Below are 230686 nucleotides of genomic sequence, written 5' to 3'. Positions count from 1 at the left end.
AAGCTCAATTGTATCAGGATACATCATCGCAGGTCAGGAGCAAAAAGGTCTTCAGCTTGCTGAGGTACTTAAAAAAGGAATCTTTGAAGAATATGATTATTATTTAAGCCTTTCCAAAGCAGATCAAAGCTACCTGAGAAGACAAATGAGAACAAAACCGATGGAATATTCTCTTGTTGTTTCTGCAGTAACGGATGCTTATACTAAGATCGGACAAAAAGAAAAAGGGTATGCTTACCTGATAAAATCTATTGAGCCAATTGACAAGAAGTTCAATGTCTTTATCAAAGATCTTCAGGAAATGGGTAAAGAAAAGGCAATGAAAGAGTCTGAAAATGTACAGCAGATCGCACCATTCTACCAGTATTTATTTGATGTGATGGAACCCTATGATTCTACTTATTCAAAAGAAAAAGAAAATCAGATCACCACAGCAATTATAAAAGCAACAAAATAACATATTGTAAAACGGGACTTCGGTCCCGTTTTTTTATTATTGGGAATCCTGAATATTAAGATTATATTTGTACAATTAAAAATACATAATGGCTGAAACAAAAAATAGCAGGTTCCCAATCTATGCTGTAATTGCTACAGTTGCTTTTAAGCTTCTTTTTTTACTGACGCACTATATCCAGGAGGATGCATTTATTACCTGGAGAGTTGCTCAAAATTTTCTTGACTACGGAGTAATTGGTTTCAATGGAGATACCAAAATTTCTGCGTCTACTACACATTTATATGTTTTTGTGTCTTATCTTTTCAATCTTGTTTTTGGAAAAGAAAACTTTATTGAACCTCTTTTGATTTTTAATTCCCTATTATTTACAATAGGAACATTACTGCTTTCTCATCTGGTTCTTAAAAACCCTTGGCATAAAGCTATTTTTATATTTCTGATCGGTATTTTGCCTCCATCTATTAAAATTTCAATTCTCGGAATGGAGTACGGAATCCTGTTTTTTCTGGAGATGGCATTGCTGTATTACGGATTTAACAAAGGAAAAAAATGGGTGTTGATCCTTCTTCCGATATTGATTATGTTTACCAGAATTGATACCGTGATCTTCCTTGGAATTGTCTTCCTTGTAGATATATTCTGGAACAAAAAAATCAGATGGAATTATATTTTTGGAGGAATTTTGGGCGTTTTATCAACGGTTGCTTTCAATTGGTTCTACTTTGGAGAATTGGTGAATAATACGATTACAGCTAAAAAACTTCTGTACAATAAAAATTTTACAATCCAACAGGAGATTGGGCATTTTTTTAAAAGTTTTGGAAACTTCTGGGGAATGCTTAAAGTACCCGGAGATTTCAATCCTATGACTGTTGTTATCTTGATTTTTGAGCTGCTTTGCTTTATTTATCTGATCAGACAAAGAGAAAAGAGAAACTATTTTTTATGGATGATCTTTCTCTTCGGATGGGCAAAACAGATTATTTTTATTTCTCAGAAAAGCTTGTTCGACTGGTATTACTGGGTACCACAGCTGCTACTTTTCGTTCCTGTTCTTATTTTTGTATTAGAGCAGAAAGAGAAGAGAAACCTATGGCTTTCATTACTGGTAATATTTTATATTTTCCCAATGCTTGTTTTCCAGACTGTTCATTGTATTGCAACAGGAAATGGAGAATGGAACTATCGAAGAACGATTGGAACCTATTTGAATCAATATGAAAAAGATAAAAATCAGTGGATTTTATTGGAACCGGCTGGTTATGTCCCTTATTTCTCAGGGTTAAAAACAATTGATGAGGTTGGGCTGGTAGATAAACAGATTCAGGAAGAAATTAAAAAGGATAAAGTAAATTACTGGATCAATACTGTAAAGACAAGAAAACCTAAGTATCTTCTTTCTTACCAGAATCTATACGAAGAAAGTACTATAAATTCAGAATATTATAAAACTCATTATAAACTTCTGAAAGAATTCCGTGTGAAAGATCATCTGAAAAGTGACAATAAAATTTTAGAAAAAATATACAACCTGAAACCTTCCGGAACAGACTATAATTTGTACATTAGAGTTGATTAAAAGATTTATAATCGCTCTAGTACTCTCAAACTCTAAGGCTCAAAAACTGCAATCTATTACCTAAAAACTAAAACCTAAAAAAATGAAATACTGTGCTTTTCTCCGCGGCGTCAACGTAAAAGGAACCAATATGAAAATGGCTGATGTATGCCAGGTTTTTAAAGATGCAGGTATGAAAGATGTGAGTTCAATATTAGCTTCCGGAAATATTGTTTTTTCTTCAGATAAAAATGGGAAAGATTTAAAGACCATTTTGGAAAAAGCCATGTCAGATCATTTTTCTTATGAAGCTTTTTTGTTTGTAAAATCTCAGGCAGAGACAGAGGTTTTCTGGAACAGTATTCCTTTTGAAAAGAATGATGCGCTTCATATTTATGGTTTTGTCGGAATTCCGGGCGTAGAAAAAGTTTTAATGGAAGAATTTCAAAAAGCGGGTCAGGTAGAAAATGAAAAGGCAGAAATCATCAATGAAATATTTTACTGGCAGGTTCCAAAGGGAAATACCTTAGATTCTACCTTTGGAAAAGTGCTGGGCAAGAAGAATCTTAAAGATCAGTTTACCAGCAGAAATGTGAATACGTTTGAGAAGGTTCTGAAGAAATTCTAAATAAATCATCGCAATGCTTCGACAGGCTCAGCATGACATCGCTGTAAATTAACTTTTAATGTAACGTGAACTCCAACGTGTTTCCTACACTTGTTGTATTTATGGGTTGTCACAGTTTTTATGCTATTATAAAAGTTAGTATTAGAATTGTCATACTGAGCTTGTCGAAGAATCTATCCATTAATAATCAGAGATTCAAGAGTCTTTTTATTACTATTTGGTTATCATGGTTTTAAAGTTTGCATACAGATAGCATTATGGTTGTCATGCTGAGCTTGTCGAAGCATCTATCCATTAATAATCGGAAATTCACGAATCTTTTTGTTACTATTTGGTTATCATAGTTTTAACGTTTACATATAGATCGCATTAGGATTGTCATGCTGAGCCTGTCGAAGCATCTATCCATTAATAATCAGTGATTCAAGAGTCTTTTTATTACTATTTGGTTATCATAGTTTTAATGTTTGCATACAGATAGCATTAGGGTTGTCATGCTGAGCCTGTCGAAGCATCTATCAATTTAATAATAGGAAATTCAAGAATCTAAAAGACTCAAAGACTATTGCAATCATAGCCTGTTAAAGCAATCAAATAATTTCCATTTGTGAAACTTTCTCAGTATTTTTACTGAACTTTTTAATTATAACAAAATGATTCAGTATTTAGATAATATTTCGCACAAAGATTCAAAAAACTTTTTCCTTATTGCCGGACCTTGTATTATTGAAGGAGAAGATATGGCATTAAGAATTGCTGAAAAAGTAATCAGTCTTACAGATAAATATAACATTCCCTATATTTTCAAAGGAAGCTTCAAAAAGGCGAACAGAAGCCGTGTAGATTCTTTCACCACAATTGGTGAAGAAAAATCTCTTGAAATTCTTAAAAAAGTAGGAGAGACCTTCAATATTCCTACAACAACTGATATTCATGAAAATGAGCATGCAGCATTGGCTGCACAATATGTGGATGTTTTACAGATTCCTGCATTTCTTGTACGCCAGACCGATCTATTGGTAGCGGCAGCTCAAACGGGCAAATGTGTGACTTTGAAAAAAGGACAGTTTCTTTCACCGGAAGCGATGAAGTTTGCTGTTCAGAAAATTACAGATTCCAATAACGAGAAAGTAGCCATTATTGAAAGAGGAAATTCTTTCGGATATACAGATCTGATCGTGGATTACAGAGGAATTCCTACGATGAGAGAATATGCTCCTGTGATTCTGGATGTTACACACTCTTTACAGCAGCCGAATCAGAGCTCAGGAGTTACAGGTGGAAGACCGGATCTTATTGAGACTGTTGCCAAAGCAGGAATTGCAGTAGGAGCGGACGGAATTTTCATTGAAACACACCCAACACCGGAAACCGCATTATCTGACGGTGCCAATATGTTAAGATTAGATTTATTAGAAGATTTGTTACAAAAATTGACAAGAATTAGAGAATCAATTTTGTAATTGTTAAAAAAACATTAATTTTAGAAATTCTAAAACATTTCTTTTGAAAAAACTAGTTTTACCGCTAAGCCTTATGGTCCCTGTACTGTTTTTCTCCCAACAAAGAAAAAAAGATACAGCGACCACTAAAGTGACCGATATAGAGGAAGTTGTCTTCCAGAAAAAAGTAACAGGAAGAACCAATGACCTTACCAATGTGAGAATTTCAGCGAAAGAAGCGAAATCAGTAGCTTCTATCAATGGTGGAATTGAAGGATTGCTAAAAACACTCCCTTCCGTAAATTCCAATACCGAGCTGTCTTCCCAATATATGGTTCGTGGTGGAAACTATGACGAAAACCTTATCTATATTAATGATATTGAGATCTACAGACCTTTCCTGATCAGAAACTCTCAACAGGAAGGGATGAGTATCATTAACCCGGATATGGTGTCTGCAGTGAATTTCTCTGCAGGTGGATTTGAAGCCAAGTATGGAGATAAAATGTCTTCTGCTTTAAATATCTATTACCGTGAACCTGAAAAATTTGAAGTTTCAGGAGAGGCTAGTTTAATTGGAGGCAGGCTGACAACAGGTCTGGCTTCAAAAAATAAAAAATTTACAGCCCTATTTTCCGGAAGATACAGAAATACCAATCTTGTTCTTAATACATTAAAGGAAGACACAGATTTTAACCCAACATATTGGGATTTCCAGTCTTATCTGAATTATCATGTCAGTGATAAATTCTCCATGTCATTCATTGGATACTATTCCAAGAATGATTATCAGATGATTCCTAAAGCGAAAAGTGTTACGTTCGGAAGTCTCCAGCAGCCAATTACTGTAAATATTGGATATGGAGGTCAGGAAAATGACCAGTATAAAAATATGATGGGTACATTCTCCATGAATTATAAGCCGACAGACAAATGGAAGCTTACTTTGGATGCTTTTGCTTATCAGAACAGAGAAAGAGAATATTATACTATACAGTCGCAATATGAATTGCAGACTTTTGATCCGGTAACACAGAAACCTGTGACCTCTTTTGATGTTGGAGGGCAGATAGAGCATGCAAGAAACGATTTATTTGTAAGAACATATGGAACCCAGTTCAGAGCTAAATTTTCTCCCAATGTAAATACTGACTTTGAGGTTGGATTTAAATATGAAAAAGAAAATCTGAAAGATCTTACCAATGAATGGAAGCTTGTAGATTCTGCAGGATACAGTATTCCAAGACCGGAAGTTATTGATCCGAGAACCGGAAATACAGGAGATCTTAAACTTGCTTACTATATTGCAGGACAAAATAATATTGAACCTACAAGATTGTCTGCCTATGCTCAATATTCACAAAAGTTCTACTGGGGAGCCAGTAAAGTATTTGTGAATGCCGGAGTACGTGTTGCCAACTGGAGCTTCAATAAGGAGACTATTTTCTCTCCAAGAGTTCAATTTGCGATAAAACCTGATTGGGACAGCGATATGTTGTTCAAAATTTCAGGGGGTATCTATTATCAGTCTCCTTTCTATAAAGAGATCAAAGATTTAGACGGTAATTTTAATTCTAATATAAAATCACAACGCTCTATCCAGGTAATTCTTGCCAATGATTACGAGTTCCAGATGTATGACAGGCCATTTAAACTGACTACGGAACTTTATTATAAGAAAATGGATAATCTGATTCCGTATTATATGGATAATGTAAGAATCCGTTATTCTGGGCAGAACAACTCTAAAGGATATGCGTATGGTATTGATACAAGATTATTCGGAGAATTTGTTCCGGGTGTAGATTCTTGGTTGTCTGCAAGTTATGCCAGAGTGTATGAAAATATTGATGGGAAAGGGGATATCCCGAGACCTACAGATCAAAGGTTGAGGTTTGCCATGTTCTATCAGGATTATATGCCGAGCTTCCCTTCTATGCGCGTAAACCTTACTTTGGTATATGCGATGGGGTTGCCAACAGGGGCTCCTGTAATGTTCAACAGTAACGGGCAGCCTGATTTTAATGCCGCTTATAATTATCAGCAGACGCTTCCCTCTTATAAAAGAGTAGATTTGGGATTGACAAAAGTATTTATCGATCCGAAAGAGAAAAATAAGAGATCCGGTTTCTGGGGTAATTTTGAAGAACTGACATTAGGTGTTCAGGTTTTCAACGCATTCAATATCAATAACACGGTAGCGAACCAATGGATTACAGATTATAACAGCAATTATATGTATCCTGTTCCGGTACGTCTAACAGGACGTTTCTTTAATGTGAAACTGGAATTCAGACTATAGAATTGAAATGTAAGCAAAGGCCTTCACTAAAATTTGCTTAATCTGCGAGATAAAATAATACAATAGAAAACTTCCGGAAAATCCGGAAGTTTTTTATTTTCCAGAATTTTATAACAACATTACCAAATTCTATAACAACGGTCTCAGAGATATTTTTAACTTTGCCTTACCAATGAAAAAGATTCTTGCCATATTGTTTTCTATTTTCTACTTCGGATTTTCTTCCGGAGCAGCTTTTAGCATTCATTATTGTATGAAAGAATTTGTTTCTGTAAGCCAGAAGGTGGATGACATCTGTGGAAAATGTGGTGTTAAAGACAAAAAAGGATGCTGCAAAACAGAAATCAAAATCGTAAAAGTAGACGATTCCCAAAAATCTGATCTTCTTAATGTTGATTTCTTAAGTGTAGTTACAGAAATTCCGGCAAAACATCAGTTTACTGTTATTGACAAATCGTTTTCTGCAACGAAATATACTCAAATTCAGATCAATGCGCCGCCTGAATACCAGCCGGTACCCATTTACATCAATCATTGTAATTTTAGAATTTAGAATCCGTCTGTCGTTTCCGGTGTAATAAAATTTTATACTGTTACAGGCGACGTGTTCTGACGCATTTACTTGTGCGTTATGCCTTATTCTTTATTAAAATTAATTCTAAAATTTAAAACAATGAAAAAATATATCATCACAGCAGCTTTATCTTTATTCTCAATCGTTTCATTATCAGCACAGTCTAAAAAGGATGCTCAGGTTTCTAAGCTGTATCAGAACTATATTGCTATCAAATCAGCTTTAGCTTCAGATGATGCTGACAAAACTTCAAAAGCCGCAACAGAATTCATTAAAACAGCATCTGTTATCGATTACAAAGTAGTTTCTGAAGGAAATCTTAATGTTCTCAGAAAAGATGCTTCTGCAATTTCTGAAGCAAGAAATGTTGCCGCACAGAGAGAAACATTTTTAAATCTTTCGGACAATATGATTGCTCTGACTAAGCAGTTTAAGCTTTCTGATAAACCAGTCTATGTACAGTATTGCCCAATGGCAGACGGAAGCTGGCTAAGCGATGAAAAACAGATCGTTAATCCATACTACGGAAAGTCTATGCTTTCTTGCGGAAGTGTAAAATCGGAAATTAAATAGTTACCGTAATGTTCTTTAATATAAATAGTTGCATAGCTTGATGTATAATTAACTTTAAGCTGTGCGACTTCTAAAAAGTTCGAAATATTATGAAAAAACTGATAATGTTTCTGATACTTTTGTTCTCTATATTTACTTTCGCTCAAACAACAAAAACATTTTATACCTGTCCGATGCACCCTGAAGTGGTGTCATCTAAACCCGGAGACTGCCCGAAATGCGGAATGACTCTGGAGAAGAAAGCTGTTGCCATAAAATCAAAAGCAGCAACTAAACAGGAAGCGAAATCTATAACAGAGGTAAAAGCAAAATCCTCAGAAACAAAAATAAATAAAACACATTCTCAAATTACCTATGCATGTCCGATGCATCCGGAAGTTATCTCAGACAAACCTGGAAAATGTCCTAAATGCGGGATGGAACTTGAGGAAAAAGAAAATCATTCTCTTACAGATCAACCGAAGGCACAAGGTTCTGTTTTAAAAAGAAACTCTGAAAACGGGAGAATTACTTTCGGAGGAAAAACGGTTCGCTACGACCTTTATGTAAAAGATACCATTGTAAATTTTACTGGAAAAAACAGAAGAGCAATTGCAATCAACGGGAAACTTCAGGCTCCGACTTTGTATTTTACGGAAGGAGATACAGCTGTGATTTACCTGCACAATATGCTTAAGGAAAATACTGGACTGCACTGGCATGGGGTGATTCTTCCAAACGAACAGGACGGAGTTCCATATCTTACCACAAAACCTGTGAAGCCGGGAGAAACTCATTTATACAAATTCACAGTTTCTCAAAACGGAACTTATTGGTATCATTCTCATGAAGCACTTCAGGAACAGATTGGAATGAATGGTATTCTGGTTTTCAAAAAAAGAGAAGGTGAACCGAAAGCAGAATATAACGCTGAAATTCCGGTATTATTGGGAGACTGGAGTGATGACGATCCCATGCAGATTGCAAGAAGACTTCATATGGCCAACACAGATTGGTATGCTGTAAAGAAAAATGCAGTACAGAGTTATTGGGAAGCTATTAAATCCGGAAACCTCGGGACAAAGGCTTTGAATGAATGGAAAAGGATGGAAGCTATGGATGTAAGTGATGTCTATTACGATAAATTTTTAATCAATGGTACTCCCAGTTCGGATTATTCTAATCTAAAAGCAGGTGACAAAGTAAGATTGCGAGTCGCTAATGGAGGCTCATCTACCTATTTCTGGCTGAATTATGGTGGAGGAAAGATAAAAGTAGTCGGAAATGACGGTAATGATGTGGTACCGGTAGAAGTTGACCGCCTGATTGTAGGCGTTTCCGAAACGTATGATATTGAGGTCACTATTCCTGAGAATAAAAGCTTTGAATTCAGAGCGACTTCTGAAGATAGAATAGGACATGCTTCGCTTTGGCTTGGTTCAGGTGAAAAGATAGAAGCTCCCAATCTTCCAAGGCTGATGCTTTTTGAGGGAATGAAAATGATGAATGGGATGATGGAGATGAGCGGAAATATGAAACCGATGAATATGACGATGGGAAATCAGATGATGGATATGAATGAAGTAATGTATCCGGAATTATCCGAAAGTCAGAGAAAAACTACAGCAAAGCACATCAACGAAATGATGGGAATAAAAACCAAAGAAGATAAAAAAGGTGATCATTCTCAACACTCAGAAATGGATATGAAGGAAGAAAAAACAATCAAGAGATTGTCTTACAATATTTTAAAGTCTCCTGAAAAAACAATTCTCCCTACTGACAGTATCCGTGAGATGAAATTTACATTGGAAGGAAATATGAACCATTATCTGTGGACGCTGGATAACAAAACTGTGACGGAAACAGATAAAATAATGATCAAAAAAGGAGAGGTTCTTAGAATTAAACTATATAATAATTCTATGATGCGCCACCCAATGCACCTTCATGGTCACGATTTCAGATTAATCAATTCAAAAGGAGAGTATTCTCCCCTGAAAAATGTAGTAGATATTATGCCGATGGAAACCGTGACAATAGAATTTGCAGCTAATCAGGATGGAGACTGGTTTTTCCACTGTCATATTCTATACCATATGATGGCAGGAATGGGAAGAATCTTCAGCTATGAAAATTCAAAACCCAATCCAGAGCTTCCGAACAGAAAGTTGGCCTGGAAAAACTTTTTACAAGATAATAAAATGACCAGTTCTATGGCGATGCTGGATGTTGCAAGCAATAAAATTCATGCAGAAACAATGACAATGTTTGGACCAAGATGGGCAAACCTGAATGAGTTTCATTCCAACTGGAATTTTGATCACCTTGAAGGAAGCGCAAAAGTAGGCCGTTTCTTAGGAAAATTTCAATGGGCACTTCCTTATGCAGGAATCAGAGTTCAGAAAAATCATGAGATCATGGAAAGACAGATGTCGGAAGATATGGGAATGGATTTTCATGGTAAAAAGACCTGGTTCGGACAGCAGAAAGCTTCAAAAAACAAATTTGCATTGATGGTCGGTATGCAGTATGTATTACCCATGTTGATTACAGCTGATGCAAGTGTAGATCAAAACGGAAAAGTGCTATTAGAACTGAGCCGTGAAGATATTCCGCTTTCCAGAAGACTGAGAGGGAACTTCAGTGTCAATTCAGACGGAGAGTTTTCTACAGGAGTAAGATACATCGTTCAAAAATGGTTATCTCTTTCCGGAAACTATGACAATGAAATGGGCTGGGGTGCAGGTGTTACATTGACTTATTAGTTTTTTGATTGGATCGGCATATTTTTTGACATTTCTAGCTGAAAATGCAAAAAATTATGATTAAAAAAATATTCAATCTGCCGGTTATTATAGCTGGCCTTTCAGTAGTATTATTCTTTTCTTGCAAAGAAAAAAAACAAAACGAAAATTTGGCTGGATCTAATGTTAAAAACCTGCCTGCTGCTTTCAAAACTAAAATCTATAAAAGCAGGTTTACAACTATTATGGATGTGATAGGAACTGAAACGCTTTCTTTAGATTTGAATGAAAAAAGGGATGGTGGAGAATTTAAAAGTTCTGTGATTTATCCTGAAGGAAGTACGTATGAGGGTAAGAAACTAGAGAATATAAATAATACGGGTTCTTTTACGGTGAAGAAATCTGAAAAATATGGAACTGTTTATATTTTAAATAATGGCAAGTCGCTTGAAAATGCTTTTCAGGTTTCGGATAAAAATTTAAACCAGCTATGGAATGAAAATGGGGATACGACAGGCTGTGTTTATTATTTTGTAAATGATGCAAATGTAAATGTACCTATTTCGGAAACCAGAGAAGCAACGCCTCTTTCTAAAGAGCAAAAAGCAGAGAACGAAGAGCTAAAGAAAAAATTTAAATAAAATTGTAGTTTTCCACAAAAGTCAGATACATTTTTAAAAAAATGGATGTCCCTTTCAGGAAACTATGACAATGAAATAGGCTGGGGTGCAGATATTACCTTAACTTATTAAATAGAATAAAAACGTCTCATTTTTTGAGGCGTTTTTTTTATTACAATAAAAATCAGTAAACTGTATTGCCTGTAATGTGTCGATTGTCAATAAAATATATGAACATATGTTGTTGATTTTTATAATTTTAACATGCTTGTATGTATTTTTTTTTTAATTTTACATACATATTAACACATTTAGAAAACATGAAAAAACAATTTTTAATTGCCTCTTTGATGCTCTCATCATTGGCGTTTTCCCAAGTTGGGATTAATACTCCAACACCAACCAATACTTTGGATGTTAATGGAACTACAAGAATAAGAACTGTTAATCAAGGTGTGGGTACCGGTGTGATATCTCCTCTTTATGTAGATAATACCGGTGTTGTAGTGAAATCCTCCACTTCAGCAACTTATGGCGGCGTAAGATCCAACTCTGTTACCGTTGCAAGCGGTGGCACTGGAACGCTCGCTGGCAGTGTTACTGATGGTGTTTATAGGGCTGTTGTTACTACTGGTAATGGTTGTGCATTCTCAGCTTCAGTAGAGTTTCTTATTAGTACTACTTCATTTAACAGTTACTATGGGCTTAATGGACAGGATGGGCTTATCATCGCCACTGCAAATAATCACCCAATTTTTACCCAGACGAGTTCCACTAGTGTTGCTGTAACCTGGAATAGTACCAGCGTTCCTGTTTGTGCTGATGGAAGTAATTCTGCAGCACTTAATTTCACATTGTCAATGCCTTCTGCAAATACGATTAATGTGACAAATAATGGAAATATAACAAAAGCTTATTCAATAACCCTTACAAGAATTAATTAACATTGCTGATGAAAATAACGACTACCTAATGCACAATCGGAGATCTCAGGGCTCCGGGATAGTATTCAAAAATGGTTGTCCCTTCCGGAAACTGTAGTAATGAAATGGGTTGGGATACAGGTATTACTTTAACCTATTAAATAGAATAAAAACGTCTCATTTGAGACGTTTTCTATTTTGTTATGGTTAATAAATCATGTCTGATATTATAAATTATTGTGAAATAATCATGTTGTAAACGTTTGATTAGTAATATTTTTTATTTGGTGTAATATGTATATCAATTGTGTGTAGCACTTATGTAATAGTTGCTTTTATTTTTGTTATTCTGATTTTTGCACCAGACTTTAAACACATAACAAAAATGAAAAAACAATTTTTAATTGGCTCTCTGCTGGTTTCATCACTGGCATTCTCTCAGGTTGGAATTAATACTGCTAATCCTCAAACTACTTTACATGTTGATGGAGGTAAAGACAACCCTGCCTCAGGAGCTCCTTCAGCAGCTCAACAGGCTAATGATTTTGCTGTAACTTCTACAGGAAGTGTGGGAATTGGTACCACAACTCCAACGAATACTTTGGATGTTAATGGAACCACAAGAATAAGAACTATTAATCAAGGTGCAGGTACAGCTGTAGTAGCTCCTCTGTATGTAGATAATACAGGAGTGGTTATTAAATCTTCTACCTCAGCAACTTATGGTGGTTTGAGATCAAATACTATTACCATTGCAAGTGGTGCTACAGGTGCTTTTCTAACAGGTTTAGCTGATGGAGCTTATAAGGCTAACGTTGTAACCTGGAATGCTTGTGGGCTTAACGCTTCAACAGAATTTTTTATTACTGTTAGTTCCATTAACAATTATTATGGCCTTAAGGGTACAGCGGGACTAGTGCCTCTTGCTTCTAATGCACCCACTTTTACGCAGACAGGTACCGCTAGTGTAGCTGTAACATGGACAGCTGTTACTCCTTGTGCTGACGGAGGTAATGGTACATCATTTAACTATACGTTAACAATGCCTAATGCGACAACTTTAAATGTAGTAAACAACTCCAATATAACAAGAGACTATAGAATAACTCTTACAAGAATTGATTGAGGAGTAGAAAATAAAAATTACTTTCTAAGTACGTAAAAGCGGAGCCTGATTTTCAGGCTCCGCTCTTTTATTGCTTATAATAATCTGGAAGGCTATTTATAAATACTTTTATTTAGAAGTTCCTGCAGCTTTTTCACTTTTTGCAGGAGTATACGTCACTTTTGAAATATCAACAGTCATTTCCTTCAGTCGTTTTGCTACATTGTCTGGCATATCTTTTTGGTATCTTCCTCCAATTACTTCAGAAAGGAATTTCTCTGTTTCGGCATACATTGCCATGCTGTTTACCGGCTTACGGAAACCATGACCTTCATCATCAGCCAGAATATAATTAACCTTTTTACCTTTATCACGAAGAGCAATTATAATCTGATCTGCCTCCGCCTGTTTTACCCTTGGGTCATTAGCGCCCTGAACAATCAATAATGGCTTGTTGATTTTATCTACACTAAATAATGGGCTTGCATCATGCATTCGTTTTTTACCTTCTTCCGTCTTTGGATCACCTACCATACCATAAAGGAAAGCACGTGCAGCTTCCCAGTAAGCAGGAACAGAATCGAGTAGAGTAAATAGGTTACTTGGTCCTACAATGTCTACCCCGGCAGCATATACATCCGGAGTGAAGGCTAAACCTGCCAGTGTTGCGTATCCGCCGTAACTTCCTCCCATAATCACCACTTTGTTTTTGTCTGCAATTCCTTGATCTATAAGGTATTTTACGCCCCATGTAATGTCATCCTGCATGAGTTTTCCCCATTGAAGATCACCACCATTCTGGAATTTTTTACCATATCCGCCACTAGCTCTGAAATTCGGTTGTAGCACAGCATATCCTCTGTTGGCTAAAAACTGTACTGTTGAATTGTACCCCCAATAATCCCTTGGACCTTTAGGGCCGCCGTGAACCAGAACTATAACAGGAACATTCTTTCCTGTTGATCCCACTGGTAAAGTCAGATATGCCGGAATTTCAAGCCCATCGCTGCTTTTATAGCTGATAGGAGTCATCCCGGCAAGATATTTTTCAACTTTTTTCAGTTCTGCTCTTGGAGTATACTGAAAGATTAGCTTTTGGGTTTTTGCATCAAAGAAATACGCTTCAGAAGCATATTTATCACCACCTACAGAAACCAGGAATTTAGAATAATCATTGGTTGAGCTTGCAAAACCAACTTCTCTTCCCGGGAATTTACTTTGCAGGAATTTATAATTAGCTTCCCATGTTTTGTCTTTCCAATAATATTCGGTCTTATCTCCAGTGTAAGAGGTATAGATCATCTTTCTGGTATTTCTGTCAAGAAACAGTCCTCCGAAATCTACTTTATCTTTAGGATCACTTTCTATTTTTGTAATCTGTTTGGTTTTTGGATCCATCAGGAATAAGGTAGACTTATCCAGATCTCCCTTATTCGTTACCAGGTAAAATTTGGAATTATCCTCGTTCCAGTTTGAGATATAAGCGCTTTCTGTTACTAATGTTTCGTAAATAGGAGTCAGTTTATCACCTTCCTTGTAAAAGAATTGAGTAGTTCCTTTATCATCAGTCTTGGAAAGAACTCTTAACTTTTCATCCCAGTCAAATTCATAACTTGTGATGCGGTCTTTATTCTCGTAGATCTTTTTCATTTCACCTGTAGAAATTTTCAGTGAATATAGATCATGCCATGCTTTGTCACGATTATTCAATCCAACCATCAATAGATCCGGATCTTTTCTGCTTACCATATAGATTTGAGCCGTTACCTCTTTAAGTGGGGTGATATTTCTGGATTCCGGAACTCCTTTTGCCACTTTTGCCATAGGATCTACTGCAAAAATATTCATATTTTCATCCCCATTATTGTCTTTTACATACAGGATATATTTTCCGTTTTCTGACCAGAAATAACCATTCAACGGACGTTTGCTGTCTGTTAAGGGACGTGCTTTTTCAAAAGGTTCATCAATTTGTTTCACCCAGATATTCATAATACCTCCATATTCTTTCATAAAGGATATCCATTTTCCATCCGGACTCAATTGTCCTCCGGCTATTTCCGGGTTTCCAAAGAATAATCCTCTGTCCAATACCGGGACTTCCTGAGCTCGGGCTGTATGAACTCCTATCAACAGGAGTAATACATAAAAGATTTTTTTCATGTTTTTAATTTTAGATGTGATTAATAAATCGAATATAATTTCTTTAAATTTTTATATTGCTTAAACAGGATATTACATTTCCAGTTCTATGATTCTTTTCGCCATTTTTTGATTCATACTTTCCGGAATTAAGCCCATCAGGAAGTTACGGAGAGAATTTCCCTTTTCCCATTGAGAAACCTTTCCAATAGTCCGGCTGGTACTGACAATATAATCTACTTTTTTTCTTCTGATGCTTTGAAACTTTTCAAAAATAGCATTGAAATCCTGATGGTTATCCAGTAATTTACCAATAATATATGCATCTTCAATCGCCTGGCAGGCACCTTGCCCCATGTTAGGAGTGGTAGCATGGGCAGCATCCCCGATCAGACAAAGATTTTCAGAATACCATTGAGGAATAGGGGTAAGGTCGGAAATGGTATTGCAGATGATATTTTCTGTGGATGTAGCTTCAATAATTTTTAAAACCAAAGAATCGAAGTCATCAAAAATATCAGCAATTTGCAGATGTCTCCCGAAACTTTTTTCATTGACACAGGCATACCAATAGACTTTTTTATCGGAAATTTTTACAAATCCGAAACGTTTTCCTTTTCCCCACATCTCAAAAGCTTCCTGATGATGTTTTTCCGGCAGATCAAAATCTACGAGACCACGCCAGCATTTTTGTCCGGAGTTTCGTATTGTTCCGGTTTTTAAAATCTGATTTCGCACAGGAGATTTAATACCATCTGCTCCAAAAACAATTTGGCTTTCAATCTGTTTTCCATTTTCGAAATCTAAAATATAGTTTTCCTCTTTTCGTATTTTTTGTAATGAATGGTTAAGTATTATAGAATCAGTATTTAAATTTTCAGCCAGGATTTTCTGAAGCTCAGCCCGATGAATGGCAACATTACAGGAATTGTACCGAGTTTCCAGTTCCAGGATTTCTGTTTTGGAGATAGGCTGTAGAGATTCATTGGCGATAACAATCCTGTGGATTGTATTGCCGGTATTTTCAATCTTTTCTTTTAAACCCAATCGGTCAAAAACCTGCATTGCGTTTACGGCCATCATGATTCCGGCTCCTACAGGTTTTATTTCGGGAGCAGATTCGTAGATCGTGAAATCATGCTGATGCTGTTTCAGTACATTTCCGAGGGTAAGTCCTCCGATTCCGGCTCCGATGATTGAAATGGTGTTCATAAGTATTAATTTTGAAAAACAAGAAAGATTCTTCTTGCTATGCAGTTTTTTAGACAAATAGAATTTATATTCAATAAAACTTGACTCTGCTTATTTTAAGTTATAACGGCAAAATATAGCTCTCTGATACTTTTTTGAAACCATATTTGCTGAAAAAGTTATGAGCACCATGATTGTTGACTCCACTTTCTAACAGAATAAAGCTGATATTCCAGTTTTTAGATTCATGAATGGCTTTTTCCAAAAGTGTACTTCCCAGGGATTGGCCTCTCACAGACTGATCCAGAAGCATGTCTTCCAAAATTGCATATTTTTTAAATGGACTGTTGATCACATTGAAAACCATCATTCCGACAATTTCTCCGTTCTCATTTTCTGCAATCAGAATATTCAGTTTGGAATTACCGTCAGAATTAAAATCGGAAATTAATTGTTCTGTAAGAATCACTTCAAGATCGGGATTCCAGTGATGAGAATCTATAGCCCTTCCAGACATCATTTCGCCATGAGAAATATAAGAATCTGTTTTATGGGTAATAAAAAAGTCTACAAGCTCTTTCACGCGGCTTTTATCTGTCAGCCATTGGGTAGTATATTTCATGAGGTGTAATGGTATTTATTTTAATTTTTTCAATTCTTCCAGCAATTTATTTTGCTTGTTGATAAATTGATTAAGACTGTCTGCTTTCAAAGGATGAGCATTTTGGTATTTTTCAATTTCAGGAAGAGTCTTTCTGATTTTGAATGCAACGTAATGGTCAAGGATAGCAGCATTATTTTTTCTGATTTTATCAATTAAATCTTTAATGGTCTTTGTTTTTAGTTTATACCGATCAGAGCTGGTTTTAATTTCTTGCTCAATTTGCTTTTTAGTGATAGAATCAGTTACTGAATTTGACAGGGTCACAGCATCATTATAATACGTTTCTGACTTGCCGATTACATTATCATATTCGGCAATCGTCTCTTCGGTTTCTTTATTAATAGTCTCTATTTTTTGGTCGAGTTCCTGTAAAGGCTTATTATTTTTTAAAAGTTCATCATAAATTTCATGGACAAGATTTCCATAAGATCGGGTATTTTTCTTAATAGAACTGGAAACTGAAGATTCAGCCTTATCAACTGCATTTTCTACAGCAGGAGCTTGCTGCGATTTATTTTCTCTGCAGGAAAGTAAAGATAATGCCAGAGTGGAGGCGAAAAGTATTTTTTTCATACATGTCTTGTTTTGGTTGAAAATCAGTGCTATACCCAAACCAACTAAAGTTAATCATTTCAATTCTAATACAAATGACGGGTAGATATGATTTTAATTAGTTGCATAAACTTTGAAAAATGTTACAGAGGCTTATAGAATAGAGTAAATGTAGCCTGGAATCTTTGTATTTCCTTTTTATATTTCACATCGGAGATATTTATTTATGCTTTTTCAGATTAATTTATTGTTGATTATCAATGATTTTACATTGTGTCATATGTGTGTAATAGTGTTTTTTTGATCCAACATCGATATTTTTTGCACTTTTGTGGTCTTCTATATAGAATGTGAAAAAAGATAAGACAAATGCACTTTTGAAATGAAAAAAAGATTTATTCTTATATGCTCTTTGATTTCATCATTGGCATATTCCCAAGTTGGTTCAATACGGTAATCTTATATGTTGACGGAGCTAAAGATAATCCTACAACAGGGCTGTGTGGCTCAATAAATTGTTACAAGAATTGATTATAACCAGCTTGTTTTTCTGAAATCGGATATCGTCTCCGAATAAATTGACGATAATTACATGGTACATAATTATCCGGAGAAGTGTGTTTTTCTCCGGGTTTTTTATGTAACTGATCTCAAAGGAAATAGATTGATGTATTTGAACGAAATGAAAAATGTTACATCAATTATACAATCGCGCATAAATAAGTCGATTCATTGATGAATTACAATAAAAAACGGAGCCTGAAAACAGACTCCGCCTATAAAGTTTTTTACGCTAAAATTATTTACCCAGGTAAGATTTAAGGATCTTGCTTCTGGTATTGTGTTTTAGTCTCTTAATTGCTTTTTCTTTGATCTGACGAACTCTCTCTCTTGTAAGATCGAAAGTTTCACCAATTTCCTCTAAAGTCATTGGGTGTTTTCCGTTCAGTCCGAAGTATAATCTTACCAGGTCAGCCTCTCTCGGAGTCAAAGTATTCAACGCTCTTTCAATCTCAATTTGTAGAGATTCCAGCATCAGATCTTTATCAGGACTTGGAGATTCTCCTGAACGTAATACATCATAAAGATTAGAATCTTCACCTTCTACTAAAGGTGCATCCATAGACAGGTGTCTTCCGGAGTTTTTCATAGATTCTTTAATATCTTCCTCGCTCATGTCAAGAACTTCAGCCAATTCTTCCGGAGAAGGTGGTCTTTCATTTTCTTGTTCAAGGTGAGCGTATGCTTTATTGATTTTGTTGATAGAACCAATTTTGTTCAACGGTAGTCTTACAATTCTTGACTGTTCAGCCAATGCCTGTAAGATTGATTGACGGATCCACCATACTGCATAAGAGATAAATTTGAAACCTCTAGTTTCATCGTACCTTTTTGCCGCTTTCATTAATCCTAAGTTACCTTCATTGATCAAATCGGGTAAAGAAAGACCTTGATTTTGGTATTGCTTGGATACAGAAACTACGAAACGAAGGTTGGCTTTGATTAATTTCTCAAGTGCGGCTCTGTCGCCTGCACGTATTCTTTGTGCCAATTCTACTTCTTCGTCCGCAGTGATCAGTTCCACTTTACCAATTTCCTGCAAATACTTGTCTAATGAAGCAGTTTCCCTGTTGGTAACCTGCTTAGTGATTTTTAATTGTCTCATTTATTTTTCCTCAAAAAAGAGTTACTATAATATATACGTATGAAAAGGTAAAAAGGTTACACATGGTTCAATATTTTTTGTATTAATATATCATATAAAATGTATTAATTTATTTAATTTGCTGATATTGAGTAATATAAATTTATATTCGCTTAAAAAATGAAATATAAATTAATAATCAAAAGACCAGAATTCATTTGAAACCCCTGTAACTTCCTTAGACCTTAAACCAAAAAAAACGAAACCTAAGTCCCGTTTTATATCTAAAAGTATTATTTTGGGCTATGCTGGGTACCCCGCAAACCCGAAACCTTTATTTAGAAAAGCTCGTTTAAAACCTTTGCCAGTCTTAATCCTCCGTACAATAGTTGTCTTTCTACTGTATCGTTGAATTTATATTGGTAATCGTAAGATAATTTAGAATCGTTAGGAGTCTGTGCATAGATCTTATTAGCGATTTTATGAGAATCGTACAACCAGTCTTCCAGTGTTCCGGATTGAATCTGTGCTACTTCTTCTTTAGATTTGATATCTAAAAGCTTAGAATATTCTGTGTAGCTGTATTTTTGAGAATCCACTAATTTTCCGTCCCAAACTGAGTGAAGATTAGTTTTCTCCCCAAAATAGGTAACATTAATTTTGTTTCCACCCAAATCTTCTGCTCTTCCTACATGAAGTGGCTGTGCAAGGTCTCCCATGATGTGAATAAGGAAGATCAAAGCAATTTTTCTGTCTTTTTCAGACGTGTTCTTATCCTTAATCTGGCTAGACAGGGTATTTATCTGAGTATAAAGGCTTGGTCCCGCCTGTGCTTTTAAGTTTTGGTCAAAAGCTTTAAAATCCGTCATAGGATCAATGTTTACATAATGCCATGATGAAGCCTGCTTCCAGGTACCAGTGGTATCAGATTTGATGAAATCCGGCCAGTTTGCCCAATAAGCCAGACGCTCTCTTCCCATAATTTTTTTAATCTCTCTTCTTGCTTTTCGGGAAAGATGGTTCTGTGCAATATCTGCAATAACCCTGTGTCCCGTTAATCCCCACGCATAAGAATAAAGTGAAGAGGCCATGAATGCTAAAATCAGAATTTTAGAATAAATACTTTTCATTTTAAATAACAATTTTCAGTCTGCAAAGATACGGTCCGCTTTCGGAATGAGCATGCATTATCCTGAATTTATTCCATAAGATGATGTTAATAAAATTTAATCTAAATAAAACAGACCTTATTACCAGGTTTGAAAACTTAATATTTTCAGATAAAACAACCGGAAGAGTATGAAGATCAAAGTAAAACACTTAATCATATCCATCAACTTTAAACTTTGAATCTTAAACATTAAATTATAAACAATTGATTTTGAATAGTTAATTTTAAATTTTAAAAAACAAATAAATAGGGTATTTACCGTATTTTCACGGAATTTGTAGTAAATTATTCCTATTAATGTCAATAAATTATTATTTTTAGGAGAAAATTATTGTCAAAATATTTTTTCAAACTTATGAGATATATTATCTTTACAAGTCATAATCAGAGGAAACACTATGTATGAGAATAATATTGTAGATATGCATTACAATAAGCTGCAGACAGACTTTAAGGCTGAAGCTGTGGCTGTTAACCTTTTGAAATACCATCGTGCGGTAAGCAATATCTTCATAGAACGTGTGGGAGTGAACGACCGTGCTTATCTTAAGGATATTAAAAGTATTTCGAGCAGTTATTTAGGGTTTGATGAGGAAGTATTTACCATAGAGAGTTACAGAGAAGGTATCTATGATTACCTTCCGGAAGGACTGTTCCATCCGCCGTCTCTTGGGGCTTCCAGAAAGAATGTAGATACTGTGGTAAGAGAAATCCGGAAACAGAAAAGGGTAGAAGATGATGCCCGAAAATTTTTCCGTCCTTTTGAACTGGAGGTATTTTTTACGGAGATCAGTGCTTTGCTTAAGGAATCAGAATTTGATATTACGAGCAATACGGATTCTTTACTGGAAACGGTAAGTGAGCTTTGGCCTCTGATAAAGATGCTGGATAGGCAGAGTGCTTATATCTTCATGCATATTTTACCTTTTTTCCATCAGATCAGAGGAGACAAAAGATGGTTTGAGAGATGTATGACAGCTTTTCTGCAGGTGCCGGTAAAAGTTACTTTTTCACCCAATATTATCGATGAAATGGAGAAGAACGATGATTCCATGTTATTGGGAAATTCAAGATTAGGGGTAACTTACATTCCAAGTGGTCCGCATATGGACGGGCAGCGAAACTGGGTTGTAAATATTGGCCCGATTCCTTATGGAGACATGAAAAAATATATTCCGGGCAGCCCGTTCAGAAATGTACTTCAAGCTCTGTATGATTACTTTCTTCCGGTAACAGTGGATGTGGAAGAGAATTTTGTTACAGAGAAGGAGGAATATTCATTCAGTCTGGAGGATGATGAAAGAAATGCCAGCCGCCTAGGATACTCTACATTCCTCTAAATTATTTTATTATATTTACAATTACCAACAAAGTATAAATTCGAAAAGAAACAAATGGAAATTTCTTCAGTAAAAGGTATTTTTTTAAGGTATATCTTAATGCCTTTAATCGCAATTATTATGATGGTTATACTGGGTATAATCAGGAGAAATAAACCTGCGATCAAGATTAAAGTGATTATTATATACGTGCTTCTGTGCAGTCTGTGCCTCGCTATTCCAGGCGTATTTGGGTTTGCCGGAAATCTTTTTAATCCGTACTGGTATCTTATCGCGCAGGTTATTTACCTTATTTTTGGGATTATTCATGTGAATTTATTACACAAATATTTCAAAAAACACATCGAATCCCTTTCCATGAGTATTCTGTTTGAATCAATACTTTCTTTGACATGTATTGCTTTGGGAGGATATCTTTTCACTTTGCTTTTTAACTGGATGAGTAAAGGAACAGGATATGCTGTAATGGCGGCTACAAGTATGCTTATTTTTGTGGTTCCGATGGTATTTTATTACTGCTATATTCAGTTTATCAGTATCCCTTTTGATATTTATAAAACATGGAGATATTCACCGGAGCAGAAACTGCCTGATTTTGAAGGAGCAGATTTTGACAGATTAATGGTACTGAATGTTGAATTAAGTAAAAAATTAGAAGACACCAACCGTTTCAGAATTAAAGCAAAAACACTTCCGACAGGAGTTACTTTCGGAGACTGGTTCTATAGAGTGGTGGATGATTACAACCACAAGAATCCCGGTTCTATTATCCATCTTTCAGACGAAGGAAATGAGCCTTACTACTGGATTTTCTACACTAAAAAATCGTTTTTCAGTTTCAGAAAATATATAGATTTCGACCACGACATTTCGACAAACAGCATTTCTGAAAATGAAGTGGTGATTTGTAAAAGAGTTATTCAGCATGAAGAGGAGGGAGTCGCAAAAAAACAATAACACAAAAATCTAAAAAGTATTAAACATGATACAGCCTATTAAACATTTTGCAATCAATTGGGTGGATGGGATGAAAGTTTCCCAGAGACACCTTAATGATCAGGATAATTTCTTAATTGATACCATCAGAGATTCCAATTCCCTTGGAATTACTACATATAACTACGGACTTTTACCCATTTCCAATGAATTTACAGACCGTACTATTTTTGATGTTCATAACACAGCAACCAATGACGTACAGCTTGTAATCAAACGTTGCAGTGCAGTTACAATGGCAGGTTACCGTATTGAGCTTACAGACAGAAGAATCAGTGTGAAGTCTTTGGCGAAATCTATGAACGAAGAACAGGCAGATGGTGAATATTATATCCTGATCTCTGTAAATCCTTTTGATAAAGTGCCTTTTGGAGATATTGATCCTGAGGAAATTCCGCCACGCCATCCAAGTGCACAGCCGAATCACCATATTGAACTGCTTCCTGTAACCTCTTTGAACAGCAGTTATTCGGGAGGGAATTATCTTATCATCGGGAAAGTAGATTTAAAAGGAAATATTGCTCAGGTAGATTCCAATTTTATTCCGCCTTGTACTTCTGTACAGAGTCATCCGGCTTTGGTAGAGTATTACAGCAGCTATGCGAAATCTATAGGAAATCTTCAGCAGTATGCTTTTAAAATTATTCAGAAAGCTTCCCATAAAAATCAGAATACTGCTTTGGCACAAAACGTTAAGTTTTTGTGTACTACCATGGTGAATACTTTTGGAGATATGTATTTCCAGTTTAGAAATATTACTCCCTGGCAGCCACCTGTATTTTTGATTGAGTCTTTTGCAAGGCTGGCACTTCATTTATACAATTCAACTCAGCTTCTGGTTCCTGCAGAATTGGAAGAAATGCTGAATTATAGTCTTGAATGGAGTGAAATTGCTCCTCATACTTTGCTAAATCAGCTTTCTATTGTAGCAGAAACTAATTATGATCATCATAACTGTGGTGAGCCTTTGCTGTACATCCAACAGATGCTGAGAAGCCTTGAAATCATTTTCTCAAAACTGAGCGAACTTGATTACATTGGGCAGAGAAAAGAAAATATCATTGTTAATGAGCAGGAAGTTTCTACCAATACAAATCCTAAGAGAGGCTGGAGTGTATTAGATTAATCCAAACTATTTTAAAATATAAATCCCGAATGAAAATTCGGGATTTTTTTTATGGGGTCTTGGCAAGAAAAACTGCTTTATAAAATTGTTCTGGTACCTGAATAAAAGGATTAGACCTCCATAGATTGCATTATTTGCATACATCACCTATTCTACATGTATTCTACATCATATTCTACATGGTGCTTCTTCACATCTTCAATTGGAGTGAAAATACTATCGTCACCGACTCTTAATAAATTGATAATTAGAATGTTGTTTAATAAAGTATCTATGTAGTAGGTTTTTTTTAATGATTTTATGGATTTCAACGATAATATTGTGGGAATCTGTTACCTATTTCAGGTTTTGTTTGATAAATGTTTAAATGTTTGTTTTTTCAAAGAACAATACATACAAAATCTCTGGAAGAAGAATGATGTTAAATCTTAAAATGATGATTGCTTACTAATGAAATAATTTTAAAAAAGATCTATGAAAAAAAAAATGTTTAAAACCATTTGCCTTTGGCTTTTGTTTACCGGAACGGCAATGATGGGGCAGAATCAATTAAAGGTAAGTCTTGATGCGGGGTATACCAACAGCGTATTACATTCCAATCTTTCGAATCTTATTGATTCAAGATACACAACGCGGTCTGGTTTCGGAGTTAACCTGTCCGGGGAGTATATGATCTGGAAATCACTTTTCGTTTCTACAGGAATTTCCTTCCAGCAAAAGAATTATAAGTTTGAGAGAACGGGGAACCGGGCGGGATGGTATACGAATTATACGAATGACTTCTTGACCTTTCCTCTAATGGTTGGGGGATATATTCTGAACAATCCGCATGAAACTACCGGAGTGTGGATCAAGGTTGCCGGAGGAATGTATACGGATTACTGGCTTCGTATGAAAAGAGAAGGGAGGTATCCGGTATTCAACGAATTGCAGGAAAATGGGACATTCAATTATACAGAAGTTTCGGATACCTATGATTTCAAAAAGAATGAAAACCAGCTCAACCGATGGGGATACGGACTGGCAGGACAGTTACAGGTAGGGTATTCTTTCAAAAAGTTTGATGTATATGGTTCCTACAATTATCAGTATGGCCTTTCGGATATCAATATGGCAAATGATGATAAAGACCGTAAGTCTACGATCAGGTCTTATATGATTTCTTTAGGGGCTTCTTATAAGTTTAAATAAAAATTTTATCAATTAAAATATATGAAAATGAAAAAAAATATCATTTATTTAGGACTTGCATTATTTTCAACATCAGCAATATTCAATTCCTGTGTACAGGATTACGAGTCTTCCATTAAAGAACCAACGCGATATACAAGCAATGATATAAAATCTTATGCAGATCTTTTTAAAGTATTCTGGACAGTGATGGATCAACGGTATAATTATTTTTATGAACAGAAAGAAAAAGGAGGGATGGACTGGAATGCTATATACAAAGAATATTACCCCAAATTTGCTGCTTTAAAATCTTATAATGGTATTGGAGTAAGTGATACGGATATGCTGGCAGATGCTGAAAAAGCATATGGGTATTTTACAGAAATCGTCAATCCTATTATTGACAGGCATTTTTCTGTGAAAATAAGATTACCTGTTTCAAATTCTGGTGTTGGCATTACTTATAAATTTTCTGGTGGAATGAAAGAAAAGAAATCTAATTATTATCCGTTTGATGCAAAATACGGATATATGAAAGATAGACTGAATGATGTAGAGTCTCGGACTTATACGTATTCCGACGGAAGTATGACCTATCTTATGGGAAGCTTAAAGTCTAATCCTGACATCTACTATTTTTCATACAGTAGCTTTATGCTGACAAGATCTCTTAAAATTGATCTTGCCGATAAATATGTAAGTCCTGATCCGGGAAATTCTCTGGTTCTTACACCTGCAACTATTGAAAGCAGTGCAGAGCTCAATGCAATTGCTGATATTAACAAGAGAAATGAAATTAAAAATTTCACTATAAATATATTGAACGAATGGAATTCATTTCCGAATTCAAATGAAATGAAATCCTTCAATAGTCAGATCGGAGCGTTTAAAAGTACAGAAGTTTTATCAGACTCTTTTTTAAATATAACCCAGCAGTTACTCACCAAGTCTAATAATCTTGTAAAATATAATAGCCCGGCAACTTATTCAACGGTGTTAAATAGTGAAAATCTTCCTTATATCCAATGGTTTATTGCTAAAATGAATGATCATGTAAAATGGGGGTATCGCTTAGATATCTTTCAGAATGCAGCAAACAAAATACTGACAAGTGCTCCCTTTTATAGAAAATTTCTGAATCCTTTGCATAAAGGAGAGATTAAAAAACTGATTATTGACCTAAGAGGTAACGGTGGTGGTGCAGTTGTTGATGCAAGATTTTTTACAGAACGATTGATCACTAAAAGTACAACGGCATTTTATCAAAGAACAAAAGAAGGGAACGGACAATTTAATTATACTCCGTGGGTTCCGGTACAGGTAAAACCCCATCTGCTTGGAATTCCCAAAGATATTCCTATTGTTATTTTAACGGATAAAGGAAGTTATAGTATGTCGGAAATGTCAACATTGATGCTTAAAAGTCAGGGACCTCATGCTGTCTCAATAGGAGATTACAGTGCGGGAGCTACTGCAGGTTTGGGAGGACCAGATGAATTTAACGGTGGAACCCAGGATGTCATAGCCGGTGGGATTTTAGAATTTTATATGCCATTGATGGCCACTAAAAATCTTAATGAGGAAGTCATAGAAGGGATTGGCGTGAAGCCGGATATTTATGTGACACCTCCTTCGGATGTTGAAGTTGCACAAATGAAAAATAATCCGCAAACATTTGCAGATAGAGTAATGGGGGAAGCTATAAAATATCTTTCAGGTAAATAAATGCCTTACAAAAAAAGACCTGGCAAAAGTCAGGTCTTTTCTATATTATATGATTATTTTTTGTTCAAAAGTTCCAGTGTATGCTCTACATGTCCGCCACCTTTCCATTCATCATGACCTGGAATAACAAGAGCAGCCTGTGAGTATTTGGATTTCAGCTTTGCCATTGTTTGTGGCCATTGTGCAACATTGGCTTCCCCGGTGTAGCCTAAATTCTCAGCTGTTCTGCTTTTTACAAGGCATCCTCCGTCCAATATATTGTATTTTGGAAACCATACCACTACATTGTCAACAGTATGTCCTTCACCAAGAAAGTCTACTACAAATTTTTCTCCGCCAATACGGTATGTTTTTCCCGTTTCTATAATTTCTGTAGAAGTAGCTTTTCCTTCTTTCTTTAACAGTTCATTAGTTTTGGCAGTTGCATACGTTTTGATTCCTTTATTATTGTAAAAGCTTAAATCTCCGGCTCTGTCTTCATGTGAATGGGTTGCAAATACTGCTATGACAGGAAGATTATGACGTTTTTGGATTGTATCCAATAAACTTTGATACTGCGTTTTCTGCCATGGAACATCAAATAAAACAACTCCTTTTTTGGTAACCAGATAAACTGCATTGGTAGAGTATTCTTTCCCACCGAATACTCCGAAAGTTTTATAAATATAGAAATTAGGTTTAATCTGGGGCTCAATAACAAAATCTCTTACCTGAGAAGTGGTCTGCGCATTTGCCAATGGACTTAATAACATCGAAATAATAAAAAATGGAATGCTTTTTTTCATAATTTTTTTAAGTAATAATTAAAGGTTAATATCTGTCGGAAAGACAAAACCTCTGGAAGATTTTGCAAACGTAGTTAAAAATAAATTTTCAGGTATTTCCGGAAAGAGAGTTTAACCGTTTTTTAACAGTTGGTCAATGGCTGCCTTTCAAAAAAATTCTTCATATAAGTTTTAAAGAAATTAATTTAAAATTAAATAACGCAACATTGTTGCAATAGTTGTTTTTTTACTACTTTTGATTTTTATTAATAACCATTTTCAAATTTAAAAAGCTTAATAAAAATCTTAGATATATGAAATTTAGATTGATGGTGCCGGTTGTTGTAATCTTTATTACTTCCATGGTAAATGCTCAGGAGACAGAAGTGGCTGGGAAAGTACTTTTTGAAAACGGAGGCAGTTCAAGTGCTGAAATAGTACTTAAAGGAACTTCAATAAAAACTACGGCTGATAAAAATGGAAATTATACAATCAAAAATCTCGTTGCCGGAAATTATATACTCCTGGTAAAAGCGACAGGATATGAAGACTTTGAAAAGAACATTTCCATAGAGAAAAAGACTACGCAGCTTCCAAATATCATACTCATCCGCAATAGCAACACCATTGATGAAATAGCAATAACAGGGGTTTCCAGGGAAACCTTAATTAAAGAAACACCTGTTGCCATGCTCAGTATTTCTTCTAAACAAATTGAAAAAACTGTGGCTACCAATATCATCAGTTCATTGGTGAAATCCGCTCCGGGATTAAGCGTTGTGGAAACAGGACCTAATATTTCAAAACCTTTTATCCGGGGATTAGGCTATAACCGGGTACTGACTCTTTATGATGGGATACGCCAGGAAGGCCAGCAATGGGGAGATGAGCATGGTATAGAAGTAGCTCCCTATATTGTAGAACGGGCAGAGGTTATAAAAGGGCCTGCCAGCTTGATGTTCGGTTCTGATGCTTTGGCAGGAGTGGTAAGTCTTTTTCCCTATGTGCCTTCTCAAAATGACGGTATTGTGCATGGAAAAATAACAAGTGAATATCAGGGAAATAATAGTCTTATCGGAAACGGGATGCAGTTAGGCTATAAAAAGAACTCTCTAATAGCTTCATTAAATGCTTCCTATAGAATGGCCAAAAACTACAGGAATGCTGTAGATGACAGAGTATACAATACCAATTTTGAAGAAAAAAACCTTTCTTTTCTCTTAGGACGAAAAACAAATACAAGCTTTTCAAAAATCAATTTTACATTATATGATAATCTGCAGGGAATACCTGATGGAAGCCGTGATCCGAATACCGGAAAATTTACCTATCAGATAGGAGAGGGAGACGATGATGATTTTGGGAAAAGACCTGTAGTTTCAGAGAGAAATCTTAATTCCTACACGCTTTCACTTTTACACCAAAGAATTCAGCATTACAGGTTATACGCACAGCATACTCAACAGATTGGGAAAGGAGATCTGGATGTTCAGTTGGCTTTACAGCAAAATATCCGTAGAGAATACAATCATCCCACTGTGCCCTCACAGCCCGGAATGTATGTAAGGCTTAATACGTTAAACTATGGAATACGCTATAATTTTCCTAAATTTTCATCAGTTGAAATTTCTGCGGGTATTAACGGAATGGTTCAAAACAATAAAAATAAATCAGCAACAGATTTTCCAATTCCTGATTACGACCTAAGTGAAGGAGGAATCTATACCTATATCAAATGGAAATACAAAAGATTGAATATAAGTGGTGGTGCCCGTTATGATATCCGAATGATTGGCTGGGATGATTTTTATATACAGACTAATCCGGTAACACAATTTGAAGAACATGCTGCTCAGGCATCTTCCAATACCAGGCTTGGGTTTGCTTCTTACAACAAAACGTTCGGCGGTCTGTCAGCCAGTATCGGATCGGCTTTTCAACTGACAAAACAGATTAGCCTTAAAGCCAATATTGGAAGAAGTTACAGAGCACCAAACATTACAGAGATTGGTTCGAACGGACTGGATCCCGGAGCCCACATTATTTATAAAGGAAACAGAGATTTTAATCCTGAGTTTTCATTACAGGAAGATCTGGGAATCAGTACAAGATTTAAGGACTTTTCAGCGGATGTAAGCTGGTTTAATAATAATATTCAGAATTATATTTATCTGTCATTACTTGTAGATGCACAGGGAAATCCTGTTGTCGATACACAAGGAAATAAAACCTATCAGTATCAGCAGGCTTCTGCCCAGCTTTATGGGATGGAGGCGTGGGTATCGCTGCATCCTGAGAAATGGAAAGGATTTAATTTTGAGACAAGCTTATCCGTTATTTACGGCTTCAACCGTGATAAGAAATTCAAAAATAAAGAGACTCAGGGAGAATATCTTCCTTTGATTTCTCCATTGAAACTATCTGGAAACCTATCCCAGAAAATATCTATCCCGTCAAAATTGATTTCATCAGTAACTCCCACAGCAGAAGTAGAGTTTTCGGCGGCACAGAACAGGTATATGGGATTAGATAATACAGAAACTGCAACACCGGATTATACATTATTTAATATCGGTGCATCTGTTGCAATACACTATTCTGAAAACCATTCTGCAGTTCTGCAGTTTCAGGTGAATAATGTATTTGACCGTGCTTATCAGTCACATCTCAGCCGTTTAAAATATTTAGGAAATATTTATAATATGGGAAGAAATATTTCTTTAAAATTGATCGTTCCTTTTTAGTATACTATACAAAAGGTGGCTAAATGTTATTTAACCACCTTTTGTGTATATGTAAATTTATTTTTTTACCAATATTTTCTCAGTCGCTTTTTTGCTTAGAATTTCTATTTTACCGTCAATTTCAATCGTCATTGATTTGTCAAAACTTTCAACTTTTACAACTTTTACTTTGGTATTGAGCAGCAGTTTTCTGTCAGTCAAATAAGTCAGGAAAGCATCATCAGAAAGAGTTACTGAGGCGAAAGTAACATTTTCACCAGGTTCACAATGGCTGAGCTTCTGTAAATCCTGAGAGATAATATTTCCGTCTTTATCAGGAATAGGTTCTCCATGCGGATCAAATTTAGGATAATCCAGAATTTCGTCCATTTTATCGAAAAAGATTTGAGAATGTACGTGCTCAAGCTGCTCTGCAATCTCGTGAACATTTTCCCAGCCAAAATTCATTTTTTTGACTAAAAACATTTCGGTAAGTCTGTGTTTACGAACGACCAGAGAGGCTTCACGTCTTCCGCTTTCTGTAACAATTAATGGCTTATAAGTTTCATAGATGACCCATTTTTTGTCGGCAAATTTCTTCATCATATTATTGACGCTCGGCATTTTGACATTCAAAAATTTACTGAGCTCATTAATTGTAACCTTACCTTCATTGTCAACTAAATGAAACAAAGCTTTCAGGTAATTCTCTTCTGTTAGGGTTGTTTTCAAAATGTTAGATGATTTTCACTACAAATCTAACAAAATAAAATTTAATTTGAAATATCTGTAAATTATTTTAATAAAAAAATAGAATTGTGAGTAAATTAATAATGATGGAATTTAAAATTAGTTATAAATGAGAGTGTTATATATGAGCTTGGATGTTTTTTATATTTTTATTTATTCAATTTTTAATTAATATTTTTTTTAATAATTAGAAATATTTGTAATTTTTTAAGGTATTGGTAATTAATGTGTATTTATTTTCATTTTTAAGTGATTTATTGATTAATTACTTATCTTAACTTCGTAAAAAATAGAGCAATGAAATTAAAAATTACTTTCCTTTCACTCTGTGCATCCTTTTTTATGAATGCGCAGATATTGAAACCCAGCAGTTTAAGCAGTGACGATCTTCCAGGAACAACTTTTAAACTTAATATTGATGATTTTAAAAGAACTGTAAATATCAGTAGAAAAAATTCTGAAAAAATTAGCAACCAATCTATTGTATTAACCCTTATTGATGGGACTAAAAAAGAGTTTATTCTATCTGAAAATAATCTTTTAAACAGGAAAATTGACAATATTGTCACCTTTGATGGTTATTCAAAGGACAAAAAGGATAAAATAAAACTTACCCTGGTTGGAAATGAGATCTCTGCAATGGTGAAATCCGGTACAGGATATTATATTATAGAACCTTATAAAACTAAAAAAGGAGAATATCGTATTTACAATTCCTTTGAAATGTTTGGTGAAAAATTCATGTGCGGAACTGATGAAAATGACTTTAAAGAAAGTTTGGAGGCTGTGGCCAAAGGGCTGAATGTTCAGAAGTCGGTATCAGGATTCCCTTATGGAAGCTCATTGAAAACTTTCAGAATGGCAGTGGCAACGACAGGTGAATTTACAACCGCTTTAGGAAATCAGGATGCTGCTCTTGGAGAATTGGTCGCAATGATGAACCTGATCAATCAGATATATGAATCAGAATTATCCATTTCTTTTACATTAATTGATAAAACAACCAATAAAACCCTGATTTTTACTGATGGAGCTACAGACCCTTTTACAATAGACCCATCTTTTGCTTCAGCAGCCAATTCACAATCCGGGTTTGACATTATGAATACCAACGGAACGCTGCCCTATGCAGATTATGATATTGGTCATACCTTTAATATTATGCCGGGAGCGGGAGGAAGTGCTCAGGGGCAGGCGGGACCTCGTCCGTGTACTGCATCTCTTAAAGCGAGAGCCTGGAGCCAATGGACGCTCTCTATGCCAAAATCTTTGTCTGCCAACCTGATCGTTCATGAAATGGGGCATCAGTTTGGAGCAGGGCATACTTATAATGCGATTGGGGGAACGCCTTCAAGTCCTACATTCTGTACTTCAGGATGGAATTCTGCCGCAGCTACAGAGCCAGGTTCAGGATCTACTATTATGGCTTATAAAAACAACTGTACCACTCCTAATGATCAAACCAATACGGGAAATAACGGTTTGAATTATTTCCATGCTAAAAGTATTGATCAGATTTTAAATACTCTTGCAGTGTCTTCTACCTGCTATACTTCTGTGGCAGTAAATAATACGCCACCATCTGCTAACCCGGGGAATACGGCTATAAGCATTCCAAAAAATACACCTTTTAAGTTAAAAGGGATCGCAAGTGATGCCGAAGATACCAACCTTTCTTATACCTGGGATCAGGTAGACGTTGCTACCGCTAATGATAAAGGAGCTTTTGGAAGTACTATTAACGGAAGTGGTGGATATTCTGCAGTCAACAGTACTACAGCGCCATTGTTCAGATCTGAGCAGAGTACAACGACTACAGAACGATATTTCCCAAAAATGAAATTTGTTCTGAATAACCAGAATAATCCTCCTGTGAATGAAGCAGAGGCACTTCCTTTGGTAGCAAGAACCATGAAAATGAGATTTACTGTAAGAGATAACAGTGTGATTTCAGGCGGGGCTGATTCTGATCAGGTTACAGTGACCGTAACTGATCAGGGACCTTTAGCGGTGACCTATCCTAATTCAAATGTGACAGTGAATGCTGAAACCAATATCAATGTAACATGGGATGTAAACCAGACCAATGTTCTGAAGAATACAGTTAATGTTCTTCTTTCTACGGATGGAGGAGATACTTTCCCTTATGTACTTGCTTCCAATGTTCCTAATAATGGGACAGCAGCGGTAACTTTGCCATATGTTCCTTATACGACTAAAGCAAGAATTAAAGTTACGGCAGTAATCAATGATTATGCAGAGTTTTTTGATGTTTCCGATACTAATTTTATTATCAGTTCCAACTGTAATGCTTTCCAAACCATTATGGTAGACAATCCGAAAGTGGTAACAGCAATACAGGGAAGTGCACAGGCTAACCTTAATCTGGTACCACAAACCCCATCTAATGATACATATAATTCTAAAACATTGACTTTCGATGCTGCGAATATGACAGCCAATAGCTGGTATATATTTAATCAGGCACAAACAGCTCCTTATCTGCTTAATGCAAGCTCAAGTATGCTGACTTTAAAATTCAAAGCAACAGAAACAGGAAGCTATACATTAAGTTATCCTTCTCCAAGTGGTGTAGCTATTACTTTATATAAAGGAACTCAGACAGGAACAGCTAATTTCCTGACTTCAAATGCTGTGTATTCAGGAACAGGAACCAGCTTTACTTATTACAGAACATTCACTGTAACTTTAGAAAAGGGCGTGGAGTACTTCATGACTTCAAGAAATCTGAGCAGTACTCCTGCAGGATCAAGTGTTGTGGTTAGCATTAATGGACCTGGACAATTCTATGATACTGTAAGTCTACCTGCAGGCGTTAGTTTTACTTATGCAGCTATTAATACAACAACCAATACAATCATTGCTACAAGTTCAACAGGTAACTTTACGACTTTACCTGTAGGAACATATACGGTACAGGGTATTTCGTTTACAGGAGCAGAAAGTGCTTTACTTAATAAGACTATTGCGGAACTTAATCAGGCAAAAGTTTGTTATCAATTAAGCAGAAACAATATTACTTTAAATATTACTTCTGTATTAAGTACCAAAGAGCTTTCTAAAAAGCCAATTGGTTTGGTCCCGAATCCGGTAAAAGATTTTCTTCAGGTATACAGTGATGAGAAAATCACTCATTATGAAATTTATGATGCATCGGGAAGATTAATGGAGAGTAATACGATGAATAATTCAGCTATTAACTTCACTAAGTTTAAAACCGGTGTTTATATGTTAAAATTATTGAATAATAAAAAACTGATTCATCAGTCAAAAGTTATTAAGAAATAATCGATACTATATATTTAAAGGGAGCTATATCATTATAGCTCCTTTTTTGTATAGAATTTGTATGAGTATCTATAAAATACTATTTAAGAAGATGAAAAACATTATACTATTTCTGCTTTTTATATTGTTTTGTAATGTAGCGGGACAATCCCGAAGCTTTACATTTGATTTTAATCCTAAAAAATTTATAAAAGAAAATAAATTGAATAAGGGAGGAACAAAAGAGGTTATTTTTAATTTATATGATATCAATGGTAAGGAAACAAAATATATAACGACAGACAGAACATCCGAAGCATTGAGAAAAAATGAAATATACAGTTTTAAAGGGAGATCTGAAGATGGTACAAAGCTTATTACTTTGACTATTGCTTCCGGTAATTTAACAGGAGCTTATATGGAGAATGGAATCTCTTATTTTATTGAGCCACTGGAAAAAAAATGTAAAAAGAAATATAAGGTATATATCAATTCAGGAAAAGATTTACAGGTCGGGCAGCCTAATGATGCTATTAAATAAATGCACTATTTGCTGATATTGTATTGAGTTATCTGTTTCATAAGAACGATTTTCTTTTTACATTTACTCTATGAAATTTTCATTCAAAAATGATTATTCTGAAGGATGCCACCCAAATATCTTACAGGCTCTTTTACAGCATAATCTCGAACAGCAGGCCGGATATGGAGAAGATGAGTATTCATTAAGCGCTAAAACATTAATTAAAGAAAAAATCAACAACCCGGATTCGGAAGTCTTTTTAGTTTCAGGAGGAACGCAGGCTAACTTAATTGTTATTTCTGCGATCTTAAAACCTTATCAGTGTGTGATTTCTGCCGCTCCCGGACATATTCTGAATAATGAGACCGGAGCTATTGAAGCTACAGGTCATAAAATACTGAGCATTGAAACAGCAGACGGCAAAATAAGACCATCGGACATTATCCCAATTTTAGAAGGACATAGTAATGTACCGCATCAGGTAATGCCTAAAATGGTGTATATTTCCAATTCTACAGAGCTGGGAACAGTCTATCAGGCGAAAGAACTGGAAGAGCTTTCAGCATTTTGTAAACAAAATAAACTGTATCTGTTTATGGATGGAGCAAGATTGGGACACGGCTTAACAGCAGAAATCAGTGATCTTACCCTGGAAAAAGTAGCGGCTCTGACCGATATTTTTTATCTTGGAGGAACCAAAAACGGAGCTTTAATAGGTGAGGCAATCGTGATTAATAATCCTGTTCTTCAGGAGGATTTTGCTTTTAATATCAAACAGAAAGGAGCATTGCTGGCAAAAGGAAGACTGTTGGGAATTCAGTTTATGGAACTGATGAAAGATGATTTGTATTTTGATCTTGCAAGACATGCCAATCAGCAGGCAATGAAAATTAAGAATGCACTGCAGAAAAAAGGAGCTGCATTTCTCTCAGATACTTACACCAACCAGATTTTTCCTATTTTAAGTAATGATCTTATTAAGGTTTTGTCGGAAAATTTTGATTTTTTTGTATGGAAAAAGATTGATGAAGATTCTTCAGCCATTCGTCTTATTACTTCTTGGAGTACGGGAGATGAAGCTGTGAATCGTTTTATTGAAATTATTGAACAGAATTAGCATAAAAAAACAGCCTTGAAAAAAGGCTGTTTTTGTTTTTATGATGAATTATTTTTTCAAAGCTTCGCTAACAACTTTACAATCTGCAGGGTTGAGTTTCTGTCCGTCTTTATAGCTTACTTTTTTATCGTCAGCATATTTGGACTGCCCGTCTTCATCTTTATGATCTCCAATACCTTCTGTCAAAGCATTGTCTTTCTGCAGGAAGTAGATATCTCTTTTGCTTTTTTTACCTTCAGAACTGAATTCGTAAGTCAGTTTCAGGGTGTCTCCGGATTTGAAACCGGTTACATCTCCTTTTGAGCTGTCTTTTTCGCTGTTTTTATAAGATAATTTTCCGGTGATTGTTCCTAGGTTGTCATCAATAGAAGCAAAAACACTGTCTTTTCCTGTTACTCCAATATAACAGAAAGATTTTGGTCCAAGAGTATCAATTACAGGTTCTTGCACAGCAATGGTGTCTGCTTCTACTTTGGGAGCCGGAGTTTCAGTTTTCTTATTACAGTTGATTAAAAAAGCTGATACAGCACCCAATAAGATTAATTTTTTCATATCCTTAATTGTTAAAATCAAATTTTTACCTTTCAAAAATAACAATACTATTTATATATTAAAGAATATTGTTGATAAATAAGAATAATTTTCAACGGTCTTAAAAATGATAAATGTTTTTAGGCACGAAAAATGATTTACCTTTTAAAATTGATTTTAATGAAAAAGATTACTAAAGTGCTGGGATTGGGATTATTTATTTTAGGTTTACAATTTGCAACAGCACAGGCTCCTCAAAATTACATTTATACTTCGTCGGGAGACCTACACGAAATTGAAAAGATGATCACGAGGGAAGATATTAGCGGAGTCCAGATTGTCTACAACTGGAGGACTTTGGAAAAATCAAAAGATGTGTATGATTTTTCTGTCATTGAGAAAGACCTGAGTTATCTTACGAGCCTTAATAAAAAACTATTTATTCAGCTTCAGGACAGATTCTTTGAGCCACAGGCAAGATATATTCCTGATTATGTTTTGAATGATAAAGAATATACAGGTGGGCTGGTTCCTCAATATGATAATCCGGGTGAAAATAAACCTGTTGGAAGCGGGTGGGCTACCCAGCAATGGAATCCAGCTGTCCGAATGAGATTTCAAAAGCTGATAGGAGAACTGGCAAAGAAATTTGACGGAAAAATTCAGGGAATTAATCTTCCGGAAACTGCTATAGATATTGACATGAAAAAGGATAAAACAGGATTCAGTTGTGATCGTTATTTTGAAGCAGAATTGGAAAATCTAAAGTTTACGAGAAGTGCTTTTCATGATTCTTACGTATTGCAATATGTGAATTTCTTTCCGTGTGAATGGGATAATGACCATCAATATATGTCCAGACTGTTTGATTTCGCTTATAAAAATAATATAGGATTGGGCGGACCTGATATTGTTCCGAATAAAAAAGGACAAATGAAAAATTCTTATCCTTTTTTCAATCAATATAAAGGAAAGCTTCCTTTGGTCGCAATGGCGGTTCAGGAGCCGACCCTTACGTATAAAAATCCTAAAACTAAAAAACCTTTTACCAAAGAAGAATTTACAGAATACGCTGAAAATTACCTTGGCGTGAAAATCATATTCTGGAGCGTGGAATCTCCCTGGTTGAGAGATTCCAAATAATAATTCTCCTTTATATTTTTAATACTCCTCTGAAACCTCTCGCTGCATAATAAGAATCTGCGCCATTGTGGTAAGTAAATACGGTATTGTATCGTCTGTCGCAGAAAATAGCGCCTCCCAATTCACGAATTTGCTGAGGTGTCTTGATCCAGCTTGAGGTTTTCTGATCAAATTTTCCCAGTTCCTGAAGATGGCGGTATTGTTCCTCTGTCAAAAGTTCAATACCCATTTCAGAAGCGGTATCAATAACATTGCTTTCGGGTTTATTGGCTTTTCTGGAATCCCAGGCCTGATAATCATAGCATAGGCTTCGACGTTTTGGGCTTTCCGGAGAACAATCGAAAAATGAATATTCATCTGTTTTTTTATTATAATCTACGACATCGGGTTCGCCTTCTGTAGTTTCCATTTCATGTAAAGACCAGAGTTTTTCAGGGCTGGCTTCCAATTTTTGCTGGATTTTTTCCCATTTCAGATCTTTATGACGGGACATATTTTTTTCAAAACGGACTTTTAGTGTTTTTAAAAGCTCGTTGGTTTGTTCCTGAGTAAGCTTCTTTTTCATGTCAAATTTTGTTTTGTAGTTTGTTGTGCTGTATTGTTGGAAATCGCAAGACGCAAGTTTTGCTGATGAGGTTTTGTTTAAGGCGCGGAGATTTTATCTTAGATAAAATTTCTGACTTTTGATATTAAAAATTATTAATCAATAATAATGATTTTTCTGTCGGCAGGTCTGAAATACCAGGAAATAAGAACCAGCACGAATAATAATACTGCCGGAAAAGTTCTTCCTGCTGTGTCTCCAACGATCAGATGGGAAATTACAGCTCCTGACATGACAAAGAAAAATCCTGCATACGCCCATTCTTTCAACAGCAGGCGCTTAGGAATTAAGATAGCAATAACGCCCAGAATTTTCCATACTCCGATGATGGTCATCAGATAAGAAGGGTAGCCAAGATTGGTAAAGTTGAGCAATTCATCTTTACTTTTCATGAGTTGTACAATAGCGGTGGAAACCATTCCCAGCGCCATCCAAAGGGTAAATATCCAATAGATGATCTTTGTTCTTTTTTGTGATGGTTGTGTGTTCATGATGAGGTTTTTTATGGTTAATCGTTTAATCCTATTCCGTCCATGATTTGTGGAATGCATTTTTCGATCCGTGCTTCACGGGTTTTGGACTGTTTTGCAGAGGAAAAGTGGAGTAGGTAGGCTCTTTGTCTTCCTGGAGTTAATGCTTTGAAAGCTTCTTTTAATGCAGGATCCTGATCCAGTTTACTTTGAAACTCTTCTGCCATTTCAAACTCTTTTGTTTTCTTCATTTCAACTTTAGCTCCTGATTCTTCAATTTCAACAGCTTCAAACATATAAGCCTGAAGAATTTTCTCCAAATCATTGATTTGCTCTATATCCGTAAAACGAATCTGTCTTGCTGCCTGAACATTTTTTGACTGCTGAATCAGAATGTGATCAGGATCTTTCATCAAAGCTCCTTTAAAGAAGAGAAGCGCACAATATTCTTTAAAACCGTGGATCAGGAAAATATTTTTTCCTTCATAAGTATAACAGGGACAGCCCCATTTTAAATCTTCTACAAGCTCAGTGCTTAGGGCAATGGTTCTCAGCTTTTCAAATTCTTTTTTCCATTGCTTGGCGTCGTTAAAGAAAAAATTAACTTTTGGATTCATGTGTTTTAATGTTTAATATTCAAGGTTCAAGGTTGGTTTTCCTTTCACTAATAACTGACGATTCACTTGCAAAGCAAAATTCACTATTGACATTGATATTCATAATTTGAACCTCACTGCCATTGTCTCTTATCTCTTATCTCTTATCTATCACCTATTATCTGCTACCTGCTACCTAATAATTCCTGCAAACGGTTATGCGCCATATTAATACCCTGTGCGAAAGGCATTTTCAGATGCTGGTCTCTGATGTCTGCAGATTTATAAATGGTTTGAATGGTAATTTTACTCGTTGTATCTGTCAATTTCTCAAATTCTAAAAACTCAATCTGAGCCGGAAATGGAGTGTTTTCCATCTGGAAGGTTCTTATAATTTTCTCATTCTGAACAATATCATGAATGGTTCCATTGGCACTGAAAACCACATCGCCCTGCGGGTTTGAAGTTTCGAAACGGTAACTTCCATGCTGTCTGTTTTCGAATTTGGTTACTTTCGTTCCCATCCATTGCTCGAAAAATTCAGCTTCTGTATAGGCTTTGAAAAGGAGTTCTACAGGAAGATCAAATTCTCTGATAATGAAGATTTCCTGTTTTCCGTCTTCGGCCTGGATTTTTGTTTTAAGTTCCATATTTTGAGTTTTGTTGAGTGGGAGGGTTTTAGAGTAGGAGAGTTAAGGTTCGGGATGCGAGATCCGGGTTTTTGTGTTTACGAGTTTCTAGTTATTTTAAATTGCAATTCATTTATCCAATTCATCTCGAAACTCAATACCCCGAAACACGTATTTCGCCTCACGCTTCTCTTTTCTGATACGCTTTCATCACACTTTCCAGTTTGTTGAATTTTTCGTCCCACATTTGGCGGAAAGGTTCTATAAAATCGGCTATTTCTTTCATTTTATTGGGATTTAGGTGATAGATAACTTCTCTGCCGTTTTGTTCAGATCTCAGCAGTTCACATTCTGTAAGGATCTGGAGATGCTTTGAAACGGTAGGTCTTGCCGTATCAAAATTGGAGGCAATGGCTCCAGCTGTCATCGACTGTGCTGCTACCAACATCAATATAGATCGTCTTGTAGGATCTGCTATCGCCTGAAATACATCTCTTCTTAAATTCATCGTGTAGTTATTTGACTACAAATATATGTGTAGTTATTTAGCTACACAAATATTTTATAAGAAATTTTTGATTTTAATAAAGAAAAGCTCAAAAATGTAGGAAAATACACTTTTGAGCTTTATAAATTTAAATTTTGAATAAAGAAGTATGCTTATGATCTTACTTCCAGATCTTCAACGATATGTATGGCTTCCTGCAGATAGAGATCTTTTTTCAGGTTTTTAACCCATACTTCAGATTTATTTTTGAAGGCTGCATCAATTTTCTCTCTTTCAATATCCTTCGGATATAGGGTGAATTGAAGTCCGCTTTCTAATGTTTTTAAAACTTTGAATTTATCATCCTCAGTTTTTCTCTGCTTCATCAGATCGCTGTATTTTTGCATGCTCAGAGGTACTGTTTTTTGTTTACCCAGATTTTCTCTCCATTGGGCATATTCAAGTAACAATTTATAATTATCGTTTTTAGAAATTCTTTCTTCACTTACTTTCTGCAAAGCCTGAATATTGAGAAAGTTTCGTTTGTTGAAGCTTGTTCCCGGTATTTTATCCCAGGCTAATGCATAGTCATCATATTTTTCACCTATATCCGCATAAGAAAAAACATCTTTCATCTGGATATCTGAGCTTACCCCTTTTCTCTGGGTAGACTCTCCGGTGATTCTATAATATTTCTGAATGGTTAGTTTTATGGAACCAAAGTCTTCCTGAGTATTGAGAAACCTGTTCAAATCTACAAATACCTGCACGGTTCCTTTTCCATACGAAACAGGTGATCCCATGATAACAGCTCTTCCATAATCCTGCATTACTCCGGCTAAAATTTCTGCCGCAGAAGCGGATAATTCATTCTGTAGAATCACAAGTGGGCCGTTCCATATGGGAGCTTCATTTTTATTTTTTAAAGTGGTAATCTTTCCATTTCCATCCTTCACCTGCACATAAGGACCTGCATCCATGAAAAGCCCCATAATATCTCCAACTTCCGTTAATGAGCCTCCGGAGTTATCTCTAAGATCAAGAACAATTCCCTGGATATTTTGCTCCTTAAGTTTGATGATTTCTTTTTTAATATCATCAGATGCATTTCTGCCGTCTTTATCCTCAAAATCAGCATTGAATTTTGGTAAATTGATCAGTCCGTATTTTTTATCGGATGCATTTACGATTATACTTTTAGCAAAAGTATCTTCAATCGATATTTCTTCGCGAATCATTGTCACATCCTGAATAGTTCCGTCTTTTTTCTGTACCGTTAAAGTAATGGGAGTTCCTTTTTCACCCCTGATTAATTTTATGGCTTCGCTGGAAAGCATATCCACAACATTTACAGGATCAGTATCGGGGGTAGATTTTATTTTTAAAATTTTATCACCCTCCGTCAGTTGCTTGGTCTTCCATGCCGGAGCTCCAATGGATAGTGTGCCGATAAAGAGGTTTCCTTTTTTTTCCTGGATTACGGCTCCTATTCCGATTATTTTTCCTGTGAAGTCCGTATCAAAATCTTTCTTTCCCTGCGGTGAATAATAGTTGGTATGTGGATCAAAAATATGAGTATAGGCATTCATATATACGGTAAACCAATCCATTTTTTGTCTTTTCTTGAACCGGATAAATTTATCTTCCAGAAGATCTTTAACATTTTCTGTTGCTTTTTTTACCTTTTCATCTTGGGTCAGTACTTCAGGCTTACTGCTGTTTTCTTTGTTATCCTCCTTCTTTTTTTCTTCGCTTTTCCTGTTCATGGATTCTATTTCCTGCAGAATATTGTATTTCACATATTTCCTCCATTCATTATACTGCTGCTGCTTGTTGGCAGGCGCATTTTTCAGTTTGGGTTCCAAAGTCAGGATTTCATCTTCTTCCAGATTGATCGGTTTGCTGAAAATATCCTTGGTCATTTTATCAATTTCATCAATCCTTTGATACAATTTATCGACTGTCAGTTTATAAAAAGTCAAATCTCCGGTATTCAGATAGTCATCCAGCTTGGTTTCGTATTTACGAAACTCATCCATATCGGATTGCAGGAAATATATTTTTGTAGGATCTATTGATTCAAAATACTGCTTATACACTTCTTTTGAATACGCATCATTAATAGGTTTTGGGCTGTAATGCAGATAAGACAAAATATTCTTTGTATTGACCATGATGATCTGCATCTTTTCTTCTTCATTGATGGGAGGACGAAAACCGAACACACAAAATGTAAGCGGAAGAAGAAGTAAAAAACGAATGGTTTTAAAATTTTTCAACATATATATGATTGTGCTTTTAATTGAAAACTATACTTGTTTTGTTGTTATTAATGAATCTATTTTCAATTTTTTGATTAAAAATAGTAGTAAACAAGAGCTTTCAATGTGCTTTTATAAAAATCATGTGAATGTATGAAAAATATTGATAATAAGTAGTTGTAGAGTAGGATTTTAAGATAAGTTTATGGTTTGTATTCTTTAAGTTTATAATTTTAATTATGACTGGCATAAAAATACATCCTCTTTCAACAAATAATAGAAAAGAGGATGTAAAATTAATAAAGTGATTTTTAATTTACCATCTATTTCTAATATCTGCAAATTCTTCTTTATTTTCCGCTATTGCTTTCCAATCATTTATTATTTGAGGTATGCTTAAATTGTCTTCAAGGTTTTTCTTATATATACTACTTGCTAATTTGATTGATTTTTGTTTTAATAATAAAAAATCATCAATACTTATTTTATCATCAATTGAAAGATGTAAAACATATTGCAAAGAATCATATAACTCTTCTTTAACAGAGTTTGAAACTATATTGCTATGATTGATAAAATCATCAAAAATATCAAAAATATCTCCTAATAAATCTAGCATTTTCCATTGCAGAGGCACCGATAAAATATCTATTAGACGATTTATGAAAAAAATATCATTTACATATGAACTACAATGGACTGCTAGTATTACGGAATTTAATGCATCTAATAAAATTCTTCTATTATTTGATCTTAAACCTTTTTTAAGATCTGATAAATAATTTTCGTAATCATTGTAAAAATTAAATACAACTTTTATCCTTAAAACGGGAATGTTATTAGACTCTAATTCTTCAGATATAATTTTTATTTTATGAATAGTATCATTATTGAGATCATCCTTATAAAAACCTAAAACTCTAGAAATTATATCAGGTAATTTATTAAATCTACTCACAAATTCTTCATATATACTACCACCAAATCCCTCATCTTTATATTTTTCATCGAGAAGATAAAACTTATCTAATTTCCACCACGTTTCACATTTAGCTAAAATATTTTCTAATTCTTCAATACTCCAAACAACACCATTATCATTATTTATTGTTTTTGAACCATAATAAAGCTCTTCAAAATATCTATCATTTCCTCTTGACATTCCAATTCCTTTTTCTGTTCTTTGTTGTTGAATATTAAAGTTAGCATCATTGATGTATTTTTTAAATCTTCCTTCTGCATTTCTATTCTTTGGTTGAGGCCAATTGATGAAAGCAAAATGATAATAAACTGTATTTTTTGGAAACCCAAATGTTTCATCTGTTTGGCTCCAAATTGTATTAAATAATTTTTGAGATTGGGTTTTGTTTAATTGTTTACAATTGTATAAAAATATCAATCGTTTCATAGCATTTTCTCTAATACCTTTTTCTCCTTTAATTTTTTCAATTAAATCTTCAAAAATTTCTTTTTTAAGTTTTATTTCATATTTTATCTCAGATTTATTAATGAAGTCAAATGGTTCTTGCAGAGTATATGAAATAGCCAAATCTGAATCTATTATAGGAAATTTCAACAAAATTTCCATTGTTTTATTCAATAAATTCTTACTGCTCGAATTAATTAAATTACTTAATAATTTATCTGTTTTTGGTAAATCTAATTCTTTAATATATAAGTCCAAACATAGTTTATAGATGTCTAATTTTAACGAATCATTACATTTTGTACAAAGCCTTGAAAGTAAATAAGGTACTTTACGAATGAATACTTTCGCAATTGGATTTGACTGTTCTGGTAAAAGCTCATAAAATTTTCTGATATATTCTTCGGTATATAAATCTATTATGGACGATGATAACTTAAGTAGTTGTATACGATCAAAAACTGTATCAACAATTTTTTCATCTCTGCATCGATTTACTATTGCAATTCCCCATTGTGGTGAAACTAGCTTAATTCTTTCTAAAGCTCCATTAATTGTTTTGTCACTTAAATTTAAACGAGATAAGCTTAATGGGATGGCTAATTCTTCAATAAAACGTAAGAAAGTATATGCTGTTATAAAGTCTTGTGACGATCTTCCAAGAGTAAATGAACGTGTAACTGTACCTATTTCAAAATCGTTATTATTGGAAACGTTGTTTTTTTGAAAATATGGTTTTTGTAACATTAGATCAAAATACTTTTGTTCTCCCCATGGATCACATTTGTATTGTAGTACATCATTCCAACGTTCTTTATAATCATTATTATTGATTTCACCTTTTTCAAACTGAAAGTTTCCTTGCAGTATGTTTATTAAAAACATTGTATATGATTCCAATGATACCCATGTATAATCATCTTCTTGTAGTGATAAATGAAGTTTCTTCCTGATTTCCAGAAGACTTGTATTTAAAAGCTTTAGAGCTACCTTTATTTGGTCAAATTCACCTAATAACATTGCGCGTTTGATATTCCAAAATATAGAAATATTATTTTGCGACCACTCATCTAATATCCTTCTAACTTCATTAATATTCAGTTTAAACAGAGCTCTCTGTATCTGCTCGTAATAGAAAAATGATAATTGATCAGATGACAATTGATTTTTAATTGAATTAAGTGTATTGTATGTTTTATCCCATTCCTGATCAAAATTTTCTTCTCTATAAAATCTTAATAATGATAAGGATATTTGTTTCCAGAAGTGTTGATATTTACCTTTGTCATTTTGATTCAATTTTTTTTCTAGAATATTTATCTCTCTATTTTCAGATATATTTTCAGGAAATAGATTGTACTTATCTAATATTTTTTGAAAACAAGATGCCATATCGTTATAAATTGGAAATAAGCATTTTTCTAATCTCCAGTTTAATTCATAGATATACTCTAAGTCGTCAAATTCTTTAAGGTTCTTAAAAACATAAATACTTACACTATGCATTTCAGTAAACATCCATAATTTCTCTCGTTGTGCTTGAGGCAATATGAACCAGTTTGGATATTTTTCTCTACAGTTACGCCATTCTTGAATTAAAGGTTTAAAATCTACTTCTTCATGTAAACTCTTGTATGTTTTTAAATCTTCTGATAGAGGCCAACCTAAATTATCCCGTCTAAATTTTTGATTTTCTAAGTATTCAATAAATATTTCTATTCCTTTCTTGTGATCTCCATTTACAATTGATGAACCTGATAGATCAACAGGTATTATATTTTTGCTATTTAATAGTGCTTTTTGTGATTCTGGTAGATTTAAAACTCCCACTAAATAAATTTTGGAAGTGTTATTTTTTCCCATATTATCATTAATCCATCCTATCCATTGTTGGAAATTTGGATCATCACCAGAAAATCCCAACAGGCACATAGTATTTTCTAATAAAGACTGCTTTACAGTATTGACAAAAGGAGCTTGTTTATTGGGGTAGTTTCTATAATCTTCTTCAGTTATTATAAATGGTTTTTCTGAAGGTAAACTACCATGTAATTTAACTATCCTTGGCTTACTAGAATGGCTTAAATCATTTTTATTAATAACAACATTATATCTTCTTGATGTAATATCTTTAGAGCTCCTTTCTAGAAGTGTATCATAATTAGTAGTAAATACATCTGTCCAAGGTAGCTCCATTATTTTTCTATGTAATTCGGATGGTTCATACTCCTCATCCGCAATTTTTTTTGTAATAAACTGTTCTAATGATGGTCTACCAAATGTGACTTCAAATTCTTCAGCAAGTTTTAACAAACTTGTATACTTTATATCTTCTGGTTTTTTTGCGTAAAGCTTTTCATAAAAAGTATCACCTAATTCCGACCAATTTGGAGGCTTCTTTGTTGGATATAATGTATTAAGTGCATTTTTGCTAAAACCGGCACCAATCATAATAGAGGCATGCCCAGACCATAATCGTTCAGCTATTTCAGCAAAATATATTTGGATATTAGGAGATAATTTTTCAATCATACTTTTCTTAGTATTAAAGTTTTTCCTCTTTCAAAATAAAAAAGAAAATTGGTGATAAAAAATCGTTTTGTAGGTATGATGTATTTGAAGTTTCCAACCTTTTTATTGTTCCTTCTCAATCAACCTCTCCAACTTGTCAATCATTTCCTTCTGCTGCTGAAGCATACGCTCATAAAGCTCAACCATCTTATCAAGAGGATTGAAAGTGAAAGTAGGTTGAACATTCACACCATTTGAGTGGTCATGTGTATTGAAGGTATTAGAAATAATATTCACCGCCTGTTCCTCATCAAAATTCTCAATCGCTTCTGCAGGAACTTTCAGAATTTGAGCTACCTGCGCCAGAATATCAGATTCTACTGTTTCTTTTTGCTCTAAAAGGGAGATTTTCTTTTGGTTCCAGTCATCGCCCAATTCAAAAGCCAATGCTTCCTGTTTGATCCCCAGCATTTCGCGGAAACGCTTTATATTTCTACCCTGATGTATTTTCTTATTTTGCATATCTGTGTAACTCATAATAACAAATATAAAGCTTTAGAACAAAAAAATAAAGCTCTGTTTTAAAATAAATACTATTCTAAAATATCTCTCTTTCAGAATAAATTATCCTTTCCTCAACTGGCATATCCTCCTGATTATGTTTTCATTTGTTGAAAAATAACAAATATGAAAAGAAAAATAAGAATGAACCGCAGCAAATATAATGAACTGCGCAATCGTAACCTTACGGTTTCCCTCAAATCGTTTTCAAGAGCGTATGGCAAAATAGTGTACTTCCCGGAAATAAGAATAGCAGGGAAGTGGGTAGAGCAATGCGGCTTTCAGGCAGGAGAAAAAATACTGGTTACCGTATGCAGAAACCAGATTATCCTGGAAAGAGAAGTGGATTATGGGGGATAAATATTTAGCAAATATAAAATAGTGAAAAAGAGCAATGTAATTGCATTTCCTCCTGTATTACTGAATTAGGAGGTAGATAAATTTCTCTATATCGAGAATAATTTTTTATATTTGAAAAATTAATTATAATATTTAAAAAGTGAAGCACAAATTGAGAAAGTGTATTTACGTCCTATTTCTAATAATAGGACTTTCTTCTTGTAGGGAAGAGGAGACAGCATTAGAAAGTAAAAAGCAAGAAAAAACATTTAGACTTTTTAATAAAGAAAGTTATAAACAATCCAAAATATCTAAAGAAAACTCTTTTTTAAGCAAATCTTATGCTTTAGATTTTTTACAAGCTTATTACTCTTATGATCTAAAAAATGGGACAAACTACACAGGACTTAATATAAAATCATCAATTTCAAATTCATACATTAATTTCATAGTACATTCTCAAATAATTGAAGATAAAGAAGGGAATTTATATATGTATTTTCCGGTAATGAAGAATGAAAAAGTTTCTGATATTTATTTCTCTTCTATTAACAAAGAAAATACTATTCTAGGATTATATAAGCTAAAAAATACTATCCCCGAATATAATGATATATTTTCAGCATTTGAGATAGCATTTAATCGTTCTAATAGGAACATGTTTTCTAGAGGTCAAGGAGTTACAGATATTGAGGAAGTTGTAATTACAGGTCCTTCAAACCCTTCAGATGATATGGGGATAATAGGTCCGGGACAATGCGAAATGTATGGGCAATGTAATAATAGCGGAGGTGGAAATGGTTCTTCTGGAGGCTCTGGCGGAGGCGGAGGAACTGGAGGAACGACTGCAACAGCTGGAGCGGCGGACGGAATACTTGAAATTCCTTCAGCGAGAGAATTAGCATGGCTATTAATAAATACATCTGCAGCTGAAAGAGATAAAATGAGGGATAATGTAAAAAAAGCCAATCTTTATGCAAATACTCAGCCAGGGTTCCATAATGGTCTTGGTGATGCTTTAAGACATTCTCTATGGTCTGCTTTAGATGCTGCCGATTTAGGATTGAATAAAGCCAAAGAATTTCATACATTGCATGAAACGGCAAATCCGGCTTCCGACGGTTCAAATGCTATGGATTTACACAATAATCAATGGGGATTTAATTGGTATTCACAGAATGGTAACCCGGATAATAATATAGATAAGTTTCTTTATGATTTTTTCGCAGCAGTCAATAGCGGACAGATTCAAACTCAACCTAATCAATAATGAGAAATAACGTCAGTACCAGATCCATATTTTTTGTATTACTATTCTTTCTATTTTCCTGTAAAGGACAAAATAATCCGGAATGTTTAATAAAACTTAAAGAAAAACTGTCTCCAAAAGTAAATGCTGAAAATAAAATTGGAGAAGTGATTAATTTAAAAGAAGATACTCAATGTTTTGATTGGGATTCTTTACTTATTATGATGCCAATTTCTTTAAATGAGGAAGCGGAAAAAGAGTTAGGAATGAAATTACCTATAGGTGATGATTTTACCTGGGAGTCTGATAATACCTCAATGTTTTTATTTGTTAAGAATAAAAAAGTTGTTTATTCTATGCTTCAAAAGGCCACTGTAGACAGAGAAACTTATGATGCAGCTCAATCAATAAAAGCTTATTATTTTCTTAATTTACTTAACTCCTATGGAAAAGGAAAGTACTATGTTATCATTCCAAAAGAGAAGGCTGTATTTGAAACTTATCCTATGGTATATCATGATAAGAATGGTAAAGAAATGAGCAACCCTAAGTTTGGCCTTGGTGTAAAAATTAAAGGAAACTAGAATAGTAAATGAAAATAGACTTCAATTTCTAAAAAGAATAATAAAAAAATCCTGGATTAATGATCCGGGATTTTTTTCTATTTCCTTAATTCAAATATTTTATTAGAATTTTAAGCGCAAAGTTTTAGAGGAAGGCTTTTATATTTTTAGGGAGCTAAGATTGGCAAGTGAACTTGCCTGAGGAAGCGCGATATGGATAGTTTTTCTTTATTGTTTTATAAAAACTCCGATGTATTTTCCGCTGTATCTTACTACAGAAGTCTTAATCTTTTTCTTATTACAAAAATCCTGATACGCAGAATTGTCACCAATATCATCACTGATAAATACTGCTCCGGGTTTCAATCTTTTATAAATTTGATGATAAGCCCACATTCTTCCGTAGTAACTTTTGTCAGAATCATAGTGGAAAACATCAAAAGAGGATACTTTTTTAAAAATTTTAGGCAGAGATTCTCTGTCTGCAAAACGGAATAACTTCCAAAACTTTTTAAGGTTTTCAGGAACAACATATCCTACATAACGGTCACCATCCTGAGCAAGATAAGGCATATCTGAGCTATATAGCGTGCCATTTCTTTTTTTAAGGGAAAGCAGTATGGCTAAAGAAGACCATCCGTAAGCTACACCAGTTTCAAGAACGTTTTGTGCTTTGGTGAATTCGCATGCATAGTAAATAAGCTCCAGTGCGCCGGGACCACCCATTGTAATAGGGCATTCTTTTTCTTTTAAGTTTGCTTTTTCCAGAGTATCAGCATATATTTCTCTGAAATGATCTGTATCCATTGAGAAAAGTCTGGAAACAGCCTCTTTTTGAGATACCGCTATGGATGCAGCCCAGGAATTTGTTTTTGCCTTTCCTTTAAACGGGCTTCTTCTGTTGATCGTATTTTTAATGATTTTTCTGCCCAGTTCAGGATAAAGAGCAGGTCTTTTAAGATAAGCTACAAATGTTTTAAGAACTGTTGACATGTGATTGATTGTATTAAAGTTACAAGACAAATGTATTTTATTAAAAACCATATTGCATTGAGATAACATTAATTTTGAAATCAAATTTGTTTATAATTTTTTAATGATATAAACGGTAATTAGTCAACAATAAATTGTATTTTCTGATGTAAATGTAAAATTTTAAAAGTATGATTTGATTTTTTTAATGAGTTAATGATAAGCACGCAAACTTGCCTGATGGAGCGGATGGTAGTCTCTTGCAGATTTAGGAGATTGCGCAGATTTTTTTGGATATGATAATCTGCGATATCTGTTTGATCAGCAATAGATTATTTTTTGAACCATTAAGGAGGACTTAAGGTTTTAAGTAAAGTTAAGATTCAAATCAATTTGAGTGAAGCGTTCTGCTTTTTGAATATCTCTAGATATTTAATTAATATTCTTAACAGCTTAATCTTTTCTTAATAGTTCAAATTTTCATTACAGAAATACCTGTTTTTCAATTGTTTAATGTTGTAGTTGTTTCTTTATATGTAAGGACGAGTTTTTGTTTTTTTCTTTACAAAAATGTCTGTCCAAAAATATATGGAGTACGGTTATAAAAACGGCGATTCTTTTCTGCTTTTTCATTTGGGTAGGTATTGTTTTTTATTAACACACTAAAGAGTGTGCTGTTTATTGATTGCAAATGTATACAATAATTGTATAAACAGAAAGATAAATCAGGCTAAATTATTTTAAATAATTGTTAATTGTCTATTGCCGTCAAAAGCTGTACTCAGGAAATTCCTTTATCTTTGTGGTCTCGATGTTTTCTATACATTAATCCATATTATTTGAAGATGAAATTTTTACTAGACCTTTTATTCCGTGTTTTCCAGCTTTTTACAGAACCTTATTTTTTAGTATTTCTTGCGATAGTTATGATAACCTTATTAAAAAGAAAAAATAAGCGCAAAAACCTTAGGATAGGAATTGGTGTATTGACCGTTTTAATGATCATTTTTATTGGAAACGGCTTTCTGGGTAAACTAACTTCCGAATATTTGCAGAAAAGCTATGTGAATACTTCTAATACTAAGAATATGACTGCTCAGAAACCTGTCATTGTAGTGTTAGGTGGAGGAGTTGTAGATTTCGACAATACAGAGAAACTGCATACCATGTCTTATTCAAGAATTGTTACAGCTTATCAATTGTATAATGAATACAAGAAAAATAATCTACCCTGTAAGATATTAATTTCCGGAAAGGGAAGAGGACACAAAAGCGAAGCAGAATTGTTCAGTGAAAATTTTAAGAAAATGGGCGTGTCGGATGCTGATATCATCAAAGAAGATAAAAGCATGAATACTTATGAAAATGCAAAATATTCCAGCAAGATACTAAAGCAGATGACCCCTTCCAGTGTATATCTGGTAACTTCCGGGTTTCATATGAAGCGATCTGTTTCTCTGTTTCAGACATTTGGATTGAATCCTGTTCCACAGGCCTCAGATTTTATAGATACTGAAATAACGCTGTTTCCGAACAGCTATAATGCCGCATTTACATTTGTGATGCTGAAAGAGGTTCTGGGAATATGGCAGGTACAGCTGTATAACAGTTTGGGAATGAATGGATAGTTTTAAAAAAATAGTTATGCAAGATTAAATGAAAATGCCTCTCAAGATATTATTTTTTGAGAGGCATTTTTTATTCAAAACCGTGTGCCTGACGGTGATATTTTAGATTTGAAAGGCTCAATTTATGATTATCATGAATTAATAGATCGCCTGATAGATTGCCAATTAATTGTAAATTATTAGTAATTGAAAACATTCCTTTATCAAACATAACATGATGATTGGGACAAAGACAAATAAGGTTATCAGGATTATCATCACCATTATGAGGTTTTCCTAATGGTTTGATGTGGGCGCCTTCGGCATAATGACCTAGTTTGGTTGGAATAGAAGTCTGACAGACTTGGCATTTGAAATCATATAATTTTTTTATCTGCCATGCTATTTTTGTATCTCGTACAATCCTTAGAACTGTACTTTCTATTCTTTTTTTAGCCCTATTTGAATAATCTAATTCAATTTGCTGAATAGTCTTTTTTAATTGATTATTACCCGAATATTCTAAACGAAATCTGCAGATTTTAAAACCACTTTTACCAATTTCTTGCCAAGCATCAACAACGCTATATAATCCAGAGTAAGTATAACCTTTTGGAGGCGAAAGTTCAGACTCATGTGTTGATCCACGAATAACTCTTACAAGTAATCCTTGATCCATACTTATTAGAAGCCCGGCATTTCCTTTTTCCCATACTTGATCAGTTACCTGTTTTCCTGTATTGCCATCATTACCGCCTGATCCTGTATAAATGATTTCTTCTCCAAAATCTAAATCATCTTCGTATCCTCCTGAAAGAACGATAGCAGCAGTGCCTTCTTTTGCATTTCCGTCAATTCCTGCTGCCCAATTTCTATGAAAGCTTGTTGGCATCATTTCTTTTCTATTATCAAAATGAAAACCTTCTTCAATACCTTCAATCTCACCAAATATAATAGGTCTACTCACAGTTATTTTTGTTTGACTGCAAATATAGGATTTTGATTAAAAAAATAACTGTGAGTAGGCTATTTTTAGTATATTTTATTTATTAGGGTCCGGAATTTCTAATTTTTTTTCTTCAAAGAAATTACTGTCTGTAAAACCACAGATGAAATAATAAATACCAATCCTATATAAAAAGCAAGATTGACCTCTTTACTTTCTCCAAAAAATAAAAAGGCCATAATAATAGCATACACAGGTTCCAGATTGTAGGTTAAATTAACTGTAAAGGCAGAAATTTTCTTCAAAACTTCTGCAAACATCACATATAAGCCAACTGTACAAAAAAGTGATAAAATGCCCAAATAAGCAGTGTTTTTCAAGTCAGGGACTATGCTATCTGACTGGAAATAGAGGAGGTATAAGGGCAAAAATGCTCCCCAGCATAAAGTACCGGCAATCATCTGATAATAGTTGATCAATTTCGTGTCGAAATGGTCTACCAAACGCTTGTTATAAATAGTATAAAGAGCACCGAATGCTGATGAAAATACACCCAAAATAATTCCTAATTGATAAGAAGTATCAAAATGAAATATTAAACTAATTCCCAAAATTGTAAGCATACTAAGAAGTAATTCTGAAAGCTTGAATTTCTCCTTATCAATTACAGGCTTGAATACTGCTGTGAAAAAGCTTGTCAGGCAGTAACATACCACACCAATAGATATATTGGCATATTTTATACTGGCATAAAATAGCAGCCAGTGTAACGTAAGCAGCAATCCGGCTTTTGAAATCTTAATTTTTTCCCGAAAAGGAATATCTGTTGGAATTCTTAAGAGTTTTAAAATAAAGAATAGAATAATGGAGGAGAAGAGGAGTCTGTACCAGACTAATAAGCCTTCATTAAGAGTGATCAGTTTTCCGAATACACCTGTAAATCCGGCCAATATCACGGCCAGATGTAATAATAAATATGATTTTTTCATTAGAGAATGAACTGTAAAGTTTTGAATTAATATTTTTTTAGAATGAGAAGCATAAAGACTTTGGCCGTTAATGAGTTAACGACATGAGTAAGCTTCCAATTAAATTGAAAATATTAAGGTGCCGGAGGAGGCAGACAGTTCGCGCGGTTCATATGTATCTGTTGAATGTCAAATATAGGGAAAAATAGGTTATAAGTCTACATAAAAAAGACATTAAACTTGTGTCCATCCGGATCTGCAAACACAAAACCATAATAGTTTTCTCCAAAGCTTTCAGGCGCTGAAACAATGGTTCCTCCTGCATTTTTTACTTCTTCGGCCCAATCATCTACCTGATTTTTACTTTCCGCAGAAAGAGTGAATATAATTTCGTTAGAAGTTTGAGGATCTCCAAATTTCATACTTTTCAGGTTGTTTTCTATGACGTTTTTTAAGAAAAAATGGACAATTAATTCATTTCCTGCCATAAAAAAACTTACCAATTCATTAGAACTGTGTGGGTTGTTGGGCTTGAATCCCAGTTCTGTATAGAATTTTTCTGTGCGTTCAAGGTTGGCTACGGCCAGATTGGCCCAGATCATTTTAGGTTTCATATTATTTTATTTTTTGGTTAGAGTAAAGGTATTGTGTTTTATGATGATAAAAGCTGTCATGTGGCAAGATTTTGTATTTTTAGGAGCTAAGAGAAAATTTTTACTATTATTCTATTTAACATAATATAAGCGAAAATGAATGAGCGAATTGTAAAGAGAATCAAAAAGTTAGGAGGGTTTTGCTGAAAACTGGCAGAGCATCAGATTCGGTCATTATCTATATGACAAAGACTGGGATGACTATGGAATTGATCAATATTATGAGAACAATAAAAGTTTATATCATGATGAGCAGGAAAATTTTTATAAAAATTTACTGGAACATTATTTTTCTGACCATGAACTGCCGTACGGATAATATTTTTTCAGAGATTGGTTTTTCAGACCGTTTAAGGAAGGTACAGACGATTACGAGGAACTTGAAGGACTTGTAGAAGAATATGATGTAAAAAAAATCGTAGAAGGCAAAGAGATGGATTTCCTGATCAGAACAATCCAACAGTGTACAGTACAGATCATGAAGTTTATTTTCAGGAAATCGGTAATAAAGGAAATTTAGAAAAGTTTCTTGAGCGGCTTAACAAAAGAAGAGTTCTTAGAAACCGTTACAGCGTATTTGGCTGGAAAATTTGGGAAATAAAGCATTCTGAGGGCAGTTAATACTCTATTTTGGTACTATAATAAAATCCTATAATTTATATTATGTTAAATTGTATATTGTTTTGGTTTCACAGATTCACATAACATGTTCGATTTCATTATTTTACACTCTCTATTATTACATCAAATTTTTCAAGTAATAATAAACTCAATCCCAGGTTATGCTCAATAACTTCTAGATTTAGAAGCGGCGGATTAAGGAAGCCTTAAACCCGCCGTTTTTGTAATTCTATTTATTTAATTTTTCTAATTCAGGTAATTCTCTTTTATACTTTTCAACGTCCCAAATCAAACTCCAATTTTTAACATAATCAGAGATTGGTCCTAAGCCAACTTCTGTTCTTCTTTTATCTACATTGTCTGGATCAATTAAAGGTAAAACATAGTAGGTTTTATTATTTTGATTGATTCCTATTTGACTTCCGTATATTTGTTTTCTACCTTCTCGAATTTCTATTCTGTCAATTAACAAAGCTAAAGAACCTGAACTTGCATTTCCTTTTGCTACAGCTTCTTTCATCATGGGTAAATATTTTTTTTGCGTTTCCAAATCTGAATGTTGAATGACAAGAAATATTGCACTGTTGGCTTGTGCACCTACTTTGTCTTTACCCACCCAACCTTTTTCATCTAATATTTTTTTTACTTTTAATAAGTTAATAGAGTCTTTCTGCATTGCTATTTTCCAAAGGTCATTCATTTCTTTAGACTCTGAACCGAAATTTTTTTGAGTTTCATTCATTTGCTTTCTATATTTTTGGTCTTCTTCAAGAATTGCCAATAATTCAGTCTGCAATGGTTTGTCATAATTTGCTTCTATTAGCTCTAATTTTTTTTCTAATCTTTCAATTGTTTTCCCCCATTCTTTTTTTGAATGTAAATTTTCTAAATCAGTATCAGAATTTAAGTGCTTTAGATTTGTCCAACCATTTTCTATTGATAAGTTCAGCCATTTAAAAGCTTTTTTTGTATTTCCTGCTAAAGAAGATGCGCATGCACCATTATATAAGTGACTTGGATTTTTACTTTCAATTTTAAAAGCTTGATCATATAAATCAGTAGACATTTTATAGTCTTTTGTTTCATATAATTTATTAGCTTCACTTATTAATTTTGAATATTCTTGGGCATTAACGCTTGTGAATAAAAATAATAATAACAAAACATAAATATTGTTTCTCATTTTTTCTGTATTTAATGGTTAAATTTTAGATGTTTTTAGGTTATGTTTTTAAAATGTCTCTTAACTTTCAAATTTACGCATTGCGTCAATCTTATTTATATAACTTTCTTAAAGCCATTGTGTTACTTCATGTAAGGTCTCTTACTTGTTGAATGGGTATTCATTAATCCAATGAAAACTCCTCTTGTTTAAAGGATAATCTTCCTTTTTCTTTCTTACTGTTTTTATTTTTACAGAATCACTACCCTTATTTCCCGTAAAAATGATGCTATCTTTTTGAGCATTGTAATGCAGGTAAGCATATAGGTCTTGTTGATCTATTTTACGAAGCATAAGTATTTTTTTTTCAGTATCTAAAACACTCTGAAACGCTTTAGTACTGTCATTATTAAGAATAACAGTTGTCCGGCCTGGAGAACTGATCAATAGTTTTTTCCAGCCAATAGAATCGTTGGATGGTATTTCCTGATTGTTTATTATAAATTTATCAACAATATAGGCACCCTCCATTGGGACAACTGGAGGTTTATAGAACAGTGCTGATGACGAGCTCAATACGAAAAAAACTACTACGAGCCACTTAAGTCCAGTAACTGTAATCCTCTTCCACTTTTTGTCTGATGTTCTTTTTTGAAAGCGTAATTGTGATGGCTGATGCAAGATAAAAAAACGATATAAAGCAACTGCATCACCGCTGACAATAAAAAGACAAAACAAAACAATATGACTGGAAAATATTTTTACCGGCACATCATAAAAAAAATTCAACAGAGCCACATTGATCATCACTGTCATGGAAAAAAGAGCACCAAAAGTTTTGGTTCTTCTGAAAAGAAGCAAAAGTCCACCAACAACTTCCAACAATCCGGAAACAAATGTATAACCACTGGAAGCTCCCATCATAGTCCATACCATACCCATTGGCGACATATCTCCAACTCTTTCTTCCAGCCTGCCAATTGAGTTAGCAGGAAACTGTCCGTCGTGCAGTTTCGCAAAACCGTACGAAAGCATTATCATAGCTACATAATAACGTGCTACTACTACTGTAAACCAATGAAGATCTTTAAAGGTCCGCTGTTTTTTATCTGCAAGAAGTATAATGAGTGCAGCCATTAGAGCTAAGCCAATATTTACAATCACTACCCAATAATCTAATGTAGTATCGCCGCTGCCAGTCATCTTAATATGTTCTACCTGCGGCTGCTGAAAAACATTTTTACACAACCACAAGACTCCACTCTTATGTATTCCCTCTAAAGGTGAAAACTGGGAGGTAAAGATAAAAAGATAGATATAAGAAATAACATACAAATGCAGGAAATGCAGTACAACGTTTTGCTTTCTTTGATTGGGAAAATTGATAGATTTTGTATCCATATTAACAATATTTATTTAAGGATAGGAAAGCCGGTAAGTTTTCTTTCGTTAGTTTACCTCAATTTTATGATAAGCAATCCACCGCTTGAGATTTCCAACCATTCTTTTTAAATGATCTTCATTCAGGAAAATATTGGTCCAATATTCAAATCTGTCGCACTGAACACTTATATAATAGGTCATAATGGCTAAGCATGCGAAAGGTAAAAACTTTTTTTCTTCTTCATTGATTTTAGTTACGGTCTCATACCCTCTTATGAAGCTATTTGCTTTTTCCTTATACTCTTCTTCGTTCAAATGGGTTGTAAATAGCTGAAATAGAAAATAAGAAATATCAAAGCATAAATAACCGTTGCCACAAAAATCAAAGTCAAAAAATGTTACTTCTTTTTCATTGTCAATGTGCAGGTTATCAAACCAAACGTCGAGATGAACGGCTCCATATCTCATATTCTGATGGTCTATATTTTCCATTTTCAACGCTAAAAATTCAGAAAGGCTTTCTAAAAATTCTATTTCGCCGGTATTTTTACTATAGAACTCTTTTGTTCTTATAACAGGGTTCTTGAGCAGGTTTTGAGCATTGTAAGATATTCTCATCAGCTCGACATTTTCTGTGGATTGATGAACTTTTGCTAATGCCTGCCCAATCAGAAAGCTTGTTTTGGGTGAAAATTTTGCTGTTTTTATGCCTTTAGCAAACGAAAATAAAACGCCAAATCTTGTCCCTTCCGGAGCTTCAATTTCCTGAATGAATTTGTTTGATTTGTCAGCAATTGGAAAAGCAACCTGCCGGTCTGCTTCTTTTAGAAAATTTAGAAGTCTTAATTCTTCTTCAATTTCTAATTGAGTCCGCCAATGATGGGTGTAAACTCTAAAAACATATTTGTTTTCGCCATCATGAACAATATATAAATGGTTCATCGCAAGCCGAAATATGCTGCATTCCGTTTTATCAGTTAGTCCAAATTTTTCTTGAATAAGCTGACCAAGTCTATCAGGTGAAAGTGTACTGTTTATTGTCGGAAATTTCTCTGTCATTAATTCTCAGTTCATGGTTAGTTATAAAATCGATGCAATTTCGTTAACATTTTTTGATTTTACACCTATTAAATCTGTTTATATTAGAAATATTTCTTTATCCAACAATGATTTAATGTTAAAGTCTGTTTATTTGAAGTATACTTTGCCTGGTAAACCAATCTTAAAATTAACAATCCCTTTCTGGATATGAAAGGGATTGTTAATTTTCTTAGTTATTATTGTTAATAATCGGAGCAAGTTCTTTTTTTAATTCCTCAAACTTTTCTTTGCTCATCATATCTATTTCCACCAGTTCTTTTGCTTCTTTTAATTTTGCAATCGCTTCATCTCTGGTCATTTTTCTATTTTTTAAAAGAATTTCACCAGACTCAATCCCTAGCTCCGTATCCATGACGCTTAAATATTTATTGATTCCAAAAGCTCTATCATTTATTTCTCCCAAAACCATAACTACATACAAAGGTTTACTTTTACTGCCTCTGTGATATGTTTTTATCTCTCTGACAATAACTTTAGTATTTTTTAAGCTGTTATCTGCCATATCCTGTGCTTCACCACCCATAGCAGACATAATACTTCCAAATCCAGCTGGTCTTCCCATCTGTATAAATTCATAAGTTTTTTTTGAAGTACTTCTTGATTGTGAAATACCCCCTCTTGCTTTATTTCCATAACTCCCTGAATAAGTTCTTGTATTCAGTTCTTCAGAGGTAGGAGATCCTAATATTAAAGTATCCCCCACTTTCACACTATTTTTACTCGTTGTTATATATTCCTTAACCGGAGCACCATTTTTAATAGTTTTAAAAAAATTAATATCCTGTGTATTTTCGTATGTCAATAAATCAATATTTTCTTGAGCTTGAATATTTGCTATCGATAAAAGAATAGTAAATAAAATAATTGCTTTTTTCATAAATGTTATTTTTTTTAATATTGGATTTCAATTTTTAGTCCCCAACAAATATAATACCATTTATATATCATAAATTATATATAAAATATGGAAAATTATAAAGCTCCAAAGTACAAGGACTTTGGAGCTAATTTTATAAAGCAGCCTTTCGACTGACCTATTATTTCTTGATTATTTTAGTGAAAATACTATTCCCTTTTAATAGATAACTTCCTGATGGATAGCCAGTAAGATCAATACTGTTTTTTCCTTTATTTAAAGTCATATTTTTAATGACTTTACCGGTGATATCATATAAATAAACGTTTTCGTTTTCAGTAGACTCCACAGTTATAACTCCTGTTGTTGGATTTGGATAAGCCGGAGTTTTTGGCTTTACCGAAGCCTCTGCTGTTGACAAAAAGCAACCGGAATTATAAGAATCTCCAATAATGTTAAACCCTTTGTTAACCAATTGAGCTCTTGCCATAATGGCTAGCGGTGTAGAATAAACTAACCCCGTTGCATCTATTGTTCCAGATGTTATGGTTGAGTTTGTCCATGTAGGATTATTATTCAGTGCAACCAGAAAATTACTGTAATTCGTACATGATAACCCTGAGTTTTTAAAGCCGAAAGATATTGAGCTCCATGCAAAGTTTTGAAGCTTGATGTTCCAGGTAGAAATATCCTGATTAAAAAGTGTAGCACCATTAAACATATTAAACCCTGCAAAATAATTGACCTTACTTACATCCCAGTTTCCAATGGGCTGATTGAATGATACCGCATTTTCAAACATATACTCAAAATCCGTTACTTTACTTGTATTCCAATTATTAAGCGGTTGGTTAAAGGCTGCAGCATTGGAAAATACATACCTGAAATTAGTGGCATTTTTTGTATTCCATGAATTTAATGGCTGATTAAAAGCTACAGCATCTTTGAACATTGCAGAGAAGTTGGTTCCAGCTGTTGTATTCCAGCCCGAAATATTTTGATTAAAGGCAGACGCATAAGAAAACATTCCACTAAAATCCGTTACATTCGCTGTATTCCAGGTTCCGATATTTTGATTAAAAAGCTTTGCTCTGCTAAACATGCTGTTCATATTTGTAATTGTGCTTGTATTCCAATTAGAAAATGAATTATTTCCAATCAAAGACGAACAATTAAAGAACATTTGAGATAGATTGTTTATTTGTGTCAGATTGGGAGTATCTGTAGCAGTTACGTTAAGATTTGGGCAGCCTGCAAATCCCGCATTAAATTGCTGAAGCCAGATAATATCTCCCCATTGGCTAATTTCGGTAAGCTTAGGATTTGCATTAGGATTGATAGAGTCTGTGCCGGCCCTGAATCCGTAAAATAACCCACTGCCATTTGAAACTTTTACTTTATAAGTGGCCTGGAGAGGATTTATATTTAAAGCGGTACCAAAAGAAATGGTAATTGGATTGTTACTGTTAGATGTCACAGAAGTCATAATTGCGCCATGCTGAGGAAAACCTACTTCTTCCCAGCTAATGGTATAACTTGTTCCGGTACCACCAAAAGTTATTGAATTATCAATGGTGCCAGTTGCGTTAGGTTTCCACAGAGTAATAAATTCATTCTGCGCATAGGAAATGAAAAATGAAAAGAGAAAAATGATTATTAGTTGTTTTTTACACATAATTTAAAAAGAGTTTTTTTTAAGGTTAAAATTTGGTTTACTAAGACAATAAATTTCCCGGGATTCTTATCTTATCTCTACTACAAAGATATAGGTGCACGGCGACAGAACTTGTCGTATTAAAAAGGTATTACTTCTTTTTTAAAGTTTTTTTTGGGTTATTTTTTATATAAATAAGCCTTGTAAAAACCACCCGAAATGGTGATTGTACTCTTTAGATTCTAAGGCTAATTTTGAGAGAAAATTATCATCATGGAAACCTTTACAACAATCAAAAACTTTCTGAAAAAAGAAAATGTACAAGCCATTCTGATCTGTTTGGTTCTTGGTGCTTTGGCATTTACTGTGCAAACAAAGTCTGTCTGCTTTATGAAAGAAGCATCTGTAAAAGTGTTGAAGCCTTTAGATTCGGCTGATTCAATTCAAAATCAAATAATTAACAGATCACTCGCCGGATCATCTGTTAAAATTTTAACTTTAAAGAACCAGTATCTGATGAGTGATCAGGTAAAAAAATATTACAGACAATTGGGAACAACGTATTATGTCAATTATTATTCATTTTCCATTTGTGCCATTGTATTTGTTACCCTGCTTACAGTTGCTGTTTTTCTTATGGTGAATAAAGGCTGGCAGAATTCAAGTCTTCTTCTTAAGACATTTTTATTGGCCAATATTATATTAGGATCTGTGTATTATTTTCTTCCTAATGTTTTGAGTAATAAGGATAATATAAATGCTAATATGCTTAAAATAAAAGAATTTCAAAAAATTCAGTCAGATATTATGAATATATCTGTCCGGGTAGATAAGCTGAATGAAAAAAAAATTGACAGTGCAATTCAAAATCATTTTAATAGGATTACAGCGAATATAGACTTTCCTACTGCTATTGATAACAGTAAGATTGATAGTAAATTTTCGAAGCTTCTGGAAACAGACAGTTATAATAAATAACCACGTTTATTGCATAAAAAAAATCTGCAGCTATCATTGGATAATAGCTGCAGAAATAAATTGATTTATATTGTGATTTTTATACCCGCTGAAATATTAATTCCAGGAAGCGGACTCAAAAATTTTAACTGAGAGTTCTGAAGTCTCGCTTCAGAATTCAGCAGATTATTTCCTATGATATAATATTCCAGGTCACCTATGCCTAAACTGTTGTCTTTATAAGCTAACCGGACATTCAGTAATGAAAATGCCGGCATAGGAAGCTCAGGATTAATATTTTTTCCTAAATATTTTTGTTTTAAATAATGGTCCAAACTTACATTAAGGCTGAAGTTCTGTATGTTTCCTTCCAGATTGAATCCAAAACGGCTTGTAGGCATATTGGGCATATAATCGCCATCACTCCATTTTCTTATGGAACTGTCGGCTACACTTATATTTCTCACCAAATCATAGTAACCGCCTATCTCCCACTTCCCTATTTTCCCCAGATCAGCTTTATAAGCGGCTTCTGCTTCAATTCCGTTGATTTCTGTATCATCAGAACGCCATTCTTTTACAAGGAAAATCTCTCTGGAAAGCCCTGTGTGAGCCAGATAAATATAATTTTTATAAAAAGTATGATACAGGTTGGCAGATACCCTAAAGTTTTGCAGATTGAAGCCTCCTCCTATTTCAACTGTATTTGCGGTTTCTTTGTCCAGCTTATCATCGCCATTTTCCTCTGTCAGAATAGCAAAATGATTGTTTCCTGAGTAGAGTTCATTCACTTCCGGTGCTCTTTCGGAATGATTGTATTGTATTTTCAGATAGGCTTTTTTGAAGATATTCCATTGTGCGGAACTATGGAATTGGTGAAGGGTAAAGTCCCTGTCACTGAGCTTTCCACCGGAAAGTCCGCGGCTTCTGACGTACTTGCTGTCTGCTTCTGCCCTGCGTTGTACATGATCATTTCTATATCCAAGATCCAGCTGAATGAAATCAAAATCAAGGTGCTGCATGGTAAAGATTCCGATTTCGCGGCTTATATTATTAGGTAAGTATCTCTGACCTCCGGTTCCTTCCATATCTCTGTATTGTACTTCAAGACCTGTGGTTCCTGTCAGGAATTTTAATTTCTGTTGCGAGATTTCCAGTCGTCCATTGTGCTGGTTTACGGCAAACTGATTGGCTCTGAAAGTATCAAGAAGTTCTGCATTTTTTGAGAATACTCCCATATAATTTAGCTTGATACTGGAAATTGGGAAATTTGTAAATCTATAACCCGCTTCAAGCATGGCTTTATGGGATAAACTTCTTATATTGATAGGAAGATATTCTATTTTTTGCTGTGGTTTTCCATGAGTATGTTTGGGGATTTTAGCAATTGCATATCCCGGAACTCCAAAATAGGAATAAGAATTCTGATAAGCTCCTCCAGCATAAAAGGATTTTCCGATATAGCTGGTCCCAACATAAAATGAGTTGCTTTCTGAATGGCTGTTTGGGATAACTCCGTCTTTTGTTTCTACATAATCCCTGATCCCGTTTACCTCACTTTTGTAGCGGTCTTTCGATGGATCCTGACCGGGAACGTACAGATCATTCTTTGGATTGGGATAATTTTTACCATCAGCCGGATTATAATAAGTGGGGCTAAAAGTATAAAGGTCATCTTCAGAAAGTTCATAATCTATCATATGATCTTTGGCAAACTGGCTGATGTAAGGAAAAAGACTTTTATTCAGAACTCGTCTGGAATCCACGTCTACCTGGCACAATAACTGCAAAATACTGTTGAAACCCATCAGATTGGGATCATAACATCTGCTATCCTTAGATTTTCCGGGAATTCTGACTATATCCTGCTTGTGATTGCTTCCTCCTACAGCCCATACCCAGTTTTTAGCGATAATCCCTCTGGCTGAAAATGCCTGTTTTTGTCCACTATTACTTCCTCCTTCAAGAAGTCCTGTTATATTTAACTTTTTATCGGGTAATTGCCTGGTAATATAGTTGGTTTCGATGTCAATAGCTCCTCCAATGGCTTTCCCACCATATAAAACGGACGCCGAATTTTTATAAACATTAATGCTTTGAACACTGTTCATTTCTATATCCGTATTAAAATCAGGACTTATTCCTGAAAGATCATTCACTGCAGTTCCATTTTCCAGTATTTTAACCCTGTTTCCACTCAGGCTTCGGATGACAGGTGCACCAGAGTTAGGACCGTAACCCGAATTTTGAATCCCGGGAATTTTACTCAGTGTCTCTCCTAATGTATTGGATTGAATAAAATCCAGCTTTTTTCTGGAAATATTTACAGAACTGTAATTGGCTTTTCCCTGTATTTCAACAGATTCTATGTCTTTTATTACTTTTTTTTCAGAATTAAGCTTCTGCGCCTTCAGAATGGATGAGGAATATATTAGTGTGCTTCCCATCAAAAAATAAACGGTCTTTTTCATGTGCATATACTTTAATGATCCGGCAAAGCTAGATAATTAAATCCACTAATGCAACATTGTTGCTTTATTGATTGTTTATAAAAAGACTTTAGAATGAATTTAAGTTTTTGAAAAACAATAATGTAATTTTGTTATTCTCAATGGAAAAATTAAAAAACCGCTCTGAAAAGAGCGGTTAAATTTTTTAATGTCAATGTTTACTTATTAGCAAGTAGAACCGCACTCAAGTAATTTGATGTGGATTACACCATTAACAACACATTGTGTCTGGCATAAAGCGTTAGTAACAACAGTGCTTACACCGCCTACTACTCCACCTACTGTAGAACCTACACCGCTAACAACACCGCCAACGATAGTTCCAACACCTCCTACTACACCACCAACTACACCTCCTAGTCCACCTAGAAGACCGCCGATTGGATCTAGTAATCCGTTACCTGAAATAGTTTTTAATTCGTTTCTGTCTAATTTTTTTAAGTTTTTCATAACTATAATTTTATATGATTATTACATCACGAATATATGAATAATAATATTACAATTGCAAATTATTTTTGATAAATTAATCATATATTTTTATTATTTAATATTTCATTAATATAAGTGTATTTTAATGAAAATATGATTTTCACTTATATGTGATTGATTTACTAAATGTTAAAAATAATAACTCAATTTGGGAAATTTAGAGTTATTATTTTTGTACTAAATTCTATTTATTGATGACTATTGTATAAACTATGCAAAACCTTCTATATTGGGTCAAAAACCAACTTTTAGTCTGATAAAATTGGTCACTGAGGCACTAAAACTTCCTCGTTTTGGTAGAAATAGAGATCATACCAATCAAATTTCCTGATATCTTATAGTAAAACCTGCCCTGGTAGGTTGATAACGCATTCAAATTTTGTATTTTTGCTGACATACTTTTATCAATGTCAACTTTTTCAAATAATATACGCTTTTTAAGAGCTAAAAGAAAGCTCTCCCAACAGAATGTGGCCGACGAACTGATGATTTCCAGGGTGCGCTATTCGAAATACGAAAACGGAATATCCGAGCCTCCTATCGAGCTGCTAGTAAAAATCGCCAAGTATTTTCATGTAAGCATTGATCTTATGCTGTCTGTGGATCTTGAGAAGCATCCGATGGATGAAATGTTAAAACTTCCGGACAACAGGATTGTTCTTCCAGTTGCAGTTGATACTCAGGGAAATGATACGATAGAAATTATCCCTCAGAAAGCTTCAATGGGATACCTGGAGGGTTATAGTGATATAGATTATATAGAGAGCCTTCAGCGTATTGCCCTTCCCTTCCTTACCAATGGGAAGTACAGAGCATTCCCTGCAGATGGAGATTCTATGCCGCCATTTAGAAATGGTTCTTATATTGTAGGAAAATATGTAGAGGGGATCAATGAATTGAAACAAGGGAAAACCTATGTTTTTGTGACCCTGAATGACGGAATTACCTACAAACGTTTTAAAGAAAGAAAAGAAAATGCAATTTCTGTAAGTGCGGACAATTCTTTTTATGAGCCTTATGATATTCCGTTTGAAGAAGTTGTGGAAATCTGGCAGTATGCTTCAGGAATTTTCCCGGAAGATTTTGAGCCGGGTGATTATGAAAGCTACAATTTTAAAGAAATGTTCCGTGAACTGAGACAGGACATCAGAGATCTTGATAAAAAGGTTTCAGGACGCCGCCGTAAACAGTCTTAACATTTAAATAGTGAGCAGGAATTAATATTCCTACTATGAAAATATATTTATAATGGGGTGAAATTTAAATTTCACCCCATTACATTTAATTGGTCTTTCTGTAATTATAGATGGCAAGACCGTTGAGCAAAACAGCAAAGCCAATCAGATAGAAAAATTCGGTTCGTACTTCATAAAAGCTGCTTCCTTTCAGTACAATGAGCCTTACTACTTTGATAAAATGGGTTACCGGCGTAAGGTTTGACATTTTTCGTGCCCAGTCTGGCATACTCTCCGTATTGGTAAAAAAACCGCTCATCAGCATGAATACCATCATAAAAAAGTAGGCAATAAACATGGCCTGCAGCTGTGTATCGGCAAAGGTAGATATCAGCAGTCCCAATCCCAGTAAAGCAATAAGATAAACGGCTGCAAAAACATACAGTGTGAGAAGGCTTCCTTCCGGAAAAATACCATAAATCACGTACATTACGATGAGCCCAATCGTAAAAACAGTCATTCCTACAATCCAGAATGGAATCAGCTTGCCTAAGATAAACTGCCATTTTTTTATAGGAGTTACGTTGATTTGTTCAATCGTTCCTATTTCTTTTTCTTTTACAATATTTAATGCTGTGATAAAGCCTCCGATCAGGGTAAGAAGTAATACTAATATACCCGGAACCATATAATATTTATATTCTGCTCTCGGATTGTACCAATTGGTCTCTTTAATAATGATTTTGGCAGGAGTATGATCTGGTTTTCTGAAAGATAATTTAATATTAACATCTAAACTGCTGTTAAAATCATTGATGACAGAGCGGAGATAACTTCCTCCCAGTGCTGATTTTGTTCCATTGATTGCATCTACAGAGAGATTTACCTTCTGACTTCCCTCACGAACAAGACTTCGTTCAAATCCGGGAGGAATTTCCAAAACAAGATCGGCATTTCCTTCTTCAATCATTTTTAATCCCTTTTTATAAGAATCAGGATTTCCGGCCAGTTTAAAGTAACCGGAAGAGGCAATCTTATGAAGCAATTTCTGGGAATAACTGCTGTGATCATGATCTACATAAGCAACATTAACATTTTTTACTTCAAAATTGGCGGCCAGTGGCATAATGATCAACTGTACAATAGGCATTACAAACATCATGGCAAGGATTGTTTTATCCCTGAATATCTGACGAAATTCCTTTCTCAATATGAATATCATTATTCTCATGACAGACGGATTTTAAATTTCTTGAGTGCAAGTGCCAGCAATCCTACCGACATAATCAGTAAAATAAGTGTCTCTTTCCATACGTATCTGAAACCAAGGCCTTTCAGCATGACTGCTTTTACAATATCATAATAATATCTGGAGGGAAGAATTCTGGATATCACCTGAAAAATGATGGGCATATTTTCTACCGGAAACATAAAACCGGTTAATAATAAGGTAGGGAGCATCATTCCCATCATGGAAATCAGCATAGCAGTCTGCTGGGAATTGGTAATATTCGATATTAATAAGCCTAATGAAAGGCAAGTGATAATAAATAATATGCTTTCCGCAAACAGCAAAACAAGACTTCCACGAATCTCCACATGTAATAAATAAACAGAAAGAAGGAGAATAATGATAAAGTTGACAAGAGAAAGAACCAGATAAGGAATCGCTTTTGCTACCAATACCATAACGGGCTTAAAAGGAGATACCAGTAATATTTCCATAGTTCCCAGTTCTTTTTCACGAACGACGGCCACAGATGTTAAGGCGGTACTTACAATCATAAAAATTAATGCAATGACACCCGGGATGAAATTGAGAGATCCGTTCTGCTCTTCATTATAAAGTTGTCTCATTTCGGGAATAATCTGATAGGAAGGTTTTATATTGGGATTGAGCTGCTGCTGGTAGTCTGCAATCATCGCATTGAGATAATTGGTAAGAATATTTGCTGTATTCGGGTCTGAAGCATCAGCAATAATCCTGATCTGCGCTCCGGAAGCAGTATAAAGGTCTGATCCGAAATTTACAGGAAATATAACCGCACATTTTATGTTTCCTTCCCTGAATTGTCTTTCAATATCCGGATACTTTAGCGATGGTTCCTGCATCCGGAAATAAGAGCTTGATCTTATTTTTGAAATAATTTGCTCAGACTGTATGTCATGCGAATTGTCCAAAACAGTAATCCCGATATTTTTGACCTCGCTGCTCAGAGCATACCCAAAAAGGATGATCTGAACAATGGGCATACCGAAAAGAATCAGCAGTGTTCTCCGGTCTCTGAATACATGATAGAATTCTTTTCTGATGAATACGAATAACTGTTTCATTTTTTACTCTTTTTTATGCAATCTCCTATCTGTTGAGATCTTTAGTCCTGTTTTTAATCTCCTGATCTTTTGGCTCCTCTGGCCAGTTCATAAAATACATCATCCATTGAATGGGTATTAAACTTTTTTTTAAGATTAGAAGGAGTATCCATAGCTTCTACTCTTCCATCTACCATGACAGAGATCCGATTGCAGTATTCTGCTTCATCCATATAGTGAGTCGTTACAAACACGGTAATTCCATCTGCTGCGGCCTGATAAATCATATCCCAGAACTGTCTCCTGGTAATAGGATCCACACCTCCCGTTGGCTCATCAAGAAATACAATTTTAGGTCTGTGAAAGACGGCTACAGAGAATGCCAGTTTTTGTTTCCATCCTAATGGCAGGGATCCTACCAGTTTTTTAGCTTCGTTTTCCAAACCTAATGTAGAAACCAGTTCAGTACTTCTTGTCTTTATATCTTTACGGGATACGCCATATACACCACCATAAAACTCAATATTTTCCAGAATGGTAAGGTTATCATACAGAGAGAATTTCTGGCTCATGTAGCCAATATTTTTTTTGATCTGTTCCTGTTGTTTATAAACATTAAATCCAGCTACTGATGCTGTTCCTGATGTAGGATATGATAATCCGCACAAGATTCGCATTGCAGTAGTTTTTCCCGCTCCGTTAGCACCAAGAAAACCAAATATTTCTCCCTGATCTACATCGAATGAAATAGCATCAACAGCTTTAAAGTCTCCAAACTGTTTGGTGAGATCTCTGCATATAATCGCTTTATTTTCCATGATTTACTTCTTTTTGTTCATGCATCAACCGGATAAAGCTGTCTTCAATAGTGGGTGTTATTTCCAAAATTTCCAAATGTTCGGGATGATATCTGCTGGCTATATCTATTACAGCTTGTAGTTTTCCATCTTCGTTTAATGTAAGGTGCAGGTATTCTCCAAATGCATAGCAGCTTTCAACATCTTTATCTGTACGAAGAGCTTCCAGAAGCGGGTAAATATTTTTACTCTTAACAGCAAAAAGTAATTTGGGAAAACTGTTGACAATATTTTCGGGTTGATCTACAGACATTATTTTTCCGTTCTGCATCAAAGCAATACGGTCACAAAGCCTTGCCTCATCCATATAAGGAGTTGATACCAGGATGGTAATATTCTGCTCTTTCAGCTTAGCCAGCATATCCCAGAATTCTTTTCTGGAAACAACATCCACTCCGGTTGTGGGTTCATCAAGGAATAATACCTCCGGTTTATGGATTAGAGCACAGCATAGTGCTAATTTTTGTTTCATTCCCCCCGAAAGCTTTCCCGCCCGCCGTTTGCTGAATGGTTTGATCTGCTCATAAATATCTTTGATCAGATTATAATTTTCTTCAATACTGGTTTCAAAAATAGCTGCAAAGAATTTCAGATTTTCATCAACGGTAAGATCCTGATAAAGGGAGAATTTCCCAGGCATATACCCTACTTTATTTCTGATGGTCTGATATTCTTTTACTACGTCATGGCCTTCCACTGCTGCCGATCCGCTGTCTGCCAGTAAAAGAGTCGTCAGAATCCGGAACAAGGATGTTTTTCCGGCTCCATCAGGTCCGATGAGGCCAAAAAGCTCTCCTTTCTTTACATCAAAAGAAACATCATCAACTGCTTTTACGCCGTTGTAGGTTTTGATTATATTTTTTACGGTAATGGAAAACATGTTCTGATGGATGTTATTTAATTCTTAAAATAATGTTTCCCCATACATTCCTATCTTTAAGTAGCCGTCATTTTTTACCCTTATTTTGAGGGCATAGACAAGATTGGCTCTTTCGTCTTTAGTCTGGATGGTTTTTGGAGAAAATTCTGACTTGTCTGAAATCCATGTAATGGTTCCCGGATATTCTTTAAATCCTTTTTCTCCCTGATCTATTCTTACTTTTACTTTCTGTCCAAGCTTTACCTGTGGTAGTTGGGTTCCGGTAATGTAAGCTCTGAGGTCAAGAGTGCTGATATCTGCTATCTTATACAATGGTTTTCCAATTGTCTGCATTTCTCCTTTCAGCGCATAGTTTACCAATACAGTTCCCTGAATAGGATTGATGATTCTTCCTTTATTAACCTGTTCCTGGAATTGTGCCGCTGTTTTTTCAAGCGGTGCTTTTTCGCTTAAAATGCTTCTGTTTTGAGTACTGTTGTTGGAGTTATTGACAGAAAGCTGCTGTCGGGTAACGGCGATCTGCTTTTTAAGCTGTACAATGGCTGCATCAATATCATCTAACTGCTTCCGGGTTGCTGCATCTGCTTTTACAAGGTTTGCTGTACGCGTGCGTTCATGGAGCTGTTGATCCAGCTGTGCTTCCTGCACGGCCAGCTGTTTTTTCACCAACAAATCCTGCTCATTGGTGTTGCTTGTTTTTTGCTGTAAAGCGTCAATGCTGGCTTCAGCCTGTGCTTTTTGAAGTTGGGCAATTGTAACATCAATCTGCCCTACTTGCGCTCCTGCTTTAAGCTGATTCCCTTCCTGTATGGAATAAGAAATTAATTCCCCGTTTTGCTGGGCAGAAACAATAACTTCATCTGCTTCAAAGTTTCCTGAAGCGTCAAAATCGTCTTTAGGTGTACATGCGCTTAACAGAATAAAAGCACTTAGTATGATGATAACTTTTTTCATAGGATTCGAGGATTATTAATTTCCGGAAATAAATTTCTGATTGTATTTTGCCTGTAACAGTTGAATCTGATGAAGAATCATGGTCTGATTAGCCAGATGTTCTGTATTGAGTTTCTGGATATATTCATGAGTAGTAATCACTCCATTTGCCAGCTGTGCTTCTGCTGATTGGGTGACGGAATGACGAAGGTCAATTACAGATCTGTCCTGTTCCAGCAGATGGTTATATTTTTTAATATTTTCTTCTTGTTGAGCCAGATCCATTCTGGTATTGATCAAAAATGTTTCTTTATTGGTGTCTGTAGCTTTTCTGTTCAGCTCCAGGATTTGTTTTTTATTGGACGAGGTATATAAACTTTCTAAGGACCAGCTGAACCTTACTCCGGTAATAAACCATGGCCCGAATTTATTTTCGATAATATTGAGAGTAGGTCTTCCATATGCTCCTTGAAAGAAGGCGCTTACCTTAGGCATAAGATCAGATTTGAGCTGCTCTTCCTGTAATGTATAAACCGATTTTTGAAGATCGAAACCTTTCAGCTCCGGTCTGTTGATCTCTGAAGACAAAAGTTCAGGTTCCGGAGATTGCAATACTGAAGAATCGGAAATCTCTTTGCCAATGAAGATACTGAGCATTTTCAGATAGGCACTACGATTGGATATATACTCTGTATTGGCCATATCTGTATTCACAACTTCTGCTTTCAATTCGTCTACATTACTGCGGTAAGCGGTTCCGTATTGCAAAGCTGCTTCAGCCTTCTGTACCTGTGTCTGCAGGTTTGCTTTTTTTATTTCATTCTGTCTGAGCTGGGCATTGGTTAAAAGAATTGAGAAAAATAAAGCATTGATTCTCTGTTTCAATGTATATAAGGAAACTTCAATATTCTGAGTCTGCAGTTCATTATTGGCTTTTGTAAGCTCTTTTTGATTATGTATAATACCTCCGTCATATAATAACTGGTCTACTTCTCCCTGAATTTTATACTGGTCTTTACTTAATGACGGAAGTGATGTGCTTATAGGAAGAGTACTTAAAGCATCAGAAAAGCTAACGGTTTGGGATTGATAAGTAGCCTGCCCGGAAAATGAAATTTTGGGCAGATAGCCTTTATTGGCATTGTCTATTGTATACTCTGCAGTTTTCGCTATAATTCCTAATTTTTTGATTTCGGGATAGTTTTCTTTTGCAAGGAGATAGCATTCTTCAAGTGTTAAGGATCTGGACTGAGCTTTCAGAGGAATAACAGCACCTAAACTCAAAAAAACTATAATAGAGATATGAAATTTTTTACACATAAGAATTGATATTTAAGTTAAAATCAATTTTGTCTTTATTATTCATGGGTTTTAATCATTTGATTAAATTCAGGATAAAAAAATTATCCTGCTGACATGGCGGCTTTTATCCACATAGGAATAAGTTTTTTACGCTCAAGCATCATCTTTTCAAATTCTTTATCATTTAATTTACTGCTTCCCAGGAGCATAGGTTTGGCAATAAAAGGAAATACGGTAAGTCCGAGGATATTGATCAGAAAATGTAAAGGATTGGGTTCCTTAATGCTTCCATTCTTTACAGCTTCCTGATGTTGCTTTAAAAACTCAGAGGTTTCTATTACTTCTTTTAGAGGTATCTTTTGTAAAAGCAGATTAGGATTATTACGAAGTTCACTAATAATAAAGGTCGGAATTTCAGGCTCTTTGATGATAATGTCAATATATTTTCCTACTACTTCCTCCACTTTCTCATCAATACTGGTATTTTTATCATTGAGCACCATCATTAAGTTCTGAAAAAATCCAGCCATGGTTTCTATCATAATCATCTCAAAAAGCTTTGCTTTGCTTCTGAAATAATAGTTGAGCAGTGCCAGATTAATTCCCGCTTCTTCTGCAATATCCCGGGTTCGTGTCGCTGCAAACCCTTTTTTATAAAAAACAATACGGGCTGCTTCTTTGATTTTTTCCTCTGTACTGGTATCTATTTTTTTCATTCCTACTATTTTCTCTTACAAAGATATAAACAAAATTCATTATTTAATCAAATAATTTAATCATTTGATTAAATTTCACATAGGTATTTTTATTTGCTTTATAATCAATGTTTTAATTGTTTGATTGTAAAGTCCCTCATCTATTTTGAGGATAGAACTGTTAAAAAGTTTATTGCTTTACAACTCTATAAAAAAATGATAGAAGCAGAAGATTATTTTCTGTTTCTATGATTGATAAATATGATTCTGACGTATGATCTAATTAGTGACGACTCCAATTCTTGCTTTCAAAGGAATGTTGTAAGTATTCAAACAAGGAGTTTGCCCATGGAAGTCAAAATTAATACTGACCTCAGGTCTGAAAATAAGACAGTGGGTAGATCCACCAAAATGGAAGGTACCTATAGGGTCTCCTTTTTTGACATGATCCCCTTCTTTTACAGTAATTTCACAGCTGGATACTTCAGCCATTCCAACAGCAACAAAGCACATCAATCCTATTTTATCATTATCGGACTGGATAAAAATCAATGCGCGTGCAGCCAGTTCTGTGATATACCCCTGAGAATCATTAGGACCAGAAGGATCATAACCTTCAATAGGGGCTTCAGCGTAATAGGTTCCCGGAACGTTCTCAATGGCTACAATAGTGCCATCTACCGGACTGTTCCATCGATGATAGGTTTTAGCACAAAGAAATGCCTGGTAAACGGTACTGTTGTCGCCAAATTTCTGAGCCAGTTCATGATGGTTCATGATATCCAACAAAGAATAAGGCTGCCCTTTCATCCAGAATTTATCTCTCATCTGAGCATTGGTAACACAATTATAAGGAGCCGATTCGCAGGCGTTAACAATAACTGACGGATCTTTGTCTTCCTCACTTACTTCTCTTACTCCTGGATTGAACTGACGGGTGAAAAAATCATCCCAGCTTTTGAACCCAAAATAAGGTTCATTAGGTTGGCACTGATAATTATAAATGAAATTCTGCAAAGGATCTTCAGGATTATTCCCTTTTCCTCTTAAAGGATCCATGGCGGCAATTGCTTCCAGGGCTTGTGGCGAAAACCAGCCTAAAGGATTGGTATAATCAGGTTGTGGCTGGTTTACAGGACCATCCACGAGTACATATTGTGATGCCGGAGATTCCAGAAAAGTTTTCCATTCTCCTAAAATAACGCTTAGTTTTTGGTTAACTTCAGGATGGAGAAATGTTAAATATCCTGCCTGTGTTCCCATAGCCCAGTCTACAATAGCATTAATAGGAAATCCTACAAGTCCTATATTATCTTCTATTACACTGTAGCAAGGAGCTTCCTGTAAAACCTGATTGATAATAAGGAGCATAGTTTCGAAGTTTTTTACAGGCTCATTATATCCTTGTGGGATCTCATCATACATGCTGGTAAAGCTCATATATAAAACAGGATCATTATAGATTGCAGCCCTGAGATCTGCAACGGCAGGATTCATTGGAAGTCTGCTGTTTTGGGCCTGCTTTACTTTTTTTTCCAGCCAGGTATTGAGGAACTTTCTGTCTGAAGGCAGCCATTTCCCCACTCTGTATTTTACATGGTTCATAGTACTGTTTTTAAGGTTGTTTTTTTTATTGATGGTACTATAAAGTTACTTCAATTGACAGAATACCACAATAGTATTTCTACTTAATGTGAAATAAGTAAAAATACTTAAAATGTAATTTATATGGGAGCTTGTTTTATATACAAAAAACAAGGCGGACACAATCAATCCGCCTCGCATCTCCCAAATAATTAAATATGAAAAAATATGAATGTTTATATTGTACAGGCTTTAAGCATTAAATCATGCAAATCTGTATTTTTAATAAAAGGCTGCAAAAGTTCATTTCCTGGACCATATGCTGCCACTTCCACATAATCTCCGGAATGATCCATACTGATCCATCCTACAGAGTTCCTGCTTTTCTGAATTTCCGAGTAAAGTTTAAAAGGAAGTTTCTTATAATTATACAATCCCTCTTCTTTCTCAAGACCGTTGTAAAAACTCAGAAGATGTTTGGCTTCATCATCATTCAGAACCATCTTATTGCTTTCATAAATCCAGTCTTTGATATCTTTTGCTGAATATTCTTTATGAATCTTATTCAGAATATATTCATTGGTGTATTTGTAGTCTGAAATACTGTTAAAATTCTTGGTTGCATCAGTTCCGTAAATTGTTCCCGGATTGGCGTTTCCATGGTCTGTAGTGATAATCACTAAAGTGTTTCCGTCTTTTTCGGCAAAATCCATAACGGTTTTTACGGCTTCATCAAATGCCAGCTGATCGTGAATAAGAGCTGCTACATCATTGGCGTGGGCAGACCAGTCTACTTTCCCAGCCTCTACCTGAAGAACAAACCCCTCAGGATGATCTTTCATTTGATTGATAGCTGTATTGGCCATTTCAGCAAGAGTCGGTGTATTTTTGAATTCCGGAAGATGGGTTCTGTCAATACTATAAGGCAATGCTCCTGTACTGAATATTCCTAACAGCTTCTCTCCTTTTCTGGTTTCTTTCAGATCGGTTTGTGATTTTAGAATCCGGTAACCTTTCTGGCGGTAGGTGGAATAAAGATCTTTTTTATCTTCTCTTTTAGCAGGGTTAAAAAACTCGTCGCCACCTCCTAAAAGTACATCCAGTTCCATTTCAGCATACATTTCAGCAATTTGAGGTTCAGCATTTCTCTTCGAAGAATTGACACAAAAACCTGCGGGCGTAGCATGAGTAATTGTAACTGTTGTTACGCAACCTGCCTTCTTACCCGCTTTTTTATATTTCTGCCATATAGGTAGATGCTTTTCTCCGTTGACTCCTATGTTCAGGGTTCCGTTTTTTACTCTTATTCCTCCTCCGAAAGCTGAACTTGCGGCAGCTGAATCTGTTACAATTGAGCTAGCTGAAGCAGTGTCCATCAAAGCACGGGTTACCTTTTTGTCATGATACAGATTCATCCAGTTGCTTCCTTTTCCCAAAATATTCCGTGAATATAAATCTGCCATTGAAAGTGTCCCAAGGCTCATCCCGTCACTTACCATGAAGATGATGTTCTTGGCTTTTCCTTTCTGATGCAGTTCGGTGTTCTTCCCGAAGCTCCAGAGATCAGATGGTGATAAGGTCAATAAGCCTGAAAGTAGTGCTGAGCCTTTTAGAAATTTTCTTCTGTCCATATTGTTTTTAAAATAATGCTGTAAGGTATTGTATTTAGTTTTCTATTGAAACTTAGTTGCATTAATTAAAGGTTAATTTTAAATATTCTCTGGAAACGGATCTTCAAAAGTTAGTTTTTGATCAAACATGTCTTTTTCTTTATCATTAATAAGACAGTCCTGAAGGTCAGATAACATTTGATTTTTGTCCAGATTCTGTCCGATAAACACAAGCTCATTAATTCTGTCACCCCAGTTTTTATCCCATCTGCTTTCTATAAACTTTTGATTTTCTGTAAATGAAGAATATTGCACCCTGTGATTCATAGGCATACTACTCCACCAAACTCCTGCTTTTTCAAGACGGAAAGAACCTCCTGCCTGAGAAAAATTCAACGCATCATTAGGTCTTGAAGCCAGCCAGAACAAACCTTTAGCTCTGATGGCTCCTTCGGGATAATGATGATTCAGATATTCCCAAAGTCTCATAGGATGGAAAGGCTTTTTATCTCTGAAAACCAATGAGCTTATTCCATATTCTTCAGTTTCCGGGATGTGATGTTCAGATTGTAATTCCTTTTGCCAGCCCGCTGAAGACTGGGCTTTATCAAAATCAAAAAGCTGTGTATTTAAAATCTTTTGAGGTTCTATTTTTCCAAACTCTGAATGTAAAAGCATAGCCTCCGGATTCAATTTCTTTATAGCAGCTGTTAAAAAACCAAGCGTTTCAGTATTGATAAGGTCTGTTTTGTTTAAAATAATCACATTGGCAAATTCGATCTGATCCGTCAGAAGATTGACAATTGTTCTGTAATCTCCTTCCATATCAGTAAGATCACGATCCATTAACAATTCATTAGAACCAAAATCTTTCCTAAAATTGAAACAGTCAACTACGGTTACCATGGTATCTACATAACTGAAACGGGAAAGATCTATTCCACTTTCTTCATCAATATATGTAAAGGTCTGAGCAACAGGAATGGGTTCACTGATTCCCGTGCTTTCGATAAGAAGATAATCAAAACGGTTTTCATTCGCCAAACGTTCTACTTCCACCATCAGATCTTCACGGAGTGTACAGCAAATACATCCGTTACTCATTTCCACCAGTTTTTCTTCTGTTCTTGAAAGAGTATTTTGGTTTTCAACAAGGCGGGCATCAATATTGACTTCACTCATATCATTCACAATAACGGCTACTTTTAAGCCCTGTTTATTATGCAGAATATGATTTAGCAATGTAGTTTTTCCAGCTCCCAAAAATCCGCTGAGTACCGTTACAGGAAGTTTCTTAGTCATGTTTTTAATGTTTATGATTTTTAAAATTGATGATATGACCAGTAATTAACCCGGCAGCTCCGGCATAAATTAAAGGAAGATGTACTTCAAACAGGAAATCTGCCAGTATAGAAATGGAAATAAGGCCAATGGATATCCAGAATAGAAATTTCAGCCACCGGTTTTCTATTTTTTTTGTTATTCTGAATACGACAACGGCTCCAATGCAAAGGAAAGCCAAATCAATATAGGGATTGTGTGATATTCCCAATGGAACAATCAGTAATAATGGGAAGATAATACAATGAATCAGGCATAAAACAGCAGCGGAGATTCCTACAGCATCAAGAATTTTTGATTTCATAATAGTATGGATTAATTTTCTTATCGTAACTTTGTTGCAAAAGTAGAGATAAAAAATTAAATAACGCAACTTTGTTGCATTAAAATATGAAACAGGTTAGAAATACACATGCCAAAACTGAAATTTTAAACCTTATTAATGGTTCAGATATAGCCCTTACCCATTCTGATATTCAGAAGAAGCTGGGAGATCTGTGCAATAGAGTAACCATTTACAGGGTTTTGGAAAGGCTTGAAAACGAAGGTGCTATACACAAGATCGTTAATATCGACGGAGTGGTGAATTTTGCAAAGTGCAGTGGAAAATGCAGCCATGAACAGCATTTTCACAATCATGTTCATTTCAACTGCAAGGAATGCCATTCTGTAACGTGTATTGAAAATGCTATTCCGGAAATCAGTTTACCGGAGCATTTTATCGCACAGGAATATAATTTTATTATCAGCGGGATCTGCCCGAAATGTGCTGATGCATAAAAATAAAAAGGCAGAAAAACGAATTTGCTTTTCTGCCTTTTTACCTTTTTATAAGGTGTTATAAAGAAGAGATGTAAACTTCTATTTTGGTTCCGTCATAATTGAAGGTACCGTCAGAATTTCTTTTGCCTAATACCCATTTCATATCTACAGGTACAGACCATGCAGATCCTAATGAAAATCCATTAACGGATCTTATTTCATTTCCACTTCCTGTAGTTATGGCTGAATGAAAGAAGGTTTTATCAATAAGTCTGTAGAAACCAATGGCTTTTCCCGCCGGAATAGGTGAATATCCATCCCATTTTTCTCCCGCCGGATAATTGAATAGTGTTAACCATTTCTGTCCTGCTGATTCTGCAAGCTGAGTAGGACTTATTCTGGCGCCACGCATATACAATGCATAAGCTACCACATCATGACATACTCCACTGTTGTATTTCGAAATATTCTCCTCCCCGGAGAGAATGGCATGAGCAACGGGTGCCCTTTCGGATAGGGATAGCTGAGCCTTCCTGGCTCCTTCCGGTGTAATAAATGACATATTGTAATATTTTGTTTGGTGAGGTAAAGATACAGCTTTAAAATTTAATCACCGATGTTTGAAAATATTTCAAGTTTTGGCTAAAGCTCTTTTTATGGCAAATAATACATTAAGCGGGTTAAAACCTGCCTCCATTGATATATAAATTCATTTGAAAGATTATTGTTAACAATTGATTAAAAAGGAAAAAAAGATAAGCAATAAAATATCCAAGGAGTTATTATATTCAATAGGAACGGGCTTTAGCCCGTTTTAATAATATGCATAAAATCCTATGGCTTCAGCCAAAACTTAATAGTTGTAAAGTTTTGGTTGAAGCCTTTAATATGGAAATAAAAAACCAGCGGGCTAAAAAATCCGCTCCTATTGATCAAAATGATAAAAATTTTCTAACAATAAAACATGCATTCATAACTGAAAAGCTTTCCATCTTTAAAGGTAAAAATAAAGAGTCCGGCATCCCCATTCTGAATGTGATATTCATGTGGGGAGGAAATCCAGCGTGAAGAAAGTAAATCTCCAAAATGGGTTACAAAATTCTTTTCATCATAATTAGAATCCATGAGTTCATTTCCTAGAACCACAGCTTCTCCATTGGTAAAAGACATTTTGTAGATACTTCCGTAGACCTTTCCTTTATATTCTTCAAAAGCAACAATGATATTAGCGGTTCTATAAAAGTATTGAGGTTCCCAGCCACATTCCGGAATATTGGGAATGTCTTTGACTTTCTGCATCTCCAGTTGTTTCATCTGGGCATCTGTGATTTTCCCGTCAAAAAGTTGGGATTCCTTCCATACAAAGTGCATATTCAAAGCTTTCAGTTTTTTCTCATAGACTTCTGTTGATGGCTTTTTGGCAAATTGATCTGCCAGAAGGAGTTCAAAGTCAATATTTACTTTTGGGTTTTCTACTCCGGAATTGCTGTAAGATTCTTTCCAATAGTTTAAGGCCTGTTTGAGGTTTTTATCTTCAGTCCATGCTATTTCACGTAATCTTCCAACTTGGGTCAGTTCTTTTTCCTTGTTTTTGCTCTTCGCAGCAAGATATTCTTTCAGAACTTTATCATAATTGAGTTCACCACCCAGATATTTCATTTGAATATATTCAGGATTTTCATGGAAATGATCACCAATATATACCCAGCCATCCTGATACAAAGGAACATAATCAATACATACCAGTTCATTCAAAGGAGCTCTTCGGGTGGCCATACTTTCTGTTGTAGGAGCTTTTCTTACCCGAAGTTCTGATACCTGAACATAGAAATGCGGGCACTGATATCCTTGTATTCCCCTATAGAAATACTGAGCGGGTTCACCATCGGATTTCTTTCCACGCATGGATTTTTGCAAAGGCTGGCGGTCTATAAAACCAATATCACCATTGCTTACCTGTACTTTATATTGTGTTTGGGTAGAATCCAGAACATAAACAGGAGCTTCAGTGGAGAATATTCCCAGAAGATCTTTGTTATTGCCATTTTCACGATAAAGGTGACCCCATTCTGAGGTATAGACAGGATGTGCTCCAGAACTCTGAGCCTTAATATTGTAAAAGCAGCCCTGAATGATGCCGGCTGCCAATAGTATCTTATTCAACATATTGTGATTGGTAATGCAAAATATTTTATGTTTTTTGCAGATGGGTTTATAATGGTTGAGATAGTTATTCTTTCAAAAATACTGAAAATGGAGACTTGTTCCAAAGTTATTGTTATTCAGAATCGGTATAAATTCCATCCTATTCACCTGCTTCCGTTGGGTAACGTAAATAAAAATACTATTTTTATCGGCCAAAAAGTAAAGACTCTATATGCCGACTGATGCTTCTCATAAGCTGATTCCGATGACCACTTTCGTGCTGGAATACTATTCACACGAAGGATATGCCGATCTTCAGATTTTAAATCTGATGAATAATTATGCCAATTTTTTAAAGAAGCGTTTGACCCTTGGAATGTTTGTTCCTGTAGATTCAAAAGGAAATATTCTGAAAGAGCCTAAAAATTATTTTGAGTGGAAATCTCTCGATCATAATGACGGAAAAAGAACAGACATTGCGGGATTTGAAGAATATGCTGAATATCAGAAGGCTGAGCAAAACTGTATGTTTGAAGCATTCAAAGTAGATTATAATGGATATTCAAAAGTGAGAATCGTTGCTGCATACGACCCTTCCATTGAATTGTCTTTTAATAAAAATGATCTGATTCCTTCAGGATTCATTGATGTAGAATCTCTTACTGTTTTTGATGATATCTTTTTAACATCCAGTGCATTAAAGGCGATTGGTATCAAAAGATAAATTGAATTCCTGAACCCATATATCTCTTAACCAATTACTTTGCTATTGATCTCTTTTTAAATTCGGAAGGAGACATTTCTTTATACCTTTTGAATATTTTATTGAAATGACTGGCGTCATTAAAGCCCAGCTTATCAGCAATTTCACTGATGTTGTAATGACTTTGGAGTAACAGTTTTTCTGCTGTTTTTATTCTATGCTGCATAATATGCTGCTGTACAGAGAAGCCCGTTTGCTTTTTGATATAAATACTGATATAATTTGGTGAAAGCATAAACTCTTTGGCCAGGTTTTCAATTTTCATTTTATCTGCATCCAAAGAATTGACATTCATATAATACAGGATTTTTTCAATCCTGCTCACGTTCTGTATAACCCAGTCTTTAATAGTGACATTGTTCATTGTATTTCGAATAAGAATGGTAATAATTCCAGAAAAAAGATCAGTCGTTATTTCTTTATTATACGTGCTCTTATGACTGAATTCATGCAGAAGGATTCGGGCAAGCTGTAACAGGTGTATTCTATCTGTTTTACTTTTAATCACCGATTCATACACAAAAGAGTGATCTTCCATCAGGAGCTGAACCACCTTTTTTAGTTCATTCTTTTTATTAGACAAAAGGTTTTCCCAGATATATTGTTCTGTAAATTTTATATAAATGAATTTTGTTCTGCTTTTAATCGAAAATTCATGACCATCGCTGGGTCTTAGGAGAAAAACATCTCCTTTTTTATATGGAAAAGTAATATTATTAAGATGATGAAATCCTTTTCCATTTTCGATAATAATCAGTTCATAAAAGTTATGATTGTGATATTCTACATCCCAGATTTCCTTTTCAATACTGAAAACATTAAAAGAGTGGAAATTAACAATTCGTTTCATGGAAAAATGGATTTTTACAAATTTACCATTAATTTTTACAATAAATACTGATGGGTTATTTCTCAATTTTGTTCTATCAATACATTAAAAATGAAATACATAAAAGAATCAGTGCTGTTGCTTGCTTCAACAATTGTTTTGATGTCCTTTTCTGACTATCATGACAGGGATAAAACAGAAAAAAAGCATCAGCATGAAAAACTGGCTTTAGTTAAAAAAAACTGGCCTAATGGAGCTCAATTGGTTATTTCTGTTTCTATGCAGTTTGAAACAGGCGGACAACCGGAGGGAGCAGAAAGTCCTTTCAGCGCAACTCCCCTGCCTAAAGGGCAACCCGATCTTCCGGCCGAAAGCTGGTACCGCTACGGAGGAAATGAAGGAATTTACAGAATGCTTGATTTATGGAAAAAATATGACATTAAAGTAACCTCTCATGTAGTAGGAACAGCTGCTGAAAGGTATCCCGAAGTTGCTAAAGCTATAGCCAAAGGAGGACATGAAATCGCAGCTCATGGTTTTACCTGGGACAATCAGTGGAATAAAAGCTATACTGAGGAACTTAGTTTTGTAAAGAAAGGTGTAGATGTTGTTGAAAAGATTACAGGTCAGAAAGCGGTTGGTTATAACGCTAACTGGCTCAGAAGAAGTCCGAACACTCTGAAAGTATTACAGGAACTTGGTTTTCTATATCACATAGATGACTTAAGCCGTGATGAGCCTTTCATTACCAAAGTAAAAGGGAAAAATTTCGTTGTCATTCCTTATACATTACGTAATAATGATATTGTTAATATTGAAGGAAAGCACTGGAGTCCTGATCAGTTTTTAGCCCAGCTGAAGTTTGAATTTGACCACCTTTATGAAGAAGGTGCCTCGAAGAGAAGAATGATGAGCATCAGTTTTCATGACAGAATCGGTGGAACACCTGCGATGATACATGCAATGGAGGAATTTATTAAATATACTAAAGAAAAACAGGGTGTAGTCTTTATGAGAAAAGATGATATTGCCAAAATGGTGATGAATGATCCTGATACTCCAATTGATAATAGCGAAGAAAAATATAATAAGTAAGGAATTCTATGAATACAAAAACAGCCTATTTTTTCCTCCGTGTGTCGATGGGAATCAATCTTTTAGGACATGGATTAGTTCGTCTTGTAAAACTACAGGATTTTGCATCAGGAATGATGAAAGGTTTTGAAACAAGCTGGCTTCCACAGCCATTGGTGCATCTGTTCGGAGTTACACTCCCCTTTTTGGAATTTATCATCGGATTACTGTTAATGATTGGTTTTAAAACCCGTATCGCCACTATAGCCGGAGCTTCTCTGATTATTCTGCTGCTTTTTGGAAGCAGTACCATCGAAAATTGGGAAGCAATGGGTATTCAGATGATCTATGCAGGTTTGTTTTACATTCTGATCAGCAGAATAGATGACAATTATCTGGCTTTAGACAGGAAATGATAAAAGAAAATTCTAAGAGCCGGAAAAGTAAAGGAAAAGAATACTATATTATTCGAACATTGTTAAACTTTTCTTTTCCGGTTTTTGTATGTCGTCAGAGATTATGTTACAACTTTCATAGATTCGGCTACTCTGTTTTTATAGTTATGCCCGAATTTTGCATCAGAAATAAAAGCAATTGAAAGTATTCCATTTATTTTCAATGCTTCACATAACCTTCAAAATAGAAAACGATGCAAACCATATTAGGAGCCAATGGACAGATTGGTGAAGAACTGGCAAGAGAACTGAAAAGAAATTATACATCAGACATCCGTATTGTCAGCAGAAACGCTAAAAAAGTAAATGATACTGACACCGTTTTCTCTGCAGATTTATCAGACAGAGAAAAGGCAATTGAAGCCGTGAAAGGAAGTGAAATTGCTTACTTTACTCTTGGACTTCCTATGGATACAGATTTGTGGGAAAAACAATTTTTAACCATCATGAAAAATGTTATTGAAGCCTGTAAAATCAATGGTACCAAACTGGTGTTTTTTGACAATACCTATATGTATCCTCAAGATAATAAGGTATTAACAGAACAAACAGGATTTAATCCCGTAGGAAGAAAAGGAATTGTAAGGCAAAAAATGACAGATATGCTTTTAAAAGAAATGCGAGCCGGAACAATAGAGGCCGTAATCTGCAGAGCTCCTGAATTTTATGGTCCCGGAAAAACACAGAGTATTACCAATAGTCTTATTTTCAATGCTATTAAAGAAAATAAAAAACTGAAAGTTCCTTTAAGAGATGATAAAGTTCGAAGCCTGATCTGGACTCCGGACGCAAGCCGGGCAACAGCTTTAATCGGAAATGCACCGGATGCTTATGGGCAGACATGGCATTTACCGGTAGATAATCATAAGTTGACATACAAAGAATTCATTGCATTGGCTTCTCAGATTTATGGAAAAGAATTCAGGTATTCTGTAATCCCGAAAGTTGCTTTTACAATAGGTTCTTTATTCAACAAAAATGCAAAAGAGCTACAGGAGCTTCTTCCGAGATATCAATATGACAATCTCTTTGATGATTCAAAATTCAGGAAAAGATTCCCGGAATTTCAGATAACCACTTACAGACAGGGAATCGAGCAGATTAAAAAAGAACAGCAAACGACAAAATAATCGCTTTAAAATAGGTAACTTAGAAACACTAATACCACACCCGAAGTGCAAAACATTCCGCTCCTTTGGAAGGGTGTCAAAAAAGATATAAAATGAAAGCTCCCGAAAAAGTAACCTCCATCACTGCACTACACAAATATCTGAAGTTGAAAAGACCCTCCAACCCTTTGATCAGTGTGTTTGATTTTAATGAAGTGAATGTAGATCCGGAAACTATTCTGAGTGCCGTGACTACAGATTTTTATGTGATTTCCATTAAAAAAGACTGTGCAGGAAGATGCAAATATGGGCAGCACTATTATGATTTTGAGGATGGAATCATGTATTTTATTGCTCCTCATCAGGTTCTGCAGTTTGAAGATATTCTGCTTTCTGAAGTTAGGGGAAATGTATTGGTTATTCACCCCGATTTCCTGCAGGGATATCCATTGGCTTCTGTTATAAAAGAGTATGGCTATTTCTCCTATACTGCCAATGAAGCACTGTATCTCTCTGAAAAAGAAGAAAAATCTGTAACGGATATCATGGATAATATCAATAGGGAGATTGAAGCCAATATGGATGGGTTCACTCAGGATTTATTGGTATCCAATATTGATTTGTTGTTAAAATACTGTGACAGATTCTACAACCGTCAGTTTTTAACCCGAAAAAAAGTGAATCATGATCTTTTGACCCAGCTTGAAACGTTACTTGATGACTATTTTAAAAATGAAAAACTGTTGATTAATGGGATTCCCACTGTACAGTTCGTAGCAGCACAAATGAATATAAGTCCTAATTATCTGAGTGATATGCTGCGGATTCATACGGGACAGACAACGCAGCAGCATATTCAGAACAGAGTGATTGAAAAGGCAAAAGAACTGCTTTCTACCACCACAATGTCCGTTTCTGAAATTGCCTATAATTTAGGATTTGAACATCCTCAGTCTTTTCACCGCTTGTTTAAAAACCAGACTGCTGTTTCTCCTTTAGAATTCAGAAAATCTTTTAATTGATACTACCGTCATGAAAAATTTATTATTCATTGTAACGAATGTAAACCAGTATGCCGATAGTGCCCTTAAAACAGGCTTATGGCTGAGTGAGCTTACCCATATTTATCACAAGGCAAAAGAAAAAGAATGGCAAATTACCATAGCTTCTCCTAAAGGAGGAAACACTCCTATTGATCCGGAAAGTCTTAAACCATTGGTACTTGACAGTATTTCAAAGGGGTATTATAATAATCCGGGATTTATGAATGAACTGGCTCATACAAAAAGCCTTAATATGGTAAAAAATGAATCCTTCGACTGTATTTACCTTACAGGAGGACATGCTACCATGTATGATTTTCCTGATAATACTACTTTACAGGAGATTCTCAGAGATCAGTATGAAAGCAATAAAATGGTTGCTGCGATCTGCCATGGAGTCGGAGGATTACTGAATGTAAGACGTTCCGATGGAGAGTATATGATTAAAGATAAAAATATCACCGGATTCGACTGGTTTGAAGAAACATTGGCAAGAAGAAAAAATGAAGTTCCTTTTAATCTTGAAGAAGCTCTTAAACAGCGGAATGTACATTACAGAAAAGCATTTATTCCTATGACTTCCAACGTTGTGGTTGATGGCAATTTGATTACCGGACAAAATCCGTTTAGCTCTAAAGAAATGGCTAAAGTAGTTGTTTCTGAACTTGAAAAACAGGCATTCATGTAGAAGGCAGCTATAAATATTTTACTATATTTGTTTTAATTCTATGGAATTTATGGGGAAAAGAAATGGACTATGGCAGTATATACAGGTATTTAATGTATTTTTAATGCTGATTCATTTGGTGATCCTAAAAACTGAAAATTCCGAATTTTCTTCTATCAAAATCAAACAAAATTACAGTCAGGAAGATGCATCTCATAAAAAATGCAATAAAATTGATCTCGAAGAAAACAACAGAACTCCAATAAAGTGCAACAGTAATTATTGTTCCGGCTTTTCTCTGTTTTTTACCACTTCTTTTCATTCTTTTGCATTTGAAAAATTTATGGATCAGGAAATCAATAACCGCTATTTTTTGTATGATGATCCACCCTATTCTTCATTTTTTAATTCTATCTGGATTCCTCCTAAAATAAAAATATAGATTTCAGATGCCGGTAATGAACACGGTCTGAAATTGACACGCAGAATCCTAATATCTAATCAAAATCACATGACCAGCTATTGTTCATGGTTTTGTCATGTTGATGTAATCAATCAATGAATTAAAAAAATAATGAAAACAATACTATCAAACCTCGAAAAAAATACAGTCAACATTTATGTAATTTGCAGAATACTCATTGGATTATTCTTTTTTATAGCAGGTTTCAACAAACTTTTTCATCCTATTTTCCAGGGATATATGTTCAACACCATCAGTTCTATAGGATTTCCATTTCCTCAGTTTACCGCCAATTTTACTGCTTTTTGTGAATGTATATTCGGTTTATTTTTAATGCTGGGTTTTTGGACGAGAATAAACTCTGTATTTTTAATCATCATTATACTTGTTGCCTTATTTACTCATGATCTGAGTTCCATTCCAAAGGAACTTATTCCTATAAAATCCGAAACCGGAGTGTATGAAATGGATCCATTTACCTGGCTGAGCTATTTTCTTTATCTGCCTCAGACCCTGTATCTTCTGTTTTTGCTCCTGTTTTTATTTCAGGGATGTTCAGGATTTGGAATTGATTCTTTTTTGAAATCAAAATCCGTAAATAGTTAATTACCTTAAGCAGCTCTCTTTTTGGGAGCTGTTTTTTTGTTGGATATGATATAGACTTTTTTAAAGATTTAGAAGAAATATATGGTACTCAATTTTATCGGAGATAAAATTCTTGCGTCTTAACAGCAGATTTTTGATATCATTTTGCGCCTTTGCATACCCAGAACCTCCAGAGAACTATAAAGTTAAAAAGTATTTAAAAATAAAAAACGCAAAGTTTTAATGGTTTCAGATTTTTACTAAAAATGAGTAATGATATAATGTCAACAGACTGTATCATTAATTTTCCCCTGTGATGCCTCAAAATAAAGTAAAACATTAAAAACTTTGCGTTAAAAAAACACGCTTTTTACGAAGCTTGATTATGATCGGTTTATGATGACAAAATTGATTTTATTATGGTAACAAGACTCATCAGGATCACTACTATTCCTACCACAACAAACATTTTCTTCGTTGGAAGTTTTGAGGTAAGCATTGCTGAAAACGGAGCTGTAAAAACGCCGCCCAGCAAAAGTCCCAATACAATATTCCAGTGATGGATGCCTATTGTGAAGATGAATGTAATGGCACTGGTAATGGTCAGTAAAAACTTGGCAACTGTAGAACTTCCTACTACATAACGGGGAATTCTTCCCTCTTTAATCAGTGTTCCGGTCACCAATGGCCCCCAACCGCCTCCTGCAAAGGAATCAATAAAACCACCTATCAGTCCCAATACTCTGAGATTAGTTCTTCGTTTGGTTTTACCTTGCCTTGATTTTTTATCTTTGAATGCATTTCTTAAGATATTAATCCCAAGGTATAATGTGTAGCAGGCTATAATAGGTTTTACAATATGAGCATAATGTTCGCCATAATGAGACAGCGTTAAAGCACCGATAACAGAGCCTACAATAGCCAGCGGGAACAAGACCCATACCATTTTTTTATTGACATTTCCCAGTTTATAATGACTGAAACTTCCGGCCGCAGTAGTAAAAGACTCCGCGGAATGAATACTTGCACTCACAACAGGTGGCGGAACATTCAGCAGTAAAAGAATTGTGGTACATATTACGCCATATCCCATTCCCATAGATCCGGCAACAATCTCTGCCATAAATCCGGCAAACAGCATCCAATAAAAAATATGCCCATCCTTATTCAGAAAATACTGAATATCACCGGAAAGATTGAACTGGTACACCACAAGTCCAAATAATCCAAAAAGGAGCAAAACTCCAATAATAGCAAGGTAAATATTAGCTTTTCTCTGGGCAGTTTTGGTAATATTGATCAGCTTTTCAATTTCCATGTCCGGTTTTGCAGCAGTTTTTCCGTCTGACAGATATTCTGTAGTAATTTTGTTGAGTTCTTTAACCTTATAATTGAAATCTCCGGTGAGCTGATTGCGAATATTCTGCATATTATCCAATACATGATCCATTTCATCTGGAATAACTTCTGTAAAGGTTTCCCTTAATCTTTTAGCAATGGTCGGGGACTTTCCGTTGGTGGAAATGGCAATTTTGAGACTTCCTTTTTTAACAATGGAACCTAAATAAAAATCACACAAATCCGGCTTGTCTGCAATATTGACCAGCACATTTTTTTTCTGGGCTTTTTCTCTGATTTCCCCTGCTAATTCAATATCATTCACTGCAATGATGGCGAGATCGGTATCATTAAAATCATGATCATCATACGCTCTTTCGTACAGTGTAATATTGGAAAACTGAGTTTGTAAGGTTCTGACTTCAGGAATAATCTCTTTTGCCACCAGTTTGATAGACGTTTCTGGAGAATTCCCCAATACGGATTCCAGTTTTTCAAGAGCGACCTTGCCGCCGCCGATGATCAGCAGTGAAAGGTTTTCAAGTTTTAAAAATATGGGATATAATGAATTGCTCATCCTGATTACAATTTTAAGTCATAAGTAAAAGCGAGATAATACAGTCCTCCGATTTCAGGACCTGCTGCATACTGGAAATATCGGCGGTTCAGTAAATTGGTGGCTCCAATTTTAATATTCGCGCGAATTTCAGGAAGTTTCCATGTAGCCTGGGCATCAATCGTGTAATAAGCCGGAATTGCTCCTGATGCTAAAGGACTTTCCCACATAAAGCCACTCTGCCATCTTGCCACAAGGGTAAACCCTATATTTTTAACAATTTCTCTGTTTCCAACACTTACATTTACCATCCATTTTGGGGTGTTGAAAGCGGTGATAAACAGGTCTGAACTATTATTGGAAGCAAGATCATTATAAGAAACATTCGTGTTCACATTATAATTTCCTGTAATATTATAACGAATTCCTAAAGAGGTTCCATAGCTTTTGTAGGTGTTGTTGCTGTTGGTATATACCCTGTATCGGTCCTGTTTGCTTCTATCGAGCATTGCAAGAACAGCAGTATTGCTTCCTACCTGGCTGTTTTTTGGAACCGCTACTTCTACCTGCCCAAGGAATCCTTCATAAATGTTGTAATAGAAATCCCAGTCCAGTACCAGTTTATTATTGAAAAAAGTAGACTTATATCCTACTTCAAATGAATTGATTTTTTCCGGCTGTAACTTCTGCAGATTGGCTACAGTTAAAAGCTGCTTGTTGTCCTGAGCTGCCTGAGCCTGGGTTTTTCCGGCGTCTACATCTGCGTTTACTGCTGAATTGAATCTATCAATGGAAGCTAATGTGTAGGAATTCTCCAGATAGCCTAATCCATCATTTACTTTTAAAAGACCTCCCACTCTTCTTACATTTCCGTTATTTACGAAAGAAAGGGCTTCAAATAAGGATGGAAAACGATATCCGTTCTGGAAAGAAGCTCTGAAATTATGTTCTTTAACAGGAGAAAAAACAACACTTATCCTTGGGTTTAATTTGGCTTCAAATTCCGGGTTTCTGTCGATCCGTAAAGCAGCGTTGATTTTTAATTTATCATTAAAGAAAAGCTTGGTAATCTGCGCAAAAGCTCCATATTTCTGATAAATAACATCTTTCCCAAAGGTGCCGTTGGCTAAAGGAATGTTTCTTTCATTCACAGGACGGTCGAAATCAACAAAATTGTTTCCATCCGGAGTAATGCTGTACAAACGGTAATCTACACCAGCAAGAAGGTTAAAGATCTTCACAAACCTGCTGAAATCGTATGTAAGTTCGCCCTGATAGAAACGGGATTTCTGTTCAAGTTTAGCTCCTCCTGTTGCCGGAGCTCCTGCTACTCCTCCATTGGCTGAATCCCAGTTGTTGATTCCGATGATGGTGTTTTTCAACTGTTCGAAGGCTGCAGTTCCCGGTACGGCTCTGTTTTTATCTGCTTGCTGACGTGCGAGAATAAAAGCGTCATTAAGATTGGCTCCTGCATTCAGATTATTCTGAAGAGCTGTTTGGAATATATTTTTCCAGTTGGTATTGGAAAGATTGGTGAGATCAAGATTATCTGCCAAAGGTTTCAGATTATAAGAATCTCCTGTATTTTCTATCGATACATAAGCCCTGAAGGTCAATTCCTTTCCTGTCAGTTCTATTTTATGGTTCTGAACAGTAGCATTCTGCAAACGGATTTTATTTCCTCTCTGGAAAGTTCCATCCAGTAAACCATAACGATACACGTAAGATGTTCTCCACTGATCTCCGAACCGGTAGTATAATCCAGCATCAAATTTTATATTTTTCACATCCGGACTTACAAGATCTTTCTCCAGATATCCTGTTCTTGAAACATTAAATGTAGTTGGTTTCCCATTGTAGTCTACTTTTACAGCTACACGGTTATTTCTTTCGTCGCCGTATTTATTCCAAAGGTCTTCTGCCGGATTATTGGCCAGAGCGAAATTAGGATTGGCTGTAACCAAAGATCCTGGATTCTGATCAGTCAAATTGTTGGAGATCCAGTCTGTTCCGCTGAAATAGGATGCATTAACTTTTACCGCAAAGTTTTTATTGATGACTTTTGCAAAGCGGATAGCACTTTCTCCCAGAGAACTTATTTTATGATTGACATTGTCTACATGATTCACCCCGCCACGGAAATAAAGGCTTATTCCTTCAGAAGTAAACGGATCTTTGGTCTGTAAACTTGCCAATCCGTTGATGGCATTCATCCCGTACAATGCTGAAGCGGCTCCGGGAGTGACTTCCATAGACTGGATGTCGAGTTCGGTAGGACCTATTGCATTTCCCAATGGCACTCCCAACGTTGCCGACTGTACATCTACTCCATCTACCAGCTGCATGAATCGGAAATTATTAGGCGAATTGAAACCTCTCGAATTAGGAATTTTCAACGTAAGACTTGATGTTAAAAGCTGTAACCCCTTTACATTTTCCAATGTTTCATAGAATGAGGCAGCAGGACTTTCCCTGATGGTTTTAATATCAATTTTTTCAATAGCAATCGGAGATCTTAATATCTTTTCCGGAACTCTGGAAGCTGAGATTACCACATCATCGATGATTGTATTTTGAGGGTTCAGCCCTATCGTTATTTTGTTGGAAGGCGAAAGTATTTCGACAGTTTGACCTGTGAAACCATCTTTCTGAATGACCACCCGGAATGGAATGGTAACTCTTGTTCTGAGCTTAAAGTTGCCCAGCTGATCCGTTAATGCGGTATCCTGTGTATTTTCGATCTGCACCTTTACAGAGTCGAGACCTTTGCGTGTACCTGTATTTTTGATGCTTCCGCTAAGCTCTATAAGCTGCTGCTGTGCTTCTGCCAGGTTAAAAAATAGAAATGTGAATGCGATAATACCTGCTTTTGGCAGAAAATTTCCCTGCTTTTTGTTTTTCATTTTTTCTTCATTTTTTTAGGTTGAGAATGAAGCTGTCTGAATTTTTTACTTCTATGATGAAAGTCTTCTATATTGGATAATATTACAATTGAAGGGCTTAGAATTCCCCTCTTTTTTTGGGGTGGCGAAAATTCAAAGAATTTTTGACGGGGTGGTTTAAGCCATTAATATTATTGCTGAGATTGCTTCACCTTCGGTTCGCAATGACAGTCTGTTAGACTTCCATGATTCAAAAATTTCAAACAGCTTTGATTGTATTGTTATTTAAGAATCAACAACACATACACATTCGTCCGCCTAAAAGAAGAGATTGATTTTTTTTGTTTTTTTTCAGATCATAATGAAAATTAGCCATATAATTAATTTAAGGTGTGTAAATAACGGTATGAAAAATCGCCAAATGTTTCTTCTGTAAGTCTTTTCTGTACATAAATCCCGAAAAGTTCATCCAGAGTGGTAAGAATTTCTTCCTCACCAATATTTTCTTTAAATTTTGTGTTCAGTCGCATTCCTAAACGGTCTCCTCCGATGTGGAGGTTATATTTCCCATAAGCTGTCCCCACAAATCCGATTTCAGCATTAGGGGATCTTCCACAGCCGTTAGGACAACCGGTCATACGAATGATGATGTCTTCTTCCAGCAGACCATATTTTTCAAGAATAGGTTCTATTTTGGTAACTAAGGATGGCAGATAGCGCTGAGCTTCTGCTAAAGCCAGTGAACAAGTGTTTAAGGCCACGCAGGCAACAGAATTTTTACGCAGGGCGCTTGCTCCATTGGTATACTCTGAAATTCCGTGCTCTTTTAAAATATGTTCAATTTCTGGTTTATCTTTTTCCTCAATATCAGCAAGAATAAGATTCTGGTTACAAGTAAAACGGAAATTAGCTTTTCCAGTTTGTGCGATTTTTAATAATCCTGATTTTAAAGGATATTCCGCTGTGTTAAGAATTCTTCCGTGCTCTACAAATACGGTATAAAAACATTTTCCTTCGTGATTCTGAATCCAGCCGTAGCGGTCTTTTCGCTGTTCAAACTTAAATTCTCTGGCAGGTTCAAAACTGAAACCTGTTCTTTTTTCTACTTCAGCTCTGTATTGGTCAATACCCAATTTATCAATCGTATATTTTAATCTTGATAATTTTCGATCACTTCTGTTTCCGAAGTCTCTTTGAACCGTGATGATTTCGTACACAGCCTTCAATACTTTTTCTTCGGTATCTACAAATCCAAGTACAGAGGCAAGACGGGCATAAGTAGCTTCATTTCCGTGCGTAGCTCCTAATCCACCTCCGGCAGCGATATTATAGCCAACAATTTTATCATTTTCAATAATCGCAATTAAAGCAATATCATTAATGAATACATCCACATCATTATTGGGAGGCACGGCGATTCCTATTTTCAGTTTTCTCGGAAGATATCTGTCCTGATATAAAGGATCTTCTTCTGCTTTACGATCAACCAGAAGTTCATCATCAATCCAGATGTCATAATAAGATTTAGTTTTTGGAAGGCACATTTCACTGATTTTTCCAGCCAGTTCGTAAGCTTCCTGTTGCAAAGGTGATTCCGAAGGATTTGCTGTACAGGTTACATTTCTGTTGACGTCCCCACAAGCTGCAATCGAATCCAGATGCTGAAGATTGAAGCTCTGAATGGTAGGTCTTAAATGAGATTTTAAAATACCATGCAGCTGAATCGTTTGTCTTGTCGTTACTTTAATGGTTCCTGTGGAATGATCTTCTGCTGTTTCATTCAACCCTACCCATTGTTCCGGAGTTAAAAAGCCACCGGGAAGCCTTAATCTGATCATATAAGAATACAGCCATTCCAGTTTTTTGGAGACACGCTCTTCCCTTCGGTCTCTGTCGTCCTGTTGGTACATTCCATGAAATTTGATCAGAGTCTGGTCATCTTCCCTTATGGCTCCGGTAAATTGATCAGCAAGGCTTTCTTTTAAAGATCCTCTGAGCCCATTACTGCTGGTTTTAATCCTTTCTACCGGTGAAAGGTTTTCTTTATCATTGTTCATAATTGTTTCCTTTAATTTTTACGAGTACTTCTTTTTAATACACATCTTTCGCATATCTGCCGCTCATCTCCATATCTTCCAGATAAACAACAGCATCTTCTTTGCTGCGTTTTCCTTCATTTTGTATAATGGTGAGAAGCGTTTGCTCTACGTCGTAAGCCATTGGTTCTTTGGCTCCGCATACATACACAGATGCTCCACCTTCCAGCCAGTAAAATACTTCCTGTGCTTTTTGTTCTAACCTGTGCTGAACATATACTTTCTCGGCTGTATCTCTGGAAAAAGCAAGATCTAAATGCGTTAAGCTGCCTGTTTTAAGAAAATCCTGAAGTTCTGCCTGATAAAGAAAATCTGATACAAAGTTTCTGTCTCCGAAAAACAGCCAGTTTCTTCCTTCTGCTCCTGTAGCATCACGTTCCCAAAGGAATGATCTGAAAGGAGCTATCCCTGTTCCGGGACCAATCATAATGATATCTTTATTGGCGTCCGGAAGTTTGAAATGTCCTGCATCCTGAATATAAAATTCCACCTCTTCTCCTTCTTTAAATTCGCTCAGAAAACCACTGCATAATCCGTTGTGTTTCTGATGGTCAATAAAGAATTCTGATCTTGCGACGGTAATATGAATTTCCGTATCACCATGAGCTTCCACAGAGGAAGAAATTGAATAAAGACGTGGAGCTTGCGCTGTCAATATTTGAATAATTTCTTCAAATTCATCCGCATTTTTTACAGGATAAATCCTAAGCAGATCAAGAAGACTTAATCTGACTTCCGGAATGGAATGTCCCGTTATTTTTGCATATTGTGCTACCACAGATTTAAGCAGATAACTGATGCTAAGATGTTTGTACAAAAGTTCTTCTACGGTATCCGTAATTTTTGTTGTTTCGATCTGTTTCTGAGGATCAATTCCTGTCAGAGTAATAATTTCATGGACTACTTCTTTCGAGTTGAATGGAATCACTCCCAAAGCTGCACCAGGCTGATATGCAAGTATTTCTTCTGTTTCAATTTCAATGTGATACGTTTCTTTTTCAGACGTAATATCATTCAGATTAATGATGGCTGAAACTTTTCCCTGAAACTTCTTTCTTCCGGTAGAAACCTTTGGAGCTAAAGCATTTTTTATACTCTGACCAGCATTTTTTTGAACGGTTTCAAATACATGCTCTATCCAATGAGAAGCTTCCTGCTCATAATCAATATCACACTTTTTTAATGGAATAATACGTTGTGCTCCCAATATTTCAAAACGTGAATCTACATCTTCTCCGGTTTGGCAGAACAGAGGATAACTGCTGTCTCCCAACGCCAGTACTCCGAATTTTAGTCCGCTAAGATTTATTTCATTTTCATAGATATAATCGTAGAACTTTTTGGCAAGGGCTGGCGGTTCGCCTTCTCCCTGAGTACTGATGACTACGAAAAAGAATTCTTCTTTAGCTAAATCTTTTGGCTTATATTGGGAAAGATCAGCCAGTTTTACCTGAAGCCCTTTTTTCTTAATGATACCTGCCAGCGTGGTAGCGAGCTTTTTACTGTTTCCGGTTTCCGTACCATAAGCCAACGTTATTTTCTTTACAGCATTCTGTGCAATAGTATTCTTTTCCTGTGGTGGCAGAACGGCTGTAAGTGAAGATCCTCCGGCAATGCCGGCAAGATATCCGCTGGCCCAGATGGCTTCGTCTCTGGAGAGGTCTCCGGATATTTGTTTTAATACATTTAATTTAGTTTCAGACAGCATATTCAAAGAAATTTTGAGTTGTAGGGATTAGACTTCCGTTTTCCACTGATTTGAAATAAAGACCTTCCTGCTCTGCATTTTCAAGCCATGAAAACTCTTCATGGAGATTCACAATTTTACCCACAACAACCAAAGAAGGTGAAGCAAAGTTCTTATCTCCAAATTTTTCATTAAAATCATCAAATGATGATATGTATACTTTTTGAAAAGGAGTCGTAGCCTGTTCAATGACTGCAATTTTTTTATCACCTGAAATCTGAAGTGCTTTCAATTTTTCCACTAGGGGGGTAAGATTTCCTTTAGACATATAGAAAACAAGGGTATCATTGGTAGAAGCAAGCTCTTTCCAGTATTCTTCACTTACGATCTCTGATTTATAATACGTCAGAAAACGAACGGATGTGGAATATCCTCTGGCTGTTAAAGGCATCCCTGCAAATGCTGCTGCTCCTAAAGCTGCTGTAATTCCCGGAATAATTTCGTAGGGAATATTATTCTGTTTTAAAGTCTGCAATTCATCCAGAATATTGGAGAATATGGAAACATCGCCTCCTTTCAGTCTTACAATAGTTTTATTCTGAAAGGCATATTCTACCATCAAATCATTAATATGAGACTGAGGGGTGGATGCATTTTTGCTGCATTCTTTGCCTACATAAATGATTTCTGTGTTTTCATTAACGTAGGTTTCCAGAATTTCCGGACTTACAAGGCGGTCACATAAAATGACATCTGCTTCTGCAATAGCTTTTACTGCTTTTACAGTGATCAGTTCTGGATTGCCGGGCCCTGCACCGATAAGATAGACCTTTGGTGATTTTATATTTGTTTTCATTGAAGTAGGTGTTAATTAAGGATTTAGAAGAGTCCTTCTACGGACAGATATCTTTCTCCGGTATCGTAATTGATGGTAAGGATTTTAGCGTTAGGTTGTATTTCCGGTAAATGTTTGGCGATGGCTGCTAAAGCGGCTCCTGTGGAAACTCCAACAAAAAGACCTTCTTTTTTAGCGGCATTAAGGGCATATTCATAAGCTTCTTCTTTACCTACTGTAATCACTCCATCTAGAAGGGTAATATCCAGAATGGAAGGTACAAAGCCTGCTCCTAATCCCTGTAATGGATGTGGTGCCGGGCTTCCTCCGCTTAATACAGGGGATAATTCCGGCTCTACAGCAATTACTTTTACGTTAGGAAATTTTTCTTTTACCGTTTTTGCGATTCCGGTGATGTGTCCTCCGGTTCCTACTCCTGTAATGATATAATCAAGACCATCCGGAAAATCTTTTAAAATTTCCTGAGCGGTGGTTTCTACATGTACTTTTACATTGGCAGGGTTGTCAAACTGTCTTGGAATCCATGAATTAGGTGTTTCTTCAGCCAATTCACTCGCTTTTTCAATAGCACCTTTCATTCCTTTTTCTCTTGGAGTCAATACGAATTCCGCTCCGTAAGCTTCCATGATTTTGCGGCGCTCTATACTCATGCTTTCCGGCATGACAAGAATGAGTTTGTATCCTTTTACAGCAGCTACCAAAGCGAGTCCTATTCCTGTATTTCCACTGGTAGGCTCTATGATAATGCTGTCTTTATTTAATAATCCTTTGGCTTCTGCATCTTCAATCATGGCCAGGCCAATTCTGTCTTTAATACTTCCGCCGGGATTGCTTTTTTCAAGTTTGATCCAGATTTCATGATCTGAATTGAAGAGTTTATTAATTTTTACGACGGGTGTATTTCCAATCGTTTCTAATGCATTCTGAAATTTCATATCAATGTACTTTTTATTTTTGTTTTTTCTTAAATCACAAAGGTTAATGATTCCGGCAATGAGCTATTATCCTTTATTTTTATTTCACTTTTATGGTAGACCAGAGAGTTGGCGGGGACATCCTGTGTTACCCACACATTTCCTCCTATGACACTTTCTCTGCCAATGGTGGTTTCACCTCCCAGAATAGTGGCTCCCGAATAGATAATCACATCATCTTCAATGTTGGGATGTCTTTTCTGATGGGCTTTTTCTTTGGAAACATTCAAAGCTCCGAGGGTGACTCCCTGATAGATTTTGACATTGTTCCCGATAACGGTAGTTTCTCCGATCACAATTCCTGTCCCGTGGTCAATAAAAAAAGACTTTCCAATGGTGGCTCCCGGATGAATATCAATTCCGGTTTTACTGTGGGCATATTCAGAAATGACACGGGGTAAAATTTTCACTTTCTGAGTCCAAAGCTGGTGCGAAATACGGTAGACATACGTGGCAAAAAAGCCGGGATATGCCAGGTATACTTCTTCCAGAGAATCTGCGGCCGGATCAAATTCCAAAATAGATGTTGCATCCAGAACCAATTGATTATAAAGCTCCGGTAAAGCCTCAAAAAACTGACTGACCTGTTTTTCAGTAAGGTCTTTATCTCCTGTTACCGTATTGATAAGGTCTGAATGTGTTTCCTGTAATGCTTCAAAATTTCTTTTCAGCTGATCTTCAGTATTCTCATTCTGAGGAAGGAAAAGTGTTTCGTACAAATCCTTCACCCATTTTTTGGTCTTTATTTTATCAAAGAATCCATGAATATTATTTTGTTTGGTCTGGTGAATTCTTTGTATTAATTGATCGGAAATTGGCATCTTTCTATTGAATTATACAGGCTGCTACCGTTGAATTGGACGTTTCATCTACCAAAATAGCCGAGCCGGTTGTTTTATTATTGGTAAAGCTGTCATACACCAGAGGCTGTGCTGTACGGAGTGTAACTTTTACAATTTCGTTCAGTTTAATTTCGCCATCAATCTGTTCCCTGATCAGGGTGTTGACATTGATTTTGTAATCTACCTCTTTTACAACTGCTTTTACAAGTCTGCTGTTTTGCTGCAGAAGGTATTTATTCCCTGGCTGCAACGGTTTCTGATCTAGCCAGCATAAAAGAAGTTCAAGGTCTTTTTCAACTGTGGGAACATGCTCTTCCGTGGCAAAAATATCTCCCCGGCTGATATCTACATCATGAGCAAGGTGGATCACAGCTGGCTGGCCTTCAAAGGCTTCTTCTTTTTCAACACCATTGATCTCAATTTTAGTGATTTCAGTGGTCAGTTCTGCCGGAAGAATATGAATTTTGTCTCCTTTTGTAAATTTTCCGCTTAATATTTGTCCGGCATATCCTCTGTAATCATGCAATTCCTCAGTTTGAGGACGGATTACATACTGAACCTGAAAACGGCTTCCGTTGTTTTTTTCTTCATTAATCGTTACTTCTTCAAGGTATTTCAGAAGTGAATTTCCTTCGTACCAATCTGTTCTGGAAGATTTTGAGACAATATTATCTCCTTTCAGCGCTGAAATCGGAAAATAACTAACGTCATTCAATCCTAAATTTTCCGCAATTTTCGAATATTCTGATTTTATATTTTCAAAAATTTCTTCGGAATAATCTACCATATCCATTTTGTTGATGGCTACAGCAACTTTTTTCAACTGTAATAAAGAAGCGATGATGGAATGTCTTCTGGTCTGTTCAATCACCCCTTTTCGGGCATCGATCAGAATAACCATCAGATCAGAGTTTGACGCTCCGGTGATCATATTGCGGGTATACTGCACATGTCCTGGTGCATCAGCAATGATAAATTTCCTTTTTGCGGTTGAAAAATAGCGGTACGCAACATCAATCGTTATTCCCTGTTCTCTTTCTGCACGCAGACCATCCGTTAAAAGGGCAAGGTCTACTCCATCTTCATTTTTGTTTTTAGAATGTTTTTCAAGGACTTCCAACTGATCCTGTAAAATACTTTTGCTATCGTAAAGCAGTCTGCCGATAAGGGTACTTTTACCGTCATCTACGCTTCCCGCTGTTATAAATCTTAATATATCCATACGATGTTAATTATAAATAATAAGTGATAAATTATGAATGATAATTGATGAAAATACTTGTGTAATCATTGATCAATTATCTTTTATCATTGATTAAAAGTAGCCTCCTTTTTTTCGGTCTTCCATGGCGGCTTCTGTTACCCTGTCGTCAATTCTGGTTTCGCCACGTTCTGAAATTCTAGTGGCTACAATTTCTTCGATTACAGCATCTATTGTTATGGCATTAGATTCTACAGCTGCAGTGCATGTCATATCTCCTACGGTACGGTAACGGATTTTCTTGGTTGTGATAATATCTTCTGGTTCTAAGAACACGTGTGAAGAATTGGCAAGCCACTGCCCATTAAAGTCGATTACTTCTCTTTCATGCGAGAAATAGATGGAAGGGAGTGCTATTTTTTCTCTTCGGATATAGTTCCAGATGTCTAGCTCTGTCCAGTTGCTGATAGGGAAAACTCTTACATTTTCTCCTTTATGGATTTTTCCGTTGAAAATATTCCAAAGCTCTGGTCGCTGAAGTTTAGGATCCCACTGCCCGAATTCATCACGAACTGAGAATATTCTTTCTTTGGCACGTGCTTTTTCTTCATCTCTTCTGGCTCCTCCAATACAGGCATCAAATTCAAATTCTTCAATAGTATCAAGAAGTGTATACGTTTGCAGCCAGTTTCTGCTGGGGAATTTACCTTTAGCCTCAGTCAGTTTTTTACTTTTAATAGTATCTTCCACTTTTCTGACTGCCAGATTAACATCCAACTGTTTTACCAGCTGATCACGGAAATCCAATACTTCCGGAAAATTGTGCCCGGTATCTACATGAACAAATGTGAATGGGATTTTACCATGGAAGAAGGCTTTTCTCGCCAGATGAGCCAGAACAATACTGTCTTTTCCTCCGCTAAATAATAAAGCCGGACGTTCAAACTGACCCGCTACTTCTCTTAATATATAAATAGATTCGGCTTCTAACTGATCTAAATAGTTTAACTGATGTATTGACATTTTTTTCTTTTTTTATTGATGAATATGCAGACCGCATTCTTTTTTGTTGGCATCTTCCCACCACCAGCGGCCTGCTCTGAAATCTTCCCCTTCTTTGATTGCTCTGGTACAGGGTTCACATCCTATGCTTACAAATCCTTTTTTATGAAGGTGATTGTAAGGCAGATGATGATCTTTTACATACGCTGTCACCTGTTCTGTCGTCCAGTGAAGGATAGGATGATACTTAATAATCTTATTATCCGGATCCCATTCCAGCTGAGGCATATTTTTTCTGTTCGCAGAATGTTCAGATCTCAGACCGGTAATCCATACTTCATAGCCTTCCAGTGCTTTTTTTAAAGGATGAACTTTTCGGATGGTACAGCATGCTTTCCTCTTTTCTACAGATTGATAAAAAGAATCCGGACCATTTTCTGTGACAAATTCTCTGAGCTCTTCCATATCCGGATAATAGGCTTTGATGTTTTTTTTAAAAAAAGCCTTAGTGGATGTCCAGGTTTCATAGGTCTGCTCAAAAAGTCTTCCCGTATCAAGGGTGAATATTTCAATATTTAAATCTTTTATCAGATGAGTGATGACCTGGTCTTCGTAACTGAAACTGGTTGAGAAGATCACTTTGTCCGGGAATCTTTCAGTCAGTATTTGCAGTCCATTAGTTTGAAAAGAAGCTTCATTAGACTCTTTTACAAGATTTTCGAATTCATTTTTCAGACTGTTATTCATTTTGAATTGAGATTTAATTCTTGCAAATATATACAAAATTCTATAACTCCTATCAAAATGGTAGAATTTAAATGAAAAAAAATTATTTGTTATTGATAAACTTAGTCAGAGTGGCTTCCATCATGCTTGTTCTGGTCTTTTCACGAACGATCATTAATTCTTTTCTCAGATAACAGACTGCTTCATCTACACAATCGTCACAGGCTTCGTAAAAGTTTAAAGAAACACATGGGGTAAGCGCAATAGGACCATCGAAAATACGGTAAATATCTGCTAACGAGACCTCATCGGGTGATTTTAGAAGGTAATACCCTCCTACCTTACCTTGTTTACTATTGACAAGTTTGGCTCTTTTAAGTTCGAGAAGAATTTGTTCCAGAAATTTCTTGGGAATGTTCTCGTCTTGTGCAATAACGGAGGTTGGCAGAAAGCCCTGGTTATAATTCCTTGCTAATCTGACCATTGCTTTAAGCGCATATTTGCAACGTTTCGACATCATAATCTCTGCAAGTTATGATAAATTATCTGATAAATGAAATGTTTTATGGTGAAGGAGTTGAAAGTGGAAGTATATAAAACCACCCCGTCAAAAATTCTTTGAATTTTCGCCACCCCTCCACAGGAGGGGAATTTAAAGACTTTCGTTTGTAATATGAGACACAAGTTTACTCTTTCTGTAAAATAAAGTAAGCAAGTTCTTTATCCTCGCGAATCAGATTTTCAATTCTGTTGAAGCCGCTTTTCAGAAGTACTTTTTGTGATCCGATATTATCAAGATCGGTTACTGCAACAATATCTTTTTTACGATTTAGTGAGGAACAGTAGTCAACAAGTGCTTTGCAGACCTCGGTTCCAAGTCCTTTACCCCAGTAATTTTCTCCCAGGGTATACCCTATTTCTATTTGTTCAGGGTTGTCCAGAAAAACTCTGGCAAGACACATTCCTACAAAATCCTGAGTCTGAGCATTAAATATTCCCCATCTGCTGAAGGAGCCTTCTTTATAATCGGCTAATGCTTTATCGAACATTTCCTTATATTCTTCGGGAGTCTTGTAAGGAAGATATCGGGTAACGTTTTCATTTTGAAAAAGAGTGGAAAATAAAGAAAATTCTTCAGGAGTAAATTCGCGGATGATGATGGTGTCGTTTTTATAATGCATTGTAAATTTATAATGAAATTGGGCAATACGCTAAAATTACATAAATAAACTAAGAGCCTATCATAAAAATCTAACCTTTATTGTAACAAAGACGTCTTTCAACGATACAAATCGTACATTAAACCTCTAAATAAAAAACTACTCATAATATGTTTTCAGCAACCACCTACCAGGATAGAAGAGCCGTATTGCAAGCCAATTTAGAAAGCGGAATTTTATTGTTTCTGGGAAATATCGAAAACCCTGTGAACTTTGAGCACAACCCCTATTATTTCCGTCAGGACAGTACCTATTTATACTATTTCGGAATCCAGGAACCCCATATTGCGGCCATTATTGATATTGATGAGAATAAGACCATTATTTTCGGAGATGAATTAAGTATAGATGATATCGTATGGATGGGCAGACAGGAAACCCTGAAAGAAAAAAGCCTGAAATCCGGTGTACAGGAAACACGTCCTTATACGGAACTTTCTCAATATATTCTAAAAGCACTGACTTCAAAAAGAAAAGTGCATTATCTTCCTCCGTATCAGCCTTTCAATAAAATTTTGCTGGCGGATCTTCTTGGGATTAAAATTGCTGAATTACAACCTTCTGTAGAAATGATCAAAGCAATTGTAAAGCAACGTTCCATTAAAGAATCTCAGGAAATTGTTCAGATAGAACAGGCAGTAAATGTATCCAATGAAATGCATCTGTTGGCAATGCTTGCAGCGAAACCGGGAATGAAAGAATATGAAATTGCCAATGCCATCCAGCATCTTGCAGGTAATAAAGAATGCCAGATGTCTTACCCTCCAATCGTAACGATAAATGGGGGAATTCTTCATAATCATTACCGTCTTAATACGATGAAAGAGGGAGATTTGTTTCTGAATGATTCCGGAGCGGAAACAGCGATGGGATATGCAGGGGATCTTACCAGAACCTTTCCTGTGAGCAAGACTTTTACGACAAAGCAAAAAGAAATGTATGAAGTGGTTCTGAATGCTTTTAATAATGCCCAACAGCTTTTGAAGCCGGGAATCCTATTTAAAGATATCCACTTGAAGGCTGCACAGCATCTGGTAGAAGGACTTATTGATCTTGGACTGATGAAAGGAAGTCCTGAAGACGCTGTAAAAAACCATGCCCATACCCTGTTTTTCCAATGCGGACTGGGGCATATGATGGGGCTTGATGTACACGATATGGAAGATCTTGGTGAGCAATATATTGGTTACACTGAAGCAGAACCAAAAGATACCAAAACATTTGGATTGAAATCTTTACGTTTAGGAAAAGCTTTGGAATCCGGATTTGTAGTAACGGTTGAGCCAGGTATCTATATGATTCCGGAACTCATTGACATGTGGCAGGCCGAAAATAAAAATGCAGACTTTATTAATTATGATAAAGTAAATGAATACCGAAACTTCGGAGGAATTCGTGTTGAAGACGACTTCCTGATTACAGACGACAGCTACAGGCTTCTGGGTAACGGATTGATTAAAACCGTTGAAGACATTGAAAATTACAGAACTGAGCATTTAGCTTAATCCCAATAATATCTATGAAGAACATAAAAAAACTAACAGTCATTGCATTGTACTTTCTGTGTCTATCGCCTTTTGCAGCACAAAAAACACAATGGACACCAGATGGCAATGCGTATTATTCATTTACTAAAAAAGGAGTTGAAATTGTGGATGTACTGCATCCCGGAAAAGACCAGACGCTTTTAAACAGCAGTGAGCTGGTTCCTGCAGGAAGTTCTGAAGCACTTCAGGTACAGAGTTTTCAGGTATCCCCTGATGATAAAAGTTTATTGCTTTTTGCCAATACCAAAAAAGTATGGAGAGATAATACCCGCGGAGATTATTGGATTTTTGATAAAAACACTAAAAAACTTACCCAACTTGGGAAAGGCTTACCATCTTCATCACTGATGTTTGCAAAATATTCACCGGACGGTAAAAAAGTAGCTTACGTGTCCAAGCATAATATTTATGTTGAAGATCTTTCCAACAATCAGCTTACCAAAATTACTACAGATGGAACGGATGGAATGATCAATGGTACTTTTGACTGGGTATATGAAGAAGAATTTGGAACTCAGGACGGCTTCAGATGGTCTCCTGATGGGAATAAAATCGCTTACTGGAAACTGGACGCACGAGGAACGAAAAACTTCCTGATGATCAATAATACCGACAGCCTGTATTCATTTACCATTCCGGTAGAATATCCAAAGGTGGGCGAAAACCCTTCGGGATGCAGTATCTGGTTTTATGATCTTGCTTCCAAATCTTCAAAGAAAGCTGAAATTGCAGGTGATGAAATGCAACACTATATTCCAAGAATGGAATGGGTACTGGATTCCAAATCTATTATTCTGCAGCAATTGAACAGAAAACAGAATCAGAGCAAAATTATTCTGGCAGATGCCAATTCCGGAAGCAGTAAAACCATTCATACGGAAACCGATGCTGCATGGATTGATATCAAATCCCGCTGGAATGATAACGATCCAAAGGGTTGGGACTGGATTGACAATGGAAAAGAATTCTTATGGCTTTCTGAGAAAGACGGATGGAGACATATTTATAAAATAGATATGAACGGTAAAGAAACATTGATTACGAAAGATGCCTTCGATGTGATTAAGCCTGAGTTTTTTGATGTTCAGAACAAACAGATTTACTTCTTAGCTTCTCCAAATAACGCCACTCAGAAATACCTGTATAAAGTAAGCATGAAAGGAGGAAATGCTCAAAAAGTGACCCCTGAAGCCTATAAAGGATCCAACGAATATACCATTTCTCCTAATGGAAAAATTGCTATGTTTACCAATAACAGTATCAATGCATTTTCCGCAGATGCAGTGGTATCACTTCCGGAGCATAAAGAGCTTGTAGCTGCCAAAAGATCTGCAAAAGCTGATCCTTCTAAGTCTAAAACTGAATTTTTTCAAATTACGACACAGGATGGTGTTACATTGGATGGCTGGGTAGTGAAGCCTAAAAATTTTGATCCCAATAAAAAATATCCTATCGTTTTTACAGTCTATGGAGAGCCTGCTATGCAAACGGTAACAGACGAATTTTATACCGGTTGGAATTGGTTATATGCCGGAGATATGGCGGAAGACGGCTATTTATATGTTTCTCTTGAAAACCGTGGAACACCCGCTCCAAGAGGCCGCGAGTGGAGAAAATCTGTCTATAGAAAGATAGGCCAGATGAATATCCGTGATCAGGCAATGGGAGCCAAAGCCTTATTCGCAAAATGGCCTTATGTGGATACTTCGAGAGTTGCCGTATGGGGCTGGAGCGGTGGAGGTTCTTCTACCCTGAACCTTTTGGGACAATATCCTGATATTTACCAAACGGGTATTGCAATTGCTCCGGTTGCTAATCAGTTGTTCTACGACAATATCTATCAGGAACGTTATATGGGACTTCCGCAGGAAAACAGAGAAGATTTTGTTAAGGGTTCACCATTATCTTATGCTAAAAACTTAAAAGGAAACCTTCTGTTAGTTCACGGAACAGGTGATGACAATGTACATTATCAGAATACTGAAGTATACATCAATGAACTGGTAAAATACAACAAACAGTTTCAGCTGATGTCTTATCCTAACCGTACCCACGCTATTAATGAAGGAGAAGGAACATCTCTGCATTTGACGACCATGTTTACAAAATATCTGAAAGAACACTGCCCTCCGGGAGCAAGATAAATAATGAAAGTCTCACAGCGATGTGGGACTTTTTTGTTGTAGGATTAAACAAAAATTCCCCGGATTGCTCCAGGGAAAAATAAGTGTCAAAACCTATAAATTTTTATAGTGGTGTAAAATGATGTTAAATAATAAGAAACAATGGATGTGCCAAATTAATCACTATTTTATGAAATGTGACTTTTTGTGGTATCTTTTTTTACTTAATCCTATAGCTCTTCTATTTTTACAAGATTATCCCTAAATTTGAATGAATAATTTCTAAAATCATTCATGAAACTACCACGCTCCTATTACTCCAATCAGGAAGTTCTTTTTCTGGCTCAGGATCTTTTGGGAAAAGTACTTTTTACAGAACTCAATGGGGAAACAACAGCCGGAATCATAGTAGAAACAGAAGCCTATTTTGGAGTTAAGGATAAAGCTTCCCATGCGTATGGAGGAAGACGAACTGACCGCACAGAAACATTATACAGCCAGGGCGGAATTTCTTATGTATATTTATGTTATGGAATTCACCATCTTTTCAATGTAGTAACTTCTGTGGAAGATGATCCTCATGCTGTTCTGGTGAGAGCTGTAGAACCTTTGATAGGTAAAGAAATCATGGAGCGAAGGAGAAATATGCCGGCTTCTAAACCAGCCATTTCTGCAGGTCCGGGATCAGCATCCAAAGCATTGGGGATTGATCGGTCATTCAACAAAAAAGATTTAACGCAAAATGAAATATGGATTGAGGATCATGGTATTTCATATACTCCGGACGAAATCATTACAGGACCTCGTATAGGTGTTGCTTATGCACAGGAAGATGCACTTTTACCATGGCGTTTCTTTGTAAAAGGAAACAAATATGTGAGCAAGCCCAATAAAGTATAAATATCAGGATTCATGAACGGAATTATAAAATTCTTTATAATGAATAACCAGGCTGTCAAGAGAAAAACCACGGTTCAAACCACTGGTATTGGGTAAAACCCATACTTTTGATCCACAGAAATCCTCAGGCTGTGCTCCCCACAGAATTTCTTTCTTTTTAGAAAAAGCCTTATAAGCTGCTTTACCAAGAAAAGCAATATATTTCGGTTGATAGTTTGTTATTTTTAATTTGAAACTTTCAAGAGATTCATCAAATTCTTCCTTAGAAAGCTCATCTGCACGCGAAGTTGCTCTTGCTACGGCAGTCGTCAGTCCATATCCGAAATCCAGAAGAGAAGTATCATTGGCTGCTTCTATTTCATACGGTGTAAACCCTGATTGATGCAATACTTTCCAAAAACGGTTACTCCTTCCGGAAAAATGATGGCCATCATTGGATGATTTTAAACCAGGGTTGATTCCGCAAAAAATAACATCGAGATGATTTGAAATAATATCTGTAAGCATTAGATTGGTCTGTATAAAAGATTAATTTACAGCTTAAAGGTATCAATATTTGTAGGATTCAAAGATAAATTTTATTTAAAAATACGGTACGTTTCATCTTCTTTAAAAGACGTTTTATCTCCAGTTTTTGCGGTGTCACCTACTTTATGGTATTCAATATGAATTGATAACGGTAATTTTGTGACAGTAATTATGATGTGATATTCTATAGTAAAGAACCCATTTTAAGACATCATTAAAACAAATAGTATGAACTGGATTGCATTAATTATCGCAGGAATTTTTGAAATCGGATGGCCTTTGGGGCTTAAACTCTCTCAACAGCCGGAAAATAATAAATGGAGCTGGATCATGTTCTCTATCTTATGTATGACGATAAGCGGAGGATTTCTTTGGTATGCCCAGAAAAGCATCCCTATCGGAACGGCATATGCAGTCTGGACAGGAATTGGTGCAGTAGGAACTTTATTGGTAGGGATTCTGTTTTTTCAGGATTCAGCCAGTATTTTAAAATTACTTTCTGCATTGCTAATTGTTGTAGGAATCGTTGGTCTTAAGCTATTCTAATAAAAAATTGGCTTAAGATGATCACTCATCATTAAGCCAAAACATTATTCAACATTCAAATAATAGACTATCTTCATTTATATTTGCCACCCATTGAATCGAAGGACTTAAAATTCCCCTCCCTTGCAGGGGTGGCAAAAATTCAAAGAATTTTTGACGGGGTGGTCTAAAGCATGATTTCACTTTTCTCCCCTAAAGCTCCATCAACGGCTTATAAGTTCTTCCCACAGGAAGTTTTTTCCCATTGATCTGAATGATATTCGCAGACTTTTCTTCTATTTTTGATCGGGATATAATATAGGATTTATGAATGCGGGTAAATATTTTAGGGTTTAAAGCCTCTTCTATCTTGCTGATAGGCATTTTAAAAGTGAAAGTCCCTGTTTTCATATGAATATTGATGTATTCTCTTAAACTTTCGATATATAAAACATCCTGCAGGATAATCTTAATCTGCTTTTTACCACTATTGATGAAAATAAAATCACGTTCAGATACTTCCAGCAAAGCATCTTCTGCCATTATCAGATGTTTAAATTTGCCAATAGCCGCCTGAAAACGCTCATATGGAATAGGCTTCATCAGATAATCCGTAATATCAAGTTCATAGCCTTCTACTGCATATTGATGATAGGCTGTGGTAACAATGACAAACGGAGGATTTTTTACTTTCCTGAGAAAATCAAAACCTTTTACTACCGGAAGATGAAGATCCAGAAACATCAGATCTACATCATGTATGCTTAAAAGGCTGCTGGCATATACTGCATCCGCACATTTTCCTACAAGATTCAGCTCCGGATCTCTGGAGATGAAATTTTCCAGAATTTCCGAGGCAATGGGCTCGTCTTCTACAATAATGCAGTTGTATTTTTTAGAGGGTTCGTGTGTCATGGAAATCTATGGTTAATGTTACAATATAACGGTCGACTTTATCCTCTATAGAAAGTATATGTTGAGGATAAAGCAGTTCAAGCTGTCTACGGATATTTTTCAGTCCTATCTTTGTGGAATGTGCATGAGGTTTTTCTTCCTTGGAATTTTCTATAGAATAAGTGAGAATTCCTTTCTTTAACTGAATATCAATAGTAATGAATGTATTTCCCAAACTTTCTGAAGCTCCATGCTTGAAAGCATTTTCTACAAACTGTATCAATATCATAGGAGAAATTTCCTGAGAAGGATCATCCATATTTTCCGTGAAATTTAAGGTTAGATCATGGTGGCGGATTTTCTGGATCTGGATGTAATCCCTGATGTTTTCAATATCCTTTGCTATAGAAATGGTTTTTTCTGCCGCCTCATAGATATTATATCTCATGACTTTAGAAAGCTGTAGAATAACATCTGGTGTCTCATCCGCTTTTTTCAGAGCCATTCCATAGATATTATTGAGGGTATTGAAAAGAAAGTGAGGATTGATCTGAGCTTTTAACATGGTAAGTTCCTGATCCAGCTTCTCTGATTTTAACTGAGACATCTGCTCTTTTAGAACATTTTTTTGCCGTGTAATTTCAACTCCGAAGATCAGTCCTACCATAAAAATAAGATCCATAAAAGAATTGAAAGCTACATAGCCATTCATAAATCCGGAAACCTGTTTTCCATCCAAAGTTTCTGTAACCCCATAAATGTAAGGATAAATGATAAAGTGAGTGAAAAAACGATGTCCCAAAACAGCAGTTATTGCAATAAGAATATAGAAAAGGTATTTGAAAATCTCTTTACTATGAATCTTTTCGTACACATACAGTAATGCATAAGCAAGAGGCATTTTGATCAAAAGATAACCAAGCTCCAACATAAGCGTATTCTGAAGTCTTATTTGCCATTTAAAATCAGGAAACTGATACCGCGACCAGTAAAAGTCAAGGTAAACTTCCAGAATATAATACAATATCCAAAAAAGCAAATGAACCCGTAACTTAGATCTGCTGTTTCGTTTCAAGCTTATAATGATTTAATAGTACAAAGTACCGGTTACTCAGTCAAATATAGAAATATAAGTCTAGCAAATGAACACAATGATCTACAAACTACTCGTTTTGATTCATGTTAAATAATAAAGATTGGTAAAGGAGATCATTGTTGGAGATCTAAGTATTCTTTTTATTCTTAAACTTTAAATATACTTCAGGATACATAAGATTAAAAAAACTGAAAATCAGCAAAACATTGTACTCAATTCCGTTGGTGCCGCCTCCTACCACAAACCATCCATTCTGCCAGTGAACGTAATAAATTCCAAAAGCAAAAATGAGAATATTACAAAATGCTACTGGTTTGATACATCTGTCAATCCACAGTAATGGTATTGAGAAAAGATGAGTCAGTTTTACGGCCCACGCTACATAAATCCCAATAGGACTGAATCCTAAACTGTTCAGGTAAATATTCCCAAAATTGTTCACATCTCCACTGAAAATAGAAATCACACTATGCATTAGTAATATTACTGAAAGGGCCAATCGAAGGTAAAAGTTCTTTATCATGCCAACAAAATTAGAAGACAAAAACAAGTACTCAGTATTTTGTATATCAACAACTTGGAAGCAGGGATAAAAGTTTCAGTATTAGGTTTTATTCTTGAACTGAATTTTAATAAGAAATTAAATATTTAATATATTTCAATATTTAGTGATTTAATAAAGATAATTTATTATATTTACATTAAGATCGGATACGATGATTGATTCCCTCATAATCATTAATCTGTATCTACAAAATAATATTAAATTATTATGACACGATTCTAATACACAAATGCTTCTATCTTTTTCAACCAAAAAGAGTGGTAAAACAATTTACCACTCTTTTTACATTGTATTGAGAAATTCTGTTCTACTTTTGAGTCAGTTTTTCCTTTATCAATTCTTCCAGCTCTTTACCATGAAGATTTTTAGCTAAAATAGTTCCCTGCCCGTCAATAATGACGTTAAAAGGTAGTTCATCAACTTCATAAAGTTTGGCTACAGGGCTTTTCCAGAATTTTAAATCACTGATCTGTATCCAGTTGATATGAAATCTGTCAATTGCTTTCTGCCAGCTTTCTTTATTTTTGTCTAAAGAAACGCCCAATATTTCAAACTGATTATTTTTTACCTGCTCTGAATAGGTATCATACATTGTTTTCAATTGAGGCTGTTCCTCTACACATGGAGCACACCACGTTGCCCAGAAATCAATCAGAACCAGTTTTCCTTTCAATGATGAAAGCGAAAATGAGGCTCCATCTGCTTTAGTCATGATAATTTCAGGCGCTTTTTTCCCTATTTCTATTTTGTTTTGTGCTGTAATATATCCTGAAAACAGTATTAAAAATAGTATGGTAAAACCGGTCTTCATATTAGTCATTTGTAGGATAGTTTTTATCTAACCAGTCTGTTTTAATATTTTTCGGAAGATTTAAAAGTTTCGCATTTTTGAAACCCATTTCCATCAGCAATGCAAAAGCAGGACGTATATTAGGACATTTTACAAAAGGACAGCATCCGCAGTAGATCACAATCTCTCTGTTCTTTGGAACATCTTTAAGATAAGTTCTCAGTTTTTCCAGATTTTCAGGCTCATGCGTTGGTCCAATATCAACAGAACCTTTGATAATTGCTTCAGGGCCTACCGAAATGATCACAAGATCTTTTACTTTATGCTTTTCAATTCTGGAAGCCAGTAACGCGGGATCCATCAGCTGGCTGTCTTTCCATGGATCCTGTTTTTGCTGTGCCTGACTGAAAACCGAGCAGACAAAGCAAGCAATGATAAACAAATACTTCATACTTCTATTTTTCACAAAGATAAAAATGTTTTGTAGAGTCTGCCTATAGAGAAACAGCTCTATTAAAGATATTTTACAGAAATCAGAATCTTTTTGGAGTAATATGAATCACATTAGAGGCACCGGGTTCTATGATAAGTTGAGTTCCTCCATCTCTTTCATTTTCCCTTCCTTGAATGGCTGATCCTGTAGCAAGGGTTAGTTTTCCCTGAAAAACAGGATGAGGAGGAACAAGTGAAATTTCAATGTCTTCTTCAAGCTGTATGATGATTGATTCAGCTTCAATGGGTTGCCTTGTTCCGTCTTTTGAAACAGCAAATGCCTGATATTTATGGATTGTATTCATTGCTTTTTTAATAAATTAATACTTTTGAAAGTAAAGATAAACAATACATATCGATGAATGAATTTCTTTTAGATTAAGTAATTTACTGGTATTGAATTATTTTATCCCTCTGAAGTGTAAATATTTAATACATTTATAGTAAGTATTATCATAAACATTTTAACAATGGAAGAAAGATTCCAGCCTGATGCAATCATCATCGGAACCGGACTGGCAGGACTTACTGCTGCCATGGAAATTACCAATACCGGAAAAAAAGTAATGCTTTTGGATCAGGAAACTGAACAGAATATTGGCGGACAGGCATTCTGGTCATTCGGGGGATTATTTCTGATTAACTCACCCCAGCAAAGGAGAATGGGAATTAAAGATTCTTATGAACTCGCATTGCAAGACTGGAAAGGAACAGCTGGTTTTGACCGTCCGGAAGACTATTGGCCCCGTCAATGGGCCGAAGCTTATCTCAAATTCGCTGCTGGTGAAAAATACGAATACATTTCCAAACTGGGAATCAAGCTGATGTTTATGGTAGGCTGGGCAGAGCGTGGAGATGGTTCGGCAACGGGTCATGGGAATTCTGTACCTCGCTTTCATGTCAGCTGGGGAACAGGTACGGGAGTTGTAAAACCTTTTGTAGAAAAAGCTTACAAAGCTCAGGAAAAAGGACTCCTTCAGATGAAATTCAGACATCGGGTAACTGAAATTATAACAGAAAACGGAAAGATAAAAGGTCTTAAAGGAGATATTCTGGAAAATGATACGAAGGAAAGAGGTGCTGAGACCAACAGAAATGTAATCTCAACATTTGAATATGCAGCCCAAAATATCATCATTGCTTCCGGAGGAATTGGAGCCAATCATGAGCTGGTAAGAAAAAACTGGCCGGAAAGATTGGGGAAAGCACCTGAAAATATGGTTTGCGGTGTCCCTGCTTACGTAGATGGCAAAATGATTGATATTGCAGAAAATGCAGGAGCTCATATCATTAATCCGGACAGAATGTGGCATTATACAGAAGGGCTGCAAAACTGGAATCCAATCTGGCCAAAACACGGAATCCGGATACTTCCGGGGCCTTCATCGCTATGGTTTGATGCAAAAGGTAAACGTCTCCCCGCTCCTTTCCTTCCGGGATTTGATACGTTGGGAACTTTACAGTATATCCAGGAAACAGGGTTTTCTTATTCCTGGTTTATCCTTACACAGAAAATTATCAAAAAAGAATTTGCCCTCTCGGGTTCAGAGCAAAATCCGGATATTACCAATAAAGACTATTCTCTTTTTCTGAAAAGAATTTTCAGTAAAAAAGCCCCCGGTCCTGTAGAAGCTTTTAAGGAACATGGAAAAGACTTTATCATATCCGATAATCTGGAAGATCTGATTAAAAGGATGAATGAACTGGCAGGAAATAACCTGTTGAAGTATGAAAACATAAAATCTCAGATTGAAGCCAGAGACAGAGAATTAGACAATAAATATTCAAAAGATACTCAGGTTAATTATATCCGGAATACCAGAAATTATTTAGGGGATAAACTAGGACGTGTTGCAGCTCCGCATAAGATTTTAGATCCTGAAAACGGACCTTTGATTGCTGTACGTCTTAATATTTTAACCCGCAAAACGTTGGGGGGAATAAAAACCAATCTGAATAGTCAGGTATTAAGAGATGATGACAGCATTATTGAAGGACTTTATGCAGCTGGAGAAGCTGCAGGGTTTGGTGGTGGCGGAATGCATGGCTACAGAGCTTTAGAAGGAACATTTTTAGGAGGCTGTATCTTTTCAGGAATGAAAGCCGGTAAATATATTGCCGGACTTTAAATTTAATAATGTATTGAATATGAGCAGTTATTTTGATCATAAAGTCATTTGGATCACAGGAGCATCATCAGGCATTGGAGAGGCTTTGGTAAAAGAGTTAGCAAAAAGCAGCAATGCAAAAATGATTCTTTCCTCCCGAAAAGAAGAACAGCTTCATTCGGTAGCTGAAAATGCTGGTTTGAGTGCAGATCGGTACACGGTAATTCCTTTGGATCTTAAAAATTATAGGGAAATGCCTGGCCTAGCAGCAAAAGCATCAGAACAGTTCGGAAAGATTGATATTCTGATTAATAATGCAGGATTGTCACAACGTTCATTAGCGATGGAAACGGATATTGAAGTGGATAAACAGCTGATAGATATTGATTATATCGGAACTGTTGCGCTTACAAAAGCTGTTGTGCCCTATATGATCAGAAATAAAGGAGGGCAGATTGCTGTTGTATCAAGTCTTATGGGAATATTCGGTGCTCCTATGAGAAGCGGATATGCCGGCGCCAAACATGCATTACATGGTTTTTTTGATGCATTGCGGGCAGAATTATTCAGTCAGAATATTAAAATCACGATCATTTGTCCGGGTTTTATACAGACTGATATTTCCATTAATGCTGTTACCGGAAACGGCTCGTTACAGGGGACAATGGATGATGCCACAAAGAATGGTATGCCTGTAGCTATTTTCGCAAAAAAGATGCTTCATGCCATTGAAAAACAGAGAAAACAAAAAGCGATAGGCGGTAAGGAAGTAATGGCCGTTTATCTCAAAAGATTCTTTCCAAATGTATTAGCCAAAATAATCCGTAAGGCCAAAGTGGTGTAAAGAAAAAGCACCATTCAATCATGAATAGTGCTTTAATAATGAAGAAATTGAGATTAAAAGGTTTTTACCAGCCCTATTCCTACAATTTTATTCTGATAGAACGGCATTACCATTGTAGAAGACAGCGAACTTTTAGTTTTATTTTTTCCACGTAATAAATTGTCAATTTTTGGAAACAGCCAGTAGGCCAGCTCTGTAGAAAGAATTCCGAATCCGGCTCCTGCCACAACGTCACCCAGCCAGTGCTTATCATTCAGCATTCTGTATACTCCGGTGAAAATCGCAAACGGATATCCGGAGATGCTGAGCCAAAAATTAGTGTCTTTATATTCCCGGAACATAAACTGTGCTGAAGAAAATGCTGTGGCGGCATGCCCTGAAGGAAAAGACAAGGTATTTGATTTATCCGGTCTTTCTTCTTTTACCAGGTATTTTAAAGGCATTGTAAAGGCTGCGGCAATCAGTTGTGAGGAAGCATAAATGATGGTACGGTCTCTCAGATTGTGTTTTCCCCTTATTCCCATTGCATTCAGCCCATATACCATTACTGCAGGAGCGTATTGGGTATAATTATCTAGTTTTATCTGTGTTGGCTGATGCTCATTGATTTCAACTTTTGTGGATACATTAAGCTGTTTCAGATTCTTGATGGAAAGACCTGCCACTCCATAGGCAATGAATGCAGTGGGAATGATCAGACTTTTATAGTTCAGTGTGCTTTTTTTAAGCTCTGTCGTGATCATACTGTCCTGTGCGGGCTTTTGAACTTTAACTGTATCATTGGTATTCTGAGCATTAATTCTACCTAATGTTAAACTCAAAATCATTATATAGACCAGTGTTTTTTGAAAGTGCTTTTTCATTCTAAATCACATTTAAAATTATCCGATTCTGTATTAAAATTTATAACTGTATCCCAAGCGAACTACCTGGGTTTCATAGTAATCATTGCTGGTATAGGCAAATCCGTTTCCTTGCACAGACTTCTTGATTACCATTGTATTGAGTAAATCTGTTGCATTTAAAAAGAGTTCACCCTTCCCTTTCTGAATAGCTTTTTTTACCCCTGCATCCATTGAGAATCTTGACTGTATTCTTCCCTGCGGAATAATATCCGGTGCCAGATAAACAAGGGTAAACTGTAAATCCAATCCTTTTGAGAAACGGAAAACGTTATTCATCTTAACATTCCCTGAGATAGCAGTCTGTCGGTCTGCAGAGAACGTATTGGGCTGAGGATACAGATTTTGTACGGTAAATGCATTGATCTGATTACGGTATATATTTCCGTTGACATTCAGAGAGTATATATCAGATACTTTTTGATTCCATATTGTTTCAAGCCCTGTGTTATAGCTTTTTCCTGCATTTTGGAAAATGGCATAAATAAGCGTACTGTCCGGAACAATACTGGAAATTCTGGTGATGGTTCCATTGGCAAAGCGGTGATACAGTGCAGAATATAAATATCCGCTATCCCAGTTGCGTTTATATCCAAGTTCAACGGAATTCGTAAACTGGGGGCGTAATGCAGGGTTTCCTACCTTAATAATTTCTGCATCATCATATTTTGGGAAAATCCTGATATCTACTTCATTGGGACGGTCTACCCTTCTGTTATAGAAAACAGAAAATTTATTACGGTCATCAAGCTTGTATGCAAGTCTGAAATTCGGGAATGGCTGGGTGTAATTGTATCCGTCACTTTTATAAGTTGGATGGTTAGGATTTACATCATATTGAATTCTTACATATTCAAGTCTAAGTCCCAATTCGGCTTCCCATTTTTCATTTTCAAAAACATAATTTCCATACACAGCAGGGATAAACTCTTTATAATCTGCCTTTCCACCTGCAGAAACATCCAAAACAGAATTTGCTCCCGGAATAAAATTCATATTGGTAGGAATACTTCTGCTTCTCAGCTTAATTCCTGTTTCAATTCGTCCATATTTTAAAGGTTTTACATAATCTACATTGAAATCATACACCTGCTCATCAGATAATAACTTAAAAGCATCAGTTCCGGTAGAAGATGGCAGGTAATTATCATAGAAATATTTTTCATCCTCTCTATGGAAAGTATAATTAAATCCTACATTCAGCACATGTCCGGCTTCTTTGAATTTGTGCTGATAAGAAGCTGTCCCCATTACGGTTGTTTTCAGTTCATCCTCCAGAAACTGCCAAAGACGCAGACGCTGAGACATATCCCCATTGAAAAACAGCTGATCTCCCCTGTCGATAATTTTCTCACTTCCGTACATTCCTGAAATGGTTAAGGTATTTTGAGGATCAATATTCCAGTCGATTCCGGCTTTGGTGGTGAAGAAATTGGTATTTCTGTTTCTTTTCAGCTGAGAATTGATCACTGTTCCGTTATCATAAGTACGTGTTACAAATTCATTCTTGTTAAGTGTTTCCGTATAAAGATTATCTGCCTGTAAGAATATATTGACTTTGTTTTTCCTGTAATTAACAGATAATGAAGGATTAATTTTAGGAGTAAGCGTATACTGCGGTCTTATCGTAGGAAGATTTTCCTTTCTTACCCAAAGCGAACCTAAGCCTGTGGTAAACCCCACTTTTCCGTTCCATCCGTTTTGCTTATTTTTTTTCATGATAATATTGATGATTCCGGCATTTCCATTGGCATCATATTTCGAGGAAGGATTGTTGATGATCTCAATTTTATCAATCGCGGAAGCTGGAATATTATCCAGTCCGGTCTGGCTTCCAAAACCTGTAAGAGCGGTCTGTTTACCATCAATCAGAACTGTTACTTTATCATTTCCTCTAAGCTGCACTTTGCTATCCTGTACGGTAATTCCTGGAAGATTCTGCATGCTTTGTAATACGGAACCACCACTTTGACTGATATTATCTGCTACAGAGTAGGTTTTCTTATCAAGACGACTGTCTATTTCATTCTTTTTGGAAGCCGTAATCGTAATGGCTTCTATTTTGGTTTCAGTTTCCTGGTGTGGAACCAGCTCAATTGTAGGGATTTCCAGAAATTCTGAAAGGCTTCCTATAAAAACAGGTTGTATTTGTGTATTGTATCCATTGAGCGAGGTTTCCAGAAGATAATGATCCGGTTTTATCCCCGTAAGAGAAAACCTGCCTTCTTCATTGGTAATTGTTCCCGCTGTAAAAGTGCTGTCTTTTTCTTTTTTTAAAATGATGTGAGCATATGGTAATGCTGTCTTGTCTTTACCGATAATTCTTCCTGAGGCTGTTACAGAAGCTGTCTGCGCAGAGACAAGAGAAGAAACCATTATGCAGGTCGGAAAAAATAACAGGGCTGTTTTATTCATTCTTCTAATCGTATTTATTTACAAAGGTGCAAACCGATTTAGAAGAAATTTAGAATTGCCGGAACCAGGGATTTTTTAATTATAATTTAACAGAGAAAACATGGTGTTGATTCTCAAACCTGTAACTGATTGTCCAATGATGAAACCTGCAGATTTCCTGTATAATAGAAAGGCCAAGCCCGCTTCCGCTGTTATCCGTTGAAAGCTTGGAGAATCTTTTGAATAACAAATTCGTGTCCAGCTTTTCAGTCCCGGAATTGGAAATTTCGAAAACAGAATGGGTAAGCTGTATGGAAATGCTGCTTCCAGGAGATGTATGGCGAATCGCATTGATAATAAGATTGTTGATTAATATTTCGGTTAGAATATTATTTCCGCTTACCTCTACTGCGGTCGAAATATGTTCTGTAACTGAAATATTTTTTTGTTCAAAATGCTCTTCGAGAATATCAATACTTTGATGAAGCAAATTATCAAACGAAATGATTTCTGAACTGTCGAACTGGTTGTTTTCAATTTTAGCAAGCAGCAAAAGGTTTTTATTGATACGGGAACTTCTTGTAAGCGCCCTGTTCATATCTTCTGCGATGCTGTATTGTTTTTCGGTGAGGTTCTGATCCTGAAGTAAAAGATCCAGTTTGTTTTTAATAATAGCAAGCGGAGTCTGTAATTCGTGAGAAGCATTTTCAGTGAACTCTTTCTGTGTTTTATAAGTAGACACATTGCGTTCAATAAGCTTGTAAAGAGACTGATTGAGTTCTTCAAATTCAGTAGTATCAGAAGCCGGAAATTCTATCGTATTCTGACTGTTAAGATTAAAAGTCTTCAGCTGATCCAATGTACTTCTGAATGGTTTCCAGATAGATGAAGAAAGCTTTCTGTTAAGATATAAAAGGCCGACAACAATCATCACAAAAAAGAAGATGGTAATCATGGCAATGACGGCTATGGTTTCATGAGATTCCTCAATATTGGTCTGTATGGTAAACAGATAAGGTTTGCCATGAATGTAAATTACTTTTTCAAGACATCTGTAACGCTCTTTTTTCTGTTCCGAAATAAAAGGAAGATGCTTTTCATAAGTATAAACACTGTCCCGCTTTACCTGACTGGGAGAAATTCTTTCAATATTGGTTTCTGGCTGGATGTGATTCCATAATTCAAGGCTTTTATCGAGCGCTTCTTCCGAAAGTTGCAACTGGTTGAATTCATACGCTGTTTTCTCTACAATAATCTGATTGTGCTCATCCAGCTCATTTTTCCAGATCGTATCCACCACAAAATAATACACAGGAATACTGATCATCAGTACAATAAGTACGTAGATAAGAAAGGGTTTGGTAGTTTTGGTAAGTAGAGGCTTCACAATAATGATGAATTATAAATTATGAGTTATGAATTCTTGTTTTCCTTCGAAAAACAGCAAAGTTTTAACTTCTGTTTTTATTTTTTGTTGTAATGATGATGCTTCGGATTATTTTTAATATTTCAGTGGCTTCATTGCTTATGCTTTCATATTCAGTAGATGATAAATAATTGGTATGAAATAAAAGCTCGATCCAATAAATAGATTCATCACATTCTTTTTGGGCAATAGCGAGTTTATGAATAAAATCTGCCTTACTTTCTGCATTCTGCGATTCTCTTATTAAGGCTCCCACTGCTGTTCCGCTTCTTAATAGTTGTTTACTCAGAACATATTCATTCTTAGCAGTTGAGAGATATTTATAAAGATTAATAATCCTTATTGCAAAACTAAAACTTTTATCTTTCAATACATTTTTCTTTTCACTCATAATTTATAATTCATCATTCATAATTACTCTAGCTTTCCCACTTATACCCCGTTCCGTATACTGTTTTAAGATAATGCCCGCATCCGGCGTCATACAGCTTTTTCTTAAGGTTTTTCACATGAGCATATACAAAATCATGATTATCTAGCATATCTGCAAAATCTCCGGAAAGATGTTCTGCCAGGGTACTTTTAGAGATGACTTTATTTTTGTTACCGATAAAATAAATTAAAAGATCAAATTCTTTCTTTGTCAGGGAAATTACTTCATCATTTACCGCTACTGTTTTGGCTAATAAATCGATCTGAAGTTCATTTTGTTTCACCACATTGGAACTACTGAACTGCTTTCTCCGGATAATAGAATATACCCTTGCCATAAGTTCAGAAAGGTGAAAAGGCTTGGTAAGATAATCGTCTGCACCCAGCTTCAGTCCTTCAATTTTATCATCAAGAGCATTTTTGGCGGAAATAATAATTACACCGTCCTGTTTTTGCTGTTTTTTTAATTCTTCCAAAATTGTAAGACCATTTCCGTCCGGAAGCATAATGTCCAGTAAAATACAGTCGTAGTCGAATGTTTCTATTTTACTCATGGCTTCACCGAATGTATCGGCATATTCGCAGAGGTAATTTTCTCCGGACAGATATTCGGAAATACTTTGAGCAAGAGCCGCTTCGTCTTCAATGATGAGAATTTTCATGTGATAAATCTATTACCAAATTTAGAAGAAATTTTGAATTTTAAATTAAAATATAAATTACAAAAATAGAAATGATAGAGCAAGTGTATAGCTCCAAAATGAGGTTTTTTGTGATATATTTCATAAATTTACGCTGCTTTATCAATCTGATGATAGTGTAAAATATTTCCAAGGTGAAAATTCACAACAAAAAAAAGTACCTTAACTTCCTTAAATTTAAAAGAGATTTCCAAAAATACGGACTAGAAAAAGCACGCAGTTATGAGCTTATTCTGCATTGGCTGAACAACAGGCTGAGCAGAAACCAATTTCTTGTTCTTTCCGGAATTCTGGTAGGCTGTACGGCGGGTCTTGCAGGAGTTATTCTGAAAACTCTGGTACACAATATTCATTATTTCATTACCAATAAAGTTCACTTTGAGTATCAGATATTATTTTATATTGTTTTTCCTTTTTTAGGAATTGTTCTCACTACGATGATCGTTCTGACAATATTTAAAGGTCAGGATCGTAAAGGGATTGGAGCCATTTTATATGAAATTGCACAGAACTCCAGTATTGTAGCGTCCGTTAAAATGTATTCTCAGGTAATACAAAGTGCTGTTACCGTAGGATTGGGAGGCTCAGCAGGATTGGAAAGTCCTATTGCCGTTACCGGAGCTGCCATTGGTTCCAACTATGCACAAACATACAGATTAAGCTACAAAGAACGTACTTTATTGCTGGCTGCTGGTGCTACAGCAGGGATTGCATCTGCTTTCAATGCTCCAATTGCCGGGATTATGTTTGCCTTTGAAATTCTTTTAACTGGAGTCGTCTTCACAGATTTTATTCCTTTAGTTGTGGCTGCGGTTTGCGGAAGTCTTTTGTCGAGGATTTTGCTTCAGGAAGATGTTCTTTTCAGATTTTATACCAGAGATCCATTCAACTATAAAAATGTTCCGTATTATCTTATTTTAGGAATTGTTACAGGGTTGTATGCCCGTTATTTTGTCATTATTTCTCAAAAAGTGGAGCATTTTATAAAAGGGCTTCAGCTTTCAAGAATGCGTAAAGCGATGTTCGGAGGAGCTGTCCTTTCTCTATTATGTGTTCTTTTTCCTCCTCTGTTTGGGGAAGGATATGAAACGGTAAAGGCTTTTACCAACGGAAATACCTACTCTATTATTGAAAACAGTTTTTTCAGATATTTTGAGATCGGTGACTGGACGATTATTATCTTCCTGGTTCTGGTATTGCTTTTAAAAGCATTTGCAACTTCATTTACTATATTCAGCGGCGGAAACGGAGGTAATTTTGCCCCTTCTCTTTTTGCCGGTGGAACTTTGGGATACTTATTTGCATTGGTTTGCCAGCATATTGGCTTTACAGACGTTCCGGTGACCAATCTTGTACTGGTTGGGATGGCAGGCGCCATGAGTGGTGTATTATATGCCCCGCTTACGGCTATATTTCTGATTGCAGAATCAAGTTTTGGTTATGATTTGTTTATCCCTCTGATGATTGTTTCCATAATCTCCTATCTTATTGCCAAATGGTTCTCTCCGATTTCTCCGGAATTAAAATCATTAGCCGATGAAGGGAAAATATTTACAAATAAGCATGATAAAAACCTCCTTTTTGCTTTAAGAACCGAAGATTTTATTGATAAATATTCCCAGACCATTAATGAAAACGCTTCTGTTACTGAACTGTTTGAAATGATAAAGAATGGTGATAAAAATATTTTTGCTGTTGTGGATGAAAACAAAAAACTAAAAGGAGTTCTTACTCTGGATGATATAAGACCTTATTTATTCAACAAAGAAATGGAAACTTCCCAGACGGTTACCCAGATTATGAAAGCTCCGCCAGCCGTTCTTCACCGCGAGAATAAACCATTGGATATTCTCCAGACCTTTGATGATACTGGAGTATGGAATCTTCCGGTAATAAATGACAACAATGACTTTATCGGGTTTATTTCAAAATCCTCAATATTAATGAGCTACAGACAGCTTCTGAAAGAATATTCCGATTAATAGTAAAAACCGAATATAACAACCGAAAACCTAAATTCCAATCCTTTGGAGGGGTGGCGAAAATTCAAAGAATTTTTGCCGGGGTGGTTAATATCGTCGAACCATAAAAAATCCGTTCAGTAATGAACGGATTTAATTTTAATCTATAATAAAGTTGAAAAAAACTAGTTGCTTGCGTTATTAAGCAATGCAATATCTTCCTGATCCAGAACAAGTTTTGGTGCATTGAACACCGTTTCAAGCTGAGAGGCACTGGTAGCACTTACAATCGGTGCTGTGATCAAAGGATTGGACAACAGCCATGCCAGAGAAACTGTTCCCTGAGTGGTATTGTGTTTTGCACTTACCTGATCCAGTGCTTTTAAGACTTCAAGTCCTTTTGGATTTAAATATTTTCTTACTCCTTCACCTCTTGCACTTTTTGCAAGATCTGCTTCATCACGGTATTTACCTGTTAAGAAGCCTGCTGCCAGAGACCAATACGGGAATACACTTAAATCAAACTGCTCTGCCAGCGGGGCATAATTTTGTTCAAAACCTTCTCTCTCCATTAAGTTGTAATGAGGCTGTAATGCAACATATTTAGGAAGGTTATTCTTTTCAGCAGCTTCAAAGGATGCTTTTAAACGTTCCGGAGATAAGTTGGAAGCCGCAATATAACGTACTTTTCCAGCTTTAATGATCTCATCATATGCTGCAAGTGTTTCCTCTACCGGAGTGGTATTGTCATCAAAATGAGTATAATAAAGATCAATATGATCCGTCTGAAGCCTCTGTAAAGACTCATCTACAGATTTTAGAATATGCTTTTTGCTGATATCATAACCGTGTTCTTTTGTTTCTGAACCCACTTTGGTTGCCAAAACAATATCATTTCGGTTAGCTCTGCTCTTCATCCACTTTCCGATGATCTCTTCAGACTGTCCTCCTTTTCCGTTTACCCACCATGAATAGGTATCTGCAGTATCTATAAAATTGAATCCTGCTTCTGTAAAGCGGTCCAGTATATCAAAAGACTGTTTCTCGTCCAGCGTCCATCCAAAAACATTTCCTCCAAAATTGATCGGCGCAATCGATAAATCGGTGTTTTTGATCTTTCTTTTTTCCATAAAAATAATTTACTAAGTGAGCTCTAAGGTAAGGAATATTAAGCCCGGAGAATATTCAAAATAGACATTCATGCTATAGTTATTATAAATGAAAATACTGATGTTTCCTCGTTTTTTTTGACTAAATATTTGTTGGAAAAGCGCAAAGGCGCAAATAAATTAAAAACTAACTGCTTTAAGACGCAAAGATTTTATCCCCGATAAAATTGAATACTGTTTATCTTATATCTCTCGCAAAAAATCTGTAAAAACTCTTAACACCTCGCTTGTTGAAAATCTTCGATTTTCTTGCGCCTTAAAGTAAACATTGTATAAAATAATACCTTGCGCCTTTGCGTTTTCCAACAAAAACAACTAAAAAAATAAAAACAGCTCCATTTGAAAGCTGTTTTTATTATCTATCAATTAAAAATACGGTTATTTTTCAACCTGTGGAACATCAATAGCAATAAGCTGAAGTTTGTATTCCTGTAATTGCAGGTTGATGGTTGATAAACCGTTGCTGAAGTATGATGATGCTTTAAAAAGCTCATGATAATATTCTATTCCTTCAAGAACATTTTTCTTGAAAGCATTCCATTTTTTGGTCTGCGAATGGGTAATCTGCACAGTAGATTCTGTAATTTCTTTTCTCAGATAATCCACATACATTTTCAATTCGTTGATGAACATATTCGGGCGTTGATTATCTGAAAGAACATTGTTGTTTCCGTAGATATGTTTTACCATATCTGAAAGAGAAACTTCTTTGTCAAAAAAGGCAATATTAGGTCCCGGACATATTACAACACCCTGTTTCTCACCTTTAATTTCAAGGTTTTGCTCCATGTATGCAGCATTCACAAGTCCTACGCAAAGACAGGCTTTATCAGTAATTTCTGATTTTCTTTTATCAAATTCCTTTTCAGTGAATACATCTTTATTTTCGTATAGTTCTTTCAGTTTGATATCCTGATACTTTTTAGATGCGGTACATGTTCCTTCCTGAGAAAACTCTTTGCTTAATGCCAGAAGTTTTTTGGGACACGAACTTCCGTATTTCCCTTTTGCTTCTTTTTCATACTTCAATGTTTCGTTGGAAGTTCCTTTTACGGTATTGAAAGGCACTCCCAATGGCGAAATATTACTCAGATAAAAATCCTGTTCTTTTGATTGTACAAGTAAATTTCGGGTTTCGGTATCTACAGAGGTTGCTTCCGGAACCAGTAAAAACGGGGAACCCCATCCTACACTGTCTACACTGTAATGAGCCAATAAAAATTCATGTTCTTCGGAAGTTCCTACTCCACCCTGAACGGTAATTTTCATTTCTAAAGGCTCAGAAACTGTGGGTTTTCCTTTTTGCTCTAAAGCAGCTGTCATTAAAGTATGAGCAGATTGTATCAGATCATTTTTTTTCTGCTTGAATTCTTCCATAATGGGTCCAAGAAGCATTCCTTCGGTTGCAAAAGCATGCCCTCCACAGTTCAATCCGGATTCTATTCGATATTCTGATACCCACAATCCTTTTTTTGCCAGAAAATTCCCCTGAATCATGGCAGAACGGAAATCGCTTACTTTAAGAATAATTTTCTTTTTGATCTTTCCGTTTTCATCCGGGAAAAAATCTTCGAACTCTTCCATATAGCTGTACAAACGAGGATTCATGCCTGCAGAAAGAACCATTGATGATGATAATTTACTTTTGGCAAATCCACGCAGTGAGGCATGGGCGTCGTTGTACATCACAGGAAGCTGTTCGTTATTTTGATAATTGTCTTTATCTACTTTCGTCATGATATTGACATCAATACTTCCCGGTTTTAGATTGGATTCAATGAAGTTTTTGATATTGGAACTCCATTCATCCTTTTGATTAATAAGATTCTGAAGGCTGTTTTTGAGATCTGAAGTATTGGGAAGCATGGCCATGAAGTCCTTCAAAGCCTCTTTATTTTTGCTGATTTCCTGTTTGAAAGATTCAAATTTCTCATTCACGATATCATCTACCATATCCAGATAAGCGGTAACTCTTTTTGCTCTGTAATCCTCTGTTTTTGTTGAAATTCCGAAATAATCAAGATTGAACTTTTTATTGTAAAAGTTCTTCATCTTTTCCAGGATTTCATCATCAATGATGGAGATCACAGAAGAAATTCCATATTGGGCAACTCGAATTGGGCTGTCTATGGTGTAAGCCAGTCCCATTACCGGAATATGGAAATTGTGCAAAGGTTTTTTTGTCATAAAGTTTTTGATAAAAGTTCTTTTATTATTCATCTAAAAATCCTTTACAACTATTCACTTCCTAAAAATATTATTTTAAAATGAATTATGCATAAAATAGCATTTGTCAATATGTAAAACATGTCAAATGTCATGTTTCTATTTTCATTAATTAAATAAATCGATAAAATTGATTCTCCCTTTGTTCTCTTTACTTTATAATACATAACTATGATAACTTTACGTTGATTTTTTAGTCATAATAAATAAAAAAGACCATTCGAAAGAATGATCTTTTTTAATAATATAGAATTTATTTAATACTATTCTGCTTTGTTTTTAAGCATCATCAGAAGGCTGTAAGCTCCTTTCTGTACAATTTTCTTATCCTTTAAAAAATCAGCTTTTAATACCTCTGTAAACTGGTCATCTGAAATTCCGGTCACTATGGGAATCATTTTGTAATTGGATTTTCCAAGGTCTTCAAAAACATAATTTTTGTTTTCAAAAGAGACTACCGCTTCGTTGGGAAGGCCTTGTGTATAACGGCTGCTGATATTTACTTCGGCATTCACATACATTCCTTTTACAAATTCAGTATTTACAGAAGATAATTTGGCGATTACCGTTGCAGAGCCTCCGTTTTCAATACTAGGAACTACGCTGACAATTTTGGCATTGGATTTCACATCCGGATTCTGATTGTTGTACACTATAATTTCCTGACCCACTTTTACATCATTCACATCATTTTCAAAAACCTTTAATTCTAAAAGTAATCCAGCTGGATTGATCAGTTCAAACAAAGTATCTGCCGGGTTGATATATTGTCCGTTATTCACAAGAATTTTGCTTACAAAACCTGTAAACGGAGCATAAATATTGATCTTACTTCTGATATTTCCGGTATTCAGACCTTTGGCATTGATTCCGATGATTCTCAGCTTTTCTTCCAACCCTTTTAAAGTAGCGTTCAAAGTAGAATAATCTGCCTGAGCGGTCTGCATAGTCTTATCGCTGCTGGCTTTGCTTGTATTCAAATCTTTCTGACGGTTAAAATTCAATCTTGCCGCTTCGAGCTGAGCTTTTGTCACCAGATAATCTTGCTGCAATTGTATAAACTGAGGATCTTCCACAACAGCGAGTACCTGTCCTTTACTGAAATGGCTTCCATTAATGACATTGATAGACTTGATATGTCCACCCATAATACTGGAAACCAAACTAATGTGGGAAGGTGCAATTTCTGCTTTTCCGTTCAGCCTTACCAGTTTCTCCATATTCCTATTTTGAATGGTGGTGGTTGTTAACCCTACAGACTGAATCTGTTTTTCTGTAAGATGAACGGAGTTTTTGTCGTTTTTAGAAAATTTGGTGTTTTCATAAACCGTTTTTTCCTCTTCTTTTTTTCCTGAACATGAAGATAAAGTAAGGATGAAAGCAAGGCTGTATAGTGATATATTCTTGAAATGCATGATGTATTATTTTGAAATTAAGAATTGAAGTTCGGCTCCGATCTGATTAAGTTTTTCCAGCTGATCAATATAATCTGCCTTGGTTTTTACGGCCTGATTCACCAGTATTACCCAGTTCAGATAATCTATTTCCCCTACTTCCATTTGTTTCTGGGCTGTTTTTAAAATAATTTCAGATTTTGGAAGCTGTTTTTGTTGATAATTTTCGATGATCCGCTGTTGGTTCATATAATTATTTAACTGTTGATTCAGTCTGTTTTTAAGCTCAATTTCTTTTCTCTGATATTGATTTTCGGAGATGGCGATTTTAGCTTGTGCTGCTTTGGCTAAAGCTCTTTGTCCTTTGGTAAACAGTGGAATTCCCACTCCCATCTGAACTGAGTTGAAACGATTATTATTGATGTTTTTCATACTCTGATTGGTATATCCTATAAGAAGATCCGGAAGCAGTCTGCTTTTTTCAAGTTGTACTTCTGCCTCACCTACTTTAATCTGTTGCTGCAGATATTGAAGTTCAGGGTGCTGTTTTACCATTTCTTCAGAAATCTGTAGACCAATGTTCATTGTAGGCTGGTCTGCAATGGGTTGATAAGGAGTTGTAGATTGTAATAATAATTGAAGCTGAAGTTTTGCGATGTTCAGATCATTTTCAAGGGTATTCAACTGTACTTTGATCTGCTCTTTCTGAATTTCAGCAGTGGATTCCTCCAGAATATTGGCCTCTCCTTTCTTTAATCTTAATCCTGCTTTTTCTGCAAAATTATTATACAGCTGGCTGATGTATTCCAAGACTTTTTTCTTTTCCTGAAGCACCAGTATCCTGTAGAAAACGTCTGTAACTTCTTTGGTAAACTGTGTTTTGGTCAGATTCTGATTGATGACACTAGCAGACCATTCAGCATCCAGCATTTGCTTTCTTTTTGAATACACTGTCGGAAAGCTGAACCTTTGAGAGATTCCAAATGAATTATCCGTTTCTTCTCCCTGAATCTGTCCAAATCCACCCGTAACTTCCGTTTGGGGAATATCCAGATAGCTGGCCTTTAGTTTTTCCTGATAATCTGATACTAATTTTGAGTTTTTAAGAGTACCATTCTGCTGGTATGCTTTTTCCAAAGCCTGGTCATAGGTGATGTTTTCCTGAGCCTGATCAATTCCGAAGACCATTAACAATAAGAAAACAGACAGTTTTTTATAGTTGAGTTTTTTTGAGAATTTCATTTTATCTTTATTAATATGTTCAAACAGGACGTATAAAATTGGAAGTACAAATAAGGTTAAAAGGGTTGCAAGCATCAGTCCTCCAATAACTACAGTTGCCAAAGGTCTCTGTACTTCAGCTCCTGCTCCGTTGCTTATCGCCATGGGAAGAAACCCCAGAGATGCTACAAAAGCGGTCATTAAAACCGGACGAAGCCTGATTTTTGTACCTATGAGCACAATTCTGTTGGTATTAGCTATTCCGTTATTTTTCAATCGATTAAACTCTGATATCAAAACTATTCCATTAAGTACGGCAACCCCAAATAAAGCAATAAATCCCACTCCTGCACTGATACTGAAAGGCATTCCTCTCAACGCTAGAAAATACACACCTCCTATCGCAGACAATGGAATGGCTGTGTAGATCAGCAGACTGTGTTTTACAGATCCAAAAGCAAAGAACAATAACAGGAAAATCATCACTAGCGAAATGGGAACAGCTACACCCAATCTGGCTTTGGCTTCATTTAAATTTTCAAAAGCACCTCCATAAGAAATGGTATATCCTGGTGATAATTTCAGACTTTTACCTGTTTTTTGCTGAAGCTCTTCCACAATGCTCTGAACATCTCTTCCTCTTGCGTTAAATCCTACAATAATTCTCCTTTTGGTATCTTCCCTCTGAATCTGGTTCGGACTGTTTTTAAGCTCTACTTTAGCAAGCTGTGACAAGGGAATCTGTTCTCCCGAAGAAGTAGGAACCAAAAGATTTTGGATGCTGGTAATATCTTTTTTATGCTCATTATCCATTCTGACAACGATATCAAATTTCTTTTCTCCTTCATACAAAGCTCCGGCAGTCTGGCCGGCAAAAGCCATATTGATCACCCTGTTGATATCTGCTACCGAAATATTATATCGGGACAGCTCAGAACGGTTATAATCGATTACAACCTGCGGAGCACCTACTACAGGTTCGATATAAAGATCCTGCGCCCCTTTTACAGTATTGATGATGCTTCCAATCTTTTTCGCATAGGTAGCAAGGCTGTCCAGGTCTTCACCGTAAATTTTACAGACCACATCCTGTCTTGCCCCGGTCATCAGTTCGTTGAAACGCATTTGTACGGGAAACTGGAAGCTGGTAGTCAGCCCGGGAATAACACTTAATGCTTTACTCATTTTATCAGAAAGCTCAGAAAATGATTTTGCAGAAGTCCATTCCTTTTTAGGTTTCAAAACAATAATCATATCTCCGGCATCCATCGGCATTGGTTCCGTAGGAATTTCGGCACTACCGATCTTCATAACCACCTTTTCTACTTCAGGAAACTGTGTTAAAAGGATGTGTCCAGCCCGAGTAGTGGCTTTTTTGGTTTCGCTGATATTACTTCCCTGAAGGACCCTCATTTCAACCGCAAAATCACCTTCTTCCAGAGACGGAATAAATTCTCCTCCCATTCTGGAAAGGATAAAAACAGCGCCTGCAAAGAGGATTAATACACCTATGATAATTGTTTTTCTGAATTTAAGAGCCTTCATCAGTAATTTCTGATGTCCGGTTTCCACTTTACCCATGACGCGGTCTGAAATATTCTCTTTTTCTTTTTTCTTTCTGCTTAATACCAGAGAACTCATCATCGGAATATAAGTCAGGGAAAGAATAAATGCTCCAATCAAAGCAAAAGCAACGGTCTGAGCCATAGGCTTGAACATCTTTCCTTCAATTCCCTGAAGCGTAAAAATCGGAAGATATACGATTAAGATAATGATCTGACCGAAAACTGCACTGTTAACCATTTTGGTCGCAGAGCTTGAAACCTGATCATCCATTTCTCTTTTGCTTAGCATATTGTCTTTTCCAAAATGCTTTTTATGGGCAAGTTGATGTAACACGGCTTCCACAATAATGACGGCTCCATCCACAATAAGACCGAAATCCAGTGCTCCAAGGCTCATCAGATTTCCTCCAACCCCGAAAATATTCATCATAATAATGGCGAAAAGCATGGCCAAAGGAATAACGGAAGCCACCAGTAATCCTGCTCTGAAATTTCCTAAAAATAAAACCAGAATAAAAACGACAATCAAAGCACCTTCCATCAGGTTTGTTTTTACTGTACTGATGGTATTGTTCACCATTTTAGCACGGTCAAGGAAAGGTTCAATCACCACTCCTTCCGGTAATGATTCCTGAATTTTTTCTAATCTTTGCTTGATATTTCCGATCACTACATTGGCATTTTCTCCTTTCAGCATCAGAACAATAGCTCCGGACACTTCTCCAGTGTCATTATAAGTCATAGCGCCATACCTTGTCGCATAACCGATCTTTAGAGACGCTACATCTTTTATATGTACAGGAATGCCATCTTTGGTTTCCGCTACCTGAATACTTCCAATATCTTCTGTACTTCCCAGAAGACCTTCGCTTCGAATAAACAGAACGGTTTCTTTCTTTTCAATATAAGCGCCTCCGGTATTCTGGTTGTTCTTTTCCAGCGCTGCAAAAACATCATTGATATTGATGTTGAACGCCTGTAATTTATTAGGATTAATGGCAATTTCATATTGTTTCAATTTTCCTCCGAAACTGCTGACATCTGCCACCCCTTTCGTTCCGAGAAGCTGCCTTCTGACCACCCAGTCCTGAATGGTTCTCAGTTCAGTTTCATCATACACACTTTCGTATCCCTTTTTGGCTCTCACCACATATTGGAAAATCTCTCCCAGTCCGGTTGAAATAGGCCCTAATTCCGGCTTCCCGATTCCGTCCGGTATATTGTCCTGAACAAGCTGTAAACGCTCCTGAACCTGCTGTCGGGCCCAGTATACATCGGTATTATCATCAAAAACGACAGTTACTAACGAAAGTCCAAAACGTGAAAAGCTTCTCAGTTCTTTAATTCCGCTAATGTTGCTGGTAGCTTGCTCAATAGGAAAGGTTACAAGACGTTCTATATCTGCCGCCCCATAAGAAGGTGCAGTCGTAATGATCTGAACCTGATTGTTGGTGATATCCGGCTGAGCATCAATGGGGAGCTTGGTGGTTTCATAGACTCCCAACAAGATAAGAGCTACTGTAAACAGAGCAATGATGAGTTTATTCTTTACAGAAAACTCAATGATTTTATTTAACATGGAAAAACTATTAATTGTAATCCGGAATGCTTTATAAAGCTGGGATCTCTCCAAAACTTAAGCGTTCAAAACAAAGTGTTTGCAACTTTTTTAGCTAAGGTTTAAGCACCAATACAATGCATTACGAATTAATGGATATGTAACAAGAATTGACTACTTTAAGTAAAAACATAAAGTATTAATTTTCAATATAAAGTTGATTAAGAAAGCCGTGGAGGCTGGAAAATCTGAGAAAGATACTGATTGGAAAAATCTTTTTCCTTGTAGATACTGCTTTTCTTTGAAACAGTAATTTCCTTAGGTTTTTTTATCTCGAATGAAAGTTCCGGAAGCTGTGCATGTACAGTCAGTACAATTGGCGGATTGATAAACGGCAGTTTCTGATCGGCATCCCAGTCAGAATCCTCCTTGTGATTATCATAATGCTCCATTACAAATTCTGAAAAGCTTCCATGGTATTCCATGAAGTGTTCAACAAACATAGGCACCTTCAGTACTTCCCCCGCATTGGTGGTAGCCAGAACATACATCATTGAACATAATATGGAGAACCATTTTAACATGAATGCAAATATAAGGCTTAAATTTTTCCTGAGCAGGCTGTAGTATTAATTTTTTGAGAATTTTAGCCAGTTTAAAAGCAGTTTAAATAAATAATAGCTCTTCGTAAAAATGTTAGTTTCATCAAACAAAAATCAAAGCCTGGATTTCAATCTGCTCAGTGTCTCCTGTGAAATATTAAGATAGGAAGCTACCAATTTATTGGAAAGCCTTCTTACCACAACAGGATTTTCATCCAGCAGCTGACGGTATTTTTCAAGAGCATCCTGTACAAGGAAAGACATCAGCCTCTTTGTATTGTTTACATAGGCAGTTTCCAGATAGATCCTGTAAAACTTTTCCCATTGCGGGATAATGTCCAGAAGATGATAAAAATTTTTATGCGTAATATAATATACTTCTGAATCCTCCACAGCTTCTATGAATTCCTCGGAGGGTTCAGAAGTAATAAAACTGGTAAGTGCTGTTGCAAACTGATTTTCAAATGCAAAATACCGGGTGGAATCCTGCCCTTCTTCATTGATGAAAAATATACGGAGACAGCCCTTGACTACAAAAAAAGTTCTCTGGCTGTTCTGCCCGTTGGAAAGCAGCATTTCATTCTTTTTTAACTGAACAGGTCTGAAATAAGAAAGAATTGTTTCCAATTCTTTATCCGTTACTGATATTCTATTGTTGATATATGAAGTTAAAAGTTCCTGCATGTAAGCAAAAATAGTAATAAATGGCTTTGCTTACACCCTTTCATCTCTACTATCTACGGGTTTTCTGCCTGTCCGGCTTTCCAGTATGAGCAAATGTACATCCCATGCGGATCCCATTCCAGTGTCGTTTTGAAATAAGAACGAAGCTCATTTACAGTGGTGTATTCGGCTGCGATGTAAACATATTCTTTCAATACTCCGGATGGAAAATCAATAGATTTCACTTTTTCTGCAAGCCTGCTTCCCTGCTCAGGGTGAGGATTATGCAGCCATTCTATTGATACATCTGCAACGGAGCACAGAATAAGTTCATCTTCTTTACCTGCCACTTCCAACACTATTTTTGCACTTACATAGGATGGAAGTTGCTCTGCAATGGCACAAATAACGGGTAATGCTGTTGCATCTCCTGCCAGCAGATAAAAATCAGCATTAGGAACTAAAGGTTTTATACTTTCTTTCATTCCTATCTCCAAAAGGTCTCCTGGATTAGTTTTCAATGCCCAGGCAGAGGCAGGACCATTATCACCATGAGCAACAAAATCTATACTCAATTCATGTTTTTCAAGATCAATTTTTCTGTTGGTGTAAGTTCTCATAACAGTGCTGTTTTCCTCAGTTGGGATAAAGATTTTATTATTAGAACCGGATTTAACATTGGCTAATAATTCAGCCTGGTTTTCACCAATATGAAATACAACACGGATAAGATGTGGTGTAATCAATAGTTTCTTTTTAACGGTAAATACAGAACGTATTTTTTTCGTTTCTTTTATTTGGGTTGTTAAAGTGTTTTCCATTTTTATTTTTTATTAAATAGTAAAATAACCATTGCAAAGACACAGCTGATTCCTCCAAATAAGTATACAGTCTGATAATTAAACCATCTGGCAATTAATCCCGCAATGGGACCTGCCAGTCCTAATGAAAGATCTACAAAAGCCACATAAGCTCCTAAAGCGGTTCCTCTCATTTGCGGTTTTACTTTTTGAATCGCAAGAACTCCCAACGCCGGAAAAACCAATGAAAACCCTACGCCTGTTAATCCACATCCGATAATAGCCGCTACTTTTGAACCTGAAGTCCAGATCAGCATCTGTCCTGCCACTTCTATGATCAGAGAGATTAATGCAATTGTAAATCCTCCGTATTTATCAGGAAAGGAAGCAAAGAAAATTCTGGTCAGCACATAGCATATTCCGAACACCATAAAAGCCAGTGAAGCATCACCCCAATTTTTCTCTGAAAAAAATAAAGCAATAAAAGTAGCAATACACCCAAAAGCCATTGATGAAAAGGCAAGACTCAACCCCTGTCCTGATATGGCACCAATGACTTTGTAGAAAGGTGTTCGTATATGATTTTTATCCACAGGAATTGATGGAAGCTGTACTGTAGAAAGCCAGCTTACAAGCGGAAGCAGGGCAATAAAGACAAAAACAGGAAGGATACTGTATTCTTTACTTAGCCAGATACTGAGAGGGGCTCCAATAGCAATTCCGGCATACATGGCAATACCATTCCAGGTCATTACTTTTCCGGAACTGGAAGTACCTACAAGACCTATTCCCCAGGTTAATGCTCCGGTGACGAGAAAGCTTTCGCCAACCCCATGAAGGATTCTCGCCAATATAAGAAAAGTAAGTGCAAGAACCGGATGAGCTTGAAGTGATACTGCCAAGACATAAACAATTCCTGCAATAACAGCTAGCATTACACCGGACATTTTACTTTTCTTGGCACCTTTTGTATCTGTGATTTTACCGGAATAAGCGCGGGTTAAAAGTGTTGACAGCGATTGTAATCCAATAACAAGACCTACAATAATACTGTCAAAGCCCAAAGTGTTCTGAACAAAACTGGGAAGTACTCCCAAAGCAATTCCTATGGTAAGATAAACCGCAAATACTGAAATAATAATAGGTGCGGTTGCCTGATAGAAATTAATCGTCTGCCCTTTTTCTAATGTTGTACTCATAAATTTTGTTTAAAATATTCGGGGGCAAAGGTCCCGGTACAACAGATAAAAAACTTTGACTTAGATCAAAAAAGGCAGAAAAATTTTAATCAAGATTTAGAAAGCCATCAGTAAGCTGCTTCCATTGTATTTTGGCAGCCCCCATCATTCCTCCGGGGGCAATGGTAAGGTTTCTTATAACATTAAAGAAATTTGCATTGAAATTTGGTCTTTCATTTCGCCCATATACAGCTGCTTTTAAATGGGCAGGGTTTCTGGATATCATAAATGTAGAACTGGATGCAGCACTGTAAAAGTGAGCAACATGCCGGCTTTTTTTATTTTCAGGATTTCTGGATGGTCTGCAGATCATCGATATACTTTCGGAAAAGCTGTCCTGATAGAAACAAATATCAGTAATTTCTACCCAATCATATCCTTTGGCTTCAGGTTCTCCAGGTCCCGGAATATCAATGCGGATAAAATCTCCTTTTTGAGGTTCACGATCTACCGGATGACCATTGAAGTCATACAGTTTAAAAGCAGCAAATGCTTCACCGGAATAATCTTTCCACTTATTGATTGAAAAAAATCTTTCTCTCAATATTTCAAACTTCAACGGAATCAATTCCTGTTTAAATAATATTCTGCTTTCCGTATCATGAAAACCGCCGAATTTTTGTGTTGGAACTCCCTTGAATGTTTTTGGACCCATGCAATTATATGTTTTGGGAAACTACTACAAAAACCGTACTGAACTTTATGAGCAGCGTCATAAAATAGTTAAACAATTGTTTAAAGATAAACTTAAATATACTGTGTTTCCATAATAATTCACTTTTAGCGATTCTTTGATTTTGGTAAAAAAACAGCATACAATTCATCAGGTGGCGAATTATCTTTGATAGTGAACATTTTTACATAAAGAATTCCGGAATCCTAAAGAAAACTAAAATCATTTAGAGAATAATTATTTTTACTTAAAATAAATAATTTTTAAAAAAAATGAACTTATAATGTCTTGTATAACGGAGTTTTTGCTTATATTTGTGAATCGAAATAATTTTTTTTCATCATTTGTGTTTTTTTAAGGTCTCCATTCGTGGAGACCTTTTTGTTTTCAATGATCTCATAATTGAATATAGGCTATTGAAGTGGAAAATTTATATAAATGTGAAATATTCTATTTTTTAAACGACTCAATCTCTTTTCTATAAAGGATTAGCATAAGTTTTAACAGGTTTATAAATCCCTTTTTCACTATATTTGAATACTGCTTGTAGGTGCTTTAAACGGCTGTTAAATTGTTTTAATAAAATCTGTTGGCCTGAACTGCATTACAGAAAAAAAACTTCTTGTATATGCCTGCACACTTTTGTACCCAACTTTATAGGCTGTTTCAGAAATAGTAAGATTTTCCGAGCTTAAAAGCTCAAGGCTTTTAATAATACGAAGCATTTGCTGGTATTTACTTAAAGTGAGTCCGGTTTCTTTTTTGAAAATGCGCTCAAGGGTACGGAAAGACAACAGAGCGGCATCGCTCAGATCTTCCATCTTAATTTCATGCTGATAATGGCTGTGAAGGTATTCCATGACTTTGGTAAGGCGCTTGTCTTTTGGAAGACTGATATGAAGTGTCAGAGAATGTTCTACAAATCTTGGCAGTTCGTTGAAGAGGGCTTTTAAAAATAGGTTTTCATCGTTATCTGAAGTCATCAGCTTAGACCATTTTTCTGCATATTTTATCATTTCTTTTAAAACCGGAGGAACAGAAAACACACTCACTTCATGATAGAAAGGTTCCTTTGTACTGACATCTGCAAACATAATCATCAGCTTGATCTTTTCAGAATGGGAATTGGTCTTATGGACAGCATAGGGAGGAATCCATACTGCATGATTCTGAGGAAGAAGGTATATTTTTTCTTCAATGGTAATATACTGAAAACCGCTTTCTACATACACCAGCTGGCCTTTCTGGTGATGATGGAGAACATCATCGTGAACCCAGTTTTCTTCAAACCATACAAAATAGGGTTTCTTCAGATCATCTATTTCTATACTTTCGTTGATGTTCATGTCGTTTTAGGTTAAAACTTTGGCAAAATTAAACAAAATTACTGTGCTAATTTTGTACAAAAGTTTTTATTATGATGAAGAATGAAGTAAAAAAGAATGCTTCGTATGTTTTATTAATCATTAATGTTCTGGTTGTTATATTAATTTCCAGCAACCTGCGTTCGCCCATTGTGGCGGTGGCTCCTGTATTGGGAGAGATAAGAGATGCTTTGAAGCTTGATAATTTTCAGGTGAGCCTGCTTACTTCTATTCCACTGTTTATGTTTGCTGCATGTTCTGTGCTTGTAAGCAGGTTTTCTAATAAGTTGGGGATCAGTAAACTTCTGATGTATTCTCTGATTATTTTAAGTTTTGGATTGTTTCTGCGGATTACAGGATCTCTATGGCTGTTATTTTTAGGTTCGATATTTATTGGTTTAGGAATATGTATCGGAAATGTGGTCACTCCAGGATATGTTAAGAATAATTTTCCGAAACAGATAGGTCTTATGACAGGAATTTTTGCTGTATCCATGAATCTTACTGCAGCTTTGGCTTCCGGATTCAGTGTGAAAATCGGAGAATTAACTGGTTTTGGATGGAAAGGTTCCCTGGGAATCTGGCTCGTGATTGCAGCATTGGGTTTTCTTGTTTTATCATTGGAATTTATATTTAATAAAAGAAATCCAAATCAACCTAAAACGGCACTCAGTACTTCAGATTTTAATATGTTCAAATCTGCTCAGGCATGGAATATCAGCATTTTCATGGGACTACAGTCTTTATTTTATTACTGTCTGGTAGCCTGGCTTCCCTCATTTCTTGCTGATTTTCATATGCAGGGAGAAAGCTCCGGCTGGGTATTTTTTGTGATTCAGATTACGATGATTCCTGTGACGTTCTGCTGCCCGATTATTGCCAGTAAAATGAAAGACCAGAGGATTATGATCCTTTTTATATGTGCTCTGATGTTTGGAAGTACGATGATGTTTGTGTTCCTGAAATCCCAATGGATCTATCTCAATGCTGTTATTATTGGTATTTCTAATGGCTTGTCATTCAGCCTGTCGATTCTGTTCTTTTCTACGAGAACGAAAAGCAGTATCAATGCAGTTAAGATATCGGGAATGGCGCAGTCTGTAGGATACCTGATTGCCGCATTCGGGCCTCCATTGTTTGGAAAACTGCATGATTGGGATATTTCCTGGAACAGTTCATTTTATTTATTAAGCTGTGCGGTATTGCTGATGTTCTATTTTGGATTGAAAGCTGCGAGAAATAAGTGTGTAGAAGATTAAAATTACCATTTGATAAATAAAAAAGGATAGAAATGAGTTCTATCCTTTTTTTGTTTTATTTAAGAGCCCTTTAAATTAAAAATGAAGGTCAACTTCTTCTCCGTCATTCAGAACAAAACATCTTTTCTCTAATCCATTTTCATTAATTTTTGCCTGAATAAATTGACGGTCTTCTCTGCAATGGCTTACGGATTCCAGATGGGTTACCCAAACAGTGGATTCCGGAGCATATTTGCAGACTTTTATAATATCTTCACTGGTCATGATAATAGGATCTCCTACGGAAAAAGTAGCAGCTCCCCCAGCTACAATAATGTGCTGTGGTTTGTGTTTGTCAATTTCTTGTGCAATTTCATCATACCAGATGGTATCTCCTGCAATGTAGACAGATTGATTTTCTTTTTTAAAAACAAAACCATTTACGATTCCCATTTTTTCTCCGATTTCTCCGGTTCCATGCTGACCTTTGGTTGTAGATATCTCAATATTTTTCCATTGAAGAGTATGATTCACCGTAATAATATTTGTAAATCCTTGCTCTGCAATGTGGTCTGCAATAACATTTGAACAAATTATTGGAATATTTTTATCAAGAAGCTCAATAGCCTCAGTATCCCAATGATCAGGGTGAAGATGGGTTACAGCAACGGCATCAATTCCTTCTAATTTTTTATTTAATTCCTTTTTACTGAAAGGCAGATCTACGAGGGGATTCAGTAATTCACTGTCTGTCATTGGTATTTTTCCCATAGAACCTTTTTCACCCAACATTGGGTCTACCAGGATGGAAATCCCGTCAATATTCAATAGCAATGTTGCATTGCGCCATAATTGTAATTTCATTTTACTTAAGTTTGTATAGCAAAGCTATTGCCCAATGAGGGTAAAACAATCGAAGGTTACCAAAAGGTTAACCATAAATATTCAATGGACTTATGAATTTTGAAGAATATAAAAACTGTGGATTAAGACGAAGCCTGACAATTCTTTCGGGTAAATGGAAACCTTTTATCCTGCACAATCTTTTGGAAGAAGATCAGGTGCGTTTTGTGGAGCTTTGGCGAAATATGCCCCGCGTTTCCAAGAAAGTATTGGCAGAGCAGCTGAAGCAGCTGGAAGAGGATCTTATTATTGAACGGATTGAAGTTTATAATTTTCCGCCGGAAGTCTATTATAAACTAACGGAGAAAGGGCAAAAGCTAGGACCTATTCTTTCCGAACTTCATTCCTGGGGAAATGATCTTGGTTAAAACTATTTGATTAATATTTTATATATTGTCGAATATTACAGTATAATTTTAAGTGTATAAAAACTAATACCAATTTTTACAAATGAAAAGAATCATTATTTTGATATCCTGTGTACTAGGTACATGGGCAGGTGCACAGATAGCGCCTCCGCCAACGATTCAAAGATCAAATACCACATCCCGCGGACTTACTGTCAATTCAAGAAAAGGCACATTAATTGAGAAAAAAATCACCAATCTGGGTAAGTTTAAAAACCTGATTATTCAAAAAATTGTAACAAAAGATATGTCTGACAGTTCATCAGAATCTCTTCTGGGAATCATGTATGAATACGAAACGTTTGATGAAATATCAAAAAAAACACTCACCGTTGATAAAAATGAACTGGGAAAACTGATTCAGGCTCTTCAGACTGTTGAACAGAGAGAAAATGAAAAGGCGAATCAGGAAACCAAATACAAGTTTGTTACGATGAGTAATATTGAATTTGGAAGTGTTTATCGGGAAAAACTTTCTTCTTGGGTTAATTATATAAAAATTCCGTCTCATTATTTTAATCAGAACTTACTGGAATTCAATAAAGATGAATTGAAAGAGCTGATTAGTGTATTGAAGAAAGCAGAACAGGAACTTTAAAAAATACTGGCACCAGCATTAAACATAAAAACCTTATAGGTTCTGGAAACCTATAAGGTACATTAAAAAAATTAAAAATAATTATTACCGGAAAACGGATCGTTTACTCTTTAAACAGATCCAAAACTTCCATAATATTCTGATATACAAAGTCTAATTCTTCGGAAGTAATACAATACGGAGGAACCAGATAGATTACATTTCCCAACGGCCTCATGATAATCCCTCTCTGTAAGAATTCATTGTAAAGCTTCTTCCCTATTTCATTGAAATAAGAAGTATCATTCCCGGTTTTAAAATCGAACGCTAAAATAGTTCCGATTTGTCGAACCTTTTCTACATGAGGATGAAAAGCAAGTGCTTTCACAAACTCAGAATGCTGATGAGTAATGCGATTGATATTCATTTGAGTTTCGTCTGTAAGTAATAGTTCCATGCTGGCAAGAGCTGCGGTACATGCTAAAGGATTAGCTGTAAACGAATGCCCGTGAAATAAGGTTTTATAACGGTCATCAGAAAGGAAAGCATTGTATATTTCATTGGAACAGGTCGTGATTCCCATAGGCATTGTTCCTCCTGTCAATCCTTTTGAAAAACACATAATGTCCGGTTTTTCTGTGAGATAATCTGCTGCAAAAAGCTTACCCGTTCTCCCAAATCCTGTAAACACTTCATCCTGAATCATAAGGACTCCTTCTTCCCTGCAGTATTTCATCAACTGGCTGAGATCTTCAGCTTTATACATCAACATTCCGGCAGCACCCTGAACTAATGGCTCATAGATAAAACAGGCTACTTCATCGGCTAATTCTTTAATCTGCGCATGTAAACTATCCAGGTTCTCAGCATTGGGTGTGTCAATAAAAACAACTTCAAACAGCATGCTTTCGAAAGGTCTTGTCCAGAAACTCTTTCCGCTTACAGACATAGCTCCGAAGGTATCTCCGTGATATGCATTTTTAAAAGCTAAAATCTTGGTTTTCTTTTTTTCCTGATTATATGCATATTGAATACACATTTTTAATGCAACTTCTACTGCTGTAGAACCATTATCGGAGTAAAAAACCTTTTCCTGACCAGCCGGAAGCAGCTTCAGTAAGTTTTCTGAAAGCTTTACAGCCGGTTCATGCGTAAATCCTGCAAAAATAACCTGTTCCAGCGTGTTTAACTGCTCAAAAACACGTTGTGCAATATAAGGATGAGAATGCCCATGAAGCGTTACCCACCAAGATGAAACAACATCCAGATATTGTTTTCCTTCATTATCATAAAGGTAAACTCCTTTTCCCTTTACAATGGGAATAATATCGTCAGCTGTTTTCATCTGCGTATAGGGATGCCAGTTGACTGCTTTATCTCTCTGTTGCAGGCTGATTTCTTTTGTTATTGTATTCATATATTGATGTAAAAAAGTAATAATGAGTGATGAAATTGGATCTAACAATAATTTAGTTGAATATGTTAAATGTTAGATTAAGTGCAAAGGCGCAAAATTTATCATCGATTGCTAATATTTTAAAAATCATTGCGTCTTTGCGTTTTCCAACTCATATCCGATTACAGCAGTTTATAAAAATTCAAAAACCAATTTTATAATAAGTGCTATCATAACAATAATCCAACTCATCACTCATAATTTATCATTTATAATTCATAATTATCTAACAGCATGTTTCTTTTTTCATCATAGGTTTCAGTCCTAATGTCTGAAGCATCTGCATATCTTCGGAAACTCCAGGATTAGGTGTTACCAATAACGTTTCTCTTTCTCCTGTGAAAATAGAATTGGCCCCTGCCATAAAGCACCACGCCTGCTCTGTTTCCGACATTTCTATACGACCAGCACTTAATCTCACCATAGAAGAAGGCATTACAATTCTTGCGGTAGCAATCATTCTTACCATTTCCCAGGTATCTACTTTTTCATTGTCTTCTAAAGGTGTTCCTGCAACTCTCGCTAATGCATTGATAGGAACAGATTCCGGGTGTTTTGGCATTGTTGCCAACGTCAGAAGCATTGAAATTCTGTCTCTATGGGTTTCACCAAGTCCGATAATTCCTCCGGAACACACGGTGATTCCTGCATTTCTTACGTTATTGATGGTATTGATTCTATTATCAAAAGTTCTGGTAGAGATGATTTCTTCATAATATTGTTCGGAAGTATCAAGGTTGTGATTGTAAGCATATAATCCTGCTTCCTGCAATCTGATAGCCTGTTCTTCGGTAAGCATTCCCAGTGTACAGCAAACTTCCAGACCAAGATCGTTTACTCCTTTTACCATATCAATTACCCTGTCGAAATCGCGGTTGTTACGAACTTCACGCCATGCTGCTGCCATACAGAATCTGGATGATCCGGAATCTTTTGCTTTCTGGGCGTGGGCAATTACAATTTCTGTAGGCAATAAAGCCTGTACTTTAATATTCGTGTGATAACGGGCTGCCTGTCCACAGTAGGAGCAGTCTTCAGGACATCCGCCGGTTTTGATGGATAATAAAGTGGAAATCTGTACTTCAGAAGGATCGTGCCATTCGCGGTGTACGGTGGCTGCTTTATAGATCAGTTCCATCAGGGGAAGGTGGTAAATTTCCTCAATTTCTTCTTTAGTCCAGTTGTTTCTTAATGTTGTTTTTGTATCCATTATCCTATTTTTGTTATTGTTAATTGCTTTGCAGCATGCTGTATAGATTCCTTATCGGTAGTATTGATTTCGGGAATCTTTATAATTTTTGTTTCTTTTTCGATAAAACTGCAGATCACTCTTTCCGTATCTTCGGGGAAATTCCCGTTAAGAATTAAATATTCCAGTTGTATATCTCTTTGCTGTAATGCGATGATTGACAATAAGCTGTGATTAATACAACCCAGATAATTTCTGACGACCAGTGCTGCAGGAAGGTTCAATTCTTCAATCAAATCTATCATGAAAGTAGTGTCGGATATGGGTACCATAAGACCTCCGGCACCTTCTACAATTAATGGACTTGCTGTTTTTGGTAATTGAAAATCATTCAGATTGATGGTAATATTTTCTTCTCTTGCGGACTGATGTGGTGATGCTGCCAGCTGTAAACGGTAAGTTTCCGGATGGCAAAATTCGGTATCTGTCCAGGCTTCAATTTTATGACTGTCCGTATAATGAAGATCTCCAGACTGTATGGGCTTCCAGTATTCTGTTTTAAAATGCTGAACCAAAACAGCTGAACAGACTGTTTTTCCGATTTCGGTTCCTATTCCTGTTATAAATAATTTCATGTTTTCGTGATTCGTGATTGGAAGTTTTCCTAGAAAATTGCTTTATTTTCCCTTTTTATTTTAAACAAATTCTTTAGTAATTTCTGTCAGTTTCATAATTTCTTCTTCTGTATTAAAGCTGTGAAGACATATTCTTAACCGTTCGCCTCCTTCTTTTACAGTTGGACTGTATATGGCGTAGGTTAAAAATCCTTCTTCAGATAAAGTGCCCTGTAATTCTTTCAATCTTTGATTATGCGGGATTACAATAGCCTGAACCGGGCTTGTTTCTGCCGATGGAGATTGTAGATTTTGGCTTCGGAAAATTTTAATATTATCCTGAAGTTTTACCGCCAGTTCATGATGCTGATCTAAAAATTCATATCCTGTTTTTATACTCATCCACTGGAAATCCTGTGCTGATGTTGTATAAATGAACGGGCTTGCAAAATTGATAAGGTAAGATTTCACCTTTTCATTACAGAGAATTACCGCTCCATGGGCTCCAAGAGCTTTTCCATAGGTAACAACTGCTGCTGAAACCTGATGTTGTAATTGATATTTTTCAATCAATCCATATCCGAAAATTCCAAATGCGTGGGCTTCATCTACAACCAGAGAGGCTTTATATTTACTTGCAATCGAAGCAATTTCCTCAATTGGAGCAAAATCTCCTTCCATAGAGTAAAGGCTTTCTATCGCGATATAACAATGACTTTCCTGCTTTTTTAAAATATTCTCAAGATCTTCAGTATCATTATGCTTAAATTTCAATTTCTTAGCATTTGAAAGCTTACAGGCATCATGTACTGAACGATGGATTTGTTCATCCACAATAACTACATCATGACGATTTGGAAGTGTGGAAAACAAGGCCAGATTTGCATTATATCCAGATGGAAAAAGTAATGCAGATTCAAACTGATGTTTCTGTGCAATTTCATTTTCAACAGAAACTGCAATTTCACTATTCCCGCTGATTAACCTTGAGCCTGTACTTCCGGAAAGCAGCTGAGGATTATTCACAACCTTTTGCAAGAGTAAATATTGAAGTTCTTTACTTTTTGCAAACCCGAGATAATCATTGGAATAAAAATCAATTCCATTAGATTGAAGCTTTAAACGCCTTAACGTTCCCTCCTCTTTTCTTTTGTCAAGAGATTCCTGAAAACGAAAGCTGTTGCTAAGCATAATTCAACTGAGCAATTTCCCGGGTAACAGCATTGATCCATTCTTCATGCAATTCTTTTTCTATGGTTAAAATATGTTCTGCATGATGCTTCCAGTCTGGAGCAAATTCATTGAGCTGATGAATCATTTCTTCCAGGTGTCCTTCTTCTTCAAGAATGATCGATTTTACCATAATTTTAGAAGAAGCTTCCGTAAGTACTTGCTGGTATACAGGATAAAGCTCATCGGCACGAACCTCAATAGCATAGGTTACAAAAAGATAAGCTGCATATTTAATATCTACTTTATCAAGATTGAAAGCTTCCTGAAGATAGCGGCAGGCTTTAATATCCAATGAGTGAAGATATTGGCTTGTTGCTACAGGAGCCAGAAGTTCTGTACTTTCGTAGGTTTTGCAGAGTTCAGGATTTATTTTCCCGATCTGTTTTTTTAAGTAATAAGCGTGGCGGTGTTCTTCAGCGGCATGTTTCAGCTGGATCTGAGAAACCAAAGTAGGATGTTCACATTTTGATATTTTTCTTGCACCGGCATTTTCCATAAAAGAAAGTGTGTTCAGCCACTTGGCGTGGGTGTTTCCTTCCTGTACAATTTTTTTTAACAGATGATGAAATTCCATAGATTTTTATTTTGATGTCAAAAGTAGTATATTGCCGGATGGTTACATTGTGCCAGTTTTAATATTATGGATAGTCCGGTTAAGATTCCTTACGAAAGTTTTATTAAGATTGATAGAAAATCAGAGACATCTATCTATTTACAGATTGCCAATCAACTGATCAATGCGATTCAGAGAGGCTTTTTACCTTTCGGAACCAAGCTTCCGGGAACAAGAACTTTCAGTGAAATGCTGGAAATCCACAGAAATACAGCAGTTGCGGTGTATGATGAACTGTCGGCTCAGGGCTGGACAGAAAGTTTTCCGAATAAGGGAACTTTTGTGATCGGAAAAGATCAGGAAAAACCTGTCAAATTGAACAATTTTGAACAGAATAACCTTCAAAACTACCCTGTTTGTACTGGTTTTTCATTCAAAACATCCAATATTCTCGATAATCCTTTTGAACATTCAGACTGTGAGTATGTCTTTAATGATGGGGTGCCGGATATCCGTTTAACCCAAATCGGGCAGCATTCGCGGTTTTACAGTTCTATCCTGAAACGTAAATCCAACCAGAAAGCTTTAGGACATTATAATCATGACGGAAGTGAATTTTTTAAAGAACATTTATCCCAATACCTGAATCTTTCCCGTGGACTTCCTATTTCTAAGAATAATCTCCTCATCACCCGAAGTACGGAAATGAGTATTTATATTGTTTCCGAAATTCTTCTTTCTGCTGGAGATACTGTACTGGTAGGCGCTTTGAGTTACTTCTCCGTCAATATGATCTTTATGAAAGCTGGGGTCGATATTGTTTCTATTCCCATTGATGAGGAAGGAATTATCGTAGAAAGCGTACGTGAAGCCTGTAAAAAGCAGAAAATACGGATGCTTTATCTAACCCCTCATCACCACTATCCTACTACCGTTGCACTGAGTGCCCAAAGAAGGTTTGAATTATTGGAATTGGCCAACGAATACGGATTTATTATCCTGGAAGATGATTACGATTATGAGTTTCATTACGACAAAAGTCCGATTCTTCCTTTGGCCAGTGCTGATACAAACGGAATGGTAATTTATATTGGTTCTTTCGGAAAGTCTTTAGCTCCAGGGTTTAGGACAGGTTTTATTGTTGCTCCGGAGAATCTGATGACAGAGATGCGTAAATATCTGGGAATTATAGACCGTCAGGGAGATATCCTGATGGAAAGAGCGCTTGGAGAGATGATTGCAGAAGGGGAAATCAATCGTTATCTGAAAAAATCTTTAAAAGTATATCAGGAAAGACGTGACCATTTTTCTGCGTTGCTGGAAGAGAATCTGGGTGATTATATTACTTTTCAAAGACCTTCCGGAGGATTGGCCATATGGCTGGAATGGAATATTCCGTTGAATCTGATGCAGCTGAGCAGGAACTGTGCAAAAGACAATCTTTTCATTCCCAAAACATTGCTGTATCAGAATAAAGGACTTACAGCGATGCGCTTAGGATTTGGAGATCTTAATTTTGATGAGATGAACAAAGGAATTGAGGTTTTTTCGAAGAATGTAAAGGGATTGTTTGAGTGATGAAATATCACACTGATTGAATAAATTACAGTTTATCTTGCTGAAAATCTAATATTGAGCGAAGTCGAAATGTTCTTGAGTCTTAAAAAAGTATAGAGATTAAAAACTTGTGCCTTTGCGATTTTCAAAAAAAATTTAAGCAAAGAGTCTACTTTAGTTTTAGAACGCAAAGGCGCAAGTTAGATTATAACGTTTTGTTTTTAAGGCGCTAGGATTTTATCTCCGATAAAATTGATAATGAATACCTTTACTTCTCTTTATCAATTGTGAGTAGGAAAAACAACTTTGTTTTTCTTATGTTTTGGTTTCTTCTTTTTCTTATTCAAATAGATAATAAAACCGGTAATTGGGAGTGATAGTGCTATAAGCGCTGCCAGAAAATAAATAATTCTGGTGGTCAGTCCCAGGATGCTTCCGGTGTGAAGATCATAATTTCTTTCTCTTAACGCGGTTCCATATCCGATATTTTTGTTTTTATAAGATTGAGATTTTAAAATTTCTCCTGAATATTGATCAAAATTAAAATGTTCATTTCTATACTGCCTTCCGTCATAAGTCAGCTCAGCATAATAGGTTCCTTCTTCCGATCTCGGAAAATTCACAAGGGCTGATTTCTTGTCTTTCAATCCTTTTTCCATAGTATTTCCGATGAGATTGAGGATATTTTCACGGTTTGAAAATTCTTCGGAAGGAATGGTATTTTTGGCTTTCTTTTCTGTGGGAGTATTTCCATTCAGCGTGTTCTTTACCCATTTGTCTACATCTTCAAAGCTCCATATCAATGCGGAATAAGAGATTAAGAGCAAAGGAATAATGGCATAGAATCCCAACACATTATGAGCATCATAGTTAATCCTTTTCCAATTGGCGGATGTTTTAATGAAAAACATTCCTTTCAGCATGGCTTTACTCATTTTGCGAGGATACCATATCACAAGCCCCGATAAAAGTATAATAGCCAATATCAATGTGGAATAACCGGTAATCGCTTTTCCGATTTTTTCACCCAGCAGAAGTCTTCTGTGAAGATCCAGTACAATTTCGAAGAAGTCTTTTTTGGCGTCTTCTACTTCCTGTACTTTTCCGGTGTAAGGATCTATATAAATTCGATAATAATAAAGATAAGTTCCCCAGTACGTCCATGCTTCGTTATCCATTTTTAAGGTACGAAATATATACGTTCGTGAGGGATCAGAAGGCATGATAACTCTTTTGACCTTTAAGCCTTCCGGAAGTGCTTTTTCTGCTTTTTCCGTAAGTTCAGACAATGAAAGTTTCTTTCTTCCGATATTTTCAACGTAATATCTGTTGGGGTGAACAATATGTTTTAATTCTTCTTCAAAAGCCAGGATACATCCCGTAGCGGCCATGATAACAACTATAAGCCCGGACGTTAGTCCGAGCCATAGATGTAACTGATATGCAATTTTTCTAAACTTCAGTTTCATTCTTAAAATTTAAAGCTTACCTCAGCAACAAAATTACGAGGCATCTGAGCGACTACCACTCCCTGCCCTGCAAAATATTGTACATTGCCCAGGTTATTCATTTTAAATCCTAATCTGTATCTTTCTTTTTCAAGGGAGATGGAAGCGTTCACTAAAGTATAGGCTGGGAATGCAAACTGTCCGGTAACGGTTTTGTTTCCGGTAATCTGTTTTCCAACACGGTTTACTCCAAAACCAACTCCAAGTCCCTGAAGTCCTTTGATTGGAAGGATATAACTGATCCATGAATTGAATACATTCGCAGGACCTGCAGACTCAGGACGACGCCCGTCTACAGCTGGGTCTGCTTTTTCATATCTGCTGTGATTGTAGGCATATCCGGCCATAATATTTAATCCCTGAACAGGGTTCATGATGGTTTCAATTTCAATACCTTTACTTCTCTGTTTTCCATCCTGAACAACGATATTGTATTCTTTTCCGTCACGGATTACACCGCTTCCTCTCTGGATATTGTCAACAAGAATATCGTAATATGAAATGGTAAAATTAATCTTGTTTCTCCAAAGGTTTCCTTTCAATCCTACTTCCCACTGATTGGCCATCTGAGGTTTCATTTCTCCGCTAATGTCCGGAAGCTGCTGCGCAACAGGTGCTGTATAACTGAAACCGTTCATATAATTACCATAAGCAGATAACTGATCTTTAAGAATCTGATATACAATTCCCACTTTAGGAGACCATGCAGTCTGATTAAAATCACCGGTTCTGGTATTGTTATTCAGGTTAAGCTGTCCTTTACTTTCGTAATGATCCATACGTAAGCTTAAAAGCGTAATCAAACGGTCCGTAATATAAGTAACGTTTGAAATATAAGCTCCATAAAGATTTGAAGCAGAATTATTTCTTACCAAAGGAGCTGTAGAAGTCTGGATTTTCTGCAGCACTAAATCTCTCGTGATATTGGCATAACCGGCTAAAGTTTGCCCGTTGATGTTGTCATACACCACAATTGGGGAATGGTTGTTATTGATGGTTTGATTTAAATAATCTAATCCAATCAACACTTTATTTTTAATGCTTCCGATTTTAAATTCACCATTAAAGTTCTGCTGAATACTTGTAGAAGAAGCTTCTGAGTTCTGCCATTGTACATTACGTTCCAGCGTAGCATCATTTACATTTCCTCTGATGAACTGATATTGATACAATCCTTCTGTCTTTCTGAAGTTTCTTGAAAGCAAGGTTTGTGAAGTCCATTTATCTGAAATTTTGTAATTCGCCTCCGCTTTTACGTTGATAGATGGTGCTTTTAAAGTAATATCATTATTGGAGTAAGATTTTTTCCAATCGAAGCCTAGCTCGTCCGGATTGTGGGCGAAGTAAGGTCTTGTTCTCGCAAGGAAAATAATCGGTGTATTGGTTCCTTCATAATTATAGATCTGAGCGCCTAAGTTGAATTTCAATCTGTCATTCACTTCATAGCTGATGGTAGGAGCAACAAAGAATGATTTTCTGAACTCAGAATCTCTGAATCCGTTCTGATACTGATAAGCGGCATTCAAACGGAACAGCATTTTTCTGGACTCCGTCATTGGGCCGTACACATCAGCCGTTACACGGTTCAGGTTGTAGCTTCCCATCAGATAAGAAGCCTCTCCCCCGAAATAATCTTTTGGTTTTTTAGTTACAGCATTAATCAAACCTCCAAAGGAAGTTACGGCACCTCCGTACAATGTTCCTGAAGGACCTTTGATCACTTCAAGACGTTCAAGATCGGCAGGATCTATTTCTCCGTTGGTGGTTGCAGGAACACCGTCTACCATAGATACTTTGGTAGGAAATCCTCTAAGGCTGTAGTAGAAACTTCCGTCTCCGGAACCTCTTCCCGGGCTTCCCTGCATTTTTACCATACCCGGAACATTTTTCAATACCTCCGAAATATCGTAAGTAAGCTGTTCCTTCATGATCTGTTGGTTGATGCTTGTGTAAGCCTGTGGATTTTCAAGAACTTTCAAAGGCATTTTAGCCACTGAAGTACTGTCTTTATCCAAAAATTTATTTCTGCTCACTGCATATACTGTAATTCCCTCAATTACATTATTGTGTAAAGGGGCATAGATCGCAGGAATTTCATAGACATCTTTCTGAATGTGGATGGGTTCCTTCATCAGTTCAATGTCATTTAAAACCACCTGAAGCGTATATTCTCCAGGTGGCACATTTTCAAAGTAATATTCTCCTAAATTATTGGTTTTTGCCTGATAAGACGTGTTGACAAGTCTTAAAATAGCATTTTTTACTGGTGCCTGTTCAGTCAGCATGATCTTGCCATGAATTCTGTCGCCTTGTTGTGCAGATAGCGAGTTTGAAGATAAAGCAAGACCAAGAAGTAATATAAGGGTTTTAGATGTTTTCATGCTGTAATTTTTGTAACAGGGGATAGTTTATTTTACCGTTTTGTGATAATGGGAAAGATTCTATAAGTTCGGTGCGTACATATTGCGGGTTGATACGCAGTTTGTTTTTAATGGTTTCGGTGATGATCTGAGGATCAATATCCGGATTGTCATATAATACCACGATTTTTTTATCATTGGCATTCAGACACACGAAGGTATTACCCTGCATTTCATTTTTAAGAATAAATTCTACCTCATCGAGATTAAGACGTATTCCGAAAAGCTTCATGATACGTTTTATTCTTCCGGTGATATAATAAATTCCGTTTTCACCTTTTCTTGCGGTATCTCCGGTATGCAGTACAGAAGGCTGCTCATAAGTAGCAAGATCTTCCAGTTTATTGGCATAGCCTCCGAAAATACTGACATGAGAAAACAGCAATTCATCCGTTTCAGAATCAATTTTGAAGCTTCCTCTTTCTACCACATTTCCGATTGATGTTTCTTCTTCCAGCAATCCTTCTGTAGTAAGGTAAGCCATTCTTCCTCCTGCTTCCGTTTGTCCGTATTGTGCAAAGAATTCCTTTTTAAATTCATGACAATAAGAGAAAATAGTTTTTCTCAATTCAGCGTTGATCACCCCTCCGGTATGGGTAAAATACCTCAGGCTTGGAGAATCTTTTCTGAAAAACCCTATTCTGTTTAGGTTTTCATAAAGGAAAGGAACTCCGCCCAACGTACTGTAGCCGTACTCCTCCATTTCGTCCCAGAATGCTTTCTGCATAATGTCTTTATCTGTACACACGATTCTTCCGGCACGCATACAATTGGTAGTGAAAATAGAAAATCCATATACGAAGTTGATCGGAACATTTAAAGGAACTACATCCGTTCCCTGAATCGGCATATATTGAAGGATGCTCAATGCATTCTGATAAAGGCTTTCATCAGATAATTTAACCAGTTTCGGAACACCTGTTGTCCCTGAAGTACTCAAAAGGATTTTGATGTCAGGGTGAATGGTAACTTCACTCTTATAATCATCCTTTGCAAAGATGCTGATGTTGTCTGAGAATACTTTCAGACTGTATCCTTCAATGGCTTCTCTTTGTGGATCAAAGATGTATTTTGGACGGTATTCTGCCTCAATACGCTCTTTGAATTCTTCATGCAGTTTCTGCCCTAATACAGCAATCGTGTATGCTGTTCCGTAAAAATTGAGAAGCACCTCAATGCTGGACAGCTGATTGTCATTGTACAAAAAGAGCAGTCCTTTTTCTACCGGGTTTAAGCCTAAAGACCGGTACAGTGTTCCCACCGGTATTGTTGTACCGGTGGAAGCATCTGTAAACCCCAAGTTCTTGTTGGCAATTACATTTTCTAAAATTTTCATATGCTTAGTTTTCTACGAATACTTCGTATTTTTTCATTTTTTCGCGAATCTTTCCGACGGTTCCCATCTCCAGGATATCGTTAAAATCAAATTTGATCTGATAAAACTGTTCAAGTGCTTCTACGATAAGAAGATGAGACATAGAATCCCATTCCGGGATTTCCTGATATGTTAGTTTTTCATCTACCAATTCTTTCTTTATTGCGATGGCAGAGGCGATAATTTCATAAAATTCTTCTGTAGTGTTCATTTTAAATTTTTATAGTTTTCCATTTTCCATTTTTAAAAATCATGAGGAATAGTACAGCCAAAACTATTTCCGAAGAAACAATAGCGGTAAATATTCCTCTCAGTTCCCATTGAAACCTTACTCCTAAGAGATAAGCCAGAGGAAGCTGAATCACATAAAACATCACGAGGTACAATAAAGTAACCTGCAGGATGTTTCCGGCCGCATTCAGAGCACGGCTGATCACCATGGTGAATCCTAACAGCAGATACGCCATAGAGACTACATGAATGTACTGCACTGCATATCTTGCAACTTCAGGTTCTGTAGTGAAAAATTTCACCACGTATTCCGCTGCAAGCTGCCAGAATAAGGCTACAAGTACCAGATACGTCATGTTGATGGTTCCGGCTCTCCAAACTGTTTTTTCAGCACGTTCAGGTTCCCCGGCACCCAGATTCTGACCTGTAAGAACTCCGGCTGCATTTCCTATTCCCCAGGCAGGCATCGTAGCTACGGAAGCAATACGCTGGGCAATGATATATCCTGCAAGTGCTGTGGTTCCGAAAGTGGAGATGATCTTCACCATAATCAGCCAGCTGGATGTTGGAATGATATATTGAACCAATCCTCCAAAAGCTATTTTCAGAATCTTCTGCAATAAGGGTATATCAAGCTGAAGAGGAACTCTGATGCTGATGCTGGTTTTTCCGGACATCAACACAAAAGCCTGGTATAAAACCCCTAAAAGCCTTGATAAAACTGTAGCATACGCCAATCCCATCAATCCAAAAGCAGGAATAAATCCTAATCCGAAAACAAGGATCACTGCAAAGATGATATTGGAAATATGGCAGATCCAAAGTGATTTCATTGCAATATCAGCATCACCAGCCCCTCTGAAGAGTCCATTTACAGATAAACGAAGAATTACAAGCCCGATACTCAGGAAGACCAGTCGTGAGAAAGAAACGCCTTCAGTTACCGTACTGGCATTGATTCCCAAAAAATCAACAATTTCTGATGCGAAAAAGCAGGAAATTCCACCAATAAGCACTGCAAAAAACAGAGCCAGCAAGATGATATATTGGGCTGTTCTGCCCATCCCTTCTTTATCTTTTTCACCCGCTCTTCTGGCGGTAAGGGTTGCTGCTGCAATTCCCAAACCTACTGCGATGGCATAGGCAAAGTTGATGTAGTTATCTGTAATTCCCACAAGTCCAAGAACCTTGTCGCCTAATTTTGCAATAATCAATAGATTGACACTCACAAAAACAGATTCCATGACAAGTTCCATCACCATGGGAATGGCAAGACTAAAGATGGAACGGTTGATACTTCCGGAAGTCAGTTCAACTTTTTTTCCGGCTATGGCTCCATACGTAAAAACCGCTCCTTCTTTTAGTATATGCAGGAATTTCCTCATACTGCTGCTACTGAATTTTTATTGGCAATCTGATACAGCGGATTAGGCAGTGCTCCGTCTTTTCTCGGAATGGCAAATGCTTTATTTTCACTGTAACCGTTATTTTTCAGGCGTAGGCTGTTGATATAGAATCTTTTGAATGCCGGCACATACAGGTCATACTTTTCGTATCTTTCCTGAAGGTGGGTATTCTCCGCTTTATAATTTTCTACACAGTTGTGAACGAGTTCCCAGAATGTTTCTTCATTAAAGTTGGAATAGGTATGCAGAGCATTCGACAGATATCTGAAGAAGGCATCAAAAACGCCAAGCAAAATAAACAATGGGATATTTTCTTTGTTGGAAGACTGGATTAAGCCGTCTGCAAGGTGTGCAGGAAGTTTTTCTCTTGCTTCAGTTGTTAAAACGATATCATCCACAAAGTCTTTGATTACGATTCTCTTCGGAACTCCGTTTTTCAAAACAACCATAATGTTTTCTCCATGTGGTGTTACACATAATGAATGCGTGTAATAAATGTGCAATAATGGAGTAAGATAAGCATCAAGATAGCTTTCAATCCATTCTTTGATACTTACACCTGCTTTTTCTGCAAATGCCTGAACCAATGGAACTCCATTTTCATCTACATAAAGTAAAGAAGCCATGGTTACCATTTGCTCATCTTCTTTCAGATAATTTTCAGCACTTTCTCTCCATAATGCGCCAAGGAATTCATTATATTGGTAAGGTACGCTCGCAATGGCTCCATATTGTGGATGAAGATAGGTGATGGCAGCTTCTTCTCCTAAGAAAATAGTCTCTTTGTTCTCAAGGTAAGCATCATCTTTAATTAAGCCTTTTACCCAATCTGTAATGGCTGGAGCAATTTTCATCTGTTTAGGTGATAATCCTCTGATATTTCCTGTGCTCAGAATAGAAACAGCCGTTTTCAGGTATCTCTTTTTAGGATGATCTACATTGAATAAAGTACGGATACTCTGCTGCGGACTGTACGTATCACTACCCTCACCCAATTGGATTAAAAGTCCGGAAGCAATATCTCCCGCAAAATGAATCTGAAGCTTATGCTCCCACTGCCATGGATGTACTGGAATAAAGTGATAATCTTCAACAACTTTTCTTTTGCTCAACAACTGCTGTTGAAAATCATTATATAAATCCTCTCCTATTTCAGAACGGTAAAACTCATCTCTGTTAATGTGTTCCAAAGCCTGGAATGACGATCTGCTTTTATGAGAAGCCAGCCAGATTACTTTTAAATTTTCATCGGCTTCAGGAGCAAATGTTTTAAGATCTCTTGGAGAAAAACCTAATCGGCTTTTGTTTACAATTACCCATGGATGTCCGGTCATATTATGCTCTACCGTCTGATAATCCGCATCTGCAAGCACTTTTGAAGACATTACTCCTTTTGATAAGATTAAAGCATCACAATACAGCGTGTGCAGTAATTCTTCTGTATATCTTGCAATGGTATAAGGATCTAAATCGAATACAGACTGCATTTCAAGGAAGAAAGCCGCCACATCTACTGAAGACAAATCTTCCCCGTTTTCTGTTTTTGTAATGCTGTCTTTATCAATATGCCAGTAATCCATCATTCTTTCCTGTCCGCGGAAGCTGTAGATAATGTTTTCAACTCCGGTTTCAAGGGTAAAAACAGTATATCCGTTTTTATTTTCAAAGGTCACCACAGGTTTTAGAAGCTCTTCATGCATCAGTTCTGCGATCGTTTTGGCCATTAGGTTTCTGTTGGCCTGATTCCAGTTTTCCTGGCTTACTGTATTTTTTAAGTTGGTGTTCATTTTTTGATTAAATTTTGGCAGTTGGTAAATCAGCATATTTTTCTACATCGAAATCCTGGAAAGCAATTTTCTTTTCAATTTTATAATGCTCTCTTCCCAGAATATCATTGATGATGTAGGAATTACGGTACGCAGCCATTCCCAGATCCGTAGAAATGTAGCTGTGGGTATGAACTTCAGCATGAAGCACATAAATTTCTCCTCCGTTGTGGTCTATTGAATAATTTCTATTGACATCAAACAGTCCGCTGGAATCTCTCTTGATTCTATCCTGAATATTCTTTAAGAATGCAGGCTCGTGGTAACGATATCCTGTTCCCAGAATCAGATAATCCGCTTCCTGATCATAAGGTACTTCCTGTTCCAGTTGGGTAAATTCAAGATTGATGAAATCAAGGTTACTGTTGTCTACTCTATTCAGCTGACTGTTTGGAATAATTTTAAGATTAGGATCAGCATTATCGATATTCAGATCATAAATAAAGTCGTAAATATCATTGATCAGATCATAATTGATTCCTTTAAACTGAGCCTGCTGTTTGCTTAAAATGGTTTTCCTTGCAGACTCGCTTCTGTTGTAGAAATATTCTACATAATCAGGTGAAGTAAGCTCCAGCGTCAACTTAGAATATTCCATAGGGAAAAATCTGTCCGGACGGGAATACCATCCCAGTTGTGTTTCTTCACTCCTGTTTTGAAGAAGATCATAAAAAACTTCTGCTGAACTCTGGCCAGAACCGATAATGGCTATCTTTTTACCCTGAGCTAAAAGCTCTTCTTTTCTGTACAGATAAGAACTTGTATGAATAACACGGGAATCATCCTTCGGAATGAAAGAAGGAATATGAGGCTGTGTCCCTGTTCCTAAAATCAGTCTTTCCGTTTTGAAAACCATAGTTTCTTTGGTTTTGGTGTGAATCGTAGTTACATGATATAAACCATCTTCATAAGTAATATCCACTACCTGAGTAGAAAAACGGCATTGTGGAAGCTGTGCAATCACCCATTGGCAGTAACGGTTGTATTCTTTTCTCGGAATGAAAAAATCTTCTCTGATAAAAAACTTATACAGTCTTCCGGTTTCCTTCAGATAGTTCAAAAGGCTTAAAGGATTGGTAGGATCAGCCATAGATACACAGTCGCATAAAAATGGGGTCTGCAGGGTTACATGGTCAATCATCAATCCCGGGTGCCAGTCGAAACCATCTCTCTGGTCCAGGAAAAGGGTTTTCAGTTCCGAAATCGGATTGGATAATGCGGCAAGTCCCAGATTAAAGGGGCCTATACCTATGCCTATTACATTGTATACGGCTTCGTTAGTCATTTTTTGTGATATTTGTGGTGATTTGTACCTCTTTATTCTGTGGGAATTTTTCCCAGTACCATTCTCTGTAACAGAAGTTCAGATTGGCTTTTTTATGAGGCATTTCTATTACTTTATCTACTTTGAAGCCTACATGAGCTTTGTTCATCATAGACGCAAGAGAGTCTACAGACCCTTCTCCTACCATTTTTCCTACCTGTGGCTGTGCAAAAACATAATCAACCATAGATTGAGTGGATGGAGATACAAATTTCTTTTTAGGATCAATAGGTGCAATAAACTGGTGTGTTCCATAATCGGTAGGCAGTACGTCATAATAATCTCCTACGATATCTCTGCAAGCCCAATACACCTCAATATTACATGATGGTTCATCGTTTCCTGCAATAATATAACTGTGCGCTTCATCACTTGGAAGCATCAGCCTATAGTAGGTTTCCAGCTCATCTATCGGCCAGTTCATCTGCCAGATTTTTACGGCATGTTCACGGTTGAACCATTCATGAAGCATTTCAAGGTCATTTTCAAGATCTATAGGACGCATACTCATCGTCACATCCTCTTTCTGGAAATATCTTTTAAAGAAAACTTCTGTTCCCTGTGGATTGATTAACTGATCCGAGAAAAAATGTTTGTGAAGAAGGTTCGGAACTTTAGCATAAGAAATTGAAGAAGCATTTACACCTCCATCTACATCAGCAACCGCCGACTGAAGGTTTGATTTTACCGCCCAATATCTTTGATTCAATGCATAATCTGTCAACGATGAAGGTTCAGTTTCATGAAGATTTTCAAACTCTCTGTACAGAATATGGATTAATCTTCTTTCTTTAACCAGACCTGTTTTACCTATGGAAGCAATCAGTGCACTCAGGTTACTTACCAAAAGATGGTGTGAAATAATATCCAGAAGACGCTCATCTCTGATGAAAAGATCTTCAATTTCAGGATAATCTTTGATCAGTGATTCATATTTTCCTTTAAAACTGTCTTTGATCAAATATCCTTGCCCATCTCTTACGTAAATAGATTGAGGAAGCAATTGATTATCCAGCTGAACAAGCAGATTCTGCTGATGAACTTCCGGCGCCATACCTAATTGATTGTACAATCTGTTTAAAGGCGAAAGCAACAGGTTTACATACTTTTCAAACCAGATAATAGCTGCTTTTTCTACATCTACACCCAATTGATTGGCTACATTTTTAAAGAAGTGCGTCGTAAAATTGAAACCATCTGTAGATTCATCCTGGCAAAGCCTTGCTAATAGAATCACTTTATCTTCATTGGAAAAAGGATTTTCGCGGAGCAGTATATTCAGACTGTCCATATTTTTTCCTTCATAGTGAACGCTTAACGTGGAAGGTTCCAGCAATAATTTAAAATTTGGGAAACTTTGTTCAAATGAAGCTTTTTGATGCTGCCACCAGATTGCGGAAGCATATCCTCTGTTGAGATCTTTTAAGCTATTCGTTCTTACAGAACCTGTCATTAAAACATGCAAAGAGAACTTTAACATCCAACTGAAGTCCGGATTATATACTGTTCTTATAGAAGATGTCGCATAAAAATCCTCTCCTAAAGGCCCGATGTGAATGATTTTCCCGGAACCAAGCATTTCAGGATATTCTTCGGTTGATAAAAGATACTGTGCTTCCCATGGATGGCATGGAACTATATAAAAATCATTTGTGTTTTCAAAATCGTAGCTTTCCGGTAAAGAAGTCCAATTTTCAAAGATTTCTTTTGCAGAAATTCCTGGAAGGGACTTTTCCGTGATGCAGTCTTTGTGAATCAGGAAATAATCCAGCTGAAATCCTTTCCCGAATTCAGGACCATATAAAAGCTGTTCTTCCTCAGAGAATCCCATTCTTGATTTGGTGAAAGGATGCAGATTGTGTCCGGCAGGAAGCATTTGCTCAGATTCAAGGAAAGAATAGGTCAACAGCTGATCATCCTGAAGACAGGCTTCTGTTGTCAGTTCCAGGTTTCTTAAGCTGCTTTGAATTCTTTCCACAAAGTTTCTGAAACCCGTTTCGTTTGTAGTCTCAGAAAGTTCTCTGTAAACCAGTTCAGTAAGCTTTTGATCATTAACTTCAAAAACTTCCTGATTTTGGTGATCTACCGCACACAAAACAGGTCCGTATTCATGAAAAAGAGTTTCGGAACGATAGGAAACCGGAGCAAATAAAAACAGTCCGCTTTTCTTCATTTCAAATCTCATAAACAATGAATAATCGCTATTTTGAAGAGCCTTTGCTGTCAGAAGATCATATTTCGGAACGCCCTGATAGAATTTTCCGTTTCCCAGTTCTCTCAGCATTCCGTTCAACAGAATTCTGAAAGTAATTTCCCGGGCTTTTTCTCCCGTTTTATTTTTCTGAATTAAAGTCTTTTCCATGATTTTTGATTGTGGTGAGAATTTGATGAATGTCTTCTGTAGTCGTAATCGGGTTCAGGAACGTAAACTTCAGATAGAAGTTTCCATCCACTTTTGTACTTGCTACAAGGATTTCTCCACTGTAGAACAATTTCATCTTGATGTATTGATTCAATGCATTCAGATCACTGATTTCCGGATTGATATACCTGAAAACAAGAACACTTAAGTCAGAATCTGAAAGAAGTTCAAAATCTGCATCTTCCGTAATCATTGCGGCTGCATCTTTGGTAAGATCAATCACGGTGTCTGTGTATTCTGCTAATTGTTCTTTACCCATCATTCTTATGGTAAACCAAAGTTTTAAAGCATCAAATCTTCGGGTACTTTGCGTAATGGATTTATTGATCTGTGCCGGAATTTCTTCTTCGTCCATTTCTTTCGGATTCAGATAATCGGCGTGGTGTTTAAGAATCAGCAGTTCTTTTTTATTTTTAACAATAAAAGCACTGCTGCTGATAGGCTGGAAGAATGATTTGTGGTAATCAATCGTTACGGAGTCTGCTCTTTCAATACCATTGATCAGATCACGGTACTTTTCACTTAATAATAAAGCACAACCGTAAGCTGCATCTACGTGCATCCAGATGTTATATTGTTCTGCAATATTCGCGATATCATCCAGTGGATCGATATTTCCAAAGTCTGTGGTTCCAGCTGTTGCTACAATACCAATAGGGATATTTCCCAGCTGTTCTTCTCTCTTGATGTATTTTTTCAAAAGAGAAATATCCATACGGAAACGGTCATCAGTAGGTACTTTAACAATACTTTTCTCACCCAGTCCCATAATGGAAGCATTTTTCAGATTGCTGAAGTGAGATTTATCTGAAACAAATATTCTGAAACGGCTTGCCTCCGCTGGCAGACCATCCATTTTAATGTTGTGGTTATATCTTTTCTGAGAAAAACAGTCACGCATCATGACCAATCCCATTAAATTGCTCTGTGAGCCCCCCGCTGTGAAAACACCGTCGCTTTCATTCGTATTATATCCGATCTGACCAGCAGTCCAGTCGATCAGTTTTCTTTCCATAAAAGTTCCGCCTGCGCTCTGATCATAAGTATCCTGTGAAGAATTGATGGCACTTACAAGGATTTCTCCTGCCAATGCCGGGATTACTACAGGACAGTTAAGGTGCGCTACATATTGTGGCAGGTGAAAAGCTGTGGCATGTTTTACATAAATATCATCTACTTCTGCCAGAAGCTCGTTATAATTGGAAAGTTTTTGATTAAGATCAATCTGTTGCACCATTCCTTTCATTGTTTTGGCTTCTATGCCACTGAAAGGCTTGTTGTTTCTGTGAAGAAATTCCTGAACCAGGTCTAAAGTACTATTGACAGCATTACGATAATGATCATAATTGTCAGGATGAAAAATATTCCCAAAATTCCCCGAAATGTGAGGTGAAGTTGTGCTTGCGAGCTCTTCTAGGGATATTAAATTGTTGTTCATAAAAGTTTTGTAATGTGATTTTTTAAATCTGTGAGTTGTTGTGGTTTTTTCGATATACTATTATATATATCTGATAGTCAGGTTTTTAAATTTTACATTTTTTATTATAATTTATTTGGTGATTGAGTAATTATTACTAAATTTGAACCAGCTATTGTTATTTAGAATAATTAAAAACAAAGATAAAAATTATTACTTAACACCAAATTTTTTTTAATGAATTCTACAGAAATTTTAGATAAAGACTGTTCAACAGCGGTAAAACTGCTTCCTACGGTCATAGAAGTCACCTCTCAGGAAAGAAGAATGATAAAAGATGCGGCTTTGCATCTTCAGAAAAAGTATGACAATTATGAAAACCGTGATTTTATAAAGCATGTACATCAGCTGGCGTCTTATTTCTTACCGGAGAGAATTTTAAATATAGCGGCTGATTTTGCAAGTGACTTTTCAAAAAATCAGTATGGTGCACTGATCTTTACAGGATTAATGGATATCGATCAGGAGGATATAGGATCTACCCCTCCCAATTGGCAGGCGGCTGATTATTCAAAATTTAATTTATATGGTTTTGCATGTGCACTTATCCATGGGGCACTTCCGTCAAAGCCTGTACAATATTATTCACAGCGTAAAGGAGGCGGACTGATCCATGCCATCATTCCTGATGAAAAAATGAAGGAAACGCAAACCGGATCAGGGTCTTCAACAGACTTGTATGTACACACAGAAGATGCTTTTCTGAAACATCAGGCTGACTACTTAAGCTTTATGTATGTAAGAAATGAGGAGCAGGTTCCTTCTACTCTTTATTCTATCCGTTCTCATGAATCTATCGGGGACAATTACAGACCTCTTTTTGAGCGTATCTATAAAATTCCGAAAGATGCCAACCTGGAAACGGGAGATAATGAAGAAGAGACATTGGATTCTGTACTGTATGGTAATTATAGTCTTCCGTTTATGCGATTTGACGCTGCAGAACAGCTTTTTAATTCCAGCATAAGACAATCGGAGGAAGCACAAAGTACGCTGCATGAGTTCTGGGAAGAAGCCAGACATTTGATTTACTCAGGATTTACGCCCCAGGCAGGAGACGTTATTCTGGTAAACAATCATTTATGTGCTCACGGGAGATCGGCTTTCCGTGCGGGAGTAAGAAATATTGACGGAATAGAACATCCGTGCGAGAGAAGAATCATGCTTCGTATGATGAGTAAAGTGAGCCTTATTGATATGAGAGCACATACACTTACAGAAGATCCGTTCTTTGTGATAGAAGAACATTTGGGTAAAAACTTTCAACACTTTTAATATGCTGACTTGTTAGCATTTTGAACATCAATCAATCGAAATCCTTTTTGGGCATGGCTCAAAAAGGATTTTTTTATTTGGTTAATCCTTGTTAAAGGTTAATGAGGTAAGTTTCGGCTAAAGCCAATATTATATTAACAACAAAAACAAGCGGGCTAAAGCCCACTCCTATTGATATAAAAACTAATCAATATTCAATAGGAACGGGCTTTAGCCCGTTTAAATAAATATAAAATAAATCCTTTGGCTTTAGCCGAAACCTAAAATCAACTGTTATACCCCTTGCCAAGATTTGAAACCTTGACAAGGGGTATAATTTATTGTTTAAAAAACCTGTCAAACAAAGACAATTGCTCAGATAATGATCTGCTCCAATATTCCGGGACGTGTCCTCCCAAAGATTCTGTGTAGAGATGCTGAACCTTCATTTCTGTCAGTTTTTTATGAAAATTTCTATTCATGTTGATCATTTGGGTATCTTCTGTTCCGCAATCGAAAATATATTGCTGTCCTGCTCCTGCCATCAGTTTTATTTTACTGTCTGTAAGGAAATTGGGACTAATAGATTCAAATGGCCCAAGCACTTTATTCACCATATATTTCTGATAGCCTTCTCCAAATGAATTGAAATCCAGCGCTCCGCAAGAACTTCCTACAATACCAAATGTTTTATTATAAGTAACTCCAATATTGGTAGCTCCATAACCTCCCATGCTCCATCCCAAAATTCCGCGGGATTTTTTTTCTGCTTTCACCGGATAATTTTTATCAATAAATTCTACCAGTTCTTTCCCAATAAAGGTTTGATATTGTGAATCCTTAACGATCGGACTGTCTACATACCATGAGCTGTAATTACCATCCGGAAGTACATAGATTGTTTTAAGTTCCTGTGCTTTTTTTACCAGATCCGGAATATCCTGCTTAATAATTCTGTCCGGATTGCCACTGAAACCATGAAGGATATAAACCGACGGATAGGTTGTATTAGGTTGAAGATTAGGGGTAATGATTACTGTTTTAATTTTTTTATTCATTTTCGGACTGAAAATTTCCTGATGAATAATTTTTTGTGCTGATAACTGAATACATGCAGTCAGTACAAATACAATGTTGATAAGCTTCTTCATGTTGAAAAATGTTTAATTAATGATAATCACAGGTTTCATATTATAAAACATATAATGTACCAATGATCTTTTGATACAGCAAAATTGCAGGAGAAAAAGAAAAAAAGCCTCAACATATGTTGAGGCTTTTTTTAATTTATTTTCCACTTAGATTTAGAAATGTTAGTTAATTTCCTTTTTTATCCGGCTTAGCTGTGTAGGCGTTATTCCAAGATAAGAAGCGATGTGGTGCTGTTTCAGTCTGTTGTATAAAGATTGGTTTTCCAATAACTGCAAATACCTTTTTTTTGCTGTTTCATACTTCAGAGATACTTCCAGAGGTTCCTTTTTCACTACCCAGTTTTTTTCCAGATAATACAGATGAAAAAGAGCCAGATCATGATGTTTTTCCATCAACTCACGATAGGCTTTTGCAGGGTATTGTATCACGGAGCAGTCTTCCAGTGCAATAATATTGAAATCACTGGGTTCATTTTTAATAATGGCTGCTGTGGAAGCAACAAAACTGTTTTCTTCGAAGAAGATTTTATAAATATTATTCCCTTGTTCATCTACGGTATAATACCCTATCAGTCCGGATTTGATGAAATAATAGTATCTCGCCATAGAACCGGATTCCAGCAGAAGATCATTTTTGTGATAATATTCTTCTGTACAAATGTTCAATAAATCTTTAACCGTTTCTTCAGATAAAGGATAATACTGATTAATATGTTTTACAAATTCTGAATGGTTCATTTTGGTATTTAAAAGGTATAAAGAATTGTATTACCCAATCATATGTGAAAATCTGCGTCATCTGTGGGAGAAAAAAATTAATCCAACATTTTTTTCATCATCAAATCCGTCTGTTCTTCTTCTCCTAGTCTGAAAATATGCTTATCAAACTCAACGAATCCGTTTTTCTTGTAAAAGTTTAAAGCTCTCAGATTTTCTTCCCATACTCCCAGCCATAAGTAGGATTTACTAAGCTGTCGGGCAGTTTCCAAAGCCTGATCATACAGCAGCTGGCCTACTTTTTTTCCATGATGGCTTTTTTTTACATAAATTCTTTCAATTTCCAGGCTGGCATCATCCTGAAGTTCTGTCTGTGCGTTGCCGGTATTTACTTTCAGATATCCTACAGGATTGTCTTCTTCCCAGGCAATATAGAAATGAGAATCAGGGTTATTGAGCTCAGATTTTATCTTTTCAGTATTGAAGCTTTCTTCCAGATATTTTTTCATTGCTTCTTCCGTATTATCTTCTGCAAAAGTTTCAGAGAAAGTCTGTGTCCCTAAACTTTGCACAATTTCTACGTCTTCAGCCGAGGCTTTGTTAATGATAATTGAACTCATGATGGTAAGAATAAATATTATGAGAAAAGAATTTTCTTAAATGCTTCAGAAGCCAGATGTACCTGTACGCTCCAGTCATCTGCAGCATCGCTTCCGGCATCATCGGAGATATATTTCAGGCATAGAAACGGGATGTTTTCCTTTTGGGCAATCAATGCAAGCGGATAGGCTTCCATATCTACAATATTATAATCGGTTTCGGAATGATTCATTTCAAAGCTATCACCACTTCCGCAGATTCCTTCTTTCAAGGTGTCCATTTTAAGACCGTATTCCAATACAGGTGGCACTCCGGATAACGGGGTTTCATACAATTTAAATCCTAATCCTCTTACATCCATATCTCTCTGGATGAATTTTGTACAGCATACCACTTCGCCTTTGTGAAATCCTTTACTACCAGCAGAACCTAAATTCACAATCAGTTTAGGTTTTCTTGCATGAATTTCTTTGGTTAATTCAATCGCTGCATTTACTTTTCCGATACCGGTAATTAATTTATTTTTATCATCGAATACTGTTCCCGCTTCGGAATCTAATGCAAAAACAAAAAGGGTATCATCAATTGAATAATGACTTTCGTTGTTAATTTTTATCATTGAGAAATTAGATTTATACAGTTATTACCACTGTATGACAAAGATACGAGACTCCATTTAATTAAAAACCCCAAAATAAAACTATTTTAGGGTTTTTAATTAAATGCTGCATCCGTCTGCATCACAGGAGACTCCGTTTTCACCGGAAAGATCCTTAAACGGACTCACGGTTTCTTTGTAAGTCTGCTGAAGTGCATTTTCAAATATTTCCGCAGGCTGAGCACCAGAAACGGCATATTTACCATTCAGAACAAAGAAAGGAACTCCGGAAATGCCATTGTTTCTTGCCTCCTGAATATCCTGGTTGACTTCATCGTCCAATTGATCTGTTTTAACTGCCTGTCTTGCCTCTTCTTTATCAATGTCTAAGCTTTCAGCAAGATCAACCAAAACCTCTATATCTCCCACATTTTTACCGTCAATAAAATGAGCGATGAATAAAGCTTCTTCCATTTCATTAGACTTGTTATACTTTTTAGCCAAATGAAGCAATTTGTGAGCACTGAAGGTATTGGTAATTAGAGTTTTTTCAAAATTAAAATCAATTCCGGCTCCTTTTCCCATCTGAGTTACCTGACCAAGCATTTGGGTAGCCTGAGCTTCAGGGAAACCTTTTTTTTCTCTAAAATATTGAAGGGTATCCTGAGTTTCTTTAGGATCTAAACTTGGATCCAGCTGAAAGCTTTTCCACTCCACTTCTACTTCATCTTTAAAAGGAAGCTTATTCAAAGCCTGCTCAAAATTATTCTTTCCGATATAACAAAACGGACACATAACGTCCGACCAGATTTCTATTTTCATTGTATTTAATTTTACATCAAATTAATAGTGCAAAGATAGTGTATTTTATTTAATGTAACAAAAATTATTACAGTTTAACTCTGACAGCTGGAAAGTACCTGACTACGTTTCTCTACTATCACTTTTAAGATCATCATCAGAAATGCAAGAAGCCCAAAAACAAGACCTATCCATGGAATAAATTCTACACCTTTTGTAACGATCACCCATCCTCCGATTGTAGTTCCTACTGTTACTCCAAGGTTTCCGAACGATGTGGCCAGACTATTGGCAAACTCGAGTGACTCAGGAGCTGAAGAAATCATATAAGTGGATGCATTCAAAAAGCTTGGAGAATATAGAAATCCCCAGATTCCGATAACGGCAATTGTTGCCCATAAGTTTCCATCAGAAAAATAGAGAAGAACCGGCACTATAATAGTTCCGGAAAGAAAAATAGCAGTAGTACCTGCTACATTTCTATTGAGCATTTTTCCGGCAACTCCATTGGCCGTCACTCCAATAATTCCAAATAACAAAAGCATATAGCTTACCATTGAAGTATCCATTCCTTTGGCTTTGTTCAGATAATCTGCAAAATAACTGTAGGTAGAAAACCATGCGGTAATCATGAAAAAATTAGTCAGCGTACTCAGAACAAATGGAGGCTGTTTCAATATTCTGATCTGATTTCCATAGGATTTTTTCTCTTTTACAGGCATTGAAGGAAGAAGAAAATAAATAACAATTAAAGCAATCAAACTGACTACTGTCTGTATCATGAATGAATATTCCCAAGACCCCAGACCTGCAATCCACGTGGCAAAAGGAACTGTGGTTACCATTGCAATGGCTACCCCATTAAAAACAATTCCCATCAATTCGTTCTTTTTTCGTTGATCTGCCTGAGATACTGCCACAGATAATGCTGTCGCAATATACACCGGCTGAAGAAATGCAGGCAAAATTCTCACCAGCATCAACAGCCAGAAAGGCGGTGAAAAAGAAGATACAAATCCTGTAATCAGAAACATGAAAATAGCAGTGAGCATTATCTTTTTACGGTCAAAACCTGATGTGAGCAAAGTCATAAAAGGTCCTGTAAGTGCAATAATTAAAGCAAAAGCACTTAAAAGATACCCTGCTTTGTCTATACTGATCTTATAATGCTCTGCAATCTGCGGAAGAATCCCGATGACCCCAAATTCTGTTGTAATAACCGCTATAAATCCCAGACATCCAATGTATGCATATTTCTTCATGATCTTTTTTATTCGTCAGATTTTAAATTTTGATGGACAAAAGAAGCCATTTCATCTACTGCTGACTGTACTTCTTCCAACAGTTCCCCCATGTGCATAAATCCGTGAACCATATCTTTGTAAAAGCTTGTTTTAAAATCAACTCCTGCATTTTTCATATTTTCAGAAAGCTGTTTTCCATCATCCAATAAAGGATCATGCTCTGCCAGAATGATTAAGGTAGGCGGTGTTTCTTTAAAATCTTTGATCAAAACAGGAATCGCAAGAGGATTATCTTTTTCTTCTTCCGGAAGATAACCGGACCATGCCTCTATCCCGCCCTGCTTATTGAGAACCGGACCATTTTCATAGATTTCCCATGTCTTTGAGTTCAATTGATTATCTACCGCAGGATAAATCAATACCTGAAATTTCAATTGTTTTCCTAGCTGAGTAGAAACTGCCGTTGACAAAGCACCACCTGCACTGTCACCAATGATTCCTACTTTATCAGGATCAATTCCCAGAGATTCTGCATTGTCGAATACCCATTTTACCCCATCAATACAATCATTTAAACCAGCTGGAAAAGGATGTTCCGGAGCAAGACGGTAATCTATAAAAATCACTACAGATCCTGTTTTATTAGCCAGTTTACGGACTACAGCATCATGAGTTTCATAGCCACCAGCGATAAACCAGCCTCCATGAATATAAATAATAGCTGATGACTGTTGAATATCTTTTCCCTTAGGACGATAAATTCGGATGGGAATCTGATGATTTTCTTGTTGAATACTTAGTTCTTCAATCATGGCCACTGGTTCCTTTTTCCCACTAAGCTGAAGAGACATGGTTTCAAGAAATTTTCTTGCACCGTCTAAAGAATCCTGTGGGTTGAAAGGCTGTATTGTTTCTAAATGATTTAAAATCTGTGTTATTTTAGGCGTTAATTGCATTTTTATTTTGATTTAAGTTATTGTTCCTGCGGAGAACATGAGCGCTATTGTTCTTTAGGCAGGATATTTTCTATTTCGATGAACAAAATTAAATCTCAAACCTTACATTTGCATTGTATACAGCTAAATGTATGGTACTAACAAATTTGTAAGTAATGGGAACGATAAAAGAAAATTCAACGAATAATATCAACAAAAAGTATATTCAGGGATGCGATCTGAGCTATGCAGTATGCAGAATCGGGGGACGTTGGAAGCTGATTATTTTAAACAAGTTAAAAGACGGAAAATTGCGCTTCAGCGAAATTAGAAACTCTATTTCCGGAATAACGGAAAGAATGCTGACGCTTCAACTGAGAGAGCTGGAAAAAGAAAGCTTAGTAAAGAGAACAGTTCACGCAGAAGTTCCGCCAAGGGTAGATTACGAACTGACAGCTATTGCCAGAGAGTTGATTCCTATCTGGAAGCAGCTTGACGAATGGGGAGGAAGACACAGAGAATTAATGCAGGCACGGGAAGATGCAGAAGAATGATCATAAAAAAGTTTCGGGGGATTTTATCGCAGATAAAATCCCCCGAAACTTAAAAGAATCAGAAATGTGAAATAAATTCTGATTTATGCTTTATTGACTCTTTTACAAAATAAGACATGTGCTATCAAAGCCAATACACCAAATACAGTCCCTACAAAACAGACACCGGTCCACTGAGCTTTTTGCCAGGCGATAGAAGCCAGCCAGGTTCCCAATGATCCTCCGATGAAATAAGAAACCATATACACGGTATTTAGCCTGTTCACAGCATTTGATTTAATCAAAAAATAATTGGTCTGGTTCATAATGTGACTCGACTGTACTCCCAGATCCACAAGAATCACTCCTACAATCAGTCCCCAATATGTTTCTCCTGCAAAATAAGTAAAGCCCCAGCTTCCAATAACAATCAATAAGGAGTACAATATAATCCGGTTGATATCCAGATACTTTTGCAATTTTCCCACTTTGGCCGCAGCTAAAGCGCCTACAGCGCCAGCTAATCCAAAACTTCCCACTACGGATGATCCGGCATTAAAAGGCGGTTTCTCCATATGAAAAACTAGTGTGGTAAACAAAGCACACATAGACCCAAATGCCATAGCTCCACGGAAAGAAGCCAGCTGAAGAACAGGCTGTGTTTTCGCAAGCTGAGCAACAGAACGCATCAGTTCTTTGTAGGTACCTTTAAAGTTAGGAGACATTTCAGGAAGCATTTTATAGACAGCCAGCCAAACCAGAATCATCAGTCCTGCAGCAATACCAAACATAGCTCTCCAGCCCCAAACCTCTCCTACAATTCCTCCTATAAAACGGGAAAGAAGAATTCCCAGCAATAATCCTGACATGACCAGTCCGATATTGGATGATTTTTCTTTATCTGACGAAAGTTCTGCGGCAATGGGTACAAACAGCTGCGGAATAACCGATGTAGCTCCAATCAGTAAACTGGCAGCATACAGCATCCACAACTGAGTAGCAAAAGTCATCCATAAAAGTGATCCGAACACCAGAAACAAATCAATTAAAATTAATTTCTTGCGGAAAAATTTATCTCCCAACGGAACAATCAGCAGCAGTCCCAAAGCGTAGCCTATCTGTGTCAATACAGAGATTTTACTTGCAGCACTCTCAGAAACCTGAAGCTCTTCAGAAATTAGCGCCAGTAAAGGCTGGTTATAATAATTGTTGGCCACCACAAGCCCTGAAATAATGGCCATAAGCCAGATAACAGTTCGGGAAATACCATGGGAAGAACTCTCCTGCATTACGTATAAAGTTTTTATTTGAATTGAAAGTAATCCAACGGCAGCTACCGCCGGATTTTTAAGAGATCAAAGATAATCATTAAAAAAAGAATTAATCAGCTTCCTTCCTTTACATTTTCATGAATAGCACAGGATTTTGCAGTAAGTAGAATAATTTCAGCATTCTGCCTCTATGATTGTTTTTATTGATGATTTATATTGACGAAAATCCTTTTAAATATTAGAAATATTAAGGAAATTTGCAACATGAAAATCATTCCACTCAAAGAAGGCAATTTTTCGGCAAGTAAAACCAAAGACTTTACCCTTTTAACCGAAGAAAATTTTGATAATATCGGAGGAATTAAAATGTCTGTTCAGCCGTTTCTTATCATTACTGAAAATGACTATATTCTTTTAGATGCTGGAATTGGCTGGAAAAATGACTCCGGAAAAACAGTGGTTTCAGAAATTCTTGAAAGAGAAAATATCCGTCCGGAACAGATCACAAAATTATTGTTGTCCCATCTTCACAAAGATCATATTGAAGGAGCTGTAAAACTTACAGAAAATGGTTTCGAGGCTGCTTTTCCGAATGCCCAGATTTATATCCAAAAACGCGAACTGGATTTTGCGATGGAAAAGAAAGGCAATCCTTCTTTTGATTTTGAGATATTGGAAAAACTTATCAAACTTCCAAATATTATATGGATGAATGAAGATCAGGGACAGATCACAGATGAAATTTCCTATGAAGTGGTTGGTGGGCATACCCCTTTCATGCAGGTTTTCTGGATCAAGGAAAATGAAGAAACGGTTTTCTATGGTGCTGATGATCTGCCACAGGCTTCCTATTTAAAATATCATTTAGCTTATAAAAGTGATTTTGATGGCAGAAAAGCAATGGAACTAAGGCTTAAGTGGGAAAAAGAAGCAAGAGAAAACAATTGGAAAATTCTTTTGTATCATGATCTGGACAAAGCCATAATAAATGTTTAAATACAGAAAAAAATGGTTTAAAATTCATTAAACCATTTATAAATATCAAATTCAGAAGGAATATTCAGTTTTTTTCTGATCCTGTTTTTCCTGTTTTGTATCGCTTTTGGGGTTACAAAAATATAAGTTGCAATTTCCTTAGTAGTCATATTGAGCTTAAGATAAATACAAAAGATCAATTCAGAATTTTTAAGGGAAGGCTGTATATCGGATAACTTTTTAAAAAAATCAGGATAAACTAGTCTGAATTTATTCAAGAGACGAGGAGAATTCGACTTGGCTAATGCCATTATCTCGTCTTGTACAAGAATCTTTTGCTTTAAATCCTCTAAGTTAGTTTCAGGTTTTCTATTTTTCATAATACTTTTTCATCTCTACTTATTTCAGATGCAATAACTTTTGAGCATCAGTATAAAGTTTTTTTATCTGATCAATCTGTTTCCTGATAATATAATATCGTGAACAAAATAATTTCTATATATTCAAAAATTAATTGTTTTTTTTAACGTAATCTAATGATAAATAACATTTAGTTGTATTCAGCAAATGATTAAGTAAAAAAACATCACCTATAAATTTCGGTTTATTTTTATACTGGCAAAGAAAGAAAAAATGATTAAAATTTTGTTAAAACCGTGTACCACATAGATACCACGTTATCTTTTGAGCTAAAATATCATAACTGCTTTTATCAGCCCGTTTCTTCATTATCTGCTTTGCCATTTTATAATTGTAAATGTAATAGGTTCCTATGTTTACTTTTTATGATCTGGATCAATGTTTTCAGCGTATTCATACCGAAAATAAACATAAAAAGCCGGATCGAAACCCGGCTTTTGTTATATGATAGTTTTAAAATACTGTCTGTATGTTCTACTCCTGATCAAGTTGTCTCTGAAACTCTTCAAGATATTGAGCGATGTGAATTCCGTCTGCCAATCCATGATGAGCTTCAATAGAAACCGGAAGATATTTTCTACCCTCTTTGATATTGAACCTTCCAAAAGCAATTTTAGGAACTGATTCTGTGGTATTAAAATCTGTAGGATGCAATATTGCACTGAACGAATTCCATGGAATGGTAGTATGTCTTACATGATCTTTTCCCAGTCTTTCATTACTTAATCTCAAGCCTGAAGTCTCATGTACCCCTTTTATTTCCTCCTGCAGAGCAGCATTGAACGTTTCAAAATCTTCTGAAAAAGGAGTGAATGAAAACCCAAAAGTACCATCCGGTCTTCCGATTGTACTGCCGGCATGAACCGTATCAAACTGTATCACCTGCCCGTCAATAATTCTGAGTTTTAACTCATCTACTCTATTGATCGCCACCATAGATTTGTGATAATAATAAGCAAAAAATGAATACCCTTTTTCTTTTGCAGTAGCATATGCTTTTGTACAATCCACCTCTGTTGTAAATCCAAAATAAGGGCTTGCCATATTAGAAAAAAATTCAAAATGTTCTTTTCTGTTCCAGTTCTCTATATCTACAATCTTCATTGATTCTTATTTGCTGCAAATTTCTGAAAGTTTCTCCGGTTTTAAAAACTTATGCTTAAAAATATAATTAAAACTTAATTTTGTAATGGAGTCATTTGGTCGATATTTTGCTGCAAAACAGACGTATTTTATATTTTCATTTATTTACTTTCAAATAACTCCCTTTCATTCAGAAGGTTGACAATATACAAGCTTAATTAATAACAAAATAAAAGATAGGACAATGGAAAGAATCGGATTCATCGGATTAGGAAATATGGGCCATCCAATGGCAAAGAATATTGAAAAAGCAGGATTTCCACTTTCGGTTTATAACAGATCATTGGAAAAAACTAAAGATTTTGAAGAAAAATCTACAGTCTCTACTCAAATTAAAGACCTTGTACAAAACAGTGATATTATATTCACAATGCTGACCAACGACAGTGCTGTAAAAGCGGTATACGAAGAAATTCTTCCTTTAGACATTCAGGGAAAATTATTCGTGGACATGAGTACCATTTCCCCGGAAGCCTCAAAAGAAACGGCAGCAGCTCTCAAAATAAAAGAAGCCTCCTTTATTGATGCTCCCGTAGCAGGCAGCACCCAGCCAGCAAAGGAAGGAACACTGATCATTATGGCAGGAGGTGAAGAAAAAGACATCCAGCGTGCCCTGCCTTATCTTTTGAAAATGGGAAAATCTGTAAAACATTTGGGTGAAAATGGAAAAGGAATCGCAGGAAAGCTATCAATCAATTATTTTCTGTCAACCATTTATCAGGGACTGGCGGAAACGGTTTTATTATCAGAAAAATTAGGAATTGAACGATCAGATATGCTGGAAATCATCAATGAAAGTGCCAGTGGAAGCGGTGCTACCAAAGTAAAAACACCTCTGTTGATTGCAGACCAGTACGCTCCGGCATTTGCCCTTGATCTGATGCTGAAAGATATTCTTCTTGCTAAAAATGCAGGTGCAGACTATCCTCTGTCTGAAGCTCTGATTCAAACCTATCAAAATGCCCATGATAAAGGCTTTGGTCAGGATGATGTAATAGGAATCATCAATTATTTAAAACAATAGAATAAATAAGGAGATCATGAATTATAAAGGAAAACATTGGTCTGCAAGAAAAGTGGGTCATATTTATATAGTAAGCCTTACCAATCATTCCAACATTGTGGAAGCTTTAACGGACTTTATTCAAAACCAAAATATTCAGGCAGGAGAAGTTACCGGAATAGGAGCTGTAAGTGAAGCCACTCTCCGATTCTTTAATCCATCAACCAAAAAATATGTGGATAAGACTTTCAAAGAACAAATGGAGGTCACCAATATTTCCGGAAACGTTTCTGAAATAGAAGGAAAACCGACTTTACACCTTCATATTACGTTGGGAAGAGAAGATTACACAGCACTCGCAGGACATCTTCTGGAAGCGAAAATTCAGGGAGCTGCAGAATTTATTTTTTATCCGTTGAATACCAGAGTTGTAAAAATGAAGAATGAAGAAATAGGAATCAAGCTCTATGATTTTGAAAAGTAGAACTTCAATTGTGGTTGAAAGTAGTATTTTTGAAGAAATATTTATCTGATGTTTGAGGTTTTGCTTTCTCATATCGAAAATAAGGTTGATATCACGGACGAACAGAAAAACCTTGTTCAGTCTTATTTTACCCTTAAAAAACTTCGCAAAAAACAGTATCTGCTTCAACAAGGAGATATCTGCAAATCACTGTCTTTTGTAAGTAAAGGTTTGCTGAAGTCTTATTTTCTGGATGAAAAAGGAAATGAACACATCAATATGTTTGCTTTTGAAGGCTGGTGGATTTCTGACTTTAACAGCTTTATCAATCAGGAAAAATCTGTACTGAATATTGATGCTATTGAAGAAACTGAAGTACTGATGATCACTTTGGAAAACTATGAAAAAATGATACTGGAAATCCCGGTGATGGATCGTTATTTCAGAATTTTATATCAAAACAGTCTCGTTACGAAAGATTACAGGCTCATTGTATCCAATAGCTATACAGCCGAAGAAAAATACCTTCAGTTGACACAAAAGAATCCCGAAATGATCAAAAGAGTTCCACACAATCTTATCGCCTCTTATCTTGGTCTGGCTCCTGAAACCATAAGCAGAATCCGTAAAAAGAATTCTCTGAATAACACTTGATCCAGATCAACCCAAATGCATGACCCAAATCAAGGGTAAAAGCCTGACGACAGCCATAATTTTGTACAAGAAATTTTACAATACTTATGGAAAATATTGCATTGGTAGTAGGCGCTACCGGAATTACAGGAAGCAACCTTGCCGAAGAATTAATTGCACAGGGCTGGACAACCTATGGATTATCCAGAAACCCCAACACCAATATCCCAGGTCTATACACCATTAAAGCAGACCTGATGAATGAGCAGAACCTTGTTGAAGCATTAGAAGGGATCTCTCCTACTCATATTTACTTTACCACGTGGATGCGCAACGACACAGAAGAAGAAAACATCCGTGTTAACAGTATGCTTGTGAGAAATCTGTTAAATGTTTTATCTCCTAAAAAATCGGTTCAGCATGTAGCTTTGGTTACAGGATTGAAACATTATCTGGGGCCATTTGAGGCTTATGCTAAAGAAGGAGTTTTACCGGAAACACCTGTCAGAGAAGAACATCCAAGACTTCCCCTCCCCAACTTTTATTATGCGCAGGAAGACGAAGTGTACAAAGCTTCCGAAAGAGACGGATTTACATGGAGCATTCACAGACCTCACACCGTAGTTGGATATGCTGTAGGAAATCTTATGAATATTGGAGCTACGTTAGCCGTATATGCCAGCATCTGCAAAGAAACCGGAAGAAAGTTCATCTGGCCGGGCTCTGAAGCACAATGGAACGGTGTTTCTGATGTGACGGATGCCAGAATATTGGCTAAACAATTGGTTTGGGCATCATCTACAGAATCTGCAAAGAATCAAGCTTTTAATATTGCCAATGGAGATGTTTTCCGATGGAAATGGCTCTGGAAAAGACTGGCAGACTGGTTTGGTATAGAAGCCGAAGGTTTCAACGGTACCATACGACCTCTTGAAAAAGAACTGGAAAACGACCACGAAATCTGGACAACAATAGCAGAGAAATATAATCTCAAAGAAACCAATCTTGATCGTCTGTCTTCAGCATGGCACACCGATTTGGATCTGGGAAGACCTCTGGAAGTGATGTGTGATATGTCTAAAAGTAGAAAACTGGGTTTTACAGCATATACAAGCACTGAAGATTCTTTTACAGATGTTTTTGAAAGATTGAGATCAGAAAATATGATCCCTTAATAACCTGTAGGAAAACGCAAAGACGTAAAATCTTAAATGATTGATAGATTCTCGCAGATTTTGTGATTAATCAACAGGCAATAAAATAATGCTTTGAAATATTCAGGACTAAATTTTATCGGAGATAAAATCTTTGCGCCTTAGAACAGTCACATTGTAAAACCTTTCTCGCGTCTTTGCGTTTTTCCAACAGTTACATTATAATATAATTTGCATTTTTTTAATGGTTAAAAGTTATACCTCTGTAGTCGTCATCCCAAATTTCTTTTTGAAAGAAGAATAAAAGTGAGATAAATTCTCAAAACCCAGATCAAGATAAATATCTGAGGGTTTTTTATCTCTGTTTTTAATTAAATAATACGCTTCTTTCAATCTTTTTTCTTTCAGCCATTGTTTGGGTGTCATCTGAAATGTTTTGCTGAAATCTCTTTTAAAACCCGAAAGACTACGTCCTGTAAGCCTTGCAAAAGCATCTACAGATACGTTGAACATAAAGTTTTTGTTCATAAACTCTTCAAGGTCAATTTTATGAGGTTCAGAAAAATCAAAAAGGAGGTTTTTAAGATCAGGATTACTCAATAATAGTAATTCTATAGCCTCTTTTACCTTTAAAACAGCCAGCTTAGGAGGTACTTCCTGCGTTTTATTGATGTAAGGCATAAGAGATGTAAAATAGCTTTTAAAAAAATCATCAGGCTCAAAAAATAATCGCTGATTCCCCGAAAAATTGGTGTGTATGGCTATTTTGTTTTCAGCAGCATACTGTCTCAGTGTTTCATCATCCAATGTAATAGAAACAAACTGATACTTTTCATGAGCAGAAGGATATTTAATTGTTCTGATCAGTTGATTTTTCCTGACCAGAACTACTGTATTTTCTTTAATCACCGTTTTACCGTGTTCATGAAAAGCATGAGTCTCTCCAGATATCTGAAATCCCAGAAAATGATCGGGAATAAACTCCTCATGGCCTCTGTAAGATTCAAAGGCGCATGAATAAACCAGTTTGTCAAATATGATTTCAGAAGTGTTTTCCATAATACAAATATCTGAAATTTAAGCAATAGCATGAGCTCCTGCCTCTGCAATTTCTTTATCCTGATCAGGAGTACCGCCTGAAGAACCTATTGCCCCTATAATCTTTCCTTCTGCATTTAGAAGAACAACACCTCCTGCAATGGTTAAAAGTCCCTCATTTGAATTCAGCATTCCATATCCATGGATTCCGGTTTCTGAGATAATACTTCCCATTACATCACTGTTTACCCCAAACATTACAGCTGTTTTTGCCTTTTTAATGGCAAAATCAATCACTCCATAGACACTGTCCAATCTTGCCAGAGCGATAAGATGTCCTCCGGCATCTACTATTACAATGCTCACTGGGATATTCAGGGATAATGCCTTTTCCTTTGCTGCCTGTAAAGCTTTTTCGGCTGTTTTATAACTCAATTCCATGATATTAGCTTTTTGCTGTCCATGCATCTGCCTGAAGCTGTTTTACAAAGTCTTCAGTATCTTTCGGATGTACATTTCTGAAATTACTGTTATCATCTAAAGCAACATTTACAATAACATCTGCCATAGATTGCGGATCAAGCTGGTGCGCTAAAGATTCAGCAGCTCCGTCAAACGCTGATTCCGGAGTGAAATTGATTTTCGGATCATACCAATGGAAAATAGAATCTACTCCTCTATCGTTGAACCCCGTTCCAAATACACCCGGATTACAAGTTGCAATCTTGATATTGACTGGAGCCAATTCAGTTCTCAGTCCTTCTGCAATAGCCTCCAAAGCATGTTTTGAAGAGCAATAAGCAGCAACATAAGGAACCGTCCATAAACCACCCATTGAAGAAGTGAAAACAATCTTACCACCTTTCTTCTTCTCAACAAATTTTTTGATAAAACCTTGTGCAAGATTCAGAGCTCCAAAAACATTTACTTCAAACATAGAACGGATAATATCTACGGGTTGCTCTGCAATCGGGCCGCCTTCCATAATTCCGGCATTACTGATGAGAATATCAATATTACCATATTTCTTTAAGATATAATCTATATCTCTTTGGCTCGTTACATCCAGTTTATCTACTGTCAGATCAACTCCCTGTTCTTTAGCTTCACGGATTAAATCACTCATTTGAGGATAAACCTGAGCCGTAGCAATTACTTTATGTCCTTTCTTAGCAAGATCAAAAGCAGCAATCTTCCCAAATCCGCTTGCTGCACCTGTAATTAAAATTGTTTTACTCATTGTATTCTTTTTTAATGATGGTACAAATTTCAAAGATTTTAAGAAGGTCAATATTGGCTCAACGTTCATTTTTGTATTGCTGAAAAGTTCAGGTGTTGCATTGAGAAAAGTTTCCCCAAAATCATTCATGCAAAAGAAATTTGATTATTGTATTTCAAATGTCAATAATTAAAAAATAATCAATTTATTGTAATTTGGTTAAGTTTTTGAAGCTTATTCTCTAAACCAGTCACACCATTGAAATTAATCACATTTACCAAAAAAGGAATTTACTGTCCACAAGGGAAATTCTATATAGATCCCTGGAGACCTGTTGACATGGCCGTTATCACCCATGGCCATGCCGATCATGCCCGCTGGGGAATGAAAAAATACCTTTGCCACCATTTCACCAAACCTATTTTGTATCAGAGAATTGGAACAGATATCGAATGTCAGAGTGTAGAATATGGTGAAGTGATTACCATTAATGGAGTCAAACTTTCACTTCATCCGGCCGGACATATCATTGGTTCTGCACAGATAAGGCTTGAGTATAAAGGGTATGTGACTGTAATTTCCGGGGATTATAAAGTTCAGGAAGATGGACTGAGCACTCCTTTCGAGCTGGTAAGATGCAACGAATTTGTCACAGAAAGTACTTTTGGCCTGCCTATTTACAATTGGCTGGAAGTTCCGGATTTAAATAAAAAACTCCAGAACTGGGTACTGAAAAATAAAGAAAACAATAAAACCTCTGTATTCATCGGGTATTCTTTGGGGAAAGCTCAGCGTATTATGAAGGCAGTGGAAGAATTGGGAAAAATATACGTCCATTATTCCATCGGAAAACTGAATGAAGCCTTTGAATCAGTAGGAATTGATCTTCCTGGATATACCATTGCCGATTTCAGAGAACGCCCAAAAGAAATGGAACACGAAATTGTCATTGTGCCACCCGCTTTGCTCGATAGTAATATCATCAAAAAAATTCCAGATCCGGCCACAGCAATATGTTCCGGCTGGATGCAGGTGCGCGGTGCAAGAAGGTGGCGGAGTGCTGATGCCGGATTTGCGATGAGCGACCATGCAGACTGGAAAGGATTATTACAGACTGTAAAAGCAACAGAAGCAGAATTGGTACACGTCACCCACGGACAGACGGAAGTTTTTTCAAAATATCTGAATGAAACAGGAATTAAGGCAGATGTTGTAGAAACACTTTACGGCGATGACGAAGAAGAACCTGAAAAAGAAAACCCAGAAAATCCGGAATCATGAGACATTTTGCAGAACTTATCAACGCATTGGAAACCACCAATAAAACCAATGCTAAAATTGATGCCATCATTGATTATCTGGAACGCGCTCCTGATGAAGATAAAGTATGGTTTATCGCTTTATTTACCGGAAAAAGACCCAAGAGAAATGTGAATACCAATTACATGAAAGAATGGGCGCTGGAAATCACAAAACTCCCCTACTGGCTGTTTCAGGAATCTTACTCTTCTGTAGGAGATCTTGGAGAAACGTTATCATTAATTCTTCCGCCTCCGGAGGAAAAAATAGAACGTTCATTATCAGAATGGATGAATGATATTGTCAGTTTAAAAGGCAAAACAGACATAGAAAAAAAAGAATTTGTCCTGCAGTCATGGAACGGACTGGATTATACCGAACGTTTGATTTTCAATAAATTAATTGGCGGAAGCTTCCGGATTGGAGTATCTGATAAGACATTAATCAATGCGCTGACTAAATTTTCAGGGCAGGAATCGAGTGCTTTGATGCACAGTTTAATGGGTAAATGGCTGCCGGATGAAGTATCTTTCAAAGAACTTATTGACGCAGAAAATGTAAATCCAGACAACTCAAAACCATACCCTTTCTGCCTTGCCTATCCCTTAGAAAAAGAAACCCAAGAACTGGGAAATCCTGATGAATGGCTGGTAGAATACAAATGGGACGGAATACGCGGACAGATCATCCGGAGAAACGATGAAGTGTTCATCTGGTCAAGAGGTGAAGAACTCGTGACAGAGCAATTTCCGGAAATTACAGAAGTCATACAAGCCATGAAAGGCAACTTTGTACTGGATGGAGAAATACTTGCGGTGAAGGATAGTAAAGTTTTAAATTTCAATGAATTACAGAAAAGATTAAACAGAAAAACTTTAACTAAAAAAATGCTCTCGGAAATACCGATAGAAGTCTTCGTTTACGACTTGCTGGAACTGGAAGATAACGATTTGAGAGAAAAACCTATCTCTTCAAGAAGAGCTTTACTTGAAGAATTATTATTGAATGAAAATCCTGAACGCATCAGTATTTCCAAAAGTCTGGATTTTGAAAAATGGGAAGAATTAAATGCTCTTCGTGAAAATTCAAGAGAAGTAAACAGCGAAGGATTGATGTTAAAACAAAAAAATTCCCCTTATCATTCAGGAAGAAAAAAAGGAGACTGGTGGAAGTGGAAAATCAATCCGTTTACCATTGATGCAGTTCTTATTTATGCCCAAAAAGGCAGCGGAAGACGAAGTGCCTACTACACCGATTATAGTTTTGCCGTGAAAAACGGAGATACTTTGGTGACCATTGCCAAAGCCTACTCAGGATTAACGGATAAAGAAATCATGGAAGTAAGCCGGTTTGTTACCAAAAATGCCATTGAGAAATTTGGTCCTGTAAGAACCGTAAAAGCAGAACTGGTCTTCGAAATTGCTTTTGAAGGAATTGGGTTCAGTAACCGTCATAAAAGCGGTGTTGCCCTTCGATTTCCAAGAATTATAAGATGGCGGAAAGACAAAACAGTAGATGAAATTGATGATTTGGAAGAGATTAAAAAATTAATACAGTAATATTTTAACGCAAAGACACTCTGTTCAGCTACAATAAAATACGAACTTTGCTAAGTGAAACGCCCTTGCGATCGAAAATAAAACAATATCAAATAAAATCCTAGCGCCTTTTGCGTTAAAAATTTAAATCAAATATAAATTGGCAGCTTTTGAACATACCGACGGATTCAAGATCATTCAGCAATGGATGACCGATAAAGCTATTGCGCCTTTCAAATTTCAGCTGGAAACCTGGAAGAAATTTGGAAATGGATACAGCGGAATGGTAGTGGCTCCCACAGGTTTTGGAAAAACTTTTTCTGTTTTTTTAGCTTTAGTTTCAGATTTCCTGAATCATCCTGAGCAATATAAAAAAGGACTGAAAATGATCTGGATAACTCCGCTCCGCTCCCTCTCTAAAGATATTGCGAAAGCCATGCAGGAAGCTATTGATGAAATCGGGCTCGACTGGGCTGTAGGTGTAAGAAACGGAGATACTGATCCTAAAGTAAGACAGCAGCAGGTAAAAAAGATGCCTGAAATTCTTGTTGTAACTCCCGAAAGTCTTCACTTGCTTCTGGCTCAGAAAAATAATGAAACCTTTTTCAGGGACATGAAATGTGTTGCGGTGGATGAATGGCATGAATTACTGGGTTCAAAACGTGGCGTCATGGTAGAACTCGGGATTTCGCAACTTAAAAAATATGTTCCGAAAATTAAGATCTGGGGAATCACAGCTACTATCGGAAATCTGGATGAAGCTATGGAAGTACTTATTCCATATGATATTAAAAAGACAAAAATTACAGCCAAGGAACAAAAGAAAATAGATATTCTCCCCGTTTTTCCGGATGAAATTGAAATATTGCCCTGGGCAGGACATCTTGGAAACAAACTTGCAGATAAAGTGGTTCCTATTATTCTGGAATCAAAATCTACCATTGTATTCACCAATACCAGAAGCCAGAGTGAAATGTGGTACCAGCTTTTGCTGGATGCTTACCCTGATTTTGCAGGTCAGATAGCCATCCATCACAGTTCTATTGATGCTCATTTAAGAATCTGGATTGAAGAAAATTTAAGTTCAGGAAAATTAAAAGCCGTTGTTTCCACATCCTCTCTCGATCTTGGAATTGATTTTAAACCTGTTGACACCGTCATTCAGGTTGGATCCGCCAAAGGAGTTGCACGCTTTCTGCAAAGAGCCGGACGCAGCGGCCACTCTCCTTTTGAAACATCCAGAATTTATTGTGTTCCAACCCATTCTCTGGAACTGATTGAAGTTTCAGCTTTAAAAGAAGCCGTAAAACAGAAGGTGGTAGAGCCCAGAGAACCACAGGTATTGTGTTTCGACGTGCTGGTTCAGTTTCTGATGACATTGGCAGTTGGAGATGGTTTTTATCCCGACGAACTTTATGAAAGAATCAAAAAAGTATATGCTTTTCAAGAAATACTGGATGAAGAATGGAAAAGCATTCTGGAATTTCTTACCATTGGCGGCAGTGTTTTAAAAAACTATGAAGAGTTTCATAAAATCGTCATTATGGAAGATGGCCTTTATAAAGTAACTTCAAGAAAAATAGCGATGCTTCACCGGATGAATATGGGCGTGATTGTAAGTGATGCGATGCTAAAAGTGAAATTTATATCCGGAGGTTATATAGGAATGATTGAAGAATATTTTATTTCAAAACTGAAAAAAGAAGAAAAATTTATTCTGGCCGGCCGTACTCTGGAAGTGGCTATGATCAAAGATATGACGGTGTATGTAAGAGCAGCTAAAGGAAGAGCTTTAGTTCCGAGTTATCTTGGCGGAAGGCTTCCTTTGAGTTCCAATCTGGGACATTTTTTAAGGGAAAAACTTTCACATGCTTTAAATCCGAAAGCTTCAGAAAAGGAATTGAAATTTCTGCATCCTCTTCTGATCAATCAGGAAAAAAATTCCCATATTCCCAAAGAAGATGAATTTTTGGTTGAAATGATCAAGAACCGTGAAGGATATCATTTGTTTATGTATCCTTTCGAAGGGCGTCTCGTACATGAAGTAATGGCTGCTTTGATTGCCTATCGGATCTCAAAACTGGCTCCTATTTCCTTCTCTATGGCAATGAATGATTATGGATTTGAACTCTTTAGTGATAAAGAAATCCCATTAAATGAAGACAATTTACAGCATATTTTAAGCAGAGATAATCTGATGAATGATGTGATTGCAAGTATCAATTCTGCAGAAATGGCAAGAAGAAAATTTCGTGATATTGCCGTGATTTCAGGAATGGTGATTCAAAATTATGCAGGCCAACAACGCTCCAATAAATCTTTACAAAGCTCTGCCGGACTCATCTTTAAAGTCTTAGAAGATCATGATCCCAATCATTTTTTAATAAAACAAGCGTATACAGAAGTCTTCAATATGCAGCTTCAGGAACAACGATTGGTAGAAGCTTTTAAAAGGATTGAAAAATCTGAAATTATCTTAAAACATTCCCGTTCTTTTACCCCGCTCAGCTTCCCGATTAAGGTTGACAGCTTAAGGCAGACTCTTTCAAGCGAAGGGTTGGATGCAAGAATAAAAAGAATGTTGAAACTGTCTAATATAAGTGATCTTTGATGATCAATTTATGTATTTTTCTCTTATAAAATCAGACTTGATGCCTGTTAATTTAATCTTATTCTTAGCCTAATATTCTAAGTTAAATTTCTTGATAATTTTAAATAATCACCGTAACTTAGAGTATACCTTCTTAGAAGTTTAAATAAAATTTAAAATGGAAAAATTGTTCTTAGTCCGTCACGGACAGTCACTCTGGAATCTTGAAAACAGGTTTACAGGGTGGAAAGATATCGATATAACTGAAGCCGGTATTGAAGAAGCAAAAAAAGCAGGTCTTGCTTTAAAAGGAGAAAAAATAGATATAGCATTTACTTCTGCACTGATCAGAGCACAGCATACTCTTTCTATTATCCTGAATGAAATAGGAAACCCTAATATTCCGGTCATCAAAGACAAAGCACTAAACGAACGTTCTTACGGAAATCTTGAAGGACTCAACAAAGCTGAAACCGCTCTGAAATATGGCGATGAGCAGGTTCATATCTGGCGCAGATCATTCGATGTGGTTCCTCCAGGCGGAGAAAGCCTTAAAGACACTTACAACAGAGTAATTCCTTATTTTGAAAGCCAGATAAGACCTTTGCTGAAACAAGGTGAAAATGTATTGATCGTCGCTCACGGAAACAGTCTTCGTGCTCTCATTATGTATCTTGAACATCTTTCTCCGGAAGAAATTTTAGAGAGAGAAATTGCGACCGGTATCCCTCTTACTTATGTTTTTGATGAAAAATTTCATGTAAGCAGGAAGGTTGGCTAAATATGGTCTAAATAGTTTAATTTTAAACATTCATTTTTCAATCCATCAAGTGTTTATAGCAACTAAAGATATTTCCATCCAAAACGAAACTTTCACTCTGACCAATCAGCGGGCGGCATTCTGGCAAAAAGAAAAAGCATTAATCCTTTCTGATCTGCACATCGGGAAAACCGCTCATTTTCGTAAAAATGGGATTGCACTGGCCAATTATATTATGAAAAGTGATCTGCAAAGATTATCGGCACTGATTGAATATTTTCAGCCTGAAAAATTTGTTGTGGTTGGTGATTTACTTCATGCCGGAGACAATTCTGATGTAGATGAATTCTGCACATGGAAAAACCAATATCCTGATATACAGTTTTATCTGATTGAAGGAAACCACGACCGGATTTCAGAAGCGTTGGAGAAAAAATTATGCTTTCATCACAAATCTGAATACATTGAAATGGATAATATTACCTTTATTCACGATTTTGATTCCACCAGATCCGGATTTCAGATTACCGGACATATTCACCCCGGAATTGTCCTGAATTCTGCTGTAAAAAATATAAGGCTTCCCTGCTTTGCTCTCAGCAGCAATCAATTATTATTACCTGCTTTCAGTGAATTTACAGGTCTGGACACAAAAAACCTGCCGAAGAAAAGCACCTTTTTTGTGTTTACAGATGCAGAGATTTATGAAATCTGATGATATAAGGTGTTAGTGCTATCTGACATGAAAAAATAGCGTCATTACATAAAAAAGATATCTTGTAAGTAAGAATCCATGTCAAGGTTTTAAAACTTGACATGGATTGATGAGTAAAATAAAAATATTAATTTTTCTTACTTAAACGGATACTGTAAACGGTAATCAATACGGTAACCAATAGGAATAATGCTCCTATCCATGGCGTACTTTCCAGACCTAAAGAAGAGGTAACAATCATTCCTCCTGCATAAGATCCAATCGCAATCCCAATATTAAATGCAGCAATATTAATCCCTGAAGCTACATCCTCAGTTCCCGGAAGTTCTTTTTCCGCAATCTGTACCACCAATAACTGAAGTCCGGGTACCGAAGCAAATGACAAAGCACCTAAAAAGAAAAGTGTAATGATGCTTAAAACCGGACTGCTTACTGTGAAATAAAAAGCAAGCAATACCAATCCCTGTGCTGCAAACATCCATAGAAGGGCTTTCAAAGGATTCTTATTGGCTACTTTTCCTCCAATCAGGTTTCCTAAGGCAATGGCAATTCCATAAATCAAAAGGATGAAAGTGACCGTAGATTCCTGAAATCCTGTTATTTTCTGTAAAATAGGCGACAGATAAGTAAATACTACAAACGTACCTCCATATCCCATCGCTGTCATTAAAAAAGCAAAAATCAGACGTCTGTTCCCAAGCACTTTAAACTGATTTTTTATAGAAGCGGTTTTTCCGTTTTTCAGATTGTTGGGAACCAATAATAAACTGGCAACCAGCCCAATAATCCCAAGGATTGAAACACCTATAAAAGTTGCTCTCCATCCGAAATGCTGTCCTATAAATGTCCCTAGCGGAACACCTGTTACAATTGCGAGCGTAAGCCCGGCAAACATAATGGAAATTGCGGTAGCTCTTTTCTCTTCAGGAACCAGCGAAGCCGCAATGGTAGAACCGATAGAAAAATAAACCCCGTGGGCAAATCCCGTAAGTATTCTTGCTAAAACCAAAGTTATAAAACCCGGAGCTATCGACGCGAGCCCGTTTCCGATTACAAATAGCAGCATAATAGATACCAATAGCATCTTGCGCGGAATTTTTCCTGTTAATGCCGTTAATATCGGTGCTCCGATAGCCACCCCTATCGCATAAAGACTTACCAGCAGCCCTGCTGAAGGAATCGTAATTTCAAGGTCGGAAGCTACTGTAGGAAGAAGCCCAACAATCACAAATTCTGTAGTTCCTATTCCGAAGGCACTGATCGTTAGTGCCCAAAGTGCTGCAGGAAGACCTTTTTTAGCAGTCTGTGCTGCAGTTTTGATCTGTATTTCTTTTTGAAAGTTCATTGTCTTGTATTTTGTTGATTTTGACAAGACAAATTTCCGACGAATAATTGTATTATAAAAATTATTTAAATTGTATCAAAGTATCAGAATAATGATATATTTTATTTTACATTTAAAATGTGTTCCTTTGTACAATAATCATCAGTTTTTAATGAAAAAATCAGAAGCAACCCGCCTTACTATTCTCCAGAAAGCGTTCGAATTGATCTATGTGAAAGGTTTTCAGACCACAAGCATTGATGAAATTATCGCAACGACCCAGGTGACGAAAGGTGCTTTTTATTATCATTTTAAAACCAAAGATGAAATGGGATTGGCCATTATTACGGATCTGATGAAACCCAACTTCAGAAAAACTTTCATTCATTCTCTTCAAAGCAGCCAGAATCCTTTAGACAGTATTTATAACATCATGTACCATCTCCTGATCGAAAACGACTTTTTAAAAGTGGAATACGGCTGCCCTACTTCTAATTTTGTGCAGCAAATGGCACCTTGGCATCATGCTTTTACGCAGGCATTGCATGAACTTTCAAAAGAATGGGAACAGGCTCTTGCAGAAAGTATTGAAAAGGGTAAAGAAGCCGGACTCATCAGAAAAGAAGTAAATGCAGAAGAAGTGAGCGTTTTTGTCATTTCAGGCTACTGGGGAGTGAGAAATCTAGGTAAACTCGAAAACTCAAAAGAAGTGTATTTTATTTATTTAAAAGGACTTAAATCTTATTTTAAAACCCTTCAATAATTTTTTTATCAAAAAACATACTAATTAGTATGTTTTTGTTTTACCTTTGCTGCATTGAAAAAATAAACGATGTATCAAACCCTTACATTTTTACATTCACTCACCCGATGGCTGGTTCTCATAAGCTTAATTTATTCAATTTACCGTTCTTTTAAAGGCTATTTTGCAGACAGAAAATTTACAGGAATAGATAATACAGTCAGGCACTGGACGGCTACTATAGCCCACATCCAACTGATCATAGGAATGATCTTCTATTTTAAAAGTCCTGTAATCCAATACTTCTGGAAAAACTTTACCCAAGCTAAAGAATCCTTTGAACATGTATTTTTCGGTTTGATTCATATTTCACTGATGATTACAGCGATTATTATCATCACGATTGGCTCCGCTTTAGCCAAAAGAAAACCTTCGGATAAAGAACAATTCAAGACGATGGGTTTATGGTTTTCAATAGCATTGATTATCATTTTCATTGCTATTCCGTGGCCTTTCTCACCATTTGCAAACAGACCTTATTTCAGATAATTATGATAGATTTATTTAAAACAAAGATCGGCCGGCTGAGAATTCTGGCTATTTTAGAAGGAATTTCATTACTGACACTGGTACTTATTGCTGTACCGATGAAATATTGGATGGAAAATCCTTTATTGGTAAGACTTATTGGTCCCGTTCACGGAACATTATTTTTGCTTTTCCTGTTCAATACATTGAGCGTTGGCGTGGAACAGAACTGGAAATTTAAAGACACGACATGGAAAGTAATTCTTGCCTGCTTTATTCCTTTTGGAACTTTTTATATTGATAAAAAAATCCTGAGCAAATTATGAAAAATCTTCTTCTATTCTGTGGAATAGCTCTTATTGTATATATTGTATACAAAGTTTACCGATTCCAGACCTTAGATAATGGCTTACCGGAACTGCTCAAAAAAAGAGCTGTTATTCTTGATGTAAGAACTGAAAAAGAATATGACACAGGCCACATAGAAGGATCTGTCAATATATCATTAGGAACAATAAGAGAACGGTATGTAGAATTAGATCCGGAGAAAACATATATCACAGTGTGCTCCCACGGACTCCGAAGTGTGAAAGCAGAAAATATTCTCAAAGAAAGAGGCTTCAAACATATCTACAACGGAGGTGCATGGACAGACCTGCAGAAAACAATCCAACCATAAAAAGAAAGAATGAATCTCTTCTGCATGGCCTTTACAGAAGAGATTCTATTTTTTAAAGTGTTTTATCTTCAAGCCATACTACTTTTTGTTCTGATGAATGCTCCTGCCCAATGATATCCCTGTATAATTCAGGTCTTCGGGCTTTAATATACCGGTACCCTCCTGCCTGAGTAAGCTTTTCAGGAGTAATGACAGCGGTTTCAAAACTGTCTTCCCAAGAACGGCATTCTGCAATCACATCTCCGAAAGGGTCTATAATCATGGAACATCCATTTTTTAACTGATCATCATCCATACCTACGGGATTTGAAAAAATGATATAAGCTCCATTATCATAAGCTCTGGACGGAAGCCATTTCATCAGCCAGTCTCTGCCTTTCATTCCGTCAAATTCTAAGCGTAAAGAGGTAGGATCTGCTACCCTGTTTTCCCAAAGCTGAGGATCTACAAAACCAGCTCCCGGTCTTGTGGAAGGCGTACACATCGTAACATGAGGCATGAAAATAATTTCAGCACCCAAAAGTCTTGTAGCTCTCACATTTTCAATAACGTTGTTATCATAACAGATAAGAATTCCACACTTCCAGCCCATAATATCAAATACACAATATTCATTGCCAGGGGTAAGATTCGGATTAATAAAAGGATGTAGTTTTCTGTACTTAGCTTTAAGTCCGGTTTTATCAACACATACATAAGCTTTGAAAAGGTTATGATGTTCATCTTTTTCAAACAGTCCAGCCAGTAGGGTGATATTATGCTTAGCAGCAATCTCCTGCAGTCTTTTAATACTCTCGCCATCCGGAATAAGTTCTGCAATATCAAGAAGCTGTTCTCTGGAAAGTTTTCGGGCAAAAGTATACCCTGTAATGGAGCATTCATGGAAAGCAATCACATGAGACCCTTTGGATGCTGCCTCACCAGCTAATTTTTCTATGACAGATAGATTATAGGCTTTATCTCCACTTTTATTTTCAAACTGTGCGGTTGAAATTTTAATATTCATTGATTTTTTTAAGCAAAACTAGATTGTATTGCCTGCGAAAAATTGTACAAAACCGACATTCCTGTTTTATAGCTCAATAAAATTAACAGCCATTTTATTTTCTGTATTCAAATATTGCTTGGGAGTAAGTCCGATATTATTTTTAAATTCTCTGATCAGATGAGACTGATCAGAATATCCGGCTTCATAGGAAAGTGTCGTCATATTTTTATCATCAATCTCATGATTCATAAGACTTAAAAAGTAATGAAGGCGGATAATATTTCCGTATTTTTTGGGAGACATTCCTATATGATATTCAAACTTTCTTTCCAGCTGACGCTCAGAATATCCGGTAAAATGCTGCAAGTCTTTAGAGGATACAGCACCTTTACTTTGAAGAAGATATTTCTGTGTGGCGGCTATAAGATGATGATCTATATTTATTCTTTCCGATAAAAAATGAGTAAAAAAGGTATTCAGATCATTGATAATACTTAAAGAATTTGTTTTATTAAACAGTTTTTCCTGAAATATTTCCAGTTTATTCTTCAGTACATCTTCTACCGAAATAATTTGATTACTCGTCTCTTTAGCTGAAGTTTTTAAAAGGATATTCAGAAAATAAGGTTGAAATACAACCGCAATCAGGGAAAACCTGCCTTTTGAAGAGAAATCTTTGTAACCGTTTAAAGTGCCATAAAAAAAGGAAAGCGGCATACGATCCTCAGAAATGCCGGAATACAGTTTCATGTCTCCGGATAGTATCAGTCCGGAGCTTCCATCAGTAAAGAGTCTTAAATTCCTCATATTCTCTCCGGAATTTTCCAAAAAGATATAATGCCTTATAAAAGGAGCCAGATGTTTAGGAGGCGAAATCTGCATCCATCAAATTTACGTAAAACTTATTTATTGAAAAGAAATCAACCCAAGGTACCACACTTTATTCCCTTTTGGTCAGGTATTTGAATGTTTTAATGAATACCAATCACTAAAATATTATATTATGTCAACACAAAATCTTACGCATCTGGAAGCGATCAAAAAGATCAAAGAACTGTCAGAAAAAGCACGAATATGTATGTTCTGTACAGAATTGGAAACAACTCCCATCAATTCAAGACCCATGACACTACAGGAAACAGACGATAGTGGCAATCTCTGGTTTATCAGTAGTGGAACCAGCAACAAAAATTTTGAAATAAAAGAAGACCGAAGAGTACAGCTGTTTTTTATGAATAACAGCGATTCTCAATACCTTTCTGTGTATGGCGAAGCCTCTGTTTATAAAGATAAAGCTACCATTGAAGATAAATGGTCTCCATTAGCCAAAGCATGGTTTGACGGAAAAGATGATCCCAATGTTACCATTATTCGTGTAGAGCCTAAAGAAACCTATTATTGGGACACCAAAGCAGGAAAACTGGTCAGTCTCTTTAGTTTTGTAGCTTCTGCCATTACAGGGCATAAAACCAATAATTCTGATGGTGTAGAAGGAAATGCAATAATTTAGAGGTTTCAAAATAAACAATAAATTTTCTCGCAGATTAAGCAGATTTATATACTATTATCTGTGTAATCTGTGAGAAACTAAAATTTGCAGTATTGAATTTTATCGGAGATAAAATCTTTGCGTCCTACAACACCACGCATATATTACCTCTGCACCTTCCCGTTTTAAATAATAAAAACGGCTCAAGAATTTGAGCCGTTTATACAAGATTAATGTGATAATCTAACCTTTCACATCTTCCATAGACGCTCCAAAATTAATATGAAGAACATTCCCGTTAGGAGTTACTAACGCAGGTACAGATTTCACACCTGCCTTTTCAGCGTCTTCAATTCTGTTTCTGTCATTACCCAAATGGATAATTTCAACGTTTTCTAAACCTATAAGGTTAACGATATCATGTTCTGCGCTAATGCATACAGGGCATCCTGCATGATAAAAAAAGGACTTTTTCATAAGATTGTATTAATTAATAAGGGTTTTAATAATATTTTTTAATTCTTCGGTTTCTTTTTCGTGTAAAGGTTTTAAAGGACTTCTTAAGTTCCCGCCATCTTCACCCAGAATATTCAGACCGGATTTCACGGCTCTTGGTAATCCTTTGTTCACAATAAATTTTAAAAGATCAAACTGTTGATAGAAAATCGTTTTTGCTTTTTCAAGATCACCTTCTTCAACGGCATTGTAAAGACTGATATTCAGTTCAGGAATAAGGTTGGGTGCAGCTGTACACCATCCTCTTGCTCCCGCAGAAAATGCAGCCAGAGCCAAAGGATTTGAACCATTATAGAAAGCAACTTCCTCTCCTAATTCTCTTCTCAGATAATGCATTCTCTGAATATCTCCCGTACTTTCTTTGATCATCGTTACATTAGGAATTTCAAGAAGTCTTTTCAGCAAAGCCGGAGACATGTCTACTCCACTTGTTGCCGGATTATTGTACGCCATAATCGGGATAGAAATCTTATTGGCTACGGCATCGTAATGTGTTACAATTTCATCATCAGTTAGCTTCCAGTAGCTCATCGGAATGATCATAACGGCATCAGCTCCTGCTTTTTCAGCAAACTGGGCATGATGAATGGTTTTCTCTGTTGTAAGATTCGAAACCCCTACAAGCGTTGGAATTCTGCCTTTTACCTGTTGTAAAGTAGCTTCAGTAACTTCTTCTTTTTCTTCATCAGACAGATAAGGCATTACACCAGTACTTCCCAATGGTGCAATACCGTGGCTTCCGGAAATGATCAGTCTTTCTACCAAATGTTTGAAAAGAGGAATATCTACTTTTTCATTTTCATCAAAAGGTGTTATGGGATAGGCAATGATGCCTTTAAATGGCACATTTTTCATGTTTTGTTGGTTTAAAAGTTTAAGATTATTATTAAACCATTAAGAAAGAATAAGTTATTAAGAGTATTAAGTATAGTTCCGCTTTTAAAAAATCATATCCGATATCAATCCAATTAAAAACTATTCGCCTTAATGGTTTAAACTCTTGATACTAAAGGTCTCTCCCTTCTTCTTCTCTCAAAGCAACTCCTAAGTTTTGCAATTGAGGGGCATTTTCGCAGGCAATATATTTTGCAGATTCCGTATCACTTAGATTCTGATGTTTGTGCCAGGCCCAGGAAGGAATATATACGGCATCTCCCGCTTCCCAGTGTACTCTTTCATCTTCTACTTCTGTCCAGCCTTTTCCTTCAATGACAAATAATACAGTCTCATACGTATGGCGGTGTCTGTTGGTTTGCTGCCCGGGAGTAAGCCCTCCAATCGTCATGCTCACATTCTTACTCGGAAGATCTACAAAGAAAACCGGATGTTTTCTTTCTGTTGAAAATTGATTGTGCTCTCCTGCATTTTCTACATTTTTATGAATCAAATGGCTTGGTTTTACATACTTCGGTCTTGCGAAAGTTTCGTGGAAGTCTTTAGAACTGAATTGTTTCTTATCCATGATTTTAAAATTATTATGGTTTTGTGCTTTATTGCATGACAAAATTATTCTATATTTGGACTGTTTAAATGATTCAGTTTTTACATAAATAGATAGTCCAGATGTTGCGCCCTTGGAAATTGGAATTAGAAATTGATAAAAAGCTTGATAAAGCAGTTTATCTACAGATTGCGGATACTATTATTACAGATATTCGCTCAGGAAGACTAAAAGCCGGAGATGCACTTCCCGGAAGCCGAAACCTTGCACAGACTTTGAAAATCAACAGAAACACTGTTGTAGAAGCATATCAGGTGCTGATCAACGAAGAATGGGTGATTTCCAGAGAAAGGAAAGGTATTTTTGTATCAGAGAATCTTCCTTCTTTGCTTGAAAAAAATATGGATTTAGTCTATGATTCAAACCATCAGCCGACAATGCCCAGCGGAATTTTAATCAATTTCGATGATGGCCACCCTGACAGTAAAATTGCTCCTGTAACAGAGCTGGCAAGAGCCTACAGACAAATTTTCAGCATCAAAGCAAAATGGCAGATGATGGGTTATGGAGATGAACATGGCGATATTGAATTCAGAAAAATGATTTCTCAAATGCTTAATCACCAGCGTGGAATGCATATTCATGAAAATGAAATTTCTATTACCCGAGGCAGCCAAATGGGGATGTTTTTGACCGCTCAAAGTCTTTTAAATTCCGGAGACTGTATTATTGTTGAAGATCCCGGATATCAACCTGCCTGGCAAGCCTTTCAATATGCAGGAGCACAACTTTTGCCCGTGCCTTTAGATCAGGAAGGAATCAGTATTGAAGCTGTTGAAAAACTTTTAAAGCAACATCAGAATATAAAAGCAATATACATTACTCCCCACAGGCAATATCCAACAACAGTTACTTTGAGTTTGGCAAGAAGATTAAGACTGATTGAACTCTCCAATCAGTATAATTTGACCATCATTGAAGATGATTATGATAACGAGTTTCATTTTGGTTATCGTCCTATCCTACCTGTTTCAAGCTTTCCTGAGCTTCATAATTATGTCTATATCGGAACATTAAGTAAGGTAGTAGCACCTGCTTTGAGGATCGGTTATCTGGCCACTAAAAATCAGGAATTACTAAAAAGAATCGGTGATTTGAGAAAGATTATTGATGTACATGGAGATGTGATTATGGAACAGGCAGTTCTTCAGCTAATTAAAGAAGGGGCTGTAAAAAAGCATATCCGAAAGGCTACCGTCCATTATAAGAACAAAAGAGATTTTGTGTTTGAATTGTTGAAAAAATACATGAAAGACATCGCAGATTTTACATTGCCTGAAGGTGGTCTTGCTTTTTGGATTGTTCCTAAAGTACAGTTAGATTGGGATGTGGTAACGGCTTTGTTATTAGAAAAAAATATTAAGATTATTCATCCGAAACAATACAGCCAAAATCAGGTAAATGGATTCAGATTAAGCTATGGAGCGCTTTCTGAGGAACAGCTTGAGCACAGTATTCCTTTGATTGCTGATATTTTTTCTAAATTTTTCTAATCTTTTTTGAATTATGAATGTCTCAGATTTACATAGGTATTGAGTTCAAACCTTAAGTATATCTGAGACATTCATATCTTAATTAAAAAAAATTGAAGTTTACTCTACTTCAAAAACCGCCTGAATTTCTACTGAAGATCCCACCGGAATAGAAGAAGCTCCCAAAGTAGCTCTGGCATGTTTCCCCTTCTCTCCGAAGACTTCAACTGCAAGATCAGAAGCAACATTCATCAGATCTGCATGTTTTGTATAATCATCTTTGGTATTGAAGATTCCCGTAAGCTGAACACATTGTTTTACTCTGCTTAAATCTCCTCCTACAGCCTCATTCAACACAGAAATAACGTTCAGCATGGTTACTTTTGTAGCGTCTTTTACCTGCTGTTCGTTCACTTCTACTCCTAATTTTCCGGGATTAAAAATTTTTCCGTCTTTCAAAGCTACCTGATTAATAAATACCAGATTTCCGGAACGGACAAACGGCTGATAATTCCCTGCCGGTTTTGGAACCTGTGGAAGTGCAATATTTTTCTGCTTTAATATTTCACTGAAATTCTGGTGGCTTTCAGCAACAGCAACAGTTTTTTTCGGGTGTGTATCTTTTAATGCCAAGGCTACTTTTGCAAAATTTCTTCCCTGTAGCTCAGCAATATTTCGTTCACCTTTGGTAGGTCTTTCAACATCTTTTAAAGAAGCCATGGTGGTAACGCCCAATACAGTATTTCCCTGTGGAATAGCTTTATTCAGTTCTTCTGTTCCACGAATCCCATTAGAAACCAGCACCATTCCGTGAACCGCAAGACTATTCCAGAAGGCCTGAAGAGCGAGCTCCTTTCCTGCCCCGCTTCCTGCAGACATAAAAACGGTAGTCGGGACTCCTTCCAAAGCGTGATTGGTCCATAACTGAACCGTTTTGGATAAAAATTCGCTCATTCCAGTACTGATATTTCCGAAATAAACGGGTGAACCAAAAGCAATTCCGTCATAATCTGTAAGTTGATCTACTGTTGCTACCGGAAGATTTTTCAAATTTGGATTTTGTGATGCTTTGACTAATTTTATGGTGGAAACTGCATTGTTTTCACTTTCAATTCCTTTGGCTATTTCCTTAGCCAGTTCGTAAGTTCCGCCATTGTCTGAATGGATAAGAACCAATATTTTAGCTTTATTTTGTGCCATGATGTTGGTGGTATTAGATAATAAAATTAAAACAAAAAAAAGACATAGTTTTTTCATTCTGAATAAGATATAGATTATAATTTATAGTAATAATGTAGTGATTACATTAATAATACAAAATTACTAATGGCGTTTTTATTAAATTTGCCAAAATATACATACAAAACGACAGCATGAAATGTGGATTGATTGAAAAAACAGAAAGCCAGTTTGTAGATTCCATCGAAAAAGAAGCTTACGTGTGGTGTGAAAAGAATTGGAAACATGATGACTATGAGCACAGACACAACCGTGCCCAGCTTACTTTTGTGGAAGAAGGTTATCAGTATTTTCATATCGACAGGAAAATTTATCTTGTCCCACAACATCATGTGATCTGGATTCCTTCGGGGAAAGCCCATAAAATAACTTCAGAAGCCCAAACAGTGAATCTGATGGTATTCCTTTTTAAATCTGTTTTTGAAGAGGAATTTTATCATAATGTTCAGATATTTGCCGTTCCGCCCGTATTAAAGGAAATGCTTTTGTATGCCTCAAAATGGAATCAAGCTTTGGATGAAAACGAAGAACAGGATATTTTTTTTAAAGCTATTTTAAAAAGTCTTCCCAACTTCTGCAAGGAAAGCAGCGGCCTGGAAATTCCTGTACCTGCTGATACCAGGCTGATTCCTGTATGCAGTGATATCAATGCTCATTTTAAATATAATCTGGATATTGATTCTTTAGCTGAAAAAGCACAAATGTCTGTGAGAAGCCTTCAGAGAATTTTTAAAAATGAAACAGGAATTACCCTGCAAAAATATCTTCAGCTGACAAGGATTTTAAAAAGCATTGAACTGATAGACACTAAACAATATACTCTGAGCGAAGTTGCCTACAAAGTTGGGTATCAAAGTCTATCAGCATTCACATCATCTTATTTTGCCATTATGCAGACCAAGCCAAAGGTGAATAAGAATTAAAGCCTTAAGGTATGAAATCTGAAGTTTATTTTAGAATTAAAACTCTGTTGAGTTCACTTTTAAAACATCCCAGAATAAATTCGGTATAATATAACTGAGCATTGAGAGCCTGGGTTTTAGGATGGAGTTCCAGTTTTTTGGTAAGTATAATTTCTCCTTTATAAGCAAATGAAAAATAAGCGAAGACTTTATATCCGGAATTGATAGTCGGGGTAGAATAACCGGTTGTAGAAATAGACCAGTCGGATTCAAAAAGCTTTGCTACATGGAGTGCCATCGTCTGAGAAATAGCTTCTGAAGCACCATCATGTTCATCAGGTCCTGGTCTGTTTACTTTAAGGAGCTTTACTTTTTCCGGCAATGTATACGTTGTTATTCCGCCTTTGTAGAATAAAGGAGCGTCTGACATCTGGGAAAAAGCGAGCTGTAAACATCCGGAAGTAACACTTTCAGCAATGGAAACAGATTCATCAGCTGCCACAAGAAACTGGCTTATATAATCGAGAAGATTTTGTTGAAATTTCATATGAGTATATTTTGAGAGGTTTCTAAAAGAATAAGAGACCAAAAAAGCTGCTGAACAGACCAATGCAGCAGCTTTCATGATTAATATTCTGGATGGTGTGAAGGGTATTATTTTGTCATTAATCCTCTAGCTCAACATCTGAATTAGCACTATCAGTAAGTTCTAAATCTTCATTCTCTGTATTATAAATATTTTTAATAGCGCTTACAAAAAATGAGTGAAGATGATTGTTTTTTATTTCCTCCTCCTCTGTAGAGAGGATATTATTAAATTCGGTGTTTTCATCAGCCATAATATGAATTTATAGTATTGATTATTACAGCCCGTAACTGGCATTAAACTACATTCCGAAGATGAATATTGTTATATTCACTTTAGTTAAGATCTTAAGAATAGTCTTGAAAAATTGTTATTTCAAATGTACATAAGAATAACTCACTTTTTTATGATCTGAGTCATGTAAATGCATATTAATATAAAATTTTTCGGTCTTTTAAACTGAGCATACCTTCTTTTTCCATTTTCTTTAAAGTTCTGATCACGGTTTCTACACGTAAACCAACAAGATTGGCAATCTGCTGTCTTGTAAACGCAATGTGAAAACACTGATGGCATTCTTCATCATGATAACTTTTAAGGTAGTCTAATAAGGCTCTCAATCTCTGCACTGGGTTTTGAGAAGCCATACTCTGCATCATTTTCAGTTTATAAAAAACTTCTTGTGAAAGGCAGGCATTCATTTCGAGAGAAAGATCGTGATTCTGAGTGATCATTTCAAAGAAATTATTTTTGGGAAGTCTGATAATTCTGGTGTCTTCAAGACATATCGCATTGATTGGATAATCCTGATTGAGGAAAAGCATTGCTTCCCCGAAACTTTGTTTTTTGCCTAAAATATTATGGATGAATTCTTTTCCGTCCTCATTATAATTGTTAAGCTTTACTTTCCCTTCAACAATCTGAAAATAATAAAGTGCATGATCTTCTTCTTTAAAAACAATTTCACGTTTCTTGTAATTTCTTTCTTCTGCCCCAAAAGAATACAAAATATTCTCGCCAATATTCATGCAGCTTATTGTTTTCATAGCTTTAATCGATTTTAAGTAAAGAAAAACGCAAATAATATACCTAAAATGATTTTTAGTATAAAATTTTACGATTTTCAATTCTCAAAATTTTGTCTTTCTCCATGTGTTTGATTGTTCTTATAGCGGTTTCTACACAAAGGCCTGTAAGACTTGCCATCTGCTGTCTCGTTAATGGAATCAAAAAAGAATAAGGGCTTAGATCCTTTTGAAAGCTTTTAAGATAATCCATCAATCCTTTAAGCCGTATGGAGGGGTTTTGAGATGAGAGGCTCTGCATCATAATAAATTTATAATAAAGACGCTGTGAAAGAAAGCTGCTTACCTCCATACATAATTCCGGAGACTTCTGCAGTAAATTGAAAAAAATGGATTTATGAAGTCTCAGAACCGTGCATTCTGTAATAACTTCTGCGTTCATAGGATAAGGTTTTTCAATAAAAAGAATAGATTCTCCACAGCTTTCTCCATTAGATAAAATATTTTGAATAAACTCTTTTCCTTCCTCATTATAATTGTTGAGTTTCACCTCTCCTTTAACAATCTGATAATAATAATTAGGAATATCCCCTTCACAGAATATAGTTTCTGAAGGGGTATAACGTCTCGTTTCTGCTCCCGCTGAAATCAAAATGTTCTCGTCGATAACCATAATAGCTTTTTTTGGAATTATTTTCTTCTTCCTATCCTTCTATTCTTAGTAAAAATATTATTGGAAATCGATTTTGATATATATGCAAAAATTGAACCTTTATAAACAAGAAAAACGTTAAAAAAAGTTAAATAAATTATTAATTTTAATTGTTTTGTGTTTTATACATCACAATTAGTCAACAAATTTACTTTATAATCAATTTATTATAATTTTAAAAAAGCTTAAATCTGTTGCAACATTTTGATTATTAAAACTAAAAGCCCCATTTCTCAACGAAAAAGGGCTTTCTGCCGGCAACACCAAAGGGCTGTTAGGTTGCCATTATAACTGTATTTTTTAATTATTTTGCAAACTTTTTAGTTCCTGCAACACATAAGATCACTCCTACTGTCACGCCTAGCATCCCCATGCTCACCTGCTCATGAAGAAGCCATGCTGCCAATGCCAAACCAAAGAATGGCTGAAGCAGCTGCAGCTGTCCTACAGTAGCAATCCCCCCCTGTGCCAATCCTTTATACCAAAAGATAAAACCAATAAACATACTGAAAAGAGAAATATAAGCCAGTCCAAACCATCCCTGAAAACTAACATTTTCAATATCATTCGGAAAATAAATAAAAAATAAAGGAATCATAACAGGTAATGCCAGTACCAAAGCCCAGGAAATCACCTGCCAGCCTCCTAATGTTTTGGACAGTTTAGCACCCTCAGCATAACCCATACCGCATAAAATAACAGCAAGCAGCATCAGAATATCGCCAATGGGTGATGCAGATATTCCTTGTGAGACAGCATATCCGATTACTAAAAGACTTCCTACAATCGAAAAAAGCCAAAATACAGGATGAGGTCTTTCTCCTCCACGGAAAACTCCAAAAATGGCTGTAGCCAAAGGAAGCATTCCCAGAAATACAATAGAATGAGCCGAAGTAAGATATTGAAGAGCTAATGCGGATAGTAGCGGGAAACCTATCACACAGCCAAGGGAAACCAAAAGCAATGGCACCAAATCTTTTTTGACAGGGCGTTTTTCTTTACCCAGCCATAATACGATAAGAGCCAAGATCCCGGCAACTGCCGCTCGAACTATCGTTACAAAAGTGGGACTCATTTCCATTACTGCTAATTTTGTTGCCGGTAATCCACCACTGAATAGCACTACACCTATAAAGCCATTAATCCATCCGTTTATATTTTCATCTTTTGATAGTTGTTTTGTCATCATTTTATTCAAGCTTTTAATTAATGGTTCAAAATTAGAAAGGATAATTAGATAAACACAGTATCAGTTTTGTATATTTGCACGAGCACAGTTTAAAAATATGAGTAAAGAATTTTTATATACAGAAATTGCAGACGGAATTGCCAGACAGATCAGAAACGGGATGTTAAAGGCCGGAGACAAGCTTCCTTCGGTAAGAATGCTATGCCAGGAACATCAGGTAAGTATGAATACAGCCAAGCGTGTTTTCCTGGAACTGGAGTCACAGTCTTTGGTAGAATCAAAACCGCAATCCGGTTATTTTGTAAGCCAGTTGTTGTCTGCAAAGCTTCCTTTGCCGGAGATAAGCCGTCCATCATTGATCGCTAATAATGATGAACCTGATGAACTGATCAGTAAAGTATATGAAAATATGGGTAAAAAGGATCTTACTTTTTTCTCTATCGGGATTCCGTCCGGAGATCTCCTGCCTCAGGCTAAACTCAAGAAAGAAATTGTAAATGCCATCCGGGAATTAAAAGAAGGTGGTACAGAATATGAAGAACTTCAGGGAAATCTGAAGCTCAGAAGAATGATTGCCATACGGTCTCTGCAATGGGGAGGAAACCTGAGTGAAAACGATCTGATTACCACCAATGGCGGAATGAATGCTCTGTCTTTCTGCCTAATGGCTTTAGGGAAACCCGGAGATACCATTGCTATTGAAAGTCCTTGTTATCCAGGAATTCTGCAACTCGCTAACGGATTAGGCTTAAAAGTACTGGAACTTCCCACCCATCCTACCACAGGAATAGAAATTGATGCTCTGAAAAAAGTAATTCCCAAAATAGATATCTGCCTGCTCATTCCCAACTTCAATTCACCCTTGGGAAGCTGTATGCCTGATGAAAATAAAAAGGAAATTGTAAAAATACTTTCTGAAAATAATATTCCATTGATAGAAGATGATGTCTACGGAGACCTTTATTTTGGTTCCAGCCGTCCAAAATGCTGTAAATCTTTCGATAAAGACGGAAGTGTTCTCTATTGCAGTTCTATTTCAAAGACACTGGCTCCTGGCTATCGTGTAGGCTGGATTGCACCGGGAAAATATAAAGACAAAATTCTTAAACTTAAACTTCTGCATTCAACATCCTCTATTTCGATTGTGAATGAAGCTGTAGCCAACTTTCTGAAATCTGGAAAATATGAAAAACACCTTCAGCAGCTCCGCAGAACATTGCAGTTTAATTATCAGAATTACGTTCAAACCATTGCAGAATCTTTTCCGGAAGGTACAAAAACCAGCCGTCCACAGGGAGGATTGTCTTTATGGGTAGAATTTGACAAGAAGATACGTACAACAGAATTATATGATCTCGCTATCAAACAAAATATCAGTATTGCTCCCGGAAGAATGTTTACCTTTCAGGACCAGTTTGAAAACTGTATGAGGCTTTGTATAGGACTTCCATGGACAGAAAATACCCAGACCAAGCTCAGACAGATTGGGCAGCTTGCCAAAAAGATTTATTTAAAGTAAGGAAGATGGAAGTCATTGTAGTCTTTTTAAGAAAACGTATGTCAATAATATAAACAATAGCTCCAGAAGTTCTTTTGTTTTCACTAGAACTTCAAGCCACCCTCTTCCATCTTCCCGCCTTTCTTATTTATTATCCGGAACGAAATTTTTTCTCGCCAGTTCTTTTCTTACACGGCTCAGGCTCTCAGGGGTAATTCCCAGATAAGAAGCAATCATCCATTGTGGAACTCTCAGAAGCAAATCCGGATACATTTTAATGAATTTCATGTATCTTTCTTCTGCGGTCTCTCCCAGCAAGGAATTGATCCTGTTCTGAAGACTTCTGATATGCTTCTGAAGAAGAAAATCACTTCTTTCAATACTGTTCGGGAACTGTTCTACCAATTTATTAAAGAAATCGGGATGCAGGAACAAAATTTCCGAATCTTCTACTGCTTCTATATAATAAATGGACTTTTCATTGAAATAAAGACTGCTTCGGTCGGAAATCAGCCAGCTTTCAGGAGCAAACTGTATAATATGCTCCTTTCCGTTTTTATCAATAGAATACATCTTTATCAGTCCTTTTTCTACGAAGAAAATATGTCGGCATATTTCGCCATACTGAAGAAGAAACTGGTTTTTAGGAATTTTCTTTACTTCATAGTGCAGGCTACAGGTGTTCACATTTTGAAGGGGAACATTTAAAACTTTAGCTAAATAATTATTTATATTCTTCATGATACAATCTGGCTTAAAGAAATATCCTGGTGTGAAGCATTATTTACAGGCTTTCCGTTTTCTATTACAATCAGCTGCGGACTTTCGTGTCTGATCTCAAAATCTGCTGCAATTTTATTGGAAACAGGCCTGTGAGCCAACAGATCCAAATAATATACATTTACAGGCTGATCAGAATTTTCAACTTCTTTTTCAAAGTTTTTCAGTACCGTTCTACTGATAAAGCAGCTTGTTGAATGTTTAAATATTGCTATCTTATTCTGAAAAGAATCTTCTATTGCTTTTGCAAGGTCTTCTTCAGACTCTATCTTTTTCCAGAATGTTTTTTGGTCAGGGGTTTCGCTTTTTCCACCGAATATTTTATCAAAAAAACTCATACATTAAATTGTTTTAGATGGTGATCAAGATGCTTGTACTCTAAAAATGTCCAGTCTTTTTCAGTCATTTTACCGAATAATCTATGACGATCCGGAAGTTTATTTTTTTCACAAACTTCCCGGAATTCCTCCAGTGTTTTCAGCAGATTGGTTTTTGACACATCAAAATCACACTCAAAATTAACGATTAGTTTTTGAAAAGTAGGCATGTTTCTGGGAATTCCATTATTGAAAACATACATTTCTACTTTTGTGAAGGCTCCTATTGTCTCAAACAGGAGGTTAATACGGGGAAGCTCAATCTTTTCCAGTGCTACCTGAAGAACAAGATCACAGTGCTTCAGCATTTGACACACGTTCATTTTCCCCCATTTTCCAATGGAGTTTTGAGATAATAGGGAAATCCTGCTAACGATTTCCTGATAATAAATAGGATTATTAAGACGTTTTCTTACCAACCTTTTTCAATCTTCAGATTTTCAATATGAGCAAAATGATGATCACAATGCCAAACGTATAAAGCAAGACTCTCTCTTAAATTATAATTTTTATTGTGCTCAGGATGATGAAAAGTTCTTTCAAACTGTTTATTGGTAAGGCTTTTAAGTAGAACAACCCACCTTTGGTGTGTTCCTTTCAACATTCTCATTGCCGGTTTTACAGGCATATGAAAACTGTCCTGAAGTTCTGCCCATTTGGCTTCATCATAAGGTTTTATGGTAGGATTATCCTCAGTAAGAGCCAGTTTGAAACGGATAAAACTGTTCATATGACTGTCAGAAAGATGGTTCACTAGCTGTCTTACCGTCCAGCCTCCTTCTCTGTAAGGAGTATCTAACTGATCGTCTGTAAAATGTTCAATGAGATTTTTTAGCCTGCCGGGAAAGTCTTTAATCACTTTGATATAAGTATCCAATGTAGTATCACAGATATCTTTGGGAGTTTCAAACTGCCCTATTGGAAACTTTTTTTTCTCTAACTCACTCATTGTTCAAGGGTTTTTAATTTTTTAATTATTGCCGATTTGTCTTATCCTTATTTATTAAGACAATTTATAATGATCAGCTTGCGCGAATTTATCAAAAATTCAAGAATTTAAAGTGAATAAAGCATTAATTGTACCGATAATGATTTTTGTGGTACCGATTTTTTCAATAAAAAAGGTTTCAATTATAGAAACTGAAACCTTTTATTATTTATAATCAATGATTAATATCCGTGTAAATCAATACCTTCTGTTCTTTGTAAGGTTACTTTTTTTCCCATTTTCTTTTGAATCACCCTGAAATGCTGCAATTCATCATCCGTCAGAATACTGATTGCGGTTCCTTTTTCATGAGCACGCCCCGTTCTACCGATACGGTGGATATAATCTAATGGTGAACGCGGTAATTCATAATTGATAACACATGGCAGGGATTCAATATGAATTCCACGGCCAATTAAGTCTGTAGCCACCAAAATCTGAGCTCCGTCTACCTTGAATTCTTCCAGATTATTTCTACGGGCACCCTGTGATTTCTGGCTGTGAATAGCTACTGCTTTTATTTTATTCTTCTTAAGTTTCTCAACCAGATTATCCGCAGATCTTGTAGATGAAACAAAAACCAGTGCTTTCTCAACTTTCTTTTCTTTAATCAAATATCTTAAAAAAGGACCTTTGTTTTCCGGAGAGACATGATAAGCAAGTTGCTCAATATTATCAATTTCAACTTCTTCTTTTTTGATTTCAATAATGGTAGGATTGATAGACAGACGTTCTTTCATTTCAGAAACTTTATCATTCAAAGTCGCTGAAAATAAAATGGTTTGTTTCGCCACAGGCATCATGGCAAAAAGTTTATTCATTTCTTCACCAAATCCTAACTGAAACATTTTATCAGCTTCATCAATCACCAAATGCTTGATTCCTGAAATACTCAGTGCATTATGATCAATTAAGTCTAATAAACGTCCCGGAGTAGCAATCAGAACTTCCACTCCAAACATACCTTTCATCTGTGGGTTGATAGAAACTCCTCCATAGACTGCCATTGTACGAACCTCTCTCTTCAGATTTTCTGTAAAAGCTCTGCAGACTTCATCTATCTGAATAGCCAGTTCACGCGTAGGAACCAATATTAAAACCTGAACATTACGGTCTTTTTTAACTTCCGAATTCTGTAATTTTTCTAAAATCGGCATCACAAAACAAGCCGTTTTCCCGGAACCTGTCTGGGCTATTCCCATCAGATCTTTTCCTTGTAAAATAACGGGAACCGCCTGTTCCTGAATTGGAAACGGTTTTAAATACCCTAATTTTTTAACAGAACGAATAATATTGTGTGATAATCCTAAAGACTCAAATGACATAAAATACTTATTTCCTGCAAAGATAAGCTATTGATATTTGGTTTATGCCTCAAAATCTAATACAATAAGACAAAGTTTAATTATTTTTAATTTCTAACTTCTTTATTTCGGGAGAATTAAAAATTGACATTGCCGATTTGTCCGATAATTCGATTTTGGACAAATTTTTGCCAATTAGTTTTGTAAATTTATCAAAAATTCGAGAATTTAAAATATGAAAAAAGCATTAATAATAGTCGATGTACAGAATGATTTTTGTGAAGGCGGAGCACTTGCAGTCCCTGGGTCCAACGAAATTATTCCATACATCAATCTTTTGATGGAGGAAAACGAATATGATCAGGTTGTTTTAACGCAAGACTGGCACCCTGCAGGTCATAAGAGTTTTGCAAGCAGCAATGGCAGAAAGGTAGGAGAAAGTATTATTTTAAATGGTGTTCCACAATTTATGTGGCCGGATCACTGTATTCAGGGAACTTTCGGGGCAGAATTCCACAAAGATCTGAACAGAGACAAAGTAACTCACATTATACAAAAAGGAAAAAATATAGAAATTGACAGCTACAGTGGTTTTCAGGATAATAATCACTTTATGAAAACCGGACTGGATGATTTCTTAAAATATCACGATATCCAGCTGGTTGAAATCGTTGGACTAGCATTAGATTATTGCGTTAAATTTACGGCACAGGATGCTGTAGCCAGCGGATATGTAACCTGTCTTCATTTCAACGGAACCCGTGCTGTAAATGTAAAACCTGACAATGCCAGAGATGCTATTTACGACATGATTGAAAAAGGAGTTACAGTGCTTGGATAATTATGAATTATAAATGATGAGTTATGAATTCTGGAATTCACAACTTAATCCAATAAAAAAGCGCAGAATTATTTTTCTGCGCTTTTTTATTCTTTATCCTTAAAGTTAATCTTTAAAAAATGAATAAGTTAGAAACCTGAATCAATAATTCATCATTTATAACTTATAATTCATCATTATTTTAAAGCATTTTAAGGTTGTTTACTTCCAGTTCCGTAAGGATTCTCCAGTGCCCTCTCTTGATATTCTTCTTCGTTAATCCTGCAAACATTACTCTGTCTAAAGCTTCTACTTCGTACCCTAGTCTTTGGAAAATTCTTCTGATAACACGGTTCCATCCAATGTGGATCTCAATTCCAATTTCATTTTTAGGTTTTCCTTCAATATACGAAATCTGATCTACAACTGCTACTCCTTCATCAAGACGGATTCCCTCTGCAATAAGTCGCAAATCTTCAGCAGTAAGCTTTTTATCCAGCGTTACATGATAAATCTTCTTAGCATCAAAAGATGGATGCGTCAGTTTCTTTGTCATATGTCCGTCATTGGTCAATAAAATAACTCCTGTTGTAGAACGATCCAGTCTTCCAACCGGGAAAACTCTGTAAGGAGATGCATTAGCCACAAGATCCATTACTGTTTTTCTGGCTTTATCATCTTTCGTCGTAGAAATGTAACCTTTTGGTTTATTCAAAAGTACATATACAGGTTTTTCCGGAGTAATATTTTGTCCGTCAAAAACTACTCTGTCAGTTTTCTGTACCTGATAACCCATTTCGTTGACTACTTTTCCGTTTACTTCTACCAGCCCCTGGGTAATAAGCTCATCAGCTTCTCTCCTGCTGCAGATTCCGGAATTGGCGATATACTTATTAAGACGGATAGTGTCTTTATGGACATCTTTGTCAATTTTATTTAACCTTCTTTTTTGTACAAAAGATTTTGCTCTATCTTCTCTTTCATCTCCGTTAGAGGGTCTTCTGCCATATTTCAGACTACCTCTTTCATATTTATCTCTTGCATCAAAGCTGTTTCCTCCTCTTTTTGGTTTACCGAAAGATTTTCTCTCATAGCTCTCACTTTTATTCGTAATGTATGGTTTTCTTTCAGATTTTGAACCTGAATCTTCGTTAGAACCCTCAGCGTGGTCTGTATCTCTTTTGAAAGGTTTCTTTTCAAATCTTGAGTTGGATCCTTGATTTTCTGCACCTTTTCTTCCCCCATCTTTAGAAAAAGGTTTCTTAAAAGGTTTTGATCCTGAAGAATTTCCAGATCTGGAAGCACGAGAATCATCAGAACTTTTCTTGGTTGAAATTCTTGGTCTCTTTGGTCTGTCTGAATTATTATTATCTCTGCTCATTCTAAAAATTTCTGCAAAGATAGTAATTTAGTTACGAGTTAAAAATTAAGAATCATAACTTTGCAATATAGTTTACATTTTAACTTTACATAAAATAGAAGATGATAACAATATTAAACGATAATTTTTCTCAGCTCAATGAGTTTCTTCATGAAAAAACTTTCAGTAAAATCTTCATCCTTGTAGATGAAAATACTCATGAATACTGCCTCCCTATTCTTTTAGGTAATATGGAAACGGATCTTGGCTTTGAAATTTTAGAGATTGAAGCCGGAGAAGAAATGAAGAATATCCAGACTGCCAACCAGCTTTGGGAAATTCTTACGGAAATGCAAGCAGACAGGAAAGCACTGGTTATCAACCTTGGTGGTGGTGTGATTACTGATATGGGTGGATTTGTTGCATCTACTTATAAAAGAGGAATCCAGTTTATTAACATTCCTACTACCCTTTTATCAATGTGTGACGCATCCATTGGAGGAAAAACAGGTATTGATCTGATGCATTATAAAAATATGGTGGGAACTTTTGCTTTCCCGCAGCAGATCTTCATTTTCCCAAAATTCTTAGAAACATTACCTTTTAAAGAATTAAGAAGCGGATTCGCGGAAATGCTGAAACATGGATTAATTGCTGATAAAAATCATTGGGATCAGCTGATTCAGATCCGTAAACTGGAAGTAGAAACGGTAATTCCACATATCCAGACCTCTATGAATATCAAACAGAATGTGGTAGATCAGGATTTTCACGAACAGAATATCAGAAAAACCCTGAATTTCGGACATACAATAGGCCACGCTATAGAAAGTTTATGTTTACAGCAAGGAAATCCTATCCTTCACGGAGAAGCAGTTGCGATGGGAATGATTGCCGAAGCTCACCTCGGTTACCTTGAGAATCTTATTTCTGAAGAAGATGCAAAAGCAATCATTGAAAATGTTCAGAGATATTATCCTTATCTGGATATCAGTGATTTTAAAGATGAAGATATTAAGGCATTATTACTGAATGACAAAAAGAATACGGACAGCAAAATTAACTTCTCTCTGCTTTCCGGAATCGGTTCTTGTACCTATGATCACCAGTGCAGTCAGGAAAACATCCTTGAATCACTATCTTTTTATAGAAAATTGAATGATGCTTAATAATTTTCCGAAAAGATATATTCTTTTTCAATGATTTTTTGACAAAAATGTCAATTTAAATTCTTTCTAAACAAATGTTTATTTAAATTCATAACCAACTAAAAATCAATATAATAAAAATAAAATCACTTAAACGCTAAGTGATTTTTTTATTGATTTTACTCATAAAAAATATTTTTGGCAAGCAATTTGAAAGATACTCTGCGTTCAACTGAAAATGCTGAACAGTAGTAAAATTTAAAATTAAGAAAGAGTAAAATTAAAAAAATTAAAGTTATGAAAAAGTTAATTTTAGGATTAGCGTTAACTGCAGGAACATTCGCATTCGCTCAACAAACAGGAAATACATCTTCTAATCCGGTAACATTCGGGGTAAAAGGAGGAATGAACGTATCTTCACTTTCAAAAGACAGTGGTCTTGATGATCAGAAATCTAAAATAGGATTCAACGCAGGTGTATTTGCAAACATTCCATTGGCCGCTTCATTCAGTGTTCAGCCGGAGGTACAGTATTCACAATATGGTAATAAATCAGATTATACTTTAGCAGGAACAAAATATTCAGCTTCTACTAAATTAGATTATATTACAGTACCTGTGATGTTCCAGTACAACCTGATTCCTAACCTTTATGTGGAAGCAGGACCAGAATTCGGTTTCATGGTAAGTGCTAAAAACAAGTTCAAAAATGAATCTAACGGACAGTCAAATACCACTGATAACTACAAAGACAATTTAAATACATTTAATTTTGGTATCGGTCTTGGTGCTGGGTATTATTTCACTCCGAATTTAGGACTTACAGCAAGATATGTAGCAGGTTTAACCGATGTGGCGAAAAACAGACCTAGTGGATCTGATGCTACAAGAAACAACCTATTCCAGGTAGGTTTAGCTTATAAATTTAAGTAAGCATACACATTCACTAACAAATTTTATATTCAATAGAAAAGATCAGATTAAAAAATTAATCTGGTCTTTTTTTATGCTTAAAAAAATATTCTATAAAAAAGGTGATTAATAAAGGATTAGCAGGAACTTTTGACTTTGGCACGTTGTTTGATCCGTAATGAAATGTTAAATAAAACTTAAAAACTATTAAAATATAAACTTATGAAAAAGTTAATTTTAGGCCTGGCTTTAGTAGCAGGTACTTTCACTTTCGCTCAGAAGACTTCAACTTCTACTGCTGCATCTTCTCCAGTTAGATTTGGATTAAAAGCAGGTCTTAATATCTCAAATATTTCCAACAGTGATTTAAATTCTAAAGCAGGATTTTATGGAGGTGTTTTTGCAAACATTCCAGTAGCACAAGACTTCTCTGTACAACCGGAAGTATTATACAGTGGTTTGGGTGGTAAAGCAAAATCTAATAGCAGTGCAAAAATTAATATGGATTATATCGCAGTACCAGTAATGTTACAATACAACCTGATTCCTAACCTATATGTAGAGGCTGGTCCTCAATTCGGTTTCCTTATCAGTGCTAAAGGAAAAAGTAATGGTGTATCTGTAGACATTAAAGACAATGTAAAAACTTTTGATTTTGGAATTGGTCTTGGAGCTGGATACTACTTCACACAAAATATTGGAGTGAATGTTAGATATACTGCCGGACTATCTGATGTTCCTAAAAACAATACTGATGATGCTTCAAGAAACGGAGTATTCCAAGTTGGTTTAGCTTATAAATTCTAAGAACTTAAGTGAGCTTTTAAAGGCAAACTTTCTAATGAATACAAAGTCGGATTATATTTAATCCGGCTTTTTTATTTCGTTGATGTTTTTTGGCAAGAAATTTGCGTATTGAAGTAGTGATTGTACTCTATTGCGGAAATTTCCAACTTACAGTTTCTGTGTTTACAATGAAATAGGTATTGGTTCAGCTGATCTATCAATTGAATTTCAATACTAAAACCGAACTATTACCATTATAAACTTTAACGGAAGCTGCATTAAAGTGCACAGCAAAATACTATAGAGTGTTTTGCCCCACAATTAGATACATTTTGATTTCAATAGAAAAAGTCAGGTTTATTAGTTTAAGCCTGACTTTTTCGCCTTATCGCATGATTTTTATCACTTCTCCCCTTTGTGGCAGGTATTTTGACGCAGACAAGGAAAATTAAAACTTTAACCATGAAAAGAATATTTCTAGGACTTACACTTGCCGGATCACTTTTAATTAATGCACAGGAAAAAGAACAATCAGCATCTTCAAAATCTCCTGTCAGATTTGGGGTAAAAGCAGGATTCAATGCAACTACAGTTAGCAATAGCAATAGTGAATATGGGGATAACAATGAAAAAATAAAATTAGGTTCTCATGTTGGAGTATTTGTCAATATTCCGGTTGCAGAAAAGTTCAGCGTACAGCCAGAGCTTCTTTTTAGTCAAATGGGTTCAAAAACAGAAGAGAAATACGTCTATCCATCTGGTTTAGATGGCCATATGATAAGACAGGAATTCAGCTATACAACAAATTTGAACTATCTTACTCTTCCTGTGATGGTTCAGTACAAAATTCTTCCTCAACTTTATGTAGAGGCAGGGCCGGAATTCGGGTATCTTTTAGGAGGAAAAACAAAAGGAGATCAAAGGACTGAAAATACATATGGCAGTTCCACAACCGTTAGCAGTGAAAGTTTTTCGAATAAAATACCAATGGAACTATACAATAGATTCAATTTCGGGATAGGTGTTGGTGCAGGATATTATTTTACTCAGAGTTTTGGAGTAACCGCGAGATTTACAGCAGGCATTACAGAGCTTTTTAAGAATAACTATTATAACAATAAAGTAAGAAATAATGCTCTTCAGATTGGAGTAGCTTATCAATTTAAATAGAGATATTTATTATTTTCAAAATGAATGCCGGACTCTTTTTTAAAGTCCGGCATTTTTATTTCCATCCTAAAAACAACCCGAACAGCTTATTATTTTACTAAAAAATACTGTTGTTTTTTATTTTTTTATCATTTCAATGATCTGCAATGATACTTTTTTAATATTCAACTTTTTTCACAAAATATGGAGTATGACATCCTATTTATTCATTAAAAAGGGAAAAACGTTGATGAAAATCATTTTAAAAACCGTCTGAAAAGCCCTTTAAATAGGTGTTTTTCGACTTTGGCAAGCAATTTGCAAAATAATTGGAGTCAGATTGAGTAATCATCCAACACACAAATAGTAAAATTAAAAAATTAAATTATGAAGAAGTTAATTTTAGGATTAGCATTAACTGCTGGTACACTAGCTTTCGCTCAAGAAACAAAGACAGAAACGAAAACAGTAAATGCATCACCTCTAAAAAAAGATGTTCAACCCGTTAGATTCGGGATCAAGGCAGGAGGAAACTCAGCTTATTTCAGTGAGCAGAAGTTTGGTATCAATAGCCAGCAACTAGGTTTCCACGCAGGTGCATTCGTTAATATTCCAATTTCAAAACAATTCAGTATCCAACCAGAGGTATTATACAACCAAATGGGTGCAAAAGATGTATTTTCTTCTACAGAAACTGATAATGGAGTTACGAATGTAAAGACTAAAGAAGAAGGCAGAATAAAGATGAACTACATTTCAGTTCCATTAATGGTTCAAATGAGACCTACTGATAAGTTTTATATTGAAGCAGGACCTGAATTCAGTTATTTCATCAATGGCAAAACTAAAGGAGAAACTACTGTAGCAAGTACTACAGGAGGTGTTACTACCACTACTACAAGTTCAAATACTGAAGATATCAACAAAGATGATATCAATAGATTCAACTTTGGATTGGGTCTTGGTTTAGGATATGACATCACTCCTAATATCGGTATCAGTGCAAGATATGTAAACAGTTTGACAAAAATTGAAAAGAGCAGACCTGCCGCTGAAAACAACAACAGAGTGTTTCAGTTAGGACTGAACTATAAATTCTAATTAGAAGAACCAATTTTTTAACCGAAGTGCATTAACCTGCACGCATAAAATAGCCGGAAGAATTTCTTCCGGCTATTTATTTTATGCATTTAAGTCATCTCAATTGTTATTCAAATATTCTCGGGTCATCACTGATCACTCCGTCTATTCCCATTTCTTTTAATTCTTTTAATCTTTCTTTGGTATTCACTGTCCATGGGATGACTTTCATGCCTAATGCGTGACATTCCTGTACCAATTGAGGTGTAACAAGATGATGATCGGGACTGTAAATTGTTGGAGTAAAGCTTAGGAATTTCATATCTCCAGCTACTCCACTCAGATGATCAGGATACATTTTGAATTTTTCTGCAGGAATGTTTTTAAAATAAGCCTGCTGCTGAGCCAGTTTTTTATCATCTACTTTTTCTACCAGTAAAGCAGTCTTGATTTTAGGATATTCTTTGTGAAGGATCTCGAGGGTTCTAGGATCAAAAGACTGGATGATCACTCTGTCCTGAATCTTTTTATCTACGATAATCTTCATCATCAGATCAACAAATTCTTTCGGCTCCGGATGAAATATATTGTCAGAGAAGGGACGCGTTTTTGTTTCTATATTGTAAAAAGGCAATGGCCTCTTCAGTTCACGGGCATACGCTTCACTTGCGTCTATAACGTCTGAAAAGAGAGGTTTCTGAACCTTCATTTTCTTTTGATCCGGATAGTTATCTAATTTTTTTAAACCAACATCAAATGTTTTAATCTTTGCATAAGACATTTCATAGATTTTGTAATAAAACCCAGAATCTTTTGGGATATAAGTTCCGTCCGGCTTTGTAACCAGCTCAGGTGAAAGAAAAGAATCGTGGGAAAGAATAACATTTTTGTCTTTCGTGATGGCAAGATCCATTTCCAGGGTGGTGACATTCATTTTCAAGGCATTCTTCATTGCCGGGATTGTATTTTCAGGATAAAGAGATTTTCCTCCGCGGTGTGCCTCGTTATCAAAAGTCTGTGAAGAATAAAGCTGGGCAACTACCATAAGAATACCCGTAAAAAATGCATGTTTCATATCCTGAAATTTTTAATCCAACAAAAATAAAACTCCATTATATATTGTATAATACAGGAATATTAAACTTTTGCTACATTTATACAGCAAAAGAGCCGGATTATAAACCCAGCTCTTTTATTTTTACTATTTCAATAAAGAGATTAATTGAATAAATCTACCTCTTCTCCTTTTTCTACAGGATATTCTTCGGTAAAGCATCCGAAACAGTGATTGGCTGATCCTAAAATATCTTTCAGGTTGTCTATGCTTAAAAACTCTAAGGAATCTACACCCAGATAATTTTTAAGTTCTTCTGTAGTCATATTGGCAGAGATCAGATCATCTTTAGACGGAGTATCAATTCCCAGATAACATGGAGCGATAATAGGTGGAGAAACACTTCTGAAGTGAATCTCTTTTACGCCTGCATCTTTTAAGATTTTAACCAGTCTCTTAGAGGTAGTACCACGAACGATAGAGTCATCAATGATCACTACTTTCTTATCTTTCATCTCAGAGATAATTGGGTTTAGCTTAAGGTTCACTACCCTTTCTCTCATTTCCTGTGTAGGAACGATGAAACTTCTTCCGATATATCTGTTTTTGATTAAAACAGGACGGAAAGGTATTCCTGAAGCTTTTGAGAAACCAATAGCTGCCGGAACTCCGGAATCCGGAACTCCAATCACCAAATCAGCTTCTACAGGAGCTTGTTCCCAGATTTTCTCACCAGACTTTTCTCTGATTTCATATACATTGATGTTTTCTAATGTAGAGTCAGGTCTTGCAAAATAAATATATTCAAAAGAACAGATTCTTTGCTTTCCTTTCGCTTCATCCATCATATAAGAATGAAGTTTCCCCGGTTCGTTTTCATTGGTATAAATGATCTCACCAGGAAGAATATCACGTACATACTGAGCTCCTACAGCATCTAATGCTACAGATTCTGAAGCCACTACATATGATCTTTCGTCAATAGCTCCCAATACCAATGGACGGATTCCATTGAAGTCTCTGAATGCAAAAAATTTATTTCTGGTCATCCCTACTACGGAATAAGCGCCTTCAATCTTTTCCATGGTTGCTTTGATAGCTCCACGAAGACCTAAATCAAGGTTTTTCTGGATCAGTCTAAGGATGACTTCAGAATCTGAAGTAGCTCTGAAAACTACGCCTTCAGCTTCTAATTCTGCTTTTAATTCTTTTGCATTGGTAAGGTTACCGTTGTGTGCTATAGAAAGTATAATCTGGTCATATTCGTTTTTTGCGAAAAATGGCTGGAAGTTATATTTCTTTTTATCTCCTGCAGTGGTATAACGGGTATGTCCGATTGCAGAATTTCCCATAAAAGTTTCAGGTTCCTGAATTTCTTTATAAACATCTAAAACCAGTCCTTCGTCTTTCATGTTCGTGATTCTTCCATCCTTTAAAACGGAAATACCACAAGCTTCCTGACCTCTGTGCTGTAATGCGAAAAGACCAAACTGTGAAAGGGAGAAAGTATCCAGATCATTATCCGAATACAATCCGAAGATCCCACACTCTTCATTAGGAGCATCCAGTCTTTCCTCTTCCTGAGTTCTGAAAAGATTTCTTCCGTAAGTCTGGGTTTCAAACTGTTTTAAATATTCACTTTTATGAATGTCTAAACTTTTCATTTCTATTTTTTCTAATGATTAGAAGTTAGATATTAGATGTTAGAAATTAGTCTAAGTTAACTTCAATTATAATTTTAAACTTGCTTTTAATGAATAAATTTCAGCTACAAGTTCCTTCAAAGGAATTATTTCTAAAATTATTTTGCAAGTAAATTCTTAAGACGATTATAAATTTCAACATAAGCCTCAGTAACTTCTCCTAAGTCTCTTCTGAATCTGTCTTTATCTAATTTCTTCATGGTATCTTTATCCCAAAGTCTGCAAGTATCAGGAGAGATTTCATCTGCTAAGATGATTTCACCGTCTGAAGTTTTACCTAATTCGATTTTGAAATCTACCAGGATGATGTTGATCTTGTCAAACAGATCGATAAGGATTTCGTTGATATCTGAAGTAAGCTCATACATTTCGTCAAGCTCTTCATAAGTAGCTGCTCCCAAGAAAACAGCATGATGATCGTTGATAAGCGGATCTCCCAATTCGTCTTTTTTGTAGCAGATATCGAAGATAGTTACCGGAGATTTGATTCCTTCTTCTACTCCTAATCTTTGTGCCATGCTTCCAGCAGAGTAGTTTCTTACCACCATTTCCAAAGGAATGATAGATACTTTTCTTACCAACTGCTCTCTTTCGTCTAGTTGCTTGATGAAATGAGTTTTGATTCCTTTTTCATTTAAGTATTCAAAAATAAGGGTTGTGATTGCATTGTTCATTTCCCCTTTCAGGTCAACCTGACCTTTCTTTTGAGCGTTAAATGCTGTAGCATCGTCTTTGAAACGTACTACTACTTCATCAGGATTATCGGTAGCAAATACCTGTTTTGCTTTCCCCTCGTACAACATTTCTTTCTTTTGACTCATAATTTTACTTTCTAAATTGTAGTTAGATTTATTGATTTATTTTATTATTATTCCTGTTAAGACAGCCAGCCCAAAACTCAGCAGTGTACCAATTAATACATATTCTGTAAGCTTTCTCTGTTTTGCCTGTGCAAGGTCGCTGAATCTGAAAACAGATTTTGCAGCTACCATGAAACCTACGCCTTCCCAATGATTCACCATGATAAAAGTAAAAACCAGCAGACGTTCTAAAATTCCGATATATTTTCCGGCACTTGATAAAGATTCGGTTTGAATAGTATTGGGGCCATCCGGAGCAGGCGTCCATGATGACAATAAGATTTTGATAAAAATAGAAGCAGGTGTTGTCAGAAACAATGCCGCCATGATGATCTTTAAAAATTCCTGATTCTGTAAAAATCCGAAGCTGAATTCCTGGAAATAAAAAGAAACTCCTGCAATTACCAGAACATGCAGCAGCTGATCAATGAAAAACCATCTTTTTTTAGTCTTTACCTTCTGAAATATAAGCTTCGCTGCATCAATCATGAAGTGAGTGACACCCACCAGTAGAGCTACCCACCAAAGTTGTAAATCCCAAAGGAAAATAAAACTTAAAGCGGTGTGAATCAGAATATGAAAGTATAAAAACTTACTTTTTAGTTTATAATTTTCCTTATCTGCAACCCATGAATTTGGCTGAAGTATAAAATCTCCAAGTAGATGTGCCAATATGAGTTTGATGAAGATCATGCCTATAATTCTGAGATTTTCTTTCTGAAATACTGATTGGTTTCCACGATGAGCTCATAGTTGGCTCGTTTCAGTCTCTGACTTACAGAAGACTGTGAAATAGCAAATCTCTTAGCAAGATCTTCCTGTGTAATATCCTGATTCATGATCATCTCATGAATAATCTCTGAAGTAGCCATCGTCCAGTTATCAAAATCTTTGGACGACCATTTCAACAGGATATTAAGATCCCTGTCCACCGGATCACTGGATGTTTTGATAGCAACAGTATGCCCATCACTTTTAAGATCATTAAGCAGTCTTCCGGAATTTACATAGGCTGTACCATTAGATTCCGTGATTTTCTCAGAAGAAAAACTTTCTTCACCGATGCCTATGGCCATCCTTACATCTAAGTTTTCCTGACTTTTAATAAGAGATTTTATGGCTAGAAAACGCCAGAAAACGTCATCAATTTTACATTTGAACTGGAACTCATCTCCTCTGTAGATTTCCCATGTGCCAGGAGCGCTTCCCCATTTTTCGAGAAGATGTTTAAGTTTGGTAATCCAAACTTCCGTGTCCGCATGCTGTGAATTTATAATATCACCGGTAATGACCGCTATCATACTGCAAATATAAGCATAATTACTTATATATAAAAGATATAAGCAGAAAGACTTATAGATATTGATTATTAGCGAATCAGCTTATATCAATTATGCAGTAAACATAAGGTTTTTAAGGCTTTAACAAAAAAGCAAAATTATAAAAATGCAAGAAACTGATAAATATTTTGTTATTACATTTACTTTAACTCTACATTTTTTCACCTTATTTTTATGGAAGAAGCTATTCCTGCTATCCACTCATACTCCTCGCTCCTTCCTATTCCAGCGCTTTAATCCCTCACCTTTACCACTTATGCTCCGGGGTAACCGCTTCTATCAGGGCTAAACAGTCATTGCAAGCAAAGCGAAGCAATCTTTTGAATCATTTCTACACCATATAAAAATAAACCTCACAGGTTTTGGAAACCTGTGAGGTTTGGTTTGTCACAAAAATGATGATTATTTAAATACTGAAAATCTTTTACTTCTTAATAAACTGATGTGCTTTCTCATCAAGTTTTAAGAAATACATTCCTGTCGGAATTCCCTGCACAGAAATACTTTTCTTATATCTGAAAGGATCTTTTTCTGTGTAGATCACTTTTCCGGAAAGATCTATGATCTGGGCTGTTTTTACTTTTTCCGTTTCTCCATTTACATAAAGATTGTCATAAACCGGGTTTGGATAGATGGTAAATTCATTATTATTAGCAATCAGTTCCGCAGTAGACAATGTTCCACCTAGATTCTGGCAGTAGTTGGACGGGTAAGAGTCCCATTCTCCTATACTGAATGTACTGGTTGGCTGATTGATAGTACTCTTTCTATATAAAGATACATTTCCGTTACTATTGGTTGTAAATTTTGTTCCGATTGCATCTACAGTCACAGTCTTATTATAAGCAAGTTCTACATAGTTTCCACCCGCATACATCATAGGATCAGAAGCCGTTGCAAATTTTGCCTGCCCGGCGGTGTAGCAAGACAAAGTACCTTTTGGATTCAAAATAACAAAAGTTTCATTATTTCCTACTTTACCCTCCAGTTCATAGGTATCTCCACTATAGTAAGCTCCTGAACTGTTATTTCTGAACTGAATATTTATTCTGTAATTATTTAAATTAACCTCGTGCCCTGTTTTATTAACGATTTCCAGCGCGTTATTCTTAATAAAATCTGTATTGGTTCCCGAAATATATTTGGTAATCATAAGATCCGGAGCATAAGAATCCGAAGCAATGGTTGAAGCAGTAGCGGTATTACTAAACGGAGATTCTAGGTATCCTTTATCAAAAGCTTTTACAGTAAAAGTATAAGTGGTTGAAGGAGCCAGATGATCAATACTTATAGAAGTTCCCTTTGTAACAGCAACAGGCGTTGTAGAACCGTTCATATAAATCCTGTATCCTAAAACATCAGCATCAGGAGCAGCAACCCAGCTCAGATTGACAAAATAAGCATTCTGCTGTGTTGAAACCAGTGATCCCGGAGCTGCAGGAGCTACACTATCAGGAGTTTCAGACCAGATCATATCAATCCATTCAGGGTGATCAATAAATGGGTTTCTGTTTTTTTGTATGGTATAGATCGCATTGTTCCTGTCGATTTCTCTTTGTGAAACAGGATCTGCAGCGCTCCATTGCTTCAGCATAGCAATATAAGGAAGATCAATAGCTCTTTCTTCCGTTCCGTCAAGCGGACATTGATCCGTAGCAGGTGTTATGTTGGCAGATGTACTATAAGCTGTATTAAACGAACCTAATTTCCCTTCATATCTTACTGCAAAGTATAATAAAGTCCTTGCAATATCACCTTTAAACTCATTAATAGGTTCATACACCCTTCCGGTATAAGGATAATTTGGAATGGCTGCATTAGACATCCTCGAAGTATTGCTGAAAATATAATGGTTCGTGCTGTTTCCTATTCCGTAAGGATAATTATTTCTTAACTGGTTAATTCTAGCATCAGCAGGAATAATAAAATTAAGATCAGAATACATTGGGTAATCGCTGATTGATGAACTTGTACTGAATGTACTTTGTGGCATCATATGCTCTCTGTTATACCCCAGTCCTTCCGCACCTGCTGTACCTGTCATCTGATCTACGGTATACTCATAAGCATCCGGCCCTGAGGGAATTTCAGAATAGATATCCAACAGATATTGAGTATTGGAAGCGTCGTGATCATAATATTTGTCAAGATCAGTCTGGCCATAATATCCCTTAAGGTCGTCATAATGCCAGTTGATCATTTTCTCCGAAATAATATCGTGAAGTTTCGATTTCAGGGCATAACCCGTCAACCCAGCTGTTCCATTATAATATCCGGCAGGTGCCTGCGCAGAAAAATAAGAGGAAATTAAAATAAGAGGAAATAGAATTTTTTTCATGCCTTAAAAATTGGGGGACTAAAATAGTGAAATAAAAAATGCAAAAGACTGAAAGTTTTATTAAGAAAGTATTAATTATCGAAATATAAAAAATTGAAAATTAAAAGCATTGCCCCTTAAATTTTACGAATGAAATAATTTGTTTTAGCATTCCGTCAATTTGGTTATCTTTGGGAACTAACTATTATTATATGAATACAGAGACTATTGACAACATCAAAATGATCGCGGAGACGGCTAGAGAATTTGCAGAAAAGAACATCAGACCAAATATTATGGAATGGGATGAAAGCCAGACTTTTCCAAAAGACTTATTCCACCAGTTAGGTGAGATGGGTTTTATGGGGATTGTTGTTCCTGAACAATATGGAGGTTCCGGCTTAGGTTATCATGAGTATGTTACAATTCTGGATGAAATTTCTCAAGTTGACCCATCTATTGGTCTTTCAGTAGCAGCACACAACTCTCTTTGTACTAATCATATCTATGAATTCGGAAATGAAGAACAGAGACACAAATGGCTTCCTCAGCTGGCTTCCGGAAAAGTAATCGGAGCATGGGGGCTTACAGAGCACAATACAGGTTCAGATTCAGGAGGTATGTCTACTACTGCTGTAAAAGATGGTGATGAATGGATCATCAACGGAGCTAAAAACTTTATCACTCACGCTATTTCAGGAGATATTGCCGTAGTAATGACAAGAACAGGAGAAATAGGTGCAAAGAATAACTCTACAGCCTTTGTTTTAGAAAAAGGAATGCCTGGATTCTCTTCAGGAAAAAAGGAAAATAAATTAGGAATGCGCGCTTCCGAAACCGCAGAACTAATCTTTGATAATGTACGCGTACCGGATTCCCACCGTTTAGGTGAAGTAGGTGAAGGTTTCAAGCAGGCTATGAAAGTATTGGATGGAGGTAGAATTTCTATCGCTGCCTTAAGTTTAGGTACTGCAAGAGGAGCTTACAAAGCTGCTTTGAAATACGCAAAAGAAAGACATCAGTTCGGAAAGCCTATTGCAGATTTCCAGGCTATCAACTTCATGTTAGCAGATATGGCAACGGAAATTGATGCTGCAGAGCTTCTTATCCAAAGAGCTTCTACGTTGAAAAATGCAAAACAGAAAATGACAAAAGAAGGGGCTATGGCTAAGCTATATGCGTCTGAAGCTTGTGTGAGAATTTCCAACAATGCTGTTCAAATCTTCGGAGGATATGGGTACACAAAAGACTTCCCGGCTGAAAAGTTCTATAGAGACTCTAAACTTTGTACTATTGGTGAAGGTACTTCTGAGATCCAGAGACTGGTAATTGGAAGAGATATTACAAAATAACTTTAATTTTTTAAAACACATACAAATGATTAAACAAGCCTTATTAGGTGAATTTCTGCATGAAGCAGAAAACACAAGAAAAATTTTAAAAGCAATTCCCGACAGTGCCTTAAACTGGAAACCGTCTGAAAAAAACTGGACAACAGGCCAATTGGCTTCTCATATTGCAGAAGTTTATAACTGGTACGAGTCCACTTTCAATCTGGATGTTTTTGATATGGGTACTTATCAGTATGACAAAGGAGACATTTCCAAAGCGGAAAATATCGTTGCCAAGTTTGAAGAAAATGTAGCGAAAGCTCAGAAAGTTCTTGAAAACTCTGATGAAAACGCTTATTTTAATGAATGGAAAATGGAAATGAATGGCAATGTACTTTTCCCTCCTATGCCAAAAGTTCAGGTGGTAAGAGCTTTTCTTTACAATCATTTGTACCATCACAGAGGAGAACTGGTTGTCTATTTAAGATCAACTGGAAATAAAGTTCCCGGTCTTTACGGTCCTACCGCTGATGATAATATGTAATTAAATAAATATTATATCAAACCATAAGAATGACATATACTTCGGTATGTGTCATTTTTCTTTTAATAAAAGGCTTTTTCAATTATATTCAATGCATCACATAATATATTAAATAGATAGTCTAAAATAATCTTAAAAAATTTTGTTTTCCATAACATATTTTTTATTAGCTTTGATATTCCACAATCAAATTTAATATTTAATATGAAAAAACAATTAACGCTGATTGGAATGCTCCTTATTTCGGGTATTTCTTTCGCACAGACTGACCGTCTTTGGTCTGAAGGTTCCAGAAAAACTTCATCAGAGATTTTTGAAAACAAAACCGGCATCAGCAATCCTAAGGTGTACAACCTGGATATCAACGGATTGAAGAATGTACTGGCAAAAGCTCCCAAAAGACTGGCTACAGGCGAAAAATCAGAACTCATCATCTCTTTTCCGAATTCTGAAGGCAGAATGGAAAATTTTAAAGTGAGGGAGAATTCCAATTTTGCCCCTGAGTTGGCAGCAAAATATCCGGACATCAAATCCTATGTAGGACAAGGTCTGGATGATCCTAATTCCACAGTCTATTTCAGTGTTTCTCCACTAGGACTGTCTTCCATGGAAATTTACGGTGATAAATCTGCGGTTTTCATCGAGCCCTACACAAAAGATCTTTCTTCTTATGTAGTATACAGAAAATCTGACAAAAAAGATGATCTTAACAAGTTTGAATGTACAGTAGTAGATGCTGCTCAGAAAGGAGTTTCCAACTCTGCTCTTGCGGCAAGACCTAATGCTGACGATGCTAAACTAAGAACATTCAGACTGGCGCTATCCTGTACCGGAGAATACACCACTTATTTTGGAGGTACAAAAGCTCAGGCTTTAGCCGCAATGAACACCACAATGACCCGTGTAAACGGTGTTTTTGAAAAAGATTTCGCAGCAAGAATGGTTTTGATCGCCAATAACGATGCTGTTATCTACACCAATGCATCTACAGACCCTTATTCTGCAGCCTCAGGAATGAGCAGTTGGAATTCCCAATTACAAAGTACTTTAACTTCTGTAATTGGTGAAGCTAATTACGACATCGGACACTTATTCGGAGCTTCAGGAGGTGGCGGAAATGCAGGATGTATTGGCTGTATCTGTACCAACGGATCAAAAGGAAGCGGATATACTTCTCCGGCAGATGCTATTCCTTCAGGAGATAATTTTGATATCGACTACGTGGCTCACGAAATGGGACACCAATTTGGTGGAAACCACACCTTCTCTATGAACAACGAAGGAACAGGCGCCAATATGGAACCAGGATCCGGATCGACAATCATGGGGTATGCTGGAATTACCAGCCAGGATATCCAGCCTCATTCTGATGCGTTCTTCCATGCAATAAGCATTCAGCAGATCACTAATAATATTAAAGCTAAAACCTGCTCCGTCAATACCAATACAGGAAACTCAATTCCTACAGCAAGCGCAGGCTTAGACTATACCATTCCAAAAGGAACTCCATTTGTTCTTACTGGTACAGGAACAGATGCTGATGGCGATTCTCTAACCTACATCTGGGAACAAATGGACAATGCTTCTTCTTCTCAGACAGGAGCAAGTTCAGCAGCAAGTGCTACAAAAGCTTCAGGACCTAACTTCAGATCATGGACTCCAACCACTGCACCTGTAAGATATTTCCCAAGAATGGCTTCTGTTTTAACAGGCGCAACCACTACAGCAGGTTCTGAAATTACTGTAGAAGCTCTTTCTTCAGTGGCAAGAACATTAAACTTCAGATTTACCGTTCGTGACAACAAAGCCGGAGGTTCAGGAAACAATTCTGATGATGCTGTAATTACAGTAAATTCAACTGCAGGACCATTCCTGGTAACTTCGCAAAATTCAGCTACAACTTATTCCGGAGGAAGCTCTCAAACAGTTACATGGGATGTAGCAGGAACAACAGCAAATAGCGTGAACACTGCCAACGTAGACATCCTTTGGTCTACAGACAGCGGAAATACATGGACTACTCTATTAGCGGGAACTCCAAATGACGGTTCACAAGCTGTGACTATTCCAAATGCTACTACCACTACAGGAAGAATTATGGTAAAAGGATCGAATCACATTTTCTTTGATGTCAATAATGCTAACATCTCTGTAAATGCAGGTTCAGGAACTCCTGATACAGTGGCTCCTACAGCTCCTACCCTTGTAGCTTCAGGAACTACCGCCACTACAACCAATCTTTCATGGTCAGGTGCTACAGACAATGTAGGAGTTACCGGATATGATGTATATCAAGGCGCTTCATTAATTGGCTCAACAGCCTCTACCACATATACTGTAACAGGACTTTCACCAGCAACTACGTATTCTTTCTCTGTTAAAGCAAAAGATGCAGCAGGAAATGCTTCTGTTTCCAGCAACACCGTAAGTGTTACTACTCTTTCCGGAGGAACTGTTTCATATTGTTCTTCTTCAGCATCCAATACTGCTGATGAAAGAATCGGAAACGTAACATTCGGATCTATTAATAACACATCTACAGGAACAGCCGGGTATGAAAACTTCACTTCAGTTTCTACTAACGTTACAAGAGGAAGTGCTTATACAATTTCCATTACGCCAGTTTGGACTTCTACAAAATATAGCGAAGCATACGCTGTCTATATTGATTACAACGGTGATGGAGACTTCACAGACAGTGGAGAATTAGCATGGACAAAAGCAGGTTCTACAACCAGCCCGGTTACAGGATCTATCACAATCCCGTCTACTGCAACTGTTGGATCTACAAGAATGAGAGTAATGATGAAATATAGCTCAATCCCTACTTCTTCATGTGAAGCCTTTACTTATGGGCAGGTAGAAGATTATACCCTTAATATTGTTTCTTCAGGAAAAGGAGATCTTCAGAATACAAAAGACCTGATCACGGACGTGAAGCTTTATCCAAACCCTGTGAAAGATCAACTTTATATTTCAAATACGACCTCAGAAGATTATAAAATCTTCGATATGGGTGGAAAACTAATTGACTCAGGAAAACTTCAGAGAGGCTCCGTGAATGTAAGCAGTCTTGTGAAAGGTGCTTATATGATTCAAATCGGAGAATCAGCTAAGAGGTTCATTAAAAATTAGTAACTAATAGACTTTTTAAAATTAAACGATGTGAAAACCTGTTCTATGTAGAACAGGTTTTCTATTTTATGAAATTTTATGAAATATTTTTCATCAACCCCAACATTTAAAGGGCATAATGACAAAAAACATGTAAATAACATCTCTCTTCAGGGATTTTTTTATTATTTTTGATGAAAATACATTTGCGTGAAAAAACAATTATTGATGACGGGAATGCTCGCATTGTCGGGTATTTCATTCGCACAGACATATCGTTTATGGACCTCAGGTTCCTCAAAAATATCCTCTCCGATCTTAGAAAGCATGTCACGTTTTGAAAATCCACAGCTTTATCATCTGAATATAAGCGGATTAAAAAATGTATTGGCAAAAGCTCCTAAAAGATTAACAGGGAAATCTGAAACAATTATCTCTTTCCCCAATTCAGCCGGGAAAATGGAAAATTTCAAAGTAACAGAAAATTCTAATTTTGAACCAGAACTGGCTGCTAAATATCCGGATATCAAGTCTTATACTGGAGAAAATATGAAAGATCCGGCTTCAAAGGTTTATTTCAGTATCTCTTCCCTAGGGCTTTCTTCTATGGAAATCTATGGTGACAAATCTGCTGTTTTTATCCAGCCTTATACTAAGGATCTTTCCACTTATATCATCTACAAAAAGTCCGACAGCAAAGACAATCTTAATAAACTCGAATGTAAAGTTTTAGATATAGCCCCAAAAGGAAATCTCAAGACCATATCGAATAAAAATGCAGATGATGCTATATTAAGAACATTCAGACTTGCTCTTTCATGCACAGGAGAATATACCTCTTATTTTGGAGGGACAAAAGCTCAGGCCTTAGCAGCCATGAATAATACAATGACCCGTGTGAATGGTATTTTTGAAAACGATTTTGCAGCGAGAATGATTCTTATTGCCAATAATGATGACATTATTTATACAGACGCCTCTACAGATCCCTATTCTCCGTCTTCACAAATGGATAACTGGAATCTGGAACTTATGAACAATTTGAGCTCTTCCATTGGAAATAACAATTTTGACATAGGACACCTTTTCGGCAGAGATGGCGGAGGCGGTAACGCAGGTTGTATCGGATGTATTTGTGATAATAATATGTCAACCTATGTAGATCAGGGCGTAACCTACCCTAGCGGATATAAAGGAAGCGGATATACCTCTCCGGCAAACGGTATTCCTTCCGGAGATACTTTTGACATCGATTTTGTAGCTCATGAAATGGGACATCAGTTTGGAGGGAACCATACATGGTCATTTGAACCACAATATGGATTAAAACCCGTAGAGCCGGGTTCAGGATCTACAATCATGGGATATGCCGGCGTTACCAATTATGATGTTCAGAAAAACTCTGATCCTTTTTTTCATGCTTTAAGCATTGAACAAATCACCGATAATATCAAAACAAAAACATGCTCTGTAAATACCAATACAGGAAATTCAGTTCCTACAGCAAATGCAGGTCTCGATTATATTATTCCTAAAAGCACTCCTTTCATGCTTACCGGCTCCGGAACTGATGCGGATGGAGATCAGCTTACTTATATCTGGGAACAAATGGACAAAGGAACATCTTCTGAAACAGGAGCTAATTCTGCAGCAAAAGAATCAAAAAATGCCGGTCCAATATTCAGATCATGGACTCCTTCAAGTTCACCTGTAAGATATTTTCCGGTAATGTCTTCCATTTTGGCAGGCGCTCTCAAAACTGCAGGAACAGAAATAGATGTTGAAGCACTTCCTTCTGTAGCCAGAACTTTAAATTTCAGATTTACTGTTCGTGATAACAAAGCCGGAGGTGGAGGCAATAATTCGGATGATACAAAGCTAACTGTGAATCCGGCAGCAGGACCATTTATGATAACATCACAGAACACAGCAGTTTTATATATAAAAGGAAGCTCACAAACGGTTACATGGGATGTAGCAGGAACCACTGCCAATGGTGTGAATACGGCTAATGTAGATATTCTATGGTCAACAGATAATGGCAATACATGGATAACATTACTGACAGCAACTCCTAATGACGGCTCGGAGACCATTACAATTCCTGATACTTTAACCAATTCCGGAAGAATCATGATCAAGGGAAGCAATCACATTTTCTTTGATATAAATAATGCCAATATTTCCGTAAGAACTTCTGAAGACAGGCCAACAGACGGAAATTCGTCCACAGAAATCAAACTGTATCCAAATCCTGTAAAAAGTATTCTTACCCTTACCAATACCAGTAATGAAGAATATAAAATTTACGATATGTCCGGCAGACTTGTAAGCGGAGGAAATCTTGAAAGCGGAACGGTAAATGTAAATAAATTAACCAATGGAACTTATGTAATCCAAATCGCAGGATTTGCAAAACAATTCATTAAAAAATAAAAAGAATACAATTCAAACAATAAGCTGCTCATTCGGGCAGTTTTTTTCATTTATTAATAATGCAAAATACTAACTTAAAAACATTTATTATTAAAATTAATTTCACAATAATTATTTATTTCAAACAAAATAACTAGTATTTAAGTTTTTTAATTTAAATTTATTGCATAACAATATTTTATTGTGCCGTTTACCCAGATTGTATTTAAGGGAGCTCCAGGCCGTTTTTTGACGCCTGATGCAGTTGCTTCTTTTGACTTTATTTTGACATGAATTGGTATTTCATCAATTTACTGCCGGAAAAGTTCATGAGTAAACCCAATTCCAGTTCTGAAATTTTCTTTTATAAGCTGGCAAACAATAATAATATTCATATCACTTAAGATTTCTAAAGAAAAATAATGTTTCAAAAAAGGTACCCCTTCTAATACCTCGATAATTTTAAAATAATTTAAAATTTTTTATATGAAACATTTATTTAAGTACTTCTTTTTTTTAACAATTACTACGCTCTCGGTAGCCTGTAGTTCAGACAATGATGATGTAATAGACATCAATCCTGACATTACCTCTGTATTCTACAAAACGGCTGATGAGCTGGCAGCAAGTTATGACAGCAATAATTCGGTAAGTCAGGCCATCAGAAATCAAGCTTATGATCTTTACAGACGCGGTAAATGGAGTGAGTTGGAATCACTTTTTAAAGCTAATAATTTAAATGGCGGATGGCCGCCTGCTAACGGAGGTTATAATATTGTTGACGATGTTCCTTTACAGGTTGGACAGAAGTTTGACAGGTATAGCGGAGCTGTCGGGAATTATAACGGAACCGGTGTTCCTACTTTAGGCGGAAGTTTTACAAGTCCGATCATCAATGGATATGTGTATACTTTCACACAGAGAGCCTTAAACCAGGCTGAGGACAAGTACGATTTCTATTATGAAATTGATGTATTGAATAATTCTATGCAGTTTAAAACCCAGACAGCAGACGTTATTCCTTGGTTCAGCCAGGCAGGAAAAGGCAAACAGACTATGTGGAAAATTCCTCTTGACATCAACACAGGATATCAGAAAACATGGAATAAACTGGCGGAAGAAGGTTATATAAAAATCACCATTAAGAAAAGTCCAAGCGGAAAATACCCTAACTTAGTAGGCACAGTTATTCAGCCATAAATTAACTCAGATGTATTCAATCTCAGAAAAAATAAAAATCACAGGAAAAGCTTCTGTTGAAAAAAGCACTTTCATCAATGATGAAGCTCTTCCATCAGCAATAACAACTTTCAACTGCAGTAATTGCAATCACAAAAATGCCCTTGAAATTGCACCCTATTCATCTGGATTCCCTATCCTTCAACTGTATCATGAAGATAAAGTGATATCCAAAGATGAATTGTTACAACACGGAATCGCCAACGGAACCTCTCAGAGCATGTTTCATTTTGGAGAATTGACCGTTAATAATATGCCCACTTTATATTTTGGAACAGATTGTTCTTCTTGTCATTCAAAATATCTTTGTGTATTCAGCTATGGAGAAAAACAGCCGGGATTGATGATGCTAACCGTTTCTGGTATCTGGAAATATGAGTAGTTGCAGTAATTGAATAGAATTAAAATATTTCAAAATAAAACCACAATTTTTATAGTTGTGGTTTTATTGATTTTTGCAGATTAAATTTTGTTTTGAAAAATTTTCCATCAATTCTTTATTCACACATTTAGTCCTGTACATTTCACATTTTACAAATCCTTTTCTATCTTTGTGGGAAATAAAAAAATTCATGGATAAAATTGATAGTTTGAACCAAGTAGCAGAATTCCATACTACTTTCAAAGCCCCTATTTTAGATACACCACAAATTCCTTCTCCTGAAAGATGTAACCTGAGAGTAGAACTTTTACAGGAAGAATTAAACGAACTGAAACAAGCCATTGCAGATAACAATATTGTAGAAATTGCTGACGCATTGTGTGATCTTCAGTATGTTTTGAGTGGTGCCGTTCTGGAATTCGGACTTGGCAGCAAATTTGTAGAGCTATTCAACGAAGTTCAGCGCTCCAATATGTCGAAAGCATGTGATAATGAAGAACAGGCAAAGGAAACTGTTGAATTCTACAAAGAGAAGGAAGTAGAATCTTTTTATGAAAAGTCTGGAGAAAAATTCAATGTTTACAGACAGGCTGATCATAAAGTATTAAAAAACAAATACTACTCTCCTGCTGATTTAAAATCAATTATCGAAAAATAAAATATGAAAAAATTTATTACCAATATTGTTGCCTTTTCAAGCTTATTTCTAGCTGCTCAACAGCTTAGCGCTCAAAAAGTAGTGGTAAACAGAGAAGTTGACACACAGAAAGATGGAAAAATGCTTTTAGGAAACCAACTGAAAGAGCAATTTTTAAAAGCTCCTTATGCAGATTGGTATGTAAAAGAGCATGATGAGTATGCTATTGACGAAAAAGCAGTCAGTGAATTAAGAAAAGAGAAAATCGGCACTTATAATATCATTGTTTTCATGGGAACATGGTGTGAAGACAGCCACCGAGATTTTCCAAGACTGATGAAAATATTGGAAGCTGCCAACTATCCGGAAAATAAATTAAATATTATAGCTGTAAACCGTAAGAAAGAATCTCCTACAGGAGACGAAAGTCTTTATAATATTCAGAAAGTTCCTACGATTATCCTGAAAAGATATGGAAAAGAAGTGGGTAGAATTATAGAAATGCCTACTACAGGATATATTGAAAGAGATTTAGTTCAAATTCTGAAAAAGAACGATTCATCTGTCATCAAAGAAATTTTTAAATAGATTTTGAGAAATTATAGAACCATATTATCTTTTGCAGCCGGTGCGGGAGCAATGGTGCTTCTGTTTTTTGGACTGAAGTCTTGCCTTAACCTTGGGAATAAAACTGAAAAGTCGGATTATTATATCCTTACCAATCAGATTTCCAAGATGAACAAGATGGTGGTAATGGAACAGAATACTTCCAGTATGCAGAAAACCAAAATGGGTTATGAAGTTTTTGGGAAAGAAATTTCCAGCAACAGCATTATTACCTATACCAAAACTAATGCTCAGGTTTCTTATGATCTTAACAAAATGAAGATCGAGGTAGATTCTATCAACAAAAAACTGGTGATCACTGAGCTTCCTGATGCTGAAATAAGAATTACACCGAGTGTTGAAATTCAATCTTTGGATGATTCTTTCATTAACAGAATTTCGGAAAAAGATATTAAAAATGTCACTCAGAAAGCTAAGGAAACGGCAGAAAAATCAATTGATCAGAATCAATTAAGAACAGAAGGTCGTAAACAGCTGATGGAAAATCTGAATAATGTTTTCGTTTTAGCCAAGGCTTTAAATTATGAAATAGAGGATAAA

The 230686-nt window shown here is 36.1% G+C and carries 210 protein-coding genes (2 of these 210 cut by a window edge); 82 read left to right on the top strand and 128 right to left on the bottom strand.

Translation table 11 applies throughout. The annotated features are described in order from the left end of the window. The 11 genes from LKL37_RS06695 to LKL37_RS06645 form a co-directional block, all read left to right on the top strand. A protein-coding gene (locus LKL37_RS06695; protein ID WP_431609796.1) for a glycosyltransferase family 117 protein crosses the window boundary here: on the top strand, positions 1-457 show its end. 3029 nt of this gene lie to the left of the window's left edge; only the last 457 of its 3486 coding nucleotides appear in the window; its start codon lies off the left edge, out of view; the stop codon is at positions 455-457. A gap of 88 nt (positions 458-545) precedes the next feature. Further along, positions 546-2039 carry a hypothetical protein gene (locus LKL37_RS06690; RefSeq protein ID WP_431609795.1) on the top strand — a complete coding sequence of 498 codons (1494 nt, stop codon included), beginning with the start codon at positions 546-548 and terminating at the stop codon, positions 2037-2039. An 82-nt stretch (positions 2040-2121) separates the two neighbouring features. After that, positions 2122-2646, top strand: a complete 525-nt coding sequence (locus LKL37_RS06685) for a DUF1697 domain-containing protein (RefSeq protein WP_431609794.1) — start codon at positions 2122-2124, stop codon at positions 2644-2646. Between the two features lie 653 nt (positions 2647-3299). Further along, on the top strand, positions 3300-4109 hold the full coding sequence (gene kdsA / locus LKL37_RS06680) for a 3-deoxy-8-phosphooctulonate synthase (RefSeq protein WP_121487916.1): 810 nt from the start codon (positions 3300-3302) through the stop codon (positions 4107-4109). Between the two features lie 43 nt (positions 4110-4152). Next, the gene (locus LKL37_RS06675; RefSeq protein ID WP_431609793.1) at positions 4153-6390 is read left to right on the top strand and encodes a TonB-dependent receptor plug domain-containing protein; all 2238 of its coding nucleotides are present in this window, start codon (positions 4153-4155) and stop codon (positions 6388-6390) included. A 172-nt stretch (positions 6391-6562) separates the two neighbouring features. Next, positions 6563-6943, top strand: a complete 381-nt coding sequence (locus LKL37_RS06670; RefSeq protein WP_431609792.1) for an HYC_CC_PP family protein — start codon at positions 6563-6565, stop codon at positions 6941-6943. Between the two features lie 120 nt (positions 6944-7063). Beyond that, positions 7064-7537, top strand: coding sequence for a DUF3347 domain-containing protein (locus tag LKL37_RS06665; RefSeq protein WP_431609791.1), 474 nt, complete (start codon positions 7064-7066; stop codon positions 7535-7537). A gap of 89 nt (positions 7538-7626) precedes the next feature. After that, positions 7627-10284 carry a multicopper oxidase domain-containing protein gene (locus tag LKL37_RS06660; protein ID WP_431609790.1) on the top strand — a complete coding sequence of 886 codons (2658 nt, stop codon included), beginning with the start codon at positions 7627-7629 and terminating at the stop codon, positions 10282-10284. A 56-nt stretch (positions 10285-10340) separates the two neighbouring features. Continuing rightward, positions 10341-10904, top strand: coding sequence for a hypothetical protein (locus tag LKL37_RS06655; protein WP_431609789.1), 564 nt, complete (start codon positions 10341-10343; stop codon positions 10902-10904). Positions 10905-11233: 329 nt separating this feature from the next. Further along, complete coding sequence (locus LKL37_RS06650; protein ID WP_431609788.1) at positions 11234-11827, top strand: hypothetical protein; 594 nt, start codon at positions 11234-11236, stop codon at positions 11825-11827. A 364-nt stretch (positions 11828-12191) separates the two neighbouring features. Then, positions 12192-12932 carry a hypothetical protein gene (locus tag LKL37_RS06645; RefSeq protein ID WP_431609787.1) on the top strand — a complete coding sequence of 247 codons (741 nt, stop codon included), beginning with the start codon at positions 12192-12194 and terminating at the stop codon, positions 12930-12932. Positions 12933-13040: 108 nt separating this feature from the next. Here LKL37_RS06645 and LKL37_RS06640 read toward each other — a convergent pair whose 3' ends face one another. The 6 genes from LKL37_RS06640 to LKL37_RS06615 all read right to left on the bottom strand — a co-directional run bounded on the left by LKL37_RS06640 (position 13041) and on the right by LKL37_RS06615 (position 20235). Beyond that, positions 13041-15074 (bottom strand): S9 family peptidase, encoded by a 2034-nt coding sequence (locus tag LKL37_RS06640; protein WP_431609786.1) that lies wholly within the window; start codon positions 15072-15074, stop codon positions 13041-13043. Positions 15075-15146: 72 nt separating this feature from the next. Beyond that, complete coding sequence (locus LKL37_RS06635; RefSeq protein ID WP_431609785.1) at positions 15147-16265, bottom strand: FAD-dependent monooxygenase; 1119 nt, start codon at positions 16263-16265, stop codon at positions 15147-15149. Between the two features lie 100 nt (positions 16266-16365). Then, positions 16366-16866 (bottom strand): GNAT family N-acetyltransferase, encoded by a 501-nt coding sequence (locus tag LKL37_RS06630; RefSeq protein WP_431609784.1) that lies wholly within the window; start codon positions 16864-16866, stop codon positions 16366-16368. A 15-nt stretch (positions 16867-16881) separates the two neighbouring features. After that, positions 16882-17481, bottom strand: coding sequence for a hypothetical protein (locus tag LKL37_RS06625; RefSeq protein ID WP_431609783.1), 600 nt, complete (start codon positions 17479-17481; stop codon positions 16882-16884). A gap of 778 nt (positions 17482-18259) precedes the next feature. Beyond that, complete coding sequence (locus LKL37_RS06620) at positions 18260-19126, bottom strand: sigma-70 family RNA polymerase sigma factor (protein ID WP_002979276.1); 867 nt, start codon at positions 19124-19126, stop codon at positions 18260-18262. A gap of 317 nt (positions 19127-19443) precedes the next feature. Next, a complete protein-coding gene (locus LKL37_RS06615) occupies positions 19444-20235 on the bottom strand; it encodes a S1/P1 nuclease (RefSeq protein ID WP_431609782.1) in 792 nt (263 codons plus the stop codon). 463 nt (positions 20236-20698) lie between these two features. On the opposite strand from LKL37_RS06615, the gene LKL37_RS06610 reads away from it, so the two are divergent. The 5 genes from LKL37_RS06610 to LKL37_RS06590 all read left to right on the top strand — a co-directional run bounded on the left by LKL37_RS06610 (position 20699) and on the right by LKL37_RS06590 (position 26636). Continuing rightward, positions 20699-21616, top strand: coding sequence for a type VI secretion system baseplate subunit TssG (locus LKL37_RS06610; RefSeq protein WP_431609781.1), 918 nt, complete (start codon positions 20699-20701; stop codon positions 21614-21616). A 54-nt stretch (positions 21617-21670) separates the two neighbouring features. Further along, the gene (locus LKL37_RS06605) at positions 21671-22573 is read left to right on the top strand and encodes a TssN family type VI secretion system protein (protein WP_431609780.1); all 903 of its coding nucleotides are present in this window, start codon (positions 21671-21673) and stop codon (positions 22571-22573) included. Positions 22574-22598: 25 nt separating this feature from the next. Next, positions 22599-23738, top strand: coding sequence for a hypothetical protein (locus LKL37_RS06600; RefSeq protein ID WP_121487906.1), 1140 nt, complete (start codon positions 22599-22601; stop codon positions 23736-23738). Between the two features lie 474 nt (positions 23739-24212). Then, complete coding sequence (locus LKL37_RS06595; RefSeq protein ID WP_431609779.1) at positions 24213-24929, top strand: outer membrane beta-barrel protein; 717 nt, start codon at positions 24213-24215, stop codon at positions 24927-24929. Positions 24930-24956: 27 nt separating this feature from the next. Beyond that, positions 24957-26636: a S41 family peptidase gene (locus tag LKL37_RS06590; RefSeq protein WP_431609778.1), complete on the top strand. Its 1680-nt coding sequence runs from the start codon at positions 24957-24959 to the stop codon at positions 26634-26636. 53 nt (positions 26637-26689) lie between these two features. Here the strand turns inward: LKL37_RS06590 and blaIND are convergent, their stop codons facing one another. Next, positions 26690-27421, bottom strand: coding sequence for an IND family subclass B1 metallo-beta-lactamase (blaIND, locus tag LKL37_RS06585; RefSeq protein WP_431609777.1), 732 nt, complete (start codon positions 27419-27421; stop codon positions 26690-26692). Between the two features lie 293 nt (positions 27422-27714). On the opposite strand from blaIND, the gene LKL37_RS06580 reads away from it, so the two are divergent. Continuing rightward, positions 27715-30144: a TonB-dependent receptor gene (locus tag LKL37_RS06580; RefSeq protein WP_431609776.1), complete on the top strand. Its 2430-nt coding sequence runs from the start codon at positions 27715-27717 to the stop codon at positions 30142-30144. A gap of 57 nt (positions 30145-30201) precedes the next feature. Here the strand turns inward: LKL37_RS06580 and LKL37_RS06575 are convergent, their stop codons facing one another. Then, the gene (locus tag LKL37_RS06575) at positions 30202-30855 is read right to left on the bottom strand and encodes a metal-dependent transcriptional regulator (RefSeq protein ID WP_431609775.1); all 654 of its coding nucleotides are present in this window, start codon (positions 30853-30855) and stop codon (positions 30202-30204) included. Positions 30856-31170: 315 nt separating this feature from the next. On the opposite strand from LKL37_RS06575, the gene LKL37_RS06570 reads away from it, so the two are divergent. From LKL37_RS06570 to LKL37_RS06560, 3 genes are all read left to right on the top strand, one after another. Beyond that, on the top strand, positions 31171-34182 hold the full coding sequence (locus tag LKL37_RS06570) for a reprolysin-like metallopeptidase (RefSeq protein WP_431609774.1): 3012 nt from the start codon (positions 31171-31173) through the stop codon (positions 34180-34182). 91 nt (positions 34183-34273) lie between these two features. Next, complete coding sequence (locus LKL37_RS06565; protein ID WP_431609773.1) at positions 34274-34702, top strand: hypothetical protein; 429 nt, start codon at positions 34274-34276, stop codon at positions 34700-34702. 70 nt (positions 34703-34772) lie between these two features. Further along, complete coding sequence (locus tag LKL37_RS06560; protein WP_431609772.1) at positions 34773-35801, top strand: threonine aldolase family protein; 1029 nt, start codon at positions 34773-34775, stop codon at positions 35799-35801. 48 nt (positions 35802-35849) lie between these two features. Here the strand turns inward: LKL37_RS06560 and LKL37_RS06555 are convergent, their stop codons facing one another. After that, positions 35850-36353, bottom strand: a complete 504-nt coding sequence (locus tag LKL37_RS06555) for a hypothetical protein (RefSeq protein ID WP_431609771.1) — start codon at positions 36351-36353, stop codon at positions 35850-35852. A 159-nt stretch (positions 36354-36512) separates the two neighbouring features. Here LKL37_RS06555 and LKL37_RS06550 point away from each other — a divergent pair, with 159 nt between their 5' ends. After that, a complete protein-coding gene (locus tag LKL37_RS06550; RefSeq protein ID WP_431609770.1) occupies positions 36513-37475 on the top strand; it encodes a hypothetical protein in 963 nt (320 codons plus the stop codon). Between the two features lie 10 nt (positions 37476-37485). Here the strand turns inward: LKL37_RS06550 and LKL37_RS06545 are convergent, their stop codons facing one another. The 8 genes from LKL37_RS06545 to LKL37_RS06510 all read right to left on the bottom strand — a co-directional run bounded on the left by LKL37_RS06545 (position 37486) and on the right by LKL37_RS06510 (position 46996). Next, positions 37486-38040, bottom strand: a complete 555-nt coding sequence (locus LKL37_RS06545) for a DUF4256 domain-containing protein (RefSeq protein WP_431609769.1) — start codon at positions 38038-38040, stop codon at positions 37486-37488. 134 nt (positions 38041-38174) lie between these two features. Then, on the bottom strand, positions 38175-38570 hold the full coding sequence (locus tag LKL37_RS06540; RefSeq protein ID WP_431609768.1) for a DoxX family protein: 396 nt from the start codon (positions 38568-38570) through the stop codon (positions 38175-38177). A 17-nt stretch (positions 38571-38587) separates the two neighbouring features. After that, positions 38588-39166: a YdeI/OmpD-associated family protein gene (locus tag LKL37_RS06535; RefSeq protein ID WP_431609767.1), complete on the bottom strand. Its 579-nt coding sequence runs from the start codon at positions 39164-39166 to the stop codon at positions 38588-38590. Between the two features lie 164 nt (positions 39167-39330). After that, positions 39331-39795 (bottom strand): SRPBCC family protein, encoded by a 465-nt coding sequence (locus tag LKL37_RS06530; RefSeq protein WP_431609766.1) that lies wholly within the window; start codon positions 39793-39795, stop codon positions 39331-39333. Positions 39796-39955: 160 nt separating this feature from the next. Beyond that, a complete protein-coding gene (locus LKL37_RS06525; protein WP_431609765.1) occupies positions 39956-40282 on the bottom strand; it encodes an ArsR/SmtB family transcription factor in 327 nt (108 codons plus the stop codon). Positions 40283-40434: 152 nt separating this feature from the next. After that, positions 40435-42543, bottom strand: a complete 2109-nt coding sequence (locus tag LKL37_RS06520; protein ID WP_431609764.1) for a carboxy terminal-processing peptidase — start codon at positions 42541-42543, stop codon at positions 40435-40437. 295 nt (positions 42544-42838) lie between these two features. Beyond that, positions 42839-46480, bottom strand: a complete 3642-nt coding sequence (locus LKL37_RS06515; RefSeq protein ID WP_431609763.1) for an SIR2 family NAD-dependent protein deacylase — start codon at positions 46478-46480, stop codon at positions 42839-42841. A 102-nt stretch (positions 46481-46582) separates the two neighbouring features. Continuing rightward, on the bottom strand, positions 46583-46996 hold the full coding sequence (locus LKL37_RS06510) for a helix-turn-helix transcriptional regulator (RefSeq protein ID WP_431609762.1): 414 nt from the start codon (positions 46994-46996) through the stop codon (positions 46583-46585). Positions 46997-47146: 150 nt separating this feature from the next. On the opposite strand from LKL37_RS06510, the gene LKL37_RS06505 reads away from it, so the two are divergent. The 3 genes from LKL37_RS06505 to LKL37_RS06495 all read left to right on the top strand — a co-directional run bounded on the left by LKL37_RS06505 (position 47147) and on the right by LKL37_RS06495 (position 49192). After that, complete coding sequence (locus tag LKL37_RS06505) at positions 47147-47380, top strand: SymE family type I addiction module toxin (RefSeq protein ID WP_431609761.1); 234 nt, start codon at positions 47147-47149, stop codon at positions 47378-47380. A gap of 151 nt (positions 47381-47531) precedes the next feature. Further along, on the top strand, positions 47532-48629 hold the full coding sequence (locus LKL37_RS06500; protein WP_431609760.1) for a DUF6973 domain-containing protein: 1098 nt from the start codon (positions 47532-47534) through the stop codon (positions 48627-48629). Next, positions 48629-49192 (top strand): hypothetical protein, encoded by a 564-nt coding sequence (locus LKL37_RS06495; protein ID WP_431609759.1) that lies wholly within the window; start codon positions 48629-48631, stop codon positions 49190-49192. Before LKL37_RS06500 ends, LKL37_RS06495 begins: the two co-directional genes overlap by 1 nt. Positions 49193-49399: 207 nt before the next feature. Here the strand turns inward: LKL37_RS06495 and LKL37_RS06490 are convergent, their stop codons facing one another. Continuing rightward, a complete protein-coding gene (locus tag LKL37_RS06490; RefSeq protein WP_431609758.1) occupies positions 49400-50164 on the bottom strand; it encodes an O-methyltransferase in 765 nt (254 codons plus the stop codon). A gap of 824 nt (positions 50165-50988) precedes the next feature. Here LKL37_RS06490 and LKL37_RS06485 point away from each other — a divergent pair. Further along, positions 50989-51771 (top strand): YdcF family protein, encoded by a 783-nt coding sequence (locus LKL37_RS06485; RefSeq protein ID WP_431609757.1) that lies wholly within the window; start codon positions 50989-50991, stop codon positions 51769-51771. 70 nt (positions 51772-51841) lie between these two features. Here LKL37_RS06485 and LKL37_RS06480 read toward each other — a convergent pair whose 3' ends face one another. The 8 genes from LKL37_RS06480 to LKL37_RS06445 all read right to left on the bottom strand — a co-directional run bounded on the left by LKL37_RS06480 (position 51842) and on the right by LKL37_RS06445 (position 61115). Then, on the bottom strand, positions 51842-52717 hold the full coding sequence (locus LKL37_RS06480; RefSeq protein ID WP_431609756.1) for a YDG/SRA domain-containing protein: 876 nt from the start codon (positions 52715-52717) through the stop codon (positions 51842-51844). A 98-nt stretch (positions 52718-52815) separates the two neighbouring features. After that, positions 52816-53685, bottom strand: coding sequence for a DMT family transporter (locus LKL37_RS06475; RefSeq protein WP_431609755.1), 870 nt, complete (start codon positions 53683-53685; stop codon positions 52816-52818). Positions 53686-53882: 197 nt separating this feature from the next. After that, a complete protein-coding gene (locus LKL37_RS06470) occupies positions 53883-54278 on the bottom strand; it encodes a VOC family protein (protein ID WP_431609754.1) in 396 nt (131 codons plus the stop codon). 889 nt (positions 54279-55167) lie between these two features. Further along, positions 55168-56121, bottom strand: a complete 954-nt coding sequence (locus LKL37_RS06465; protein ID WP_431609753.1) for a DUF6624 domain-containing protein — start codon at positions 56119-56121, stop codon at positions 55168-55170. Between the two features lie 141 nt (positions 56122-56262). Then, positions 56263-57501 (bottom strand): hypothetical protein, encoded by a 1239-nt coding sequence (locus LKL37_RS06460; protein ID WP_431609752.1) that lies wholly within the window; start codon positions 57499-57501, stop codon positions 56263-56265. Between the two features lie 48 nt (positions 57502-57549). Next, a complete protein-coding gene (locus tag LKL37_RS06455; protein ID WP_431609751.1) occupies positions 57550-58425 on the bottom strand; it encodes a phosphotransferase in 876 nt (291 codons plus the stop codon). 328 nt (positions 58426-58753) lie between these two features. Next, positions 58754-59461, bottom strand: a complete 708-nt coding sequence (locus LKL37_RS06450) for a hypothetical protein (protein WP_431609750.1) — start codon at positions 59459-59461, stop codon at positions 58754-58756. 160 nt (positions 59462-59621) lie between these two features. Further along, complete coding sequence (locus LKL37_RS06445) at positions 59622-61115, bottom strand: BspA family leucine-rich repeat surface protein (protein ID WP_431609749.1); 1494 nt, start codon at positions 61113-61115, stop codon at positions 59622-59624. 252 nt (positions 61116-61367) lie between these two features. Between LKL37_RS06445 and LKL37_RS06440 the strand changes: the two genes are divergently transcribed. Beyond that, the gene (locus LKL37_RS06440) at positions 61368-62072 is read left to right on the top strand and encodes a hypothetical protein (protein ID WP_431609748.1); all 705 of its coding nucleotides are present in this window, start codon (positions 61368-61370) and stop codon (positions 62070-62072) included. A gap of 65 nt (positions 62073-62137) precedes the next feature. Here the strand turns inward: LKL37_RS06440 and LKL37_RS06435 are convergent, their stop codons facing one another. Together LKL37_RS06435 and LKL37_RS06430 are read right to left on the bottom strand one after the other, a co-directional pair. Next, positions 62138-64522 carry a TonB-dependent receptor gene (locus tag LKL37_RS06435; RefSeq protein WP_431609747.1) on the bottom strand — a complete coding sequence of 795 codons (2385 nt, stop codon included), beginning with the start codon at positions 64520-64522 and terminating at the stop codon, positions 62138-62140. Between the two features lie 204 nt (positions 64523-64726). Then, a complete protein-coding gene (locus LKL37_RS06430) occupies positions 64727-65011 on the bottom strand; it encodes a bacteriocin-like protein (protein WP_431609746.1) in 285 nt (94 codons plus the stop codon). A gap of 449 nt (positions 65012-65460) precedes the next feature. Here LKL37_RS06430 and LKL37_RS06425 point away from each other — a divergent pair, with 449 nt between their 5' ends. Continuing rightward, the gene (locus LKL37_RS06425) at positions 65461-66249 is read left to right on the top strand and encodes an XRE family transcriptional regulator (protein ID WP_431609745.1); all 789 of its coding nucleotides are present in this window, start codon (positions 65461-65463) and stop codon (positions 66247-66249) included. Positions 66250-66334: 85 nt separating this feature from the next. On the opposite strand, the gene LKL37_RS06420 is transcribed toward LKL37_RS06425, so the two are convergent. From LKL37_RS06420 to LKL37_RS06370, 11 genes are all read right to left on the bottom strand, one after another. Next, positions 66335-67459 (bottom strand): ABC transporter permease, encoded by a 1125-nt coding sequence (locus LKL37_RS06420; protein WP_431609744.1) that lies wholly within the window; start codon positions 67457-67459, stop codon positions 66335-66337. Next, the gene (locus LKL37_RS06415; protein WP_431609743.1) at positions 67456-68562 is read right to left on the bottom strand and encodes an ABC transporter permease; all 1107 of its coding nucleotides are present in this window, start codon (positions 68560-68562) and stop codon (positions 67456-67458) included. The genes LKL37_RS06420 and LKL37_RS06415 overlap by 4 nt, the downstream gene beginning before the upstream one ends. A 53-nt stretch (positions 68563-68615) precedes the next feature. Continuing rightward, a complete protein-coding gene (locus LKL37_RS06410; RefSeq protein WP_431609742.1) occupies positions 68616-69359 on the bottom strand; it encodes an ABC transporter ATP-binding protein in 744 nt (247 codons plus the stop codon). Next, positions 69349-70278, bottom strand: coding sequence for an ABC transporter ATP-binding protein (locus LKL37_RS06405; protein ID WP_431609741.1), 930 nt, complete (start codon positions 70276-70278; stop codon positions 69349-69351). The genes LKL37_RS06410 and LKL37_RS06405 overlap by 11 nt, the downstream gene beginning before the upstream one ends. A 24-nt stretch (positions 70279-70302) precedes the next feature. Then, positions 70303-71232 carry an HlyD family secretion protein gene (locus LKL37_RS06400; RefSeq protein WP_431609740.1) on the bottom strand — a complete coding sequence of 310 codons (930 nt, stop codon included), beginning with the start codon at positions 71230-71232 and terminating at the stop codon, positions 70303-70305. Positions 71233-71247: 15 nt separating this feature from the next. Next, positions 71248-72531 carry a TolC family protein gene (locus LKL37_RS06395; protein ID WP_431609739.1) on the bottom strand — a complete coding sequence of 428 codons (1284 nt, stop codon included), beginning with the start codon at positions 72529-72531 and terminating at the stop codon, positions 71248-71250. Between the two features lie 83 nt (positions 72532-72614). Then, positions 72615-73229, bottom strand: coding sequence for a TetR/AcrR family transcriptional regulator (locus tag LKL37_RS06390; protein ID WP_431609738.1), 615 nt, complete (start codon positions 73227-73229; stop codon positions 72615-72617). 258 nt (positions 73230-73487) lie between these two features. After that, positions 73488-74813, bottom strand: a complete 1326-nt coding sequence (locus tag LKL37_RS06385) for a phosphatidylserine decarboxylase family protein (protein ID WP_431609737.1) — start codon at positions 74811-74813, stop codon at positions 73488-73490. A gap of 215 nt (positions 74814-75028) precedes the next feature. Next, positions 75029-76423, bottom strand: a complete 1395-nt coding sequence (locus LKL37_RS06380) for an alkaline phosphatase (RefSeq protein WP_431609736.1) — start codon at positions 76421-76423, stop codon at positions 75029-75031. 78 nt (positions 76424-76501) lie between these two features. Further along, positions 76502-77704, bottom strand: coding sequence for a GTP-binding protein (locus LKL37_RS06375; protein WP_431609735.1), 1203 nt, complete (start codon positions 77702-77704; stop codon positions 76502-76504). A 4-nt stretch (positions 77705-77708) separates the two neighbouring features. Continuing rightward, positions 77709-78047: a MerC domain-containing protein gene (locus LKL37_RS06370; RefSeq protein WP_431609734.1), complete on the bottom strand. Its 339-nt coding sequence runs from the start codon at positions 78045-78047 to the stop codon at positions 77709-77711. A gap of 86 nt (positions 78048-78133) precedes the next feature. Between LKL37_RS06370 and LKL37_RS06365 the strand changes: the two genes are divergently transcribed. Further along, on the top strand, positions 78134-78523 hold the full coding sequence (locus tag LKL37_RS06365) for a Fur family transcriptional regulator (protein WP_105702748.1): 390 nt from the start codon (positions 78134-78136) through the stop codon (positions 78521-78523). 58 nt (positions 78524-78581) lie between these two features. Here the strand turns inward: LKL37_RS06365 and LKL37_RS06360 are convergent, their stop codons facing one another. Both LKL37_RS06360 and LKL37_RS06355 read right to left on the bottom strand, forming a co-directional pair. Further along, positions 78582-79067: a hypothetical protein gene (locus LKL37_RS06360; RefSeq protein ID WP_431609733.1), complete on the bottom strand. Its 486-nt coding sequence runs from the start codon at positions 79065-79067 to the stop codon at positions 78582-78584. Between the two features lie 389 nt (positions 79068-79456). Then, a complete protein-coding gene (locus LKL37_RS06355) occupies positions 79457-80671 on the bottom strand; it encodes a hypothetical protein (RefSeq protein ID WP_431609732.1) in 1215 nt (404 codons plus the stop codon). 211 nt (positions 80672-80882) lie between these two features. Here LKL37_RS06355 and LKL37_RS06350 point away from each other — a divergent pair, with 211 nt between their 5' ends. Beyond that, positions 80883-81374, top strand: coding sequence for a hypothetical protein (locus LKL37_RS06350; protein WP_431609731.1), 492 nt, complete (start codon positions 80883-80885; stop codon positions 81372-81374). A gap of 34 nt (positions 81375-81408) precedes the next feature. On the opposite strand, the gene LKL37_RS06345 is transcribed toward LKL37_RS06350, so the two are convergent. Continuing rightward, positions 81409-82263, bottom strand: coding sequence for an AraC family transcriptional regulator (locus LKL37_RS06345; protein ID WP_431609730.1), 855 nt, complete (start codon positions 82261-82263; stop codon positions 81409-81411). 90 nt (positions 82264-82353) lie between these two features. Between LKL37_RS06345 and LKL37_RS06340 the strand changes: the two genes are divergently transcribed. The 7 genes from LKL37_RS06340 to LKL37_RS06310 all read left to right on the top strand — a co-directional run bounded on the left by LKL37_RS06340 (position 82354) and on the right by LKL37_RS06310 (position 87659). Beyond that, on the top strand, positions 82354-83337 hold the full coding sequence (locus tag LKL37_RS06340) for a polysaccharide deacetylase family protein (protein ID WP_431609729.1): 984 nt from the start codon (positions 82354-82356) through the stop codon (positions 83335-83337). 8 nt (positions 83338-83345) lie between these two features. Next, a complete protein-coding gene (locus LKL37_RS06335) occupies positions 83346-83732 on the top strand; it encodes a DoxX family protein (RefSeq protein ID WP_431609728.1) in 387 nt (128 codons plus the stop codon). A gap of 233 nt (positions 83733-83965) precedes the next feature. Further along, complete coding sequence (locus LKL37_RS06330) at positions 83966-84901, top strand: NAD-dependent epimerase/dehydratase family protein (protein WP_431609727.1); 936 nt, start codon at positions 83966-83968, stop codon at positions 84899-84901. Positions 84902-84993: 92 nt separating this feature from the next. Further along, entirely contained in the window at positions 84994-85902 is a 909-nt protein-coding gene (locus LKL37_RS06325; RefSeq protein WP_431609726.1) for a helix-turn-helix domain-containing protein, read from the top strand. Positions 85903-85912: 10 nt separating this feature from the next. Continuing rightward, positions 85913-86611, top strand: coding sequence for a type 1 glutamine amidotransferase domain-containing protein (locus tag LKL37_RS06320; RefSeq protein ID WP_431609725.1), 699 nt, complete (start codon positions 85913-85915; stop codon positions 86609-86611). A gap of 49 nt (positions 86612-86660) precedes the next feature. Then, complete coding sequence (locus tag LKL37_RS06315; RefSeq protein ID WP_431609724.1) at positions 86661-87032, top strand: hypothetical protein; 372 nt, start codon at positions 86661-86663, stop codon at positions 87030-87032. A gap of 132 nt (positions 87033-87164) precedes the next feature. After that, positions 87165-87659, top strand: coding sequence for a DoxX family protein (locus LKL37_RS06310; RefSeq protein ID WP_431609723.1), 495 nt, complete (start codon positions 87165-87167; stop codon positions 87657-87659). Positions 87660-88032: 373 nt separating this feature from the next. On the opposite strand, the gene LKL37_RS06305 is transcribed toward LKL37_RS06310, so the two are convergent. From LKL37_RS06305 to LKL37_RS06250, 12 genes are all read right to left on the bottom strand, one after another. Next, positions 88033-89553: a TSUP family transporter gene (locus LKL37_RS06305; protein ID WP_431609722.1), complete on the bottom strand. Its 1521-nt coding sequence runs from the start codon at positions 89551-89553 to the stop codon at positions 88033-88035. 5 nt (positions 89554-89558) lie between these two features. Further along, positions 89559-92435, bottom strand: coding sequence for a TonB-dependent receptor (locus tag LKL37_RS06300; RefSeq protein WP_431609721.1), 2877 nt, complete (start codon positions 92433-92435; stop codon positions 89559-89561). A gap of 359 nt (positions 92436-92794) precedes the next feature. Further along, positions 92795-94471, bottom strand: coding sequence for an NADPH-dependent assimilatory sulfite reductase hemoprotein subunit (locus tag LKL37_RS06295; protein WP_431609720.1), 1677 nt, complete (start codon positions 94469-94471; stop codon positions 92795-92797). A gap of 34 nt (positions 94472-94505) precedes the next feature. After that, positions 94506-96218: a diflavin oxidoreductase gene (locus LKL37_RS06290; protein ID WP_431609719.1), complete on the bottom strand. Its 1713-nt coding sequence runs from the start codon at positions 96216-96218 to the stop codon at positions 94506-94508. Continuing rightward, positions 96208-97053, bottom strand: a complete 846-nt coding sequence (gene cobA, locus LKL37_RS06285; protein WP_431609718.1) for a uroporphyrinogen-III C-methyltransferase — start codon at positions 97051-97053, stop codon at positions 96208-96210. Before cobA ends, LKL37_RS06290 begins: the two co-directional genes overlap by 11 nt. A 23-nt stretch (positions 97054-97076) precedes the next feature. After that, on the bottom strand, positions 97077-97988 hold the full coding sequence (cysK, locus tag LKL37_RS06280) for a cysteine synthase A (RefSeq protein ID WP_431609717.1): 912 nt from the start codon (positions 97986-97988) through the stop codon (positions 97077-97079). Positions 97989-98017: 29 nt separating this feature from the next. Further along, entirely contained in the window at positions 98018-98848 is an 831-nt protein-coding gene (epsC, locus tag LKL37_RS06275; RefSeq protein WP_431609716.1) for a serine O-acetyltransferase EpsC, read from the bottom strand. A 4-nt stretch (positions 98849-98852) separates the two neighbouring features. Continuing rightward, entirely contained in the window at positions 98853-100091 is a 1239-nt protein-coding gene (locus tag LKL37_RS06270) for a sulfate adenylyltransferase subunit 1 (protein ID WP_431609715.1), read from the bottom strand. A 93-nt stretch (positions 100092-100184) separates the two neighbouring features. Continuing rightward, entirely contained in the window at positions 100185-101093 is a 909-nt protein-coding gene (gene cysD, locus LKL37_RS06265) for a sulfate adenylyltransferase subunit CysD (RefSeq protein ID WP_431609714.1), read from the bottom strand. Positions 101094-101105: 12 nt separating this feature from the next. Then, a complete protein-coding gene (locus LKL37_RS06260) occupies positions 101106-101819 on the bottom strand; it encodes a phosphoadenylyl-sulfate reductase (protein WP_431609713.1) in 714 nt (237 codons plus the stop codon). 82 nt (positions 101820-101901) lie between these two features. Continuing rightward, positions 101902-102318: an RrF2 family transcriptional regulator gene (locus LKL37_RS06255; RefSeq protein ID WP_027372388.1), complete on the bottom strand. Its 417-nt coding sequence runs from the start codon at positions 102316-102318 to the stop codon at positions 101902-101904. Positions 102319-102484: 166 nt separating this feature from the next. Next, positions 102485-102979 (bottom strand): GNAT family N-acetyltransferase, encoded by a 495-nt coding sequence (locus LKL37_RS06250; RefSeq protein ID WP_431609712.1) that lies wholly within the window; start codon positions 102977-102979, stop codon positions 102485-102487. A gap of 149 nt (positions 102980-103128) precedes the next feature. On the opposite strand from LKL37_RS06250, the gene LKL37_RS06245 reads away from it, so the two are divergent. The 3 genes from LKL37_RS06245 to LKL37_RS06235 all read left to right on the top strand — a co-directional run bounded on the left by LKL37_RS06245 (position 103129) and on the right by LKL37_RS06235 (position 107588). Next, positions 103129-104523: an aminopeptidase P family protein gene (locus LKL37_RS06245; protein WP_431609711.1), complete on the top strand. Its 1395-nt coding sequence runs from the start codon at positions 103129-103131 to the stop codon at positions 104521-104523. 14 nt (positions 104524-104537) lie between these two features. Further along, positions 104538-106709 carry a S9 family peptidase gene (locus tag LKL37_RS06240; protein ID WP_431609710.1) on the top strand — a complete coding sequence of 724 codons (2172 nt, stop codon included), beginning with the start codon at positions 104538-104540 and terminating at the stop codon, positions 106707-106709. A 273-nt stretch (positions 106710-106982) separates the two neighbouring features. Then, the gene (locus tag LKL37_RS06235; protein WP_431609709.1) at positions 106983-107588 is read left to right on the top strand and encodes a DNA-3-methyladenine glycosylase; all 606 of its coding nucleotides are present in this window, start codon (positions 106983-106985) and stop codon (positions 107586-107588) included. A gap of 3 nt (positions 107589-107591) precedes the next feature. Here the strand turns inward: LKL37_RS06235 and mug are convergent, their stop codons facing one another. Continuing rightward, positions 107592-108095, bottom strand: a complete 504-nt coding sequence (gene mug, locus LKL37_RS06230; RefSeq protein WP_431609708.1) for a G/U mismatch-specific DNA glycosylase — start codon at positions 108093-108095, stop codon at positions 107592-107594. Positions 108096-108344: 249 nt separating this feature from the next. Between mug and LKL37_RS06225 the strand changes: the two genes are divergently transcribed. Continuing rightward, positions 108345-108662, top strand: a complete 318-nt coding sequence (locus LKL37_RS06225) for a DMT family transporter (protein WP_431609707.1) — start codon at positions 108345-108347, stop codon at positions 108660-108662. Between the two features lie 192 nt (positions 108663-108854). On the opposite strand, the gene LKL37_RS06220 is transcribed toward LKL37_RS06225, so the two are convergent. From LKL37_RS06220 to LKL37_RS06195, 6 genes are all read right to left on the bottom strand, one after another. Further along, positions 108855-109556, bottom strand: coding sequence for a LytR/AlgR family response regulator transcription factor (locus tag LKL37_RS06220; protein WP_431609706.1), 702 nt, complete (start codon positions 109554-109556; stop codon positions 108855-108857). Further along, positions 109537-110610, bottom strand: coding sequence for a sensor histidine kinase (locus LKL37_RS06215; RefSeq protein ID WP_431609705.1), 1074 nt, complete (start codon positions 110608-110610; stop codon positions 109537-109539). The genes LKL37_RS06220 and LKL37_RS06215 overlap by 20 nt, the downstream gene beginning before the upstream one ends. Positions 110611-110758: 148 nt before the next feature. Beyond that, positions 110759-111154, bottom strand: a complete 396-nt coding sequence (locus LKL37_RS06210) for a DoxX family protein (protein WP_105702715.1) — start codon at positions 111152-111154, stop codon at positions 110759-110761. Positions 111155-111503: 349 nt separating this feature from the next. Continuing rightward, positions 111504-112016 (bottom strand): TlpA family protein disulfide reductase, encoded by a 513-nt coding sequence (locus LKL37_RS06205; RefSeq protein WP_431609704.1) that lies wholly within the window; start codon positions 112014-112016, stop codon positions 111504-111506. Next, entirely contained in the window at positions 112009-112437 is a 429-nt protein-coding gene (locus LKL37_RS06200; RefSeq protein ID WP_431609703.1) for a rhodanese-like domain-containing protein, read from the bottom strand. Before LKL37_RS06200 ends, LKL37_RS06205 begins: the two co-directional genes overlap by 8 nt. 82 nt (positions 112438-112519) lie before the next feature. Next, positions 112520-112783, bottom strand: coding sequence for a hypothetical protein (locus tag LKL37_RS06195; RefSeq protein ID WP_431609702.1), 264 nt, complete (start codon positions 112781-112783; stop codon positions 112520-112522). Positions 112784-112948: 165 nt separating this feature from the next. On the opposite strand from LKL37_RS06195, the gene LKL37_RS06190 reads away from it, so the two are divergent. Together LKL37_RS06190 and LKL37_RS06185 are read left to right on the top strand one after the other, a co-directional pair. Beyond that, positions 112949-114607 (top strand): FAD-binding dehydrogenase, encoded by a 1659-nt coding sequence (locus tag LKL37_RS06190; protein WP_431609701.1) that lies wholly within the window; start codon positions 112949-112951, stop codon positions 114605-114607. Positions 114608-114626: 19 nt separating this feature from the next. Next, entirely contained in the window at positions 114627-115430 is an 804-nt protein-coding gene (locus tag LKL37_RS06185) for an SDR family oxidoreductase (protein WP_431609700.1), read from the top strand. A gap of 53 nt (positions 115431-115483) precedes the next feature. Here the strand turns inward: LKL37_RS06185 and LKL37_RS06180 are convergent, their stop codons facing one another. The 5 genes from LKL37_RS06180 to LKL37_RS06160 all read right to left on the bottom strand — a co-directional run bounded on the left by LKL37_RS06180 (position 115484) and on the right by LKL37_RS06160 (position 121246). Further along, positions 115484-116293, bottom strand: a complete 810-nt coding sequence (locus LKL37_RS06180; protein ID WP_431609699.1) for a phosphatase PAP2 family protein — start codon at positions 116291-116293, stop codon at positions 115484-115486. A gap of 33 nt (positions 116294-116326) precedes the next feature. Next, on the bottom strand, positions 116327-118747 hold the full coding sequence (locus LKL37_RS06175) for a TonB-dependent receptor domain-containing protein (RefSeq protein ID WP_431609698.1): 2421 nt from the start codon (positions 118745-118747) through the stop codon (positions 116327-116329). A 79-nt stretch (positions 118748-118826) separates the two neighbouring features. Then, positions 118827-120113 (bottom strand): sensor histidine kinase, encoded by a 1287-nt coding sequence (locus LKL37_RS06170; protein WP_431609697.1) that lies wholly within the window; start codon positions 120111-120113, stop codon positions 118827-118829. Between the two features lie 64 nt (positions 120114-120177). After that, positions 120178-120543 carry a four helix bundle protein gene (locus LKL37_RS06165; protein ID WP_431609696.1) on the bottom strand — a complete coding sequence of 122 codons (366 nt, stop codon included), beginning with the start codon at positions 120541-120543 and terminating at the stop codon, positions 120178-120180. Positions 120544-120571: 28 nt separating this feature from the next. Then, positions 120572-121246 (bottom strand): response regulator transcription factor, encoded by a 675-nt coding sequence (locus tag LKL37_RS06160; RefSeq protein WP_431609695.1) that lies wholly within the window; start codon positions 121244-121246, stop codon positions 120572-120574. Between the two features lie 173 nt (positions 121247-121419). On the opposite strand from LKL37_RS06160, the gene LKL37_RS06155 reads away from it, so the two are divergent. Further along, positions 121420-123267: a chloride channel protein gene (locus LKL37_RS06155; RefSeq protein ID WP_431609694.1), complete on the top strand. Its 1848-nt coding sequence runs from the start codon at positions 121420-121422 to the stop codon at positions 123265-123267. Between the two features lie 164 nt (positions 123268-123431). On the opposite strand, the gene LKL37_RS06150 is transcribed toward LKL37_RS06155, so the two are convergent. The 10 genes from LKL37_RS06150 to LKL37_RS06105 form a co-directional block, all read right to left on the bottom strand. Then, positions 123432-124376 (bottom strand): aldo/keto reductase, encoded by a 945-nt coding sequence (locus tag LKL37_RS06150; RefSeq protein WP_431609693.1) that lies wholly within the window; start codon positions 124374-124376, stop codon positions 123432-123434. Positions 124377-124793: 417 nt separating this feature from the next. After that, positions 124794-126602: a hypothetical protein gene (locus tag LKL37_RS06145; protein WP_431609692.1), complete on the bottom strand. Its 1809-nt coding sequence runs from the start codon at positions 126600-126602 to the stop codon at positions 124794-124796. Positions 126603-126904: 302 nt separating this feature from the next. Then, a complete protein-coding gene (locus LKL37_RS06140) occupies positions 126905-128056 on the bottom strand; it encodes an efflux RND transporter periplasmic adaptor subunit (RefSeq protein WP_431609691.1) in 1152 nt (383 codons plus the stop codon). 6 nt (positions 128057-128062) lie between these two features. Next, positions 128063-132400, bottom strand: a complete 4338-nt coding sequence (locus tag LKL37_RS06135) for a CusA/CzcA family heavy metal efflux RND transporter (protein ID WP_431609690.1) — start codon at positions 132398-132400, stop codon at positions 128063-128065. Between the two features lie 200 nt (positions 132401-132600). Continuing rightward, positions 132601-132963, bottom strand: coding sequence for a hypothetical protein (locus tag LKL37_RS06130; RefSeq protein WP_431609689.1), 363 nt, complete (start codon positions 132961-132963; stop codon positions 132601-132603). Between the two features lie 132 nt (positions 132964-133095). Beyond that, complete coding sequence (locus tag LKL37_RS06125; RefSeq protein WP_431609688.1) at positions 133096-133665, bottom strand: Crp/Fnr family transcriptional regulator; 570 nt, start codon at positions 133663-133665, stop codon at positions 133096-133098. 53 nt (positions 133666-133718) lie between these two features. Then, on the bottom strand, positions 133719-134465 hold the full coding sequence (locus LKL37_RS06120) for a siderophore-interacting protein (protein ID WP_431609687.1): 747 nt from the start codon (positions 134463-134465) through the stop codon (positions 133719-133721). A gap of 2 nt (positions 134466-134467) precedes the next feature. Further along, a complete protein-coding gene (locus LKL37_RS06115; protein ID WP_431609686.1) occupies positions 134468-135643 on the bottom strand; it encodes an MFS transporter in 1176 nt (391 codons plus the stop codon). An 85-nt stretch (positions 135644-135728) separates the two neighbouring features. Next, on the bottom strand, positions 135729-136337 hold the full coding sequence (locus LKL37_RS06110) for a hypothetical protein (RefSeq protein ID WP_431609685.1): 609 nt from the start codon (positions 136335-136337) through the stop codon (positions 135729-135731). A gap of 584 nt (positions 136338-136921) precedes the next feature. Beyond that, positions 136922-137701 (bottom strand): helix-turn-helix domain-containing protein, encoded by a 780-nt coding sequence (locus LKL37_RS06105; protein WP_431609684.1) that lies wholly within the window; start codon positions 137699-137701, stop codon positions 136922-136924. Between the two features lie 71 nt (positions 137702-137772). On the opposite strand from LKL37_RS06105, the gene LKL37_RS06100 reads away from it, so the two are divergent. Continuing rightward, positions 137773-138978 carry a CynX/NimT family MFS transporter gene (locus LKL37_RS06100; protein WP_431609683.1) on the top strand — a complete coding sequence of 402 codons (1206 nt, stop codon included), beginning with the start codon at positions 137773-137775 and terminating at the stop codon, positions 138976-138978. A gap of 75 nt (positions 138979-139053) precedes the next feature. Here LKL37_RS06100 and LKL37_RS06095 read toward each other — a convergent pair whose 3' ends face one another. Beyond that, positions 139054-139821 carry an MBL fold metallo-hydrolase gene (locus tag LKL37_RS06095; RefSeq protein ID WP_431609682.1) on the bottom strand — a complete coding sequence of 256 codons (768 nt, stop codon included), beginning with the start codon at positions 139819-139821 and terminating at the stop codon, positions 139054-139056. Positions 139822-139913: 92 nt separating this feature from the next. Between LKL37_RS06095 and LKL37_RS06090 the strand changes: the two genes are divergently transcribed. Together LKL37_RS06090 and LKL37_RS06085 are read left to right on the top strand one after the other, a co-directional pair. Further along, entirely contained in the window at positions 139914-140228 is a 315-nt protein-coding gene (locus LKL37_RS06090; RefSeq protein ID WP_431609681.1) for a winged helix-turn-helix transcriptional regulator, read from the top strand. Between the two features lie 82 nt (positions 140229-140310). Then, positions 140311-140865 carry a hypothetical protein gene (locus LKL37_RS06085; protein ID WP_431609680.1) on the top strand — a complete coding sequence of 185 codons (555 nt, stop codon included), beginning with the start codon at positions 140311-140313 and terminating at the stop codon, positions 140863-140865. Between the two features lie 103 nt (positions 140866-140968). Here the strand turns inward: LKL37_RS06085 and bioA are convergent, their stop codons facing one another. The 5 genes from bioA to LKL37_RS06060 form a co-directional block, all read right to left on the bottom strand. After that, positions 140969-142261: an adenosylmethionine--8-amino-7-oxononanoate transaminase gene (bioA, locus tag LKL37_RS06080; protein ID WP_431609679.1), complete on the bottom strand. Its 1293-nt coding sequence runs from the start codon at positions 142259-142261 to the stop codon at positions 140969-140971. Positions 142262-142526: 265 nt separating this feature from the next. Continuing rightward, positions 142527-143510 carry a biotin synthase BioB gene (bioB, locus tag LKL37_RS06075; protein WP_431609678.1) on the bottom strand — a complete coding sequence of 328 codons (984 nt, stop codon included), beginning with the start codon at positions 143508-143510 and terminating at the stop codon, positions 142527-142529. Further along, positions 143510-144124, bottom strand: coding sequence for a dethiobiotin synthase (gene bioD, locus LKL37_RS06070; RefSeq protein ID WP_431609677.1), 615 nt, complete (start codon positions 144122-144124; stop codon positions 143510-143512). The genes bioB and bioD overlap by 1 nt, the downstream gene beginning before the upstream one ends. A gap of 60 nt (positions 144125-144184) precedes the next feature. Then, entirely contained in the window at positions 144185-145294 is a 1110-nt protein-coding gene (locus LKL37_RS06065; protein ID WP_431609676.1) for an aminotransferase class I/II-fold pyridoxal phosphate-dependent enzyme, read from the bottom strand. Further along, positions 145287-145910 carry a hypothetical protein gene (locus LKL37_RS06060; protein ID WP_431609675.1) on the bottom strand — a complete coding sequence of 208 codons (624 nt, stop codon included), beginning with the start codon at positions 145908-145910 and terminating at the stop codon, positions 145287-145289. The genes LKL37_RS06065 and LKL37_RS06060 overlap by 8 nt, the downstream gene beginning before the upstream one ends. Before the next feature lie 66 nt (positions 145911-145976). On the opposite strand from LKL37_RS06060, the gene LKL37_RS06055 reads away from it, so the two are divergent. After that, positions 145977-147467 (top strand): PLP-dependent aminotransferase family protein, encoded by a 1491-nt coding sequence (locus tag LKL37_RS06055; protein WP_431609674.1) that lies wholly within the window; start codon positions 145977-145979, stop codon positions 147465-147467. 260 nt (positions 147468-147727) lie between these two features. Here the strand turns inward: LKL37_RS06055 and LKL37_RS06050 are convergent, their stop codons facing one another. From LKL37_RS06050 to LKL37_RS06010, 9 genes are read right to left on the bottom strand one after another with little or no spacing between them, the layout of a single operon-like run. Beyond that, on the bottom strand, positions 147728-148915 hold the full coding sequence (locus LKL37_RS06050; protein ID WP_431609673.1) for a PepSY-associated TM helix domain-containing protein: 1188 nt from the start codon (positions 148913-148915) through the stop codon (positions 147728-147730). A gap of 2 nt (positions 148916-148917) precedes the next feature. Beyond that, positions 148918-151335: a TonB-dependent siderophore receptor gene (locus LKL37_RS06045; protein WP_431609672.1), complete on the bottom strand. Its 2418-nt coding sequence runs from the start codon at positions 151333-151335 to the stop codon at positions 148918-148920. Next, the gene (locus LKL37_RS06040) at positions 151322-152710 is read right to left on the bottom strand and encodes an AMP-binding protein (RefSeq protein WP_431609671.1); all 1389 of its coding nucleotides are present in this window, start codon (positions 152708-152710) and stop codon (positions 151322-151324) included. The genes LKL37_RS06045 and LKL37_RS06040 overlap by 14 nt, the downstream gene beginning before the upstream one ends. Before the next feature lie 4 nt (positions 152711-152714). Continuing rightward, the gene (locus LKL37_RS06035; RefSeq protein ID WP_047374822.1) at positions 152715-152960 is read right to left on the bottom strand and encodes an acyl carrier protein; all 246 of its coding nucleotides are present in this window, start codon (positions 152958-152960) and stop codon (positions 152715-152717) included. A gap of 1 nt (position 152961) precedes the next feature. Beyond that, on the bottom strand, positions 152962-154365 hold the full coding sequence (locus LKL37_RS06030) for an MATE family efflux transporter (RefSeq protein ID WP_431609670.1): 1404 nt from the start codon (positions 154363-154365) through the stop codon (positions 152962-152964). Continuing rightward, entirely contained in the window at positions 154362-156173 is a 1812-nt protein-coding gene (locus tag LKL37_RS06025; protein WP_431609669.1) for an IucA/IucC family protein, read from the bottom strand. Before LKL37_RS06025 ends, LKL37_RS06030 begins: the two co-directional genes overlap by 4 nt. A 7-nt stretch (positions 156174-156180) precedes the next feature. Next, complete coding sequence (locus LKL37_RS06020) at positions 156181-157497, bottom strand: lysine N(6)-hydroxylase/L-ornithine N(5)-oxygenase family protein (protein ID WP_431609668.1); 1317 nt, start codon at positions 157495-157497, stop codon at positions 156181-156183. Then, on the bottom strand, positions 157490-159898 hold the full coding sequence (locus LKL37_RS06015) for a GNAT family N-acetyltransferase (protein WP_431609667.1): 2409 nt from the start codon (positions 159896-159898) through the stop codon (positions 157490-157492). The genes LKL37_RS06020 and LKL37_RS06015 overlap by 8 nt, the downstream gene beginning before the upstream one ends. Next, entirely contained in the window at positions 159870-161396 is a 1527-nt protein-coding gene (locus LKL37_RS06010) for a pyridoxal phosphate-dependent decarboxylase family protein (RefSeq protein WP_047374830.1), read from the bottom strand. Before LKL37_RS06010 ends, LKL37_RS06015 begins: the two co-directional genes overlap by 29 nt. Positions 161397-161612: 216 nt before the next feature. On the opposite strand from LKL37_RS06010, the gene LKL37_RS06005 reads away from it, so the two are divergent. Further along, on the top strand, positions 161613-162710 hold the full coding sequence (locus LKL37_RS06005; protein WP_431609666.1) for a TauD/TfdA family dioxygenase: 1098 nt from the start codon (positions 161613-161615) through the stop codon (positions 162708-162710). 317 nt (positions 162711-163027) lie between these two features. Here the strand turns inward: LKL37_RS06005 and LKL37_RS06000 are convergent, their stop codons facing one another. The 7 genes from LKL37_RS06000 to LKL37_RS05970 all read right to left on the bottom strand — a co-directional run bounded on the left by LKL37_RS06000 (position 163028) and on the right by LKL37_RS05970 (position 168756). Next, entirely contained in the window at positions 163028-163840 is an 813-nt protein-coding gene (locus LKL37_RS06000) for an alpha/beta hydrolase (RefSeq protein ID WP_431609665.1), read from the bottom strand. Between the two features lie 162 nt (positions 163841-164002). Next, positions 164003-164578, bottom strand: a complete 576-nt coding sequence (locus tag LKL37_RS05995) for a Crp/Fnr family transcriptional regulator (RefSeq protein ID WP_431609664.1) — start codon at positions 164576-164578, stop codon at positions 164003-164005. 77 nt (positions 164579-164655) lie between these two features. After that, positions 164656-165177, bottom strand: coding sequence for an N-acetyltransferase family protein (locus LKL37_RS05990; RefSeq protein WP_431609663.1), 522 nt, complete (start codon positions 165175-165177; stop codon positions 164656-164658). Between the two features lie 17 nt (positions 165178-165194). After that, positions 165195-165776: a nucleosidase gene (locus LKL37_RS05985; RefSeq protein ID WP_431609662.1), complete on the bottom strand. Its 582-nt coding sequence runs from the start codon at positions 165774-165776 to the stop codon at positions 165195-165197. Positions 165777-165875: 99 nt separating this feature from the next. Beyond that, positions 165876-166577 carry a DsbA family oxidoreductase gene (locus tag LKL37_RS05980; RefSeq protein ID WP_431609661.1) on the bottom strand — a complete coding sequence of 234 codons (702 nt, stop codon included), beginning with the start codon at positions 166575-166577 and terminating at the stop codon, positions 165876-165878. A gap of 74 nt (positions 166578-166651) precedes the next feature. Then, positions 166652-167818, bottom strand: coding sequence for an MFS transporter (locus LKL37_RS05975; protein WP_431609660.1), 1167 nt, complete (start codon positions 167816-167818; stop codon positions 166652-166654). An 8-nt stretch (positions 167819-167826) separates the two neighbouring features. Beyond that, positions 167827-168756 (bottom strand): alpha/beta hydrolase, encoded by a 930-nt coding sequence (locus LKL37_RS05970; protein ID WP_431609659.1) that lies wholly within the window; start codon positions 168754-168756, stop codon positions 167827-167829. Positions 168757-168911: 155 nt separating this feature from the next. Between LKL37_RS05970 and LKL37_RS05965 the strand changes: the two genes are divergently transcribed. Then, a complete protein-coding gene (locus tag LKL37_RS05965; RefSeq protein ID WP_431609658.1) occupies positions 168912-169289 on the top strand; it encodes a winged helix-turn-helix transcriptional regulator in 378 nt (125 codons plus the stop codon). Positions 169290-169372: 83 nt separating this feature from the next. Here LKL37_RS05965 and LKL37_RS05960 read toward each other — a convergent pair whose 3' ends face one another. Further along, a complete protein-coding gene (locus LKL37_RS05960) occupies positions 169373-170557 on the bottom strand; it encodes an MFS transporter (protein WP_431609657.1) in 1185 nt (394 codons plus the stop codon). Positions 170558-170803: 246 nt separating this feature from the next. Here LKL37_RS05960 and LKL37_RS05955 point away from each other — a divergent pair, with 246 nt between their 5' ends. Then, positions 170804-171535 (top strand): MBL fold metallo-hydrolase, encoded by a 732-nt coding sequence (locus tag LKL37_RS05955; protein WP_431609656.1) that lies wholly within the window; start codon positions 170804-170806, stop codon positions 171533-171535. Between the two features lie 17 nt (positions 171536-171552). On the opposite strand, the gene LKL37_RS05950 is transcribed toward LKL37_RS05955, so the two are convergent. Continuing rightward, entirely contained in the window at positions 171553-171894 is a 342-nt protein-coding gene (locus tag LKL37_RS05950) for a helix-turn-helix transcriptional regulator (protein ID WP_414845351.1), read from the bottom strand. 514 nt (positions 171895-172408) lie between these two features. Beyond that, complete coding sequence (locus tag LKL37_RS05945) at positions 172409-173038, bottom strand: CatA-like O-acetyltransferase (protein WP_431609655.1); 630 nt, start codon at positions 173036-173038, stop codon at positions 172409-172411. A 196-nt stretch (positions 173039-173234) separates the two neighbouring features. Between LKL37_RS05945 and LKL37_RS05940 the strand changes: the two genes are divergently transcribed. The 4 genes from LKL37_RS05940 to LKL37_RS05925 all read left to right on the top strand — a co-directional run bounded on the left by LKL37_RS05940 (position 173235) and on the right by LKL37_RS05925 (position 176351). Then, positions 173235-174101, top strand: a complete 867-nt coding sequence (locus LKL37_RS05940; RefSeq protein WP_431610440.1) for an NAD(P)-dependent oxidoreductase — start codon at positions 173235-173237, stop codon at positions 174099-174101. Positions 174102-174117: 16 nt separating this feature from the next. Then, on the top strand, positions 174118-174564 hold the full coding sequence (locus LKL37_RS05935; protein WP_431609654.1) for a PPC domain-containing DNA-binding protein: 447 nt from the start codon (positions 174118-174120) through the stop codon (positions 174562-174564). Positions 174565-174612: 48 nt separating this feature from the next. Further along, entirely contained in the window at positions 174613-175197 is a 585-nt protein-coding gene (locus LKL37_RS05930; protein ID WP_431609653.1) for a Crp/Fnr family transcriptional regulator, read from the top strand. An 86-nt stretch (positions 175198-175283) separates the two neighbouring features. Further along, complete coding sequence (locus LKL37_RS05925) at positions 175284-176351, top strand: SDR family oxidoreductase (protein WP_431609652.1); 1068 nt, start codon at positions 175284-175286, stop codon at positions 176349-176351. A 234-nt stretch (positions 176352-176585) separates the two neighbouring features. On the opposite strand, the gene LKL37_RS05920 is transcribed toward LKL37_RS05925, so the two are convergent. Genes LKL37_RS05920 through LKL37_RS05910 form a run of 3 tightly spaced genes read right to left on the bottom strand, consistent with a single transcriptional unit; the run spans position 176586 to position 178608 of the window. Continuing rightward, positions 176586-177389: a helix-turn-helix domain-containing protein gene (locus LKL37_RS05920; RefSeq protein ID WP_431609651.1), complete on the bottom strand. Its 804-nt coding sequence runs from the start codon at positions 177387-177389 to the stop codon at positions 176586-176588. A gap of 18 nt (positions 177390-177407) precedes the next feature. After that, positions 177408-177809, bottom strand: a complete 402-nt coding sequence (locus LKL37_RS05915; RefSeq protein ID WP_431609650.1) for a GlcG/HbpS family heme-binding protein — start codon at positions 177807-177809, stop codon at positions 177408-177410. Between the two features lie 4 nt (positions 177810-177813). Next, positions 177814-178608, bottom strand: coding sequence for an SDR family oxidoreductase (locus LKL37_RS05910; RefSeq protein WP_431609649.1), 795 nt, complete (start codon positions 178606-178608; stop codon positions 177814-177816). A 237-nt stretch (positions 178609-178845) separates the two neighbouring features. Between LKL37_RS05910 and LKL37_RS05905 the strand changes: the two genes are divergently transcribed. The 5 genes from LKL37_RS05905 (at position 178846) to pdeM (ending at position 185489) form a co-directional block, all read left to right on the top strand. After that, on the top strand, positions 178846-179868 hold the full coding sequence (locus LKL37_RS05905) for a ligase-associated DNA damage response exonuclease (protein WP_431609648.1): 1023 nt from the start codon (positions 178846-178848) through the stop codon (positions 179866-179868). Continuing rightward, on the top strand, positions 179865-181445 hold the full coding sequence (locus tag LKL37_RS05900; RefSeq protein WP_431609647.1) for an ATP-dependent DNA ligase: 1581 nt from the start codon (positions 179865-179867) through the stop codon (positions 181443-181445). Before LKL37_RS05905 ends, LKL37_RS05900 begins: the two co-directional genes overlap by 4 nt. 139 nt (positions 181446-181584) lie before the next feature. After that, positions 181585-184035: a ligase-associated DNA damage response DEXH box helicase gene (locus LKL37_RS05895; RefSeq protein ID WP_431609646.1), complete on the top strand. Its 2451-nt coding sequence runs from the start codon at positions 181585-181587 to the stop codon at positions 184033-184035. Positions 184036-184192: 157 nt separating this feature from the next. Continuing rightward, complete coding sequence (locus tag LKL37_RS05890) at positions 184193-184795, top strand: 2,3-bisphosphoglycerate-dependent phosphoglycerate mutase (protein WP_431609645.1); 603 nt, start codon at positions 184193-184195, stop codon at positions 184793-184795. Positions 184796-184844: 49 nt separating this feature from the next. Further along, entirely contained in the window at positions 184845-185489 is a 645-nt protein-coding gene (gene pdeM / locus LKL37_RS05885) for a ligase-associated DNA damage response endonuclease PdeM (RefSeq protein WP_431609644.1), read from the top strand. 127 nt (positions 185490-185616) lie between these two features. Here the strand turns inward: pdeM and LKL37_RS05880 are convergent, their stop codons facing one another. Further along, complete coding sequence (locus tag LKL37_RS05880; protein ID WP_431609643.1) at positions 185617-186834, bottom strand: MFS transporter; 1218 nt, start codon at positions 186832-186834, stop codon at positions 185617-185619. A gap of 151 nt (positions 186835-186985) precedes the next feature. Between LKL37_RS05880 and LKL37_RS05875 the strand changes: the two genes are divergently transcribed. The 4 genes from LKL37_RS05875 to LKL37_RS05860 all read left to right on the top strand — a co-directional run bounded on the left by LKL37_RS05875 (position 186986) and on the right by LKL37_RS05860 (position 188762). Next, on the top strand, positions 186986-187576 hold the full coding sequence (locus LKL37_RS05875) for a TetR/AcrR family transcriptional regulator (protein WP_431609642.1): 591 nt from the start codon (positions 186986-186988) through the stop codon (positions 187574-187576). A 69-nt stretch (positions 187577-187645) separates the two neighbouring features. Beyond that, positions 187646-188104 (top strand): hypothetical protein, encoded by a 459-nt coding sequence (locus LKL37_RS05870; protein WP_431609641.1) that lies wholly within the window; start codon positions 187646-187648, stop codon positions 188102-188104. Between the two features lie 2 nt (positions 188105-188106). Continuing rightward, on the top strand, positions 188107-188409 hold the full coding sequence (locus LKL37_RS05865; RefSeq protein ID WP_431609640.1) for a DUF3817 domain-containing protein: 303 nt from the start codon (positions 188107-188109) through the stop codon (positions 188407-188409). Continuing rightward, positions 188406-188762, top strand: coding sequence for a rhodanese-like domain-containing protein (locus LKL37_RS05860; RefSeq protein WP_431609639.1), 357 nt, complete (start codon positions 188406-188408; stop codon positions 188760-188762). Before LKL37_RS05865 ends, LKL37_RS05860 begins: the two co-directional genes overlap by 4 nt. A 52-nt stretch (positions 188763-188814) precedes the next feature. Here the strand turns inward: LKL37_RS05860 and LKL37_RS05855 are convergent, their stop codons facing one another. Beyond that, entirely contained in the window at positions 188815-189768 is a 954-nt protein-coding gene (locus LKL37_RS05855; protein WP_431609638.1) for a nitrilase family protein, read from the bottom strand. 66 nt (positions 189769-189834) lie between these two features. Then, positions 189835-190632 carry a helix-turn-helix domain-containing protein gene (locus tag LKL37_RS05850; protein WP_431609637.1) on the bottom strand — a complete coding sequence of 266 codons (798 nt, stop codon included), beginning with the start codon at positions 190630-190632 and terminating at the stop codon, positions 189835-189837. 121 nt (positions 190633-190753) lie between these two features. Here LKL37_RS05850 and LKL37_RS05845 point away from each other — a divergent pair, with 121 nt between their 5' ends. Further along, positions 190754-191260, top strand: a complete 507-nt coding sequence (locus LKL37_RS05845; protein ID WP_431609636.1) for a pyridoxamine 5'-phosphate oxidase family protein — start codon at positions 190754-190756, stop codon at positions 191258-191260. 222 nt (positions 191261-191482) lie between these two features. On the opposite strand, the gene LKL37_RS05840 is transcribed toward LKL37_RS05845, so the two are convergent. The 3 genes from LKL37_RS05840 to LKL37_RS05830 all read right to left on the bottom strand — a co-directional run bounded on the left by LKL37_RS05840 (position 191483) and on the right by LKL37_RS05830 (position 193217). Further along, positions 191483-191716 (bottom strand): thioredoxin family protein, encoded by a 234-nt coding sequence (locus tag LKL37_RS05840; protein ID WP_431609635.1) that lies wholly within the window; start codon positions 191714-191716, stop codon positions 191483-191485. Positions 191717-191725: 9 nt separating this feature from the next. Further along, positions 191726-192610 carry a dihydrodipicolinate synthase family protein gene (locus LKL37_RS05835; RefSeq protein WP_431609634.1) on the bottom strand — a complete coding sequence of 295 codons (885 nt, stop codon included), beginning with the start codon at positions 192608-192610 and terminating at the stop codon, positions 191726-191728. A 151-nt stretch (positions 192611-192761) separates the two neighbouring features. Continuing rightward, entirely contained in the window at positions 192762-193217 is a 456-nt protein-coding gene (locus LKL37_RS05830; protein ID WP_255815289.1) for a cupin domain-containing protein, read from the bottom strand. 101 nt (positions 193218-193318) lie between these two features. Between LKL37_RS05830 and LKL37_RS05825 the strand changes: the two genes are divergently transcribed. After that, on the top strand, positions 193319-194749 hold the full coding sequence (locus tag LKL37_RS05825; RefSeq protein WP_431609633.1) for a PLP-dependent aminotransferase family protein: 1431 nt from the start codon (positions 193319-193321) through the stop codon (positions 194747-194749). Positions 194750-194848: 99 nt separating this feature from the next. On the opposite strand, the gene LKL37_RS05820 is transcribed toward LKL37_RS05825, so the two are convergent. Further along, the gene (locus LKL37_RS05820) at positions 194849-195985 is read right to left on the bottom strand and encodes an Atu1372/SO_1960 family protein (protein ID WP_431609632.1); all 1137 of its coding nucleotides are present in this window, start codon (positions 195983-195985) and stop codon (positions 194849-194851) included. Between the two features lie 116 nt (positions 195986-196101). Here LKL37_RS05820 and LKL37_RS05815 point away from each other — a divergent pair, with 116 nt between their 5' ends. Further along, complete coding sequence (locus tag LKL37_RS05815) at positions 196102-196890, top strand: AraC family transcriptional regulator (RefSeq protein ID WP_431609631.1); 789 nt, start codon at positions 196102-196104, stop codon at positions 196888-196890. Positions 196891-196915: 25 nt separating this feature from the next. Here LKL37_RS05815 and LKL37_RS05810 read toward each other — a convergent pair whose 3' ends face one another. From LKL37_RS05810 to LKL37_RS05790, 5 genes are all read right to left on the bottom strand, one after another. After that, positions 196916-197416 carry a CinA family protein gene (locus tag LKL37_RS05810; RefSeq protein WP_431609630.1) on the bottom strand — a complete coding sequence of 167 codons (501 nt, stop codon included), beginning with the start codon at positions 197414-197416 and terminating at the stop codon, positions 196916-196918. Positions 197417-197534: 118 nt separating this feature from the next. Continuing rightward, entirely contained in the window at positions 197535-197708 is a 174-nt protein-coding gene (locus tag LKL37_RS05805) for a hypothetical protein (RefSeq protein WP_431609629.1), read from the bottom strand. Between the two features lie 178 nt (positions 197709-197886). Beyond that, on the bottom strand, positions 197887-198501 hold the full coding sequence (locus LKL37_RS05800) for a Crp/Fnr family transcriptional regulator (protein ID WP_431609628.1): 615 nt from the start codon (positions 198499-198501) through the stop codon (positions 197887-197889). Between the two features lie 55 nt (positions 198502-198556). Then, entirely contained in the window at positions 198557-199153 is a 597-nt protein-coding gene (locus tag LKL37_RS05795; RefSeq protein ID WP_431609627.1) for a Crp/Fnr family transcriptional regulator, read from the bottom strand. 343 nt (positions 199154-199496) lie between these two features. Further along, positions 199497-200381, bottom strand: a complete 885-nt coding sequence (locus LKL37_RS05790; protein ID WP_431609626.1) for a DMT family transporter — start codon at positions 200379-200381, stop codon at positions 199497-199499. A 97-nt stretch (positions 200382-200478) separates the two neighbouring features. Between LKL37_RS05790 and LKL37_RS05785 the strand changes: the two genes are divergently transcribed. After that, positions 200479-201900, top strand: coding sequence for a PLP-dependent aminotransferase family protein (locus LKL37_RS05785; protein WP_431609625.1), 1422 nt, complete (start codon positions 200479-200481; stop codon positions 201898-201900). Between the two features lie 123 nt (positions 201901-202023). Here LKL37_RS05785 and LKL37_RS05780 read toward each other — a convergent pair whose 3' ends face one another. From LKL37_RS05780 to LKL37_RS05760, 5 genes are all read right to left on the bottom strand, one after another. After that, positions 202024-202620, bottom strand: coding sequence for a Crp/Fnr family transcriptional regulator (locus LKL37_RS05780; RefSeq protein ID WP_431609624.1), 597 nt, complete (start codon positions 202618-202620; stop codon positions 202024-202026). Further along, positions 202617-202997: a bacillithiol system redox-active protein YtxJ gene (gene ytxJ / locus LKL37_RS05775; protein ID WP_431609623.1), complete on the bottom strand. Its 381-nt coding sequence runs from the start codon at positions 202995-202997 to the stop codon at positions 202617-202619. The genes LKL37_RS05780 and ytxJ overlap by 4 nt, the downstream gene beginning before the upstream one ends. Next, a complete protein-coding gene (locus LKL37_RS05770; RefSeq protein ID WP_431609622.1) occupies positions 202994-203455 on the bottom strand; it encodes a DUF1569 domain-containing protein in 462 nt (153 codons plus the stop codon). The genes ytxJ and LKL37_RS05770 overlap by 4 nt, the downstream gene beginning before the upstream one ends. Beyond that, a complete protein-coding gene (locus LKL37_RS05765) occupies positions 203449-203985 on the bottom strand; it encodes a YfiT family bacillithiol transferase (RefSeq protein WP_431609621.1) in 537 nt (178 codons plus the stop codon). The genes LKL37_RS05770 and LKL37_RS05765 overlap by 7 nt, the downstream gene beginning before the upstream one ends. Positions 203986-204206: 221 nt before the next feature. Then, entirely contained in the window at positions 204207-205349 is a 1143-nt protein-coding gene (locus LKL37_RS05760) for a DEAD/DEAH box helicase (RefSeq protein WP_431609620.1), read from the bottom strand. 214 nt (positions 205350-205563) lie between these two features. On the opposite strand from LKL37_RS05760, the gene pncA reads away from it, so the two are divergent. Then, the gene (gene pncA, locus LKL37_RS05755) at positions 205564-206169 is read left to right on the top strand and encodes a bifunctional nicotinamidase/pyrazinamidase (protein WP_431609619.1); all 606 of its coding nucleotides are present in this window, start codon (positions 205564-205566) and stop codon (positions 206167-206169) included. 181 nt (positions 206170-206350) lie between these two features. Here the strand turns inward: pncA and LKL37_RS05750 are convergent, their stop codons facing one another. Then, entirely contained in the window at positions 206351-207529 is a 1179-nt protein-coding gene (locus LKL37_RS05750; protein WP_431609618.1) for a pseudouridine synthase, read from the bottom strand. A gap of 101 nt (positions 207530-207630) precedes the next feature. Between LKL37_RS05750 and aroB the strand changes: the two genes are divergently transcribed. The 5 genes from aroB to LKL37_RS05725 all read left to right on the top strand — a co-directional run bounded on the left by aroB (position 207631) and on the right by LKL37_RS05725 (position 212604). Continuing rightward, on the top strand, positions 207631-208677 hold the full coding sequence (gene aroB, locus LKL37_RS05745) for a 3-dehydroquinate synthase (protein WP_431609617.1): 1047 nt from the start codon (positions 207631-207633) through the stop codon (positions 208675-208677). A 276-nt stretch (positions 208678-208953) separates the two neighbouring features. Next, positions 208954-209589, top strand: a complete 636-nt coding sequence (locus LKL37_RS05740) for a porin family protein (RefSeq protein WP_431609616.1) — start codon at positions 208954-208956, stop codon at positions 209587-209589. A 201-nt stretch (positions 209590-209790) separates the two neighbouring features. Next, the gene (locus LKL37_RS05735; RefSeq protein ID WP_431609615.1) at positions 209791-210375 is read left to right on the top strand and encodes a porin family protein; all 585 of its coding nucleotides are present in this window, start codon (positions 209791-209793) and stop codon (positions 210373-210375) included. 441 nt (positions 210376-210816) lie between these two features. After that, positions 210817-211524, top strand: a complete 708-nt coding sequence (locus tag LKL37_RS05730; protein WP_431609614.1) for a porin family protein — start codon at positions 210817-210819, stop codon at positions 211522-211524. 366 nt (positions 211525-211890) lie between these two features. After that, positions 211891-212604, top strand: coding sequence for a porin family protein (locus LKL37_RS05725; protein WP_105702039.1), 714 nt, complete (start codon positions 211891-211893; stop codon positions 212602-212604). A 106-nt stretch (positions 212605-212710) separates the two neighbouring features. On the opposite strand, the gene LKL37_RS05720 is transcribed toward LKL37_RS05725, so the two are convergent. The 6 genes from LKL37_RS05720 to LKL37_RS05695 form a co-directional block, all read right to left on the bottom strand. Further along, complete coding sequence (locus LKL37_RS05720; RefSeq protein WP_431609613.1) at positions 212711-213658, bottom strand: glycerophosphodiester phosphodiesterase family protein; 948 nt, start codon at positions 213656-213658, stop codon at positions 212711-212713. 143 nt (positions 213659-213801) lie between these two features. Beyond that, on the bottom strand, positions 213802-215301 hold the full coding sequence (gene purF / locus LKL37_RS05715) for an amidophosphoribosyltransferase (protein WP_431609612.1): 1500 nt from the start codon (positions 215299-215301) through the stop codon (positions 213802-213804). Positions 215302-215438: 137 nt separating this feature from the next. Continuing rightward, positions 215439-216161, bottom strand: coding sequence for a phosphoribosylaminoimidazolesuccinocarboxamide synthase (gene purC / locus LKL37_RS05710; protein WP_065397805.1), 723 nt, complete (start codon positions 216159-216161; stop codon positions 215439-215441). Positions 216162-216197: 36 nt separating this feature from the next. Beyond that, on the bottom strand, positions 216198-216893 hold the full coding sequence (locus LKL37_RS05705) for a DUF3307 domain-containing protein (protein ID WP_431609611.1): 696 nt from the start codon (positions 216891-216893) through the stop codon (positions 216198-216200). Positions 216894-216895: 2 nt separating this feature from the next. Further along, complete coding sequence (locus tag LKL37_RS05700) at positions 216896-217501, bottom strand: SatD family protein (RefSeq protein ID WP_431609610.1); 606 nt, start codon at positions 217499-217501, stop codon at positions 216896-216898. 463 nt (positions 217502-217964) lie between these two features. Further along, a complete protein-coding gene (locus LKL37_RS05695; RefSeq protein WP_431609609.1) occupies positions 217965-219878 on the bottom strand; it encodes an endonuclease in 1914 nt (637 codons plus the stop codon). 191 nt (positions 219879-220069) lie between these two features. Here LKL37_RS05695 and LKL37_RS05690 point away from each other — a divergent pair, with 191 nt between their 5' ends. From LKL37_RS05690 to LKL37_RS05650, 9 genes are all read left to right on the top strand, one after another. Then, entirely contained in the window at positions 220070-221209 is a 1140-nt protein-coding gene (locus LKL37_RS05690) for an acyl-CoA dehydrogenase family protein (protein ID WP_129040510.1), read from the top strand. A 25-nt stretch (positions 221210-221234) separates the two neighbouring features. Then, positions 221235-221732 (top strand): DinB family protein, encoded by a 498-nt coding sequence (locus tag LKL37_RS05685; protein ID WP_431609608.1) that lies wholly within the window; start codon positions 221235-221237, stop codon positions 221730-221732. A 204-nt stretch (positions 221733-221936) separates the two neighbouring features. After that, a complete protein-coding gene (locus LKL37_RS05680) occupies positions 221937-224867 on the top strand; it encodes a reprolysin-like metallopeptidase (RefSeq protein WP_431609607.1) in 2931 nt (976 codons plus the stop codon). 189 nt (positions 224868-225056) lie between these two features. Further along, a complete protein-coding gene (locus LKL37_RS05675) occupies positions 225057-227282 on the top strand; it encodes a reprolysin-like metallopeptidase (RefSeq protein ID WP_431609606.1) in 2226 nt (741 codons plus the stop codon). 465 nt (positions 227283-227747) lie between these two features. Next, positions 227748-228461, top strand: a complete 714-nt coding sequence (locus LKL37_RS05670; protein ID WP_431609605.1) for a hypothetical protein — start codon at positions 227748-227750, stop codon at positions 228459-228461. Positions 228462-228471: 10 nt separating this feature from the next. Beyond that, on the top strand, positions 228472-228882 hold the full coding sequence (locus LKL37_RS05665) for a hypothetical protein (protein WP_431609604.1): 411 nt from the start codon (positions 228472-228474) through the stop codon (positions 228880-228882). Between the two features lie 190 nt (positions 228883-229072). Further along, positions 229073-229540, top strand: a complete 468-nt coding sequence (locus tag LKL37_RS05660) for a nucleoside triphosphate pyrophosphohydrolase family protein (protein WP_047374946.1) — start codon at positions 229073-229075, stop codon at positions 229538-229540. Between the two features lie 3 nt (positions 229541-229543). Further along, on the top strand, positions 229544-230107 hold the full coding sequence (locus tag LKL37_RS05655; RefSeq protein ID WP_431609603.1) for a TlpA family protein disulfide reductase: 564 nt from the start codon (positions 229544-229546) through the stop codon (positions 230105-230107). Positions 230108-230110: 3 nt separating this feature from the next. Continuing rightward, positions 230111-230686 carry the 5' portion of a DUF4230 domain-containing protein gene (locus LKL37_RS05650; protein ID WP_431609602.1) on the top strand. 30 nt of this gene lie beyond the right edge of the window, so the window shows 576 of its 606 coding nt (coding positions 1-576); it begins with the start codon at positions 230111-230113; the stop codon falls past the right edge of the window.

It is taken from the genome of Chryseobacterium sp. 'Rf worker isolate 10' (genome assembly GCF_050753305.1).
GTDB lineage: Bacteria > Bacteroidota > Bacteroidia > Flavobacteriales > Weeksellaceae > Chryseobacterium.
Note: the sequence above shows the minus strand (reverse complement) of the source record. Positions and strands in the feature narration are given on the sequence as shown.

What these genes read in the sequence shown, in the direction of transcription:
- LKL37_RS06690 (WP_431609795.1), top strand. Translation starts at nt 546, where the DNA reads ATGGCTGAAACAAAAAATAGCAGGTTCCCAATCTATGCTGTAATTGCT.
- LKL37_RS06685 (WP_431609794.1), top strand. Translation starts at nt 2,122, where the DNA reads ATGAAATACTGTGCTTTTCTCCGCGGCGTCAACGTAAAAGGAACCAAT.
- kdsA (WP_121487916.1), top strand. Translation starts at nt 3,300, where the DNA reads ATGATTCAGTATTTAGATAATATTTCGCACAAAGATTCAAAAAACTTT.
- LKL37_RS06670 (WP_431609792.1), top strand. Translation starts at nt 6,563, where the DNA reads ATGAAAAAGATTCTTGCCATATTGTTTTCTATTTTCTACTTCGGATTT.
- LKL37_RS06665 (WP_431609791.1), top strand. Translation starts at nt 7,064, where the DNA reads ATGAAAAAATATATCATCACAGCAGCTTTATCTTTATTCTCAATCGTT.
- LKL37_RS06660 (WP_431609790.1), top strand. Translation starts at nt 7,627, where the DNA reads ATGAAAAAACTGATAATGTTTCTGATACTTTTGTTCTCTATATTTACT.
- LKL37_RS06655 (WP_431609789.1), top strand. Translation starts at nt 10,341, where the DNA reads ATGATTAAAAAAATATTCAATCTGCCGGTTATTATAGCTGGCCTTTCA.
- LKL37_RS06650 (WP_431609788.1), top strand. Translation starts at nt 11,234, where the DNA reads ATGCTCTCATCATTGGCGTTTTCCCAAGTTGGGATTAATACTCCAACA.
- LKL37_RS06645 (WP_431609787.1), top strand. Translation starts at nt 12,192, where the DNA reads ATGAAAAAACAATTTTTAATTGGCTCTCTGCTGGTTTCATCACTGGCA.
- LKL37_RS06640 (WP_431609786.1), bottom strand. Translation starts at nt 15,074, where the DNA reads ATGAAAAAAATCTTTTATGTATTACTCCTGTTGATAGGAGTTCATACA.
- LKL37_RS06635 (WP_431609785.1), bottom strand. Translation starts at nt 16,265, where the DNA reads ATGAACACCATTTCAATCATCGGAGCCGGAATCGGAGGACTTACCCTC.
- LKL37_RS06630 (WP_431609784.1), bottom strand. Translation starts at nt 16,866, where the DNA reads ATGAAATATACTACCCAATGGCTGACAGATAAAAGCCGCGTGAAAGAG.
- LKL37_RS06625 (WP_431609783.1), bottom strand. Translation starts at nt 17,481, where the DNA reads ATGAAAAAAATACTTTTCGCCTCCACTCTGGCATTATCTTTACTTTCC.
- LKL37_RS06620 (WP_002979276.1), bottom strand. Translation starts at nt 19,126, where the DNA reads ATGAGACAATTAAAAATCACTAAGCAGGTTACCAACAGGGAAACTGCT.
- LKL37_RS06615 (WP_431609782.1), bottom strand. Translation starts at nt 20,235, where the DNA reads ATGAAAAGTATTTATTCTAAAATTCTGATTTTAGCATTCATGGCCTCT.
- LKL37_RS06610 (WP_431609781.1), top strand. Translation starts at nt 20,699, where the DNA reads ATGCATTACAATAAGCTGCAGACAGACTTTAAGGCTGAAGCTGTGGCT.
- LKL37_RS06605 (WP_431609780.1), top strand. Translation starts at nt 21,671, where the DNA reads ATGGAAATTTCTTCAGTAAAAGGTATTTTTTTAAGGTATATCTTAATG.
- LKL37_RS06600 (WP_121487906.1), top strand. Translation starts at nt 22,599, where the DNA reads ATGATACAGCCTATTAAACATTTTGCAATCAATTGGGTGGATGGGATG.
- LKL37_RS06595 (WP_431609779.1), top strand. Translation starts at nt 24,213, where the DNA reads ATGAAAAAAAAAATGTTTAAAACCATTTGCCTTTGGCTTTTGTTTACC.
- LKL37_RS06590 (WP_431609778.1), top strand. Translation starts at nt 24,957, where the DNA reads ATGAAAAAAAATATCATTTATTTAGGACTTGCATTATTTTCAACATCA.
- blaIND (WP_431609777.1), bottom strand. Translation starts at nt 27,421, where the DNA reads ATGAAAAAAAGCATTCCATTTTTTATTATTTCGATGTTATTAAGTCCA.
- LKL37_RS06580 (WP_431609776.1), top strand. Translation starts at nt 27,715, where the DNA reads ATGAAATTTAGATTGATGGTGCCGGTTGTTGTAATCTTTATTACTTCC.
- LKL37_RS06570 (WP_431609774.1), top strand. Translation starts at nt 31,171, where the DNA reads ATGAAATTAAAAATTACTTTCCTTTCACTCTGTGCATCCTTTTTTATG.
- LKL37_RS06565 (WP_431609773.1), top strand. Translation starts at nt 34,274, where the DNA reads ATGAAAAACATTATACTATTTCTGCTTTTTATATTGTTTTGTAATGTA.
- LKL37_RS06560 (WP_431609772.1), top strand. Translation starts at nt 34,773, where the DNA reads ATGAAATTTTCATTCAAAAATGATTATTCTGAAGGATGCCACCCAAAT.
- LKL37_RS06555 (WP_431609771.1), bottom strand. Translation starts at nt 36,353, where the DNA reads ATGAAAAAATTAATCTTATTGGGTGCTGTATCAGCTTTTTTAATCAAC.
- LKL37_RS06550 (WP_431609770.1), top strand. Translation starts at nt 36,513, where the DNA reads ATGAAAAAGATTACTAAAGTGCTGGGATTGGGATTATTTATTTTAGGT.
- LKL37_RS06545 (WP_431609769.1), bottom strand. Translation starts at nt 38,040, where the DNA reads ATGAAAAAGAAGCTTACTCAGGAACAAACCAACGAGCTTTTAAAAACA.
- LKL37_RS06540 (WP_431609768.1), bottom strand. Translation starts at nt 38,570, where the DNA reads ATGAACACACAACCATCACAAAAAAGAACAAAGATCATCTATTGGATA.
- LKL37_RS06535 (WP_431609767.1), bottom strand. Translation starts at nt 39,166, where the DNA reads ATGAATCCAAAAGTTAATTTTTTCTTTAACGACGCCAAGCAATGGAAA.
- LKL37_RS06530 (WP_431609766.1), bottom strand. Translation starts at nt 39,795, where the DNA reads ATGGAACTTAAAACAAAAATCCAGGCCGAAGACGGAAAACAGGAAATC.
- LKL37_RS06525 (WP_431609765.1), bottom strand. Translation starts at nt 40,282, where the DNA reads ATGAATTTAAGAAGAGATGTATTTCAGGCGATAGCAGATCCTACAAGA.
- LKL37_RS06520 (WP_431609764.1), bottom strand. Translation starts at nt 42,543, where the DNA reads ATGTTGAAAAATTTTAAAACCATTCGTTTTTTACTTCTTCTTCCGCTT.
- LKL37_RS06515 (WP_431609763.1), bottom strand. Translation starts at nt 46,480, where the DNA reads ATGATTGAAAAATTATCTCCTAATATCCAAATATATTTTGCTGAAATA.
- LKL37_RS06510 (WP_431609762.1), bottom strand. Translation starts at nt 46,996, where the DNA reads ATGAGTTACACAGATATGCAAAATAAGAAAATACATCAGGGTAGAAAT.
- LKL37_RS06505 (WP_431609761.1), top strand. Translation starts at nt 47,147, where the DNA reads ATGAAAAGAAAAATAAGAATGAACCGCAGCAAATATAATGAACTGCGC.
- LKL37_RS06495 (WP_431609759.1), top strand. Translation starts at nt 48,629, where the DNA reads ATGAGAAATAACGTCAGTACCAGATCCATATTTTTTGTATTACTATTC.
- LKL37_RS06490 (WP_431609758.1), bottom strand. Translation starts at nt 50,164, where the DNA reads ATGTCAACAGTTCTTAAAACATTTGTAGCTTATCTTAAAAGACCTGCT.
- LKL37_RS06485 (WP_431609757.1), top strand. Translation starts at nt 50,989, where the DNA reads ATGAAATTTTTACTAGACCTTTTATTCCGTGTTTTCCAGCTTTTTACA.
- LKL37_RS06475 (WP_431609755.1), bottom strand. Translation starts at nt 53,685, where the DNA reads ATGAAAAAATCATATTTATTATTACATCTGGCCGTGATATTGGCCGGA.
- LKL37_RS06470 (WP_431609754.1), bottom strand. Translation starts at nt 54,278, where the DNA reads ATGAAACCTAAAATGATCTGGGCCAATCTGGCCGTAGCCAACCTTGAA.
- LKL37_RS06465 (WP_431609753.1), bottom strand. Translation starts at nt 56,121, where the DNA reads ATGAGAAACAATATTTATGTTTTGTTATTATTATTTTTATTCACAAGC.
- LKL37_RS06460 (WP_431609752.1), bottom strand. Translation starts at nt 57,501, where the DNA reads ATGGATACAAAATCTATCAATTTTCCCAATCAAAGAAAGCAAAACGTT.
- LKL37_RS06455 (WP_431609751.1), bottom strand. Translation starts at nt 58,425, where the DNA reads ATGAACCATTTATATATTGTTCATGATGGCGAAAACAAATATGTTTTT.
- LKL37_RS06450 (WP_431609750.1), bottom strand. Translation starts at nt 59,461, where the DNA reads ATGAAAAAAGCAATTATTTTATTTACTATTCTTTTATCGATAGCAAAT.
- LKL37_RS06445 (WP_431609749.1), bottom strand. Translation starts at nt 61,115, where the DNA reads ATGTGTAAAAAACAACTAATAATCATTTTTCTCTTTTCATTTTTCATT.
- LKL37_RS06440 (WP_431609748.1), top strand. Translation starts at nt 61,368, where the DNA reads ATGGAAACCTTTACAACAATCAAAAACTTTCTGAAAAAAGAAAATGTA.
- LKL37_RS06435 (WP_431609747.1), bottom strand. Translation starts at nt 64,522, where the DNA reads ATGAAAAAGACCGTTTATTTTTTGATGGGAAGCACACTAATATATTCC.
- LKL37_RS06430 (WP_431609746.1), bottom strand. Translation starts at nt 65,011, where the DNA reads ATGAAAAACTTAAAAAAATTAGACAGAAACGAATTAAAAACTATTTCA.
- LKL37_RS06425 (WP_431609745.1), top strand. Translation starts at nt 65,461, where the DNA reads ATGTCAACTTTTTCAAATAATATACGCTTTTTAAGAGCTAAAAGAAAG.
- LKL37_RS06420 (WP_431609744.1), bottom strand. Translation starts at nt 67,459, where the DNA reads ATGAGAATAATGATATTCATATTGAGAAAGGAATTTCGTCAGATATTC.
- LKL37_RS06415 (WP_431609743.1), bottom strand. Translation starts at nt 68,562, where the DNA reads ATGAAACAGTTATTCGTATTCATCAGAAAAGAATTCTATCATGTATTC.
- LKL37_RS06410 (WP_431609742.1), bottom strand. Translation starts at nt 69,359, where the DNA reads ATGGAAAATAAAGCGATTATATGCAGAGATCTCACCAAACAGTTTGGA.
- LKL37_RS06405 (WP_431609741.1), bottom strand. Translation starts at nt 70,278, where the DNA reads ATGTTTTCCATTACCGTAAAAAATATAATCAAAACCTACAACGGCGTA.
- LKL37_RS06400 (WP_431609740.1), bottom strand. Translation starts at nt 71,232, where the DNA reads ATGAAAAAAGTTATCATCATACTAAGTGCTTTTATTCTGTTAAGCGCA.
- LKL37_RS06395 (WP_431609739.1), bottom strand. Translation starts at nt 72,531, where the DNA reads ATGTGTAAAAAATTTCATATCTCTATTATAGTTTTTTTGAGTTTAGGT.
- LKL37_RS06390 (WP_431609738.1), bottom strand. Translation starts at nt 73,229, where the DNA reads ATGAAAAAAATAGATACCAGTACAGAGGAAAAAATCAAAGAAGCAGCC.
- LKL37_RS06385 (WP_431609737.1), bottom strand. Translation starts at nt 74,813, where the DNA reads ATGAACCATGTAAAATACAGAGTGGGGAAATGGCTGCCTTCAGACAGA.
- LKL37_RS06380 (WP_431609736.1), bottom strand. Translation starts at nt 76,423, where the DNA reads ATGGACAGAAGAAAATTTCTAAAAGGCTCAGCACTACTTTCAGGCTTA.
- LKL37_RS06375 (WP_431609735.1), bottom strand. Translation starts at nt 77,704, where the DNA reads ATGACTAAGAAACTTCCTGTAACGGTACTCAGCGGATTTTTGGGAGCT.
- LKL37_RS06370 (WP_431609734.1), bottom strand. Translation starts at nt 78,047, where the DNA reads ATGAAATCAAAAATTCTTGATGCTGTAGGAATCTCCGCTGCTGTTTTA.
- LKL37_RS06365 (WP_105702748.1), top strand. Translation starts at nt 78,134, where the DNA reads ATGAAACAGGTTAGAAATACACATGCCAAAACTGAAATTTTAAACCTT.
- LKL37_RS06360 (WP_431609733.1), bottom strand. Translation starts at nt 79,067, where the DNA reads ATGTCATTTATTACACCGGAAGGAGCCAGGAAGGCTCAGCTATCCCTA.
- LKL37_RS06355 (WP_431609732.1), bottom strand. Translation starts at nt 80,671, where the DNA reads ATGTTGAATAAGATACTATTGGCAGCCGGCATCATTCAGGGCTGCTTT.
- LKL37_RS06350 (WP_431609731.1), top strand. Translation starts at nt 80,883, where the DNA reads ATGCCGACTGATGCTTCTCATAAGCTGATTCCGATGACCACTTTCGTG.
- LKL37_RS06345 (WP_431609730.1), bottom strand. Translation starts at nt 82,263, where the DNA reads ATGAAACGAATTGTTAATTTCCACTCTTTTAATGTTTTCAGTATTGAA.
- LKL37_RS06340 (WP_431609729.1), top strand. Translation starts at nt 82,354, where the DNA reads ATGAAATACATAAAAGAATCAGTGCTGTTGCTTGCTTCAACAATTGTT.
- LKL37_RS06335 (WP_431609728.1), top strand. Translation starts at nt 83,346, where the DNA reads ATGAATACAAAAACAGCCTATTTTTTCCTCCGTGTGTCGATGGGAATC.
- LKL37_RS06330 (WP_431609727.1), top strand. Translation starts at nt 83,966, where the DNA reads ATGCAAACCATATTAGGAGCCAATGGACAGATTGGTGAAGAACTGGCA.
- LKL37_RS06325 (WP_431609726.1), top strand. Translation starts at nt 84,994, where the DNA reads ATGAAAGCTCCCGAAAAAGTAACCTCCATCACTGCACTACACAAATAT.
- LKL37_RS06320 (WP_431609725.1), top strand. Translation starts at nt 85,913, where the DNA reads ATGAAAAATTTATTATTCATTGTAACGAATGTAAACCAGTATGCCGAT.
- LKL37_RS06315 (WP_431609724.1), top strand. Translation starts at nt 86,661, where the DNA reads ATGGGGAAAAGAAATGGACTATGGCAGTATATACAGGTATTTAATGTA.
- LKL37_RS06310 (WP_431609723.1), top strand. Translation starts at nt 87,165, where the DNA reads ATGAAAACAATACTATCAAACCTCGAAAAAAATACAGTCAACATTTAT.
- LKL37_RS06305 (WP_431609722.1), bottom strand. Translation starts at nt 89,553, where the DNA reads ATGAGCAATTCATTATATCCCATATTTTTAAAACTTGAAAACCTTTCA.
- LKL37_RS06300 (WP_431609721.1), bottom strand. Translation starts at nt 92,435, where the DNA reads ATGAAAAACAAAAAGCAGGGAAATTTTCTGCCAAAAGCAGGTATTATC.
- LKL37_RS06295 (WP_431609720.1), bottom strand. Translation starts at nt 94,471, where the DNA reads ATGAACAATGATAAAGAAAACCTTTCACCGGTAGAAAGGATTAAAACC.
- LKL37_RS06290 (WP_431609719.1), bottom strand. Translation starts at nt 96,218, where the DNA reads ATGCTGTCTGAAACTAAATTAAATGTATTAAAACAAATATCCGGAGAC.
- cobA (WP_431609718.1), bottom strand. Translation starts at nt 97,053, where the DNA reads ATGAAAACAAATATAAAATCACCAAAGGTCTATCTTATCGGTGCAGGG.
- cysK (WP_431609717.1), bottom strand. Translation starts at nt 97,988, where the DNA reads ATGAAATTTCAGAATGCATTAGAAACGATTGGAAATACACCCGTCGTA.
- epsC (WP_431609716.1), bottom strand. Translation starts at nt 98,848, where the DNA reads ATGCCAATTTCCGATCAATTAATACAAAGAATTCACCAGACCAAACAA.
- LKL37_RS06270 (WP_431609715.1), bottom strand. Translation starts at nt 100,091, where the DNA reads ATGGATATATTAAGATTTATAACAGCGGGAAGCGTAGATGACGGTAAA.
- cysD (WP_431609714.1), bottom strand. Translation starts at nt 101,093, where the DNA reads ATGTCAATACATCAGTTAAACTATTTAGATCAGTTAGAAGCCGAATCT.
- LKL37_RS06260 (WP_431609713.1), bottom strand. Translation starts at nt 101,819, where the DNA reads ATGAATAACAGTCTGAAAAATGAATTCGAAAATCTTGTAAAAGAGTCT.
- LKL37_RS06255 (WP_027372388.1), bottom strand. Translation starts at nt 102,318, where the DNA reads ATGATGTCGAAACGTTGCAAATATGCGCTTAAAGCAATGGTCAGATTA.
- LKL37_RS06250 (WP_431609712.1), bottom strand. Translation starts at nt 102,979, where the DNA reads ATGCATTATAAAAACGACACCATCATCATCCGCGAATTTACTCCTGAA.
- LKL37_RS06245 (WP_431609711.1), top strand. Translation starts at nt 103,129, where the DNA reads ATGTTTTCAGCAACCACCTACCAGGATAGAAGAGCCGTATTGCAAGCC.
- LKL37_RS06240 (WP_431609710.1), top strand. Translation starts at nt 104,538, where the DNA reads ATGAAGAACATAAAAAAACTAACAGTCATTGCATTGTACTTTCTGTGT.
- LKL37_RS06235 (WP_431609709.1), top strand. Translation starts at nt 106,983, where the DNA reads ATGAAACTACCACGCTCCTATTACTCCAATCAGGAAGTTCTTTTTCTG.
- mug (WP_431609708.1), bottom strand. Translation starts at nt 108,095, where the DNA reads ATGCTTACAGATATTATTTCAAATCATCTCGATGTTATTTTTTGCGGA.
- LKL37_RS06225 (WP_431609707.1), top strand. Translation starts at nt 108,345, where the DNA reads ATGAACTGGATTGCATTAATTATCGCAGGAATTTTTGAAATCGGATGG.
- LKL37_RS06220 (WP_431609706.1), bottom strand. Translation starts at nt 109,556, where the DNA reads ATGACACACGAACCCTCTAAAAAATACAACTGCATTATTGTAGAAGAC.
- LKL37_RS06210 (WP_105702715.1), bottom strand. Translation starts at nt 111,154, where the DNA reads ATGATAAAGAACTTTTACCTTCGATTGGCCCTTTCAGTAATATTACTA.
- LKL37_RS06205 (WP_431609704.1), bottom strand. Translation starts at nt 112,016, where the DNA reads ATGACTAATATGAAGACCGGTTTTACCATACTATTTTTAATACTGTTT.
- LKL37_RS06200 (WP_431609703.1), bottom strand. Translation starts at nt 112,437, where the DNA reads ATGAAGTATTTGTTTATCATTGCTTGCTTTGTCTGCTCGGTTTTCAGT.
- LKL37_RS06195 (WP_431609702.1), bottom strand. Translation starts at nt 112,783, where the DNA reads ATGAATACAATCCATAAATATCAGGCATTTGCTGTTTCAAAAGACGGA.
- LKL37_RS06190 (WP_431609701.1), top strand. Translation starts at nt 112,949, where the DNA reads ATGGAAGAAAGATTCCAGCCTGATGCAATCATCATCGGAACCGGACTG.
- LKL37_RS06185 (WP_431609700.1), top strand. Translation starts at nt 114,627, where the DNA reads ATGAGCAGTTATTTTGATCATAAAGTCATTTGGATCACAGGAGCATCA.
- LKL37_RS06180 (WP_431609699.1), bottom strand. Translation starts at nt 116,293, where the DNA reads ATGAAAAAGCACTTTCAAAAAACACTGGTCTATATAATGATTTTGAGT.
- LKL37_RS06175 (WP_431609698.1), bottom strand. Translation starts at nt 118,747, where the DNA reads ATGAATAAAACAGCCCTGTTATTTTTTCCGACCTGCATAATGGTTTCT.
- LKL37_RS06165 (WP_431609696.1), bottom strand. Translation starts at nt 120,543, where the DNA reads ATGAGTGAAAAGAAAAATGTATTGAAAGATAAAAGTTTTAGTTTTGCA.
- LKL37_RS06160 (WP_431609695.1), bottom strand. Translation starts at nt 121,246, where the DNA reads ATGAAAATTCTCATCATTGAAGACGAAGCGGCTCTTGCTCAAAGTATT.
- LKL37_RS06150 (WP_431609693.1), bottom strand. Translation starts at nt 124,376, where the DNA reads ATGGAAAAAAGAAAGATCAAAAACACCGATTTATCGATTGCGCCGATC.
- LKL37_RS06145 (WP_431609692.1), bottom strand. Translation starts at nt 126,602, where the DNA reads ATGACAAAAAAACCTTTGCACAATTTCCATATTCCGGTAATGGGACTG.
- LKL37_RS06140 (WP_431609691.1), bottom strand. Translation starts at nt 128,056, where the DNA reads ATGCATTTCAAGAATATATCACTATACAGCCTTGCTTTCATCCTTACT.
- LKL37_RS06135 (WP_431609690.1), bottom strand. Translation starts at nt 132,400, where the DNA reads ATGTTAAATAAAATCATTGAGTTTTCTGTAAAGAATAAACTCATCATT.
- LKL37_RS06130 (WP_431609689.1), bottom strand. Translation starts at nt 132,963, where the DNA reads ATGTTAAAATGGTTCTCCATATTATGTTCAATGATGTATGTTCTGGCT.
- LKL37_RS06125 (WP_431609688.1), bottom strand. Translation starts at nt 133,665, where the DNA reads ATGCAGGAACTTTTAACTTCATATATCAACAATAGAATATCAGTAACG.
- LKL37_RS06120 (WP_431609687.1), bottom strand. Translation starts at nt 134,465, where the DNA reads ATGGAAAACACTTTAACAACCCAAATAAAAGAAACGAAAAAAATACGT.
- LKL37_RS06115 (WP_431609686.1), bottom strand. Translation starts at nt 135,643, where the DNA reads ATGAGTACAACATTAGAAAAAGGGCAGACGATTAATTTCTATCAGGCA.
- LKL37_RS06110 (WP_431609685.1), bottom strand. Translation starts at nt 136,337, where the DNA reads ATGGGTCCAAAAACATTCAAGGGAGTTCCAACACAAAAATTCGGCGGT.
- LKL37_RS06105 (WP_431609684.1), bottom strand. Translation starts at nt 137,701, where the DNA reads ATGAACATCAACGAAAGTATAGAAATAGATGATCTGAAGAAACCCTAT.
- LKL37_RS06100 (WP_431609683.1), top strand. Translation starts at nt 137,773, where the DNA reads ATGATGAAGAATGAAGTAAAAAAGAATGCTTCGTATGTTTTATTAATC.
- LKL37_RS06095 (WP_431609682.1), bottom strand. Translation starts at nt 139,821, where the DNA reads ATGAAATTACAATTATGGCGCAATGCAACATTGCTATTGAATATTGAC.
- LKL37_RS06090 (WP_431609681.1), top strand. Translation starts at nt 139,914, where the DNA reads ATGAATTTTGAAGAATATAAAAACTGTGGATTAAGACGAAGCCTGACA.
- LKL37_RS06085 (WP_431609680.1), top strand. Translation starts at nt 140,311, where the DNA reads ATGAAAAGAATCATTATTTTGATATCCTGTGTACTAGGTACATGGGCA.
- bioA (WP_431609679.1), bottom strand. Translation starts at nt 142,261, where the DNA reads ATGAATACAATAACAAAAGAAATCAGCCTGCAACAGAGAGATAAAGCA.
- bioB (WP_431609678.1), bottom strand. Translation starts at nt 143,510, where the DNA reads ATGGATACAAAAACAACATTAAGAAACAACTGGACTAAAGAAGAAATT.
- bioD (WP_431609677.1), bottom strand. Translation starts at nt 144,124, where the DNA reads ATGAAATTATTTATAACAGGAATAGGAACCGAAATCGGAAAAACAGTC.
- LKL37_RS06065 (WP_431609676.1), bottom strand. Translation starts at nt 145,294, where the DNA reads ATGCTTAGCAACAGCTTTCGTTTTCAGGAATCTCTTGACAAAAGAAAA.
- LKL37_RS06060 (WP_431609675.1), bottom strand. Translation starts at nt 145,910, where the DNA reads ATGGAATTTCATCATCTGTTAAAAAAAATTGTACAGGAAGGAAACACC.
- LKL37_RS06055 (WP_431609674.1), top strand. Translation starts at nt 145,977, where the DNA reads ATGGATAGTCCGGTTAAGATTCCTTACGAAAGTTTTATTAAGATTGAT.
- LKL37_RS06050 (WP_431609673.1), bottom strand. Translation starts at nt 148,915, where the DNA reads ATGAAACTGAAGTTTAGAAAAATTGCATATCAGTTACATCTATGGCTC.
- LKL37_RS06045 (WP_431609672.1), bottom strand. Translation starts at nt 151,335, where the DNA reads ATGAAAACATCTAAAACCCTTATATTACTTCTTGGTCTTGCTTTATCT.
- LKL37_RS06040 (WP_431609671.1), bottom strand. Translation starts at nt 152,710, where the DNA reads ATGAAAATTTTAGAAAATGTAATTGCCAACAAGAACTTGGGGTTTACA.
- LKL37_RS06035 (WP_047374822.1), bottom strand. Translation starts at nt 152,960, where the DNA reads ATGAACACTACAGAAGAATTTTATGAAATTATCGCCTCTGCCATCGCA.
- LKL37_RS06030 (WP_431609670.1), bottom strand. Translation starts at nt 154,365, where the DNA reads ATGAGGAAATTCCTGCATATACTAAAAGAAGGAGCGGTTTTTACGTAT.
- LKL37_RS06025 (WP_431609669.1), bottom strand. Translation starts at nt 156,173, where the DNA reads ATGAACACCAACTTAAAAAATACAGTAAGCCAGGAAAACTGGAATCAG.
- LKL37_RS06020 (WP_431609668.1), bottom strand. Translation starts at nt 157,497, where the DNA reads ATGACTAACGAAGCCGTATACAATGTAATAGGCATAGGTATAGGCCCC.
- LKL37_RS06015 (WP_431609667.1), bottom strand. Translation starts at nt 159,898, where the DNA reads ATGGAAAAGACTTTAATTCAGAAAAATAAAACGGGAGAAAAAGCCCGG.
- LKL37_RS06010 (WP_047374830.1), bottom strand. Translation starts at nt 161,396, where the DNA reads ATGAACAACAATTTAATATCCCTAGAAGAGCTCGCAAGCACAACTTCA.
- LKL37_RS06005 (WP_431609666.1), top strand. Translation starts at nt 161,613, where the DNA reads ATGAATTCTACAGAAATTTTAGATAAAGACTGTTCAACAGCGGTAAAA.
- LKL37_RS06000 (WP_431609665.1), bottom strand. Translation starts at nt 163,840, where the DNA reads ATGAAGAAGCTTATCAACATTGTATTTGTACTGACTGCATGTATTCAG.
- LKL37_RS05995 (WP_431609664.1), bottom strand. Translation starts at nt 164,578, where the DNA reads ATGAACCATTCAGAATTTGTAAAACATATTAATCAGTATTATCCTTTA.
- LKL37_RS05990 (WP_431609663.1), bottom strand. Translation starts at nt 165,177, where the DNA reads ATGAGTTCAATTATCATTAACAAAGCCTCGGCTGAAGACGTAGAAATT.
- LKL37_RS05985 (WP_431609662.1), bottom strand. Translation starts at nt 165,776, where the DNA reads ATGATAAAAATTAACAACGAAAGTCATTATTCAATTGATGATACCCTT.
- LKL37_RS05980 (WP_431609661.1), bottom strand. Translation starts at nt 166,577, where the DNA reads ATGAAAATAGAAATCTGGTCGGACGTTATGTGTCCGTTTTGTTATATC.
- LKL37_RS05975 (WP_431609660.1), bottom strand. Translation starts at nt 167,818, where the DNA reads ATGAAGAAATATGCATACATTGGATGTCTGGGATTTATAGCGGTTATT.
- LKL37_RS05970 (WP_431609659.1), bottom strand. Translation starts at nt 168,756, where the DNA reads ATGCAATTAACGCCTAAAATAACACAGATTTTAAATCATTTAGAAACA.
- LKL37_RS05965 (WP_431609658.1), top strand. Translation starts at nt 168,912, where the DNA reads ATGGGAACGATAAAAGAAAATTCAACGAATAATATCAACAAAAAGTAT.
- LKL37_RS05960 (WP_431609657.1), bottom strand. Translation starts at nt 170,557, where the DNA reads ATGCAGGAGAGTTCTTCCCATGGTATTTCCCGAACTGTTATCTGGCTT.
- LKL37_RS05955 (WP_431609656.1), top strand. Translation starts at nt 170,804, where the DNA reads ATGAAAATCATTCCACTCAAAGAAGGCAATTTTTCGGCAAGTAAAACC.
- LKL37_RS05950 (WP_414845351.1), bottom strand. Translation starts at nt 171,894, where the DNA reads ATGAAAAATAGAAAACCTGAAACTAACTTAGAGGATTTAAAGCAAAAG.
- LKL37_RS05945 (WP_431609655.1), bottom strand. Translation starts at nt 173,038, where the DNA reads ATGAAGATTGTAGATATAGAGAACTGGAACAGAAAAGAACATTTTGAA.
- LKL37_RS05935 (WP_431609654.1), top strand. Translation starts at nt 174,118, where the DNA reads ATGAATTATAAAGGAAAACATTGGTCTGCAAGAAAAGTGGGTCATATT.
- LKL37_RS05930 (WP_431609653.1), top strand. Translation starts at nt 174,613, where the DNA reads ATGTTTGAGGTTTTGCTTTCTCATATCGAAAATAAGGTTGATATCACG.
- LKL37_RS05925 (WP_431609652.1), top strand. Translation starts at nt 175,284, where the DNA reads ATGGAAAATATTGCATTGGTAGTAGGCGCTACCGGAATTACAGGAAGC.
- LKL37_RS05920 (WP_431609651.1), bottom strand. Translation starts at nt 177,389, where the DNA reads ATGGAAAACACTTCTGAAATCATATTTGACAAACTGGTTTATTCATGC.
- LKL37_RS05915 (WP_431609650.1), bottom strand. Translation starts at nt 177,809, where the DNA reads ATGGAATTGAGTTATAAAACAGCCGAAAAAGCTTTACAGGCAGCAAAG.
- LKL37_RS05910 (WP_431609649.1), bottom strand. Translation starts at nt 178,608, where the DNA reads ATGAGTAAAACAATTTTAATTACAGGTGCAGCAAGCGGATTTGGGAAG.
- LKL37_RS05900 (WP_431609647.1), top strand. Translation starts at nt 179,865, where the DNA reads ATGAGACATTTTGCAGAACTTATCAACGCATTGGAAACCACCAATAAA.
- LKL37_RS05890 (WP_431609645.1), top strand. Translation starts at nt 184,193, where the DNA reads ATGGAAAAATTGTTCTTAGTCCGTCACGGACAGTCACTCTGGAATCTT.
- LKL37_RS05880 (WP_431609643.1), bottom strand. Translation starts at nt 186,834, where the DNA reads ATGAACTTTCAAAAAGAAATACAGATCAAAACTGCAGCACAGACTGCT.
- LKL37_RS05875 (WP_431609642.1), top strand. Translation starts at nt 186,986, where the DNA reads ATGAAAAAATCAGAAGCAACCCGCCTTACTATTCTCCAGAAAGCGTTC.
- LKL37_RS05870 (WP_431609641.1), top strand. Translation starts at nt 187,646, where the DNA reads ATGTATCAAACCCTTACATTTTTACATTCACTCACCCGATGGCTGGTT.
- LKL37_RS05865 (WP_431609640.1), top strand. Translation starts at nt 188,107, where the DNA reads ATGATAGATTTATTTAAAACAAAGATCGGCCGGCTGAGAATTCTGGCT.
- LKL37_RS05860 (WP_431609639.1), top strand. Translation starts at nt 188,406, where the DNA reads ATGAAAAATCTTCTTCTATTCTGTGGAATAGCTCTTATTGTATATATT.
- LKL37_RS05855 (WP_431609638.1), bottom strand. Translation starts at nt 189,768, where the DNA reads ATGAATATTAAAATTTCAACCGCACAGTTTGAAAATAAAAGTGGAGAT.
- LKL37_RS05850 (WP_431609637.1), bottom strand. Translation starts at nt 190,632, where the DNA reads ATGCAGATTTCGCCTCCTAAACATCTGGCTCCTTTTATAAGGCATTAT.
- LKL37_RS05845 (WP_431609636.1), top strand. Translation starts at nt 190,754, where the DNA reads ATGTCAACACAAAATCTTACGCATCTGGAAGCGATCAAAAAGATCAAA.
- LKL37_RS05840 (WP_431609635.1), bottom strand. Translation starts at nt 191,716, where the DNA reads ATGAAAAAGTCCTTTTTTTATCATGCAGGATGCCCTGTATGCATTAGC.
- LKL37_RS05835 (WP_431609634.1), bottom strand. Translation starts at nt 192,610, where the DNA reads ATGAAAAATGTGCCATTTAAAGGCATCATTGCCTATCCCATAACACCT.
- LKL37_RS05830 (WP_255815289.1), bottom strand. Translation starts at nt 193,217, where the DNA reads ATGGATAAGAAACAATTCAGTTCTAAAGACTTCCACGAAACTTTCGCA.
- LKL37_RS05825 (WP_431609633.1), top strand. Translation starts at nt 193,319, where the DNA reads ATGTTGCGCCCTTGGAAATTGGAATTAGAAATTGATAAAAAGCTTGAT.
- LKL37_RS05820 (WP_431609632.1), bottom strand. Translation starts at nt 195,985, where the DNA reads ATGAAAAAACTATGTCTTTTTTTTGTTTTAATTTTATTATCTAATACC.
- LKL37_RS05815 (WP_431609631.1), top strand. Translation starts at nt 196,102, where the DNA reads ATGAAATGTGGATTGATTGAAAAAACAGAAAGCCAGTTTGTAGATTCC.
- LKL37_RS05810 (WP_431609630.1), bottom strand. Translation starts at nt 197,416, where the DNA reads ATGAAATTTCAACAAAATCTTCTCGATTATATAAGCCAGTTTCTTGTG.
- LKL37_RS05805 (WP_431609629.1), bottom strand. Translation starts at nt 197,708, where the DNA reads ATGGCTGATGAAAACACCGAATTTAATAATATCCTCTCTACAGAGGAG.
- LKL37_RS05800 (WP_431609628.1), bottom strand. Translation starts at nt 198,501, where the DNA reads ATGAAAACAATAAGCTGCATGAATATTGGCGAGAATATTTTGTATTCT.
- LKL37_RS05795 (WP_431609627.1), bottom strand. Translation starts at nt 199,153, where the DNA reads ATGGTTATCGACGAGAACATTTTGATTTCAGCGGGAGCAGAAACGAGA.
- LKL37_RS05790 (WP_431609626.1), bottom strand. Translation starts at nt 200,381, where the DNA reads ATGATGACAAAACAACTATCAAAAGATGAAAATATAAACGGATGGATT.
- LKL37_RS05785 (WP_431609625.1), top strand. Translation starts at nt 200,479, where the DNA reads ATGAGTAAAGAATTTTTATATACAGAAATTGCAGACGGAATTGCCAGA.
- LKL37_RS05780 (WP_431609624.1), bottom strand. Translation starts at nt 202,620, where the DNA reads ATGAAGAATATAAATAATTATTTAGCTAAAGTTTTAAATGTTCCCCTT.
- ytxJ (WP_431609623.1), bottom strand. Translation starts at nt 202,997, where the DNA reads ATGAGTTTTTTTGATAAAATATTCGGTGGAAAAAGCGAAACCCCTGAC.
- LKL37_RS05765 (WP_431609621.1), bottom strand. Translation starts at nt 203,985, where the DNA reads ATGAGTGAGTTAGAGAAAAAAAAGTTTCCAATAGGGCAGTTTGAAACT.
- LKL37_RS05760 (WP_431609620.1), bottom strand. Translation starts at nt 205,349, where the DNA reads ATGTCATTTGAGTCTTTAGGATTATCACACAATATTATTCGTTCTGTT.
- pncA (WP_431609619.1), top strand. Translation starts at nt 205,564, where the DNA reads ATGAAAAAAGCATTAATAATAGTCGATGTACAGAATGATTTTTGTGAA.
- LKL37_RS05750 (WP_431609618.1), bottom strand. Translation starts at nt 207,529, where the DNA reads ATGAGCAGAGATAATAATAATTCAGACAGACCAAAGAGACCAAGAATT.
- aroB (WP_431609617.1), top strand. Translation starts at nt 207,631, where the DNA reads ATGATAACAATATTAAACGATAATTTTTCTCAGCTCAATGAGTTTCTT.
- LKL37_RS05740 (WP_431609616.1), top strand. Translation starts at nt 208,954, where the DNA reads ATGAAAAAGTTAATTTTAGGATTAGCGTTAACTGCAGGAACATTCGCA.
- LKL37_RS05735 (WP_431609615.1), top strand. Translation starts at nt 209,791, where the DNA reads ATGAAAAAGTTAATTTTAGGCCTGGCTTTAGTAGCAGGTACTTTCACT.
- LKL37_RS05730 (WP_431609614.1), top strand. Translation starts at nt 210,817, where the DNA reads ATGAAAAGAATATTTCTAGGACTTACACTTGCCGGATCACTTTTAATT.
- LKL37_RS05725 (WP_105702039.1), top strand. Translation starts at nt 211,891, where the DNA reads ATGAAGAAGTTAATTTTAGGATTAGCATTAACTGCTGGTACACTAGCT.
- LKL37_RS05720 (WP_431609613.1), bottom strand. Translation starts at nt 213,658, where the DNA reads ATGAAACATGCATTTTTTACGGGTATTCTTATGGTAGTTGCCCAGCTT.
- purF (WP_431609612.1), bottom strand. Translation starts at nt 215,301, where the DNA reads ATGAAAAGTTTAGACATTCATAAAAGTGAATATTTAAAACAGTTTGAA.
- purC (WP_065397805.1), bottom strand. Translation starts at nt 216,161, where the DNA reads ATGAGTCAAAAGAAAGAAATGTTGTACGAGGGGAAAGCAAAACAGGTA.
- LKL37_RS05705 (WP_431609611.1), bottom strand. Translation starts at nt 216,893, where the DNA reads ATGATCTTCATCAAACTCATATTGGCACATCTACTTGGAGATTTTATA.
- LKL37_RS05700 (WP_431609610.1), bottom strand. Translation starts at nt 217,501, where the DNA reads ATGATAGCGGTCATTACCGGTGATATTATAAATTCACAGCATGCGGAC.
- LKL37_RS05695 (WP_431609609.1), bottom strand. Translation starts at nt 219,878, where the DNA reads ATGAAAAAAATTCTATTTCCTCTTATTTTAATTTCCTCTTATTTTTCT.
- LKL37_RS05690 (WP_129040510.1), top strand. Translation starts at nt 220,070, where the DNA reads ATGAATACAGAGACTATTGACAACATCAAAATGATCGCGGAGACGGCT.
- LKL37_RS05685 (WP_431609608.1), top strand. Translation starts at nt 221,235, where the DNA reads ATGATTAAACAAGCCTTATTAGGTGAATTTCTGCATGAAGCAGAAAAC.
- LKL37_RS05680 (WP_431609607.1), top strand. Translation starts at nt 221,937, where the DNA reads ATGAAAAAACAATTAACGCTGATTGGAATGCTCCTTATTTCGGGTATT.
- LKL37_RS05670 (WP_431609605.1), top strand. Translation starts at nt 227,748, where the DNA reads ATGAAACATTTATTTAAGTACTTCTTTTTTTTAACAATTACTACGCTC.
- LKL37_RS05665 (WP_431609604.1), top strand. Translation starts at nt 228,472, where the DNA reads ATGTATTCAATCTCAGAAAAAATAAAAATCACAGGAAAAGCTTCTGTT.
- LKL37_RS05660 (WP_047374946.1), top strand. Translation starts at nt 229,073, where the DNA reads ATGGATAAAATTGATAGTTTGAACCAAGTAGCAGAATTCCATACTACT.
- LKL37_RS05655 (WP_431609603.1), top strand. Translation starts at nt 229,544, where the DNA reads ATGAAAAAATTTATTACCAATATTGTTGCCTTTTCAAGCTTATTTCTA.